The sequence below is a fragment of the Sphingobacterium sp. SRCM116780 genome (assembly GCF_021442025.1).
In the GTDB taxonomy this organism is placed as follows: domain Bacteria; phylum Bacteroidota; class Bacteroidia; order Sphingobacteriales; family Sphingobacteriaceae; genus Sphingobacterium.
In genome coordinates this window covers 288,357-519,042 of record NZ_CP090446.1, presented here as the reverse complement: position 1 = coordinate 519,042, position 230,686 = coordinate 288,357, and the positions used below count along the sequence as shown (strand labels likewise).

Below are 230,686 nucleotides of genomic sequence, written 5' to 3'. Positions count from 1 at the left end.
GGTATCTTTACGAATACTTTTTGAAGGAATAGACAATAATAGGCCTCCATTAGGCACAGCTCGGCCTGTATTCAATCGTAATGTACCTGCAATCTCAATACCTTGCTCAGGCATAAAGGACAACACAGGAAGCTTCTCATTGATTAAATCTTGATATTCAAATCTTCTAAATCCTTGCGTCATCAATAAGGCATTCAAAGCTTTATCCTTATCTGCATTCTTTTCGTTAAAATAGAAATTCGGACTCTCCACATATCCTTTTAAATCTGAAGTTAATAGAAAATTACTAACAATCGATAAATCTTGATTATCATCATAAGGAACTTTGGATTCATCGATCACGGAAATAGAGTAACTACCTGGATATTTTTGACCATTATTCAAAACAGAAAGTTTCAAATTAACCTTTTCCTTGGCTTTGTATTGTTGTTTATTAACAGCCAGATTTATATCCAATAGCTTTTCACTATTAACAAAGACCAATCGCTCACTAATTACTTTACCAGAAGTAGATAACAATGAAACTTGCGCAATACCATTTGGAAGACGTTCTTTAGGGATAACAATCATGGCTGTAGCACCTTTCATATTCGCTTGTGCAGCATATACCAAATGACCATTAGATTGGACTAAAACATAGTACGATTGATTGGGTTGTTTTGCAAAATTTTCTTCACTGGTCACAATCGCCATATTCACATTCGTCTCATCTTGTTTTATAAAAACAACATTCGCCTTATTTTGAGTAACCTCTGGTAATTTAAACTTTCGTTCTTGTCCGTTAGAGAATTTGAGCACCGCCTCATATTTTTCATTTGCCAGAGGTAATAGGTTAAAATACCCCATTCCTAATCCAGCATCTGAAAATTCAGCGACTTGCTTACCTTTACTATCGACAATATTCCCTTTAACCGATACACCTTTTCCTTCTGAAGAAACAGCCTTAAAAGCAACATTTTTAGCTACTCCAGCTAATAAATCACCCCCTTCAGGAAAAAATTGAACATCAACATCCCAAAGTGAATTTTTCATTGAAAAAGTGCTCGTTAAGGGTTTTTCATTCTTATTCTGCTGAAGACTAACTTGCAGAAACGATTTTTTCAAGATCTCTCTATCTTTAGCACTTAAATTGACCGTAACCTTTCCCATAGCATCTGTCTCTCCTTTACCATCAGAGATGGTTTCCCATCCTGAAATTAAAGACCAATTCACTTTTGAATTAATTAAAAGTTTTCCCATAGCATCTCTAAATTGGATGATAGCTTGACTTTTTGCAGCGCTCTGATCGTTATTAACGAATGAAATTTCTGTGACGAGCTTTTTATTAATCACATCACCTACAGGAACTATTTTGTTGAAAAAATAATCTGTTGAAAAATTACTCATCCATTTAGTATAAGCTCTAAATCGATAATTCTCTTGCGTTAAATATTGCGGATCTAAAACCAAAAAACCATTCCCAACTCCCTTATCTAAAGGAATTTTTAATGTTTGAATCAGTGAATCCCGGCTATTTAAAACTTCCACATAAGCAATCTTACTGGGGTCATACTCTGCTAGATTACGAGACAAATACGTATTGAACCATAAGGTATCACCCACTGCATAATAAGGTTTATCAAAATGCAAATGCACTTTTTCTACAGGATATACTTGAAAATATTTTTGTACGCGTTCGACTATGGTATTGACAGGTAGTGTAGCTTCAGTTGTTTGGGCATATACATGTTGTATTCCACAAACACCCATTGTAAACGTCAATAATTTTATATATTTCATTTAATAGACTATTGGAAATTAAAATAGAATAGGTTAAATATATTCAATTTTAATCAGATATAGGAAGTCTAACAAATTTTTAACATTTATTAGCCTATAATAGAGGAGCTAAAAGGCGACATAAGGAATCAACACCCTTTTTCCATTTTTTCCGATGTGCCCATGAAAATAACGTCACTAAATCCGATGCCGATTTATCCATTTCAAATTGTTGTTCTAGACGTTTGCAATATTGTTCATCCGAAACGACACTTGTAATTTCATAGTTAATATAAAAGCTACGAATGTCCAAATTGACAGTCCCTACAAATGCCAATTTACCATCGATACAAACTGTTTTAGCATGGATAAAACCTTTGTTATATAGATAAACATGTATTCCTCTTTGCAAAAGTGGTTTTAAAAACGAAAATGTAGCATGCTGAACGATATACGAATCTGACACGGCTGGTAACATCAACTCCACTTTGATTCCCGAAGACGCGGCGATCTCTAATGCTGTTGACAATTGTTCACTAGGAATAAAATAAGGCGTACACAATTGTATTCTTTCTTTCGCATCATTAATCGCTAGAAGAATTGCTTCCATATTAAAAGGACCTAATGAACCTGGATCACTGGAAGCAAAAGAAACTGCTGCCCTTTCAGGTATATGCGCTACATTGAAGTTTAAATATTCTTCCGTTAATGAAAATGGTTCTCCTTCGGTTTGGTTCCAACTGTTCCAAAATTGAATTTGTAGATTATTAACAGCAATACCTTCTACAGCCATCGCCGTATCTCTCCAATAGTTCGCTTGATTAGGTTGATTGATATAACGATCAGATATATTAATACCCCCAACAAATCCATATTGGCAATCAATGACAACAATCTTTCTGTGATTTCGATAATTGCTATTTGCTAACGAAGTAAAGGTAACGGGCAAAAAGGCTTCAAAAGGATAACTCGGTTTATTTTTTCGCAAATATTTAATGACTTGAGGAGATCCAATACTGTCTAGTATCAGACGAACTTTAACCCCTTCTTTTGCTTTTTCTTCTAAAATAGCAAGAACCTGTTTGCCAATATGATCGAACTCGAAGATATAATACTCCATATGAATGGATTTTTTAGCTTCACGTAGTCTTTTGAGTAGTACAGGAAATTTTTCTTCACCATTAATAAAGAGTTCAACACGATTGTTCAATGAAAAGAATGCTAATTTTTCATTTTTCAAATAATCAAAAACACGAGATAACATGCCAATTCTTTGATGAATAATCTCCAATTGTTCATCCATTCTACTTAAACTCTCTTCCCATGCTACTAACAATTTTCTATTTTGCTCCCGATTGATCCGTTGGAATCGCTTTACTTTTCTAAATTTCTGTCCAAACAAATAGTAAAGTATCAAACCAACAAAAGGGAGAAAAACAATAACCATCACCCAAGAGATCGTTTTTGTTGGGTTCCTATTTTCAATTAAGATGGTGCTAATTACGCCAAAATACAAAACAAATAAAGGAAGCCAATACCAGTTTAGTAACAATTGCCAAACGTGGCTCCAATCAATTTCAATTTGACTAAATAGCTCCTCCATAAAATATTTAACTTATTCTAATTATTCAATAACAACTGTAAATTCCAAGTGTTTTGTTCCGATAATTTATTGGATAGTATACAGAACTATTGCGCTCAACTATCCAATTATTGAAATATACCTTTTTAATAACATAACTATATTCAAAAATGTTAAATTAAAGATTTAACTGTTGATTGACAAGAGGTGTCATTATGGTAAGTTCAAAGAAATAGATAAAAAGAACAGCACTATCGCTTGACCAATATAATCAATAGCTAGAAGTTCAACGTATACAATCAAATATTACATCCACATAGAAGAGAATGATTTATTTCTAAATCGTGTGACAATTTAGAGCTCCATCTACTTGGAGTAATGGACTGAGATAGGGAATGTCCAAATTAGCGCCACGCAACAGAAACCATATTCCCATCAAGAGATATAAAAAAGGTAACCATTTCGAAAAATTAATTTTAAAATATTTTTGAGAAATATTTCCTAAAAAAGAGAAAAGCAATAATAATGGTAGTGTTCCTAAGCCAAACATAATCATAAAATGAAAACTAGCAAGGCTAGATTCTGCATTCATAGCAGAAGCAATAGCCATGTATACCATTCCACATGGTAGAATTCCATTCAATATACCTGCAATAAAACTTCCACCTGGTCGATATAACCATTTACCCATTAATTTAGCTATTGGTGAGAAAAAGAAGGTTTGTAATCTTACAAATTGATGATTCCTATTTTGAAAGAGTTGAAACAGTCCAATAACAATCAGAAATATTCCTGTAAAAAGACTTAATCCCCTTTGCCATCCTTGCATCGTGGCTACTTTACCGAATAAACCAAGGAGCAAACCAAGCGAACCATAGGTCAAAATTCGTCCTAATTGGTATAATATCTTATTAATAACTATTTTCCAACTGATTCGCTGATTTCCCTGAGCAACAAGCAACAAAGGTCCACACATCACAGCGCAGTGAATACTTCCGAACAAGCCCATAAAAAAAGCAAAATATGAATAACTCATTTTACAAATTAAGCTGTTGATCCGTTGAAAAATCCAATTCAGCATTCTTCCATACAATCTCCAAGTGCCATCTTCCTTTTTTTAATGTAGTAACAGGTAATTGAAATTTCGAAGTCATTGTTTGGAATGGCAACTCCATATCTTGTGTACCGTCAGACGGTCTTTTAAAAATTAATTTACCTTGATTTGGAGCATCTACAAACTGAATATATAACGTATCATTTTCAACTGTTATAATAGGTTTCGCCTCATGAGCAACAACATTTGATCTTTTTGTATACACATCATCGTAATGTAATCCTTGTTCATAATAGTCAGTATCCTCTAAAGTATCGGTATCGCGACTGACCATATAAATACCTGCACCTACTATACAGAGCATAAACAAACCTAAACTTAAAAATATTTTATAACCCCAATTCATTTCTACCTTTTTAAAGCTGTAATTTATGCGATTTCAATTTACATTCCAGGAGGAGCTATAAAAGTTGTTTTCAATGTCTTCACTTTTCTTTTCCCAGCATACACATCCACTTTCACATCATTTTTATACTGTCTTACATCCTCATTCTTCATGATTAAAAAGAAACTTAGGGAAGCAGTACCATCTTTCCTTAAAGAATGAATAGGATTAACAACTTGTATTTTCAGCCTCTTATCTTCTGGCACCAATACAAAAGGCATTACTTTTCCACTCTTATTCACCAATTCCAATGAATAAAGATTACTAATAGTATGATCCTCTCGCAACTGATAAGAACTTCCTTTGGCTCTTAACAAAGTAGTCCCAATTTCAGAGCGATTAAAAATCATAAATCCAAATACTGAAATCAAAACAATTAAGACGATGGAATAAGCAATAGTTCTGGTATTACTTTTTTTCTGAATAGTACCTTCTATTTCACCCATTGCATAAAAACCTATTAGTTTTTTAGGTTTTCCAATTTTATCCATTACAGCATCACAAGCGTCTACACAAGCAGTGCAACTCACACATTCCAATTGTAAACCATTTCGAATATCTATTCCCGTTGGACACACATGTACACAAAGCTGACAGTCAATACAATCCCCCTTTACCTGTACTTCATCCTTTTTCTGCTTACCTCTTGGTTCCCCTCGTCGATGGTCATAAGCCACCGTAATACTTTGATCATCCAGTAAAACACCTTGTAATCTTCCATATGGACAAATAGTCGTACAGACAATCTCTCTAACATGAGCGAAGACAGCATAAAAAACCAACGTAAAAATTGCAATAGAAAATAATCCCGACATGTGTTGGTTGATTGGGTCTGTTATGATTTTATACAGCGCATCAACTCCAATGATATAAGACAAAAAAATGTTAGAAATGAAAAACGAAATCAGTAAGAATATCCCATGCTTAGCTATCTTTTTTATTTTTTTTTGATCTGTATTTGGTCCATCATTCAATTTTTTCTGTTGTTGCCAATCACCTTCAATCCAATATTCTATTTTTCGAAAAATTAATTCCATAAAGATTGTCTGCGGACAAGTCCAACCACACCATATACGACCGAATACGACTGTAAAAAGAACAATACAAACCATCATAATCAACATTCCAAAAACGAAAATGTGAAGATCTTGCGGATAAAATACACTGCCTAAAATGGAGAATTTACGTTCAATAATATTGAACATTAAGAAAGGTTCTCCACCTAATTTAATAAAAGGTGCTAAAAAAAGAAACAGTAGTAACCCATATCCCACCCACATTCTTCTATTATACCATTGCCCTGAAGGTTTCTTAGCATAGATCCAAGTTCTTGTTGTTTTAGACTTTTGGCTCTCGGCAGGATTTGTTACTACTGTTTTCATGACGATATCTTATTGAGCTTTTGTTGAATCAGCAGGTGTGGATTTTTCTTGAATGGATTCGTATGTTACCGCTACACCTTGTGCTGGTTTTAGATTGGCAGGTTTTGTATCCCGAATGGAAATAATATAACTACTAACTTCAGCGATTTGGCCGGGAGTCAATGTTTGTTCCCAAGATACCATCCCTTTATCTGGAATACCGTATTTTACCGTTTTGAAGATATCTTTTATTTCTCCACCATGTAACCAAAATCGATCAACCAAATTGGGACCAATTCCTCCTTCAGCTGATCCACCGTGACAGGGAACACAGTTTGCTTGGAAAATAGCACGACCTGCTGCAACTTTCGCTTCATCGAATGTTACATTAGTCTCATCAATTAAATTGGCCGCCTGAGCTAAATATTCCTGACGTAAAACCTCTGCTTTTTCCATTTCTTGTACATACTCTTGATCTTGATTCATTCCCCAGCTGAAAACATGATACACCAACACATAAACAATCGCAAAAGTCATCGTTGAATAAAATAGCGCATTGAACCAAATGGGAATTGGATTATCCAATTCACGAATACCGTCATATTCGTGATCAATTACAAGATCCTTTTCTTCTGAAATAGGTCGTAATCCTAGTAATTTATTCCAAGCAGTTTTACGATTTGCCTTTTTGTTGATTCTATTTGCTTGTTCTTCTTGTAGGATATGCGGCATCGTAATCCGTAGAATAGAACGCATGGCCCTATTGACCATTATTGCTGATGCAAGTAAACTAATCATCACAACAGTAAGTACAAGAATCAAAATATTATTATATATATTGCCTGAGCCAAAGCTCCATGTTTCCGCATTGGAAATTGCTGTCGTTGTTGTATTTAAAAATAATCCCATAACTATAAACGATCTGATGATTGATTTTTATTATTGTCGTCCTCCTGAAAAGGAAGCTGTTTCATGTACGAAATATGATCTTTATTCATTCGAAACAACATAATTCCCACGATAATAAAGAATACTAGAAATATCCATAATGAAGCGATCAAATACAGCTCGCTACCATTTAAGTTTGTAATTTGTTTGAACATAATTGCTGTATTTTAATGTTGTTCATCGATTACTTTTGTTGTTTTGGGTGCAGCTTTGATGTCTGTACCCAGACGTTGTAAGTAAGCGATCAGCGCTATAATTTCACGATCGGCTAATACGTTCACTTGATTTTTCTTCAAATCCTCAACAATTCCTTTCGCTTGTTTAGCTAGATTTGCTTGCGCATTCGCAATCTCCTGATCGGTATAGGGCACACCCAATTTACGCATCGCCTCCAGCTTATTTTTCAGCAATGAATTATCCAATTTTTGATCAATCAACCATGGATACATCGGCATGATACTACCAGGAGAAGTAATTGTTGGATCTAATAAATGATCGAAATGCCATTTATTCGGATATTTTCCTCCAATACGATGTAAATCGGGACCCGTACGTTTCGACCCCCATAAGAAGGGATGATCATAAACATATTCACCAGCTTTACTATATTCCCCATATCTTGCAGTCTCCGAACGGAATGGACGTACTACTTGTGTATGACAATTCACACAACCCTCTCGGATATAGAGATCGCGGCCTTGAATTTCTAATGCTGTATAAGGTTTTACACTCGCAATGGTTGGAACGTTCGAAGAGATTGTAAACGTAGGGATCATTTCTACGATTCCTCCAATCAAAATTGCGATCAATGCCAGTACCATGAACATAATCGGCTTTCTTTCCAAGCGACGATGTTTAGATTGTTCATTCATAGTAACAGGTAGCAAGGCAGGTGCTTGAGCAGGCTCATTCGCTAATAACTTACCCTGTTTCATGGTTTTCACCAAGTTATAAGTCATCAATATTGCACCTGATAAATATAAACCTCCTCCCAAAGCACGCATCATATGCATGGGGAGAATTTCCAATGTTGTCGCTAAGAAATTGGGATATTTCAACACTCCTTCTGGTGTAAACTCTTTCCACATCAAGCCTTGCACTACAGCTGCCCAATACATCGGGATCGCATAGAAAAGAATACCTAATGTTCCAATCCAAAAATGTGCAGAAGCTAATTTTTTAGAATATAATTCTGTTTTATAAATACGCGGAATCAACCAATACAAAATAGCAAAAGTCATAAACCCGTTCCAACCAAGGGCTCCAACATGAACGTGTGCTACTATCCAATCTGTAAAGTGAGCAATAGCATTCACTTGTTTTAAGGAGAGCATAGGACCTTCGAATGTCGCCATACCATAACATGTCAAGGCCACAACCATAAATTTTAAAACTGGTTCTGTACGAACCTTATCCCACGCTCCTCGTAGTGTCAGCAAACCATTAATCATCCCTCCCCAACTTGGAGCGATCAACATCACTGAAAAAGCAACCCCTAAGGATTGAACCCAGCCTGGAAGAGCAGTATATAATAAGTGATGAGGACCTGCCCAGATGTAAATGAAAATCAATGACCAAAAGTGAAGAATACTTAGTTTATATGAGTATACAGGACGATTAGCCATTTTAGGTAAGAAATAATACATCATACCCAAAAATGGGGTTGTCAAAAAGAATGCGACCGCGTTATGACCATACCACCATTGCACCAAAGCATCCTGTACTCCAGAATATACATAATAACTTTTCCATCCTGAAATCGGTAATTGGACGGAATTTACTAGATGTAAAACAGCTACCGTAACGAAAGTGGCAATATAGAACCAAACTGCTACATACATATGGCGTTCCCTACGTTTGATAATTGTACCAAACATATTAATTCCGAAAACGACCCAAATGAAAGTAATCCCGAGATCAATAGGCCATTCCATTTCCGCATACTCATGACTGGTGGTCAATCCTAGTGGTAAAGTGATCGCAGAGGCTACAATAATCAATTGCCAACCCCAAAAATGAAGTTTACTCAGTATATCACTAAACATACGGGCTTTTAAGACGCGTTGTAAAGAATAATACACGCCCATGAAAATAGCATTACCAACAAAGGCGAAGATGATCGCATTTGTATGTACAGGTCTGATACGACCAAATGTTGAGAACTGAATCCCGAAATTCATCGCTGGCCATACCAATTGAGTGGCTATAAGCAGCCCAATGGACATACCCACTATCCCCCAAATAATGGTAGCGATACCGAAATTTCTGACAATCTTATTGTCATAATTAAACTGCTCTAACTGCATTACTTAAAATGTTGATTTATTATCAAAAGTAGAACTAGTTATATGACATTCGAATGATGCTAATAATCAAAAAAAGTAACATTCATCACTATTTCAGAGGTAGTAAGATAATTAGATGGTTAGGGGAGCAGATGGTTAGATTAGTTATTACTCATATTAACAATTACAATCAAGTGATGCAACATGATGCTCCGTTAATAATAAACATACCGACCTCATCAATAAAAGAAACAGCTTTAAATATGAATTTAAAGCTGTTTCTTTTATTACCCTATTCAGAAAAACAACGGCGATCCTAATTCTAGGAAAGAGAGTGTTTAAATAGGAAAAGAATGAGGTTATTGTGTTTCCAGGAGATTAGAAAGTAAGAAAAGTAAAAAGTATATAGCACAAAAAAGCCTTTACTTTTCAGCAAAGGCTTCTGTATAAAAAAAGGCACCGACCTACTCTCCCACCTGTTACGGCAATACCATCGGCTCTGGCGGGCTTGACTGCTCTGTTCGGAATGGGAAGAGGTAGACACCGCCGATATAGGCACCTAAAATGTTTTTTAGATATTAGATTTGAGATGGGAGATTTGAGATAGTATATGGTCGCCCATGTATTTATCTTAAGTCTCATATTTGACATCAGATCGGAGGTCAGATCATTCCTTTCGGAAAATCTAGGTCTCTCATATCTATCGTCTCATATCTAATCTATAGACAATTGAAAGAAAAAATCAAAGAGGAAGACAACAGTGTATGCGTTGCTTGAGAAAGCTTCGGGTGATTAGTATTGCTCAGCTATGGTATCTCTACCTTTACACCTGCAACCTATCAACGTAGTCATCTGCTACGGCCCTATAAGGAAGTCTCATCTCGTGGCTAGTTTCGCACTTAGATGCTTTCAGCGCTTATCTATTCCCGACGTAGCTACCCAGCCGTACACCTGGCGGCATAACTGGTTCACCAGCGGTCAGTCCATCCCGGTCCTCTCGTACTAAGGACAGATCCACTCAAACTTCCAACGCCCACAACAGATAGGGACCGAACTGTCTCGCGACGTTCTGAACCCAGCTCGCGTGCCACTTTAATGGGCGAACAGCCCAACCCTTGGGACCTTCTCCAGCCCCAGGATGTGACGAGCCGACATCGAGGTGCCAAACCTCCCCGTCGATATGAGCTCTTGGGGGAGATCAGCCTGTTATCCCCAGCGTACCTTTTATCCTTTGAGCGATGGCCCTTCCATACAGAACCACCGGATCACTATGTCCGTCTTTCGACCCTGGTCGACTTGTCGGTCTCACAGTCAAGCAAGCTTATGCCATTGCACTCCGCGTACGGTTACCAAGCGTACTGAGCTTACCTTTGAAAGCCTCCGTTACCTTTTTGGAGGCGACCACCCCAGTCAAACTACCCACCAAACAATGTCCTCCCCATCGGGGAGTTAGAAACCGGATACAGAAAGGGCGGTATTTCAAGGTTGATTCCATGACTCCTGGCGAAGCCACTTCAACATCTCCCGCCTATCCTACACATCCTGTACCCAATTCCAATGTTAAGCTATAGTGAAGGTGCATGGGGTCTTTCCGTCCCGTTGCGGGTAATCGGCGTCTTCACCGATACCACAATTTCACCGAGCTCATGGCTGAGACAGCGCCCAGATCGTTACACCATTCGTGCAGGTCGGAACTTACCCGACAAGGAATTTCGCTACCTTAGGACCGTTATAGTTACGGCCGCCGTTTACTGGGGCTTCGATTCAATGCTTCTCTTGCGATGACATCCCCTCTTAACCTTCCAGCACCGGGCAGGTGTCAGGCCTTATACCTCATCTTTCGATTTTGCAAAGCCATATGTTTTTGTTAAACAGTCGCCTGGGCCTTTTCACTGCGGCTTCTTGTACTGCTACAAGGAAGCGCCCCTTCTCCCGAAGTTACAGGGCCATTTTGCCGAGTTCCTTAGCCATGATTCACTCGAGCACCTTAGGATTCTCTCCTCGACTACCTGTGTCGGTTTACGGTACGGGTTTTTATAACCTGAAGCTTAGCGGGTTTTCTTGGAAGTCTGTTTACCTGCTCTATCAGCGCCACCGAAGCTTTGCTGTACTATTGGGTCTCAGCAGGGTCGGCGGATTTGCCTACCGTCCCTATACCTACGCCTTTTAACGGACTATTCCGTCAGTCCGCGGCAGTGTCACTACTCCGTCACCACATCGCAGTTATAAAAAGTACTGGAATATTAACCAGTTGTCCATCGGCTTTCTCCATTCGGATGCGCCTTAGGCCCCGACTAACCCTGATCCGATTAGCGTTGATCAGGAAACCTTAGTCTTTCGGTGGGCGGGTTTCTCACCCGCCTTATCGTTACTTATGCCTACATTTGCTTTTCCATACGGTCCACGGTCCATTACCAGGCCGCTTCGCCCCACATGGAATGCTCCCCTACCAGATGCAGCTTATGCTGCAAATCCATAGCTTCGGTAATACACTTGATGCCCGTTTATTATCCACGCCCGGCCGCTCGACTAGTGAGCTGTTACGCACTCTTTAAATGAATGGCTGCTTCCAAGCCAACATCCTAGCTGTCTGGGCAACCGGACCTCGTTAGTTCAACTTAGCGTATATTTAGGGACCTTAGCTGATGGTCTGGGTTCTTTCCCTCTCGGCCTTGGACCTTAGCACCCAAAGCCTCACTGCCGGCCATATCTTATAGCATTCGGAGTTCGTCTGGATTTGGTAGGATTTGACTCCCCCGCACCCAATCGGTAGCTCTACCTCTATAAGACTCCATGCCGACGCTGTTCCTAAAAACATTTCGGGGAGTACGAGCTATTTCCCAGTTTGATTAGCCTTTCACCCCTACCCTCAGGTCATCCGGAAACTTTTCAACGTTTATCGGTTCGGTCCTCCATTACATGTTACTGCAACTTCAACCTGCCCAAGGGTAGATCACAAGGTTTCGCGTCTACCTCATCTGACTATGCGCCCTATTAAGACTCGCTTTCGCTTCGGCTGCGCGGCTGAACCGCTTAACCTTGCCAGACAAGAGTAACTCGTAGGCTCATTATGCAAAAGGCACGCCGTCACTGGACCCGCCAGCTCCGACCGCTTGTAAGCACACGGTTTCAGGTTCTTTTCACTCCTCTGTTCGAGGTTCTTTTCACCTTTCCCTCACGGTACTAGTTCACTATCGGTCTCTCAGGAGTATTTAGCCTTATCAGATGGTGCTGACAGATTCCCACAGGGCGTCTCCGACCCCGCGGTACTCAGGGTACTGCTAGGCTAGCTTTCTATACGTGTACCGGGCTATCACCGTCTATAGCTGGGCTTCCCATCCCATTCCACTTCTGTCTGCTAATGCCACATCGCAGCCCTACAACCCCGGTCATGCCGTAACATCACCGGTTTGGGCTCTTTCCCGTTCGCTCGCCACTACTTGGGAAATCATTATTATTTTCTTCTCCTACGCCTACTTAGATGTTTCAGTTCAGCGCGTTCGCGTTTTATACAGCATACCTTCAGTATGCTAGGTTGCCCCATTCGGAAATCTTCGGATCAAATCACATTTGCTAATACCCGAAGCTTATCGCAGCTTATCACGTCCTTCATCGCCTCTGAGAGCCTAGGCATCCCCCGTGTGCCCTTATTTACTTTCTTCACCTCATAGCCCTTTTGCTACTATGGGTTGCTTTTGATATATAACCATGGTGCTACGCATCGATCCGTTCGGCTTTTGACCGAGGGTCTTCTCAATACATCAAGCACACCACAGTATGGTCTCTACTGTTGTCTTCTCTTGTAATTTTTTTTCTTTCAATATGTCAAAGAACTCTTCTTCTAGATGTGAGATCAGAGATGGGAGATTTGAGATCTGGTATGGTTGCCCATAAGTGTCTCTTGTCTCATATCTATCGTCTCATATCCAGAGATGTGGAGAATATCGGAGTCGAACCGATGACCCCCTGCGTGCAAGGCAGGTGCTCTAGCCAGCTGAGCTAATTCCCCTTTGTGTAGACAGCAGAGTTCAGAGCCGAGATCCGAGACTATTTACTCTGTCTCTTGTCTCTTATCTTTCATCTCTGATCTTAGATGGTAGTCCCGAGCAGATTTGAACTGCTGACCCCTACATTATCAGTGTAGTGCTCTAACCAACTGAGCTACGGGACTAGCTTATCATTCTTCATCTCTCAATGGACCATCCTAAAGGGACGGGCACATTTCTTCAAATGTTCATCTTTGTTTTCTTAATATTAACCATGTGTATACGTAACGAGCTTCAATTCCGAATGCTCTAGAAAGGAGGTATTCCAGCCGCACCTTCCGGTACGGCTACCTTGTTACGACTTAGCCCCAATTATCGGTTTTACCCTAACACGCTCCTTGCGGTTACATGCTTTAGGTACCCCCAACTTTCATGGCTTGACGGGCGGTGTGTACAAGGCCCGGGAACGTATTCACCGCGTCATTGCTGATACGCGATTACTAGCGAATCCAACTTCATGAGGTCGAGTTGCAGACCTCAATCCGAACTGTGAATGGCTTTTAGAGATTAGCATCATATTGCTATGTAGCTGCCCGCTGTACCATCCATTGTAGCACGTGTGTAGCCCCGGACGTAAGGGCCATGATGACTTGACGTCGTCCCCACCTTCCTCGCTGTTTGCACAGGCAGTCTGTTTAGAGTCCCCACCTTGACGTGCTGGCAACTAAACATAGGGGTTGCGCTCGTTGCGGGACTTAACCCAACACCTCACGGCACGAGCTGACGACAGCCATGCAGCACCTAGTTTCGTGTCCCGAAGGACTGATCCGTCTCTGGATCATTCACTAACTTTCAAGCCCGGGTAAGGTTCCTCGCGTATCATCGAATTAAACCACATGCTCCTCCGCTTGTGCGGGCCCCCGTCAATTCCTTTGAGTTTCAATCTTGCGACCGTACTCCCCAGGTGGATAACTTAACGCTTTCGCTGGGACGCTGACTGTGTATCGCCAACATCGAGTTATCATCGTTTAGGGCGTGGACTACCAGGGTATCTAATCCTGTTTGATCCCCACGCTTTCGTGCATCAGCGTCAATCACACCTTAGTGAGCTGCCTTCGCAATCGGAGTTCTAAGACATATCTATGCATTTCACCGCTACTTGTCTTATTCCGCCCACTTCAAGTGTATTCAAGTCCTACAGTATCAAAGGCACTGCGACAGTTGAGCTGCCGTATTTCACCACTGACTTATAAGACCGCCTACGCACCCTTTAAACCCAATAAATCCGGATAACGCTTGGATCCTCCGTATTACCGCGGCTGCTGGCACGGAGTTAGCCGATCCTTATTCTTCCAGTACATTCAAGCCCCTACACGTAGAGGTGTTTATTCCTGGACAAAAGCAGTTTACAACCCATAGGGCAGTCATCCTGCACGCGGCATGGCTGGTTCAGAGTTCCCTCCATTGACCAATATTCCTTACTGCTGCCTCCCGTAGGAGTCTGGTCCGTGTCTCAGTACCAGTGTGGGGGATTCTCCTCTCAGAGCCCCTAGACATCGTAGCCTTGGTGGGCCGTTACCCCGCCAACTAGCTAATGTCACGCGAGCCCATCCATATCCTATAAATATTTGATCATTCAACGATGCCGTTAAATGATGTTATGCGGTATTAATCTCTCTTTCGAGAGGCTATCCCCCTGATATGGGCAGGTTGCTCACGCGTTACGCACCCGTGCGCCACTCTCATGGAACCAAAGCAAGCTTTGATCCCAATCCCGTCCGACTTGCATGTATTAGGCCTGCCGCTAGCGTTCATCCTGAGCCAGGATCAAACTCTCCATTGTAAAATGAAGGGTAAGATCAAGACTATTTATAATAAATAGAATTGTCTTGTATTTTTATTTCTAATTCTAAAATTGACAGGTTGATTTTTTTAACTTTCGCTGTTTCTCAACACTACTCGTTACGTTACATGATTATATTTTTAAAGAACTTGCTTCGCATCCGCTTCACGCTTCTGCTTTTATATCTTCGGCATTGCGCCCCGATCTTTTCTTGTTTTATTCCCTTCGTTTCCGTTGGGACTGCAAAGGTAGAAATCTTTTCCGAAATTCCAAAATAAATATAAATTTATTTTTTATCGCTTCTCCTCAGATTTCTGCGTTCAAATCACTTTAAACCCTCCTTTTTTCAATGCCATTCCTCTCGGAACAACCCCTCCTCCCTTGCGGAGTGGTGCAAAGATAGCAACTTCTTAGGCGCAATTCCAAGAACCGTGTAGAAATAAACCGACACCCCACCCTAACTACCTAACATAGTGGGGGATAATTTTAACACGGCGGCTATTCGGGGTATAGAAAGCATAACAATAACTGCTCTGCTTTCCATTGCGGTCATTGACGGGGGTCAACTGGGGATCAAACGGGGACCAACTCCTGCCCGTGAGCACAGTAAGAGCACGGTGCGTGCACCGTGAGTCCACCTTTTACTGTACTCACACGGTGCTTACACCCTACACGCAAGGTACCCACAGTCCAGAGTTGGTCCCTAGTTCGTTTTAATTTGCCCCCTGGGATACCTATATCCGTTTATATGATCGGCCTTAAGACTTCCTCTTCCTTAAATAAAGATGAAATCACCCGAAAAGATGGAAACTGGATAGTAAAAGTCCTTATATACTATAGCTACTATTTCTATAAAGATAAGTTGAACAGCATCAATAGTAGAATTAATAGCTATGCTTTTAAAATAGCAATACATAATTTGAATATATCCCACATTCACAGGATAAAAAATAGCAGGATATACTTTTAAATACTTGATCATTCAATTAAAAGAATGATAATTTTTATTTCTTTCATGAAATAACATTATATTTTTATAGATTTGTCTTTATTTAGATTTAGTATAAATAATAACATACAGTAAGATATTCTATTCAAAACATGAAAAAAATCTTTTTAGCAGCTTTATTACTATCAGCCTTATATGGAAAGGCACAAAGTAACAATACTTTAATGCGTGCTGATTTCTGGAAAAGCAATCCGAACCTAGCAACCGTGAAAGTTGAAATTTCAAAAGGCAATAGTCCATCAAAAGCAAATGCAGCATCTTTTGATCCTGTAACGATGGCTATTATGAATAAAGCTCCAAACGATGTGATTGAGTTTTTAATTGAACAGGAAGGTAATAGTGTCACTAAAAAAACACACCATAGCCGCAGTTATCTTCATTGGGCTGCCTCAGCAGGCAATCTGGAGCTGGTTAATTATTTAATAGCGAAAGGGTCTGACGTCAACTATCAAGATAGCCATGGTGATCCTATTGCTGCATATGCTGCTGCAACAGGAAACAAAAATACAGCTGTTTTTGATGCTCTTTTCCAAGCTGGTGTAAATCCTAAACAAAAATATGAAGATGGTGCGACTTTACTATTATTAGCAATAGCAGCCGATAACGATCTTACTGTCACAGATTATTTTATTTCCAAAGGATTATCCCTAAAAGATCAGGATGAGTTTGGCCGAACTGCAATTGATTATGCTGCCAAATTGGGAAATATTGATTTAATAGAAAAACTTTTAAAAAAAGGGGTGCAACCTACAAATCATGCCCTTTTCTTTGCTACACAAGGATCAAGACAAGCAACGAACGGTATTGACACTTATAAATACTTAGTAGAAACACTTAAATTAGATCCAAAAGCATTCAATAAAGACGGTGCAACGATTCTTCATCTTTTGGTTCGTCGACCAAATATGGAAATAATCAATTATTTTTTAGCTAAAAATGTAGACGTTAGTAAGGCTGACAATGAAGGAAACACAGCACTTATGGTCGCTTCAGGTGGTAGAGATGCGAAGCTTGTCGAACTACTCTTATCAAAAGTAAACAATGTGAATGCAACAAATGAAAAAGGAGAATCTGCATTGACAAAAGCGATTGCAAATGGTTCCCCAGAAATTGCTTCCCTACTCTTGAAGAATGGAGCAGATATAAAAATTATAAATAAGGAGGGTAATAATCTTGCCTTTTATTGGTTAAACTCCTACACAGAATCTACTCCACAAGGTCAGGAAGGACAGCAACGTGGTCCTCAAGGAGCAAATTCACAAGGAAATAGTTTTGAAGAGAAATTAACCCTATTAAAAAACAATGGTCTAGATGTAACCGCTCTTCAGAACAATAAAAGCTCTCTGTTACACCTAGCTGTTGCAAAAGAAAATTTAAATCTAATCAAAAAAGTTGCTGCATTAGGTGCAAATATCAATGCACAAGATAGCGAAGGAATGAGTCCTCTTCATAAGGCTGCTTTGATCGCTAAAGATGATAGTATACTAAAAGAATTGGTTTCACTGGGTGCTAAAAAAGATCTAAAAACATCATTTGATGAAACTGCCTATGATCTAGCGAAAGAAAATGAATTTCTTACAAAAAACAATATATCCGTAGATTTCTTAAAATAATAACATGAAAATCGCTTTAAAATTTATATTACTAACGTTTCTAATTAGCTGTTCCATTTCCAATTTATTTGCACAGTCAAGTAAATATAAATGTATGATTCAAATGAATAGCTATGAAGGCGAAGGTGCTTATGTCATTATATCTTTAATCAATCCAAAAGGTGCTTATGAAAAAACCCTTTCCGTTTTAGGCCCAGATAAGCAATGGTATAACACCTTGAAAGAATGGCATAAATTTCAAACGAAATCTAAAGATAAATTAAGTGCCATCACGGGTGCTTCAGTTGGTGGGGGTGATCGTGCAATGAGAACAATCGAAATCGATGACACGAAATTAAACAAAGGTTATAAATTACGTTTTGAATCAGCTGTTGAAGAGCAAAAATACCATGTTAGTGATGTGGAAATACCATTAACAACAGAGGCTCTTGCTGAACGTGCTACTGGAAAAGGATACATTAAGTTTATAAAATTAAGTAAATTTCAATAAGAAGAATGACCTTATCCATATGGAGGTATGCACATTTAGCGCTCGCCATAGTATCATCCTTGTTTTTACTCATTCTCTCCTTTACGGGAGTTATATTGGCGATAGATGCCATTAATGAAAAAGCATCAGCATACCAAGTAGAAAATTTTAATACCATCAATCTTGCGCAATCCATTCCGGCATTGCGCAAGGTTTATCCTGAAATCATTGAAATAGCCGTCGACCACAATCATTTTGTTAGTATCGATGCTTTAGATGAAGAGGGAAATAGTGTCAAAGCTTATATTGATCCGACAACAGGTGCGATTTTGGGAAAGATCACACCTAAAAGTCAATTGATACAGTGGACGACTTCTTTACACCGCTCCTTATTTATACATGAAACAGGTCGTATCATCGTTGGTATTGTCTCTTTCTTACTTCTGCTGATTACTATTAGTGGAATCGCGCTCATTCTAAAACGCCAACAAGGTATAAGGAATTTCTTTATTAAAATAAATCGTGATTTTTTCGCTCAATATTTTCATGTTGTCAGTGGTCGACTCTTCTTAATTCCTATTTTAATCATTGCGCTGACGGGAACATACTTGTTTATGGCACGCATGGAACTGATAAAAAAAACGAATGAGGAAATTAATCTCCCTATTGTTCATCAGGATATTGAAAGTAAAAAATTAGCAGAGTTTACTATATTTCAACAAAGTAAACTCGCAGATATAGAAAAAATAGAATTTCCTTTTATGGAGGATGATCCGGAAGAATGCTATACTATAAAATTTAAAGATCGGGTTGTCACCATCAATCAACTTGATGGAACGATTGTTAAAGAGACCAAATATCCTTATACAGCTGCATTAGAAAAACTGAGTCTTGATATTCATACAGGGAGAACAAATATCATATGGGCTATTATATTAGGTCTTGCTTCTTTAAACATTCTCTTTTTTATTTATACAGGTTTTGTTATTACCTGTAAACGAACCAAAACAAAGATCAAAAATAAGTTCAAAGCAGAAGATGCGGAGATTGTCTTATTGGTTGGATCAGAAAATGGCAGCACGTTATTTTTTGCAAATCAAATACATAAACAATTACTAGCAGATGGCAAACGTTCCTTCCTGTCTGCCATGAATCACTACCAGAGCTATCCAAATGCACAACATCTTTTAGTTTTTACTTCGACTTATGGTCTAGGTACAGCTCCTCATAATGCTTCAAATTTTGAAAATCTGCTTCAAAAATTCCCGCAAGAACAAAATCTCTCCTATGCTGTTATTGGATTTGGTTCTCAATCGTATCCTGATTATTGTGCCTATGCTACACATATAGACAAAATTCTTGAAAAACAAAGCTGGACTTCTCGTTTCTTAGATTTACATAATGTTAATGATAAATCAGTTCCTGATTTTACTGCATGGATCCATCATTGGAGTGAAAAGGCACAAATTGCATTAGCTACTGCTCCTGCCCTATATCAAACCAAAGTTGTCGGATTGAAAAAACTACAAGTGGTCAAAAAAACACAGACTTGTGCCGATAATTCAACTTTCACCGTGTTGTTGAAGTCAAAATCGTCAATCAAATTTCAATCTGGAGATCTTTTAGCCATCTACCCTGCTAACGACAATAGAGAGCGTTTCTATTCCATAGGACGCAGCGATGGCATGATTCGATTGGAAGTAAAGTTGCATGCAAATGGATTGGGTTCAAACTATCTATATCAATTAGAACAAAATGATACCATCCAAGCACGTGTAATGAGCAATCCCGATTTTCATTTCCCAAAACAAGCTTCTGCAGTAGCCATGATTGCAAATGGTACAGGTATAGCACCTTTTTTAGGAATGATCAAGGATAATCACAAGCATACATCGATTCATTTATATGCTGGTTTCAGACATAACAATGTGCTGACTCAACACTATCAGCAATTTACACAAGTAGAAATAGCGCGTAAACACTTAACGAAATTCAATATTGCTTTTTCAAGAGAGCAACAATCGCACTATGTGATGGATTTAATCAAACAGGATGAAGCATTCTTTTTCGAACTTTTAGAAAATAATGGTGTCATCATGATCTGTGGGTCTCTTCATATGCAAAGAGATGTCGAAAAAGTGCTAGAAGAGATTTTACAGGTTCGTAATCATAAAACGCTCCATTATTACAAAGAAAAGAAGCAAATCTTAACGGATTGTTATTAATGAAAAGCAATACAAGTTATATCAAGAAGATTTTCTATTTGATGCTTATTTTTTTGAGTGCGAATAGCGATTACAGCTGTGCACAAGTTTTATTAAAAAAACAAGTAACATTAATGGGTTCTGTATTTGAAATTACGATTGTAGATCAAGATACATTACATGCACAAAATAATATTGATTTAGTTATTGCAGAAGTAACACGAATAGAAAACTTGATTTCAGAATGGAGACCGGAAACTCAAATTTCAGAAGTCAATCGCTATGCAGGTATCAAACCTGTAAAAGTAGACCGGGAGGTTTTTGATCTCACGAAAAGGGCAATAGACTACTCCAATCTATCAAATGGTGCATTTGATATCAGTATCGTTGGATTAGATAACATATGGAAATTCGATGGTAGTATGACCGAGGTACCTTCAGCAGATGCGATTCGGAAATCGGTAGAAAACGTAGGTTATCAATATATTGTGTTGGATAGTTTAAATTGCAGCATTTATTTAACTCGTCCAGGCATGAAAATAGGATTCGGCTCAATTGGAAAAGGATATGCTGCCGACAGAGGAAGGGCATTGATGCAAGCAAAAGCGGTGGAGGCTGGAATCGTCAACGCCTCAGGTGATCTATCTACTTGGGGCCATCAACTCGACAACAAGCCTTGGCTTATTGGAATCAAAAATCCTTTTAAATCTTACAAAACCATTAAGATATTAAGGATGAATGAAAGTGCGGTTGCGACTTCAGGAAGTTATGAAAAGTATGCTGAGATCGATAACCAACGTTATACCCATATCATCAATCCCAAAACAGGGTATCCCTCAACGGGATTAACCAGTGTTACGATATACGGACCATCCACAGAATTTGCAAATGCCTTAAGTACTTCCATTATGGTACTTGGACAAAAGGAAGGGATTAAACTGGCAAAAAAATATCCTACCTATCAGTATCTACTGATTACTGATACAGGTAAGATTTTCAAAAGTCGATAGCATAAACCCAATGGCTAAAGCTTAGTTGTTGCATTCGGTTTTGATTCCCCCTCTTCTACTTCATCGTCAAACAAAATACGAACCGATGGTGTATAGGTATCGTCATTTTGTCCTGATTGATTAGCCCAGAAGAATGCTCCTAAAAAGATAACCGCAACAAACACGCTGCAACCAATTAACATAAAAATGATACTCATAATACGAATTTTAACTTTCTAAAATTATTTACAGTCCGTTACGTTTAGCAAACCAATGTGTCATTAAACTGGTAAAAGATATAATGGTTACTGTGCTTATTGGCATCAATATAGCAGCAAATAAGGGAGACATTGTCCCTTGTACAGCAAAACTCAATCCAATGATATTATAGAAAAGCGAAATACAAAAACTCAGGTGTATCACGCGGACGGCATCTTTACTAAAAGCGAAAAATTGAGGTAATTTATCAAATGATGCACCATCCAAAATAGCATCACAACCTGGTGAAAAATTGTTAATGTCATCACTCACAGCTATACCTAAGTGAGCAACTTTTAAAGCTCCCGCATCATTCAGACCATCACCAAGCATACAGACCTGTTTTCCTTTTTCTTGAAAAGAATGGATACTATGTAATTTATCCAAAGGAGATTGATTAAAAAGCAGCTGTGCTGTTGAAGGGAAAATAACTTTCAACGTATCCTTTCTTCGATCATTATCACCAGAAATAAGATGTAAATCATATTGTCGTAAACCGTTAATGACAGCGGAAAGTTTTGGTCGCCAAGATTGTTCCAACGAAAAATAGCCTTTTATTTCTTCATTGATGGACACGAATACAATAGACTCTTCTTCTATTATTTTAGGAGCTCCTACTAAGGCTGCGTTACCAATCTTGATAGTAAACTTGCCAATCTTAGTGACAGATCCTCTCCCTATATTTTCTGTGTAAGCATCAACTTGAACGGGTTGCACTTCTCCCATCAACTTGACGATTTCTCGACTTAATGGGTGGCTTGAATTGCGACAAGCAGAATAGATGTATACTTTCTCTTCCAAAGTCAAGGAACCTTCGAAATGGACACCATTCATCTTTGGTGAAGAAATTGTCCCAGTTTTATCAAAAACCAGAATATCAATTGCTGCCATTTGCTCAATAGCAGCTGTATTTTTAACATAAAACTTATTCCGATCAAATACACTTAATGCGGCGGAAAGCGTAAAAGGAGAACTTAATGCCAAAGCACAAGGGCAAGCAATAATTAAAACGGCTGTACATGCTCCCCACGCTTTGCTGACATCTTGCCCTAGAAGCCAAAATAAAGACGCCGAAACCGCAATGAACAGTAAAGCTAGCGTAAAGTATTTACTGATATAACTAATAAATGTTTGAAATTGCTTATCATATTGTTTATCGTTATCATTATTCCAAAGTTTTGTCAAATAAGATTGCGAGACGGGTTTGATAACCTCCAACTCAATGGCTTCTGCCATTTGGCGACCACCAGCATAGATCACTTCTCCCAGCGTTTTAGAAACAGGTTTTGATTCTCCTGTCACAAAACTAAAATCAACACATGCCTCCCCTTTTAATAGCAACGCATCTGCTGGAATTATTTCATTGTTACGTACCAATATACGATCACCAACTTTCAAATCTGCTAATGGAATCGGTTTTTCTTTTTTCTCTTTTATCGTGGTAACAGCTACTGGAAAATAGCTTCTGTAATCTCGTTCAAATGAAAGATGATAATAGGTTCTTTCTTGTACCCACTTCCCTATTAAAATAAAAAAGACGAGACTACAAAGGGTATCTGCAAAACCAGTTCCAGTCTGAGTAATGACCTCATAAGCAGTACGTAGAAATAAAACAAAAATCCCTAATGCTAAAGGTACATCGAGATTTAATCTTTTCTGTCGCATACTTAGCCATGCCGATTTAAAATAATCAGCAGCACTATAGCACAAAACGGGTAAGGCAAATAGTAAATTGGTATAACCGAAAAATATGGAATACGACTTTTCAAAATCTGCCAAGCCAAAGTATTCAGGAAAACTCAACATCATCGAGTTGCCAAAACAAAATCCGGCAACTGCTATTTTTGCTATTAATGGATTTGCATTTACTTTTTTAGTTTCTTGAACAACATCTTGTAAGGTAATCTTCGGTTCATAACCAATATGAACCAATAATTCAACAAGATCTCGAAGGGATAAATCTATATGTTTAAAGGTGATACTCGCTTGTTTTTTCATAAAATCTACTTGCGAGGAAATCACATTTGAATTTAGTTTATATAAATTTTCTAATAACCAGATACAGGAGCTACAGTGTATAACGGGAATATAAAAAGTGATAATGGTTAGCTGCTCATCCTTGAAATCAATTAACTTATCCGTAATAATAGCCTCATCTAAATACGAGTAATCGCCCTCTTTCTCCTTTTTAGATTGACCTGGATGTGCGTTATAACGATAATAACGTTGCATGTTGTTTTCATGCAGTATTTGATAAACAGTCTGACAACCTAAACAACAAAAATTATGGTCATCAACGTGATATCCTGTTAGTGTGATTTCATCGCCACAATGAAAACAATACTGATCTGTTTGGATTTCTTTTACATCAACCATTTCTTACAAACTAAATCGCTTGACTAAATAATTGTTCTTTTTCTTTATGCCGTTGCAATTTCAAATCAAATGCCATACACACATTTCGTAAAAAAGGCTTCCCTAAAGAAGTTAACATAATGTAATCTTCATCTATGATGACTAAATCATCTGCAATCATTTCTTGTAGTCTGCTGACAATATCTTCATTCGCTGCAAATCCTTTTACTATCCGGGTTTCTCCTTTGCACATGATATCTAGAATATAACGTCTAATGGTTAAATCTTCTTCATTTAAGAGATGACCTTTAACAACTGGAAGCTGATCTTGTTCGATTATTTTTTGATATTCTTCCACTGTTTTCACATTTTGTGCAAAGCCATTCCATGCATCACTGATAGCAGACACCCCTAAACCAATAAGCAATGGACGATAGCGATCGGCGTATCCCATAAAATTTCGATGTAATCTTCCTTCTTTACAGGCAATAAATAGCTCATCATTAGGTTTTGCAAAATGATCCATCCCTACGTCTTCATATCCAGCTTGTTGAATTAATTGCTTTCCTAAAGTATAAAGAGCCAATTTATCGGCTCCGTAGGGCAAATCTTTTTCTGTATAGTGACGTTGTCCTGGTTTTATCCAAGGCACATGAGCATAGCTGTAAAAAGAAATTCGATCGGGACTCAGTAATAAAGATTTTTCTATGGTGTCCCGTACGGTATTCAATTTTTGTTTAGGCAAGCCATATATCAAATCAAAATTGATAGAGGTATATCCGATTTCTCGCGCTTCCTTCATGACACGCTGCACATCCTCAACATCTTGTTTTCGATTAATCACAAACTGGACTAATGGGTCAAAATCTTGAATACCCAAACTTAACCGACGAAAACCTAAACCATATAAAACCTTCAAGTGCGCATGGGTCGTATTGCCGGGATGTGCTTCAAAAGAAAAAGAGGCATCCGTTGCTACATGTGCATGAGCCAGAATGCCTGTTATTAATTTTTCTAAATGTTGGGAAGAAAAAAAAGTAGGGGTTCCTCCACCTAAGTGAATTTCAGAAATTAAAGGTGCACCATCCTTTAACAAGTGAATATACATCCCCCACTCTTTTAATAAACTATCGATATAGGGTATTTCGACGGTATGATTCTTAGTAATTCGTGTATTACATCCACAATAAGTGCACAAACTTTCACAAAATGGCAGATGGATATACAGACTGATACCTGATTGCTTGGATGCTTGATACGTCAGAAACACGCGATTAGACCAACTTTCTTTTGAAAACTGATTATTATCCCAAAATGGAACGGTAGGATAACTTGTATAACGGGGTGCTGCCACGTTATATTTCTCTACCAAATCATTCAACACTATTGTTGTATTCAAGTTCATCTCTTTTCATTTAAATTTTACGACACATTCTTTCAGGCAACGACAAGCAGTCCCTACACATCTGCCACTTCCCCACAGATTCAGATTACGGATTGTTTGTTCAGCAATTCCCTTTGGACTTTGGTCTTCATAAGGGGTATTGGCAACTTGCATATCTAAATTCCCTGCTTCGACTAAATCAATATGTGCTGTTCCCAAAGTACGGGTCAAAATTCGACCTACTCCCATATTTTTCAATGTTCTCAACATAGGCGCTTGTAAAGTATCACTACCTGAAATAATAACAACGTCTTTCCCCAAAGCATAAGCTTTTGTTTCTTCATTAAGTTCATTGGAAATTAATGTCAAATCATGAATTTTACCATTAGCGATTGCCAACAATTTCTTTTCATAAGTTTGAATACTATAAACAACTACTTTCATACTATTCTTTTAAATATCCTATATCTGAACCTTGTACAAAAATAAATAGTCTGTAAAGCTTTGAGCATGAAGTTGATCAACTTAATAAATGATTTACATCACATATTAAGCATTCAATGAGCATAAAAAAGGCCGTATCCAAAATTTGGATAAGGCCTTTTTTATGCTCATGCAGTAAATAAAACTTATTGTTTAATGTTTTTAAGATTTTTTATGGAGAAAATACGAATAGCACTTCGCTCTTTTGTAATCAGCTTTTCTTCTTTAAAATCAGCCAATACACGTGAAATAGTCTCATTTGCCGTACCTGCAATAGCTGCTAAACCATCTCGGGATATACGAATGACACATTCATCCTCGACACGAGCATCTACTGTTTTTTCTGCAATGCTAATCAATGCATTTCCGACTCTTTTGCGAACAGAATCATAGGCAAAGCCAAGTAATTGCTCTTCTTTTTCTCTAATATTGCCCGATAATAATTTAATAAACTTATCTGCGATTAGCGGTTTACGATATAGTAATTCAAAGAAATCTTCTTTACTGATAAGCGCAATTTCAGCATGTTCCAAGGCTTCAGCATTATCGGAATAATTTTCATGGAGTAACATGGCTTGATAACCAAAATAATTACCTTCCACGTGAATATCTGTCGAGAGTTCGCGTCCATCTAAATAATAGAGAAAATTACGCACCTTTCCGCTCAACAAAAAGTAAATAAATACAGGTGAATCGCCAACTTCATAAATAACCTGTTTTTTTCTAAAAACTTTTACGCGAGATTTTTTAACAAGCTCTTTCAACAAGAAATCTTGTTCCTCGGCGCTTAGATACAATGAATTTTTGACAGAAATAGCATCCCCTATTTGTTCGCGTTTTTTTAAACGAACCTCAATCGCATTCAGCAATTCTAGATCATCAAAGGGTTTTGTCAAATAATCATCGGCACCCATCTCCATTGCTTTTCGCATATCCGATCGTTCAGATTTTGCTGTCAAAAAGATAAACGGAATATGCGCGGTCATTTCATTCTTACTCAACATATATAAAACGCCATAACCATCCAATTCCGGCATCATAATATCACACAGAATCAAATCAGGAATATGGGTAATCGCCAAATCAACACCAGAGCGACCTTCTTTAGCAGCTAGTACATGATAACGACCTGTTAACTCTAAAATCTCTGTTGTTCCTTCCCGTATATCTGTGTTATCTTCTATAATTAATATTGTCTTCTTTTCCACTTCGCATTATTAATTTTGACTAAAAATCATCTTAAAAAAAGCTCCCTCATTTATTGCGGAGTTATATTCTAATGCTCCTTCCATTAAATGAACATATCGTTTCACAATATTCAATCCAAGTCCTGTTCCTGGTATATTTCCAGTATTGTGTGCCCTAAAAAATGGTTCGAACAGATTAATTTGCTCTTCGACAGGAATACCAATACCATTATCTCGGACTGTAATCGTACAATTATTACCTTCGATCATTGTATTAAATTCAATGAACGTATCTTCCCCAGAATATTTGATCGCATTTGAGATCAAATTTATTACTGAATTTTTTATCAAGTTGACATCTAGCATAAAGATCCCAACCTCTCCTGTATGTTGATAGACAATATGTTGATTCTTCTTGCAAATTAATTGCATTTCTTCTGTAATCTCTTCTGCTAATTCGACTAGATTAATCGATTGCTTATCTACTGTAACAACACCTGCTTCTAGTTTTTCCAATGAAAGAAAATCATTTAAAATACTTGTCAATAATTTTACGGAGTTTTTGATCTTATTCGTGTGTTTGATCACACTGGTAAAATCAGGTTTCTCAATATACTTATCGATTAATGATGCAGATAATTGAACTGAACTCAAAGGAGTTCTGAATTCGTGTGAAGCCATCGAAACAAATCGTGATTTTAATTGTCCAAGTTCTTTTTCTTTTTCCAAAGATTTAGAGACTTCTGACTTTGCTTTTTCCAATTCTGAAACAAGTGTGATCAGATCTTTCGTTCTTTCACTTACCTTTTTTTCCAATTCGACAGCATGTTGCCTCAATTGATCTTCCGCGGCCTTCTCTCTCGTGAGATCATGAATAAACCCGGTAAAGATATTTTTGTCTCTATACCAAACCTCACTTACAGCCAATCGAAAAGGAAATGTTGATCCATCTTTTTTCTTTCCTAAAACCTCTCGCCCAATTCCTATAATTTTTTTCTTTCCTGTCTTTTTATAATTATCAATGTAACTATCATGTCGACTATGATCTGGATCAGGCATCAACATCGAAATGTTATTTCCAATCACTTCTTCAGGAGCATAACCAAATAAATTGGAGGCAGCAGGATTAATTGACTCGACATATCCACGATTATCAATCGTAATAATTCCATCAATAGCATGATCAATAATCGCTTCTAAAAGCTTTGCTGTCTCCATATTTTATTTGACTAATTTTTTATATTTGATTCGATGTGGCGTGACATCTCCAAGTCGTTTCTTTCTATTTTCTTCATACTCGGAATAGTTGCCTTCAAAAAAGTAAACTTGAGAATCACCTTCAAAGGCCAAGATATGTGTACAAATACGATCTAGAAACCATCTATCGTGCGAGATGACGACAGCACATCCTCCAAAATTCTCTAATCCTTCTTCCAAAGCACGTAACGTATTCACATCAATATCATTGGTTGGCTCATCCAGCAACAATACGTTTGAACTTTTCTTTAGTGTAATAGCTAAGTGCACACGATTACGCTCCCCTCCTGATAAAACTCCAACTTTCTTTTGTTGGTCAGCACCATTAAAGTTGAATTTAGAGACATAAGCTCTCGAGTTAGAAGAACGATTACCCAGCATAATATTATCATTTCCTTCTGTAATATTTTCCCAAACTGATTTCTCCGGATCCAGATCATCATGGTTTTGATCGACATATCCTAAAACAACTGTTTCTCCTACTTTAAAAGTACCTGTATCCGGTTGCTCTTGCCCAGTAATCAGACGGAATAAAGTCGTTTTACCTGCTCCGTTGGGACCAATGATGCCCACAATACCTGCTGGAGGAAGTGAAAAACTTAGATTTTCAAATAAAATACGATCTCCATAAGATTTTGAAATCTGATTAGCTTCAATTACCACATTTCCTAAACGAGGTCCTGGTGGAATGAATAATTCTAATTTTTCTTCCCGATCTTTCGTTTCCTCTGAAGCTAATTTCTCATAATTATGCAAACGAGCCTTTGATTTGGCATGTCTAGCTTTTGGAGCCATGCGTACCCATTCCAATTCACGTTCTAATGTTTTTTGGCGTTTAGATTCTGTTTTCTCTTCTTGCGCAAGGCGTTTTGCTTTTTGATCTAACCAAGAGGAATAATTCCCTTTCCATGGAATACCTTCTCCACGGTCCAATTCCAAAATCCACCCCGCCACATTATCTAAGAAATAACGATCGTGGGTAACTGCAATCACCGTTCCTTTGTATTGTTTTAAATGTTGTTCTAACCAATCGATAGATTCCGCATCCAAGTGGTTGGTCGGCTCATCTAATAGTAATACATCTGGTTCTTGCAATAAAAGACGACACATGGCTACACGACGACGTTCTCCTCCTGACAAATTGGCAATTTTTGCATCCGGTTCAGGACATCTTAACGCATCCATGGCACGTTCTAATTTGGAATCAATTTCCCAAGCATTTGTCGCATCAATAATATCTTGCAACTCACCTTGTCTTGCGAGCAGTTTATCCATCTCATCTGCATTCTCGTATACTTCTGGCAATCCAAATTTTTCATTGATGGCTTCGTATTCTTGTAGAATAGCTGTTATTTCTGCTACACCCTCTTGTACAATTTGGAGAACAGTTTTTTCGGGGTCTAATATCGGTTCTTGCGCTAAATAACCTACAGAATAACCTGGAGAAAAAACTACTTCCCCTTGAAAGGATTTATCTAAACCAGCAATTATTTTCAATAATGATGATTTTCCAGAACCATTGAGACCGATTACACCAATCTTTGCTCCATAGAAAAAAGACAGATAAATATTTTTTAAAACTTGTTTTTGAGGCGGATAAATTTTGTTGACACCCGCCATTGAAAAGATTATTTTTTCGTCTGACATACTATCTATTATACTTTGTTTTTGGGATAAATAAACACAAATGTAAAGTTTTATACTGACATTTTGATCGATTTTGTAGCATGGCTTAATTGTTGATAAATATTACGAAAAGATTAAGAATTGATAAACTAAATTCATTACATTTATAGTATTCTTAGTCATTAAAAGAAAGGTAAATTACATGGAAGCAAAATTTTCACCGCGCGTAAAAGATGTCATATCGTACAGTAGAGAAGAGGCTTTGAGATTGCGTCACGATTATATTGGCACAGAACATTTGTTGTTAGGTTTAATTCGTGAGGGTGATGGGATGGCAATAAAAATCCTAAAAAATATTGGGATTGATACTGCTGCTTTGCGCCAATCTGTAGAGGAAGCTGTAAAAAGTTCAGCTGTATCTCGCGCTCCTATTGGCAATATGCCATTGACTAAACAAGCAGAAAAAGTACTTAAAATCACATATTTAGAAGCGAAGATTTTTAAAAGTGAAATCATAGGAACAGAACACTTATTGTTAGCAATTTTGAGGGATGAAGATAATATCGCTTCTCAAATCTTACAACAATATCAAGTGAGTTATGATGTCTTCAAGGCAGAGGTAGAACAAAATAAAACGACTATTCGTGATGAGGCTCCAGGGTCATCTACAGGTGATGATGATTATCCTGAAGAAGAGCAATTTATTCAACCGAAGAAAGTATCGGACATCAAATCTAAGACTCCGGTTTTAGATAACTTTGGCCGTGATTTAACAAAGGCTGCGGAGGAAGGTCGTCTGGATCCGATCGTGGGGCGCGAGAAAGAAATTGAGCGTGTGTCTCAGATTCTATCGCGTCGTAAGAAAAATAATCCTTTGTTGATCGGTGAACCTGGTGTTGGTAAGTCGGCTATTGCAGAGGGACTAGCGTTACGGATTGTGCAACGTAAAGTATCACGTGTTTTATTTAACAAGCGTGTTGTTACGTTAGATTTAGCATCATTAGTTGCTGGTACAAAATACCGTGGTCAGTTTGAAGAACGTATGAAAGCGGTGATGAATGAGTTGGAGAAATCTCCAGATGTTATTTTATTCATCGATGAAATTCATACGATTGTTGGTGCTGGTGGAGCTTCAGGTTCACTAGATGCATCTAATATGTTCAAACCGGCTTTAGCAAGAGGAGAAATTCAATGTATAGGGGCAACCACATTAGATGAATATCGTCAATATATTGAAAAAGATGGTGCTTTAGATCGTCGTTTCCAACGCGTGACTATAGAGCCTGCGACATATGATGAGAGTATCGAGATTTTGAATCGTATCAAAGAAAAATACGAAGAACATCATAATGTTAATTATACTCCTGAAGCTATTGAAGCATGTGTAAGCTTAACAACTCGTTATATCACGGATCGTTTCTTACCTGATAAGGCAATTGATGCATTGGATGAGGCTGGTTCTCGTGTGCATCTAACAAACATTCATGTTCCTCAAACCATTATTGATATCGAAGAGAAAATCGAAGAGATCAAATTAGAGAAGAATCGTGTTGTTCGCAGTCAGAAATATGAAGAAGCGGCTAAACTTCGTGATACAGAGAAGAAACTTTTGGAAGAGCTGGATCGTGAAAAAATTGCTTGGGAAGAAGAGACAAAAGCGAAACGTTATGTCGTAACAGAAGATAATGTTGCAGAAGTCGTTTCGATGATGACAGGTATTCCTGTACAACGGGTTAACCAAACAGATAGCCAAAAGCTATTGAATATGGGAGATCTAATGAAAAACAGAATCATCGGTCAAGATGATGCTGTACAAAAATTAGTGAAAGCTATTCAACGTACGCGTGCAGGATTAAAAGACCCGAAAAAACCAATTGGTTCTTTCATATTCTTAGGTCCTACTGGTGTTGGTAAAACAGAATTGGCAAAAGAGTTAGCACGTTTTATGTTTGACTCTGATGATGCATTGATTCAAATCGACATGAGTGAGTATATGGAGAAATTTGCCATCTCACGCTTAGTGGGAGCGCCTCCAGGATATGTGGGTTATGAAGAAGGTGGACAATTAACCGAGAAAGTTCGTCGTAAACCTTATGCTGTCATCTTACTGGATGAAATTGAAAAAGCGCATCCTGATGTTTTCAACTTATTGTTGCAAGTATTAGATGAAGGACAATTAACAGATAGCTTAGGTCGTAAAGTTGATTTTAGAAATACCATCATCATAATGACTTCGAATATCGGTGCTCGTCAATTAAAAGAATTTGGTCAAGGTGTTGGTTTTAATACTGCAGCGAAAACAACGCAAGCGGATACACATTCCAGAACGGTGATTGAGACAGCGTTGAAACGTGCTTTCGCTCCTGAGTTCTTAAATCGTATTGATGATGTCATTGTATTCAACTCATTATCGAAAGAGAATATCTTCAAAATCATTGATATTGAATTAAAATCTCTTTTCGGTCGAATTACAGATTTAGGTTACAGCATCGAATTGACAGATACTGCTAAAGATTTTATTGCAGAGAAAGGATATGACACTAATTTTGGAGCACGTCCATTAAAACGGGCGATTCAAAAATATTTAGAAGATCCTATTGCTGAAGAAATCTTGAAAGGTGATGTTAAATCTGGAGATCGTCTAAAAGTGGATTTAAATCCAGAAACCAAAGAAATAGAGGTCATTGCGGATCGGTCAGAAAGACCAATCGAACCTGCTGATAAAAAAGAAGATTAATAGTTTTTTTACTTTTTTTATAAAATGCACCATTCGTGGTGCATTTTTTGTTTATTATTTGTACACAAATGTTAAACTTTTACGTTTATAAGGTGTCTAACAAGAAACAACTCAAAAATTAGCAATATGAAAAGACTTTTATTAGCCCTATTAATAGGTAGTGCAACCTTAACTTCCTTCAGTTCTTGCACGAAAGAATATGTAACTCCTGTCTCGAAGACGATGGTTTATGAAAGAACTGCAAATCAATGGAAGGCAAATTCTTCAAAAGATAAATATGTAGACTTAGATGTACCTGAGTTGAGTAATTATTATGTTGACCAAGGTGTGGTAACATTAGCAATGAGTTTTGATAATGAACAAACTTATAATGCTTTACCAGCAACCATTGATGGTGTATCTTACAACTACGATTATACAACTGGTTCTGTAAGAATCTATGCACAAGATCCTATTTTTGAAAATGGAACAACTATTAATGTACCTAATCATGTTTTCGTTAAAGTTACTTTAACTGAGGCTGATTTCGTACAGTAAATAGCATTGCGATAACGAAAAATGCCTCATAAAAGAGGCATTTCTTGTTTTATAGCATATTATGATAACTCATCTTCTTTAAATATCCAAGCGATTTCCATCTGGTTTAAGTGTTCGTTCCTTCAACGGTCACTTAAATCCATCGTTAGTTTGTACTAGAAATAAAAAGAGAGTAAGAAACTAATATCTTGAAATACTATCTTGGCATGAAAAGCTCCATCTGCTGCGTTAACTTAGAAATCCAAAAAGGCAGAACCTAGTTTATATATTAAGGACAGCAGATTAATTGAGTCAAAGCCAGAGAGTATTTAGGGCAGAACCCATTATCACGATTTTAGCCACTCAATTTGGAGCATAAATTATTACTTTATGCAAGTATATGGAATAGATCTGTCAAAAGACAAGTTTGATGTAAACTTTATTGACGTAGACGGAAAACAAAAGAACAAAGTAGTGAAAAACGTATTATCAGGTATATCGAACTTTCTATCGACAATACGTTCGGACGCGGTGCTATGTGCAGAAAACACTGGAACTTACGGCGACTTATTAGTGTTTTTGTGCAACCAATACGATATTTCCATCGCATTGGTTCCAGGCTATACGCTCAAACATAGCCTTGGTTTGATGAAAGGGAAATCTGACCCAATTGACGCTAGAGGGTTAAGAGAATATGGGGAGCGTTTCTATGACAGGTTATCTTTTAAGGAATATCAAAATGAAAACATCCTGGAGCTAAAGCAGCTGTATACTCTTCGTAGTCAAATGGTCAAAGCCCGAAAAGAATTACAGACGGGAGCCCATTCAAAAGGGCTAATGCCCATGCAAAGTATAGTGTCAAACACTTTGTTGCAGAAAGCATTAGATACACTAGATGCTCAGATCACCAGGGCAGAAAATGAAATGTATACCATCATTAAGAATGATGCCGAGTTGGAACAAAACTATCTTCTTGCTACTTCTGTCAAAGGAATTGGACCTGTGATCGCTACCGATCTGATCATAAAAACAGGGAATTTCCAAGTGATTGATACAGCGAGAAAGGTGGCCTCTTATGCAGGTGTGTGTCCATTCCCGAACGCTTCTGGCAACATGATGGGTAAATCCAAGACAAGTTCCTTCGCCGATAAAGACCTTAAATGCTTACTGTATATGGGGGCAAAATCAGCTATTAAACATAATAAGGAATATAACCTATATTATCAGCACAAGAAGCTGGAGGGGAAACATCATTACTTAATCATGAACAATGTCATGAACAAATTATTGAGAACGATTTACAGCGTAGTGATCAGCAAGACAATATACAGTCCTGAGTACTTATGTATTGATCCAAGAGAAAAAAATAACATGGGAAGCTCCAGAAAAAGTGAAAAAAAACTTGTTTTTTATTAGAGTATATATAAAACCAAAGACTCTGTCTGGGAATAATGGTACATAAATTCTGGTCTGGAGACCTTGGTTTAAAAGAGAATTTAAGTGACCCTTCGGAACACTTAAACTAGAGAGGGCATTTTTTGTTTAATATACGTGCAGAATATGGTACTGTCTCTTCAATATAAAGAAATGTTCAATATCCAAAAATTTTTCCCATCTGGTTTAAGTGTTCGTTTTTTCAACGGCCACTTAAATCCATATAAAAACAAAGACTCCGTCTGGGAATAGAGCAGTACCGATGAAATAAAAACCATCTTACCATCCCATTACTCCTTTTTTCTTTATTTCAACTATCAAACAATAAAACGCTATTCTACAATGTTTAACAAAGCTTTTGCATGTTCTAATGCAGCAGGAGTTGGTTTGGCTCCACTCAACATCTGTGCAATTTCTTTGATCCGCTCTTCTTGGTTTAAAAGGACAATATTAGATTTCGTTTTATCTCCTTCATCAATTTTATACACTTTAAAATGGGCGAATCCTTTTGAGGCTATTTGTGGTAAATGAGAAATGGCAATTACTTGCATATTATGCGACAAACGTTCCATGATTTCGCCTACTTTTAAGGCTACTTCACCCGAAATACCCGTATCAATTTCATCAAAGATAATGGTAGGTAAGGCAGAGCTTTCTGCTACCAATGATTTAATGGCCAGCATAACACGCGACAACTCTCCTCCTGATGCAACCTTGTGGATGGCTTGCAATTCTTGCCCTTTATTTGCAGAAAATAAGAATTGGATACTATTCATCCCATTTTCCTTAAATTCGTTATCTGGTAAATCTTGTAAGGCAATTTCCAGTTTAGCATTGGGCATTCCCACTTCAGCTAAAACGGATACTACATGTTTTTCAATCTGAGGTAGTGCTTTCTTACGCAATGTTGTTAATTCTTTTCCTATGTTAACGGTGTTTTGATACGTTTCTGCTAATTCTTGCTCAAGTACTATTATGCGCTCGTCTTGGGAACTGACATCCATTAATTTTTGCTCTAATGCTTCTTGAATAGCCAATAGTTCTTCTACTGTATCGACATGATGCTTTTTTTGGAGATTATAGATCAAACTTAATCGTTCATTGATCAATGTTAGTTTTCCTTGATCTAAGTTTGTTTCTTGTTCCAAATGGCTGACTTCTGCAGCAATATCCTTTGTTTCGATCCAAACACTTCGAAGTCGATTTGTTAACTCTGGTAATGCGGTTAAGTAGGGAGAGACGGTATCCAAGTGTCCTAATGATTCTTTCAACTGCAATACCACATTTTGTTCCTGCTCTTCCAGGATATGAAGAGCTGCCACTAAGCCTCTTTTTATCTCTTCGGCATTTTCTAATTGTTGTTGTTCCGCTTCTAGTTCCTTTTGTTCATCAGGCAACAGTTGTGCTTGATGGAGTTCATCAAATTGAAACTGATTGAAATCAGCCTCAGCATGCGCTTGCTTCGCGAGTTCTTTTATTTTTTTTAATTCACTTTTTACTTTTCTGTAGCTTAGAAAAGAAATTAAATAGTTCTCTTTTAAGGATGAGGCTTTAGCGACATTATCGACGACCAAGAATTGAAATTCTTCGGTATTGATCTGTAATGTTGCATGTTGGGAATGAATATCAATCAGCTTTTCTCCCAAACTTTTGAGAATAGCTAATGTGACTGGAGAATCATTTACAAATGCACGTGATTTTCCATCTACACTAATTTCACGCCGAATAATTGTTTCTTTCTCATAATCTAAATCATGATCTTGAAAAAACTTCTTTAAATCATATGCTTCGATTTGAAACAACCCTTCAATGCTACATTTTTTATCTTGATTGAAAAAGTACTTTCCTTCAATTCTACTTCCTAAAATAAGAGATAATGCGCCCATGATAATGGACTTTCCAGCACCAGTTTCCCCAGTGATCATATTTAATCCCTTATCAAACTGAATGGATAACTCGTCAATTAATGCGTAATTCTTAATATCTAATCTCGCTAACATGCTTTATATACGTCTATTTTTACTTTAATGTATCTCATCAAGCTCCTTATCTTCCTGTTGAAAGTAGTATTTACTGTGCAACAATCCTATGATTTCATCTTGACTTTCTATCCCATATAGCATCCTATTGTAATTGAATAAGCGCGCTAAAATATGGTTTTATAGCAATACACCAGCACTAAGATAAAGACAAAAAAGCACAATTACTATGATGACTAAACAGCTATTCACATTCGTAAATTAAATTCGAAAATATTTTTGTGGAATATCAAGATTTCCTGCATCCCTGTCTAAATTTATCAAAGGAACATTATGAATATATCAAAGATTTCATTCACTATTGGAGGTATACTAATCACTAGTAGTTTATTTGCGCAAAGCTCTAAAGTCATTAAAACAGAATTAAAAGAGGTTATACTCTACACCAATTCTGCTGAACTCAATCATCACGCGACGGTTAACCTACCCACTGGATCAAGTGAACTTGTCTTTACACATGTCGCAAATAACATTGATGAGAACAGTATACAGATCGGAAGCTCTCCTGCTGTAACGGTTATGTCGGTAAGATCAGCCGTAAACTATATTGATAGTGATGTCAAAAGCGATGCTTTTGTAAAAGCTGAAAGTTATTATAATCGGGAATCTCTTACACTGAAAACTTTTCAAAATCAAAAAGCGACTGAGGAAAGTATCTTGAAGTTGTTGGAAAATAATCAAAAAATCGCAGGAATCAACGGCAGTACCACAGTTGATGAGCTTTCCAAAATGGCGAACTATTATAAAGCCAAGTATCTGGAAGTGAAAAGTAATATCACTGCATTGGATGATAAAATAATTGTTCAACAAGGTATTGTAAATAAAGCAAAGATTCAATTGGATGAAGTGCGAGGACAGACTACAGGTTCTGGAGGGCAATTAATCGTACAGGTCATGAACAATCAGGTGGGCAACCAACCTTTTGATATTACGTATACCTCTTCTCAGGCATCATGGTATGCGTCTTACGATCTTCGGACTGCTACGATCACCTCTCCTCTCGAAATCCTATATAAGGCAAATGTAACACAAGCAACAGGAATCGATTGGAAACAAGTTCATCTTACCTTGGCAACAGGTAATCCTTCTCAATTTGGAATCGCACCAATTTTGAACCCTTGGCAACTCTATTATAACCAAGATAACCCGATGCTGATGGATCGTAAAGAAGAGGTTGGGTATGCTTTAGATGAAGCCGCTGTAAAAGGAAAGAAAAGCACACTTATACGTGGGATAAGCAGTATTAATAACTATACCCAACAGACCGAAAATCAACTCAATACAACATTTGACATTGCTATTCCTTATGACATTGCTTCCAACGGTAAACCACACGCTGTATCTTTGAAGGAATATGAGCATCCAGCAAGCTATAGCTATTTAACTGTACCTAGATTAGATCCAAATGTTTACTTAATGGCAGAGTTAACAGATTATGAGAAGCTCAATCTCATGCCTGGAACCGCACATGTGATGTTTGAAAATATGTTGGTCGGTACCACCGTTATTGATCCAAATGCTACTGTTGACACCCTTAAATTGAGTATGGGGAAAGACAAGATGATTAGTATTAAGCGGGATAAAATCAATGATCTGTCCCAAACCAAGATACTGGGCAGTAGCAAAAAACAAAGTTTGGTTTATGAGATTACGATCAAAAACAATAAGAAAAGCAATGTGACAATCTCTTTGCAAGATCAAATACCAGTCTCTACGGACAAATCGATGGAAATTACATTAGATGAGCATGATGGAGCAGACATATTACAGGAAACAGGTATACTCAAATGGCAGGTAGATGTGCCTGCTGGTACGACCAAAAAAATACGGTTTGGTTATTCCATCAAATATCCAAAGGATAAGCAAGTCAATATCTACTAAAAATATTGTTGATAAGACAAGAAAACTGCTGTAGGCAAACAGCGGTTTTCTTTTTTAATTTCTTCATCTAATAAGATCAATCATAATAAAAAAAGTTATGTTTGTATTATGCAAGATTACAGTGGCACATTGCGAAAATATATGCCTGAAGCGGCTGCTCCCATTATCTCCAGATGGATTAATGATACAGGATGTTTATTCAAAATAGCAAAATCTCGTAGCACTAAATTAGGAGATTACCGGGCTCCCTTTCGTGGAGCAGGACATCGGATATCCGTTAACCATGACCTCAACCCTTTTTCTTTTTTGATTACTACTATTCATGAATTTGCACATCTACAAACTTGGCAACAGTTTAAACATCGTGTGAAACCTCATGGTACAGAATGGAAAAATAATTTTAAAATTTTGATGGATCCTTTTTTAAAGCTTCATATTTTTCCGTCTGAAATTACTCTTGCGGTCATCAAATATTTAGAAAACCCTGCTGCCTCTAGTTGTACCGATCTGAACCTATTTCGTACCTTAAAAAGTTTTGATAAGCAGTCTGAACAAATTTTTACGGTTGAAATGTTATCGGATAAAGATCATTTTAGATTAAAGAATGGACGTATTTTTCAGAAACAGGAGAAAATAAGAAAACGTTATAAGTGTCTTGAGCTTCGTACCAACAGGATGTACCTGTTCAGTCCCATTGCAGAAGTTGACCCGATAGAAATAAATAAAAAGGAGTTGTAAATGGAAAGAAAAATCGGAATTTAAAGAAATAGGCGAAAAGCGTTAGTTATTTTATACTTTTGTAATCAAAGAATTAATTAAAGAAGAAAAAGAAATTATGTTACACTTACATTCAACATTAGCAATTATCTTATTGTTAGCTCTGTTAGTTTCAATCATCATTACCTTTGTGAATTTCTCAGGTAACAAACCTTATAACAGAAAGATTGCTTTATTAGGTTTTATTGCCTCACATTTACAACTATTAATTGGATTGATTTTATTCTTCGTATTGAAATATCCATCTATGATTTCAGGTGCTATTATGAAGGATGCCACCATGCGTTTCAAAATCATTGAACATCCTCTTACGATGATTATTGCAATTGTTTTGATTACGATCGGTTATTCTAAAGCTAAAAAATTGACTGACGCTAAACAAGCAAATAAAACAGTATTGATTTTTTATATTCTTGGATTGATCTTAATCTTATCACGTCTTCCTTGGTCTACGTGGTCCATATTAGCTTAGTTATTCATTAAAAAATAAAAAGAAGAAGCTATCTCTACTCGTGGAGATAGCTTCTTCTTTTTATCGTATATCAATGGATCAAATGGAATTGTTGGGAGGATACTTTTAAACATACAATTTCATTACACGATATAGGAAGAATTTAGTTGAGATCAGACGAGAAAGACCTGTATAAATCATACAATCTTTAACGCTTTTTCTCATTTTTGATAGAAAATATAGCTATCTGAGAGAAGAGCATCCAATAGATCTTCTGTCTTCTTCAATCATTAATGGATTTTATCTGAGCTTAAAATCCATGATTGTACCAATACAGCTGATTATTCTTGTAAATCATACTCCTGAGCCGCAGATGAAGTGAGGATGAAGCAGGGATAAAGCATATGCTAGGCGTTGTAAAAGCGTTTCCTCGAGCAGAACCATCATAGCAGATGATTTGCACAGATAAATTGTAGGTTAAGCCTGTTGACTCGATACACGTGTATCTTGATGGCTATCTGTAGTACGCCTATAGAATGAGTCTAGAACAACTGTCAATCAACTGTTTTTTAAGTAGGTTTCAGTTATTGTTCAAGTTGGTTCTGAAAGTGTTTCAAAACTGACTTGACTATACTTTGATTGGGGAAAGAGTTTTACTTGCCTTGTTTTTGAAGATATATGGAATGGATACCTGACAACTATCACAGGTCGGGTAAGACACAACTGTAGATGTATCGTAGTATGTACGGATCAGTATCGAACATCGTTGGCACTTCTATGGACTTTAAAGGACTTCTATGGACTTCCAAGGACTTTTGATTGTAAGATACTGAAGGATTTAGCTGTCGGAAGGTACAAAACCGGATCATACGGAATTGTTAGGAAATATTTGGATAATTATCCCATCAGTGCCCATCTTTTAGAGCTTTTCTTTCAGTTGGATGGTAAACTGTATGCTTAAAAGTATTCCCCAACAATTCCGTATGATCCATATCCATCCTCCGTAAACAATTCTTACTTAAGTGCTAATTTATGTCATAAAAAAAACGTCAACTTTTTAGTGTTGACGTTTTCTATATATTTTTGGATCGATTTATTTATTTTTTCCGAATCCTAAGATTCCAAAAACTGTTCTAAATGCAATAATAGATGCTACTACAAGACAGATATTTGCGATTGTTGAAAACAAGGATACATGTTGATCAAAGTTTCTGCAAACATCTGGTACAAATCTAATGAATACTCCTATAAGACCCAAAACGATAGCTACGACTAAAGTTTTGTAATAATGAGTCTGATTTGCGTTATTATCAGTCTTTTTTGGTTCTCTATGTTGTACTGTTTCTGCCATTTCGATTTTATTTTTGTAGCACAAAGGTACAAAATATTCATAGTTTCAAAAATAAAATAACAAAAACATTTATAAATTATACAGGCTATCTATTTTATAAAGAGCTAGAAAATGTCTAAAATTGTACTGAAAACAATTTTTAATGAACAAGTTATTATTTTTCCTCCTACTCATTCCATTTTTGGGGAATGCTCAAACGCAAAAAATTGAAAATTTTGTCGTTAAAGAAAATCTGTCCCGTAACGGAAAGCTTGCGATTATTGCGGTAGATTCGATGGAAAAAACAAACGAAAATATCAATGGTATCTATAAGTTCAGTATCAATGGATTTACGCAAGACTTAAAATTTCATGATGGAATTGCGGTTCCCAACGATAAAATTGAATCGTCTACATTTGTGTTTTTTAAACACAAAAATCAAGATCATTCAAAAGGTCGTTTATTTTACATTTACAAATCTGATAAAGGGTTGTCGACCTTTGCGATTAGTGGATTGATGTTTTTAATTATTCCTGCTGTTATTTTATTGATTGCCTATGCTTTCAAGAAATTATTACTAACGGCAATTGTACTTGTTATTGGGTTCTTTTTCTTCAATCACTGGCAAGGTTTGGATGTAACATCCATTATTGAATCTATTTTTGCAAGTTTAAAAAATCTGATTTTTTAAAATGGTAAACCAATACCAAAATTGTATTGGATAAAATTATAGCGATCAGGCTTATGTGTCTGATAATATTGATCCTTAAATTCTTTGGCGTTAAAGAAATGTTGCAATACCCACTGATCACTTCCTGTGAATTGAGGATCTTTTACTTTTAATCCTGCATCTAATCGGATGATAAAATAATCGGAATCGAACCGTAGCCCAAAACCAGTTCCTATGGCAATTTGATTTAAAAATTTATCAAATTTAAATTCTCCTCCTGGATTTAGTTCATTCTCTTTTAGTCTCCAAACATTACCAAAATCGACAAAAGTAGCTCCATTCATCTTTGCTCCTAAGAAACTATTCAATATTCGGAACCGATATTCCGCATTTCCTTCTATTTTAATTTCTCCTAATTGATCCAAATTTCTTAGGTTCAACCGAAGGTCTTCTTGTACGCTCTCACGATTATAACTTCCTGGCCCCAATGTTCTCGCTTGCCAAGCGCGCATACCATTCATCCCTCCTCCATAAAAACTTTTTTCAAAAATCATGAGACTTGAATTGTTTCCATAAGGAATCGCTATTCCAGGATTGATCCGAAATACAAATTGTCTGTTTCCTCCCAAATTACGATATAAACGATAATCTAATTCTGTTTTGGCATATTGCAAATAGGGTACTCCAAACACCTTTTTTTCGCCATCATCATTTTTATCGAATTTAATTGCCTGACTCAGCAAAGCTAAAATATTACCACTTAGATCGACAGAACCTTTGAAATAATTAAAGTTCTCTTTTTTTGTTAATTTCTTGGCATTGTATGTAAATGCATATTGTGACCCAAATCCAAAATATTCACGATTGTTACTTCTCACGTACAATAAATAGCCTTGTTCGATTAGACTTTGCGCAAAGTTTTCATTTAAACGTCCTTGTCTATATTCTAACACAATGGGTGTGAAACTGTGAAACTTATTTTCAGATTCGTGCCAGGAGTAATTCAAAGTATTAATAAAATAACGATTGGAATAGGTGGCATCTTGATTAAAAATCTGTAGACTACTTGAAAATGTCGTCTTGGGTAATCCGTACTGCCCACTGTTATTGACATTAAATGGTGCCATCAATCGAGGTACAATTAAATTTACACCAATTTGAAAATCATTATTAAAAATTTTATTGGAAAGACCTCCGCTTAGCCTGGGATCAAACAGGATACCATATCGTAATTTTACTTCCAATAATTCAGCTCCTCCAAAAATATTCCGATGCGAAAATGTATTACCAATATTGAATCCGCTCATTCCTGAACTAAACGTAAACTCTCCTTCGATTTGATTGCCCATTAATGGTCTTGGCACCATTTCATAATAGGCGTCTAATGTATTGGAATCTGTTTTTTGATAGTGAATTTTAACACTTCTAAATCCATTCATCTCATACAAACGATCGTAGGAAATATTTTCTTTAGCGAGATTATAAGGATTACCAGATTTGATATACAGATAGCGCGTCAAGGGTTTCAACCGAAAGTTATTCGTTTCATCTGTAAAATGAATATGTGCTATACTATCGTAGGATTTTTGAATTTCCTTTTTAAGGGTTCCAAAATTCTTAATAGTGACAAAGACCTGATCAATTTTATACAATTGATGTCGTGTAGAATCATTTGGGTTTTCGACTTGAATATCGAGATTCAGTTGATGATTTTTTGAGGATGAGTCTACCCCTACACGCATATATTGGCGGATATAATCAAAATAGCCATTATTTCTCATCGCTAAATAAAGATTTTCTCTTTCTTTGATCAGATCAGCAGCATCATATTGAGCTCCGGGTTTAACTGCACTTAGTGGCTTTACTTTCTGTTCATATAAGCGAGCAACAGTAGTATCCGCAAAGCTGTATTTGATGTTACTCCTAGCATACGGCTCCCCTTGTACCGTATTGAACGTAACTGTTGCTCGTTGATTTTTAACCGTAATCTCTGGTTGTACCTGTGCATCAAAATAGCCTTTTGTAAATAAGAATCTTTTTACTTGGTTTGCCGACAAATCAACTAGACTCGAGTCCAATAAATGAGGGGGTTCACCAACATTTCTGATGTTACGTTTTTTGTATTGTCCGTTTTTCGTATTGAATAGATTATAAACAAATAAATTAACCCTGGAATTTGGTTTAATATCATTAGAGATATAAAGAGAAGCTGCTTCTTTCAACTCTGGTTTTATACCCTGAAGATCCACATGCGCTACTAGGGTTTGATCTTCGTCCAAAAAGCGTGCTGAACGGCAAGATGTGAAAATTAGCAACAAAAGCGCTATACTTGTAAAAGCTAAAAAGCGTAGATTATTTATCATTAAAAAATGTTGTCAAAAGCACAAATTACTCTTATATCATCTCTTCAAAATAAAAAGTTTCGTAAACAACATGGTCTTTTTATTGTCGAAGGAATCAAATCTGTTCTTGAATTTCTATCCTCCTCTTATCAAGTAGATAGTATATTTTATACAGAAGATGTACAGACAAAAGTGGGTAAAATATCGGGAAAAATAAAATCTTATCCACTGAGTGAAAACGAATTTCAAAAAATCAGTGCTTTAAAATCTCCTCAGGGAATATTGGCTTTGGTACACATACCTGAACAAAAGGAATTAAATGTGGCGGACTTCAGATCACAACATACATTGCTATTGGATGATGTACAGGATCCTGGAAATCTAGGTACAATCATCCGTACAGCCGAATGGTTTGGTTTTCAAAATATCATTTGCTCGATTGGTACAGTCGATGCGTACAATCCAAAAGTAGTACAAGCAACAATGGGTTCTCTTTCGCGTATTCATGTACATTATGTCGATTTAAAAGCATTTATTTTGGCGGCTAAAATTCCAGTTTTTGGTGCTTTATTGAATGGCGAAAGTATTTACCAGACGGACTGGCCACAAGAATCATTTATTATCTTAGGAAACGAAGGAAATGGAATCTCTGAAGAGATTATCCAGCTGGTGGACAAACCCGTCGCTATCCCTCGAATAGGCCAAGCAGAATCCCTGAATGTCGCTGTAGCAACAACCATTTTCTGCTCTGAAATCGCAAGAACAAAAAAATTATAGTATAAGCGCCTTCTTTACTAAGAGGGCGTTTCATTTTTCAAAATATTCATACAATTGCTCCTTCCTACATGACAGAAAAAAAATCCATATATACCTTACAATTTGCCCTTCTTTGTTTGAGTTCTCTTTTATTTTCATCGAGTTTCAACATGATTATACCTGAGCTTCCCAATTATTTGAGTAAAATGGGTGGGGCTGAGTATAAGGGTTTAATCATTGCGCTATTTACGTTAACTGCTGGAATTTCGAGACCCTTTAGTGGAAAATTAACGGACAGGTGGGGTCGTGTCCCCGTGATGGCTATTGGATCTATCGTTTGTTTCTTCTGCGGTTTTCTATATCCCGTATTAACCAGTGTTTCGGGTTTTTTGCTATTACGATTAATTCATGGATTCTCAACGGGATTTAAACCGACAGCGACTTCTGCTTATGTTGCTGATATTATCCCTCGAGAGCGCTGGGGTGAAGCCTTGGGAATGCATGGGCTTTGTTTTGCAATTGGTGGTGCAGTGGGGCCTGCTATTGGAAGTGCAATTTTTCAATATTACGGTATCAACGTCATGTTTTACAGTTCTTCTCTTTTTGCTTTACTTTCTATCGTCATTGTAATGAACATGAAAGAAACATTGAAAAATAAAGAAAAACTTAATCTTTCCATGTTCAAAATATCACGAACAGATATCATCGATATTGGTGTTTTACCTGCGGGTATTATTACGTTTCTCTCCTATTCGGCTTTTGGAGCCATATTAACACTGATACCCGATTGGAGCGATCATCTTCAGTTGAGCAATAAAGGAATCTTCTTTGCTGCTTATACGGTTACCTCTATCTTAATTCGTTTTGTTTCAGGAAAAGCTTCAGACAAATATGGTCGCACCAAAGTGATCATGGTCGGTTTAGTTATCGTTGGAATCTCCTTATTTCTCATTGGGCAAGGTGATAGTTTTAACAAATTGATGTTAGGTGCGAGTGTTTACGGGATCGGTACAGGGATCTTGTCTCCTGCGATTAATGCCTGGACCATTGATCTTGGAAAACCTCATCAACGAGGGCGTGCTGTCGCGACTATGTATATCTCCATGGAAGCAGGTATTGGTCTAGGGGCATTATTTGCAGGACTTTACTATCAAGATATTATAATGAGAATACCGCAGGTGATGTATTTTAATGCGTTATTTTTAGGTATTGCCTTAGTATACCTGTTTTTTTGGCAGGGAATTGGCTACAAAAGGAAATAGATTGATTCAATCTTGCAATTATTATTAACCTTATATTAATCAGATTTCACTATGGAAGAAAAATCAGGTAAAAGGCCTTACTCAGTCGGGCTTGCTTCAAGTTTATTGGCTCTCGCGTTAATTATTGTATTTCTTTATTTTACGCAAAGTGTTGTTATTCCCTTATTGTTTGCCATTATTCTTTCGATCACCTTATTTCCTGTCGCTTCTTTTTTTGAAAAGAAATTAAATTTAGGAAAGGCCACGTCTTCCATTATTGCAGTCATTGTGGCCATATTGATTATCAGTACCATCATCTGGTTTATTATCCATCAAAGTATTATCATCGGAAAGGATGCCAGTGCTATTCAAGATAAAGTACTTATCGCTCTTGAGGGGATGCAAAAGTGGCTACAAACTCAATTTGGATTGGAACGTGGAGAGGTAATTGCTAAAGCGAGGGAACAAGGAAGTAAAATTTTAGAGAATGTTGGCGGGTATTTATCAACGGCCTTTGGATCCATTGGAAGTATATTGGCAGGTGTTGTTTTGGTTCCAATTTTTATATTTTTCTTACTTTATTACCGTGATTTTTTTAAAGAGTTCTTTTTTAGATCATTCAAAAACACGGATAATAAAAAAATAAATCAGGTGCTGAACAAGATTTATGAAGTTGTTCAAAGCTATTGTTTAGGTCTTGTCACGGTGATGGGAATCGTTGCTGTTTTAAATACAGGTGGACTGATGTTGATGGGTATCGAATATGCTTGGTTTTTTGGGTCATTGGCATCGTTACTCATGTTACTCCCCTATATTGGTATCGCCATTGGATCTATATTACCAGCTTTATTTGCCTTGGCCACAAAAGATAATGCCATCTATGCTGTTGGTGTCGTTGCGTGGTTTCAAGTTGTTCAATTTTTAGAAGGAAATGTTATCACTCCAAATATCGTAGGGGGTAAAGTAAGTATTAATCCATTAATGGCCATTGTCGTCATTTTATTGGGAGGAATGCTATTTGGATTAGCAGGCTTGATTCTTGCGTTGCCGATGACTGCGACTTTAAAAGTTATTTTTGATGCTATTCCATCCATGGAACCTGTTGGGTATTTAATCGGTGAACCTGAGAAAGAACACCTCAAGCGAAATGCCACGCAAGAATTGTTACAAAAATGGGGAATTGTCAGAAAACCAAAAACTGTTCCTACGTCAGAAATAGTGGAAACGGTAGAAGAGACATCGAAAAATAGTGATGACCAAGAAGGTCAATAACCCCTCTTCTTTATTCGATCGAAGTAGTTAATCAGTTTTTTTACTTGATCATTAGGTATCGGCGATTTCATCTATTTCGCCGATACTTTACTTTTCTAAACGGTAGCCCAGCTTGCGCATTACCGACACATTCATACTACAGATATCAAAATCTGCTGTAACTTGACCGTGTAATTCGTAAAATCCAGCTCCTAAAAATGGGTATTGCTTTAATACTAAAGGAAAGTGTACGGTATCTAACCAGTCGCCATCTACGTCTAAGAAAGTTCCAAAACACATTCTTTCTTTCTTTATGGTTCTACTTTCCTTTGTCGTCACCAAACGACCAATGATCTTGATATGCTGCCCGATAAGATCTGGAAAATCTACTGTCTTAACAGTTCCTTTTAAATATTTATCATCAAGTAACTCATAAAAGTCTCCCGTTACGAAACCCAATAAATCCAATTCATCTTTCAGATCCTCGAGTCTATTGGTTTCAAATTGTGGCAATTCAAAATGAACTTCTTCTTGGGCAAATAGTAAATTGGGAACTTCCTGAAAGTTTTTCTTCGTGCTGAAGTTCGCTTTCCAAAGTAATGATTTCTTATCCATTCCTGTAAATCGCAATGCTCCTATCCGAATTAATAAATTCAATTGTTCAGGTGCAGGATGAATGCGTGTCAGCACATCATTTAGATCCTGATATGATCCATGGAGTGCTCGCTCCGATACTATCCGTTGGCTCAGTTGCTCTTCTAGTCCTTGTACATGACCTAAGCCGACGTACACCCGATTTCCTTTTATATTGGTCAGATAATCACTATGATTTAAACAGGGTAATTGAATATCTCCACCGTGACGACGTAACTCATGAAAATAAAATTCAGTACGATAGAAGCCTCCAAAATTATTAATCACTGCCACATAGAATTCCTTTGGATAGTACGTTTTCAAAAATAAACTTTGATAACTTTCTACAGCGAAAGAGGCAGAATGTCCTTTCGCAAATGAGTATCCACCAAAACTTTCCATTTGCCTCCATACCTCAGCGGTTACTTGATCCTCATATCCAAAAGATCGACAGTTCGTGAAAAACTTTTGTTTCAGAATTTCAAATTTATTTTCCGACCGATATTTTCCACTCATCGCACGCCGTAAAATATCGGCTTCATCCAACGAAATACCGCCAAAATGATGCGCAACTTTGATGACATCTTCTTGGTAAACCATCACACCATATGTTTCCTCCAAGAGTTCTTCCATTTTGGGATGTAGATACACGATCTTATCCCGATTATGAAACCGTTCAATATATTGCTTCATCATCCCCGACTGGGCTACTCCAGGACGAATAATTGAACTTGCTGCGACTAATGTTAGGTAGTCCGAACATTTCAATTTGCCTAATAATTGTCTCATCGCTGGGCTTTCGATATAGAAGCAACCTATGGTATCTGCTTTACGTATTTTTTCTGCTAATATCGGATCTAGAAAGAAGTGTTCTACTTGGTGGATATCCAGCTGTTTTCCTTGATTTTTTTCAATCAAAGCAAGTGCATCTTTAATATGTCCAAGACCACGCTGACTCAAAATATCAAATTTGAATAGTCCAATACGATCTGCTTCAAACATATCCAGATGTGCCGTCAACAGTCCTTTTGGAGGTAACTCGGTAGCCATATACTCATGCAAGGGCTGCTCGCTGATCAATACACCTCCAGCATGTATGCTTACATGGGTTGGAAAATTTACTAAAAGTGCTCCATAACGTTTTATCCACCGTTGGATTTTATCTTCTGCAGACCATTCTCTTTTATGGGCAAGTATATCAATCTCTTCTTTTGGCAAACCAAACACTTTTCCTAATTCACGTATAATTGCCCTTCGTTGAAAGGTATTATACATCCCAAGAAGGGCTACATGTTCTTGACCATATTTCTCAAAGATATAGGCAAAAATAGTATCCCGATCTTGCCAACTAAAATCGATATCAAAATCTGGTGGAGAGCTTCGATTGGGATTCAAAAACCGTTCAAAATATAGATTAAGTTCAATCGGATCAACATCGGTGATCCGCAAGCAATAGGCAATAATGGAATTCGCTCCACTCCCACGTCCGACATGATAAAAGTTGTGTTCATGCGCATAGTGTAGCATATCCCAAACAATGAGAAAGTAAGCATTGAATCCCTGCTTATCAATCATATTCAACTCTTTCTCCACACGTTCAAAAGCCTCTTGATGATCGGCTCCATAACGCATTATTGCGCCCTCAAAAGCTAGCTTTCGGAGCAAAGTATGATCTTCTTCTATGGAATCGGTAAAGCATTTCCTGTTTTTATCGCTGTGAAATTCCATCTCTACAGAACAGCTTTCAACAACTTGCATCGTTTTGGTAATAATTATTGGAAATCGGGTAAAGGCTGCAGCTAGATCTTCTTCTTTTAACAAATATTCATTGGTGCCTGCCAGATCTTCTTTTGTCAGTTTGCTCAATAATGTATTCTTGGCAATAGCACGTAAAATGCGATGCAAATCAAAATAGGTCTTATTTTGATAGGTGACAGGGTGCAGCATGATGTATTTATGCTGATCTATAGATTCCTGCCATTCCAATTTATTTAAATCAGCGATATCTACGCCTATCAGTTCTTGTTCACTCAATTTTTCAATCTGCGGATGAGTACCTAATCGATAAATCACCCATACATGGTCTAAACAGAAATTGGGTCTCTCGGGAAATGGAATCTTGAGCTGTTTATGAAAAGAAAGAAACTTATGGATGGCTAAAAGTCCTTGTCTATTTTTTGCTAATAATACATAGCAAAATTGATTTTCATTGCGTACTTCTACTCCTATAATTGGCTTTATCTGTACTTCCTGGCACTTCATGACAAAATCCCAGCAATCTGCTGTTGAATTGATATTGGTCAATCCCAAAACCTTGACTTCCAATTCAACGGCATGTGCGATGAGTTCTTTGGTAGAATAAGTTCCATAATGAAAACTGAACCAGGTCTTACAATTCAAAAACATATGTTATTATTTTTAATAACACAAAATTACTAAAAATAATAGCAAAATACTATTTTATCTCTATAATGAATTTCATTAAAAACGATTCTTTTATCGTATGATTACAAGAAATGATGTTGTTAAGATGCAAGAGAGCAATTCAGGGGATAAAGAGTTCAGAATCATTTATACGTTTTAAAAAACTTATCCCATAGGGAGGTATAAAAACCAAAATTGACATGAATATCATGATGGTGATGCATATGGAACATACCATTGGTGATCAATCGGTTCTTAAAATGAAATAGGTTGAATCCCAGATGCCCTAAGATTCCCCACAATAAGTTAAATGCTAAGTAAAACACGATGGTAAAAATATCACAAGGAACTAGTATAAAGGTAATGATCAAGACACAGCCAAACATCAAATTTTCTAAGGGGTGCATCACAAAAAGACTTAAGGCATTTGTACGTTCAAAGACATGATGTCGATAATGAAAATAACGATATAGAAAAGATTTATGAACTAACCAGTGTAGAATAAACATCAGAAAATCAATTAAAAAAAAGACTGCAAGAAATTTGAACAGAAATGTTTCCCATCTAAAATCAATGATTTTCATCCATTCCATTCGCATCAGATACAGACCTACGATAGCAACTACCCCATTTAGCAACATATTGAAAAGGGCATTCCAAATGTCCCCCTGAAGAATAGGATGACGTGCAACCAATTGGTCGTGCTGATTGTATATTTTATGAATAATTTCATAAAATAGAATAGATAACAGAAACAGTAAAAAATTCCCTATAAAAGCCACAGCAATCAACGATATAAAATCAGTAAACTGCAAATAATCAACTATTTTTTCTGCCTCTAAACTCATCTACTTTTACGCTATTTTAGTCGTTGAAGATAATTAATTTTTCTAACTTTATGACAGATCCAACTATCATGAAATATTTGCCTACATTAGAAACGGAACGATTAATTATCCGTCCAATTACTCGCGATGACGTACAAGCATTTTACGAAATGGACTCGCAATCCGAAGTCCATATTTACTTGAGAGGGCAACCTGTGCAATCCATTGAAGAAACAAAAGGTATTATTGAAGGGTTGCATCAACAATATGAGCAGTATGGTGTGGGAAGGGTTGCCGTAATTGAAAAAGCGACTAATCAATTTATTGGTTGGACAGGATTCAAATACATCGATGAATTAACCAATAATAAGATCAATTTTTTAGATTTTGGATACCGCTTTCGTAAAGAGGCTTGGGGAAAAGGTTTTGCAACCGAAGCAGCTCAAGCTTGTATGGCATATTACCATGAAGAGATGAAACATTTTCCGATCCACGCGATGACACATATTGATAACAAGGGCTCTCGAAATGTATTAGAAAAAGTTGGATTTAACGTCACGGACTCCTTTCATTTAGCGGTTTGGGATATTGACTGTTATTGGTATGAAATCAATGCTTAAAGAATTTCTATGAAGAACTACTTTTTCCGATTGACATAAGGGATAGAGATTGCTCGCTTGACCATTGTATCGCCATAACGTTTACGGATAGTATCCATGGCTTGATAAAGCTTAACCATTTCTTCTGTATCTTCAAAAAGATTAATCTGTTGATTACCTTGTACCAAATGACTAAATCTGATCCCCAGAAGACGTACAAGTAGTCGTTTATCGTATAACTTCTCGAAGATCTCTTGTGCTTTGATTAATAAAACAGCATCCGAAGCTGTATACGGAATCACCATTTGTTTGGTTACTGTATCAAAGTTAGCATACCGCAATTTGATCGTGATACAGCCTGTCAGGCGTTGCTGTTGCCGCAGTTGAAAAGTCATCCGCTCGGTCATGCGAATCAATTCGCTTTTTAAAAAATAGACATCAATAGTATCTTGTTCAAAGGTTTCTTCTGTACCCATACTTTTCTGTTCTGAATAGGGAACTATTGGTGTAAAATCAATACCATTAGCTTTTCGAGAGAGGTCAACACCATTCTTACCCAATAGGTTTTGCATCATTGGAACAGGAATTTCACTGAGCACTTTAATCGTCTGTACGCCCATCTGACGTAACAGATTTCCTGTCTTCTGACCAATGCCTGGCATGCGCTCTATTTTGAGGGGAGCCAAATAACCTTTCTCACCTCCATGTTCGATTTCTTTATTTCCATCAGGTTTTGCATCTTCTGTCGCCACTTTAGAAATTAATTTATTGGAAGCCAACGCATAACTAATCGGAAGTCCTGTCTCTTTTTGGATTTTCTGCTTTAATTCGGAAATAAATTGACTGCAACCAAAAAAACGATCAACACCAGTCAGATCCACATAAAACTCATCAATACTTGCCTTCTCCATCACAGGTACATAGTCCCGCACTACATCTGTCACTAGTCTAGAATAATAACTATAGCTGTCCATATCGCCACGCAAAACAATGGCATGTGGACATAGCCGAAGCGCCAACTTCATGGGCATAGCGCTATGAATACCAAACTTTCGGGTTTCATAACTACAAGCTGCAACAACGGAGCGATCACTTAATCCACCAACGATTAAAGGTTTACCAACAAAAAAACTATTTTTAAGTCGCTCTACACTCACAAAAAAAGTATCCAGGTCCAAATGCGATATAAATCTTTTATCTTCTTGCCAATTCATTGTATATGCTATAAAAATCCAGTGTTCAAAAATACTAATATTTTTAGTCAAATGACAAACTTATTCTTCTTTTCTCAAAGAGAAACCTATCTTTGTTCAGAAAGATTCGACGAAGAAATCAATTTAGCTATCCATTGGATAAAACGAAATGCTTTTCGTATTTTTACGCTTGCAAAAAACTATGCTTTTGCAACACATAATAATAAAAAACACCATATTGTTGATTCATGAGTGACGAAACAAATTATCCTGCAGACGATAATCAAGAAGAAGTAACAAATAACGATCAAACGCATAATAGTCAGACAATTCCACTTTCAGGTTTGTATGAAAACTGGTTTTTGGACTATGCATCTTATGTTATTTTAGATCGTGCAGTACCTCATATCAATGATGGGTTCAAACCCGTACAACGTCGTATCTTACATTCATTAAAAGAAATGGATGATGGACGTTACAATAAAGCAGCGAATGTGATTGGTAACACGATGAAATATCACCCACATGGTGATGCTTCTATCGGCGATGCCATGGTACAGATTGGCCAAAAGAATTTATTGATTGACTGTCAGGGAAACTGGGGTGATCCTATCACTGGCGATGCTTCTGCGGCACCTCGTTATATTGAAGGACGTTTATCTAAGTTTGCATTAGATGTTGTTTTCAATCCGGAGACTACAGACTGGCAGTTGAGCTATGATGGCCGTAATAAAGAACCTGTTACTTTACCCGTTAAGTTTCCATTATTGCTTGCGCAAGGTGCAGAAGGTATTGCTGTAGGTTTGGCGACCAAGATCATGCCTCACAATTTTCTTGAGTTAATTGATGGATCCATTCAAGTTCTAAATGGAGAAAGACCGAATATTTTACCTGATTTTCCTACGGGAGGAATGGCTGATTGTTCCGCTTATAATGAGGGTCAACGTGGGGGTAAGATTCGTGTTCGTGCGAAAATTGAGGAGCGGGATAAAAAAACCTTAGCCATTACCGAAATTCCTTTTGGAACAACAACTGGTGGATTGATCGACAGTGTGGTAGCAGCTAATGACAAAGGAAAGATCAAGATTAAGAAAATCGAAGATAACACGGCTGAATTTGTTGAGATCATCGTTCACTTAGCTCCTGGAATATCTCCTGATGTTACCATCGATGCTTTATATGCATTCACTGCTTGTGAAGTATCTATTTCACCAAATACCTGTGTAATCAAGAAAGATAAACCTCATTTTATGAGTGTCAATGATATCTTGATTGAAAACACAAAAAACACAAAAGATTTACTAAAACAAGAACTAGAGCTTAAATTACACGATCTTCTAGAAAAAATATTCTTCAGTAGTTTATTAAAAATCTTCATTCAGGAAGGGATGTATAAACATCCTGACTATGAAAATGCAGGAGATTTTGATACAGTGGTGGATGTTTTAAATCTTCTTTTTGAACCTTTTTTCTCTCAATTCTACCGCCCTATTGTCCCTGAAGACTACAAGCGTTTGATTGATAAACCAATGAGTAGCATCACCCGATTTGATGTTAAAAAAGCAGATGATCAAATGGCTGCTCTAGAAGAGGAAATCAAAAATGTCAAACGTCATCTAAAACACCTCACTGATTATGCCATTGCATGGTATGAAAGATTACGGGATAAATATGGTAAAGGTCGGACACGTAAGACAGAACTACGTGCATTTGACAGAGTCGAAGCTACACAGGTCGCATTGGCAAATGCTAAGCTTTATGTCAATCGTGAAGAAGGATTCATCGGTTCAGGAATGAAAAAAGATGAATTTGTCTGTGATTGTTCGGATATCGATGATATCATTGTTTTCCGATCAGATGGTAAATACGTGGTTACTAAAATCCAAGACAAGGTATTTGTCGGAAAAGATATCATTCATATTGCTGTCTTTAAAAAAGGAGACGAAAGAACCATTTACAATGCTATCTATAAGGAAGGTGATACGGGTACGAGTTATATCAAGCGATTCGCTGTTGTTGGGGTTACTCGAGATAAGGAATACGATATCAGTAAGGGTTCAAAAGGTTCAAAAGTGACCTATTTTACTTCAAATCCAAATGGAGAAGCAGAGATTGTCAACATTCAACTAAAGCCACATACGAAATTGAGAAAACTTAATTTTGATATGGATTTTGCAGAGATTGCGATAAAAGGTCGTGCTTCACAAGGAAATATTGTGTCTAAATATCCTGTCAAAAAAATTAGTTTCAAAAGTGCGGGTGTATCTACTTTAGCAGGTCGTAAGATTTGGTTTGATCCCATTTTGAAACGCTTAAATGTAGATGAAAGGGGTAAATATTTAGGAGAATTTGATGGAGATGATAAAATTTTAATTGTTTTGTCTGACGGTTCTTACGAGTTATCCAATTTTGATTTGAGCAATCATTTTGATGAAAAAATGATTCGTATCGAAAAACATTTATCTGATCATATCTATACAGCTATTCATCAAGATGGAAAGTTAGGTACCTATTATGTCAAACGATTTAAATTTGATGATTTAGCCATTGGAAAAAGTATGTCATTTATCAGTGATGAGCCTTGCTCTAAACTCATTTTCGTAACCAATAATGCAGAACCTGTGGTTCATTTAGATCTTCTTAAAGGAAAGTCTCAAACGGAGGAATCTTTAGATCAACCTTTGAATGAAATTATTGATGTAAAAGGAATAAAAGCACAAGGTAATCGACTTTCATTCCATACCGTAAAAAATGTCAAATTGATAACGGATGAGATGGACTTAACGTTAACTGCTACAAAAGTAGAGGAACCTGTGAAAGAAATAGAAGAATCAACGGATGAGTCTGAAAAAAGGGAAGAGCCAACAAAAGAAAAAGAGGATATTAAACTGGAAATAACAAATCCTGATGATATTCAAATAGATGATAGCGGTCAAATTGAATTATTTTAGGTCTTGCTTTAAATCATAAAAAAATCCGCTAAAAGCGGATTTTTTTATGATTTAAATTCTTTCATGAATTTTTGCAATTTTGGCGCAATCACAACAGAACAGAATGGGTTCTCCGGATGCGAATTAAAATAGTTATGATGGTAATCCTCTGCTACCCAAAAAGTAACAGCTGGTTCTACCGTTGTGACAATTGGATCTTCAAAAACATCCTCATTATCCAACTCGTCAATGAAATTTTTAGCTAAGATCTCTTGTTCTTCGTTATGATAAAAAACAACCGATCGGTATTGTGTTCCGACATCATTGCCTTGACGATTTAATGTTGTGGGATTATGTGTTTTAAAAAATATCTGCAATAGATCTTCGTAGTTTACCAGTTCTTCATCATACTCTATTTGTACCACTTCAACATGTTCCGTTGTTCCTGTACATACTTGTTCATAAGTAGGGTGATCATTCAATCCGCCCATATATCCAGGTAAAACACTCTTTACTCCCTCTGTATTCTGAAAAATAACTTCTGTACACCAAAAACAGCCTCCTCCAAATGTTGCTTTCATATCTTTATATAGTTAAGACTCAAACTTAGATAAATTTGTTTAATATAATTACATCCTATATAAAACAAATTTATTCGTTAAAATTCATTTTTATGGTACTCATGAATGCTTTGCAGTTATCGATATCTCCTCTTCCATCAAGAATTATTTTATAGAGGAAAATTAGAAATTAAATCACAAAAACAGCGTCATAATAGTTTACTGATTTTTAGGGCTTATAGTAATATGCTCCAGGAATTAATAAGTCTTGTTTTTCTTGATGACAAACAGCGTAAGAGAATCCTTTCTGCAAAGCGTAAGAGCCATATTCACCTTTCTTGTTCAAGGCTAAGAAACCGACCTGAATATCTTTTGCGATCTGTGGTTTTTTCTTAACGATACGCTTCACCGCTTCTTTACAAGCATCTTCGGGCGTATAGCCCTGACGCATGAGTTCCACGACTAAGAAGCTGCCTACTGTTCGAATAACTTCTTCTCCAACACCTGTTGATGTTGCTCCTCCAACTTCATTATCGACATACAGACCTGCTCCAATAATAGGGCTATCTCCTACTCGACCATGCATTTTAAAAGCCATCCCACTTGTCGTACAAGCACCTGACAAATTCCCTGCAGCATCTAATGCCAACATACCGATTGTATCGTGATTATATTGATTGCCAGGCAACCGTTCTACTGCAAACGACTTGTTTTCAATATTCATGATTGGCTTGTACTTCTTTTCTTTTAACCATTCTTTCCAAGCCTTTTCTCCTTCAGGTGTTAGCAAGTTTTCTTTTTCAAAACCATTTTCTAAGGCAAATTGTAATGCACCATTACCCACCAACATGACATGTGGGGTCTTATCCATCACCAGACGAGCAACTGAAATCGGGTGAGCAATATGTTCCAATGCAGCAACTGATCCACAATTTCCTTCTGCATCCATGATACAAGCATCTAAGGTTACAAAACCATCACGATCCGGATAACCGCCTTTACCGACAGTCATATTTTTTAAATCAGCCTCTGGCACACGTACTCCTTGCTCAACCGCATCAATGGCTTTTCCGCCATTTTTGAGAACTTCCCAGGCCGCTTGATTGGCTGCAATACCAAAATCCCATGTAGAAATAACAATAGGTTTCATTTTTGCCGATTTTGGAGAATTTGAAAAACTTGACAAAGTCTCCACAGAACCTAAAGCTGTTGCTCCAATAATTCCCTGTTTAATAAAATGACGTCTTGAACTCATATTTTTATCGATTTAGCATTACAATGATACAAAATTGCCTGTTTCTTTTAATATTTTCTATTCAAAAAGGTTAGAGTAATTCATTTTTTTGCAAAAGAATATTAAATAAATTCACAAATCGTCATTTTTTATGGGAAAAATATGCAATTTAGCTTATCTTTAAGAACAAACTAATCAGCATGAAAAACAAACTAAAATATGCGATTCTAACCTTTGCAAGCCTTTTTAGTATACATTATACTTTTTCACAACAAGTAGATTCTACAATTTACTTTAAAGTGAAAGAACTGCAAGAAACCGTAAAAAAAGAATATGCGCCAGATAAACGTATCAAAATATTTGCTTTTACCAAAACAGATGTTGTTCATAATGAATATCAAATAGAAACCACAGAGCAAGCTGCTAAAACAGCTTTCGAGCAACAGATTAAAAATATACCAACAACGGTTAATATCAATCTATTACCAGAACAAAACCTCGATAATAAACTCATTGGAATTGTGCATTTGTCTGTAAGCAATATGAGGACAAAACCGGACAATGCTGCTGAAATGGCAAGTCAGGCCTTAATGGGAACGCAAGTAGACATTTTACAAAAAGATCATGGTGAATATCGTGTACGTACTCCTGAAGGATATATTGCATGGATGCCAACTTCTTCGGTTACAGCCATGACAAAAGAAGAAGCGATAGCATGGAACAATCAACCTAAATTGATTTATACGGCAGAATTTGGAAAATCGTTATCTGAACCCAATGAACAGAGTCAACGTGTGTCGGATCTTGTATATGGTGATATCTTAGCGTTAACAGCTGAAAAGGGCAAATACTATGAAGTTACTTATCCCGATAAACGTAAGGCCTATATCAAAAAAGAAGAGAGTCTCTCTTTAAAAAAATGGATTGACTCGCGTAATCCTACATCCGAGAACTTGATTTCAAGTGCTAAAAGTATGTTAGGACTTCCTTATTTATGGGGAGGTACCTCTGTAAAAGGGGTAGATTGTAGCGGTTTTACCAAAACTACTTATTTTATGAATGGCTATGTCATACCGCGTGATGCCTCCCAACAGGTATTGGCTGGTGAGGCAGTAGATATTCTTGATGCAGAAGGTCATTTTGACCCAACAAAAGCTTTAAATAATTTGAAACCCGCAGATTTACTATTTTTTGCTGGAGGAAAAAATAGTAATCCCAATGCTCGTGTGACTCATGTGGCTATGTATATCGGCAACGGTACATTTATTCACTCTGCCGGATCTGTACGTATCAATAGCATGCTGAAAGATGCCGCGAATTATGATGATTTTCAAACCAGAACTGTGGTTGCTGCAAGAAGATATTTAGGATCAAAAGATCCTCAAATACAGAAAATAGAAAATAACGCTTATTACAGTATAAAATAAAACTTTACAATAATCATGAGTACACATGCAGATTGGATTACCAAAGATTTTGGAACTTTCAAACTTAGGTTCAAACCGTATACATTAGAAATGCGTTATGTCTTTACTGTTGCCTCTTTCAGTAGAACGACAACTCCCGTTGTATTAACACAGTTGGAGTATGATGGTATTATTGGCTATGGGGAAGCAAGTATGCCACCGTACTTGGGAGAATCACAAGAAAGTGTCATTAACTTTTTAAATCAACTTGATCTTAGCAGCTTCAATTCACCTTTTCAAACAGAAGATATCTTACAGTATGTCGATCAGGTCGCTTATAAAAATACCGCAGCGAAAGCTGCTGTAGACATTGCTCTTCATGACTTATTAGGTAAAATCATGAACCAGCCCTTTTACAAAATTTGGGGTTTAAATCCAGGATTGATACCTGCGACGACCTATACGATTGGTATTGACACCGAAGAGGTCGTTCGTAAAAAAGTAATGGAAGCGGATCAATTCAAGATTTTAAAAGTAAAACTTGGTCTTGATACGGATAAAATGATCATCGAAACCATTCGTCAATGCACAGATCGTCCTCTTTGTGCTGATGTCAACCAGGGTTGGAAAACTCGTGAAGAGGCATTGGAAATGTCATATTGGCTGGCGGAGCGTGGTGTTATTTTCTTGGAGCAACCTATGCCTAAAGAGCAAATTGATGATAATGCCTGGTTAACAGCACATAGTCCAATTCCTACTATTGCAGATGAAGGATGTCAAAGATTAATAGATGTACCTGCTCTAAAGGGTGTTTATTCTGGCATTAACATCAAATTGATGAAATGTACAGGAATGAGAGAAGCGAAACGCATGGCCGAGTTAGCGCGTGCATTAGAGATGAAAGTGATGATCGGTTGTATGACAGAGACTTCATGTGCCATTTCAGCAGCAGCGCAATTGGCACCCTTAACGGATTGGGCTGATTTAGATGGAGCCTTACTGATCGGAAACGATATTTATGATGGAATGAAAGTGATTGATGGCCAATGTATATTGCCTGATAGACCTGGAATAGGAATTATACCGCAATAGAAAAATAGGTAATAAGCATAAAAAAATAGGTTCCTTAAAGGTGTCCTATTCAACATAAAACTAACCAAAAATCTTATGAATAAATTTTTACTCACTTCGTTATGTACGATGGCTTGTGGCTCTTTACAAGTCGTAAATGCACAACAAATCCAAGTTGCTGGTAAAGTTTCTGATGAAAGTGGTACACCAGTTCCTAGTGTGACCATTGCTGTAAAAGGAACCAATACAGGGACATCCACAAACTCAAACGGCTTATTTACGCTAAATGCAAATGCAGATGCGACGATCGTTATCTCTGCTGTAGGTTATCAAAAACAAGAGATCAGCTTAAATGGTCGCAAGACGTTAACAATTTCCTTACAAAAGGATGAAAATGCTTTAGATGAGGTCATGGTTGTTGCGTATGGAACGGCAAAAAAGAGCACGTATACGGGGTCTGCGTCAACAGTAAAAAATGATGTCCTTGACAAACAACCAGTCACTTCATTCGAAAATGCTTTGACAGGTCGTGTGGCAGGGTTACAAGTCAGTACAAGCTCAGGGCAAGCGGGTTCTACCCCTGCTATTCGTATCCGTGGTATTGGGTCTATGAGCGCTTCAAACGAACCGCTATATGTCATCGATGGGGTGCCCGTAATCTCTGGATCTACTGGACAAATGAACGATTATTTGGTCAACTCCAATAATGTGATGAGTACCTTAAATCCCGCTGACATTGAAACCATGACGGTATTGAAAGATGCCGCAGCATCTGCTTTGTATGGTTCTCGTGCAGCAAATGGTGTCATTATCATTACGACTAAAAAGGGTAAAAATGGTGCGCCAAAAATTAACCTGAAATCAAGTCTTGGTTTCAGTCCAAGTTGGGCAACAGATAATAATGAAACTGCTTCGGTACAAGATGAGATTGATATGCTATACAGTGTTCTCTATGACTCTCGTATCGCTGGTGGGCTAACTGATGCTGCTGCTAACAAATGGGTATTAGATCGATTCAAAACTAAATTTGGCATTCATGGTTACGACTTTTCAACAACAGGAACATCCATGTTTGAAAAAGTAACCATTACAGGTAAAACAGATGGTATTGAAAATCGAGAGGGTAAATATTACGATTGGAATGATGCTTTATTCAGAACGGGTATTTTCAATACTAATGATTTATCTGTGAGTGGGGGAACAGATAACACCAACTACTATACTTCCCTTTCTTACACACAGGATAAAAGTCGCATCATCTTGAATGATTACGATCGTATCAACGGACGTGTGAACCTGAATCAAAAAATTGGTAAATACTTGGAATTTGGTTCTAATATCAATATCGCGAAGACAAAATTAGTGGGGATGAATGATACGCGAAATACAGGTACCAATTATTTAATGCAGACCAGAAATTTGTTATGGCCTCTTTATTGGCCTACAGACTATAAAACTGGAAATGAATGGACTGCTCGTTATGGTAGTTTAGCCTATAACCCCCTTTATTATAATAAGGAATGGGAAAATAGTTCGAAAACAAGCAAAATATCAGCGGTAGAATCCTTGACATTACGCCTTCTTCCGGAATTGACGGTTAAAACTATCTTCTCCTATGACGAGACAGAATCAAAAGACCATATCTATTACAGTGCTAAACATTATAATGGATCTTCCACAAATGGCGTCGTAACAGAGGTAACTTCAAACATTCAAAAACTAGTCTCATCAACGACAGCAAATTATAATAAAACATTCGGTTTACATAATATCGCGTTATTAGCGGGTTTTGAGGCAGAAAAAAATGATGGTAGTTTCGTAAGAGCAACAGGTAAGGATTTACCTTCTTCTGCTTTACATACCGTTTCTACTGCAGGACAGCTAGATGCTGGAGCTTATAGTTGGGGTAGTAATATGATGTCGGTATTATCTAGAGCTGAATACAACTATGGTGAACGTTATTTTGCATCGGCATCCCTTCGTCGGGATGGCTCTTCTAAGTTAGGTCCTGGTCCACGCTGGGGAAACTTCTGGTCGATGGCTGGTTCTTGGAATTTAGCAAAAGAAAGTTTTATCGCTTCAATAGAAGATATCAATGCTTTACGGATTAGAGCTTCATACGGTGTAAATGGCACCTTACCTTTAGATGATTTTGGATGGAGATCATTAACAGCGTATAGTAATAAATATATGACTCAGGCTGGTGGAGCTTTAAGTAATGCCGCTGATGAAAACTTAAGATGGGAAAGAAATTATACGACTAATCTTGCTTTAGAATTTGGATTTTTTCAAAACAAGATCTTTGGTTCATTAGAATATTTCAACAGAGATTCAAAAGATTTAATACAAAAAGTTCCGATTTCAACGATAACGGGATTCTCTAGTACGCTTAGAAATATCGGTCAAATTAATAATAAAGGAATTGAAATTGAATTGGGTTCTGATATCATTAAGAAGCAGGATTTCAGATGGACAGCAAGTATAAATGCTGCGTTTATCGATTCTAAAATAACAAAATTAAGCGAGGGTCAACCCATTGTATGGTATGATCCAACTGGAAAAGATGACCGAGCACGTTTCATTTACCAAGAAAATGAATCTACATTGGCTTTCTACGGTTTAGAATGGGCTGGTGTAGACAAAACAAATGGCAAGAATGTATGGTATACCAATGATGGAACAGAAGGAGATTTCCTATTTGAAGGCAGGGGAGCTAGCTATACCTATACGAAAGCCAAACAAACCATCATCGGTAATGCGAATCCAAAAGTTTATGGTGGTATCAACACGGACGCTGAATACAAAGGAATTTCATTGGGCTTAAATTTCGCTTATAAAATCGGAGGTAAATTGTACGATGCGACATCAAAAGATGTGGCTGACGATGGCTATTATTGGGAAAGAATTCATGCCCAATATTTTGTTGATGAATCTTGGTCTCCTACGAATACAGATGGGGATTTTCCAATGGTTACTGGTCGAGATCTAGAAGATGTGAATCAAATCAGTAGTCGCCATCTCTATGATGCTTCTTACTTGAGATTGAAAAACATTTCCTTAGCGTACAAGATTCCAAATACTTATTTAAGTAAAATAGGTATCAACAATGCGCGTGTTTTTTTCAATGGAAGTAATTTATTAACACTTTCAAAATACAAGTACATGGATCCAGAGGTTAACCAATACGGAACACGTGGTTGGGAAACTCCAATTGCTAAAACCTATACATTTGGTTTAGAGTTTAATTTTTAACCTATTGAATTAAGAAAAATGAAAAAATTATTTATTGCTTCGTGCATCCTTATATCTCTTTCGGTTAGCTCTTGTAAAGATTTCTTAGATGTAAAACCGACAAATTCAGGAGACGCGGAAACAGCTATTCAGACTGCCGCTGATGCTAAAGTCATGATCAATGGTTTGATGAGTATATTGTCTAATCGGGACTATTATGGTCGAAACTTTCCTTTATACGCAGATGTAAAAGGTGGAGATTTCACTATTTTTGCTGCTGGTCGTGGATTTGATTATTTATATACTTTCAATCATAGTGCCTCTTCCAATAGTTATTCAGACGTTTGGGCTAAAGGGTTCAATGGAATAACACAGATCAACAATTTGCTAAAAAGTATTGACAACTTAAAAGCGGCTGGATCATTAGAAAACTTCAGCTCATATGAAGGCCAGGCATTAACTGCTCGTGCTTTGATCAATTTTGATTTGGTACGCTTGTACGGTGAACCTTATAATGAAAATAAAGCCGCTTGGGGTATTCCAAATATAACGACACCTTTAAGTCCAGGTGCACAAGAATTGAGAAGCAAAGTGGAGGATAACTACAAACAAATCCTGATCGATCTGAAAGCTGCAGAAACCTTACTCCCAAAAACAAAATTGAATGGCTATCTAAATTATTATGCCAACAAAGCACTTCAAGCACGTGTATATTTATACATGGAAGATTATCCGAATGCTTTAACTGCTGCACAAGAAATCATCGATTCAAAAGTATATACGTTATATAGTAATGCCGCTTGGGTAGATTCTTGGAAATCAGAATTTGGAACCGAATCAATTTTCGAATTAGGTGTTTATCCGAATGAAAGTGATTTAGGTAATTCATCATTAGGTGCATATTTCAGAAGATCTGGACATGGAAGTTCAGCTATCTTGGGTAATTTCATGGCGAGTGATTATTTTTTAAATCGTCTCAAACAAGATGCTGCAGATGTACGCTGGGGGGTTATGGCTAGAGATGAGACTTCTGCAACAAGACTGGGTGCTATTTACAAATATAGCGGAGGTGTCAACTTAGAAGGTGATAAGAAAACTTCGAATAGCACTGCTGTAAACTTTAAGGTTATTCGCCTTTCTGAAGTTTATTTAATGGCTGCAGAGGCTGCTTTAAAATCAGACAAAGCGCTTGCAGCAACTTATTTAAATGAAATCCGTAAGCGTTCACCTAATTTAGCTGCTGCAGATGCTGCTACAATAAACTTAGATATGATCGCTGATGAGCGAAGTAAAGAATTGGCTGGTGAAGGTCACCGCTTCTTTGATATGATTCGTTGGAATAAAACGATTGTATTTAATGATGAATTTGGCGCTATTAATACCATTCATCGTACAAAAACAATTGATAGAACGTTTAATAAAACAATACTTCCAATTTTCTTAGATGAGATCAATGCTAATCCGGGTATTGGTGCACAACAAAACCCTGGGTATTAATACTATATTCACAACAAAAGCCTTCGGATCTCATTATCCGAAGGCTTTTGTATTTAAAAAAGCGAGTTAATCGATCTTTTGAAAGGCTAGACGGGCAGTTCCATCATGCACGTAAATAATACCACAGCGTTTATATCCTAATTTCTGCATGACCTTTTGCATGGGGATATTGCTTTCATGGGTATCGACACGAATATTATGACATTGTTCAAAACACCATTGAAAACATTTCATCGCTACACCTTTAACTTTTCCGTTGGATGCTAATCGGTGAATGACACCGTAAGGTTCATCATTCAACCATTGACCATCTTCAATAAGGGTGTAGTTAGGGTCGCGCTCTAAGGAAAAACAAAATGTTCCGACGATCTCCCCTTGTACTGTGCACACATAGTTCTCTCCTATTTCAATCGTCGATTGGATATATTCCCGAGATGGATATCCATTTGTCCATTGGATTGTATTTCCACTAGCGCGCATTAATCCTCGGGCAATATCAATAGTTGCCATTACTTGATCCAAATCTTCTACTGTTGTTTTTCGAATATCCATATTCAAAAGTAAGAATTTGAAGAATTAATTTCTCAAAATAGGAAACAAAAAAACGCGCTGATATCAGATTTATCAGCGCGTAGCATTTAATGTAATCAGCGTATTACTTTAAGATCAAGATCCAACCTTTACCTTTTTCTATGGTAATCGGCTCATTGACATTAAATGTTTTCATTTCTTGTACATTTTTGATCGATGGAGCGTGTAAAATTGCTTTTTTAGGGTCTAAACCTAATTTATTCCAATCGATGATCAGTTTTGCTTGCGTATCTCCTGACGCCCAGCTTGCCAATGCAATCATGGTACTTCCTTGCTTTTGATATACGGTCGTCAATACATCTGCTTGATCTGTTTTAACAGGGTTGTTTTCTACCCAATAACCAATCATTTTAGCCTGTTGAATACCAAATTCATCCCAGATACGCCAGATATCTCGCGTATCCCGAGCACCTTCCCAAGGATAGCGATTGGTCATGCCATAAATCATTCCACGCCAAGGATTACCTCCATCTTGCAGCATTTCTCCCATCAAGCCAAATGGAATACCACTTACTTCGGTCAAATAAAAATCAGGTTTACTGTTTTCATAATCAAAATATTCACCAAACCAAAGGCGATTGATATAAGGAAAATGTTCTAGATATAAATTGCCGCTATTATTAAATCCATCGGACTTATTGTACTGATTTGCGGAATGTAAATCAATGATACCAGGATGACCGTTCTTAGTCATCACCCGTTTGATACGCTTCATCGTTACCCGATCAAATGCGACATCATCCAGATAGATGCCATCAATACCAATATTGTCAACTAACCAATTCATTCCTTCTACGTAATAATTATGCCAACGGTTCATCCCACTATTGATAATCGCGGCATCTTTAAACTCAGGAACAAACCAAGCTGCAATATAATCTTTACCAACATGCTCTTGCAACCACGAATATCCCTGTCCTTTTCCTGAAGAAAAAACCTCATGTCCTAAGCTACGCAATGGATACAGTTCATACATGCGATTTGAAACCTCGCGTACCGTGTTATAGATTTTTACTTTCAACCCTGACTGATGCGCAGAATCGATATACGCTTTCATTTCATTTGTTGCTACAAAGGGATAATTAATGTAGGGATTAACCAAACTTCCATGATGAAGGTTAATCAAATTCGCTCCACTATTTTTCACCTCTTCTATTGGTTTATATGCATGAAAGAAACGATTATTCCATTGCCAATCTGTATTCAAGGTATGGAATGGGGTAATCATCAAATGAAAGTTGTAATACAGTGTATCACCAGCCTTCATCGTACGTCCTCCTGTATAGCTATTGACTAGAATTGCTTTTCCTTTTTCTGCAATCGTAATTCCCCCTTGATCCTTGTTACCCCAAGATTTGGGAAGCAACAATGGTTTCTGAAGATAAAAATTGGTGTTTAATGGTCGAGAATATTGTTCGTCTCGAAGAGAGAACTGAACGCCCGCATTTACAGATCCTATCCACCCCCCGTCTTGACTCTTATTTTTCACATCCCACTTCCATGCAATCTGCTCTTTCCTTAAACCACCTTTCTCACCCAATCCCATAAAATATTTGGCATTCTTGGGTTGCATAGGTAGGTGAAATTGCACATCAGCTAAGTCAATATCTTTTGTCGCAATAACTTGTACAGAATAGTCCATAAATCCATCAAACTCCAACGAACCTTTGACATGTAGTTGCAAGGCATCCGAAGTTCCATCCGTATGCCAAGCATAAAGTCCTTCTTCCTTCTTATCAAATTGTAAAGCTTTATATGTAAATGAAATATCTTTTCCAGATTTTTCATTAAAATGAAAATGAATAGGTTCTGTTAATAAATCGTTGCCCTCTGTTTGTAAGCTCAACATGTCTTCTGCAAAGAAGGTTTGAATTTGTGCAGGTAAGCCATCTTTACCCAGAGTAACTTGTCTTCCTAAGATATCAATGCGATTATCATCAGAAAGTTTTAGTGGTAAATAGGGAGCTATAACTGTGTTTTCTTGAGCTAGGGTAGAATTCAACCATGATAAACGCGTCAATTTCCAAGGTTCGTCGAATCCTTTATTTTTAGCAATTTGATTGCTTACTTCAATTTCAATCGGGATCTGTCTTTCAGGTGCATTCTTAGGTTTAATCGTTGCTTTACCATGATATGTTCCAGCAGCAATGTCCGATGGTATTTCTGCACCACACCAAAGGGCTTGAACTTTACCTTTGGGAACATAAACGGTGAAAGAAATTGGTTTGCCTGCATAACTTGTTCCTTCTGTATTGATACATGTAATTGAATTTGATGAAATCGTTGCTCCTGTAGTTGATTTTAAATCGGAGAAAGAAATTTTAACATCTTCTAAATCTTGTTTATCAGCATACAATCCAAATTGAAAAGCGACCAACTCCCCTTTATCCGATTTTGCTTTTAAAAGATTTCCTTCTGCAGTAGATTTCATCCAACGTTGCGGTAAATAGTCCGTCATCTTAATTTGAAAATCACGGTTTTCTGGAAATATAAAGTAAGACTTTGAGGCATTTTTTTTCAAAAATGCAGCTAACTCCTTGTCCGTTGCAATCCTATCCATTTCATCATACTTGTTGAACTGATCTACAGATTCCAATCGCAAGAATTTCGCGGTTGCTTTTGTACTTTTTGCTATTGTATTGTTCTTCTTATCTTGTTTCAGATAAATGGCATCAGGATAAAATTTACTTCTCCCCCCGACTTCATAAGGTAAATAGTAGATATAGTAAATACCATTTCCAGAGATGGCGTCAAATTGAATGGTGCCTGACTCTGGTGAAATATGTATGTATTGTGAGGGTTCAAAGATTTTTTGGGTAGCACTATCAACTAATAAAATTTTTTGATCAACAGAGACATTTCGATTTTTCCAAGGAATAATCGCCGTCACCTGCTTCTCGTTTTTATCAACTCGAACGACTGCTCTTTGATTTCCTAATTTATCGGCATCCCATAATTGCTTTTGAGGTGGGTAGATATGTTGTGCCTGACTCACGAAAGTAGTCAACAATACTGTTGCACTTAAAATTGTCAATGATTTAAACATCTTAATGTTGGTTTTTTATAATTGATGAGCAAATTATAAATTTTAAAACAGCAACAAGAACAAATTATTGTAACTAAATCGCAATTCTATGTTACACAAAGGATTGAGTAACTATTATGTTACACAGTATATCAATAAAGTAAGGCTAGAAAATCAAATTATTCCTAGCCTTACTTTATTTCTGCAGTCTTTAATGTACCGCTTGTTTTAAATCTAATGAAAGATCTTTATTTAAATCTATGACATAACCGTTGATGATGGCATATTGAATCTTATTGTCTTTTTTTAAGAAGAAATTTGCTTCCTGACCGAGATTTAGGGAGCCAAACGGTTGCCATTTTCCTTTATATAAGATTTGCATAGGAAAATTATGCAAAGTTGTTAATTCTGATTCTGCAATTTTCACAGCCGCATAGCCTTGTTTTAGTAAATCTTTAAAATTAATTGTTTTTAAAGCATCAAAATTTTTAAACACGGTTTCATAGATCTTAGCTTCTACCAGTTCAAATCCTGTTAGATCTAGATCCGTATAACCATAAAAATCATGTAAGTCTCCTATATCTTCAATATATCCCTTCACATAATAATCTTGATCAACCGTAATTTCATCTCGACGTATCACAATATCAACTTGCAGGGGTAAGTTTTGGGAAACCGTCGACACATGACGCAAAACCACATCATGCAATTGGGATGCATTGAATGGAATCTGATGATAATCCTCAATGGAGAATTGTTGGTAACTATCCTGAGCAATTTGAAGTAAAGAATTTAATATCAAAATAAAATTCAATTTTCGGATTTCCTGTTTCTCCGCATCTCCTGCAAAAGCACCTGATTCTATCAATATAGTGCTTGCTCCCCATTTTTGAAAACTATCGCCAAATGCTCGAGGTGAATGTTCATCATCGTATTTGGCAACAGCATTTGGAATATAATCTTGTAGGATTTTGTTCATACCAGCAATTAATTTCATCGCATTTCCACGAACATCATTAACATCTCGCTCCCAATTATAGGCTGGAGCTAATAAAGATATCGTTACAGGAGTTTTAGTTCCTGGAACATTATAGTAAATATTTTGATCGTGTAGATTAAACGCAAATTGAGGCTTTACAGTTTCCGCTCGAGATCTTAAAAGTTTTCCTTCTGGAGTTGCAATATCACGAGCGTCTCTATTTAAGTCGATATGTTGCGCATTTCTTCTCGTGTACACTTCTGCCCCATCGGGATTTAACATTGGGATGAAGTGAACTTCTAACGTTGATTTTAACAGGTCTCTTACCGCATCAAATTCATCATGTGTACCTGATAAAAAATTAAACAAGTCAAAGAGTGCCATCGTTGCTGTAGGCTCATCTCCATGCATTTGTGACCAAAGCATCACTTTCTTCTTACCCATTCCATAGGTAAGTTCGTAAATCGAACGTTTTTGAACAGATTCACCAATTTGCTTCACTTGTAAAACTTGAGCTGCCTGATGTTTATTGATTAGCTGAATGATCGTACTGTGTTTAAATCGACGCTGCTGTAGTAGTTGTTCTTTGTAGGATGAATATGCTTCATCAAAATCTTTTTTATTCAAATTCATTGTTTGTGCAGAAATTGTTGTTTCTGAAAATATAAAGGCCATTAGGATGAGAATCTGTTTCATTTAATCTTTTAAAACTTTATCTAAAAGTGTTATTGTACCTTTATCTGCATCCATCCTCACTTTTGCTCCTACTGGCAAAATAAATTGGTTGGCAATATGTCCGATCATCGCTCCTGAATAAGCTGGGATCTCTAAAGGTCTGATGTACTCATTTAAAACTTGTTCTAAAGTCAAGGAACCATATCCTGCTGTTGGACCACAGTCAGTACATTTCCCAAAGATAAATCCTTTAATCTGATCTAATATACCCGCCAATTTCAATTGACAAAACATACGATCGACACGTTCTATATTTTCATCAACTTCCTCAAGAAATAAAATAGCATTTGTAAAGTCAGGTAAATAATCTGATCCGCATAAGCCTGAAATCAATGTTAGATTTCCACCTAACAGCGTTCCTTCAGCTTGGCCAGATTTCAGCGTTGTAATGCGTTCTTTATACTGAATAAAGTTATCTCCTTTATCCGTTGGATTTGCAAAAACGACTGGGTTATTTAATAAAAACTGATTTTCAAAACTTTTAGCAACAGTATTACTCCATGTACTAATTCCCACAGCACCATGAAAAGAGATTAAACCTGTTTTCTTAAATAATGCCATGATCAATGCTGTAATGTCGCTATATCCAAGCAAGACTTTTGGATTTTGGGAAATTAATTTATAATCGATTTGGGGCAATAAACGGGAAGCTCCAGCACCTCCTCGGATACATATGATAGCCTTGACTTCTTTGTCTGCAAACATGCTGTGAAGATCTGATAAACGTTCTTCATCCTTCCCAGCAAGATTGCCATATCGACTACGAATATGTTTTCCTTCTTTTACTTTAAAGCCAAAGGTTTCAAATATTTCTTTCGTCAACACAATGGATTCTTCTGTATCAATAACTCCCGCTGGAGCAATCAATCCAATGGTGTCTCCTTTTTGCAAAATTGAAGCAAGTAGTTTCTTTTGGTTTTCTATTGTCTCAAAGAAATCTTCTTTGCCAAAAGATAAAGAAGGGATACTTGTAGCCGCTAGTCCCAAAGATTTTAAAAATGTTCTCTTATCCATAGGTTTAGATCAATCAAAGACTATCTATTAAACAACATACGTTGACCATATCCATATTCAATCAAGCTTCCTTTCGAATACGCTAATTTTCCGGATACGATGGTATACTCAATAGAAGATTTAAAGGTATGATCTTCAAATGGAGACCATCCACATTTTGAAAGGATATTAGATTTTGTTACTGTATAAGGTTTATTCAAATCTACCAGAACCAAATCTGCCCAGTAACCTTCGCGAATAAATCCACGTTCTTCTATCTGAAAACAGATAGCAGTATTATGTGCTGACTTCTGAACAATCTGCTCTAGCGTCATTTTACCATCATGATACATATCCAATAAGGCTTGCAAAGCATGTTGAATCAATGGTCCTCCTGACGGAGCTGCGCTATAGGATTGAGATTTTTCAGCAAGCGTATGCGGAGCATGATCTGTAGCAATGACATCAATATGTCCATCCAATACTGCTTTCACAATCTGATCACGGTCATTTGCAGTTTTAACGGCAGGATTCCATTTAATGAAATTTCCTTTTGTCGCATAATCTACATCTGAAAACCACATGTGATGAATACAAGCTTCTGCTGTAATTCGTTTTTCAGCCAATGGGATATCATTTCGAAATAACGTTGTTTCCTTTGCTGTAGAGATATGTAAAATATGTAAGCGGGTATTGTTCTTTTTTGCTAATTCAATGGCTTTAGAAGACGATAAATAACAAGCTTCTGCTGAACGAATCAAAGGATGCATATCGATTGTCAAACCTTCCTCTCCATATTTTTCTTTAAATTGAGCTAAATTCGCTTGAATAGTAGCTTCATCTTCACAATGTGTCGCAATTAAAGTTGGTGAGTTGGCAAAAATACCTTCCAAAGCACGTTCGTTATCAACTAACATGTTACCCGTTGAAGAGCCCATAAATATTTTAACGCCACATACATCACGTGGATTCGTTTTCAATACTTCTTCCAAATTATCATTGGCAGCTCCCATAAAAAACGAGTAATTCGCTAATGCACTTCGAGCAGCAATATCATACTTGTCCTGCAGTAATATTTGTGTTAACGTATTGGGAACTGTATTTGGCATTTCCATAAAGGAAGTAGTCCCTCCTGCTACCGCAGCACGGCTTTCATGCCAGATATCGGCCTTATGTGTTAATCCAGGTTCGCGAAAATGAACTTGATCGTCAATCAAGCCAGGAAGAAGATGTAAGCCCTCTGCATTGATTTCCTGGTCGGCCGGGTGATTGATCTCTGAAGCAATCATCTCTATACGACCATTGCTAATGTATACGTCTGCTGTTGTTATTTTTCCTTCATTAACAATTTGTGCAGATTTTATAAGTATTGTTGACATTGCTTATCGATATGTTAATAGATAAACAAATATAAACAATCATCTGATTATGCTAATTAGATATCCTCATATTTTCAAATCACCACTAACTATTTGGGTGCTTTTAATTAAATAAAATACTTCACAAATAAAAAGGGGGCCATTTCTAAAGAAATAAGCCCTCAATTTTCAATTCAATAACCTTACCGAATTAGTTTTTTTAAATCTCTTCTATACGACTCTAAATCTTTTTCGTACTCTTTTAATTTAATCTCCTCTTTGCTAATTTTGATTTTAGCTTTATCTAAAGGAATACCAGAGATTTTATCTCGGCTGATTTTTTTGTCCAAATCAGATTCTAAATCTTCTATCTTTTCGCGTTGCTTATCAATCTTATCGGAAGTTTTATCAATATTTTCTACCGTATTTTCATATTTTGCTTGAGCCTTATCTTTTGCTTTTTGAGCTTTCGCTAGTTCTTTTTCCTTCTTTTTTACTTTAGCTTCTTCTTTCCTTTCTGCTGCTAATCTTTCCTTTTCAGTTGCTTGTACAGCTACAACACCTTGTTTTTCGGTTGAAATTACATTTGAGACTTTCTCAATCTCTTGAACTTTTTCTTGCGCATAGATGCTTGTACTCAGCACTAAAGCCAAAAAAGTTAAAACAATAATTTTTAATTTTTTCATATTTATTTTAAATTTTAATATTCTATTCTTACGATATATGAAAATAAAAAATTCACAACTGAAATAACTTTGATAGTTTTTATTTTTATTAAAATGTAGCTAGATAGCTCATTTCTAAAGTTTATTCATAAAAAAAAGCAGTAATTATTAATTACTGCTTTCTTACTTCATTCTTAATGTCTTATTTTAAGCTACATCAAATTTATAACCCACGCCTTTAACTGTAGTTACATAATTTTCACCAATTTTTTCTCTTAGCTTTCTGATATGCACATCAATTGTTCTATTCGTTACAACCACTGAATCTTCCCAGATACTTTTCAAAATTTGTTCTCTCGTAAAAACTTTATTAGGTTTAGAAGCTAGTAAGTACATCAATTCAAATTCCTTTTTTGCTAATACAATTTTTTGTTCACCGCGATACACCAAAAAAGAATCTCGATCAATCACCAAATCCATAATTTCTAATTTATCTTGAGATCTCGCAGCTTCTTCAGAAGCATTTCTTCGTAGAATAGCATTGATTCGGCTCATTAAAGCACGAGGTTTAATCGGCTTTGCGATATAGTCATCTGCTCCAACATGAAAACCCGCAATTTCAGAATATTCTTCACTTCTAGCTGTTAAAAACACCATAAACGTATTTTTAAACTCGGGCATAGCACGCATAACTCGGCAAGCTTCAATTCCATCCATCTTAGGCATCATCACATCCAAGATAATTAAATCTGGATTGATATCTTTTGCTACATTGATCGCTTCATAACCATTAGATGCAGTTGATACTTGATATCCTTCACGCTTTAAATTAAATGCGATTAAATCTAGAATATCTTGTTCATCATCAACTACCAATATTTTTTGCTTTGCAATGCTCATCTTCTTTTTTTTGATAAATTTATGAACAAAATGACAACAAGACATTAATGCAATGTTATTAAATTGTTAAGTAACACATAGCAAGTTAATATATAATTAGCGCTATTTTAAAGTTTTCTTTAAAAATTCTTCTAATTCTTGTCCTCTTAAGTTTTTAGCGACAATTAAACCTTTGGGATCTACGATATACGAGGTCGGTATTCCTGTAATGCGATATAACCCAACAACAGATGATCCCCATGCTTTCAAATCCGATGCATTGGTCCACTGTAATTGATCATCTGTAATAGCACGCATCCAAGGACCTGGATTATCATCCAACGAGACACCAAATACGTCAAATCCTTTTGCTTTATAGGTATGATATAATCTGACTACATTGGGGTTTTCTTGACGACAAGGTGTACACCAGGATGCCCAGAAATCGAGTAACACATATTTTCCTCTAAAATCAGATAATTTAACAGATTTATTATTTGGTGTAAATGATTCAAAATCTGGAGCAGGTTGACCAACAGCCAATCTTTTCAGTTTATTTGTTTCTTCTTTAAATTGCGTGACATATCCATTATCCAAGAATTTATCCTTAATCTGATCAGCATATCGAATGATTTCTGATTCTGCAATTTCTGGATCTAATGTACTTATCGCATAAAAACCAGCGATATCGTCATGTTGATTAGCAAAATCTACTGCTGCCTTAGTATAGTATTTAAGCTGTTCTGTAAATTTCTGTTTATACTCACTTCTCAAAATTTCAATCTCATCCGCATCGGCAGCCAATGTTTTTTTTCCAAATTCGGCTTGTAATGAATCACGAACAAAATCACGTCGATTTCTCATTTTTGAAAAGCTTTGAATAGTTGATGATAAATTGGAACCTTCAATTTGATAATTGTTAACATCCTTTTGAAGATCAGCTTTGAACGTAATTTCTTCTCCTGGAGATGCAATTAAATCATATCGATTTTTACCGACACGAAGCGATAATAAACGTGCTTGACTAGTTGGTCTTTTAAATTGAAAAGCATTGTTGTCTCCAAAAAAAATAGAATCCAACTTTCGATCTCCTTCATAAAGTGATATCACTTTAACATTTCCTGTGTTTTCAATTTGACCAGAAATTGTAAATTCATCTTTGTTTTTACATCCTATCAGAAATAACAAACAACTTACAACTAGCAATACATATCTCATCTCTATATTCCTTTTATTTTACAAATTCTATTGCGCGTTCAATGGCAGTTTTCAATCCAGCACTATTTTTACCACCTGCAGTTGCAAAGAATGGCTGTCCTCCTCCTCCTCCTTGGATGTCTTTAGCCAAATCTCGAATGATATTGCCTGCATTCAATCCTGTTGATTTAGCTAATTCATCAGAGATAATAACAGTTAAACTTGGTTTTCCGTCAAAATCAGCACCTAGCACTAAAAACAAATTACTCACAGCGCCCTTCAATGCATATGCTAATGTTTTAACAGCTTCGGCATTTGGCAAATCGACTATAGTTGCTAAGAAATTAATAGCACCTACTTGTTGAAGTTTACCTTCCAAATCAGATTTTAACGCTAATGATTTCGCTGTAATTGCTTTTTCAATTTCCTTTCTCAAAGCACCATTTTCTTCCACAATCTTACCCATTGCAGCAACAAAATCTTTCGGATTGTTCAATAATTCTTTGATTTGATGCACCAATTCAAAATGTTCACGAATAACAGCGGCTGACCTCGTTCCAGTAATTGCTTCAATACGACGAACACCTGCAGCGACAGCAGATTCGGAAGTGATTTTAAAGAATCCAATCTGTCCTGTAGCTTTTACATGAGTACCCCCACAAAGCTCTTTGGAGAATTGATCATCAAATGTAATTACACGGACATAATCACCATATTTTTCACCAAATAATGCCGTGACACCAGAATCCAAAGCTTGTTGATAAGGAATGTTTCGTTCTTCTTTTAATAAAATATTCTCACGAATTTTTGTATTGACGATATCTTCGACTTGTTTGATTTCATCATCCGTTACTTTTGCAAAATGAGAAATATCAAAACGCAATATATCAGCATTCACTAAGGAACCTTTTTGATTCACATGATCACCCAATACTTGTTTTAACGCTGCATGTAATAAGTGTGTAGCCGAGTGATTATTTTCTGTATCTATTCGCTTCGCTTGATCGACTTGAGCAACAAAAATGCCGCCTAAACTTTGTGGTAATTGATCAATAAAATGAACAAATAAACCATTTTCCTTTTTGGTATCGGTAATGCGTATCTTTTCTCTACCATCCGCCGAAATCAACACCCCGGAGTCTCCTACCTGTCCACCTCCTTCTGCGTAAAAAGGTGTCATCGCTAACACCAATTGATATTGATCTTTACCTTTAGCTGAAACTTTACGATATTTCACAATTTCTGTTTGCGCAGTTAACGTATCGTAACCGACAAATTCAAAACCGTCATCTTCATTGACAACAATCCAATCTCCAGTATCAATAGCAGTTGCTGCACGTGAACGTTCTTTTTGAATGTGTAGAGCTTTAGTGAAACCATTCATATCTACAGAAAGTCCTTTTTCTCGTGCTAATAACTCTGTTAAATCAATTGGAAAGCCATAAGTATCATACAGCTCAAAAGCAAAGTCACCGTCAATAGTTGTATTCACTTCGGCGTAGTTTTCGAAACGTTGTACACCCGTTACTAAAGTTCTCAAAAAGGAAACCTCTTCTTCTAAAATTACTTTTTGAACAAAACTTTCTTGCGCTTTCAATTCATTAAAAACACCATCAAACTGATCCGCCAGTAAAGGCACTAATTCGTTAATAAAAGGAGTTTTGAAATTCAAGAAGGTATACGCATACCGAACAGCACGACGCAAAATACGGCGGATGACATAGCCCGCTTTGTTATTGGAAGGTAATTGCCCGTCTGCTATTGCGAAACTGATTGCACGAATATGATCGGCAACAACGCGCATCGCTATATCTGTTTTTTCATCCGCTCCATAGGCAATTCCTGCTTTTTGAGAGATAAACTGAATCGTTGGTTGAAAAACGTCGGTATCATAATTGGACGTTTTTCCTTGAATAGAACGTACTAAACGTTCAAATCCCATACCTGTATCCACATGTTTCGCTGGTAAAGGTTGTAATGAGCCATCTTTCAGACGATTGAACTGCATGAATACCAAATTCCAAACTTCGATCACTTGCGGATGATCCGCATTCACTAGTGATTGTCCAGAAACTGCATTGCGTTCTTCAGGAGTACGCATATCATAATGGATCTCAGAGCATGGACCACATGGCCCTGTCTCTCCCATTTCCCAGAAATTATCTTTCTTATTTCCTAATAGGATACGATCCTCTGCAATCAAGGCCTTCCAAAAATCATAAGCCTCTGTATCACGAGCTAGTCCTTCTGTATCATCTCCTTCAAAAATCGTTACATAAAGTCGATCTTTATCCAATTTATAAATTTCGGTAAACAATTCCCAAGCCCATTGAATCGCTTCCTTCTTAAAATAATCACCAAAACTCCAGTTACCTAGCATTTCAAATAGCGTATGGTGGTAAGTATCAATCCCTACCTCCTCTAAATCATTATGCTTTCCAGAAACTCTTAAACAACGTTGTGTATCTGCAACTCGTGGAAACTTAATGGCGGCTTCTCCCAAAAACAAATCTTTAAATTGATTCATTCCCGCGTTTGTAAACATCAATGTGGGATCATTTTTCACCACAACTGGCGCAGATGGTACGATTTGGTGTCCTTTACTTTTGAAAAAATCCAAAAAAGCCTGACGAATTTCTTTACTTGTCATTGAAAATCTAAATGTCTAATATGATGTTGCAAACTTACTTAAATTTGGGTCGTTATGCAATTGCGTCAATTAGTTTTCGTTATTAATAATGTACTCAGAATGTCATGAATTGAAATAGGTTTTGCGTATTTCAATAAATACTCCAACTTTATGCCTATATAATTATGCAGACACAATTTGATAAAAAGCATGTTTAAGATCAATTATTTCATTAACTTAAACACGTACTCAACTGGAAAGAAAATGTATCTTTGTATAAAGAATTTCAGTTCAATCATAGCGAATGAACAATCCGAAAAACATAAAGAAGATCATTTACTTAATTTATCTTTAAAAACTAATTGTTAAACAACATGAGCCATAAAATTTTAGTCCCAATTGATTTTTCAATTAATGCTAACACTGCTATTCAATTTGCAATTGATGTAGCTGAGAAAAGAGGTTACTCGATTCATTTGTATCATAATTATACCGTTGCTTCAAGCAGTTTTGATAATGAAAAAGATGAAATTCCGGAAGAGGGTTTCAAGGCTGATGTCCTGATGTCAGATCTAATGGATCAACTAAAAACGAACCATCCTGCAGTTCTATTTACTTCAACCTGTGAAAGAGGTATTATTACGGAATCATTACTGAAAGTGACAAAAAACTCAGACTATCTGGCGATTGTTATCGGTACAAAAGGAAAAACAGATGATACAAGTGTTATCATGGGAAGTACAGCATATGCAGTCAGTCAAAAAAGTAGTATTCCAGTTATCGCTATCCCTTTTAACTACAAGACAAAAGATATTAAAAAAATAGGGCTTCTATCTAATTTCAAATATGAGGAGTTAGACACCTTAAATGAATATATTAAAATATTTGGAACAGATGTTCAAGTTAAAATTATTCATGTTCATTATCATAAAGAATCGGAAGATGATATCGAAAATAAATTAGAAATTTGGAAGTACCAAATTAAGAAACACACACAAATTACGAAAGTGGATATAGAAGTGGATTCTATAAAAACTGATATTGAAGAATTAGACACCATTCCCGAAGTAATTAATGATATTATAAAAGAAGAGGCAATCGATGTTGTTTTAATAACCAAAACAAGAAGATCTTTTTTTGAAAGACTATTTAAAAAATCGGTGTCAAAACAAATTATTCACCACCCTATTATTCCTACATTTTTTTCTAAAGCTTAACTATTATGGGCAAAATATTAGTACCGATCGACTTTTCTGAAAATGCAACCGTTGCAACACATTATGCAGCTGAAATTGCTATTGAAAATCAAGATGAACTTGTTCTTCTACATGTATACACAGCACACATCAACAAATATGCAAATGTGATCATCCAAGGTGAAAAATTAGTAGATCCGACAATCAAAGAATCAGAAGAAAAATTAAACGCTGTTGTTGAAACGATAAAAACACAATTTCCTGACTTGATCGTCAGTCAATTATTTGACGAAGGTGTTCTTTCAGAAGTCTTGACAAGAGAAACAGTGAAGAATAAATACAAGGTGGTGGTAATGGGAACAAAAGGATCATCAGGTATTGAATCTGTTTTAATAGGAAGCAATACCTATGATGTAATTCGAGATTCTCAAACGCCAATTTTAGCTATTCCGGTGAATGCGAAAGTATATAACAAAGATAATATCGCTTTATTAACAAATTTTAAACCCGGTGAATTAGAGGTTTTGAAACAAGCCATGCCTATTTTTGGAAAAAAATTCCATTTGTTACTGATACATATCAATAAAGCAGAAGAAGATATTAAAGTCCTCAACAATAAATTGGAGGAGTGGATTGAAAAGATTATTGCTGATACTGGTATTGACGATATTTCATATACAGTAAAAAATAGAAGTTATTTTGCAAATTCAGCAGAAAACATTGCCAATGGTATACAAACTATAATTAGAGATGAAGATATTAATATTATTCTCATCACTAAAAGCCGTAAAACATTTTTTCAAAACCTATTTTCTGAAAATATTGTTAAAGAAATGGCTATGGGTATTGTCATTCCAAATTTCTTTGGCAGAACTGACGCTAAAGGATAAATTCCTAAACAGACTACACCGAAACGAGGAAATGTTAGTTTTATTATACATGCTTTTATTTGAGAATAATAATCATCTCATAATTGCGCCTAATAGACTACAACGCATTAAACATGTAGCTTATTACCTACACAAATACGATAATCAGTTATAAATTTATGCTAAAAAACAATATTGGCAACATTATTGCCAACACCACAATAAGTTTTAAAAACAACTTTAAATTAAAATCAAATTTAGATAAACATGAAGATTAATTTTAAAAAAACTGGTTTACTTGTCACTGCAGGATTGTTAACATCCGCTTCATTCGCACAAAATGCAAAAGTTGGCTCTATTGAGGGTACTACTCCCCTTGGATCATCTTCTCAATATAGAACTTGGTCCATTGGTATAGGTGCAGGTCTTTTAAATCAATCTAATATTTTTGGTTTCAACCGTAAAGGTTACGATGATTTAGATCATAACTTAGGATACTCTGCATACATTAAGAAACAAATATCTCCTTCTTTCGGATTTAAGGCTTCTTATTTAGGTGGTAAAGTTGGTGGTGCTTATAAAGATGGTAGTGCTAGTTACGAAACAAAAACACCATGGTCTGCAGCTTTATCTGGAGAGTGGACAATGGCGAATTCAAACTGGAGATTTTTCAATAGCTTCATCAAGCCTTATTTCTCAGTAGGTTTAGGAGTATTGAATTTCGAACCAACAGTAACCACTGGTACAACTGCTACTACACAAGAATCTCAGTCAAAATTATTCGTTCCTGCTGATTTCGGATTTAAATTTGCAATTGCTAAAGGTATCAACTTGGATTTAGGTTACCAATTGAACTGGGCTAATCAAGATTTTGATGGTGCTAATACAGGTACGTACAAAAACGATTTATTCTCATATGCACATGCTGGTTTAGAATTTGCTTTAGGAAATTCTTCAAAACCTGCATTAAACAATTCAAATCCAGTAGCTACATTAGTGAACGATTATAACGGTAAATATGATGAGTTAAAAGCACAACGTGATGCGTTAGAGGCTTCTAACAAAGCATTGCAATCAAAAGTTGAAGCGTTAAATGCTGATTTACAAGATGATGATGGTGATGGTGTTGCGAATAAATTTGACAAATGTCCTGGTACACCTGCTGGATCTGTAGTTGATGGTGCTGGATGTCCTATCAAAGTTAAAAACGAAACTAAAGTTATCGAAAAAGTAATGGTAACAGAAGCTGACAGAAAAACTGTTGATGAAGCTATCAAAAACTTAGAATTCGAAACTAGCAAATCAGTTATTCGTCCTAGTTCTTACGGTTCATTGGATAAAGTAGCAGCGTTGTTAATTGACAAAAACTTCAGCTTAAAATTAGCTGGACATACCGATAACACAGGTTCTCAACAATTAAACTTAAGATTATCCAAAGAGCGCGCTGAAGCAGTGAAAGCTTATTTAGTATCTAAGGGAGCTAATGCTTCTCGTATAGAAGCTACTGGTTACGGACCGAACCAACCTATTGCATCAAACAAAACTGCAGAAGGTCGTCAACAAAACCGTCGTGTAGAATTCACATTATATTAGTAGATAATATCATATAAATAAAAAACGGGATACTCTTTTGAGTATCCCGTTTTTTATTTATCCTTGAATTTATTTTTATCTTTCGAAAAAATACTACTACTGCATTACCTTGAAAGAAGCGGAAAAATAATCTTTTTAACAACTTCGCGTTAAAACTTAGGAGTCGATATCTACTTATTTGTCATTCAAAAAACACATTATATCAAATACTTAGGTTAAAAATTAGTTTGGTAAATATTATTTACTTACCTTTGCATCGCCTTAGGCAATAGAGCCTATTGTATAAATTAATTCATGAACCCATTTTTAGAACTGGGAATCCGTGAGGAAATTGTTAATGCCATCTCAGAATTAGGTTTTGAAAAACCTTCTGAAATTCAGGAAAAAGCCATTCCTGTTTTATTGACTGGTAACGACGATTTTGTCGGATTAGCCCAAACCGGCACAGGTAAGACAGCAGCATTTGGTCTTCCATTATTACAGCAATTAGACTTTTCTCAGAAACATCCTCAAGCGTTGGTATTATGTCCAACACGTGAGCTTTGTTTGCAAATCTCGAAAGATATAGAAAGATATGCTAAAAACCTCGACAACGCACATGTTGTTGCTGTTTATGGAGGTGCAAATATTAGTGACCAACTACGTCAAATCAGACGTGGCGTGCAAATTGTAGTAGCGACCCCAGGTCGTATGTTAGATATCATTGGCCGTAATGCGATTGATTTCTCTCAAGTAAAATATGTTGTGTTAGATGAAGCAGATGAAATGCTTAACATGGGCTTCAAAGAAGACATCAACAACATTTTGTCAGAAACTCCTGACACTAAAAAAACATGGTTATTCTCAGCGACCATGCCTACAGAAGTTCGTCGTATCGCCAAAAACTATATGACTGATCCTGTAGAAATGACTGTAGGAACAAAAAATACAGGTAATGCAAATATTGAGCATCAATATTATTTGATTAGAGCTAAAGACAAATATGCTGCTTTCAAACGTATTGTAGATTCAAACCCTGATATCTTTGGTATCGTATTTTGTCGTACAAAAATTGAAACGCAAGAAATTGCAGAATCTTTAATTAAAGATGGTTACAATGCAGATTCACTACACGGAGATTTATCTCAACAACAACGTGATAAAGTGATGAAACGTTACCGTGACCGTAGTTTACAATTATTAATTGCTACTGACGTTGCGGCGCGTGGTATTGATGTAAACGACGTAACTCACGTGATTAACTTCTCTTTACCTGATGAAATTGAAAACTATACGCACCGTTCAGGCCGTACAGCCCGCGCAGGTAAAACTGGTATTTCAATCTCGTTGATCAACATTAAAGAACAAAGTAAAATTCGTCAACTTGAAAAAGTTATCGGAAAACAATTTGAACGTAAACAAGTTCCTCAAGGATCTGATGTTGTTGAAAAACAATTATTAACGATCATCAATAAAGTTCAGAATGTAGAAGTTAATGAGGATCAAATCAATCAATTCTTACCAGCTATTATGGAAGGTTTTGAATCGTTATCGAAAGAGGATATCGTAAAAAGGTTTGCTTCATTAGAATTCAATAGATTCTTAGATTATTACAAAGGGGCTCATGATTTAAATATCGAAGCACGTGATATCAGCAGCAATGGCCGCGAACGTGGCGAAAGAGGCGAGCGTGGTGAAAGAGGAGAACGTGGTAGTTCAAAAGGATACACACGTTTATTCATGAACTTAGGTTCTGTAGATGAATTCAGTCGTGGAGACATGTTGGGATTTATTTGTAACAACGCTAAAATTTCTGGAAAATCAATTGGTAAAATTGATTTAAAGGGAGTATTTACTTTCTTCGAAGTAGAAGATGCTGAAGTAAGTAAAGTATTCGAAGGATTCAAAGAAGTTGATTTCAACGGACGTAATGTTCGTATCGAAGTTTCTGGAGATGGAAAAAGTGAAAACCGTGGCGGTGGAAACAGAAGTCGCAGTGGTGGTGGTGAACGCAGAAGCTTTGGTGGTGGTGAAAGACGTGAAGGTGGATACCGTGGTGGAGATCGCAGAAACAGCGGTGGTGGTGAAAGACGTGAGGGTGGATTCCGTGGTGGAGATCGCAGAGAAGGTAACGGTGGTGGTTTTAGAGACTTTTCTGGAAAAAGAAAAGAATCTAAAAGCAAATACTAATTCTTTTTAGAATATAAGATAAAGGGGCTATTTTCAAAAATGGCCCCTTTTTTATGTCCTTTATTTTATCTTTCTTACACATTTCTTTCTATTTTAAATAATCCAACACGCTAATAATAGTAGAAGACTAGAACTTGATCCTATTTTTCTAAGGGGAATGAGTCCTGTAAAATGAACAAATATAGCATTGATAACCAGGGTAACGAAATTCCTAAAATATCCGGTTCACAGAGGTGGATAGGAAAAATGTAACATGAAATTCATGAATTAGAAGAACGTCTTCATGATAACACAGGAATCGGAATTACAGAACACAGAAAAAGGAGTAAAATTACTCCTTTCTATATTTATTAAAATAATTAGTTAATACTATTTGATACGTTGGCGTATCGCTTCATATAAAACGACAGCAGCGGAAACGGAGACGTTTAAAGAACCAATTTCTCCAAACATGGGAATTTTTGCTAAATGATCCGCAATACGAATTAAATCGTCAGAAACACCCACATCTTCAGCTCCCATAATAATACAAGTCGGGACTGTATAATCCACATCATAAATACTATCTTTTGTCTTTTCTGTACTTACAACCAATTGAATGCCCGATTCAATTAGAAATTTAGCAACTTTAGACAAGCTCTCATGACGACAAACAGGAATTTTATATAAGGCTCCTGCTGATGTTTTAATTGCGTCTGGATTGATCTCTGCGGAACCTTTTTTAGGAACAATAATCGCATGAACACCTGAACATTCTGCAGTACGTGCTATCGCACCAAGATTACGAACATCGGTAACACCATCCAATATTAAGAATAAGGGTACCTCCCCTTTTTCATATATTTCAGGAACAATATCTTCAATTTTTTGGTAAGTAATAGGAGAAATAATGGCAATAACACCTTGGTGATTTTTTCGTGTGATACGATTTAACTTTTCAATAGGTACTTGTTGAAACCCAATTTCATGTTCTTTTAAAAGTGCTTTCAATTCTAAAAATAAACTTCCTCCTAAACCTCTTTGCACAAATAATGATTCTATTTCTTTACCACTATCTATTGCTTCTATAACGGCACGAATACCGAAAACCATTTGATTAGTTTCTCTTCTATCAGGTGATCGATCGTGTCTTTGAAAATTTTGCATGCTTTGTATGAATTAAGATTTGGTTTTATTGTATTGCCTAATACCAATTTGAAAGGCAAAGATACGAAAAGAAAAGTGGCTTATTGCAAGAAAAGATAACGGATCCTTAGCTCAGTCCTAAATTTAAATCTTTTCGAAGTGTTTCCAAAAGTGGATTCTTTTGAACCATAGCTTGATATTTTTCTTGTGATGTATAAGGTTTACGCAGGACATCGTGTTCCATCACAATACCCGTTAAATCTAAGGAAAAATTGCGTAATGTTGGACGTAGATAGTTCAACAAATCAATTTTTGCCGTATTTAATACATCCATTTGAACCATATTCTCGACATCGACTTTTATTTGATTGCCATCTAATTTTGGCGTGACGGCAGTCATCAAGGTATATAAATTGATTTTATTTTCTTTCTTAATCTTAGCGGCTAAGATGTTCCAAACTTGAAGAAACTGTTCAAAAGATACCGTTTCTTCTTCTGCTCCTCTAATTAAACTAGGTCCATCATCATCAGCTTCTTCCGATTTAGAATCGAAGATAGCGTTCAGATCAGGCAATGCTGGTATGGAACTTTTTACTGCACCCCACCCTCCTTTTTTTACTTTTGGAGGCAAGTTTGCTGGTTCAGCTATTTTAGATTGTTCTTTTAAAGGAGTTGTATGTAGATTGGCGTGATTATTTTCTTCAGTAGGATTCTTCAGAACTGGTATAGAAGGGATAACAGCAGGAATCGCTGTCGCATCACTTTGTGCTATACTAGAGTGTTTTTTTTTTAATGCCTCCGCGGTATTTGGAATCTGAATAGAACCTAGCTGGCTCAACTTAATGGCACTAGACAAATGGCACATTTTTAATAATGCCAATTCTACTTGAAGTCGTTGGTTTTTACTTGTTTTATAATTGATCTCGCATTGATTTGAGATATTCAAGGCAGATAATAATAATCCTGTTGAAGCCTTTTGAGCTTGCTCCAGATACTGAGCACGAATACGTTCACTTACTTCCAATAATTTTAAAGTAGTAGATTCCTTCGCTACTAATAAGTTTCTTAGATGTGATGCCAATCCAGAAATAAAATGACTACCATCAAATCCATTATTCAAAATATCATTCAGAATCAATAAAGCTTGCGCTGGATTTTCTTCCAAGATAGCTTGTGTCAATTTGAAAAAATAGTCATAATCTAAAATATTCAAATTGTCAATAACCGCTTGATAAGTTACTTTTTTGTTTGAAAAACTAACGATTTGGTCAAACATCGAGAGTGCGTCTCGCAATCCACCATCAGCTTTTTGAGCAATGATATGAAGCCCATCTTGGTCATATTGGATATTTTCATTATTCGCAATATGACTCAAATGAGTGGCCATATCTTCTACCCGAATACGATTAAAATCAAATATCTGACAACGCGATAAAATCGTTGGTAAAATTTTATGTTTCTCCGTAGTTGCCAAAATAAAGATCGCATAGGTGGGTGGTTCTTCTAATGTTTTCAGAAAAGCATTGAAAGCTTGTTGAGAAAGCATATGCACCTCATCTATAATATAGATTTTATACTTACCAACTTGAGGGGGGATTCGAACTTGATCGATAAGACTACGAATATCATCGACTGAATTATTAGATGCGGCATCTAATTCGTGGATACTAAATGAATTGCCATTCTGAAAAGATTTGCAGCTATCACATTCACCACAAGCCTCACTTTGAGCAGAAATATGTTCACAATTTATTGTTTTTGCCAAGATACGAGCACAAGTTGTTTTACCAACACCTCTTGGTCCACAGAATAAAAATGCTTGTGCCAACTGATTGTTGTGAATCGCATTTTTTAGGGTACCCGTGATGTGTTGCTGACCAACAACCGATTCAAAGGTGATCGGACGATATTTACGGGCAGAAACAATAAAATTTTCCATTGTACGAAGATACGAATTTTGCGAGTGCACTGCAAAACAAAAAGGAGCAAATCTGATAATAGCGCTTATAAAAAAATAGCTCCATTAATATATGGAGCTACTCAGTTATAAAAAGAAATTTTAATTAATCTTGTTTTGGTTCTAAAACACGCCAAACAACTGCCGCTACTACTGCTCCTACAATAGGTGCTACAATAAACAACCACAATTGAGAAAGTGCTTGTCCTCCTGCTAATATAGCTGGACCAAAACTACGTGCTGGATTGACAGATGTTCCAGTGATAGGAATGGCAACTAAGTGAATCAATACTAAGGTAAGACCTATCGCTAATCCTGCCATAGTACCATTACCAACTTTAGAAGTAGTCGCTAGGATCACAAATAAGAAAAGAAATGTCAAAACTGCTTCTGTTAAAAAAGCTGCTGTAACACCATATTCATTCTGATACCCTTTACCCCATCCATTCGAACCATATGCCCACTCACCAGCAGTAAAGCCGGCTAATTGTCCTCCTAAAATTTGTTGCAAAACAAAAGCACCTAGTAATGCGCCTATAAATTGTGCAACGATATAAACAGCAGCATCTTTCGCAGAAATTTTTCCTGCAACTAATACACCAATAGTCACTGCAGGATTAATATGACAACCGCTAATTCCTCCAATTGCATAAGCAAAAACAACAACTGAGAGACCAAATGCAAGTGAGATACCTAACAAACCTAATCCTGAAAGACCGCCTAAAGTAGTTGCCCCGGCTACTGCAGCCGCTCCACAACCAAATAATACCAAACCAAATGTCCCAATTAGTTCGGCAACGAATTTTGTAGAAGTTTTTATTTCCATTTCAATGTTTATTAATATATCGCGAATAGCATCAAATATCTTGCCTCATTTAATTATTTTCTTATAAAGAAGAAAAAAAAGCAGAGATTAGTTGACAAAATTTTCCTCACAATATCTATAATTTATAGACCAAAAAACCCAAAGTCATCTATCTGTAAGAAATCTCTTTTCTATTCTTTAATATGTTAATTTTAAGTATCTTTAATATTAAGAAAATGTTAACAAATTGAAATTCAATAAATTCTATATCGCACATTATCTGATCGCTTTGATGTTTATATTGATACATCAACAACAATCTTATGCGCAAAATTATAAAATTGATTTTTACAATTCTTCTTTTGACTTTTCAGCTGATTCTACATTTTTGGTCAATTTTCCTTCAGACATAAATGAAGCACATGTATTAGATTTTTATGATAAAATAAAAGTAAGTAACTATAAACCGATTATAAATGCATTGCTCAATTATAAACAAAAATATCAACTCAATGATTGGATCTATTATCAGCTGATAAGAAAAACTGCACAAGAACTGAGTCCAAAAGAGCTTAATTATGGTCGTTATACGCTTTACAAATGGTTCTTATTATGTCAATCTGGATATGATGCACGCTTAGCAATTGGCAATAATCAAATTATATTTTACATCAAGAATCATGAAGATATTGCAGATATTCCATTTTTCAATGTTGATGGCAATCAATATACCTGTTTGAATTACCATGATTACGGTAAGCTTTTTAAAAGAGATGGCACGTATATACCACTTCAATTAAAGATAGATAATGCCGTTCATGACTTTAGTTATAAAGTAACGCATATGCCTGATTTTAGTCCTCAAAATTATGTAAATAAGAAAATCGACTTTAAGTACAATGAAAAATTATATCACTTTAAGGTGAAACTAAACAATGAGGTTAATAAAATTTTTGCGAATTATCCTGGGGTAGATTTCGAAACTTACTTCAATATTCCATTAAGTAAAGAAACATATGAAACGTTAATACCTGTATTAAAAGAAAATTTAAAAGGCATGCATGTGATCAAAGGGGTCGATTATTTGATGAGATTTACACGCTATGCTTTCTTGTACGAAAATGATGATATTAATTTTGGGAAAGAGAAGAGATTATCTCCTGAACAAACGTTAAACAATCAGTACAGTGATTGTGATGATCGTGCTGCTTTGTTTTTTTATTTGGTAAAAGAAATATATAATCTTCCGATGATAACTTTATTATACCCTACGCATATTACGATGGCTGTACAGTTTGAGAAGCCTATTGGAGATGCAATTTTGTATAATGGTAAGTATTATTCACTATGCGAACCAACACCTCAGAAGCAGAACTTAGCGATTGGACAACTCGCAGATAAATTGAAAAACGAATCCTATCAGATTGTGTATCACTATGAACCTCAGTAATCCATACGCTATTTGGTAAAAATTAAAATAGATAACGATTATGTTTTGTATTTATTCATCAGAATTATTTTTCTTTCCATATTGTTATCAACTATCAATTAGGAATATGCTTAGATCAGAATTTTTCTAATTCTTGAACAAAAAATAAAAGATAACCATTCATGGGAATATGATGGCTACCTTTTATTTTTATCTGCTCTTACAGTTTCTATCGAAAAACCTCTTCATACAAATCCTATTTAAGCGAACAACATGTAATTTTAGTAATAGAGCAGGCCTGCAAATATCTAATTCTATAAAATTAAAGTTGTTTTATCAAGTCTAAAAAGGCTTTATATTCCCCCTCTTTATTCGCTATGGACAATTTATTGATCTGATCATTATTTTTAATGGTGATCAGGTAGTCTTCACCATCTAAACAACGAGCACATTCTTGAATGTTGGTATCTAAAAGCGCTTTCGAAAGAATAAAATCATTTAACTTTTTAAAAAGATCCGCATTTGTTTTATAACTCTTTGTATGATTATCAACATCAGGTTGACAATTGCTTTTCAACGACTGTTTCTCTGTCTTTTCTTTATTTACCGTTACTTTAAATGAACTTCCGCACCAGCCAGAGATAGCTTCAGCTTCAACTTGTAATCCATCTAAAGATGTTGCATTTACATTACTTTTTTTACAGGATGTAAATAGTAAGGCAATTATGCAAGTCGCAACAATATATACTCTTTTTATCATAATGTTAGATATTGATGAAAACGTTACAAATCAATGGATTTCTACATGCAAAAAAAGCCTCATTTTACATGAGGCTTTTCTTTTTTGTTATATTCTTTATTTAACAACACCCGGTGTTGTATAAGGTAAGCCTTGAGGGTCAAAATGAGCCCAACTTGTGGTCCAATCTGTTGTTCCAAAAGCGCCTTTATAAGCTACTTTTTCAAAGAAAGACCCACTAACTTTGCTATTCGTAAACAATGCTCCTGCAGCTGCAACTGAACCTGTTGATAACGTAAAGTCAGGCCTTGCAACAGTAGCTGAAAAGTCAGCACCATAAGCATACGGAGCGACAAATAATGATCCAGCGAATTTAGTTTTATCAATGATATTACTAGCTTTTAATAAATCACTTACAGCCACTTCATTTTTTGATGAACTAACCTTAATATCGGTATTTTTTGATCCGTATACAAGATTATTTGAAAAAACAGCACTCATGGTAAGGAAGTTATTCGAAGTTGCATCCGCAGTAACTACTTTCGTATCATCTATATATACACCTGCTAATGGAAAGCCTGATATCACTGAATTCAGAATACTTAGAGATGAATTACGACGAATTTGACTACCATGTTGATAATTAGCATTGAATGATCCGCCATCTTTTTGAAGAGGTCCTAAAATCGTCACATTTGAGAATACAGCAGATGTTTTGGGTGTTTGATCAGTACCTGTTCCATTGTTATCAGATTCAAATCCATTGGATCCTGATTGATCTGCAACTGTAGAAACACGTTGAGCTAATGCAAACTGTACATTTCCAGAATATCCAAAATCTGTATCAAAGTCATCATCCCAAGTGCCAACAGCCAATAGATGTTTTGCATTTACTGTACCACCAAACCACTCAAATGCATCATCTCCTGAACGATATACTTGAATATAGTCTAATGTCGTACCATTTCCAACTCCTCCTAAGGTTAAACCATTTATTTCATTATCAACAGAGTAAGCAATACCTGCATATTCAATACGCACGTATTTCATTACACCTGAATTATCAGCTGCATCCGTACCCCCATAATAGATATATGCTTTTTCATCTTTTCCTTGAGGAACCACAAGTCCACCTTCTATTTTCACATCTGTTCCTGTGTTAACTATTGATTTTCCTAATAAAATCACACCTCCCCAATCTCCTTGGGAACGAGCTCCTGCAGCTAATGCAGAAGTAAATACAATTGGTTTTTCTGCTGTACCCGTTGCATTTATTTTAGAGCCTCTTGTTATGGTTAAAGTTGCTTTAGAAGCTTTATCACCTTTGATAATTGTACCCGGTTCAATCGTTAATGTAGCCCCGTTACTAACATATACAAAACCTTTTAATAAATAGATTTTATCAGCTTTCCAAGTCGTATTTGTTGTAATCTCACCAGTAACCACAACGACATCTTTATCGGCTGGATTTGTAGGTGTTTCTGTATCATCACCGTCATCCGTAATTGTCGTTTCCTTACAAGCTCCAGCAGTTAATAAAGCTGCTAATGACAAGAATAAAAATCTTTTTTTCATTTTTTCAAGTTTTAATTTTTTTACAAATAAATTGTTTCAAGATGACTTAAAAATTAAGCCTTTGTTAAATGTGTATTATTAAATTAGAATGTATAATTAAATGATAATGAAATGTTTGATCCCGTTTTATACTTATAAAGTGTCTCATTAGATTTGTTGAGAGGTTTATTATCGAAATATACGTTCACAGGATTATTTAAGATATCACTTGCGCTTAATTTAACTTCACCTTTGCTCTTTAATACTTTATATCCGATCTGTGCATCCAAGATATCTCTAGGTGCTTCCCAAGCACTTGTAAAAGTTTGCCCTCCAGCTTGTGCAATGCGTTTACCAATACGGTTATATAGTAGGTTTACATTTAATTTATTATCTAAAGCATTGTGCTGTAAACCAGCATTGATGACATAGGGAGATTGTCCTACCATAGGTCGTGTTTTTTCAATGTAAGTTTGATCAGTTGGATTATTAACTTTTGAATGTACCAAAGACAAATTCACATAAGCAGTCGTATTTGCAAAAAATTGATCATCAGCTATAAAGCTTAGTTTTTTTCTTGCTTCGATCTCTGCTCCGTATAAATTAGCTTTAGGTGTATTTCCATTGGAAACATCTACAGTAGAGTTTACATCATATCGAAATGGTTCAATTGCATCTGTAAATTGCTTATAAAAAGCAGATATAGAGAAAATCTCTCCTGCTGATGGATAAATCTCGAATCTTAAATCTCCATTATTAATCGAACTTCTTTTCAAATTGACATTTCCGGAAATCATACCTAATTGCTCGAAATCATAAAAGCTAAAAGGTGCTAATTCTCTAAACTCAGGTCTTGCCACTGTACGGTAATAAGAAGCTCTTAAATTAGACTTTGTCGTTAGATTATAGGTCAAATTAACTGAAGGTAAGAAATCTAATTTTTTATCATCAACTACTCGCTCTGGAATATTTACTTGAACATTATAATTTTCTAAACGTAAACCATATACTATTCTCAATTTGTCATTAAACTTTTGATCTAACATTGCATAGCCAAATGATGTTAACGAGTTTGCATCATATTGATCACCAGGCATTATTATCTCAGCATATTTGAAATAATTTTTATCAATTAATGTTGTTGAGAAGATTTTATCTGGTGTTAACTGTCTAATTTCATTTTGAGTTTCTGGATCGATTGCTGTTGCATTTAATTCAAAGCCAACAAAACGAGCATCAAAATTTCTCTTTCTATAATTTGCTCCCGCTCCTACTTTTAATGTTGAAGGCGCAGCTAAGAAATTAAATGGTGAACTATAACTGGCTTCTCCTGAAAACACATTTTCATCCAATTTTGAAAATAAACGAGTATTATCTTTTCCAGGACTTGTAATATTCGCTAAATAGGGAACAGATGAGTCATCTTTACTATCGATATTCTTCGCATAATTAATCTTCATTTGATTGGGTTGATTATTCAGAATATTACTCCAAGAAGCTGTCCATTTCACTTTATCATTCTTTTCGCTCAAGATATGCTCTCCTTCTAGTGTACTTTTGAATAATGATTTTTGCATTAAATCATAAGCATAAAATTTATTATCGCTACTTGTTCCGACATTTGTACCTCTTCTTTCTGTATAAGTATTGTCATAAGAACGATTGTACAAATTTTTGAACGTGATCTTATTTTTACCAAACGTATATCCAAAGTTTGCTAACGCACCCAAATTTGTCGAAAATTTATATTGATTATCTGTATAATCGTATTGATACCACTGACGTTTTATATCCGACAGAATATTCTGAGAATTACGATAAGTAACAGCGAACAATGATCCGAAGCGATTATTATTATCATATTGTTTTACATTTCCAACACTAAATTGATAGTTTTGAGAAGGTAAAGCAGACGTGTTTTTAATTGCAAAATCATTTGGAAGAGATTTTAATGTTAATCTATTCCATTTTGAAGAAAGCCCAGCAGCAACTGTCTCTCGACTTGGGAAATTAGTCGCTAAATTATTCGATCCATCATCAAAACCTGCATAATTTTGAAAATTACGTTTTGTTCCTAAAAAGTCTTTAAATGTTGAAGCTGTATTGATGCCATATCCAAGTCCAAAAGAAATAAAGTTTTTATCTGGTATGTCTTTCGTTGTAATTTGAACTGCTCCTCCAGCAAAATCTGCAGGTAAATCAGGGGTAGCTGTTTTTGAAATTGTAATCTTATCAATAAGGCTTGAAGGAATTATATCAAATGAAAACGCTCGACGATTAGCCTCAGTACTAGGCAATACAGATCCGTCCAACATAGCGGTATTGTAACGATCGCTTAGTCCTCTAACAATCACGAATTTATTATCTTGAATCGTTGTTCCACTAACACGTCTCAATGCTTCTGATGTATTTTTATCCGGAGATCTTCTGATCTGCTCACTAGAAATACCATCTGAAATCAAAGCACTATTTTTTTGCTGTGCATATAATGCACCTATAGATTCTTTTTTATAGCTACCCGTTACCACGACTTGGTCCAGTACCTTAGAATCTGAATTTTCTAAAATGATATCTAAATTGGTAATATCGTCCTTTTTAACTTCCACATCTGTTATTTGCTTTGTTGCATAACCGATATACGAATATTCAACTTTGTAGGTTCCTGGAACCAAATTCTGAATACCATATTTACCTGACACATCAGAACTACTACCTTTGCTTGTTCCAATTACGCGTACTGTAACTCCACTTATCGTTTCACCTGATTGTTTGTTTGTGATAACACCAACAATACTGCCTGATCCTTGGGCAAACACAACTACACTAACAATTACCATTAGTAATGTTAAAAGTGCATTTTTAAGATTAACTTGTGATTTCAATTTATTTGCTTTTTGTTTCTGCAAATCTATTACCGTAGTATTATCTCTATATTAGATTAGGATTACCATTATATTAGCGTCGTATTAATAAATTGTTAACAACCACCTCTCTGTAGCCTGAGCGTGTTTTCATAGATTAACAAAAGATTAACAGGTAAAATGTTAAGAAACGAACTACTTAATACTTAAGAAACATAGGATGTAATAATGTCATAACAATTCTAGTTATATGCAAGAATTAGGTTAAATTTATCATTTGAATGAATGATCATACGATGCAGACGAATTATATAGTAGAAACGCAAGAACTTTCCTTCCAATATAAAGGTAGCTTACCGATTCAATTTCCTCCTATTCTTGTTCAAAAAGGACAGCATAGTCTTCTCTTAGGAGATTCAGGAACAGGAAAAACGACTTTACTCCATCTGTTGGGGGGACTCTCGAAGCCTAATCAAGGAAAGGTCATCATTAGTCAGGAAGATATTTACTATTTAAATTCTTCAAGATTAGACCAATTTCGGTCACAACATATTGGCTTCATCTTTCAAGAAGCACATTTATTGAAAAACCTAACGATTCTTGAAAACATTAAATTAGCACAATCCCTTGCTAAAAAAAGGATAGATACAACGGAAATATTAAACGTGTTAGATCGCCTTCAATTAGCGGACAAAGCAAATGCTTATCCCAATGAATTGAGTAGAGGACAATTGCAACGTGCAGCTATTGCTCGCGCTGTTATCAATAAGCCAGTTCTTTTAATTGCTGATGAACCCACAGCTTCTTTAGACGATCGAAATACAGAACGTGTTTTATCCTTATTAATGGAAATCGCTAATCAACAAGGAGCCACACTCTTAATTGCTACCCATGATAAAAGAATTAAAAATAGCTTCTCCAATACCTACGACCTAAACTTCATCAATCCTAAATAAAAAATAGTATGAATACCATTCAATTAGTCTGGAAAAACATCAGTAAACAAACAGGATCGACAGTACTCAGTATTTTACTCACTGCTTTTGGTGTAGCGATATTATGTGTCCTATCGATTACCAGTGATAGTTTTGAAAAACAACTTGAAAATAATAGTAAACATATTGATTTAGTAATTGGGGCCAAAGGGAGTCCATTACAGTTGATATTATCTAGTGTTTATCACATCGATAACCCGACAGGGAATATCCCTCTAGTGGAAGCTGAAAAAATACAACATAACCCATTGGTTAAATTAGCAGTACCTGTATCTTTAGGAGATAATTATAAAGGGCACCGCATCGTGGGTACGGATACTAGTTTTCTTACACTCTATGAAACCAAAGTTGAACGAGGTAAATTGTTTCAAAAAGACTTCGACGTGGTTATTGGAACCGACGTTGCACGCAAACAAAATCTTAAAATTGGTGATCAGATCCATAGTTCTCATGGACTGAGCAAAGATGGTCATAGCCACGACGAGCACCCCTTCACGATTGTTGGTATATTAAAACATAATGATAATATTACAGATAATTTAATCTTAACAAGTTTAGCGAGTGTTTGGGATGTTCATGGTATTGCGCATACAGATGATCATCAAACGACATTAACTCCGAAAGAAATAGAAGCGAAAGAAGACCTAGAAGAGACAAGAGATGCCTACCTCCATCATCATGGAGAAATAGTAGATGAAGAACATGATCATACACATGAAACTCCACAAGAAGGAGAAGTTATTGTGAAATCAATCGGTGCAGACATGATACAGTCCTCAGGTTTAGAAATTACCGCATTATTAGTACAATACCAATCACCTGCTGCTATCGCTATATTGCCGAGATACATCGCCCAAAACACCCAAATGCAGGCAGCCTCCCCTGCTATGGAAAGTACACGTTTATTTTCTTTATTAGGCGTAGGGATTGATTCATTGAAAATACTGGCTTATATCATTATGGCCATTGCTGGATTAAGTGTTTTCATAAGCCTTTATACGGCTTTAAAACAGCGTAAGTATGACCTAGCAGTCATGCGTACATTAGGAGCTTCCAAGTTGAAATTGTTTTCATTAGTGATCTTGGAAGGCTTAGTAATTACAGTAATAGGCGGTTTTATAGGTCTCATTATCGCACATATTGTACTTTACTATATCAGTTTACAAACAAGTCAAAGTGCCGATTTTATAAGCGCTTTTAAACTTAATCCATCAGAACTAGTCTTTATTCTATTAGCTTGTCTTATAGGTATCTTTTCGGCTTTGATTCCTGCTATTAAAGCATACAAGACGACTATATCGCATATTTTATCGAACAATTAATATATAATGAAAAAAATATTCACATTCTTTAGTTTACTATTGATCATCAGCTTTACTGCGAGTGCACAAATCGGTCGTGATCCAAATGTACCTGACCATACCTCAATGATGAATAAAACATGGGAAGCTATTGACAAGATGGCTTACAAAGTTTCTTACAATGGAAGTAAAAAGGTTTATACACCTTTTTATCCAACAGAACTGAAATCTTTAGAAAATAAAATTGTTGAGATCCCTGGTTATATGGTGCCATTAACAAGTGGAAGAACACATAAAAATTTTATGATTTCAGTATTACCAGTAGCACAATGTATGTTTTGTGGATCTAACGGAATTCCTCCAATGGTAGAAGTTTTTATAAAGGGAGATGCCATTAAATTTACAGAAGATCCTGTGAAGCTAAAAGGAAAAATGGTTTTTAATAAAGATCCTTTAAAAGGTAATTCAGAAATCATGATTACAGATGCTGTTATCATTAAATAATGCCAACAACCAAGCTATGTGGCAAGAGGCATAAACTCAGCGTTTTCAAGATCCTTCTTCAAAGGACAATTTCAAAGAATTAAACGATAGAGCATAAAAAAAACCACTTTTGAAAAGTGGTTTTTTTATGCTCTATTTAGTAGTGAAACTTCCATACAGGAAGTTAAAGCTGCAGTTTCGGTTCTTAATCGAGCCTCTCCCAAAGAGATCGGTTGATAGCCCATTTTTAGAGCCTGTTCAATTTCTGTTGTTGAAAAATCTCCTTCTGGACCAATCAGTACAATATAAGTCTTTTTAGGTGTCAAAACTTGATTTAAATATTTCTTTTCACTATCGGTACAATGTGCTATTGTTTTAATAGCATTTGTATTTTCTTGCTGTTTGCAGAACTCATTAAAGCTAATAGCGGGGTTCAATTTGGGGATATAAGCTTTTAATGATTGTTTTATTGCTGAAATGATCACTTTATTCAGGCGATCCAATTTAACCTCTTTTCGTTCTGAATGTTCACATATCAAGGGAGTAATTTCTTGAATACCAATTTCAGTAGCCTTTTCTAAAAACCATTCAAAACGGTCTATATTTTTAGTTGGTGCTACTGCAATATGCAAATGATAGGAAGACTGTTGATAGTTTTCCTGTACATTTAAAATCGTTAAAACAGTTCTTTTAGGATGAGGATCTAAAATTTCTGCTTCATACAATCCACCACGGCCATCCATTAAGTGAACCCCATCTCCTACTTGAAGGCGAAGAACACGAATGGCATGCTTACTTTCTTCTTCACTTAAGATGAAATTCTTAAAATCGGGTTTAATCTCTTCTGTAAAAAAAAGTTGCATAGGTATTAATCATCTTGATCGTCATTCATAGATTCTACCAATTCCAATTTCACAAATTCAATATTCTGTTGTGTCTTACGAATAATGGTAAATGTATATCCAAATACTTCTTTATACTCCCCTACTTCTGGAATTTTATCAAAGAAATCACTCACCAATCCCGAAACAGTATCATAATCTTGACTCTCTGGTAATTCTAATGGCAGGAATTCATTGACATCATGAATACTCGCACCAGCATCAACCATATATTCATTTTCAGAAATACGCTCCACTACTGGTGTTTCTTCATCATATTCATCTTGGATCTCACCAACAAGTTCTTCTACAATGTCTTCCAATGTGACCATACCAGCTGTTCCTCCAAATTCATCTAAAACAATCGCTAACTGAATTCTTTTCAATTGAAATTCAGCCATCAAATCATTTATTTTTTTCGTTTCAGGAATAAAGTAAGGTTTACGCATGATATCTTTCAACACTACTTCTTTACCTTTCATGACAATAGGCAGAATATCTTTGGTATGGACAATACCAACAATTTGATCTATACTATCTTCGTAAATAGGAATACGAGAATACCCTTCTTCGGTCACCATATTAATGAATTCTGTCGCTTCACAAGTTTCTTCGACTGCTACGATTTTAGTACGGGGAACCATAATATTTTTAACAATACGTTCGTTAAAATCGAACACATTCTTAATTAACTCATGTTCCGAAGTATCTAAAGCACCACTTTCTTTTCCTTTATCCAATAAATATTGTAGCTCCTCTGAGGAGTGCGAAGATTCACCACTATGTATATTAATACCTATTGCTTTAAGTAATAAATTAGCAAAGCCATTCAAAACCCAAATAAATGGTCTTAACACATAATAGAAGATTTGCAATGGAATCGCAATCTTCATGGTAGTAGCGACAGGTTTTTGTATAGCAATTGATTTAGGAGCTAATTCTCCAAAAACAATATGAAGTACGGTAATAATACTAAACGCTAAAATATGACCTAAGTTTTTGGACCAAGGTCCATTTAGCTCAATATTGAACAAACCGAAAAAGTTATGTACAATTTGTGTCATTACAGCTTCACCTACCCAACCTAGAGCAAGTGAGGCTAATGTAATACCTAATTGTGTTGCTGCCAAATAACCATCTAAATGCTCAGTAATATTTTTTGCAATTGCCGCAACTTTACTACCTGACTTAGCTTGCAATTCAATTTGTGATGCACGAACTTTCACAATAGCAAACTCTGCTGCTACGAAAAATCCATTTGCAAGTACTAGAAATAGCGTCCAAAATATATCAAGAGCCATTATGGGGTTTATTTGTTAACAAATTCTTTTTTGTACAATTCTATACTATCCAATAGAATTTGTTGTGCTTTCTTACGTCCTTGAACACCTTCAACAACAACATTCTTTTTCTCCAATGCTTTGTAACTTTCAAAGAATTGAACAATTTCTTTCATACTGTGAGGTGAAAGTTGCTCAATATCCGTAATATAGTTATAAACTGGATCATTTTTAGCTACTGCAATGATTTTATCATCTTGTTCACCGCCATCAACCATATTCATCACACCAATAATTTGTGCCTCTACTAAGGTTAAAGGAAGGATGTCAACCGAACAGATTACTAAAATATCCAATGGATCATGATCATCACAATACGTTTGTGGGATAAAGCCGTAATTTGCAGGATATACAACAGAAGAACTCAAAACACGGTCTAATAATAAAAGTCCTGTTTCTTTGTCTAATTCATATTTACCTTTTGAACCATTTGAAATTTCAATAATTGCATTTACTGAATTTGGCACATCAGTACCTGGAGATACTTGATGCCAAGGATTTTGTGTACTCATTGATTTACTGTATGTTTTGTTTGTTTTTATTTTCTTTCAATCTACGTCTAATTAACGTAATAACAATTGGTAAAAATGCAACTGCAATTAATCCAACGATGATATATTCTACATAATTGATAATCCAAGGGAATTCAATTCCTAAGAAATAACCAGATAGGGTTAATATTAGAACCCAAAGTAATGCTCCTGAAATATTAAAAATTACAAATTTTTTAAAGTCAAGTTTAACAACTCCGGCAAAAATAGGTGCAAAGGTACGGACAATAGGTACAAAACGACCAATAATTAGTGCTGTACCTCCATATTTATGATAAAACTCCTCTGCCATTATCACATATTTGCGTTTAAATATGAGACTATCCTTTCTTTTAAAGAGCATAGGCCCAGCTCGATAACCAAACCAATATCCTGCAAAATTCCCAAGAACTCCAGACCCGACTAATCCCACACATAAGGTAACGATATCAACTTGAATTTTATTTAAAGCACAAAATAATCCAGCTAAAAATAGCAAATAATCCCCCGGTAAAAAGAAACCAAAAAATAAACCTGTTTCAGCAAATACAATTAGTAAAACTAAATAAAAACCGCCAGAGCTTAGTAATTCCTCTGGGTTCAATAATTGTTGAAAAGACAACAAAAGATCTTGCATAATTTCTTTTTTATGTTCTTCACTTACTTCGTGAAAAATGCCATTTTGATATTATTGTTAATGATGACATTCCATATAGATATATTATTTCTATATAAGATTGCAAAGATATAATATATTATAGTCTTTTTTTGTATTTATATTTAAAATACTACTTTTAGATAAGGTTCATTTTGACTAATTATCAGCTGTAACATTGATAATTGATTCTCTAATTTTTTCAGAGGTTTCTGTTAATTCTTCATTCGTTAAAGACAATCTTGGTCCAGAGAAATTTAAATCTGAAACATTATTCAATGGCACTAAATGAATATGAGCATGCGCCACTTCCAATCCAATTACTGCGATTCCAATTTTTTTACAAGGAAAAACACGTTGAATACCTTGTGCAACAATTTTTGAAAAAACCCAAAGAGCCATATACTCGTCATCATTTATATCAAAGATATAGTCAGTCTCTCGTTTTGGAATAACTAAAACATGTCCTTTAGCCAAAGGGCTAAGATCTAAAAAAGCTAAAAAATCATTACTTTCTGCGACTTTATAAGCAGAAATTTCTCCCGACACTATTTTTGAAAAAATTGTAGACATATGCAATTTGTTTATAAACAAATATAAAAAAAGGCTGCATGTAATGCAACCTTAATATGTTTAGATAACGTTTTAATAACATGCGGTTATGGCAAAACCGCACATAACCGTTATATTTTATCTAGAAATTTCGATAATTTCGAATTCGATCTGACCAGCAGGAACATCTATTAAAGCAATATCGCCTTTTGATTTACCAAGTAAACCTTTAGCAATAGGTGACTTAACAGAAATCTTACCCAACTTCATATCCGCTTCTGTTTCGGAAACCAATTGATAAGTCATTTCAGCGCCATTTTTCTTATTTTTAATTTTTACGATAGATAATGCTAATACTTTTGATGTGTCTAATTTTGATTCATCAATCAATCGTGCTCCAGCTAATGTATTCTCCAAATTAGCGATTTTCGCTTCATGTAAACCTTGAGCTTCTTTTGCAGCATCATATTCTGCATTTTCAGACAAATCTCCTTTATCTCGAGCCTCAGCTATTGCATTGGAGATAAGAGATCTTCCTTCAGTCTTAAGATAGTGCAACTCTTCCTTGAGTTTTTGTAATCCCTCTGCGGTGTAATAAGTTACTTCTGCCATAATTATTATTGTTTATTTTATTTTTTCAAAATTCAAAAATGAAACAAGACCATGTTATCCTTGTCAGATAACATGGTCTCGCTCTATATATACGAAGATAAGAATTGTTTTTAACAAAACAAATTCAAACCTAAATTCATATTAATTATCTTCCTCATCAACAAATCGATAACCTAACCCTCTCACTGTCTGTAAATAATAAGGTTTATCTGGATTTTTCTCAATCTTTTTTCTCAATCTGACTACGTGCATATCCAATGTTCTCGTATTGACATTTGAACTATACCCCCACACGACCTCCATTAACTCTTCACGTGTAATTTCTTTGCCTACATTTTGTAAAAAGTGCAAGAGTATACGATTCTCCAATATAGTTAATTCGATTTTCTTACCGTCCCTTACAAGAGAATGGACATTTGGGTGATGCTCTGTTTGTCCGAAATGATAAACCTCGGGTGTATTTTTTGGTAAGAAGAAACGCACCTTATTTTCAATCATGGCGATTAACACATCCATATTAAAAGGTTTACTAATATAATCTGTAACACCAAAGCTATAAGCTTCGATCTTATCTATATCCTGTGACTTTGCAGTCATCATGATGACGATATTTTCAAATCCTGCTTTTCGAATTTGTTCACAGATTTCATTACCTTCTTTACCAGGTAACATCCAATCTAACAATACAACATCTGGTTTTTGCTCTAGAATTAGCTTTTCAGCCTCATTTCCATCTCCAGTTTGAACAACATTGTATCCTTCCGTTTCTAATCTGTGTCGAACTAAAAAGCGTAAATTTTCATCATCCTCAATAACAGCTACAGTTATTTCTTTGCTCATAATTAATTATATTTTTTAGACTGAAAAAATGAGAGTAAAAGTAGTTCCTTTACCTACTTCACTTTTAACAGAAATTTCACCCCCCATAAATTCTGTTATTTCTTTACAAAAGGCTAACCCTAAACCAATACTTCCTTGTTGATTATATTGACTTTTTATACGATAGAATTTCTTAAATATATTCGTAAATTCATTTTTACTTATACCTATCCCTTCGTCCTTAAAGATAATAACAAAATTCTTTTTATTTTGTTGTATTTTAATATCTAATATTTTCCTTTTTTGGTCTGAATACTTGTAGGCATTGTCGATCAAATTCTGAAACACACTAGTCAACAATACAGGATCGGCTAATAAACTTGATTTAACATTTATTTCCTTTGATATTCTAAAATCTGTATGTTTTAATTGTGTTGAAGCAACAATATTATCAACAAAAGAATTCAGATCAATTTCTTCTTTTTTTAACTTAATCGTCTTATTTTCAATCTGACTAAATGAAAGCAATTTGTTCATCAGATTATTCAATCGATCAGATTCTTGATCCAATATATTACCATACATAATACGTTCATCATCTGACAAATATTGTGCACTTTTAATATTATTCCCCGCTATTTTGATTACACTAACTGGCGTTTTAAATTCATGTGTCAGATTATTGATAAAGTCGTATTGCAATTTAAATAGCCGTCCATTGATCTCTAAATTACGATAAATCAAATACAGAATAACCAATAGGATTAAATAAACTAAAGAAATACCAATGACGATTGGAAAAAAACTACGGTTCACTTCTTTAGAAATAAATGATTCACTGGAGTGAAAAAGTAATTTATAATCAGCCAAAGCCCCAGGTAATGGCATTTCGGTTATATATTCTTTAATCTCAGAAGTTACGGGGGCTCTGACAATAGGTACTACTTCTATTTTCTCATACAGATTTGGATAGATGTTTTTAATATCCAACACAGTTGGATCCAAACTAAAAACAAACATATCTTGTTCGTAGTTCACTATCTGATCTAATTTTCTATCCATGATATCCTTATAGACCAATAAGTCCGTAATGCGGGGTATATTCAGATAAGTAATGCGCCCAGGTTGACTAGAGTAAAAAATTTGCAGGATATCGCGATCTGTTAATTTAGAACTTGATTGTAATTTATCAATATAACTTGCCACCTTAATGCCCATATTATTCAACTCATCGTTGTAAGGCCCCATCTCTTCACGCTTAGTAATATACCTTTTATTTAAACCCCGTTTGGTGATAGTAAAAATGGATAATGTTTTTGGTCTAATATTTAATCCATTGATAGAAAAACCTGTAAGCTCTCTGTTATCATTGCTAAAAAGCATATCATAAAATGCAATTTGCTTGACAAATGGATATGAACTGAGAACACTATAGGAATATTTACCCGCTTCTAAAGAATCCAAATAACCTTGATAAAAAGAAACTTCAGGAATACGGTTTTGAAAAAAGTCATTAAATGGAACTAGTGTCTGATCAAAGATTTCCGATTTTCGGTTCGTAAACTCATTATCAATATGATTTACTGTATAATTTCGAGCAGCAAAAATAACAACTAAATATAGCAGCGTTACAAAGGCAAAAAAAACAAAAAGTAAGCCAAAATTTTTCCGATAATTATAACTCGTTTCCCTCATTTCGAACTATTTACCGATATATTTATCCAAAAATTTCTCTAATTCTTGATAATATTGAATAATATTTTCATCTTTTTTAAACGTTCTGCCTTCTTCCTCTTTTAATATATACTGAACAGGAATATTATTATTCTTAAGCTTTTGAACAAATTGGTTTGCATCTGTGACAGAACTAAATCGATCCTTCCCCCCCTGCGCAATCAAAACAGGGATATTCACACTATTAGAATGGAATACTGGGGAGATTTGCTTAAACATACTGGATTCTCTTACTGGATTACCGATAATTTGATAATACTTCTGTAAATATGGCTTAACATAAGGAGGAATATTTCTAAAATAAGTAAATAAGTTGGTAAAGCCTGAATAAGAGACTGCACAAGCGTACATATCTGAATTAAAACAAGCGGCATGAAGGGCTGAATATCCACCGAAACCTCTCCCTACAATTGCGATCTTATCTTTATCTGCAATTCCTTCTTTTATCAACCATTTTACCCCATCTGTTATGTCATCTTGAATCTTGCCTCCCCACTCTTTAAAACCTGCTGACCAAAACTCTTTACCAAAACCTGTTGATCCTCGGTAATTCATTTGGAAGACCACATAACCACGATTAGCTAAAAACTGAGCTTCGTGGTCAAATCCCCAAACTTCTCTATTGTTAGGACCATCATGCGGAAGAACAACAACAGGAAGATTTTTTCGATCTTCATATAATGGATAAGTAATAAAACCAGTAATTATTTTCCCATCTCGTGCTTGATATTTCACAAATTCCGTTTGAGATAATTCCCGTTCTTTTAGATTTGGATTATTATCCGTGAGTTTATGTAATTCATCATCATGACGATCAAAATAATAAATCGCTCCAGGATTTGTATCGGTATATGTTCTCACAATAATCTTATTCAGAGCAGAATCTGCATTCATGATTTCGAATTCGGAGCCTTTTGCTTTTTCAGAAATCATGTTAAAAATATTTGCAATATCTTTATTAAAAAAATGTCGTCTCTTTTTAGCGATGGTATAAGAGATATACAGCATTTCATTTGTGTAAAATGAATAACCTCCTTGATCAAGATCGACTTCTTTATTACTAAATATTTCCTGGACTTCCCTTTTTTGATTCAAATCATATTCTACTAATGACAATTTATCCCTTCCTATATTTGATAATGCATAAATATTAGTTGTCGAATTTTTAACAAAACCCATCGGAATAATCGTAGAACTAAAGTCATTTTTTAAAACCTGTTGAAATGGTTCTAGATCATTCGCCCGAAACATCAACGATTCTTCGACACTATCATTAGCCATCGCTAATCTAACTTCACCATCATTTGAAATAAACCAAGAACTGATATTTCCAGGATTTTGATAGATCATCTCTGGTTTTCGTCCATCAACAAACAATTTGTACAAATCAAAAGTAGAAGAGTCGCGCTGATTAATAGCCACAATAATTCCATCATGATATAATCTCGCAGGTTGCACCCAACGAAACTTTGCTTTCACGGGTTTTATTAGCGGTTGAATAGCATCTGTATGAATATTAACAGCAGACAATCTTAGACTGTCATTGGATGTTTGTTCTGTCGAAAAAATAATTTCTTCATTATCTCCCCAAATAAAACTGTTAACGTTGATATCGTTTTGATAGGTCAATTGTTTGGAGCTATCTTGATTGGACAAATTCAATAAAAAAATATTTTTGCAGTGGTTGTCCATCCCGATATATGCGACGAATTTACCATTTGGAGAAATTTTGAAAGAACTCTTCTCAGGAGTTGAGAAAAAGCTCGCAATAGGTATACGCTCTGTTTTCTTTTTTGAACAGCTATTGTCCAAAAACAGTATAATAAGTAGTGTATAAAATATAATGTGCGTCCGCATAAACAAACCGTTCTTCAACCTTATCAAAGATTAAAATTAATTATCAATAACAACTCATGTGCAACTTTATTTTTACAAGAACCTTTGAAATTTATTGTGTTTCAACATAAGTAATATATGTTTCAATATGGCAATTAAAATTTATATTTTTGTGTTCATGTATTTATATAACGTATCCATTATCTCAGAAGAATCTGTACATCAAGAACTCGTTTCTTGGATGAAGGAAAACCTGCTAGCAATAACAAATTTTAGTCCAAAACTTTTAGAAATGCTACATTCTCCGCACGAAGGAGTGACCTATTGTTTACAGATTCAAGTATCTTCGGAGGATGATATCGCGCAATTTCAACAAGATCATCTTATTCATTTACAAAATGAAATTTTATCAAAATATAAGGATAAAGCATTTGTTTTTGATAGTACAATGAGATATTTATAAAAAACAAGAGCGATTCTAAATAGAATCGCTCTTGTTTTTATTTTCATATTGAAGCTCCCATTTCGGATCATAACTGATTTTAGGTGTCATCAAGTGTAATAGCACCAATCTTGAATAACGATAATTAAAGGGGGCAAAAATTATAATAGTCACGCAAAGTACAAGCAAGTAAGTCCAAGGTGATTCACTTCCTGAAATGACCGCTGTTGCCACAGCGAATGTTACTACCTCAGTAACAGACATAGCGTAGCTTACATACATAGCCGCATAGAAATAACCAGGTTCAATTTCGAAGGTCAAATTACAAACATGACATGTATCGTACATCTTTTGTTTACGCAAACTATAGGCTGGCCCATCAAACATATTTCCCACATGACATCTTGGACATTTTGAATGGAGGATAGCATAACTTTTAGATGTAGACATATTAAAACTTTTCCTGTGATTTATTCTCTTTTGAGGTACGAAATTTTTTATACCATAGGAATCCCAGTCCTGCAGCAGCTAAATATGGAATACCTAATAAGAATAAAATACCATCATTTAAACCCTTCCCCTGTGTATTTCCATTCTGGGTTGAATTTTCGGCATTTAAACTACACATAGCACATTGTGCCTGTACTGAACTCTTTTGAGTTATTGTTATCGTACAAAATAAAACAATTGTAATTAGCAAATACTTAACTGTTTTCATAGGACAAAGATACTTAAAAATATTAAGATAGATAATAGCGAATTAGTCTTTAAATTTTGAAAATTTTTCCCAGAATCCATCTTGTTGTAATGGTGCTACCAAGTGCATAGCTTCTTTTTTGATTGGATGAACAAAAGAAAGTGATCGAGAATGTAAACATATACTTCCTTTGGAGCTACCTCTGGGATAGCCATATTTATTATCACCGACGATAGGACATCCCATTGTGGCTAACTGTACTCGGATTTGATGTGTTCGGCCTGTCAACGGCTCTACTTTCAAAAGATGAAAACCATTGAGCTCTCCAATTAAGCTATAATCTAGTTCAGCATAACTACTTTCTTTGACTTCTTTATTAAAAGCCTTCGTTACCATTTTTTCGCGATTCCGAACTAACCAATTTACCAGTTTTCCTGTGGGCTCTTGTGGTCTTTGTCTCACAACAGCGAGATATGTTTTTTTGACATGACGATCTTTAAACAATTTGTTCATACGTTCCAATGCCTTACTTGTCTTAGCAAAAACAATAAGTCCACTAACAGGTCTGTCCAAACGATGAATAACACCTAAAAAAGCTTCATTAGGTTTGTTGTATTTATGTTTTAAATACTCCTTTACCATATCTTCTAAAGATTTATCTCCTGTGTCATCTACTTGAACGATATCTCCAGCTCTTTTATTTATTGCGATGAGGTGATTATCCTCATAGATAACGTCCATATCTGAAATACTACGCATGTATATTAAAGTAAAAATTCGATAATAAACATAATTTTTATTGCATACTATGTTTATGATTAATGCACAAAGATACGTCTAATCGGAATACGTTAAAAAAGTAAAGGACAATTTTACGAGAAAACTGTCCTTTACTTTTTTAACGTATAGTAGTAATACTATTGTACTGAATCCTTCACTGCTGTTTCAGCTACTTTTTTAGCTTCTTTTTCTTTCTTTTTGAAAAATCCTCTCAATAAGAAATTACTTTGTAAAGCTTCCATATTTTGATCTAATTTAGCTGTACTTGTATTCAAATTGCGAACAACATCTCTCAGTTCATTTCCAACAGCAGGGTCATTAATCAATGTACCAATAGCATTATCCTTACTATTTAATTTATTTGAAGCTGAATTTAAGTTTGTCATTAATGCATTGGCAGTTTGTGAAACGCCTTGCAATTGCGCAGCTGAAGATCTTAAACTAGCAAAAACTGCTGTATCCGTTGTCAAATCATGTATTAAACCTTTATTTGCATTCAACTTATTGGTCAACAAAAGGAGATTGGATGATGCTGTATTGGCACTTGCCATTACCTGACTAATGGATTTAAGGGATTCATGTAAAGATGTAACTAAAGCTGTATCTGTTAACAACGCTCCAACAACCCCGCGCCCCTCCACTAAGCCGCGTGAGACTTCAACAAAATCTGTTGTAATTTTTGCTAGATTTTGATTATTCAATTGTAATGTTTCCATCATCGCTTCCATATCTGCTGCTTTTGCAGAACGAAGGAAATCTCCTGCTTCTATAGAAGGTGCATTTTGAGAGCCTCCAGAAATCACAATAATCTTATTACCTATCAAACCATCTGATCCCAATTTCGTGATGGCATCTTTCCGAATGTATTCAGCAGATTTCTCTTCAACAGTCATTACCACTTCTACATCTTGAAGATTTTTAAAATGAATATTTTTGATAATCCCAACTTTTACACCTGAAAACCATACATTGCTACCAACTTTCAATCCTGCGACATCAGGGAAAGATGTCGTAATTTCAAAAGTTCTGGTAAACTTTTTTTGCTGGCTTCCTAATACAAATATACCTGCAATCAGAATAGCCAATCCTATAAAAACAAATAGTCCAACTATTACTGCTCTCTTGTTTTCTGCTTTGCTCATTTAATTAAACAATAAAATTATAATCATAAAACGCTTTAACTCGCGCATCATCTGTTTCAAATATTTCGTCAAAAGACCCTTGTCTCTCAAATTTACCATCTAGCAACATCACAATACGGTCACCAACAGTTTTAGCACAAGCTAAATCATGAGTGATAATAATGGATGAAGTTTTATAACGCTCTTGAACTTCATTAATCAAACTATTGATATCCAAACAAGTAATTGGATCCAATCCTGCAGTTGGCTCATCATACATCATGATATCTGGACGTAAAATTAGTGTTCTGGCAATACCAATCCGCTTCCGCTGCCCTCCCGATAATTCAGAAGGCATTTGATTGATTGTTTGTGATAACCCAACACCTTCCAGTACATCTTCCACCTCTTTATTAATCTCCGCTCGGGTTAGCTTTCTTTTATTTCGAATCAATGGAAATTCAAGATTTTCACGAACCGTCATACTATCATATAAGGCGCTGTTCTGAAAAGAAAAGCCTATTCTTAAACGTAATTGCATCAAATCATGATCTTTCAATTCTTTCACATCATTCCCTAAAACATCAATTGTGCCATGATCTGGTTTTAATAATCCTGCTATCAGTTTTATCAATACTGATTTCCCGGTACCAGAACGTCCTAGAACAACTAAATTTTCACCACGATATAAATCCAGATCAACATTTTTTAATACATGGTTTTCACCAAATGATTTACTAACACCACGTATAGTAATAACTGGATCTTGATAATCAATATGTGCCTTTATCTTTTCCATGACTACCCTATTATCGCTAAGATTTGTACAATGATAATTTCTTCAATAAATACCAAAAACATCGAAGCAACAACCGCAGCATTTGCAGCTTTACCAACTCCTTCTGTTCCTTTTGAAGAATAATATCCACAATAACAACTTACGGCTCCAATTGTAAAACCAAAAACCACAGCTCTAAAAACCATAGCCCACAAATCTTGGTATCCGATTGTTTCAAATACTTGTGTAAAGAAACTTAAAAAACTCAAATCATCTTTAGTTGCCATACTCAAATATCCACCTAAAAGACCAACTCCTGCCACATAGAAACATAGAATAGGAATACCAATAGTAGTGGCAATAATACGGCTGACAATTAAAAATTTAAATGGATTTGTTCCTGAAACTTCCATGGCGTCAATTTGCTCTGTTACGTTCATAGAACTCAGTTCGGCTCCAACTTGTGACCCAATTTTACCTGAAGCGATAAGTGCAGTAACCAAAGGAGCAAGAGCACGAATAATCGCAATGGAAATCAAAGAAGGTAACCAAGACGTTGCACCAAACTCTTCCAAAGAAGGTCGAGATTGTTTAGTAAAAACAAATCCAACAATAAAACCTGTTAACGTAATTAGTGGTAGGGATTTCCAACCAATCTCATAACATTGACGTATTATCTCTTTAAATTCATAAGGAGGAGTAACAAGCTCTCTCCAAAATCGAGTTAAGAAACGATGAATATTTGCAAATTCAGTAAAAAAAGATTGAAGTTTATTTAACATTAAAATAAATATTTCCTGTCTATAATATTCTATTACACGAATAAAGGGATAAAGGTACAAAAAATAGGGAATTATTATCAACCTTTAAATTAGTTACTTTACTAATAAGCTTTTTTATAGCCTTAAAACACAACAAAATAATCTAAAATAAGTTTGTATTATAAAAAAATAAGTTCTCCATTAAACCATCAGCTAATTTCTGATGTCATAGTTATAAATTAAAGAATATATTTTTCACGATTACAAAATAGAATTGTCATGAAAAGATTTAAACATATAAAATGGATTGCATACACATTGTTCGGTGTCCTGTTTTTTGTAGCTCCAAAGTCAATGCTAGCACAACCCGGATATCATGGTTATAATAATGATTATAATAGAGGTTATAATAATGATTACAATAGTGGAGTTTCTTTCCAAACATTCTATGATGAGTTATCTCCATATGGAGATTGGGTAAATGACCGCGAATATGGTTATATGTGGATTCCTAATGAAGGGCCAAACTTTCAACCTTATTCTACCAATGGATATTGGACCATGACTGAATATGGAAATACTTGGGTATCAAATTATTCTTGGGGTTGGGCGCCTTTTCACTATGGAAGATGGGAATTCAGTAACCGTTATGGTTGGGCTTGGATTCCAGATTATGAATGGGGACCTGCTTGGGTGAATTGGAGAGAAGGATCTGGTTATTACGGTTGGGCTCCGTTAGGTATAAATGTTTCGATTAATATTCCAATGAATTTTTGGGTATTTGTTGGAGCTTCTAATATCTTCAGCAATAGACTAGATCGTTATTACGTTCATCCTCGTAATTATAATAATTTTTATAATAGAACAACCATTATCAATAATACGGTTATCATCAACAACAGAAACTATGTAGGTGGTCCAAGAAGATCTGATATTGAAAGAAATACAGGAAGTCGAGTTAGCGTAAGAAATATTAATGATTCAGGAAGACCAGGTGCTTCACGTGTGAGAAACAATAGCATTGACATGTACCGTCCTTCAATAGATCGCAATTCAAGAACAGATGCTAGACCAAGTCGAATTACAGACGCTTCTACTCGTACACGCAACAACAATGCAGATTTGCAAAACAGAAATGATAGAGTCATTTCTTCTAGAGACAATATGACTAGCACAAGAGGTAATCGGGAATTATATATTGATGGTAATGGTAATGCTTCTGTAAGATCAAATACAAATAGTACAGAAAACAGAAGTACAACAACTGGTAGAGAACGTGTGAATAACAATACAGATGCTGTTAGAACACAAAACCGAGATAATAATGTCATCAACAATAATACAGGTAACAGTCGAACAAGAAGTAATTCTTCTATCGAAAGTTCTTCCAACTCGGGTAATACAAGAGGAAGAACACAAGCAACTGAAAGTTGGACAAACAGTGGGTCTATGAATGTTGAAAGATCAAGAGGAACGTCTACACCTGTGACAACACAGAATACAAGTCGATCTGAACGTCCTGCACGTGTGCAGTCTTCCACTAGTAATGAAAGCAGAAGCAGCAGACCAGTGCAAGTGAATACAAGTAATATAGAAAGAAATACATCTTCTTCTAACAGAGGATCAAGTTCTAATTCTTCAGCAAGAAGTTCATCACACTCAGGATCAAACCGTACAAACGGAAGTTCACGCACAAGATAAATTAGCAATAAAAGAGTATAAAAAAGAGGGTTGATCGTTTTGTATCAACCCTCTTTTTTATATAGCTAGACAAGCTGTAAATCCTATGTTTTCTCGAACAATTACCTTAAGTTGATGTTAATTAGTAAATTTACATCCTTATTCATTTTTATTACGAGGCAAGATGGCTCAACTAACATCCATATTAGATAACGACTTTTATAAATTTACGATGCAATATGCTGTCGTCAAGTTATTTCCAAAAGTAAAAGCACGCTATCAATTTATCAATCGTGGACAACATAAATTTCCAACAGGATTTGATTTAAAATTACGTGAAGCGATTGATGCGATGGCAAAATTAAAACTGACCAAAGCAGAAAAAATATTTTTTTCTCAAAACTGTCCCTATATAGATCCTACTTATTTTGATTTTTTGCAAGGATACCGATATGACCCTGATGAAATCACGATAAGCCAAACTGGGGCCGATTTAGAAGTTAAAATAGAGGGATACTGGTATAGAGCCATTCTTTGGGAAGTTCCAATCATGGCACTAATTTGTGAACTATATTACGAATTAGGGGACTTAAAACGTTTTCCAGATGAACAAGTCATCGCTGATGCAAAAAATAAAATACAGAAATATAAAAAATTGAATATTACAATTGCCGATTTTGGTACCAGGAGACGTTATTCTTATCACGTGCATCAACTTGTTGTAGAGACATTAAAGAAATATGGGACCGGTACATTTATTGGAACGAGCAATGTACAACTTGCTATGCAATATCAAACTAAACCTATAGGTACTCATGCACATGAATGGTTTATGTTTCATGCAGCCAAATATGGGTATAAAATGGCAAACTTGTTAGGACTAGAACACTGGGCAGATGTGTATCGTGGTGATTTAGGTATCGCTCTATCAGACACCTATACGACCGAAGTCTTTTTTAAACAATTTGACAAGAAGCTCACAAAACTGTTTGATGGTGTGCGACATGATAGTGGAGATCCATTAGAATTTGCAGATAAAATCATCGCACATTATGTGAAAAATGGTATCGATCCATCATCAAAAACGATTATTTTTTCTGATGGCTTAGACTATGAAAAAGTTGCACATATTACGGAACATTGTCAAGGAAAAATTGGATACTCTTTTGGAGTGGGAACCAATTTTACTAATGATGTAGGAGTACCACAGATGAATATCGTTATAAAAATGACCGAAGCACAACCAGAAGATGATGAATGGACTCCTGTAATTAAGCTATCGGATGAACCTAAAAAACATACAGGAGATCCTGAATCTATTCAATTGGCTAAAAAAATATTAATGATTCATGATTAGAGATGTTTATGGCGAAGCCTTAGATGATTATTATAAACATCAAAAAGAGCTGGCTCCACTACTTTTACACAGTAGTTATGGTGATATTGAAGAGATGCCTTTAGATATTTTCTTCAGAGAAGAGGAAGAACTTCCTGAATTAGAATTCATAGCGCTTTCTTTATGTGATGGCCGTGTTTTGGACGTTGGGGCTGGTGCAGGATGCCACAGTTTGTATTTACAAGAAAAGAAATTTGATGTTGAAGCTTTAGAAATTTCGAGCACAGCTTGTCACATCATGCAACAAAGAGGCGTTCAAAAAATACATCATGCAGATTTTTATCAATTCAAAGATCAGCAATACGATACGTTACTCTTTTTAATGAATGGGATCGGGTTGGCTGGAGATATTGAAGGGTTCAAAAAACTTTTGATTCATTCAGAATCCTTATTGACCACTAGAGGGCAGCTCTTATTCGATTCGTCGAATATTGACTATTTATATGAAGAGTATAAAATAAAGCGTCCTGACCACTATTTTGGAGAGATTAATTATCAATATCAATATCAAGGTAATTTTGGTGAAAAGTTTAAATGGTTATACTTAGACCAGAAAATGTTAATCAAAATTGCACATGAAATGGGATGGGTTGTACAGGTCCTTTTTGAAGATGAAAATGATCAATACTTGGTTCGTATGGAAAAAAGAAAATAAAAAAAGAAGGAGACTGTAACGAGAACTGTGTCAACGGAATAATTTAATAAGATTTTTTATATTTAATTATTCAAACGACATGGTCATGAAAGAAAAGACCCCATTCGACTTTGACCGCTTCAAACAGGAAGCCATGCAAGGTCTCTACAACGGCAAGAGTCTATCTCCCAACGACGGCGTTCTAGCGCCCTTAATGAAACATTTACTGGAGTCTATGATGGATGGAGAGCTAGAGAATCATCTTCAAGAGGAGAAGGCCTCTGGCAGCTCTAATCGTCGTAATGGAAAGACAAAAAAGACAGTTCGAGGTCTTAATACAGGTACTTTTGAACTAGAATCAGGGCGTGATAGATCTGGCACATTCGAACCTAAAGTAGTTCCCAAGCGTCAGCTTATTATTACAGAACAGCTAGAAGGGCATGTTCTTGGTATGTATGCCAAAGGCATGAGTACGCGTGCTATCAGCGATTTTATTCGTGAGATGTACGCTATGGATATTTCTGCTACTGAAATATCCCGTATCACAGAAAGTGTCATGCCAGCAGTAAATGAGTGGAGAAGTCGTCCATTGGAAGCAGTATATCCCTTTGTGTTCTTAGACTGCATGCACTATAAAATACGTCAGAATGGTACAGTTGAATCTAGGGCTATTTATAATATATTAGGTGTAGGGATGGATGGACGTAAAGATCTGATAGGTCTTTATAGCTCAGAGAATGAAGGTGCAAAGTTTTGGTTATCTGTTCTCACAGACCTAAAACAGCGTGGTGTCGAAGATATTCTAATTGCCTGTATCGATGGTTTGAAAGGCTTCCCCGAAGCTATTGAAGCTATTTTCCCTAAAACTAAAGTTCAGTTATGTATTGTCCACCAGATCAGATCAAGTATGCGCTATGTTACAGAAAAAGATAAAAAAGCAGTCATTGAAGATCTAAAACCTGTTTATAAAGCGATTAACGAAGAAATGGGCTACGAAAACTTACTCGCCTTTGAGGAGAAATGGGGTAAGAAATATCCAATTGCTGCTAAATCCTGGCTGGACAATTGGATCAACTTATCTACTTTTTTCGAATACGATGAACAGGTTCGCAAGGCTATTTACACCACTAATCCTATTGAAGGCATGCACCGTCAGATCCGTAAAATTACGAAGTCTAAAGGTGCATTCAGTTCTGAGCAAGCTCTTATGAAGTTAATGTTCCTGATAATTAAGGATATCTCTAAAAAGTGGACAATGCCGATGCACAACTGGGGCTTGACGATATCTCAACTTTATATTAAATTTGGAGATAGGCTCAAGCTGGATAGAGGATTTTAGCATTAGATAATTATCCAATGACACAGTTTGAGTTACACTCCCAAAAGAAGCCAGATGGCTTCTTTTTTTATTCAAACAAACATATTAAATTTTTAATTACTTGCTATTATTACGAATATAGATATCTCCCATGGATGTTTTCAAAATGATATCCCGTCCTCCTCCATTCATTTTCCCTTTGACCTGATTATTATAAAGTACTGGTTTTTCAGCTGTAGCTGATTTTTCAAATTGAAATTCATCTCCAGCATAAATGTTCCCCATAGAAGTGCTAATATCTACATTGGCTCCTATTTTTGCTGGTAAAGCAATATCAACAGTTCCCATAGATGCAATTAACGAAATTGGACCTTTTACAGGTCCTACAAATCGAGCTTCCACATCTCCTTGAGTGATTTTCACATTCGTCGGTCCTGTAATATCAACCAACTTCACATTTCCTAAAAGAGCAGATACTTCCACTTCATTTTTCAAGTTTTTCAGCTCTACATTTCCACCAAGAAAAGCAGTGCCCTTATCTCCCATAATACTAACTGCCATATGATCTGGAATCTTTATTCGAACGGAATCATTTAATGCAAAACCAACATAACTCACTTCTGTTACTTGATCTTTCGTCGTAATATTTAATCCAATCCCTGAATTGTCTTTCAATTCTGAGCTATTGATAACACGAAGACCTTTTACCCGCTCATCTTGCTCTCTATCTTCTACTTTCGCTTCAAATAGAATCTCTTTTCCATTGTAACCCTCTACGTATACCTGACTAAATTTAATCAACAATTTATTACCTGGATTTGAAACTTTAAATTCCTTCCATGTTTTAGGTCCTTCCTCAACAGAATCATCAATGGGTAAACCTGAAATTGACCGAGTTGCCATTTCTACAGATTTTTTCACAATGGATTCCGTATTTTCTTGCGCTTGCAATAAATTCGAAATCGCAACCATTATCCCTATTAATACACTTATTTTTTTCATACTTTTTATTTTTTACTGATTTAATAATACTGCATAAGCTTGGTCTTTGACCAGTTTCAATGCAAATGGGTCTTCCAAAATTTCATTTAACTTTTTCTTAGTTGACTCCGATACATCACCACTTTCACCCCGTGCCAACCATTGTAACATTTCTACTTGAAGTGACGGATCATCTTGCTTTACAAACAATTCTTCAATCTTATCCTGTTTTTTTGGTTTGTCAACCCGACTTAAGACAACATCCAGAGCTGCCATCCGTACGTTACTATTGGGATCAGTTATTACGGTTTCTTCCAAAGCATTCATCTCGTTGTTTCCTAAATCAGGTAAATTTTTAAATGCCAGAACAGCTTCTAAACGTTTACTTGCAGATAACGTATCCTGTAACAAAGCAAAATAATGATTCAATTCGCTTTTTTTATCCGCAAAAAGATTAGCAGGAGTTTCTCTAAGATTCTTTTTCTTCTTTCCTTGAAGATTATATCTGCTTATTGTTATTTGAGCTACTTGCGTTGCGTCTTTCACCGTTGGCTTTATTTCTCTTGTTTCAACAGTAGTAGGTTGAACCTTTGTAGCCATTTTAACCTGTTGATTGGTATTAACTGTTTGGCTCCAAAAATATCCACCTATACCAATCATTAGGAAAACTGCTGCTGCGCTAGCCCATTTCCAAATATGGAGAGATGGTTTTATTTTTTCCTTCTGAGGGATGACTTGAGGACGGATTTTTTCCCAAAGCGCTGCTGAAGGTTCACGATGATCGAATCCTTCCCGATTTGCTTTAACAAACTCTTTTAATTTATCCTGCATAGTTATACCTTTCTTTCAATTCTTCATAAATTTTTTTCTTGGCTCGATGATATTGCGTTCGCACTGCTACAGCAGACATCCCCAATAAATTTCCGACTTCATCATGACTCATATCTTCAAACAGATAAAGATTTACAACCATTTTTGGAATCTCTCCTAAACGATTAATCGCTTGCTCTAAATCAATCAATCGGCACTCTCGCCATTCCTTCTCTAACAATTGTTCTTCTCCTTCGTCATGAATTTCCAATTCTTCTACTGGCGAAAAATAATATTGTCTTTTTCTAACCAACGAAATCGCTTTATTAATCCCTACGCGACGCAACCAAGCTTCTACTGAAATGATTTGCTCCCACTTTTCCTGATTGGAAAAGAACTGTATAAATGTCTCTTGCAACACATCTTCACTCTCTTCTGTATTTGATAATACACGAAAGATCGTATTGAAAATCTTTTTTGCATAGCGATGATACAACTGCCCATACCCCAGTTCATTACCTGTTTGGCATAAGTGTAACAAATCTTTATCACTAAGTTGATTCTGCACGCGTTTTAATCTTTTATTTTCTATGTTCTATATTCAAGTCGCACATATATTCCAAATGTTGCAAAATAATTTTATTTTTTTTCCTTTTATTTTATACCTCATAAAAAAGCACCTAAGAGGATCTCCTTAGATGCTTTAAAAACGGTAATCAATGTATACTAAAATAGAATTTTAAACATTATTAATCTCCTTTTATTTCAATTTGATATAAGTTTCAATAATGATTTGCTTAATACCCAATTCAGGTAGATTTTCCTCACCTTTTTGGATCAAGGTGTCACCTTTTTGGGTGAGTACAAAATGAAACGTATTATTTTCCCATTCCCGCATACTACAATATTGCAGATTTTCTTGATATTGGCTGCCTTTTAGGGAATAGGTCCCTCCACCCGAAACGAATAATGGCTCTTTTCCTTTGCCTTTTTCCTTATCGTGATTAAAGAAAGAAAAATGATCATCATTAAACATTTTAAACATTTCAGTTTTCAATGTATCTGTAAAAGCAACTATTGTGTCCTTTCCTTTTATTGTTTTACTTTCGATAAGACGATATGTGCCTGAAAGTTTTTGATTAGACTCTACTTTTTTCTCACTCTTACTTGAGCAAGAAGTTAACCCGAATACAAGAGCAAGCCCCAATGTCAATTGTTTTGTTAAGTTTTTCATAATTTGGTTTTAAAAAGAATAAGGCCAAATTATTTAAATTAGACCTTATTTTAAAATATATAGAAAACAATTATTATTCATGATCAAAAGGTAAAGGATCTTTCAAAATAAATCGAACTTCTTTCGTTTGTCCATTTCGCTCTATTTTCATTCGAATTTCCTTTCCTTCCTCTGATTTCATCAAATTGTTGATTTCCTCTAAGCTATAAGAACTAGCACGCCTTCCATTAATCGCTAAAATCTTATCGTCAACCATTAAACCTGCAAGCTGTGCAGGAGAGCTTGGTCTTACAATATCTATTTTAAATAAAGGTTTTAAAACAAACTTAAATTGTACTTTATTATCAAAACTAATTTCTTTACTACCATCATTTTTCAATGTAACAGGAACTTCCTGTTTTTCCCATTCAACACCATCATGGATAAGCTCAAGACCACTCATATTAAGATAATAAAACTTATCAAATTCTCTATTTTTCTTTAAATAAATTTGACTATTGGGATAATCGAATACAATTTTAAACCGTCTTAATAACTCATTTCCGATGGAGCCGATTCGCTCATTTATGATCTTCGCATTTTGGACAGATTCGCTCTCTGGATATGCGACCAAAGGAAAAGACATAGTAAATGGCCCTAACGTTAGCTGTTTTATTCTATTTCTTAAGCCATAGATTTCGCCATTCAAACCTTGTCCAATATAATCAGTGATAAAGGGAAATCGAACTTGATACCCTTCAATTCTTTGCAATAACAGCAACACTGCATCACTATTTCCCATGTCAATAAGTGCTTTTCCGTGAATTTGACTTTCATCTTGTTGTATGGCAATATCGATATAGGGTCGATTTCCTTTAATATCAAGAGGAAGGATAGTCATTTTAGACCAAGATTTAGGAGTTTCTCCATGCGGAAATACGATAATTCTTTTTTTTAAAAAATCGAACTCTATTCGATAATCGGCAAAAAATCGACTTCCTAATATGCCATTTATTTCGACACCAATTCGCGATGAAATATCAATATGTTCATTATCCAAGATAAAAATTGGATGATCCTTATCTTCCATCTTTTTTGCAATCAGAAGCCGGTTATTGACGGCCAATACCGCATCTATACCCTCATTTCGACCTAGACCTTGAAGTTTATTTTTAAAGATGCTGCTGTCAATATCTCCTAACGATTTACCAAAAACCATTGTTTCTTTAACACCAGTGTCCAATAAGAAATTCATCATAAAACCATTAACTTCTACAGGTATAATCACAAGATTATGGACAAATGTAAAAGGAATACTCAATTTCTTATTTTTCTTCAAGACAAAAGCCGATTGCCCGAAAGCAAGTTGAAAAAACAGGCTTATGATCAGAAGAAATCTTATTTTCATAGAAGTTTATATTGGTATAGACAATATAAGAAAAAAGCATCAGATGTACGATAAATAATAACACGGTGTCCTTCACTAGTAATCGCAGAATCTTCCCACTAAGCTATTAAAAGTGCATTGAAGGAAAATACTGATCAACTTAATTATAGGAATTTTTTGTACACAAAAAAGGCTCTTTCCGATAAACAGAAAGAGCCTTATACATTTATTGTTGATAAGTATTATTTACTATCCCACCAAACAGGAATCACAATTGCCTTTACAGGATCAGTAGGAATGTCAGCAGGAACATTATCACTATTATAAAGACGTTCTCCAGAAGGATAAGGAAATCTTACAGGAATTTGATTTATACGAGGAGGTTGATCCAATTCTGTTTGACCAGGATACATTTCATTATTAATAGGAAGTGCAGGTAGTCCAGTTCTTCTAAAGTCATTATACGCTTCAAACATTAAAAAATTAGCGATATATTTCTCGTTCATAATTTGGCCATAAGCCGTATTTGCATTGCTACTTAATGCATTATTAGCTAAATATGTGTTTGCATCTGTAGCAGCAATTCCATAAAAATCCATTGATGCTCTTACAGCTTTTTCATATGCAGCTGTAACGGTTGCATTAACCGTCTTATTAGCCACAAGAAACTCAGCTTCTGCTTTGATAAACTCAACCTCAGGATAAACCATCCAATATAGAGGAGCATCTTTAGCACTATAGAAAGGTGCAATTGCAGAATAATTCAGAATGTTATTTCCAGGAGCCTCATTCGTTAAACCAATGTACTTTCCGACATTTGCAGGATCAACATTTGTAGCTGCAACAACTTTAGTCGCTTGAAAAGCAATTCTAGGGTCATTGGATGCTAATAATTTATTAACATAATATTGAGATGGTCTTGTTGTTACCGCCCATTTACCATCAATCGCATATTGAAACCATGGGTTTTCAGCACCAGTTGTTGCAAAATACTTAAATTTAGGCTGTGTAGCCATCGTAATTGAACCCTTTGCCAACTCATCTAAGGCTAATTTAGCTTGCGCACTTGCAGTCAATCCTGGTGCATTTGATAATCTCAAGTAAAATCTTGCTTTTAACGTATGTGCCAAAGCTGCCCATTTCGTCATATCACCCTGATACAAAAGATCATCAGCTGCTGGTTTCAAAACGTTTGTTGTTGAAGCCGCTTCCGAAATAGCTTCATCTAACAAGGCCTGAATAGATTTGTATACGTCCTCTTGACTATCATACTTCGGTTTATAAATACCTTCAGTTCCTTTAAAAGCCTCGGAATAAGGAATGTCTCCAAACACATCCGTTGTCATGGATAAATTCCAAGCTAACACAATTTTAGCAATTGCAGAATAGTTGGGGTTTCCATTCGTAGTAGCTTTGTTCTTCAAAACATAAGCATTATTCATAACATCTGAATAAGAAAAACTGGTCCAAAAGTTATTGACATCTCCACCTGTAATCAAATAATTTCCTTCATGATTTCCAGCAATTCCACCAGCAAGGTGTTTTGTCCATAATACAGATACTCTTGTCGGGTAGCCTCCGTTTACTTCGTATGAAAAATTTGATAAAAGTGCTGATAAAATCAAGTTTTCAGGAACATCCGTCGGGTTATTGGGATCTTGATTAATATCCAGATTTTTGTTACAAGAAACAAATATTAGGGGTGATATAAATAATATCAAAAGTATTGATAATATATAATTTTGTCTTTTCATATGATTAAAATTTAACATTGACACCAAAGGTAAATCCTTTTGAACTTGGTGTAACAGCATGATACAATCCTTGCACCTGGTTACCTAACAAACTTCCTTCTGGATCTCTATATGAGAAGTCCGATTTAATCCAGAGATTACGTCCAGTTGCAGAGAAGGTTACATCTTCCAATTTTGATTTTTTCAACCATGATTTAGGAAGAGAATAGCTTAGCGTCACTTCTCTTAGTTTAATAAATCCAGCATCTTCTACAAAGTTTTGATCTATACTGGAATACCAGTTTTGATAATAGGACTGATTTTTAACTACTTCTGTCGTGTTTACTTCGCCATCAGACTCACGTATACCTTCATGAACTATTTTTGTACCCCTATCACCCGTTACTGCAGCCGAACCATAAAAAGTTGAATAAAATAAGTCCATGTTCAAGACTTGGCCACCTGTTTTAACGTCCAATAAACCTGAAACAGAAAGGTTTTTATATCTAAAATTGTTTCGAATACCCATTGTCCAATCTGGCATAACATCACCAATAGGTCCTAAATCTTCTGACATAACTGGTAATCCATCATCATCGATAAGTGTTTGTCCTTGATCATTCTTTTTGTATCCGGTTCCCCATATCACATAACCATAATCTTTATCAATTCTCACTTGAGGATTTGTAAACCCACCAATAAAAATATTATCAACACCTTCAGCTAACGATTGAAGTTTATATTTGTTCTTTGCAAAATTGGTCACAATATTCCAGTTGAAGTTTTCAGTTTTTACTGGTACCACATCCAACATAATCTCAATACCCGAATTTTTCAACTTTCCTGCATTAGCAACTAATAATTGAGAACCTGATGAAGCAGCAATTGGTTGTTGAATAATTTGTTTTTCACTTTGCTTGTTATAATAAGAGAATTCCAAATTGATTCGATTCTTTAAAAACTTCAATTCAGTACCAAATTCATACTCTGTTACAATTTCCGGTTCTAAAACATTGCTTGATAGCACGCTACTCATATTAAAGCCATTCAATCCATTAAATGGAAAATCAATATTTCCCCTTGTTCCATCACTAGGATTCGCTTTTGTAAACGTTTGGGTTGTATAATATGGAGGAGCATCATTACCTGCAACAGCATAAGAAGCCCTAATCTTACCAAAAGAAAACACATCATTTGTTAATCCGAATGCTTCAGAAAAAACGAATGAAGAGGATACTGATGGGTAGAAGTAGCTATTCTTTCCTTTAGGTAAAGTTGATGACCAATCGTTCCTTGCAGTTGCGTTTAAAAACAAATAATTTTTAAAGTCAATATTTGCAGATGCATAAATACCTACCAATCGTCTCAGTTCATCACTTTGAAAAGCTTGCACTGTTCCCATACCACTGATATCGAAGAAGCCTGGAATATTCAAATCGAGGCCTCTTACCGTACGACGATTAAATCCTCTTTGGTTATAGTTTGTTCCAAGTAATCCTGAAATACTCCAATCGTCATTAATCTTCTTATTTGCAGATAAAATGAAGTCATTATTCCATTGCTTATATTTTACCAATGCTGAAAAATAACGACCCTTAGGTATCGCCTTTGTACCAATATCAATTTTTTCTTCTAATAAATCTGTATAGCTATCCAATCCAACTCTATTTGTCGCTTTTAACCAAGGTAAAATATCAATATTAATTTCATTGGATAGCACAAAACGATCTGTAATACTTGGACTTGAGTTATGATTTACTAACCAATATGGATTATTAAAACCAGTACCTAAAGCTATTGGTGATTGCCAAGAAAGGTTTCCATATTTATCATAAGCTTCCTTCATATCAAAACTAACAGGAGCAAAATTCAAACCATATAAAAAAGATTGCCCACCATTTCCTTCAAGCATTCTATTATTTTTGGAATTTACATAAGATACTGAAGTATTAGAAGTGACAATTTGACTTAATTTAGAAGCAAATGCACCATTAAAACTATTTCTTTTAAAAGTGTTATTAGGAACTATACCATCTTGATTTGTATTGGAGTAAGTTAATCGATACGTTGTATTCGCAAGACCGCCGCTTATAGAAGCCGAATTATTCCACATAACACCTGTTTGATAGAATTGTTTCCGAGGGTCTACAAGCTTTGGCATACCAATTGCATCAATTACTTTTTGACTGACAGAATCTTTATGAGGTCCCCAAACCGCCGAAGTTTGTGGATTTGTTGTTCCCCCCTCTTCTGCATACCCACCTAAAGCTAAAGGTATACCACTTCGGTATTTTCCATTAACTCCTTGCAAATAGGTCGTTTGATAACCATCAGTGAAAGCATCATCAAAAGTTACACTAGAAGACAATGAAACTCTTGGTAATTTTCTATTATCTTCAATTGATCCTTTTTTAGTCGTAATCATGATAACACCATTTGCACCTCTAGAACCATACAAGGCACTTGCACCTGCCCCTTTTAATACAGAGACACTTTCAACGATATTTGGATCCAAATCAGAAAGTCTGCTACCATTCGTTCCTGTAAATAAAGTGGAAATATTATCATCTCCCTGATTAACAGAATTATCCATGGGTATGCCATCAATAACAAATAAGGGTTCACCACTTCCCGTTATGGATGTATTTCCACGAAGCTGTATCGAAGCAGAAGATCCCGCTTGACCTCCAGAACTTGTAATCTGTAAACCAGCTACTTTCCCTGCTAATGCATTCACAACATTTGGTTCACGAGAACTCAAGATATCAGCAGCTTTTACTTCTTGAACCGAATAACCAACTGATTTCTTTTCCTTCTTAACACCTAATGCTGTTACGACAACTTCATCAAGAGAATTTGAAGCATCATTTAACGTAACATTAAAAGCGGATTGATCTGCTTTGACGATTAAGGTTTTATCAGCAAATCCTACAGAACGAAAAACAATAACTTTTCCTGTGGGTACTGAAAGCGAGTAGTTACCATTCGCATCGGTTTGAGTAGCAATATTTGATCCTTGTACAGCAATCGTTACACCTACTAATGGTTTACCATCAGCTCCAGTTACACGACCACTAACTTTTTTTTCCTGTGCAAATGCTACAGAAGTCAGAATCATACTTCCCAAGAAAATACTGAGTAATTTTTGTTTCATATGTTTATGTTTATTTAAGTATTTAAAATCCCCAGAGGAGACTTTGGTTAATAGTAAGTATCTTATTCTTTTTTTAAAATCTCATTATTGTTTGTAAAACAACTATAATATATACTTTAATCATTTACTTAAATGGTCTCAATTAAGACCTTTGATTAAATTAATTAATTTGCGACTATAAAATATGCAATCGATTGTCTACTGTGAAATAATGTTTTGTCAGATATATTCTAGCTAATTCTTAAGGTATTTCAATTAAACTGACTAAGATTTACTTTTCAAATAAGGTTATACAACATATTCAATTCAAAAAGTTTCTACCGCAACTTAATTGTTAAATAATGTTAAAAACAAATATATGATATTAATTTAATTTAGCAATCTTTTATGCTAAAAAAATATATGAAAGTGATAACGATTATTTATTGTTATTCTCAAAAAGAAAACATGAACATATAATTGTTTAAATCAGAAATGTTAAAACTATGTCAAACATTATTATTTAAACTTACAACCAAATATTTACAAATGTTAGACTATTATATAGGTGTCTTTCATAGAGAAAAAGTCTTAAGCTTAACTTTCCCTGTAAAATAAGTTATAAGAGCATATTAATCCAGGAAGTACTTATTACTGAATAAGTACTTTATAGTTGTTAAAATAAAAAACAGCAGCAAACAAAGTTTACTGCTGTTTTCATTTTTATCTAAAGTCCTTATTTCTTTGACAGAACTATTCGAAATTTTAATATTGATCTTCAGGCCATTGTGTTCGGCGATGACCTTTAATTAAATAGGTTTTACCATCAACTCCAGCTTTATACTTCACAACTATACTATCAGCCATTACTTGGCTTGGTTGTTTAGAAGCTGCTTGTAAAATCTTTGTATCAATAATGTTAATACTTTTGTTTTTTACATTTAATGTATTAACATATTCTCCCCCTTTGATTGTTACTGAAGGAACATCAACATTCACTTTAATTAACATGCCAAAAGGATAAGTAGCATTACTAAATTTCATCCAAGCAATATCGCTGTCATTATTAGCAGTATTGTAAGTACTTAAAGTAGCAATTGAGAATGAAAAAGACTTTCCAGTAGCAGGGTTTAATGTCGTGACGTTAGTTCCGTCCTCATTAAAGATATGGGTATGCCATTCCCCTGAAATAGGATATATAGGAGAATGCTCTACTTCTGGCTGATCTTTTTTACAAGAAACAATTCCAAGTACCAATAGTCCTAAAAAATATTTAAATATATGTTTCATTTTTATTCTAATTTAATAAAGATTATTGTTTATGCCACCACATTTTCGTGTAGATAGCGACAGCTTTAGGTGTGTTTGCATTATTATCAGATGATACTTTTGGATATGGCAAACGTCTAGGAATTTCATTACCAACCAATACCGAAGTAATCGACTTCGTATATTGTCCAGGAATATATGATGGTTCATCAGAATCTACAGAACTCATAACAGGATATCCTGTTCTGTTTTGATCATAAAAAGAATCCCAGGCCTGACATCTAGTAGCAGCAACCCATTTTTGAGTAATAATTTGCTCTATCATTTTATCTACCGTACCTGCTTTAAATTCATAAACACCTCCATTGATAAAAGATGCTGCCGATTTACCCCAACGAGAAAAAGCTTCTGTAACAGCCAAATCATAATGTGTTTTTGCATTTATTGCATTGTTTAATCGAGCCCATGCTTCCGCTTGAAGAAATTCACATTCTGCATAAGACATAAAATAAACAGGATCAGTTGCTCCTAGTTTTGCTCTTGAAGTTGATCCAGGAGGAAAATCTAAAGTTGGAGCATTATAATCACCTTGTCTTAAAGCTGCATAAATAGCAGGTTTGTCTTTTTCAGTCGTCAATTCATAAAAATCTTCTATTCGAGGATCATTATTTTTTTGAAGATATGACATTAACGTTTTACTAGCTCTGATATTGACAAATGAATTTAGCGAACGTCTATCTGACTCATACAATGGATTGGATTTATTAACCGCATCCATAAATGCTGTCATTTTCGCATCAGATTCTAAAAGATCATTTGAATTTAAAAGCGTCGTAATAGCAGCGGTATTAGTTGCAAAATCTCGCATTAAAATTTTTAATTTTAACGTTTTGGCAAACTTACGCCAATTATCAAGATCTCCTTCGAAAACAAAATCTTGAGCCCCCATAGTTTTCAGAGCCTTAGCATCTTCTACTTTACTAATAGCATTATCCAATTGTGTTAAGATCAATTGATTAACGGTCTTTCCATCATCCCATTTTGGGGAATAAACACCTTTATCTCCTTGTAATCCTTCTGTTACAGGTAAATCACCATATAAGTCAACCAAAACATGGTTATCAAAAGCCAGCATAATTTGAGATGCAACATAATAATGCCATTGTCCTGCCGCTTCTGCTTTTTCCTTAGAAATAACAAGGTCCTTCATTCCTCCACCCATCAGATTTGACCATATACCATTGTATGAAGATATGGTCAAATTATAAGAGTCAATACCTGTATATTGATTTGAAGAATTATTTTGTGTATAATGTTGTGACCAAAATGCACCTATCAATTGAAGGTCTCCCCCAATTTTCGCTGCACTATAGGCTACGCCCGAAGGAAAAAGCAGCTCTGGTGTTGCATCATTTTCAGTCGGATTATAAGGACTTCTATTGATATCCAAATCCTTGGTACAGGCTGTAAGTGTCATCACACTTGCAGCCAATATATATCCTAATTTCTTAATATTTTTCATTTTATAATTATCAAATAAGTTTAGAATCTAACTTTTACACTACCACCATATGTTCTAAAAGTTGGTCCAGCAGCAAATTCACCAAAATTCGATGAAATATCATTACCATAATTTGTAGCTTCAGGATCCACGAAGTTATTTGATTTTGGAGTCCAAATAAACAAATTCCTTCCAACTAAACTAAAGTCTACTCCCTTAATTTTTGAACCCAATACACGTTTTGGTAAAGAATAAGTCAAAACTAATTCACGTAGTTTAACAAAATCTCTTTCCAATACTGCTTTTTCGTACATAGAATTATTCGTATTAGAGTACCAGTATGCATATTGATTATTTACTGAAATTTGTATATCATTTTCTGCATAACCTCCTCCAGCTAATTGTTTTACCGAATTAGGAACCAACCAAGGTTGTCTTTCGTTAAATGTTGTCTCTGTCGCGTTTCCAACAAAATAATTTAGTTGCGCTGTATAAGAATAGAAGAAACCACCTTTACGCCAATCTACTACTCCTCCCAAACTCCAATCTTTATATTTAAATTTGGTCGTGAAACCCATCTGGAAATCAGGTTCATATTTACCAACAGTTTTCTTAGTATTGGGCTCAGTAATAGGAATACCAGCACTATTTACAACTGTTTTTCCAGCAAACTCTCCCTCTTTAACCGTTAATACTTGAGGTACTTTATAAACGCCTAATGGTTGACCAATTTCAGCAACAAAATCTACAGAATATGCATTTTCAATCAATGTTTCTTTTGTATCGTCATATAAGGCCATTACTTTACTCGTATTTTTCGTAAAGTTTATGCCTAAATCCCATTGAAAATCTTTGTATTTTAATGGTGTAGTATTCAGTCCAATTTCAACACCTTTATTACGAATGTCTCCCATATTCCTTGTACGTCTTGTATATCCAGTTTCTGGAGAAAGATTAATTGCAAAAATCTGATCTACAGTTTTTCTGCTATAATAAGATGCATCTAAACTAATTCTATTTTTTAAGAATTTCATTTCCGCACCAAACTCAAGCTCAGTTGTAATTTCAGGTCTTAAGTCTTCATTACCCAAGGTTTTTGCATGTTGCAAACCTGCAATGCCACCCAAAGGCAAGATAGTATTACCAAATCCTAAACCGATTTGTGCAGCTTGATAATAATTTTCTGTCAAATAGGTAGTAGCATCAGCACCAGTTTTACCCCATGCTGCACGCAGTTTTAAATAATTGAAATTATCTGATTTCAAATCTTTAAATGCATCAGTAACAATTAAAGAAGTATTAATACCTCCATATATATAGTTATTTTGCTTAACAGGAAGAGTCGATGACCAATCCGATCTAAATGACCCATTCACAAACCAATAATTTTTATAAGCGAAAGTCGCATCAGCAAATGCTCCCATTAAACGTTGCCTTACAAAAACATTATTAACTATTGGAGCCTCACTTGTATTTTTTAAACTATACCATCCAGGTACATTTAATCCACTTACATAAGCATCAAGGTAGGTATAGCCTCTTTGATTAAAGTTATAGCCAATAGAACCAGATAAATTAATATCGTCTGAAATATCTTTGTTTGCCTGGAACATTAAAGTTGCATCAAGCTGATTGGTTTTCCTATAGTTTTCACCATAGCGACCAGTAACAGGTGCTTTCGCATTATCAGCAGATGTAGAACCCTCAGTATAAGATATTTTTTGAGCAAAATCAATCGTGCGTGTATTTGCAAAATCTCCACCTAATTTCGCGACTGCATTTAACCACGGAAGAACTTTATAAGAAAGATCGATGTTTCCATAAAAGCGATCATCTTGCAATCTTGATCCATTATCTACTAAAGCTTTATACGGATTAGATGCATAAGCAGTAAAATAATTATCGTAATTGTTATATGGATTATTATAATCTTTCAATGATGAGATATTTACATCAACAGGAATTTGAATCAACTCTTGAAATGTAACATCTCCACCATCTGCCGTACCCTGTCCTTGATAAACGGCATTTAAATCTCTTCTCACATAATTTACACCATAATTGAATGTAAATTTATCAAGACTAGTGTTTCCTCTAAAAGAAAAATTATTACGTTTTAACTTATCAGGATGACCAGGTAGAACCCCTTGTTGATAAAAATTACCATAAGAAAACATATACGATGATTTCTCACCCCCACCAGATAGAGATAAAACATTCGTCGCATCTAAACCAGTTACATAAAAATTCTTGATATTATCTTTTACATAAGCATAAGGTTTTGTCAGCCTAACACCGTCAATCTCTGATCCCCATGGTCTTTCTATACCATCTAATCTAGGTCCCCAAGATCCATTTTCTAAAAAACTAAAATCAGGCCATCCTTGTCCAAAAAGATTTTGAGTTTGAGGAACCATTAATACTTTACTTGCATTAATCGCTCCCGTATATGAAACTTCAAACTTTTGGCCTAATTTTCCTTTTTTAGTCGTGATCATAACAACACCGTGTGCAGCACGAGATCCATATAAAGCTGTAGCTGAAGCTCCTTTTAATACTGTCATTGATTCGATATCATCAGGATTGATATCATTGGCTTGATTACCTAAATCCACAGATCTAGAAAAATTAACATCAGCTTGATAACCATTACTGATAGGCACTCCATCCACTACGTAAAGGGGGTTATTAGCAGAGAATGAAGATACACCACGGATAATCACTTTCGTTGATCCACCCGTAGTTCCGGAGTTCGATATATTTACACCTGCCATTTTACCTTGAAGCCCCGTCATGGCATTCATATTATTGGCTGCTGTAATATCATCGGCTTTAATTGTTGAAGCAGAGTATCCAAGGGCTTTACTTTGCTTGGAAACGCCCATAGCAGTAACAACGACCTCATCCAAAGCATTGTCAGAATTGTCTAATGTAATATTAAAAGAACTTTGACCCTCTTTAACAATTAATGTTTTGTCAGAATAACCTATTGAGCGAAAAACGATCACTTTTCCTGTTGGAACTGAGAACGAATAATTACCGTTCGCGTCGGTTTGAGTAGCGATATTTGATCCTTGAACAGCAATCGTTACACCAACTAATGGCTTCCCATCAGCTCCTGTTACGCGACCACTAATTTTTTTCTCCTGTGCAAATGCCACAGAGGTCAAAATCATACTACCCAAAAAAATACTGAGTAATTTGTGTTTCATATGTTTATATTTATTAAGTAATTAAGTCTATTTACTAAAATTAAATGCTGGCTAACCAATACTACCTTTAACTTCAACAGATAGTTTTACATTTCAAATTGATTCAATAATTGTTAAAGAAATGTTAAAAGCAAATTTAAAATATATTTCTATTTTACAATGCTAACATAGTAAAAAATTTAAACACCAATACCAAAGCAACAATAATCAACTGAATATAAGCACATTAATTTACACTCAGTTTGTAACATTATTAAAAACCTATTTAATTACCATGAAAGAAATTCTAAATAAACTTAGCATATTTTTTAAAAAAGTTTTTTGTATGTAAAAAGTAATTTTTAGAAAGGAATATATTTATATTCATTCAATCCCTTGAGAATTAACAATATCTTTGGATCACTCCTTTGATCATACCTTTAATCTGAAATTTTACTATAAAACTATTGAAATTCAATGATACCACCCCCTAACCCTCTTCGGACTTTCTTCTAACCAACTTCTAAATTTCACTACATCTGGACAACTATTTTTCCGCTGTTGCACCGCCTTTTCCCCGAGTCAACTATGGTAAAAAAGTGGTGAAAGGACGGTAAAAGAGTACTGGAAGTTAGAAGAAAGTCCGAAGAAAGGGCGAAGTTGATATTGTTTTGTTTAACACCAGGTACTGCCTGACCAGTTGCTGATGTAACACGTCCACTAATCTTTTTTTCTTGAGCGAATGTCACTGATGAAAGTATCATCCCCCCTACAAGAAAACTAAGTAATGTTTGTTTCATATTATTGATTTCGTTAATTAATATATATTAATAAATCATATTCATATTAAATAATGTTCACCTTAAGTGTTAATACAACTTTAAAGTCAAAACAAAACACCCCTACTCTCACAGGAATATTCTTTAATGTCATAAACAGATTCAATAGTCTGAAAATCGAAAACACAAGAGTAAACACGTGTTAAAATTCGACTCAACGAGGATCTGTAAATTTTTCTTTCTAAAATTTACGATAAATAATGTGGTAGTATGATCAGTAACATGCGTGACATGCTAAAAACGGATAGCAAATATATAAAGTTGAAGTTGTTGTTGCAAGTATTTTAATAGAAAAGTTTTTTTACCCAAACAAATGCAAATAAGAAGATGGTCTATTATTAAAATAGCAAAAAATATTAAAAGAAATTAAATTTTCACAAAAAACCTCTACAGCAGAATTTTATACGGTATAATTCTATTTTAACAAAATTTTAACAGTACGCTTACCTTAAATTAGCATAAAAAAAGGGATACAAAATTTTGCATCCCTTCCTATTTTTGTGCGTATCTTTTAATCAATATATTCAAAACCAGTATATGGGATTAACACTTTTGGGATTTTAATTCCTTTTTCTGTTTGATTATTTTCTAATAAAGATGCTACAATACGAGGCAAGGCTAACGCTGACCCATTTAAAGTATGAGCCAATTGCATTTTACCTTCTTTATTTTTAAACCTTACTTTTAATCTGTTGGATTGGTAAGTTTCGAAATTAGAAACTGAAGATACTTCTAACCAACGTTTTTGAGCTGCACTATACACTTCCAAATCATATGTCAAGGCTGCTGTAAAACTCATATCACCACCGCAAAGACGTAATACCCGATAGGGCAATTCTAATTTTTGCAATAGCCCTTGTACATAATTACTCATTTCTTCTAATACAGCGTAGGATTGATCTGGATGAACAATCTGTACAGTTTCTACTTTATCAAATTGATGTAAACGATTCAATCCACGAACATGTGCACCGTAAGATCCCGCTTCACGACGAAAACAAGGAGTATAAGCGCAGTGTTTAATCGGGAATTGCTCTTCCTTAACGATAACATCACGATATATATTGGTAACTGGAACTTCAGCAGTTGGAATTAAATACAAATCATCATTTGTTACATGATACATTTGACCTTCCTTGTCCGGTAACTGACCTGTTGCAAAAGCAGAGGCTTCGTTAACCAAAATTGGCACCTGTACTTCTTCATAACCTACTTGAGCAGCTTCATCCAAGAAAAAGTTAATTAATGCGCGTTGTAATCTGGCTCCTTTTCCTTTATAAACTGGGAACCCCGCTCCCGTAACTTTTACTCCAAGCTCTAAATCAACAATATCATATTTTGTCAGCAAATCCCAATGTGAAGATGCATCATCAGCTAATGTTGGTACATCTCCATGTTCCAATACCACTTCATTGTCATCAGCAGATACCCCTAAAGGAACTGACGTATGGGGTAAATTTGGAAGTTGAACAATTTTTGCATTTAAATCCTGCTCCACTTCTGCTAATTGCTCTGTCAATTGCTTGATTTGTTCCTTATATCCAGAGGATTGAGATTTTACGGTTTCAGCTTCTTCTTTTTGACCTTGACGCATCAATTCTCCGATTTTTTTTGCGGATGAATTGGCTTCAGCTGAAAGGGCATCTGACTCAGATTGAATTTTACGACGTTGTTCATCTAAATTGATGATCTCATCGACTAATCCAGTTTCCTTGAAATTTTTGGCTCCTAATCTCTCGATTACCTTATCCCTGTTTTCACGGATATAATTCAATTGCAACATAATTGTATGTGTTTTTAAAGGAACAAAGATAACAAGTGAACTGCAATTAATAAGTAGTAATTTAAAATTAAAATCATTTTTGCAGCTAAGTATATATTTAATTCAGATAACTTGTAAATTGCCTTTGGAAATCTTTAATTGAAAATTATAATATGCAGTATACAGCAGCAAGTAATCGATATCAACAAATGGAATACCGTCGTTCAGGTAATTCGGGCATTAAATTATCTGCGATTTCATTAGGGTTATGGCAGAATTTTGGACATATCAATGATTTTGAAAATAGTCGTAAATTAATTCAAACAGCATTTGACGCAGGAATCACGCATTTTGATCTTGCGAATAATTATGGTCCGCCTCCAGGCTCTGCAGAAGAAAATTTCGGGAAAATATTACAAACAGATTTTAGCGGACATCGAGATGAAATGATTATTTCTTCTAAGGCTGGATACACCATGTGGGATGGACCTTATGGAGACTGGGGATCCAAAAAGTATTTGGTGTCAAGTCTTGATCAAAGCTTAAAGAGAATGAAACTTGACTATGTGGATATTTTCTATCACCATAGACCCGATCCTGAAACACCGTTAGAAGAAACAATGGCAGCTTTACATTTACTCGTTCAACAAGGGAAAGCACTATATGTTGGTATTTCGAACTATAAAACTCCAGAAGCAAAACGTGCCGTTGATTTATTGAAACAAATGGGTACTCCTTGTTTGATCCACCAACCAAAGTATTCTTTATTTGAGCGTTGGGTTGAAGAAAGTTTATTGGATTTATTGACAGAAGAAGCAGTCGGCTGTATTCCCTTTTCACCATTGGCACAAGGCTTATTGACAGATAAATATCTGCACGGCATACCTAAAGATTCTCGAGCAGCTTCTTCTAGTATTTCTCTACATGAGAGTGATATTACTGCAGAAAAAATAGAAAGAATTAAAGCTTTAAATGAGATCGCATCCCAAAGAAATCAAAAACTAGCACAAATGGCCGTATCCTGGTTGTTGAATAAACCTCAGGTTACTTCTGTATTGATTGGTGCGAGTAAAGTTGCTCAGATACAAGATGCTGTGGATGCTGTAAAAAATCAACACTTTTCAACAGAGGAGTTGAATAGCATTGACTTGATTTTATCATAGCTTAACCTATATTGATTTTGTACGCTGATAGAACATCTTTGCTTAAAGAAAGTATCTGAAAAGAGATTGAATATTCTGAACATTCAATCATAGATTCTCCAACATATAAAGAGCACATTACGATCGTGCTTAAAGAAAAACATATGGTTCAAAAGATTATGAAATTAATCTTTTGAACCACATGTTTTTCTCACTCTTATTTTGAGTATTATGTATGTATTTTATTAAATAGTACTTTTTATATTGGAACTGTTATCACCCAATGTCCAGATCGTTTAGATCAATATAAAAGCGCTAAAATCTAAAAAATAACCGATGTAACTTAAAATAATATTAGGATGTTTATGATGCAGATTCCCATCCAAAACGGGAAACTTATAATGGAAAATGAACGCATAAAGTCTTGAATACAATTATCAAAAAAAACTTACCTTTGTACATGCTTTATTTAGTTCCAACGCCAATTGGCAATTTAGAAGACATGACTTTTCGCGCCATTCGTGTGCTAAAAGAGGCTGATGTTATTCTTGCTGAAGATACACGTACGAGTGCGCCACTTTTAAAACATTTTGAAATTGAGAAAAAAGTATTTGCTCACCATCAACATAATGAACATAAAGCTGTTTCTGAAATCATTAAATTTTTAAAAGAAGGTCAAAATATCGCGCTCATTTCCGATGCGGGTACTCCAGCTATTTCGGATCCAGGGTTTTTATTAGTGCGAGAGGCTATAAAAGAAGGACTTGAAGTACAATGTCTACCAGGAGCTACAGCATTTGTTCCTGCTCTTGTCAATTCTGGACTTCCTAATGATCGTTTTTGTTTTGAAGGTTTTCTTCCCGTTAAAAAAGGTCGTCAAACACGAATGAAATTTTTAGCCGAAGAAAAAAGAACAATGATCTTTTACGAATCACCACATCGTGTCTTAAAAACGATAGACGAATTTATTGAAGTTTTTGGAGCAGATAGGCAAGCCTCCATTTCAAGAGAAATAAGTAAGCTGTTCGAAGAAAATGTCAGAGGGACTTTAACAGAATTAAAATTACATTTTGAAAACAATCCAATTAAAGGAGAATTTGTATTTTGTGTAGGAGGATTAGAATAATTTTCAACCTCTTTGTTTATTCTCATATTTAAATAGCTATAACATGAACTTTGAACTTTTCGCCATAGATGGCCAAGACATAAAAATAATTGAAAAATTAGTTGTCAAATTGCAAGATATGATGACTGATGGGGAGCATATTGATTATATTGCAGTGCAAAAGAAACCTGCTGTTACAATCCTTCCTGATAGTATCACCATTAGTAATAAGCGTATTTTCATGTGTGAGTTCACAAAATTAGGTTTAGCAACTGATTTTGAGATATTCAGCTGGAAAGATATTAAAGACATCGCCTTTAAGGAAGAAATATTTGGTTCTAAGGTAACCGTTATTCCTTTTACTGGTGAGAATCTAAGTATTGACTATATCCCTAAGATTCAGGCTAGAAAATTATATCAATTAATTAAAGGGGCACTTGAAACTTCTAAATTGAAAGAAATTGCACTAGAGAAAGAAAAGTTTATTGTAACCACACCTCCCATTCAACCTGCACCTACGTTTGAAATTCATCAACCTGTTGAAGAGGAAGTCGTACAAAATAATTCAGTGATCGAACCGGTGAAAGAGGCGATAAGAGAACCTATTATTATCCCTGCTATAGTTGAGTCTCCAGCTCCCAAAATAGAGGAAGATGATGATGAAATAACCTTAAAGCTTCGAAAACTGAAAAGCTTATTTGACAAACAATTAATTACACAAGCTGAATACGAAAACAAGAAAAACGAAATTTTATCTCAAATTTAATCGTGAGAAACCAATATTTACTGGCACTTTTAAGTGCCTTTTTACTATGGTTGGGATGGCCCCCTATCCCATACACTAGCCCTATATTATTAATAGCTTTTCTTCCATTGCTCATTGCTATTGAAAATATCATTAGAAATGAAAGTTTTACAAAAAAAGGTAAAAAAGTATTTCTGACAGCAGGATTAACCACTATCGTGTGGAATACGGCTTCCATTTATTGGGTATATAATTCGATCTCGGCAGTTATGCCTTGGTATATCGCTGTTTTTATTTCATTAATTCCTTTTTGTTTAGGATCTTTTTTGATGGCTATCGCATTTCGTTTATATTATCAAATGCGTAAGAAAGTCTCTATTTTCCTTTCTTTAATTGGTCTATTAGGTTTTTGGATAGCTTATGAATATCTCCATCAATCATGGGATTTAGCTTTCCCTTGGATGACCTTAGGCAATGGATTTGCAACTTTTCATCAGTTAATCCAATGGTACGAATTTACGGGTGTATATGGTGGAAGCATGTGGATTTGGTTAAGCAATATTTTGATTTTCCTGCTTTATCTGAACAAAAAGGAAATAGCATCTTTAAGAAGACCGAAAGCCACAAAAATTGCGCTTATTTTACTATTGGCTGTTCCATCTACATACTCAATTATTCGTTATTGCACATATGAAGAGCATATCAATCCTTCCCAAATCGTAACGGTTCAACCCAACATCGATCCATTTGGAAAGTTTGGTTATATTTCACCAGAAGAGCAGCTAAATACATTAATGCAACTGTCTCGATCTGTGGCCAAACCCAATACGGAGTTTTTCATTTGGCCTGAAACCGCTTTATCACAACAAGGTGATTTTGATGAAGAGAATTTTAGAAGTACAACAACATTTGATTCCATTATACGTTTTTTGGATCAGTATAAAAATGGTAATGTGCTATCCGGAATAGAAAGTTACAGGTTGTACAATGATCAAAGAACCTTATCTGCAAGAGAAGTTGCGCCGAAAGTATACCAAGACAATTTCAATGCAGCTACCTTAATTGATTTCTCATCAAAACTACAATTCTACCATAAATCAAAATTGGTTCCAGGTGTAGAGCAGATGCCTTTTGGTTCTGCTATTAATTTTCTAAAACCATTGTTTAAAGCATTTGGAGGTACGACTGGAGGATATGGAAAACAAGATGCACCAACAGTCTTTTATGCTCAAAGTGGTATTGGTGCCGCTCCAATTATCTGCTATGAATCGATTTGGGGATCCTATGTAACGCAATACATCAAACAAGGAGCTCAATTTATTGCTATCATAACCAATGATGGTTGGTGGGGAAACACCTCTGGTAAAGATCAACATTTAGATTATGCAAAATTAAGGGCAATAGAAAACCGTAGATGGGTAGCAAGGTCTGCCAATACCGGTATTTCAGCATTTATTAATCAAAGAGGTGATATTGTCCAAAAAACAAAATGGTGGGAACCAACCGCTTTGACACAAGAAATTAATCTAAATGAGGAATTAACGCTCTACACGCGCACAGGTGACTTATTTGCTTATTTAGGTCTACTCATTGCTATCCTCGGTGTATTAACTTTTTTTAAAAAATCAAAAGCAAGCAATTTTATTAAATAATTATCATGTAGCACAGTAAGTAAACCTACTTTTACTTAATTTTGTGCACTATGCAAGTATATTTTGATAATGCTGCAACTACAGCACTAGATCCAGAAGTGATTCGTGTCATGATAGACACGATGGAAAATAATTTTGGTAATCCATCGTCTATTCATTCACATGGTCGACAAGTAAAAACAATTGTTGAGAAATCTCGTAAAACAATTGCCCATATATTAAAAACCTCACCCTCTGAAATATTCTTTACCTCAGGAGGTACTGAAGCAGATAATATGGCAATCGTACGTTCTATCTTGGATTTTGGTATCACGCATGCTATTACAACACCAATTGAGCACCACGCTGTATTACATACCTTAGAAGAAATACAAAAGTTGGGAAAAGTTCATCTCGATTTATTACAAGTAGATGCGGAGGGGAATATTGATTTAAATCAATTGGAAGAATTATTAGCCCAAAACCCAAGAACATTTGTTTCCATCATGCATGCTAATAATGAATTGGGGAATATAAATGATATTGAAAAAATTTCTGAAATCTGTCAAAAATACAATGCTGTCCTTCATTCAGATACGGTCCAAACTATGGGACATTATCCACATGATTTAAGTAAATTAAAAATTGATTTTATTACAGGTGCTGCACATAAATTTCATGGTCCGAAAGGTGTTGGTTTTCTATATATCAATGCGAACAACAAAATCAAACCAATGATTTATGGAGGAGCGCAAGAACGTAATATGCGTGGTGGTACAGAGAATGTATACGGCATAGCAGGTTTAGCTAAGGCACTTGAACTTAGCTATCAACATATGGAAGAGCACGCTGCCTATATACAAGGTTTAAAAACCTATATGATGGAACAATTACAATCTGCAATTCCAGATATCAAATTTAATGGTGTAACAGTAGCAAATAAATCGCTCTATACGGTTTTGAATGTATCTTTCCCCTGCACAGAGATGGCAGACATGTTATTGTTTAATTTAGATATTGCAGGTATTTCTTGTTCAGGAGGTAGTGCTTGTAGTTCAGGGACTGATATTGGTTCGCATGTATTGGGCGCTATTAAGGCTGATGGAACACGACCTTCAGTTCGCTTTTCATTCTCTAGAAATAATACAAGAGCCGAAATTGATTTTGTAGTCAATCATTTGAAAGAGTTATGCAAATAAAATAACTTCATAGAAAAAGCCTTCATGAAGGCTTTTTTATTACTCTTTCATTTTTTCCAACTTATAATTATCAGCCAACTCTCCTCCGATCTCATTACCTGCTAAATCCAATTGTAAGAGTTTTGTATCTCCCAATTTAAATTTATAATCGACTCCCTCAAGCGTAATGATATTATTTTCAAATTTCCATTTTCCATCCTTCACAAACACCTCATCACTTTTATTCAAATACTTGGATGAATAGCTATAAGAAAAATTTTTATTTAATTTCAAGACCGTTTCAATACCATCACAATCAGCACAAGGCATAACGCCCATGTAATCACCACTCAGATTATTCAAATCTGCATTTCTGTGCTCTTTGTCTTTTATAAGTTCAGCTCCTTTACGCTGATTGTCACATGCTGTAAAGACAAATAGTATAGATAATAGTAAAATAAACAGCCTTTTCATCTTCTTTATAACTCCTCCTCAAGATCCTAAGAAGTTATACTCAAAATGAATACCAAAAATTAAATGTTAAATGTTAAAAAAGTGTTAATACTCATCTTCATCGTCGCCATCAAGCAAACTCAAGGCTCCACGTAACTCACTTAACGCATGCATATTACGTTTTTGTTGGGTAATCAACATTCCCTTTTTATAAATCTCCCGCGCATCTTCCAATTGGTTCAGTTTTTCGTACAGTTTACCAAGATGATAATAGGTTCCTACATAATCTTCATGATTGGCAATTAAGTCCAGGTAGCCATTAAGCGCTTCTCCCTGATTTCCCAACTTTAAATATTCTGTAGCTAAAGCATATTTCAAAAAAGGATCTTGAGGAGAATCCTTCAAAAAGTCCAGTAATTGTTGCAAACGATCAGCTGTCATGTATTTTCAATTTTATAAATTTTACACCTGTAAAGTTATAAATAATTGGAGAAGCTAAAAATCAAAGATTGAAAACAAAATACTATGCTAGCATATAAAAATGACGGAATATTGACGAATGAATAATCAGGTAGAAATTTAGAAAAATTGAAATAAAAATTATATAATTCGTAAAATATACACATTTAACGAATATAAAATTCGATAATTTAGACAAATAAGCCTTTAATTTTAATAAAAACAAAATTGAATATTCACTATTCATTCATATCCTACTCTCCTAAATTATCTTTACATTTAACCTAAATTATAGTAGGTTTGTATAAAACGGTAATAAATTATGAAAATATTAGTCTGCATAAGTAATGTCCCCGACACTACTTCAAAAATTACGTTCACCAATGACAACACCGCTTTTAATAGTGCGGGTGTACAATACATTGTGAATCCATATGATGAGATTGCCTTATCAAAAGCAATAGATTTAGCAGAAGGAGGAAAAGGTTCTGTAACTGTTATTACAGTTGGAGATGCAAGTACTGATGCTACCATTCGTAAAGCCTTGGCAACAGGTGCAGACAATGCAATCCGCGTAAATGCAACCCCTAGGGACGCTTGGTTTGTAGCCAATCAAATTGCTCATTATGCGAAAGAAAACAACTTTGATCTTATATTAACAGGAAGAGAATCCATTGATTATAATGGTGCACAAGTAGCTGGCTTTGTAGCCTCACTTCTAAACATCCCTTCTGTCTCCATCAGTAAAAAACTAGATATAGATGGAAATACGGCAACCGTAGAACGCGAAATCGAAGGTGGAAAGGAAGTATTAACGTTAAACTTACCTGCTGTCATTGGTACAGCTGAAGGTGTTGCTGAAACTAAAATTCCGAACATGAGAGGTATTATGAGCGCAAGAACAAAACCTTTAGATGTGATTGAACCTCTTGAAGTCGCTCAACTATCACAAATTGTAAAATTTGAGACTCCAGAACCTCGCGGTACTGTCACCTTAGTGGATGCTGGAGACGTGGAAAAATTAGTAGCTCTTTTGCACGAAAAAGCAAAAGTAATTTAATCAACATTTAAAAGAAAAAACATGTCAATATTAGTATATGTAGAAAATACAGATGGTAAGTTTAAGAAATCAGCGTTCGAAGCTGTTTCCTATGCTAAAGCTATCGCTAATCAAACGCAAAATCAGGTTATTGCAATATCTATCGGAAATGTAGAAGAAGCTCAATTGAGTCAATTGGGCAAATACGGTGCAAGCAAAGTTTTGAGTGTAAATACAGAGCAATTAAAATCATTTGTCAACCAGGCTTATGCTGCTATCATCGTTGATGCATCAAAAGCAAATGATGCATCTGTGGTTGTGTTATCAAATTCCTTTTCAGGGAAGGGCTTAGCTCCACGTATTGCTGCAAAATTAAATGCAGCCTTAGCAGATGGTGCGATTGAATTACCAACCATAAATGGTCAAAATCTACAAGTGAAGACTGGTGCTTTCTCAGGTAAAGCATTCTCATTTGTAGCACTAACTTCTGCTATAAAAGTAATCGCTTTAAATCCAAATTCTTTTGAAGTAAAAGAATCAGAGGTATCTGCTGCAATCGAAAATTATACTCCAAGTGTTGATGCTTCGGATTTCAGTACAATTGTGAAAGAAATTGTTAGGGCTACAGATAAAATATCTTTACCAGAGGCTGATATTGTTGTATCTGCAGGTAGAGGTTTGAAAGGTCCCGAAAACTGGGCGATGATTGAAGAATTAGCCAATGTCTTAGGCGCTGCAACAGCTTGTTCTAAACCTGTATCTGATGCAGGATGGAGACCTCACTCGGAGCACGTAGGACAAACAGGAATTGTCGTGAGTCCTAACTTGTATATTGCTATTGGCATTTCTGGTGCCATTCAACATTTAGCAGGAGTAAGTTCCTCAAAAACGATTGTTGTGATTAATAAAGATCCTGAAGCGCCTTTTTTTAAAGTAGCAGATTATGGTATTATAGGCGACGCTTTTGACGTTGTTCCTAAATTAATTTCGGCTTTAAAAGCTTATAAAGGACTATAAATTTCCTCCTATAAAAACTCCATTCATAAATTTATTGTGAATGGAGTTTTTTTTTGCTTCGAATATTCGCATATTTGTAAACCGTAAGAAGGGTATTATAATGAAGAAAATCAAGTTAGACATCGTTGGCTTATCCTACAGTCAGACACAATCTGGAGCATATGCATTAGTTTTAGGTGAGTCTGGAGGGAATCGTCGTCTACCGATTATTATCGGAAGTCACGAGGCACAAGCTATCGCGATTAGAATAGAAAAAATGATTCCTAGTCGTCCCCTAACACATGATTTATTTCAAAGTTTTGCAGAATCTTTTCACATCAATTTTGAAGAAGTTCTTATCTACAACTTAATCGAAGGTATATTCTATGCTAAGATTATCTGCTCAGATGGAGATAAAGTTGTAGAGATAGATGCCCGTACTTCAGATGCTGTTGCTTTAGCTGTACGTTTTGGAGCTCCTATTTACACCTATGATTTCATATTGGCTTCTGCAGGTATTGTCATTGAAGGTAATGAGTTTGCTTTTCTTGACAACCTTGAAAATGCAGTAAAAGGAGAAATCGTGGAAGATGAGATAAAACAAGAAGCCACAAAAAAAGCAGAGGTACAAAATCCTTTCTCAAGTCTTACAGACGAACAATTAAAAACTGTACTCAATCAATCCCTTATTGATGAAAATTATGAGCAAGCAGCTTTAATTCGTGATGAGATTTCGCGAAGAAAATAACGAATTAATCCTCAAAGAAAAACAAACTCAACTATACTTTATTTATGTCTATTAAATTACGGTTGACCATTATGAACTTCCTTCAGTTTTTTGTGTGGGGAGCTTGGTTGATTACAATAGCAAACTACTGGTTTGGCACCAAACAATGGGACGGAACTCAATTCGGAGCTATTTTTGCAACAATGGGATTTGCATCTTTGTTTATGCCAACCATAATTGGAATTATTGCTGATCGATGGATAAATGCGGAGAAATTATATTTAGTTCTTCATCTTCTATATGCTGCTGTTCTTTTTTATTTACCACAAATAAATGATCCCTCTGCTTTTTTCTATGCCATGCTATTAGCCATGTGCTTTTATATGCCTACACTTGCATTATCAAATTCAATTGCATACACAGTTCTAACCCAAGGTAAATATGATTTAGTGAAGGCATTCCCCCCTATTCGAGTGTGGGGAACGGTTGGATTTATTGCTGCAATGTGGATTGTTAACTTAACAGGAAGCAAGGCGACGGGTATGCAGTTTTACATAGCAGGAGCAGCTGCCGTAGGATTAGGCTTATTTTCTTTTACTATTCCGAAATGCCCCCCAAGAAACATTAAGAACGAAAATTCATCTTTGATAAGAACATTGGGATTGGAAGCTTTCAAATTATTTAGCAACTATAAAATGGCATTGTTCTTTATCTTTTCAATGCTTTTAGGTGCGGCGCTTCAATTAACGAATGCTTATGGTGATGTTTTTTTAGATGAATTTAAGTTTTTCCCAAAATATGCAAATTCATTCGTCATAAAATATTCGACTATTATCATGTCGATTTCCCAAATTTCAGAAACCTTATTCATTTTAGCAATTCCGTTTTTCTTGAAAAGATTTGGAATCAAAAAAGTCATGCTTATCTCTATGTTTGCTTGGGTACTCCGTTTTGGACTATTCGCTTATGGAGATCCTTCATCTGGTTTATGGATGATTATTCTTTCTTGTATTGTTTACGGAATGGCTTTTGACTTCTTCAATATTTCAGGCTCTCTATTTGTTGAAACATCTACGAATTCCCAAATCAGAAGTTCTGCTCAAGGGTTGTTTATGATGATGACTAATGGTTTTGGTGCTGTATTTGGTAGTCTGGCCTCTGGATGGATTATAGATAAATACTACACAAAATCATACAACAATTTGCATGATTTGGCCATTCGTTTAGAAACAACACCTGATAATCCTAGACTCTTGAATTGGTTAACTAAAAGAAAGATTAATTTTCAAAATGGAATATTTGACCATGACATACTATTAAAAGATTGGCATCATATCTGGCTCGTTTTTTCTGTTTATACATTAATCGTAGCGATTCTATTTGCTATTCTTTTTAAGCATAAACATGATAAAAACGTACCCCTTAACGCTAAATAATAAAACAGCCATTCGATAAATGGCTGTTTCTATTTCTCCGAAAACGATCTTTCTTTATCTCGGATAGTGTTTTATCCATAAATAAAATACAAGTAGAGAACTATGATACTATTTGATTTATGTGATTGTTTGTTACAATAGCTCTTTCAAAAGAATTAGAAAATATTTGAAAGTCCCTCCTTTGATGATGTACGAAGTTTATATATGAAAGTCTTGTTATAAAAAAATAAAGGTAATCTTTTACAAGACTACCTTTATTAAAAAACAAACTAAATTTTGGACATGTTTCACAACAGATCCCACATTAACCCTTACTATATGAATCAAAAACTACTTGATACAAATGTAGACCACCTATATTAAGTTAGCCTTAAGGAATGTTTAATCTTTCAATATCATTTACAAAAAAAGCAACCTTGTATAAAGGTTGCTTAGTCTATTATCAAGTTCCATTATTTTAACGGTTAAGCACTTCGATCTCTTTCGTGGCAGTATACACACGATTAAACATATCCGTTGCTTTCACCTCTAATTTATATTTACCTTCTTTTAATTTTGGTAAATTAAACTTCCAAAGATGGGAAGAAATCGCTCCATCGGAAGGTCTTCTCCCCTCTTGATAATGAGTTGCAAAATCAAATTTATCAACGGCATAATTATAAGCAGGATCAGTCTCATTTACAGTTTCCATTTCTTTCCATTTACCTTCATTGATACGATATAGCACCTGATCGTCTCCTTTTCCGATAAAAAAATTAGCATAAATAGGATACCTCTGTACATATTTTTGATCAACAACAGATGGTCCAGATAAGGCGATTTGATATTGAGTATCTTTTCCTACTACATGGTAATCAAATGTATATTGATTGTTTTTAATATTCAAAACTGCATATCCTTTAGGTGTACCATCACGCATGGTCGATACTGGGATACCATCTGTATCCTTTGCTCCAGAGTACCAATCTCCTGAAGTCGTTCCCACATTATATTCATGATGCGGTTTCTCTTGTTTCCATCCATCCTTTGCGCCAAAAAAGTTCTGTTGTTGAAAATGCGTGTGTGCGGATAAGGAAAGTGTATGCGGATAACTTGCCAATATATTAAATAATCGATCTCGGTCTTCTGTCCGAAAAACCGCAGCACTTTCGTGAGCTAATGGGATATGAAAGGCTAAAACCACTAATTTATCCTTTGAAATAAATTTCAAATCATTCTCAATAAAATCTAGCTGTTCTTTACGGAAACCACCTTTATAACCTTTTCCGGTATCTGGATTGGGATAAATAATATCATCTAAAACAATAAAGTGAGCATTCGCATAATTAAATGAATAGTTAGCTGGGCCAAATGAAGCTTCAAAAGATTCATCTGAATAAATATCTTCCTTGGTATCAAAGTTAAGATCATGATTCCCGATTACATTAAACCAAGGCAACCCCATCAATGCTATCGTTTTTTTATAATTAGGATGTAAGGACAGATCATTACCGACTAAGTCGCCTAAACTAATACCAAATACAGCAGCATGCTTATCAGCAATCCGATCGATAATGCCTCGTTTGAAATAATCCATCTCGATCTGATCATAAGCCTGAGGATCACCGAAGACAAATGCAGAAAAATCTTCCTTTTCCTTTTGAGCTGTCAATGCAAAATTGATTTCTTTAGGTAATCGTCCTGTTGGTGAAACACCTTTGAAGTTCAATTCTGGACTTCCTTCAGGTTTATGAATATAGTAAAATTGAGGTTGATAATCGTTATTTAAGGGTAAGGTATAATCTGAAGGTTTAATCACAAAAATAATATTATCATTTGTAACAGGCAATGTGTAATTTCCTTTGGTATCGGTCTGTACAACTTCAATTCCATTACTGACAGACACACTTGGAATTCCAACTTCTTTTTTATCACGTATACCATTTTTATTGGTATCATTAAAAACAACACCTTTAGCAAACTCTTGCGCATTAACAGAGTAGCTTAAAGCCAGAATCGCGGCAATAGCAAATATATTTTTCATGTTGAGGTATAAATTAATTTTGGACAAAATTAATGATGCAACATGAAACAAAAATCACTTAAACTTTAACAAATTATTAATTTATATCCATACAACACTATGCTTAGAGCTAAAATGCTTTCTTGAAGGTTCTTTCAAATCAATAAAACTTACGCACAAAAATTAGATCAATTCTCAGGATACGCTTATCTTGGATAGGATAATTTACTATACGAGTATAGCTATTCACTTTACAAAAAAAGGGAATCAAATGATTCCCTTTTTTTGTAAAGTTTATAATAATTACATTAATTCGATCTGGACTGAGCAGTGGCCAATATACGATTGACCTCATCAATCATGGATTTACCAGCATCTCTCATTTTTTCATTACCATCAAAATCAGCATCCATCGTTACTTTTTTTGATTTATCCTTATAATTGAACTCTAAATAAAAACGGGGAGCAGTTGCTGTCTTTGGATTTTTTCGAGCTTCAGGACCTGTCATATCATCATCTAGATTCCAAAATCCCAATTCTTGGGCTTTACGATGTAAATAGAGCAAATCATCTTTATTCATACGTACAGTATCTTTCTCTATTTGATTTGTCTTGGTTACGTACTGGAAAATTCCAGTTCTTGAATCATATTGATTATCCATATGATTTGGTTCGCCATATCGAAAAACTACAGATTGAAAATCCGCAAAACGGAAAGGTGCATTTTTGATCATGTTACTGTAGTAGTAAACACAGTATATCAGAAATGGCACAACAATACATAATGCCAAAAAAATCTTTTTACCCTTGATACCCATCTTAATTTTTAATTTTTGACAAAAATAAGGATTAAAATAGCTTTAGAAAGTTTTATCTGTTATTTGACATAAAAAAGGGAAATCTATTACGATTGTGGAGTTCCAGCATTCTTAAAATATTTAGCATACCAAGAATCTGTCAAATCAGAAATAATAACTCCCTTTTTGGTTGACACATGCACAAATTTATTATTGTGAAGATATACTCCAACATGATCGATACTCCGGCCTCCGAAAGAAAAAAAGACGAGGTCACCTTCTTTTAACTTACTAGCACTTTTTTCTTTAATTACAGCATCCATATCTCTTGAAGATCGAGGTAAATCTTCCTTATACACGGATCGATAAAGCATACCTACAAATCCAGAACAATCCACACCACTTTTGGTTGTCCCTCCTAAGCGATGGGGTATTCCCATCCATTCATCAATAAAAGAATAAAGACTAGGATTTAGCTCTCTTGTCCCAACATGTAAAAGGTTTGCGTAATTATCCAAAGATTTTTTGGTATAAGTGGTATTTCTAGCCTCACTTGCATCTGTCAAAACTGCATTGCCACGTCTATTCGTAGTCGTCTTTTTATTCAAAGAACAACTACTTAATACAAATATCAGACAGATAAAAAATAAAAGATTGCGTTTTAAACACATAGTTGAAGTAATGTTGATCAAATGTAATAAAACCAAATTTAACTGACAAACGCTTATATCGTTCTTGTTATACTTTTTCAAATTGTAATTTTGGCGATTGTGTAAAAATTTATATGGAAAAATTAAAAGGTGCTATTGCTGTTTTTGTGGGAGCCAGTAGTTTTGGAGTATTATCAACTTTTGTCAAACAAGCATATGCTCAAGATTATTATACATTAGGTCAAGTGACGGGTGTACAAGTTATTTTTGGAATGATCATCTTGTGGATGGTTTACTGGTTGATACAACTTTTAAACCCTACGGCAAATCAATCTTATACTAAGAAATCAAACAAATGGAAAATTTTAATCAGTGGTATTTCCACAGGTCTAGTCAGCATCATCTATTACAAATGTGTACAATTGGTCCCTGCATCATTAGCCATCGTATTATTGATGCAGTATATCTGGATAGGAACTTTAATCGAATTTATTGTATTTAAAAACAAACCGTCCAGTCGTCAATTAATAGGAATCGTCATTGTTTTAATAGGAACGCTATTAGCGACAGACCTTATAGAACAAGGAATTGACAAGCTTAACTGGACAGGGATCGCTTATGGATTACTAGCGGCGACAGCCTATGCCTCATTTTTAATTGTAAATGGACGTATAGGAAATGATTATCCTCCTATTCAGAAAAGTGCATTAATGGTAACGGGATCTTGTATAATGATCTGCTGTATTTTTCCTCCTACATTTTTGATTTCAGGAGTTTTAGGAAATAGTATTTGGCATTTTGGATTTATCCTTTCCCTTTTTGGAACGGTTATCCCACCACTATTATTTGCTTATGGAATACCAAAAATTGGCTATTCTTTAAGTGGTATCTTAAGTTCTGCAGAACTACCTGTTGCAATATGTATGTCCTACTTTATCTTACGAGAAGTCGTGAATCCCATACAATGGACAGGTGTATTATTAATCTTAGCTACAGTCGTTTGGCTGAATACTAAAAGTCAGGAAACAAGTTTGTAAAATGCAAGAATAAAAGTAAAGGCTCAATCCTAATCGGATTGAGCCTTTACTTTTATTTATATTAGTACATTAATTTAATGTGCAAGTTCTTCTTTTAGCTCTTCAATTTCCACTTCACCATTATCTGTGATAGACAAGAATTTTACATGCGCAACTTCGTTAACTAATAACGGGTCATAAGCGGTACGAACTTTTACATAATTTTTAGAAAATCCATGCATATATCCATCTTTCTCATCGCTTTCAAATAGGACCTCTCCTACCTGATCCAACTGTTTCTCATAAAAAGCACGACGTTTCTTTTCTGACAAGATATGCAGCATCTTACTACGGTCACTACGTTGAGATCCAGGAACACCGCCTTCCATCTGAGCAGCGATTGTATTTTCTCGTTCAGAATAAGTAAACACATGTAAATAAGAAATGTCCATCTCATTCAAGAAATTGTATGTATCGATAAAATCTTCACGTGTTTCACCAGGGAATCCTACAATTACATCGACACCAATGCAACAGTCAGGCATTAATTGTTTAATTTTTTCAACACGTTGTGCATACAATTCACGTTTGTATCGACGACGCATCATGCTTAAAACTTTATTATTTCCAGATTGCAATGGCATGTGAAAGTGTGGTACAAAACGTTTAGACTGTGCTACAAATTCAATGATCTCATTGGCTAAAAGATTGGGTTCTATGGAAGAAATTCGAATTCGGTCAATTCCTTCTACCTCGTCTAATGCTTTTACTAAATCCAAAAACTTATCTTGTCGCTTGCCCTCACGAATACCAAAATCTCCAATATTTACCCCTGTTAAAACAATTTCTTTAACCCCTGAAGCAGCAATTTCTTTGGCTTGCTGTACAATGTCTTCAATCTTACCTGATCGACTTCCTCCACGAGCAAGTGGAATCGTACAGAATGTACAGGAATAATCACAACCATCTTGTACTTTCAAGAATGTACGGGTGCGATCGCCGATAGAATAAGCCGAGACAAATTGATTCGTTTCATCTATGGGAGCATTATGAACAACAGCCTTTTCATTTTTAGTCAAGTCATTGATGTGCTCGATGATATTAAACTTCTCTGCCGCACCCAAAACCATATCCACTCCTGGAATTTCTGCTATTTCCGCAGGTTTCAATTGTGCATAGCATCCTACGATTGTAATGTAAGCATTCGGTGAATATTTAAGCGCTTCCTTCACCACCTTACGACATTTTTTATCTGCATGATCAGTAACTGAACATGTATTAATGACATAAACATCTGCCGCACTATTAAATGCGGTAGTTTCATAACCCGCGTCTTGAAAAACACGACCTATGGAGGACGTTTCTGAAAAATTCAGTTTACATCCTAAGGTATAGAAAGCTACTTTTTTACTCATAATGATTTTGCAAAAATACAACAAAAAGCTCCAAATGAAAACTCTTAATTCTGATTTACATGCTTTTCAACTAATTATGAGATTTTAATGATCTAAACAAACCGTATTTGATGGCCCCTTCTTTCGAATCATTATTTGAATCCTTCAAAAATATCTTATCTTCGTATATTCTTTTCGTCTCTCTGAACAAGAAAGAACTATACAAAATAAAGCAACAATAAGATGAAACAATATCTTGATTTACTAAAGCACGTATATACAACTGGAGTAACTAAAACTGACCGTACAGGAACAGGTACTAAAAGTGTATTTGGTTATCAGATGCGTTTCAATTTAAAAGAAGGCTTTCCACTTGTCACCACCAAAAAATTACATTTGCGTTCGATTATACACGAACTAATCTGGTTCTTAAAGGGAGAAACAAACATCAAATATTTAAAAGATAATGGCGTTAGTATATGGGATGAATGGGCTGATGAAAATGGTAATTTAGGGCCAGTTTATGGTTCACAATGGCGCTCATGGCCAACACCAGATGGTGGTCACATCGATCAGATTGAGAAAATCATTAAACAATTGAAAACCTCTCCTGATTCTAGACGTATTATTGTTTCTGCTTGGAATGTAGCTGAGATTGAAGATATGGCTTTACCCCCTTGTCATGCATTTTTTCAATTTTATGTTGCTCCTGCTGATCCTGAAAATGGTATTTTAAAACCGCAACTCTCTTGTCAATTATATCAGAGGAGTGCTGATATTTTCTTAGGTGTACCTTTTAATATTGCCTCATATGCCTTGTTGACCATGATGGTAGCGCAAGTATGTGATATGGAAGCATCAGAGTTTATTCACACCTTGGGAGATGCACATATTTACAGTAATCATTTCGAACAAACGGAACGACAACTTAGTCGTGAGCCAAAATCTTTACCTCAATTAAAAATAAACCCTGAAGTGAAAGATATCTTCAGTTTCAAATTTGAGGATTTTGAATTGTTAAACTACGAATCTCACCCGCATATTAAAGCGCCAGTAGCAGTTTAATAGTAATGGTCCTTGTAAAATTGTGTAAAATATAAAAATGAGCAAACTAAAAATAACATTCATTGTAGCCGCTACTGAAAATAATGTAATCGGCAAAGGAAATAAAATGCCTTGGCATTTACCTAATGACCTTAAATATTTTAAAAAAACCACACTAGGACATAGTGTGGTGATGGGAAGAAAAACTTTTGAATCACTTGGAAAACCTCTTCCTGACCGTAGAAATATAATTTTGACTCGCGATATGACAGCGAAATCTGATGAAGTCGATATCGCAAATAGCTTTCAAGAAGTATTGAATTACTGTAGAGATGAAAAAGAAATTTTCATCATTGGTGGCGGTGAAATATTTAAACAAACATTACCATTTGCAGATAAAGTGTTGCTCACACGATTATATACAACTATTGACGGAGATGCCTACTTCCCAGAATTGCCTGCCCATGAATGGACTTTAGAAAGTGAAGAAAAACACGCAAAGGATGAAAAACATGCTTTTGATTATAGTTTTCAAGTTTATACAAGAGTGTAATATATAAAATCATAAGCGATTCAAATTCATGAATGTAATCCATTTACCAATTAAGAGATTAATTTTTTTTATCACTCTACTATCTTTAGGAAATATCATTCCTGTAAAAGCGCAATTTTCCATTCCCCCTAGTCGAATTTCAACTCCTTATGGAAAAGTTAATATACCTGGAGTTTATTCTCCTAGAATTTATTCTTTTAATGGTGCTTCTCCTGTTAGTGGCAAATATGATTTTACAATTGTTCTATTAAATGATAGTAGCTTTACAACAAAAACTAAAATAAAAATTGATTTAGAAAAAAATCACTGTGATCTAAACTGGAAATCAAAAGGAATACAACATACAATTACACCTAAAGAAACAAAGGAAATTTATCGTACTACCTTTGACAATAGAAGAATAACGGGTATCCCTTTAGATACTTGCTGGGCATTTTTAATTGACTCTGGGAAAATACGAACATATAGTATAACTTCTGACTTTAATTCACCAACAATATGTTATATTCAATCGGGTAAAAATGGAAAATTACTGGCTCTTACTCCAGACAATTTAAGACCACTCATTGGCGATAATCCAGCGGTACTAAAGCTAGTTGATAAGAACAAACTACTTAAAGCGATTAAAGACTATAACAATAGATAAGAGCTTAAAATTACATCTAATGATATTGAATACGATAACGAAGACGTTAACCCTACTGTTCATTTGCATCATCTCTCACTCCTATGCTCAAAAAATGGATACGATCTATCTAGAGAAACTACTTCAAAATCACCCCGATTTATTTCAAAATATCTTAAATCATCCAAGTAAAAATGAAGTACAGATCTTATACACACAGATTGACCGGGACAAAAATAACACCCCTCATTTTAGATCTTATAGCTATCGATTGAACCCTAATTGGTATTTCTATCCAGCGAGTACAGTAAAATTACCTACAGCAATCCTAGCCCTAGAAAAGATCAATGAACTCCATATTCCAGGACTAACCAAAGACACACCGTTGCGCATTGATTCGGCTTTCGAAAAACAAACAACTGTTACGAAAGATACGTCTGCAAGAAACGGGTTACCGTCTGTCGCTCAATATATCAAAAAAATTCTGCTCACCAGTGATAACGATGCACAGAATAGACTTTTTGAGTTTATAGGTCGTGCCGAGCTGAATAGCAAGCTGAAAAAATATGGAACGCTAAATAGTCGAATAGTAAATCGGTTAGCGATTGGAGATAAGGGAATCTGGGCAAAACATACAAACCCTATCACATTCTATCAAGATGGCAAAACAATATATCAACAACCAGCTCAATTTGATCCGAATGATTATACAATCGAGCTGAAGAATACAACTCAGGGAAAAGGATATATGAATGACAAGGAAGAAATCATCTATGAACCTTGGAGTTTTGAAGGACTAAATGTATTTGCATTGGAAGACCAGCAATTGATTATGAAAAAATTGCTCTTTCCAGAAGTATTTGAAAGCAAGCAAAGATTTAAACTGAAAAAAGAGGATTATGCCTTTATATATGACTACATGTCTCGATATCCGTTTGAATCCGATTATCCTAAATATGATACCGCTGAGTTCTGGCCAACTTATAGTAAGTTGCTTTTCTATGGCAGGGATAAAGAGGCAACAATAAATCCTAATATCCGTGTTTTCAATAAATATGGAGATTCTTATGGCTATAATATCGACAATGCCTATATCGTTGATTTTGAAAATGGAATAGAGTTTCTATTAGCAGTAGTTGTCCAGTCCAATGAAAATGGTATTTATAATGATGGTATTTACGAGTATGAAACTGTTACTTATCCTTTTCTCAAAAATATAGGTCAAGTCATCTATCAAGAAGAGTTAAAAAGAGTCAAAAAGTTTAAACCAGACTTATCTAAATTTGATTTTAGAAAATAAAAGTAAAAAGGCCTTTCAAATTTATTGAAAAGCCTTTTTACTTTTAACTTCGTTCACGTTTATTTTTTCAAAGCAACTTCAATCAGTTGTCCATAAAAATCTGTTTCTGTCATACCAGCTGCACGCACCTGTTGTGGGATAAAACTCTGAGGAGTTTGGCCTGGAATCGTATTGATTTCGATAAAATAGAACTTGTCTGTATCCTTTTCCAAAAAGAAATCAATGCGTACCATTCCTTTGCAATTTAGACGTACATAAATCTCTTTCAAAATACTGGAGACACGAACCTGTTGCTCTTCGTTTAGATCAGCAGGTGTTATTTCCTCGGTTAAGCCAGGGATATATTTAGCTTCAAAATCAAAAAATTCACGTGTAGTTTTCACTTCTGTCGCTGGTAGTACAACCAACTCTCCAGCTATATTGCGATAAATACCCTCAGAAAATTCTCGGCCATTGACAAACTCTTCGACGATAACTTGACTTCCTGTATTCTCCGCATCAAATGCTTTGTCTATCGCTTCTTTTAGTTCACCTGCTACCTTTACTTTTGTCATACCAATACTGCTACCACCAGCATTCGGTTTCACAAAATACGGTAAGGACAACTTCTCTTCCACTAAAGAAACCGCTTGAGCACGTTGAACTTCAAATAATAAGACGGATTTTGCTAAATTGAGATTTTGAATGTCAGCAAGTATTGCTTTAGTATATCCTTTATTCATGGTTAAAGCTGAAGTCAGCGCATCACAAGAAGTATAAGGAATTCCAACTAAATCAAAATAACTTTGTAAACGTCCATCTTCTCCTGGTGATCCATGAACCATAATAAAGGCCAAGTCAAATTTAACTAGACCATTATCTAGCAATAATGTAAAGTCTTCTTTATTAATATTGTGTTTAATTCCTGAATCACTAATATAAAACCAAGCATCTGTTGTAACCGTAATTTGATAGATATCATATTTGTTATGATCAAGCTGCGAATTGACAAATTCGGAACTTTTGAAAGAAACTTCAGCTTCACCCGTATAACCTCCAGTTATTAATGCTATTTTTGTTTTCATAAAATTATAGTGATTCTTGTAGCAAATATAATTTGCTATACACAGAAAAACGAATATTTTTGTTCAATATTTAACATTAGCATATTTAGAATCAAGCATTGGCTTTAATCTTGCTATGGAAGAATACAATAAAATGATTTTTTTAAAGAAAAGAAATGTCAAAAATCTTACAATATTTAAGAACGAACACGTTTAGAAATAACCTATTAGTTGCCATTGGAGTTGTTTTAGCTCTTTTTGTTTTCATCTATTTAGGATTAAAAGTATACACAAAACACGATGAATCCATTGAAGTTCCAAAAGTAAAAGGGCTACATGTCAATGCTGCAATAGCAGCATTAGAAGATGCTGATTTGGAATATCAGATTGATTCTGTTTATCAAATGGACGCAAAACCTGGTTTAGTGATTGAACAAGATCCTGAACCTAAGTTTCATGTAAAAAGTGGGCGTACGATTTATTTAACGATCATTACACAAGTAGCACCCGAGATCGCATTTCCAAAAATCAAAGATAAAACACTAATTGAGGCATCTGCCGTACTAAAAAATCATAATTTGCGTATAGGTGACACAACTTATGTTGCTGACATTGCAAGAGATATTGTTTTAGATGCACAGTTTGCTGGACAATCGATTCGAGATGGAAGAATGATTCCGAAAGGCTCTAGGATTGATTTAATATTAGGAAATGGTCAGGGAGCAAATGAGGTTCAAATTCCAGATTTATCAGGATTAACAGTTGCTGAGGCACGATTTGCGCTACAAGGGATAGGATTGGCATTGGGTACAGTAACTTATGATATTGGTGTTACGGACACAACAACCGCTCGTGTGATCACACAATTCCCAGGATTAGAAACGGGTATTATAAGTATTGGAGCTAAAGTTGATTTAACATTGTCAAATAATATCCCTACAACTCCAGAAACAACAAACCCTACATCAACGCAAAAACAAAAAACGAATCCATAATATGGAAAATAAAAAGAAAATACCTAGTTGGTTAAAAATTGTCATTCTCCTCGTTTTAATTATAGGAGGATATTTTGGATGGACAGCCTATAGCACTTTCTTTGCATCAAATGTTACTAGCAATGAGAAATACTTGTATATTAATACAGGAGATACTTATGCACAAGTGTTGCAAAAGATTAAGGATAAGAAAATTGTTTCTGACCCAGTAAGTTTTGATCGTGCAGCACAGTACCAAAAATATCCCGAGAGTGTTAAGCCAGGGCGATATGCTTTGACACCAGGTATGAATAATAGAAGGTTCATTGGCAATTTAAGAGGCGGCTATCAAGAGGCTGTGAAGTTTAGATTTGAGAATATTCGTTTAAAAGAAAACTTTGCAGGAAAATTAGGAGAAAATTTCGAAGCCGATTCTTTGACTTTTCTAAATTTGTTAAATGATGAAAATCTCGCAAAATCATATGGTTTCACCAAAGATAATTTCATTGCGATGTTTGTTCCAAATACTTATGAACTCTATTGGAACACAGCTCCAGACAAGCTTTTTGCTCGTTTTCATGATGAATGGAAAAAATTTTGGACAAGTGATCGTTTAGCAAAAGCCAAAGAAATTAACCTGACACCCCAAGAAGTAAGTTCGCTTGCAGCTATCGTAAAGGGAGAAGCTCTACATACAGATGAAATGCCTGCTATCGCTGGCTTATATTTAAATAGATTAAAAAAGGGAATGCTTTTACAAGCTGACCCTACTGTTATTTTTGCCAATAATGATTTCACCATACGTCGTGTATTGAATAAACATTTACGTACAGACAATCCTTATAATACCTATATTTACAAAGGTCTCCCTCCAGGGCCGATCATGATGCCAAGTATTGTTGCCATAGATGCTGTTTTAAATTATAAACATCACGATTATATTTACATGTGTGCGAAAGAAGATTTTTCTGGATACCATGCTTTTGCAACAAATGTTGCCGAACATGAAGTAAATGCTCGTAAATTTCAAAAAGCCTTAGACGAAAGAAATATCAAAAAATAATATGTTTCAATTTGAATATCAGACACGTGTACGCTATGCAGAAACCGATCAAATGGGGTATGTATATTATGGAAATTACGCTGCCTTTTATGAAATAGCACGTACTGAAATGCTCAGAAGTACCGGCATCTCTTATCGAGAGTTGGAAGAAATGGGCGTCATGTTGCCTGTGACGGAAATGAAATGTAAATACATCAAAGCCGCGCGCTATGATGATTTGATAACCATCAGGACAACTATTCGAAAAAAACCTGCTGTAAGAATAATCTTTGAGTATGAATTATTCAATGAAAAAGGAGAACTATTAAATACGGGAGAGACAACATTAGTTTTTGTTGATATTACTAAAAATAAACCAACCATGCCGCCATCTATATTTCTTGAAAAGATGGCGAAATTTTTTGAATAACTATGTCCAATATTCATCAATACTTATTGAAATTAAAACCTTACAATCAAGTTATTGAATGGAGTAAAACTGTTATTTTACCTGGATTTGGATCACTTCCATTATATACTGTTGCCGTATTTTTTTTCCAAGAAATCTCTCAAGATTCTATTTTAAGTAAGGCATCGTCTCTTTCTTATAGTTTCATGTTAGCTATATTTCCAGGAATAATTTTTCTATTTACGTTGATTCCGTATATACCTATCAAAAATTTTCAGGAACAACTGTTAGATTTTTTAGAAGTTGTTATTCCGCATAACGCTTATCAGGTTGTCGAAACGACATTAGAAGACATAGTTAAAAATCAAAATGGTGGACTCTTATCCTTTGGTTTTATTTTAGCAGCCTATTTTGCGACTAATGGTATGGCGTCTATGATGCGTGCTTTTAACAAAGCCTCCCTAATTGCGGAAAAAAGAACTTGGATTAAACGTCGACTGATTGCATTAGGATTAGCATTTTTAATCATTACGGCTCTCACTATTGGTATGACAATATTTACTTATGCAGGTATTATTGTCAATTATTTAAAAGACAGCATAGCAATAACAAAAAGTTTTTGGGCCTTTGTTATCAAGGCTGCGAGATGGATCATTATCTTTGGAATATATTTTTTTACCGTTAGCTGTCTTTATAAATTTGCACCAACATCTTCTCGTAGATGGAAGTTATTTAGTCCAGGAGCAACTTTGTCAACAATTTTAGCTATTCTTACTTTCTCTGGATTTGCTTTTTATATCAATCATTTTGGTACATATAATAAACTATACGGGTCAATAGGTACGCTAATTGTTATTATGATTTGGATGTATCTGAACACGTTAATATTATTAATTGGTTACGAATTAAATGCTGCTATTGCCTTATCAAAACAGAGTATCAAAATAGTTAGACCACAATCTTACAATTCTTTTAAAAACAAGATTCAGGACTAAGTTGCTTAATGTAAAATGTGTTACTTTAATTCATAAAATGTGAATAATGCAGACAACTCAAAAAAATAGTAATACTTCAACAAAGAGATTAAGAATTATCCTTCTTATTTCAACTCTTATATTATTCATTTCATGCTTTGTTGTTTTTGTATCACAATATCAACAATACAAAAATATTCAAGTCAGAATTGAAAACATTTACGCTTCCATTAATAACGATAATTCTGACTTTAGCTTAGTGATAAGTAAGTACAATGAAGCGGAAAATTATTTTCGATTATTTTCTATTGATTTTGACAAAAAAAATTATTCAAATTACGAAAACAAATTAATAGAGATAAAAACTGATTTAGATTCATTGATAGCTCTGAATTTCAATGAACCAAATTCCATAATCGAAAATAACTTCAATAAAAAAGAAAGTCTGGCTAAAAATTTTATTTTGTTGAAACTTAAGATCGACAGTCTATTATCAAATAACAAAAAAATAAATTCTTTACCCGATTCATTTATAAAAAAGTCTACAAAAAGTTCTTCAAAAATAGTAAAAACTCCTGAGGAAAATTCTTCTGAAAAAAAGACAACAAATTACGTAGTGACAAAGAAAAAATCTTTGCTTAAAAGAATTTTCGATAAACAAAATGACACAATTTTCTTAGATCAGATCGAAAAACTAAAACAAGAGAGAGAAATAATTATTCAAGAACATCTCAAAGAATTAAATACACAACAGGATCTTACTAACAAAAAACTAGAAGAGGTCAATACCTATTTTCAAAAACTACGACAAAGTGAACGAAAGCTTCTCGCCAACAATTTTTCAATTTTACATGAATTGAATAAGTTAATTCGAGATATTCAAGACTACCGTCTTAAAGAAAGACATAAAAAAACCAATGCAGAAATTAAGAGTTTGATTGCTCAAACTGAGGTTCTAAAATGGGAAATGATCATATGTTTCATTACGATGTTTCTCATGATATGTTTTATTATTTATTATCAATATTTTACAACGTATTATGAAAACAGGCTTATTGAAGAAAAGAAGTATGTGAAAAAATTAGCAGATGAAAAAACGGCTATTTTAGCAGAAATAAGTCATGAAATTCGAACGCCAATTAATTCTTTATTGGGAATAGTAGATATCTTGAAAAAACAAAAAGAGCAGTTTAAGGAGCAAGATCGTCTATTAATTGAATCTGCCTTTTCTAGTATTCAATCCACGTCCAAAACAATCAATGATATTCTAAATTTAAGCAAATTAGAAAGCAAAGATCATGCAAATACAATTGGCACTTTTGACATCAATATGTTAGTCCAAGATGTAATTTCTATCCATCAAAACCAGGCTTCGTTAAAAAATATTAAGATAGAGTATAATCTGGTTCAAAATGAAAACTCTTCAATCAAAACTGATGAATTTAAAATTAGACAGATACTGACGAACTTACTTTCAAATGCAATTAAGTACTCTGAAAAAGGTATTATCAAAATAGCTGTTAAAGTAAATAATAATAAATTATTCATTACCGTTTCTGATCAAGGAATAGGTATCGCAAAAAATATGTTACCTTCTATTTTTAGAAAATATTTCACAGTTAACTCAGAAGTTAAAATAGATAGTGGCGTCGGATTAGGTCTTTATATCACAAAGCAACTCGTTAGAAAATTAAAGGGAGAAATCAAAGTAAACAGTGTCATTAACCAAGGAACTACTTTTGATGTTGAAATTCCAGTTATGATTGAAAAACATATAAAATCTGTTATCAAACGTATTAATCAGATTTCAGATTTACCAAAAAATATTAACTGGCTTATTGTAGATGATAATTCTTTGAATTTACTCTATATGAAACAGTTTTTTCAACATAATGAAACAGTTTATACCGCTAGCAATGGTGTTGAAGCATTGGAGATTATTGAAAAAAAAGACATTAACATTATTATTACGGATATCAATATGCCGATGTTAAGCGGTGATCAACTTTTGAAAAAACTGAAGGAAAATAGCAAAACACAGCATCTTATCATCATTGGTACATCTTCTGACAATGAACAAGTTTTACAACTTGAACAATTACATCAGGTCAAATTTGATGGTATTCTTATTAAACCGTTTAATGAGGCTACTCTTGCTAATATTCTATTAAAAGCAATCAGCAAATAAATGATTGCAAACAAGGTCTTTTATGCTCTTATTTCATTCATTTTTATTAACCCATATGTAAATGTGGATAATAATTTTAAAAAAAATAATATATAAATCCTTGTTAATAAAAGTTTTTCGTATTTTTGCAGTCCCTACAATGTGGGGAAAAGGAGAAAAAATAATTAATGGCAAAAAAACAAGAAGTAGAAAAAGAGTTAGCAGCGAAAAACGCGGAGCTACAAGGCGCTGACACCAAAGTGGTGAAAGACACAGAAAAAATTGAATCAGAGGCTGATTCAAAACTAATCGAAGAAATCAAATCTAACACGTGGATCACTCCAGAAGGAGAGTTCGACTGGGATGCAGATGACAAAGGTTTCGGAAATTATAGCGATGCTGAGCGCGCTAAATTAGAAGAACAATACGCAGGTACTTTCAACCAAATCAATCAAGGTGAAATTATCGAAGGTACTGTTGTTTCTATCAACAATAAAGACGTTGTCTTGAATGTTGGTTTCAAATCTGACGGTTTGGTTTCATTATCTGAATTCCGTGACTTACCAGAGTTGAAAGTTGGTGACGTAGTTGACGTTTTCGTAGAGTCGCAAGAAGATTCTAATGGACAATTAGTATTATCTCGCAAACGTGCTAAAACTCAAAAATCTTGGGAAGCTATCAATGAAGCATTGGAAAATGATGCTATCATTAACGGTTTTGTTAAAAGTCGTACAAAAGGTGGTCTTATCGTGGATATCAAAGGTGTTGAAGCATTCTTACCTGGATCTCAAATCGATATCAAACCTATCCGTGACTACGATGTTTACGTAGGTAAAACTATGGAATTCAAAGTTGTTAAAATCAACCACGAATTTAAAAATGTTGTCGTATCTCATAAAGTATTAATTGAAAACGACTTAGAAAACCAAAAATCTGAAATCGTTTCTAAATTAGAAAAAGGTCAAGTATTAGAAGGTACTGTTAAAAATATTACAGATTTCGGTGTGTTCATCGATTTAGGTGGTGTTGATGGTTTACTTCACATTACTGATATTTCATGGGGTCGTATCGAGCATCCAAAAGAAGTATTATCATTAGATCAAACAATCAACGTAGTAGTATTGGATTTTGATGATGAGAAAAAACGTATCGCTTTAGGCTTGAAACAACTTTCTGAGCATCCTTGGGAATCTTTAGATAAAGACTTAGCTGTTGGTTCTAAAGTAAAAGGTAAAATTGTAACAGTTGCTGATTACGGTGCTTTCTTAGAAATCATCCCTGGAGTTGAAGGTTTAATCCACGTTTCTGAAATGTCTTGGTCTCAAAACTTACGTTCTCCTCAAGAGTTCTTAAAAGTAAGTGATGAAATCGAAGCTGAGATCTTAACTTTAGATCGCGAAGAGCGTAAAATGAGCTTAGGTATCAAACAATTGACTCCTGATCCTTGGAAAAACATCAACGAGCGTTACCCAGTTGGTTCTAAACAAACTGCAGTAGTTAAAAACATGACTAACTTCGGAGTGTTCGTAGAATTAGAAGAAGGTATCGATGGTTTAATCCACATCTCTGATTTATCTTGGTCTAAAAAAATCAACCACCCTAACGAATTCACTAAAGTTGGTGAAAAATTAGATGTTGTTGTTTTAGAATTAGATGAAGAAAATAGAAAATTATCTTTAGGTCACAAACAATTAGAAGAAAACCCTTGGGATACTTTCGAAACAATCTTCACAATTGATTCAGTTCATGAAGGTACTGTATTGAAAGTTGGAGACAAAGGTGATATCGTTGCTTTACAATATGGTGTGGAAGGATTCTGTCCTTCTAAACATTCTGTGAAAGAAGATAATTCTTCATTGAAAGTTGACGAAGTTGCTTCATTCAAAATCATTGAATTCAACAAAGAAAACAAACGTTTAGTAATTTCTCACTCTCGTATTTGGGAAGATGAAAGAGCTGAAGCACGTGTTGAAGAATTCAATGCTCGTAAGAAAGAAGCTAAAGTAGCAAACAATGCTGTGAAAAAAGTGAAAGATTCAGTTGAGAAATCTACATTAGGTGACTTAGACGTTCTTGCACAATTGAAATCACAAATGGAAGGTGATGAAAAAAACGCTAAATAGTTTTTAACATTATCTTACTAAAATATAGCCCTAGCAAATTTGCTAGGGCTTTTTTGTTTTTATCAAAAACATAATTAAATTTACATAGCGTAACGATTATAAAACTATGTATTTCCCATCTCCCCTTATTAGCGCCCTTGAGCTAAAACAAGAATTAAACAATCCTCAATTAATCATTTTAGATTGTACGATTGATAAAGTTGGCCAGTCATTAAAAGATAGTCCATTGACCTTAATTCCAAACTCTCTTTTCTTTGACATCGAAAATAGATTTTCCGACCCAAATAGTAAGTTACCCCATACACTTGTCTCAGAAGAAATTTTCACGAAAGAGGCTCAAGCATTGAGTATTAATCAAGATTCTATCTTGGTTCTCTATGATCGTTGGGGAATATATTCCAGTCCAAGAGCATGGTGGATGTTTAAAGTTATGGGATTTAATCAAGTTTATGTTTTAAATGGCGGACTTCCAGCTTGGATAGAGCATCAATATGCAGTTTCTGAGCACTACGCTTCTATTCCCATCAACGGAAATTTTCAAGCTCATTTTACCTATAAATGGTATGCTGATAAAGATTATATATTGGAACGCTATAAAAACAATGATACCTACATTTTTGACGCAAGAAGTAATGGTAGATTTAATGGTGCAGTTGCTGAACCTAGAAAAGGACTACGTGGCGGACATATCCCTAATTCACATAATCTTCCGTTCGAAGTTGTCTTAAATGGAAATTACTATCGAACAAAAGAAGAGTTAAGTACGATCTTCGAAGCCTCTAATTCATCTGGAACAGAACAAATTTTCACTTGTGGCTCTGGTATTACCGCATCCATTATTGCTTTTTCCAGTTATTTAGCTGGGCATCAAAACATTAGGGTCTATGATGGATCTTGGGCCGAGTGGGGGCAAGAAAATCTTATTTTACCAATCGTATCATAAATTTTGAAAATTACATGGATAAAACAAATAAATGGGCTGAGGAATTATTATTGTTACGTCAAATAATAGAACCATTTCCGTTTGAAGAAACCATTAAATGGGGAAGTCCTGTTTTTACATTTAACGGTAAAAATGTTATTTCTTTTGCAGGATTTAAAGATCATTTTGCACTTTGGTTTTTCAACGGATCCCATCTAGAAGATCATGCTTCAGTTTTAATTGCTACGCAAGGGGATAAAACAAAGAACTTACGACAATGGAAATTTACAGATCGTAGCCAAATAGAAGAATCTGTCTTAAAACAATATATACAGGAAGCTATTGATATTGAACAAAAAGGATTAAAGATTATTCCTGGGAAAAAGGAATATCTTCCAATTCCAGCATTACTTCAATTCGCATTGGATCAGGAACCAGTTTTGAAAAAAGCTTTCGAAAAACTTAGCTTAGCGAAACAAAATGAGTATAACGAATTTATTCATGAGGCCAAGCAAGACAAAACGAAATTAGCTCGCATTGAAAAAATAAAACCAAATATATTGGGTGGTAAAAGCCTACATGATCAATATAAAAAATAGATGAGAAAATTATTCTACACGACATGTTTTATTTTAGGAGTATCTGCAACTGCCTATTCTCAGAAACTAAATCCAAAATTCGATCCAGCTTTAGCAGATTCGATGAGCGCTAATGATTATGGAATGAAATATTACAGCTTTGTTATCCTAAAATCAGGGAATGTCAAAATAGCAAGTAAAGATTCTATCAAGATGCTTTTTCAAGGACACATGAATAATATTAAACGTTTGGCCAAAGAAAAAAAGTTGATTGTTGCGGGACCTTTTGGCGACAATAAAAGAGACTATAAAGGTCTTTTTATCTTAAATGTAAAAACCATTAAAGAAGCGGAGGAACTATTAGCAACAGACCCTGCTATTAAAGCTGGGTTATTACTACCTGAAATAACCTTATGGTATGGATCAGCAGCACTACCCATGTATTTAGAGGCGAGTGAAAAAGTAAACAAATTTGATTTCTAAACTATATCGGACTGTTCCAAAAATAGCGATCTCCTTCTATGCTAATTTTATGATGATCAATTAAACTTCTCACGACTTCTAATTTCGTATGGTCATCACCAATCGAGATTTGCTCGATGAGATCGTGAATAGATGAGGGATTTCGTAATAATATGCGTTCAATTTCTAGTTTGATATTTTTATTCAAATTTAATTGATGATTACGAATAAGGCATAAATCACATACTTGACAAAACAAGGCATTTTTTTCATCAAAATACTGCAATAACGATTGGCTTCTGCATTTCGAATGATCAATATAATTTAAAATTGCCGACACTTGATCCCTCTTTATCTGTTGCCGTTCTCGAATAAACATATGGTCAACATATACATTTTTATAATCTATACGATCTTGTAAAAAAGAAAGTTGAGGAGCATCAGTAGACAGGATATAACTTGCAATCTCCATTTGAACAAGTCCATTGATGAGGTTAACAACCTGTTCATAAGATAATCCTAATTTTTTAGCAAACTCATATTCGTTAATGGAGATATAATCATCAAATACGCCACCATAAGATCTCAAGATAGCTTTAATCAATTTGTCATAGCGTTCATATTGAACTTGTATCTTATATAACTCTTGATGATTAACTTCAAATTTGAATCTTGAAGGAATGAAAACAGCTTCCGACAGTGCTAGCCATCCATCTTTTTCTAAAAACTTTAAAGCACTTAATGTCGGAATAGTCTCCAATTTATACTTCTTAATAAAAGAAACAACGTCGAAATCAAAAGTCAAACCCTCTCCTGCTCCATAAGGGATTTGAAAATGATTACATACATGATGGTATACCTGTTGCACAAACGATACTGAAGGAAAACTAAGTTCCAAATTTTTCAAAAGGCGATTTTTATCCTCTTGCTGATATAACAAAACAGGGAAAGCTTTTTTACCATCACGACCAGCTCGACCAGCTTCTTGATAATAAGCTTCCAAGGACTCCGGAATATCAAAGTGAATCACAAATCGGACATCCGCTTTGTCAATCCCCATTCCAAACGCATTTGTAGCTACGATTACTCTGATTTCATTTTTCATCCAAGCTTCCTGCTTACGATCTCTATCCTTGCCTGATAATCCAGCGTGATAAAAATCAGCAGAAATCCCATTATTGACTAAAAAGTGTGCAATCTCTTGTGTTTCTCTCCTATTACGCACATATACGACACCAGCCCCCCCTAATTTTTGAATGATACGAATCATACGGCCCGACTTGTTCTCTTCTTCCAAGACCATATATGCAAGATTATCCCGCAAGAAACTTTTTACAAAGACATTCCTCCGTTTAAAAAGAAGCTTATCTTGAATATCGGCTACGACAGAAGCTGTAGCTGTTGCAGTAAGTGCTAGAAAGGGTACATCGGGGTGCAATTCTTTCAACTTGGACAATTGTAGGTAAGGAGGACGAAAATCATATCCCCATTGTGAAATACAATGCGCTTCATCGATAGCAAAAAGATTAACAGACATATGTCTAATACGTTCTTGCACTAGCTCACTGTACAATCGTTCCGGTGATAAATAAAGGAATTTAATATTTCCAAAAATACAATTATCCAATATGATATCAACCTCCCGACTTTTCAATCCCGAAAAGATAGCAACTGCTTGAATACCGATATCTTTAAGATGTTGTACTTGATCTTTCATCAGAGCAATCAAAGGAGTAACAACAATACAAATGCCTGGAAGCATTAGGGCTGGAACCTGAAAACAAATTGATTTCCCACCACCAGTTGGTAATAAAGCCAATGTATCCTTCTTATCCAAAACAGATTGAATGATTTCCGCTTGAAGTGGACGGAAGGCATCATGCCCCCAATATTGCTTTAATATACTTACACTATCAATATTCATAGTAATTCCTTATCCCAAACATACGCAAAATTATTTTTCAAGCTATAATTTGGAATAGCTAAACTATCCAATTGATGCTTCCATAACTGAATATTTAAATCACTATTTGTACCATCAAAGAGGACAATTTTAGGCTGGATAAGTTTAACATGATCAATAAAATTCCATTTACTATTTTTTCTAACAATCAGAATATCCGTATCCAAATTTTGAACAAGTTTATGTTCCATGATTTGAATACACAGATTTGACCGTTGAATTAGATAATTTGTTCTTCGTGAATCATGTGATGGCAATTGATGAAAATCAATCTTTTCCCAGTTAGAAAATCTGTTCAAATCCCTACTCATACTATAAATCAAATTCTTGTCATTCAAAGAATCAACAGAACTTATCACCGTTACTTTTCCTTTTTTTATAAAAGCGAAAGTTATTTCTTTTCTAGTATTATAAATTCGAAAGCCAGTATAATTTAACTGCGAATATTGCTTATAGCCAAAAGAGATAACGAATACCAATACGAGAATAAAACTCGCTGCTAATGCTTTTCTACTTTTCCAATAACACGCATAAGAGAAGGTCAATATATACCCTGAACTAATAAAAACCGTGAATGGAGAAAAGACAATTCCATTCCAAGTAGCATATGGTAGCCGATCCAAAAATTGAAGCGATAAAAACATGTTATCGATCACCCATTGAATCGTATAGCCGACCCAAATATTCATACGATCAAAAGGCATGATCATCAGTACTAAACCTCCGTACATAATAACAGTAACAGGAAGGATGACAATGATATTAGCGATCAAAAAATAGTTCGGAAACTGACCAAAATAAAATAAAGACAGTGGCGTAGTCAGGATCTGAGCACTTAAGGAAACCGCTAAACTATCCCAAACAAGTCGAACAAAGCGAGTACCCTCAAAAGGAGAGATTTTTTTTAATAATGGAAAAAGAAGAATAATACCCAGAACAGCACAATAAGATAGCTGAAAACCAATATCGAATAACATATGAGGCTGAAATAGCAGCAGTAAGAAAGCCGATGCTGCCATGGTATTCAACATATTGGACTCACGCTTTAGCGATTTTGCAAGGAGAAAAAAACTTAGCATAATAGCAGCCCGCAATATAGAAGGAGCCATTCCTGTTAAGATCGTATAACTCCAAATCGAAAGAAGTAATAGTAAAAGCCGTAAACAGTGCAAAACAGGATTACCATTCATTTTTTGGAGCACCCAAATAAGAAATAGAAACAGGATACCCACGTGCATCCCTGAAACACTTAATACATGAATCGTACCCGTATTACTAAATGTTTGCAACGTGTCAGGAGATAACGTAGACCGATATCCAAATATAAGCGCTGCAGCTATTTGGAAAGCATTCTCTTTCACAATGTATTTCCTGAATTTAATCACCAAGCACTCTCTTAATTCCATAGCTAGCCCTTTAATAATAGCACCTTTATTATGATTAACAATCTTATATTCATCCGTATTCAGATACGTTTGAAAATAGATATTCCGATTTTCTAAATAGTTTTTGTAATCAAACTCTAAAGGATTAAAGGGTGGCGATACCACCTTTACTTTATTTAAAAAGATAATTTCATCACCATATTTGAATACAAGAGAAGTGTCTAATTTCACAGTCATCAATAGCATACCTGTCGCCTTTTGAAAAGCAGAGTCCACATTTTTTGCGATAATCTTTACAGGAAACCGAATACTTTTATCTTTTATAATAGGTTCATCGTCAATAACACCAATCAATTGCGCACTTGAACCATGATAAAAATGCAGGGGCTCTATCTGAAAATTTAACTTCCAAATATTCCAAACACCAAGTACAAGAAGAATAAAATAGCTATTTATAATAAAGTATATGCGTAGTCTAGATCGTAGAAAGAAAAACACAAAATTAGCTGCTGACGCAGCAAATAGTACAACTTCTAAAATTGAAAATCTACCGTTTGTTGGTTCTGTAAAACCAGCAAACAATATTCCCAAACTATATAATGCAATTATCTTGAGAAATGGAATCTTTTTTATTTGTTCGTAGAAACTTGTTTTCATCAAAATTGGATTCTTAACTGCATCTTAATTTCTGATTTCATGTTACCTTGAATTTCATCTAATCCTGAACCAACTTTTTCCAATTCAGGGTAATAGAACGCAGAAACTTTAGTCCATAAATCTATATTCCGATGTATCCTATAGCGTATATTATTATAGATTCGCCAACCTTTTTGATAATACAGAGGAAAAGAAGAAGAGTACAAAACATCATTTTCGTAAGCATAGATACGCGTATTGTAACTATCGGTATGAAAATAAGCCAAGCGTATATTCGTTGTTATTTTACTCCGATTAGGATTAAAAAAGACATCTTGAAAGACCATCCACCCCAATTCTTTTTTCTCAAATTCTTTTGTGTATTGAACGCCTTCCATCCGACTCCTTATACTCCATATAGGACTCAATTTATATTTATACTCCAATCTTATTTGGTATCTTTTCACCTTAGCTAATACAACTTCTTTTGTTTTCGAAGCAGGAATGTTCTCTTCTCTCAATCGGTGACGGAACCTAACTGAAAGCTGTCCCTTCTTATACCACATATAAGAAAACTGGGACATAACATCATATCCTGCTGATGGCGCAATTGCCCGATAACGTAACCATGGAAATTTAAATAGATCAACATACGTCGTCCATTGAATCTTCCGAGAAGGATGATAAACAATTCCAGTATAGAATCCCTTTTCATTCTGAGTACCCGTAGTCTCCCCTATAGATTGCGCAAAGAAATTATGATAATTCTTTTGATAATCCCGATACAATAAAACCGTAGAAAACTGCGGTGTAATACTCGTAATTGCACCCGTTAGCCATGCATAGCCTTGATCCAAATTGGTAGCAACTTCGCCAAAGAAATAGGAATTTCTATAAGTATAATTATAATACATACTCATATTACGAAGTAGATTCCCTTCAAAATCAAATTTGTTTTCTAACGCTTTACCAAGCACTTTGATACCATCAAGATGAGTCGTGACATAATTGAACCCTATTTTTAATCTATTTTTAGTGTATAGGAGATTAGAACCATAAACAAATTGTCCAATTGCTCTCCTGTAGCGTTGTTCTGTTGGAGTACGATGTAAGCCAGAAATTGTCAATGTAGCGATTGTCCGTTCATCATTGATTTGCTTTACATTGCCATCGATGTATCGATAAGAAATATAGGGTGTGATTTCAAATTTACCGAATACTAGTGTGCTCGAAATTCCTCTCAAAAAATTACTTTCATTCAATGAGGTATAGGACCTAAGCCCTATACCTTGTCGTGCAGCATTTTCAATCATACTGCCTTTACCAAAACTCAAACCATTCCACATGGTCAGCCCTTGCCCTATTTGCAAAGCAAAATCACCAATTACGATCTGTTTAATTCTTCCTAGATCACGAACAGCCAAACTTCCAGAATAAAAATCAAAGCCATTTTTTTGTTTCTCCTTAAAAAAAGGTTCCCCTGCATCCTTATCCATATTAATCGCTAATCGAATATGATTGTTATAGTTCAATCGGTATCGTATTAAATACCGATTAGGATCACCCAAATAGCGTGAACGTGTTGTATCGGTTATGGCATACCCTTTTGCCGTATGCATCATTCGACCATAACGAACCATAACTTCTTGATCTGATTTTTGTAGTAAGTTTTTAAAAGTAAAATCTTGATAAAGCGAAGGATTGGCTATTGTAACAAAAGGTAATAAGTATTGAATTGTTTTCAGATCGAACCCATCAATACTTTGCAATTCCTGTAAAGACAGAAAATCTCCGGACTCCACTCGATGAGCTAAAAATCTCTCAATTTGGAAAACGGTCAGAAACTGCAAATCATGCAGTTCTCGTCCATCTGTTTTATTCAAATTGATGGGATGCTTTAAGTAATATTGCCAACGTTCTGAGATCTCACTTACATCAACATCTTCTTCCAGCTCCTCCAACAACTGCTCAAGTAGTTGATCTAAGGTTAATTCATGATACTCTTGTCCATAACAATAGGTGAAGCTGAACAATAGGTAGCATGTCAATAGATAAAATTTAATCATAAATTTAAATTAAAATTATTAGATTAAATTTACATTATTTAGTTTTAAAATTTTGCAAAAGTATAGTCAATAAAAAAGTCTAACTATTTGCATAGTTAGACTTTCATATAGTTATATAAATGAGATTTTAGATATCTATTTTTGCATAACGTGCGTTTCGCTCAATAAATTCACGACGAGGAGCTACCTCATCACCCATTAGCATAGAAAATATACGGTCACATTCCGCAGCATTTTCAATGGTTACTTGGCGTAATGTACGTGTATCTGGATTCATGGTTGTATCCCAAAGTTGTTCCGCATTCATTTCTCCAAGACCTTTGTAGCGCTGTACATGTACACTATCTTCTTTACCCGCACCTTTCAATCGTTGTACTGCATTTAATCGTTGATCTTCATTCCAAGCGTACTGATGTTCCTTTCCTTTTTTGACTAAATATAAAGGAGGAGTAGCAATATAAATATACCCATTCTCAATAAGCTCTTTCATGTATCTAAAGTAGAAAGTCAAAATAAGCGTCGTGATATGAGAACCATCGACGTCAGCATCGGTCATAATGATGATACGATGGTAACGTAGTTTCTCCAAATTCAACGCTTTTGGATCTTCTGCAGTCCCTACACTAACGCCTAATGCGGTAAACATATTCTTAATCTCTTCGTTTTCGTAGATCTTATGTTCCATCGCTTTTTCAACGTTCAAGATTTTACCACGAAGTGGCATAATCGCTTGATATTTACGATCACGACCTGACTTTGCTGTTCCACCCGCTGAATCTCCCTCGACAAAGTAAATTTCGCATTTCGTTGGGTCATTATCTTGACAATCGGCAAGTTTACCAGGTAAGCCTGAACCACCCATTACTGTCTTTCTTTGAACCAAATCACGCGCTTTACGCGCCGCAGCACGAGCTTGCGCAGCAATAACAACTTTTTGTACAATTGCTTTTGCTTCTCTCGGATTTTCTTCCAAATAAATATTCAAAATTTCACCAACAGCAACGTCAACAGCCCCCATTACCTCCGAGTTTCCTAATTTAGTCTTCGTCTGTCCCTCAAATTGAGGTTCTGCAACTTTCACAGAAATAACAGCTGTTAATCCTTCACGAAAATCATCTCCTGTAATTTCAACCTTTAAATTCTTCAATAAACCAGACTTATCTGCGTATGCTTTCAATGTTCTGGTCAATCCACGACGGAAACCCGCTACGTGAGCACCACCTTCGATGGTATTAATATTATTCACATACGAATGAACATTCTCTGTGTAAGTCTCGTTGTATTGTAATGCTAATTCAACAGGAATACCTTGTTTAATTCCCTCTACATAAATTGGATGAGGGATAATCGATTGACGGTTTCCATCCAAAAACTGAACAAACTCTTGTAAGCCACCTTGGGATAAGAAAACATCTTGACGCAATGTTCCATCTTCCAAAGTTTCTCTTTCATCCGTTAATGATAAAGTAATGCCCTTATTTAAGAAAGATAACTCACGAAGACGATTCGCTAATGTATCGTAATTATAAATAGTAGTTGTTGTAAAAATCTCAGCATCAGGAGTAAATTTAACCGTAGTACCCGTATGATCAGATTCTCCAATTTCTTTCACATCGTACATCGGTTTTCCTCTTTCGTACTCTTGTTCGAAGATTTTACCATCGCGATGAACCACCGCTGACAAATGTGTAGATAAAGCATTCACACAAGAAACCCCAACACCATGAAGACCACCTGATACTTTATAGGTATCTTTATCAAATTTACCACCAGCATGTAAGACAGTCATAACAATCTCTAGTGCTGATTTCTTTTCTTTCTTCGTAATACCTGTTGGAATACCTCGTCCATTATCTTTAACGGAAATAGAATTGTCTTTGTGGATTGTGACAATAATGTCTGTACAATAACCTGCAACGGCTTCATCGATAGAGTTATCGACTACTTCATAGACCAAATGGTGCAAACCTTTCACCCCTGTGTCCCCAATATACATGGAAGGACGCTTACGTACAGCCTCTAATCCCTCTAAAACTTGGATATTATCGGCTGAATATGATGATGCATTTTTGTTTTCTTCGCTCATTGAAAATAATTAAATACTTGTAATCAAAAATACGAAATTTTAACCACTTTAACAAGTCAAGAATCAGCTATAGATAGCAATTTAATTAGGCGAATAATGGAGAATAATTCATATTTTAGCACCGAAAAAACCAAAATGTAATTTTTTTATAGTAGGTTTGTTCTTAATATAACAGTATGTAATCCAATAAACAATGAATAATATAGTATCAACATTATCAAAAGTAACTTTAGGCTTAGCAATTTCGGTAGCTGCTGTATCTTGTAATCAAGGATCAAAAAATTCAAGTTCTTCAACTACGAAAGATTCTACATCGACAAAAGGATCATCAGAAAAGGTTGAGAAAATTGTATATATCAATTCGGATTCATTATCTCAAAAATATGATTACTTCAAAGATATCAGAAGTAAACTAGAAGCTAAAGTAAAAAAAGCACAGGCAGATCTTCAGTCTAAAAGTCAAGCTTTTCAACGTGAAGTAGCAGAATATCAACAAAAAGCTGCTTCTATGAGCGCTGCTGAAAGACAAGCTACGGAAGAAAAATTAGCACGTAAACAAGATGAGCTAAGCCGTTTGGATCAAAATGCTTCTTCTTCAATCGCTCAAGACGAATCTGCAGAATTTAACAACGTATATAATAAAATCACGGAGTTTTTGAAAAAACACGCAAGTGATAATGGCTACACATTAGTGTTAACCTATTCAAAAACAAATCCAACCGTTCTATATGCGGATTCTAAATTGGAAATCACAAACGAAGTTGTGAAACAATTAAACGAAGAATACAAAAAAGAAAAGAAATAACATTTCAAAATAAAGAATAAGAAAGCCGCTAATCAGCGGCTTTCTTAATTTATACACAATTTGCATTTTGTCATTCTCTTCGGTATATTAACCAAAAAATCGAATGTAATCATATGATATCAACTTTAATCAGTAAAGAACAAGCGAACTATGAATGGATCGATGTCTTTGAACCAAGTGTAGCAGATCTCGAAATACTAAAAGAAAAATACAATTTGAATCAGGCATCTATCAAGGATTCACTGGAACCTGAACATTTGCCTAAAATAGAGGAGTTTGAAAATTATACATTCATCATATTACGTTTGGTTTCTTCAACTTTCAAAGATAATTCCGACAATATAGGGGAAATAACAGATCGTCTTACTATTTTCTATGGCTCTGATTTTGTCATTACCTTGCATAAAAAAAATGTAGATTTCATTCATAAAATAAAACTTTTAGATTTTAAATCGTCGAAATTAAAAGATAGCAGGCACTTAGCTACGCATTTGAGTACAGCAGCAATAGCTACTTTTGAAAAATTATTACCAAAAATATCTATCAAGCTTGATGAATACGAAGAAGCTGTTTTTTTGACCCGGCAAAAGAAATTAGTACTAAAACATGTTTATTTTATTAAAAGACAGATTGATGTTGTCCGAAAAGTGATTATTCTGTATAAAGAAATTGTTGACCATTTTCATTCCAGCCCCAAAAGAGATATTTATAGTCGAGATCTAAAAGATTTATTTTTAAGAGCAAATACCCTTTACGACAATTTATCAGAGAATACCAGTCAGCTATTAAATATCTATTTTAATATCTCTTCCAACCATACCAATGAGATCATGCGGATTTTGACCATTTTCTCTGTCTTCTTTATGCCTATTACATTTGTAGCAGGCGTTTATGGCATGAATTTCAAAAATATGCCAGAGTTAGAATGGTATTACGGTTATCCGATAGCAATAGGTATCATGCTCGGGACCTCTATTGCTATATATTACTGGTTTAAAAGAAAAGGATGGTTATAAACTGGGACTTTTCTTAGCTACAGTCGCAACGAAATCTTTTAAATAATAAGGTTCGAAATAGGCTATATCTTCAAAGTCTTTCATTTGATATTTCTGAAAAACAGATCGGCTGATAGCAACAGCATTTGTCTGAATACCTGGTACAATAGTAATACCTTTTGTATTCACAAATAGCGCTTCCAGTTTATCTGCTCCAGGACCAAAGAGACAAATACGAGGGTAATGATCTCGATATTGATCAAAACTTGTTTCATCAATAATTAAAGCCGCCGTGTTGGATACTAAGTCACCTGTTTTGTCGAAGGCTGCACAATATACTTCCATTCTTCTCGCATCTAACATGGGGATATAAAGATCATATAGAGCAGACTCCTTTCTATCTGTTTTAAATCCTTCATACAGCCCATCTAAGGTATTAACAGCTATCAAAGGGATATCCAGTGCATAACACAATCCTTTAGCCGTAGAAACGCCAATCCTCAAACCTGTATATGAACCTGGCCCCATACTCACAGCAACAGCGGACAGTTCTCCAAAGCCTATATGCTCAAGGTCCAATAAATCTTGGATTAAAATGGTCAATTGAGAAGCATGAACATTCGGTTCATTTAAACTTTCGCTTTGACAAACCCGTTCAGATTCAACTAAAGCAACAGAGCAGACAGAAGTAGAAGTTTCTATTTGTAAAATATAAGTATGCATGTTATTAAAAGATTAAGGAACTGGGTCATGACCACTACCACCCCAAGGATGACAACTCAGAATACGTTTGATTGCAAGCCAACCACCTTTAAAAGGACCATATTTCTGGATGGCTTCATACCCATATTGAGAACATGTTGGTGTATAGCGGCAGTTAGCACCCAAAAAAGGTGAGATAAAGAGTTGATAAAATTTAATGATTGCCAAAAAAAACAGACTAAATATCCGTTTGATTATCTTTTGCCAAATATAATTTAGAACACTCATTCTCAAGTTTTAACAAAGCTTTTTCCAAATGGCTATATAGAAAATTATAGGCCAATAAGCCTTTACCAACATATTGTATGGCCAGTAACAAAGGTAACTGTTGTTCCTGTAAAAACGGCGTCAGATTTGTTTTTTTTTGTAAGCGAAAACATTCTCTCATTCGTCTCTTCATTACATTCCGATCGACTGCTCGTTTAAATCGTCTTTTAGAAACGGAAAGGATAACCTGCGATGAAGAATTGTCTAGTGTAGTGTTACTGTCTTCCTTTGGAGAATAAAAGACAATGCGATAGGGATAACAAACAAAAGAAGAACCTTTATGAAATAATAAGTCAATTAACTTGACACTACATAAACGTTCTTCTTTCTTAAATGTATTTTTAATCATAATCGATGACTGAAAAGTCGGCCATGTTATTACACGAGCCACCTGGCCACCAGCTACGCAAAAATCTTAACCTTTGTGACGACCTTCGTCAGAAACTGTAAGGCGTTTTCTACCTTTTGCTCTACGAGAAGCTAAAATTCTTCTACCATTTGCAGAACTCATGCGATCTCTGAATCCGTGCTTATTTCTTCTTTTTCTTTGCGAAGGCTGAAATGTTCTTTTCATGACGCTTAATATGCTAAATTATGTTTTGATTCTATTAATAAAACTCCCTAAAGAGGAATGCAAAAGTAAAATATATTTTAGAGAATTACAAACAATAATTGCAACTTATCCAAAAAACAAAATATTCTACAAAAAAAACAGACAAGGAAAGCAAGCTCCTTATCTGTTTTTTATAGAACGACCTTAGATTACTTATTTTTAAGTAAGTCTCTAATTTCAGTTAAAAGAGCTTCTTCTTTTGTTGCTTCTGGTTCTACTTCTGGAGCTGCCGCTTCTTTACGTTTCAGTGAATTTATACCTTTTATCACCGAAAAAATACAAAATGCAACAATAATAAACTGGATCAATACATTAATGAAGGTACCATAATTAATTGCTACTTCTGGCTTTTTAGCAACCTCATCAGCAGCTTCCAGCACATATTTCATTTTTGAAAAATCCACTCCTCCCGTTAAATATCCTATCGGAGGCATGATGATATCGCCTACTAAAGACGTAATAATTTTTCCAAATGCACCGCCAATAACAACACCGACTGCCAAATCCACTACGCTTCCGCGCATTGCGAACTCTTTAAATTCTTTTAAAAATCCCATAAAATAATTTTTTAATACTGCAATTATCGTAATTTTACTCTAAAAATAAACTAATTACAACAATAAAACTACAAAATTTTAGTTAATCTTATGTAAGATATTGTTAATAGGATTATTACACAAAGCACAAAGGAATTAAATAAGTAAAAAAAGCTTATCTTTGATTATATTTGCATAAATTTTGTTGTCTGTATTTCAGGATTTTTATTTATTTTTAACTTAACTATATATGTGTAATATAATTTTACCTAATACCTATCATGAAAAAAATATTAATTGCTGACGATCATAGTATTGTTAGATTAGGGGTGTCTGTTATTATTAAGGAAGTTATACCAGATTGTGTAATTACACAGGCTCAAGATTATAATGAGGTACTTGACTTACTTCAAAAAGAAAACTTTGATTTGCTTTTGTTAGACATCAATATGCCAGGCGGAAACAATATTAGAGTAGTGAAAGAAATACTTGAAATTCAATCTTCAATAAAGATCTTAGTATTCTCTTCCTATGACGAATCCTTATATGCCTTACGCTATATTGAAGCTGGAGCTGCAGGATATGTTAATAAAAGCACAGCGATGTCAGAAGTTGGCAATGCCATATTAACAATCAAAGAGAGAGGAAAATATATGTCAGACGAAGTAAAAGATCTATATGTTAAAAAACTGACACAAAGTAAATCAAAGATTAATACGTTGAATCCTTTGTCTAGACTTTCAAATAGAGAAGTAGATGTTGCGAAATATCTTACGCAAGGATATGGTATTATTGAAGTATCCACTACATTAGAATTGAGCCCTTCAACGGTGAGTACTTATAAAAGTAGAATATTTGAAAAATTAAATGTTTCCAATATTCCAGAACTCATTGAGATATTTAGAATTCACTCTGCCAATTAATTGGGAGAGTGAATACTATTACCTATATTATCTTAATTTATCCATCGTTACTTCCGGAATATCTTTCGCATCAGGTATTGTTAATTCCGATTCCTTTTTATAAGAATATCCTGTTTTCTCGTCCAGATCCCAAAGCATTGGTGCTAGAAAATTAATACAAGAACGGAACCCTTGTAGTGTAGCAGACATCACACCTGTATCTTTCGAGTTTTTCGCTTCATTTTCAATCTCAAAAACTCCTGTAAAATCACGACTTTTTAGTGTATCAACAAAAGCCCTCCAATCCATGCTATCTGACCCTCCGAAACCTGGCAACATCGCTTCATAATGATGTCTATCCCAATCATGGGCAGGTATTGTAATATCAGCTGCTCTAGCAAGCGTTGCATCAACATGTTGCATTGGATACATACCACCCCAATCGACACGCGCTTGCGTGTTTAAATTACGCGTAGTCTTCACATGGATACGGTGCAGTCTACTGATATCCATTGCTTTTATTACAGCTACTGGATCTGTGTTCTGCCAAACATCATGCGAGGGATCATAAATTTCACCATGCGCGCGACTTGGAATGATCTCATACATTAATTTTCTTGCCGCTAATACAGCAGGTAGGTTATTGTAAGTAGAACTATACCGAGATGAACGCCATCCTTCCATCGGACAGTTTTCATACAATACGGTCACGCCCAAATCCTCTGCATATTTTATAATAGGGGCAAAAACACGTTTATATTCATCTAAGTTTTTCTGAAAGCCATCGATTTCATTCCCCAATTCATGATTGTAGCCAACAAAAGTTCCCACCTTAACATTGTTTGCGTTACCTCCTAACAAATAAGCGATTCGAATAAGCTTCAATAAATGATTCTGATTTTTTACACGTTGATCCTCATCGCCACCAATCATATTTTCAAAAGCTCCTAACGACAGCTTTAACTCTGCTTGATTAAAAGTTCCAATGGTACGTTTGGCTTCTTCAAGACCGAATCCCTCATAATTTAAATGTGTGGCAGTATGATCTTGACGCGTTCCATCTTTTCGAAAAACACATAAATCAATACCTGAAGCACCCACCTGTTTAGATTTTTCAATTAATTCTGGTAAGTCCAACTTGTCAAAGGCTGAACTCATTACCCATATTGGATTATTCATTTTCTTATTCATAAATATTATACAATTCTATATAAACGGTATAACCTAAAGATACAAAAAAAAAGCTATCTCGGGTGAGATAGCTTTCATATAGTTCGCCTAAATAGACACTAATCTACATTATCGTGTAAAAAAGAATTATTAGGTCTAATTTCTGTATTTCCATCTTCAAAAGATAATGTGAATCTAGAAACCTGAGATTGTGAAGAATGAGGAGTATCATCTAATGACATTTGCTTTCTTTTATAAGCAGGCTCATTTTCCAATTCTTGAAGTCCATTAGAAGATTTCAATTTCATACTCAATTCTTTCAATCTCAAAATACGCTCTTTCGTACGTACTAATTGATCTTCAAAAGAAACTTGTTCTTCCTCTACTTGCTCTATCTCAGCGTTATTGTTAATAGAAGCTGAAAAGTTATTTGACTGTTCATCCTGAACGGGTGCAGGTGACGTAGCATAGTCATCAAATACTGTAGGCATTTGAAATTGAAACACCGATGGAGAAGTTTTCAATTGAAAATCATTTCCTTGATTTATTGCAGGAGCTTCTTCTTCAACCACTTCTTCCAAATTCAGTTCATGACGAATAATTGCATTCTCTTCTACTGCAACATGTTGTTGAACAACATTTTTAGGAGTTGAGAACAAATCATTTGAAGGAGTTGGAGCAGTTACATTTTCTGGATTCGATTGCACTGGATTAACAAGCGTTGTAGCTGTAGCATCTTTTTGCACAAACTGATTAACAGGTTTTACAAATGAAACAGCTTGTTCTGTAGCGGTAAGAGGTAGCGAAACTTTTGTATTTTCACGTTCTTTATCACGCTCTTCAGAAGTTTGAAAACCAGTTGCAATAATCGTAACTGACAGTTCTTCTCCAAAGTTTTCATCAATACAGTTACCCCAAATCAAATCAGCTGAAAGACCCGCTTTTTCTTGAATATAATCCGTGATGATGGCTACTTCATCCATGGTCACTTCTTTCAAACCTGAAGTAATATTCAATAAAATATAACGAGCGCCTTCGATTTCATTATCTTTTAATAACGGGGAAGCTAATGCACCTTCAACAGCTTTCATAGCACGATCATCGCCTTCAGCAACAGCATTACCCATAATCGCAACACCACTATCATTCATAACCGTGCGCACATCTTTGAAATCGACGTTCACATAACCTGGAATTGTAATAATTTCAGCAATACCTTTTGCTGCAGTTGTCAAAATATCATCTGCTTTAGCAAACGCTGCTGTCATCGTTAAATTTCCGAATATCTCACGCAGACGATCATTAGAGATCACTAAGTAAGAATCGACATATTTTCGAAGCTCGGACAAGCCTTCTTCTGCTTGAGAACGACGACGTTTACCTTCAAAAGTAAAAGGAGTTGTAATAATCGCTACAGTTAAAATACCCAATTCTTTAGCCGCTTTCGCTAATACTGGACTTGCGCCAGTACCCGTGCCTCCACCCATACCAGCGGTGATAAAAAGCATCTTTGTATTTGTACCTAACATACGTTTGATATCATCAATACTTTCGATAGCTGAATTTTCACCCACATCAGGATCTGCACCAGCACCCATACCTTCTGTCAAACTCATACCTAACTGTACTTTATTAGGTATTGGACTTAACTCCAAAGCTTGCGCATCCGTATTACATACGATGAAATCAACTCCACTAATTCCTTGTTTATACATGTGGTTAACAGCATTACCGCCACCACCACCAACCCCAATAACTTTGATTATTGATGATTGTTCTTTTAACATTTCAAACTGTATTGACATAACTTATCCCTATTTAACTCATAATGAGCTCAGTACCAATTATACTTAAACTCAACAATCGCAATGTAATAATACCACATTTTCAACAATATTTTTCCACAATTGTTAAGAATGTGGAAAAATACCAATGGTGTTGAAAACTATTTTTTATCTAAGAAAGTGGCGTCATCAATTTCGTTACCATCTTTCATTAATTTCTTAAACCAAGTCAATAGACCGTGTTCTTTTTGTTGTTCCTCGCCGACTTCTTTAACAGAATCAACATCCTTTTTCACAGCTTTAGGTGTTCTTCTGCTATCCACTTCATCTTCATGCGCTTGAATACCCTTCATCAGCAAACCAATACTTGTTGCATATAATGGGCTTTTCAATTCTTCATATAAAGCTTTTGGTAAAACTTCATTTTTAGCTAAGTACTCATTTGGAAAACCAATACGACAATCGATACCTGTTATGTATTCAACCAATTGTACTAAATGTTTCAATTGTGCCCCACCTCCAGTAATAACGATACCTCCGATCAATTTATTTTCATAGCCCGAAGATTTGATTTCGTAATATACGTGTTCAATGATCTCTTCCATACGTGCTTGAATGATATATGCAAGATTTTTAACAGAGATCTCTTTTGGCTCACGACCTTTCAATCCAGGAACACAAATCACTTCGTTTTCCTTATTTTCATCTGCTAATGCAGATCCAAATCGTGTTTTTAATAACTCCGCTTGACTACGTAATACAGAACATCCTTGGCGAATATCTTCTGTCACAATATTTCCCCCTAGTGGGATAACAGCAGTATGGCGAATTATTCCTTCATGAAAAATCGCTACATCAGTAGTACCTCCACCAATATCAACCAAAACAACACCAGCATTTTTCTCGTCATCATCCAATACAGCTTCAGATGATGCCAACGGTTCAAGAATTAATTCCGAAACTTCTAGATTTGAATTATCAATACATCTTTTGATGTTTCTGATATCCGTAACACGTCCAGAAATAATATGGAAGTTCGCCTCAATACGACGTCCAGCCATACCAATAGGTTCACGGATTCCAGGTTCGTTATCGATCGTAAATTCCTGTGGCAACACATGGATAATTTCTTCTCCAGGAGGCAACACTAATTTATACATATCAGAAATCAGACGTTCAATATCTCTTCTTGTTACTTCATCATCGCTATCAGTCTTGGTAAAAATACCACGATGTTGAATACTTTTAATGTGTTGACCAGCAATACCAACATTCACAACTTTGATATCAACATTCGATTGATTTTCGGCTATTTCAACCGCCTCAAGAATGCTACTCACTGTTTTCTGAATATTAGCAACTACACCTCGACTTACTCCTGCCGAATCTGCCTTACCAACTCCTAAAAGTTCAATTTTGTTTCCTCCGCTACGTCGTCCTACCGTAACGCAAATTTTGGTTGTACCAATATCGAGTCCCACAATTATTGGGTTTTCTCTTTCAATTTCTGCTGATTTTGAACTCATAATATTCTGTATTGATGCTGTATTATAATGTGTTATTTTTTATTTTCTTTTCCGGGTTATACAAATCGTCAAATGTCCAAACACCTCGTTTTTCACAAATAATCTGACCTGCATATTTTACATTTACTTTATTATAAGTATCAACACCTACTTTAGGCATGATCTCTTTATAAAATGTCTGTAATAAACTAAATTTTTGATCTAAGGAATCCGCTGTACCAATGATAAGTTGTTGATTACCCACTCGCGGAACCAATTCGATATCATTATCATTATTGACAAAAACCTGCACCACTTGATTACTCCATAATTCGTCCTTTTCGATAAATTGTGTTACACGAAACAAATCCTTCACCAGTGATGACTTCACTGAATCCAAAGGATTTTTGTATCCCTCTTCAATATTACCTGTAGCAATCATGACATGTGGCACATATTTCAATGTTGTTGGAACCTTCAATCCATGTAGATCAATATAATATTCACGTCCATTTTTATTAATGACACGCATCACAACCTCTCGTTGTTCAATATTAATGGCTAAAGCTCCATCCATATCTAGATGCACAGTAGCCTTTGACACATATGGTAATTTTCTTAACGTTTCCTCTATTTTTTGCAAGGGAATACCTATCAGTGATTTCCCCACAATATCTCCATAATTCTTTCTGATCAACTTCGAGATATCATCTTGATCAATAAAAGCTTCTTTTCCTTCAATAAAAATATTTACTTCACGACATACTTGCTGATCATCTTTACGGTTGACCAAGGACATCACAATGACTACAGCAATCACTCCAAGAAAAAAGAGTGAAAGATATAACACGCGATTCCATTTTATGTTGTGTAAATATTTAAGCATTACCTAATATTTCCTTTAACGGTTTTACTAATTTATCAATGTCTCCAGCTCCCACTGTCACCAATAATTCTGGTTTCTCCATCTTAGCAATTGCCAGCACTTCTTCGGGTGTTACAATTGCTTTTTCTGAAGCTGTAATTTTACTTAATAACCACGTCGAGTCGACACCTTCAATTGGCAGCTCACGCGCAGGATAAATTTCCATCAACAGCAAACGATCAGCCATGGAAAGCACTTCTGCAAATCCGTCTATAAAATCACGTGTCCGTGTAAATAAGTGCGGTTGAAAAACAACTGTCAGTTTTTTATTCGGATACAATTTTCGCATAGAACTTAGAAATGCCCTCAACTCTTCGGGATGATGCGCATAATCATCAATATAAATGGATGATTTACTTCTTACTATATATTCAAACCGTCTCTTAACACCTCTGAAATTTGTTAAAGCAGCTTTTATTTTATCATCAGCGATACCTAAAATACGAGCAACTGTAATTGCAGCTACAGCATTTTCAACATTATGTGTTCCTGGTATCCCTAAATGGATATCTTCAATTTTGCCCGTTGCAGATACGTAATCAAAATAAAATTCACCTTCTCTCACATGTACATGATCGGCATAAACATCCGCGACATTATGACCAGAGTAAGAAATTTGACCATCAAAAGGAAGTCCCTTCTTTACAATGCGAGTTCCATTTTCAACCACACGATCCAAATACAGTTGAAAAGATGCTAATAAATGACTGGCATCACCATAGATATCCAAATGATCTGCATCTGCAGAAGTAACGATTGCGATATTAGGATGTAGGGTTAAAAAAGAACGATCATATTCATCTGCTTCAACCACCACCACTTCATTCTTTCCATATAAAACATTTGTATCATAGTTAGAACTTATCCCTCCTAAAAAAGCAGAGCAATCATAACCAGAGTCCTTCAAAATATGAGCGACCATCGTTGAAGTCGTTGTTTTCCCATGCGTACCCGCAACACCAATTGTAAAACGACTTTCACTAATGATTCCCAATACTTGAGAACGCTTATATAAGGTATGTCCAACTCTTTCCAAATAATGTTTGATTTTCAAATCTTTGGGAACAGCTGGTGTAAAAATGATTAATGTTTCTTCGTTTGCAAGACTAAAAATAGGATCAATAGTAGCGATGTCATCCTGATACGAAATATCAATTCCTTCAGCAGCTAACGTTTTCGTCAATTCTGTTTCTGTACGATCGTATCCTTTTACAAGACATCCCAAATGAGCAAAATAACGTGCCAACCCACTCATTCCAATGCCGCCGATTCCGATAAGATATACCTGTTTAATTGTATCTATTTTCATCATTCTTCCTATTTATTTGCCAATTTTAAAACTTCCTTTGCGATCACTGTATCTGCATCCAGAAGTGCTAATTTCTTTATATTATGCGCCAAAGAACTTGATTCTGATGCATTGTCCAACAACCGTAATGCAACTTCAAATAATTCCTGCACAGCGACCTCATCCTTAACTAATATGGCTGCATCCTTCTGAACCAATGCCATCGCATTCTTCGTTTGATGATCTTCCGCAACATTCGGTGAAGGAACTAAAATAGCAGGTTTTCCAATAACACATAATTCTGAAATTGTCCCCGCCCCTGCCCGACTAATAATGACATCAGCCGCTGCATATGCATAATCCATCCGTTGCAAAAAAGCCAACATCTTGATATTGTTTGGTAATTTATGCTGTAGTTTTTGATTCAAATCATCAAAATAATAACTTCCACATTGCCAAATCACCTGTATATTTTCCTGCGTCAATTTATCCAATGCCTCAATAACACTTTCATTTAATGTACGTGCCCCTAGACTCCCCCCAGTGACCAAAATTGTCCTTTTAGCAGGATCCAATCCAAAAGACGCGAATGCTTCTTCACGTTTTCCTTCAATCGCCACCGAAGCACGTCGAATCGGGTTACCCGTTAACATGACTTTTTCAGCAGGAAAGAATTTCTCCATGCCTTCAAAAGCAACACAAATCTTAGCCGCTTTGTTTCCCAATTTTTTATTGGTAACACCTGCATAAGAGTTTTGCTCTTGTACAAGCGTCGGAATATGTAATCGATTCGCAACCATCAACAAAGGACCAGAAGCAAACCCACCAACACCAACCGCAACATCAGGTTTAAATTCCTTTACTACTTTACGCGCTTTATTCAGACTTTTCAAAAGCTTGAACGGCAGAAAAATATTTTTCCAGATTGCCTGGCGATTTATTCCCTGAATGTCCAAACCAACAATTCGATAACCAGCCGCAGGAATCTTTTCCATTTCCATGCGACCATTAGCTCCTACAAATAGGATCTCATTTTGTGGATCCAATGCTTTTAATGCATTGGCAATTGCCACAGCTGGAAAAATATGTCCACCTGTACCACCTCCACTTATGATCACTCGAATTGCCATGTTTTATATTTCCTATATTAATTACGCGGGAATTGTACCCACTACGACTCTTTTTTCTTTTGGTCTTTCGTCCAATTCCTGCTTACCTTTTAACTCTTCAATATTTCTACTCACGCTCAGGATAATTCCTAAGGCGATACTTGTAAACAAAATCGATGTCCCCCCCATACTAACTAATGGTAAGGGTACCCCAGTAACGGGGCCTAATCCCACGGCAACGGCCATATTTGCAAATGCTTGAATCGTCAAACTAAAGCCTAAACCTGCAGCCAAAAACGCTCCGAAGGCCTTCGGGCTTAATGTGACAATCCGAATACAGCGATACATCAATGCCAGATATAGAAAAATGAGTACGACACCACCAATTGTTCCATACTCTTCAATAATAATGGCAAATATAAAATCGGAATAAGGGTGAGGAAGTACATTTCTCTGAATACTATTACCTGGCCCTTTACCAAATAATCCACCTGTAGCAATGGCGATCTTAGCATTATTCGCCTGATAATTTTTATCATCTTGGAAAGAGACAGGCATACCCGTTTGCTTTTCATGTTCAATCCCCATAAAAGATTTGACACGACTATAGTAAGTAGCACGCCGAGGACCGATCGATACAACCACAATCCCCAATAACATAACCCCTGCCGATACAATAGCAATTTGTTTAAAACTGATACGTCCAATTAAAAGCAACAACACACATACCCCAAATAGCATAATTGCTGTTGACATATTTGCCCAGGCAATTAAAACAAAGACACCACAAACAGCTCCCATAATAGGGATGAATGATTTTTTAACATCTTTAATTTCTTCCTGCTTTTTGGAAAGCATACGTGCTAAAAAAGTGATTAAAGCCAATTTTGCCAAATCGGAAGTTTGAAAAGTCTGATTAATCACCGGGATAGTTACCCATCGACTTGCATCATTCACTTTACTACCAAAGACTAAGGTATACAGTAAAAGAGGGACTGTAATGACCATTAACAATTTGGAGATACCTGCATAATATCGATAATCTAATTTATGTGACAGGTACATCAAAACAAATCCAACAGCAATTAAAGAGAAATGCTTGAACAAATATAATTCTGTTCCTTTTCCTTCTTTATATGCCAACGTACCTACAGAACTGTAGACCGCCAACAAAGACCATCCAGAAAGCAGGATCACAATGATCCAGATCCAACGATCGCCTTTTAATTTAGAAAGTAAATTCTCCAACATAACTAATTACTTTAGATTTATTTTAAACCTATATCCACTACAACTCCATTACCGCAGCTTTGAACTTATCGCCACGATCTTCATAATTTTTAAACCAATCAAAACTTGCACATGCAGGGGATAATAATACGGTATCTCCTTTTTGAGCTAAATGCGACGCCAATTGAACAGCATCTTTCATGGATGAACTGTTCACGATCAATTCCGTATCACTCTCAAATGCCGTATGAATAGGTGCAGTATCCTTCCCAATACAAATAATAGCACGTACTTTATTTTTAACTAAATCACGTAACATATCATAGTCATTTCCTTTATCCACTCCTCCTAATATCAAAACGACTGGTTTTGACACACTTTCTAACGCATACCAAACAGAGTTAACGTTTGTCGCTTTAGAATCGTTGATGTAATTAACCCCTCCGATACAAGCAACTTGCTCTAAACGATGAGCAATATTTACATACGATCCCATACTTTCCTTCATCGATTGATTTCTCAACTCTTGAACCTTAGCAATAAGGCCAGAGGCCATATTGTTATACACATTGTGTTTTCCTGTCAAAGACAACTCTTCCGTTCTCATAGTAAATGTATCGCTATTAGGTATGCTAATTATAATATCTTTATCTGGAGTTAAATAAGCTCCAATTTCTACTTCTTGTTCTAGTGTGAAAGGCAAATACATGGCCGCTGTTTTGTGACGCATCAAACCTTTCTTTGTTTCTGGATCATCTAGACAGTAAATGAAAAAATCGTCTTTCGTTTGATTTTGAATCATCCGAAATTTAGAATCTACATAGTTTTCCATTTTATGATCATAGCGATCCAAATGATCTGCCGTAATATTTAAAATAACAGCTATATCTGCTCTAAAATGATACATATCATCCAGCATAAAGCTTGAAATTTCCAAAACGTACACATCAAATTGTTCTCGTGCGACTTGTAGCGCAAAGCTTTTGCCGATATTCCCTGCCAATCCAACATGCTGCCCTGCATGTTTCAACATCTCATAGGTCAACATCGTTGTTGTTGACTTCCCATTTGAACCCGTAATACAAATTAACTTAGCAGCTGTATATTGTGCTGCAAATTCAATTTCAGCAATGACAGGAATATGCTTCGCTTTCAACGAAACAACCAAAGGAGCCGTTTCTGGAATACCCGGGCTTTTCACCACCAAATCGGAAGATAAAATTCGCTCTTCACTATGTGTACCCTCTTCAAAAGAAATATGCTCTTCCTCTAATTGTGCTTTATACGATGCAGCTATTGTTCCCTTGTCAGAAACAAAAACATCAAATCCTTTTTGCTTAGCCAAAATAGCAGTACCCACACCACTTTCACCTGCTCCGAGAACAACCAGCTTACCTGACTGAGGATAATATATGGATGAAATGTTTGCCATAATGATTATCTAATTTTCAATGTTACAATGGTCAAAATGGCCAAAATAATTCCTATAATAACAAACCGTGTCACGATTTTAGCCTCGTGGTAGCCTTTCTTCTGAAAATGATGATGCAATGGAGACATCAGGAAAATACGTCTACCTTCACCATATTTCTTCTTCGTATATTTGAAGTATGAGACTTGAAGAATTACCGATATATTTTCCAATAAGAAAACCCCACATAAAATAGGAATCAACAATTCTTTTCGAATCAAAATAGCAAATGCAGCAATTACACCTCCAATAGCCAAACTACCCGTATCTCCCATAAAAACTTGAGCTGGGTAGGTATTATACCATAAAAACCCGACACAAGCACCAACAAAAGCACCGGCAAAAATTACCAGCTCTCCAGAGTTCGGGATATACATAATATTCAAATAGTCTGAGAAAATTACGTTACCAGACACATAAGCCAATATTGCTAACGTCACACCAATAATAGCCGATGTACCTGTTGCCAGACCATCAATACCATCGGTTATATTCGCTCCATTGGAAACTGCCGTCACAATAAATACCACGACAATCAAGAACACGATGAAAGTCAAAACATCGCTATGCAGCCCAAACATTTTGAATACTTTCGCGTAGTCAAATTCATTATTTTTATAAAAGGGAATATTTGTCTTAGATGACTTCACATTCTCCGCATATGTTTTCTCGCCAGTACTCTGGTTAATAATCACTTCAACTGGTTTAATGGAAGTCGGTGATGCCACATTTTGACGAACAACAATCTCTGGGTGAAAATACATCGTACAGGCAATCATAATCCCCAAACCAATTTGACCAATCACTTTAAAGCGTCCTGCCAATCCTTCTTTGTTATGACGAAATACCTTAATATAATCATCTAAGAAACCAATCGCTCCCATCCAGAGGGTTGATACAATCATAATGATGACATAAATATTTGTCAACTTAGCGAACAACAAGGTCGGAATCAGAATACCAGCAATAATAATCAAACCACCCATTGTCGGTGTCCCTTGTTTCTTTTTCTCTCCTTCTAATCCTAAATCACGAATCGTTTCTCCGACTTGTTTATTGTGAAGCACCTGAATCAGCTTTCCTCCAAAAACAGTCGTAATAATCAATGAAACAATGACAGCCATTGATGTTCTGAAAGAAATATACTGAAACAAACCTGCCCCAGGAATGTGTACATATTCGTTTAACCATGTGAATAAATGGTATAACATATTCTTATTGTTCGTTAAATGTTAATTCTAAAATCTCTCTATCATCAAAATGATGACGCACACCATTTATCTCTTGATATTTTTCATGTCCTTTTCCCGCCACCACAATGATATCACCAGACTTGGCTAACTGATAAGCAACTCGAATGGCCTCTTTACGATCAGCAATAGAAAGTACCTTATTTCTTTTTTCAGCAGGAACCCCTGCTTCCATCTCCTTAATGATAACTAATGGATCTTCTGTTCTTGGATTGTCCGAGGTGATGATTAATCGATCACTGTAACGCAATGCAGCCTCAGACATTTCTGGTCGCTTTGTTTTATCACGATCTCCGCCACAACCCAACACCGTAATGATCTGTTGACTTTGTTGACGTAATTTCTCAATTGTTTCCAATACATTCTCAACAGCATCTGGCGTATGTGCATAATCCACAATTCCAAAAACTCCATTTGGAGCTTTTATCGTTTCAAATCTACCTTCAGCACCTGTTAACACACTGAGCGCTGTTAATACACGAATGGTTTCTTGCTCTAATAAGATTGCAGCCCCGTAAACGGCCAACAAATTGTAAGCATTGAAACCACCAACTAGTTTGACCCAGACATCATGATTGTCAATATTCAACAACATGCCATCAAAATGACTTTCCACAACTTTAGCTTTAAAATCAGCTCCAGAATGTAGACCGTAAGTCTTTTTATGCGCAAATGTATTTTGCAACATCACTTGACCATTTTTGTCATCTTCATTTGTCAGTGCAAAAGCAGCTGTATCTAAATCATCAAAGAATTTTTTCTTTGCTTTAATATAATTACCAAATGTTTTATGAAAATCCAGATGATCATGCGTAATATTTGTGAAAATGGCGCCAGCGAATTTCAATCCTGCAATACGTTGTTGTATAACAGCATGTGAACTCACCTCCATAAAACAGTAATCACAGCCTTCCTCCACCATGTCACTTAATAAATGATTAAGCTGAATCGGATCAGGTGTTGTATGTGTCGCTGGAATAATTCGCTCTCCAATTTGATTTTGAACAGTTGACAATAAACCAACATGATAACCCAATTGCGAAAACAATTGAAATAATAATGTCGCAACGGTTGTTTTACCATTGGTTCCAGTCACTCCCACCAGCTTCATTTTTTTAGATGGATTATCATAGAAATTAGAAGCCACTATTCCTAAAGCAAAGGATGAATCAGCAACAACAATATAAACAACAGTATCCAAGGTATCGGCAGGCAACTCTTCAACAATAACAGCTCTAGCCCCAAATGCAATGGCTTTGTCTATATATAAATGTCCATCTGTATGAACACCTCGAATTGCGATAAACAAACTTCCAAATACAACTTGACGAGAATCAAAACAAAGCGATACTACATCAACATCCAGTTGACCGACAACTTCCTGTACAGGAATAGCGTGTAATATTGATTTTAAGTTCTTCATCCTATTTTAATTCTATCATTATCCCTGTACCTATTGGTAACTTTTGACCAGCAACTAAAGACTGCATCGCCACTTTCCCTTTTCCACTAACACTTGTTTTAAACCCAGAATTTTCTAGCGCAAACAAAGCATCAATCAATCCCATTCCCATTACATTAGGCACCACCCCTTCCTTTATTTGATATTCTACAAAAGGAACTCCAAGCGTTGATGTTGAGCTATCATTTTGTGCAATTGAATTCCAATTCACCATTTTCAATCCCAACTGTTCATATACTTTTTGAGTCGCTTCACGCGATCCTTTTAATGTTAATGCTGTCGTATTTAAAGCAGAAGTATTTATTTTTTTCTTATTAAAGGCACCATGCATTTCCAAATCATTGGCATATACCATATCGGCCAACTCTTTAAAAACTGGCCCCGCTACCGAGGCTCCATAGTAACCATTTCTAGGATTTCGTATCACTACGATAATCGAATACTTCGGATTTTCAGCAGGAAAATATCCTGCAAAGGACGATTGATATTTACGATTACGATAACCCATCGCCCCATCTGCCATTTGCGCCGTCCCAGTTTTACCAGCCGACGTATACGATGGATTTCGCAATGTTTTACCCGTACCTACTTTCATCACACCTTCCATCATCCCTCTGATCTGCCCCAAAGCTTTATCAGAAGCTATTTTTTCATTGATAACGCGCGCTTCAAATTTTTCAACTGTACTACCTAAGTGACGAATCTCTTTTACAAAGACTGGAGCAATCATCTTTCCGTTATTAGCAACAGCATTATATAAGGTCAGCATCTGCAAAGGTGTTACCTTCAATTCATAACCATAAGCCATCTGTACAAGAGACAAACCGCTCCAACTTTTACTTTTTGGAGTTTTAATCAAAGGGGATCCCTCTCCTGTAATTTGCAACTCTAATTTTTTATCCAAACCAAACGAATGCAGCTTAGCTGTAAATTTCTCTGGATTATCTTTATAATGCTCATAGATCAACTTCGTAATCCCCACGTTTGAAGATTGTTCAAAAGCCTCTATGGCAGTCATCACTGATTTTTTAGGTGCATGTGAATCTTTAATTGTATGACGATAAATCGGCCAATTCCCGTTCCCGACATTTACCGTTGTAGTGGTATCGATCATTCCATCATCAATAGCCGCCATATAAGACGCTAACTTAAATGTAGAACCTGGTTCAGCACTTTGCGCAATCGCAATATTCATCTTCTCCCGATAAACACCATCTTTATCTTTTGTAAAGTTGGCAACTGCACGAACCTCTCCAGTCTTCACCTCCATCATCACAACACAACCCTCATCTGCATTACTCGCAATCATTTGTTTTTCTAAAGCACGTTGCGCCATATCTTGCATATTGATATCGATTGTCGAAATAATATCAGCACCATCTACAGGAGCAACTTCAATATCACGATTCACAGGAATCCAAATACCACCGGCAATTCTTTGCATTAAGCGCTTACCACTTTTTCCATCAATATACTCACCGTAAGCACCTTCTAACCCCACATGAATATTCTCCCGAACATTCTTATACCCAATCGTACGTGCAGCCAAATTTACAAATGGAAGAATACGTTTATTCTGACGCTCAGTAATCAACCCTCCTGGATAACGTTCTTTACCCACACGCACAGATTTCAACAAAGGAAACTCTTTAATCACTTTCAGATCTTGATGCGAAACTTCACGCTTGATCAAAAAATAACGTTGTTTCTTATTCCTTGCCTGTTTTAATAATGTCAAATACTGTCTAGAAGATTTATCTTTAAAAAATCCGGACAACTTAATTGCTAAAGAGTCAACTTTCAAATTGAAATAATCATTTTCCTCCTCCGGAATAGCCATTGCATCAAAACGCAATTCATATTCAGGAACAGAAGTCGCTAATAGACTTCCATCATTGGAATAGATATTTCCACGAGCAGCTTCTACTTCACGCTCTTGAATCGAAAGACTATCAGATAAAGCACGCCACTTTTCACCATCAACATATTGCAAATGAAAAAGCTTCACAAAAACAGCAATCGCCACAAGGACGATCAAACCAAATGCGATATAAACACGAAATAGAATGGTGGTTCTGATATTCATAAACGTTTCCTATTTCTTTTTTTCTTTTACAATTTCAATCTTGATGGGCGGCTCTACACGCTCTTTCAACCCTAACGAATCCACACGCTTTGCGATTTCGGTTTGGGTAGACATTTTCATCAATTCAGCCGATAAAGATTTATGATCCCAGCTCAATTCTTTAACCTCCTTACCCAACTTATCAATCTTCCGAATCGTACGCTCAGCAAAATGACGATTTGTAATATAAAGCATCATTAACAAGGCAACAAAACCAATAAATGGCAAGTAATTGACGATAGAGTAAATAGATAAGTTACCAGCTGTAAGCAAAGTCCTTAGAAACTTTTGGGTTTCCTCAGCTTTTTCCTCAACAGCTTCTTGTAGTTCTTCTTGAACCTCCTCGCTTAATTCTTGCTGTCTAATTGTATTCTTACCCATCTTAACAATCAATTACACCATTAAGCTATTTCCAACTTTTCAGCAACACGCAATTTCGCACTGCGCGATCTATTATTTTCAACCAACTCTTGTTCATTAGCCGTAATCGCTTTACGACTCACGACATGAAATGGCTTTATTTCATTTCCAAAAAAATCCTTCTCCACATCTCCTCTAAATTTACCCTTAGCTATAAAATTCTTAACCAAGCGATCTTCCAATGAATGGTAAGACATCACTACAAGACGTCCTTCAGGTTTTAAAACATCAACTGTTTGCATCAAAAATTCCTGAAGAGCCTCCAACTCTTTATTCACTTCAATACGCAATGCCTGAAAAACTTGCGCATGATATTTATTTTCCTTCCCTCTTGGAACTAATTTTTTAATAACCTCTTTTAATTCAGCAACTGTGTTGATCGGAGTTGTCAATCGAGCGGTTACAATCGTTTTCGCCAACGTCTTCGCATTGATGATCTCCCCATACATACCGAAAATACGATGTAGATCTTCTTCTGTATAGGTCGCCAAAACTGTTCTTGCATCTACATCTGAAATTTGATCCATCCGCATATCCAAGTCGGCATCAAAACGAATAGAAAAACCGCGATCGGCAGCATCAAACTGATGAGAAGAAACTCCCAAATCAGCCAAAATACCGTCCACTTGCTTTATACCATTTAACCGAAGATTATTTTTTAAAAAGCGAAAATTTTGATGAATCAGTGTAAACCGTGAATCATCAATGACATTATTCAGTGCATCTGGATCCTGATCAAAGGCAAACAATTTACCCTCAGACCCCAAACGCTTCAATATTTCCTTGGAATGCCCCCCCCCACCAAATGTCACATCAACATACACGCCATTTGGTTTAATCGCCAAAGCATCCATACACTCTTGCAACATTACAGGTACATGATAAACATTATCCATTCGTCAATCCTCCTAAATCAAAACCTCCCATTACTTGTTCAGCCAAAGCAGAGAAATCTTCTCCCAAATCTCCATTCATAAAATCCTCATACCCATCTTTTGACCAAACCTCAATTTTATTTACCTGACAAGCTAAAACAACTTCCCCGGTTATACCAGAATAATCCAACAAACCTTTTGGTAACAACACACGCCCCGCTGCATCTAAACTTAATTCGGTTGCTCCTCTAGTGAAATTTCGAATAAACATCCTGTTTTTCTCTACATACTGATTCAACTGCGCAAGTCGAGCTGTAATTGCATTCCACTCTTCGCGCGTATAAATCACCAAATGCTTTTCAAATCCACGATTGATCACAAGCCCCTCACGCTCAACATCAGGCAACTGCCTTTTGAGCGCAGCAGGCAACACCATTCTTCCTTTGGTGTCTAACTTGCATTCATATTCGCCAATTAAAAAACTCATTTTGTATACAATGTTTCAATTTTAATGTAAAAGTATACACTTTCACCCACTTTTACCCACTTTTACCCACAAAAAAGTTTTCCACATAGCAAAACATCTACATTTAATCAAAACAAATTGCAATAAGACAAGGACAAAAAGCTAAATATCAATGCATAAACACAGTTTTTGAACCGTTTTCAAAAATAGTATAGCACGAAAAAATTTAAACATTAAGCCATGTTTTTTTTCGTCAAATGGTACAATAAATACTCTTTAAAAACATATTTTTTATAAGAAAATCGAAAAAATGGGTAAAAGTGGGGCATTTTTCCAAACTTATTTTAACCCCCTAAATTCTACGTCTAATCGGATCGGGAAAGTTAAAACTAGGCTGGAGTCGTCCAACAAAATAACTGGAAAAAAGTAATCCGATTATTTAGAAAGCAACGAAAAACAACAAAAAAAGCCGTTTGATTTAGTGCAGGTGATTTTATTTTTAAAAATTGTTGTATATCGCATAGAAAATAGGGATACAAAATGCGCATACTAGATACAAGATATAATACCAGCAGTGACCATATAAAAATTAGCAGACAGACAACTCATGAACGATAAGGATATAAAACGACTTTCTAGATTGACTGCAATCCTAACCCAATTGCAAACGAAACGGCTGTTGACAGCTTCTGAATTAGCTGACAAGTTTTTAGTTAGTAAAAGAACAATCTATCGAGACATTAAAGCATTAGAGCAGGCAGGTGTTCCCATTTTAACAGAAGAGGGAAAAGGTTATAGCCTAATGAATGGTTACAGAATTCCACCTGTGATGTTTTCTGAAAGTGAGGCCAATGCTTTGATTACAGCGGAACAATTGGTCTTAAAAAACAAAGATGCATCATTTGTAAAAGACTACACAGAAGCGGTTAGTAAAATAAAATCTGTTTTACGAAACAACACAAAAGATAAAGTCAATTTGCTTTCTAATCGAATTATATCTGGACAAAATACGGACAACGACCGAACAAGTAATAACTTATCAACTCTTCAGTTGGCTTTGACAAATTTCAATCTAGTCAAGATAAAATATTATTCGCCTTATACTGACCAAACAACTGAAAGGACCATTGAACCTTTTGCAATTTACACCTCCGATGAGAATTGGTTGCTCATTGCACTTTGCAGATTAAGAAATGATTATAGAGCATTCCGTTTAGATCGCATTGCAAGTTTATGGGTATTGAGTCAAACATTCAAACCGCACAAAATTACCTTTGAAGAGTATTTTGACATTTGTAGAAAAAAATGTTTAACACCCTTGCCATAGGGCTGTCACAAGAGCATTATAAATTTGCAGGATAACACAATCATAAAGAAATGAGAACGAAAAACTTTCAGAACTTCATGCTTCTTGCATGTCTATTATTCTCCATCACAGCTCAGTCACAAGTACAAACAAAAAAATCTAAAACAATGAACAATCAAATCATTCAAAAATTTTATGTCGTTGGAATATCAACAAGAACAACCAATGAAAATGGGCAATCCGCCAAAGACATTGAAACATTATGGGGGAAATTTTGGAACGAAGAAATACAAAAACAAATTCCGAACAAAATTAGTGATGATATTTATGCCGTTTATACAGATTACGAAACTGACTTCACAGGTCCATACACAACCATTATTGGATTAGCAGTAAATTCTCTAGAACATATTCCTAAAGGATTTATAGGCATAACAATTGAAACTTCGATCTACCAAAAATTTGTTTCAAAAGGTAAGATGCCAGAAGCGGTTTTCAATACCTGGCTGGAAATATGGCAAAACAAAAAGCTAAACAGAGCTTATAAAGCTGATTTCACTATTCATGGTAAAAAATATTATGATGGAGATCAGGCAGAGGTAGAAACTTTTATATCAGTAAAGGAATAAACCGTCCTCTAGGATGTCTACTGATCTTATTTGAGCTGAAACAATAAAAAGCAGAACAGTGCTCATCTTAAAAGCTGAACCACAACTATTCACCAAGCACCCAAAGTATACATTTAACTGCTAGTTGCTAATTGAAGTAACTAGCAGCTATTGATCCAGTCCCTTAACAAGTATACTGCAGGGTATAAACGCACTAAAAGCGTTATTCAAGAAAGCATGCTATTTATAGATGATAAGTGTAGGGTAATTGCGTTATCGATATGCTTTTCATACTATATGTATGCTTTATATACGCTTAGTCCCTGCTTAGGGATAGGAGGACACTTTCATAAATATGGAAATAGAAACGATAGGAAGTGGGGGTTAATAAGTAAAATAGTAGGGAGCTGACTCGTACCTTGTTCGTACCTCATTCGGACCTCGTTCGAACAAAAACGAATAAAGTACGTTTGAGGTTCGAATAAGCTACGTTGAAAACAGGATGAATTTTAGAACTTAACCTCTTGACAAATGCTATTTTATAATGTGTCATTATAAAAAGTACCATCATCTATAGCTATAGAAGTGGATTGCTCTTGATTAAGCTGAGGAAATATAAGCGTATTAAGCTCTGTGGAAACCAGACAAAAAAATGTGAATCCGTTTTTCTTTAAATAAAACAAAACTGCCATTCGTTATTGTCCAGAAAAACAGATAATTTTGCACGACTAAATATAATTAGAGTATGCATAGAACAAACACTTGCGGAGAATTGACAATAGCAGACTTAGGTAAAGCGGTTACACTGAGTGGCTGGGTTCAAAAATCGCGCGATTTAGGCGGAATGACTTTCATAGATGTAAGAGATCGCTATGGCATTACACAATTAACATTTAATTCAGATGACGATGATTCCTTACGTGCTAGTGCACGTGAATTGGGACGTGAATATGTAATTAAAGTGACTGGAACAGTTATCGAACGTTCTAGTAAAAATTTAAAAATTCCAACAGGGGAAATTGAAATCAAAGTTTCTTCTTTAGAAATATTAAATTCGGCAAAAACTCCTCCATTTACTATCGAAGACGAAACAGATGGTGGAGAAGACATCCGAATGAAATTCAGATATTTAGACTTACGTCGTGCTCCTGTACGTGAGAACTTATTATTGCGTCATAAAACAGCACAAGAAGTACGTCGTTTTCTTGACGAACAGAACTTCATCGAGGTAGAAACTCCTGTTTTAATCAAATCTACTCCTGAGGGGGCGCGTGATTTTGTTGTTCCTTCACGAATGAATCCAGGAGAATTTTATGCATTGCCACAATCTCCTCAGACATTTAAACAATTATTAATGGTATCGGGCTTTGATCGTTATTTCCAAATTGTAAAGTGTTTCCGAGATGAAGATTTGCGTGCCGACCGTCAACCAGAGTTTACACAAATTGATTGCGAAATGTCATTTGTAGAGCAAGAAGATGTGTTAAATATCTTTGAGGGTTTAGCGAAACACTTATTCAAAAAAATCAAAAACATTGACCTAGGAGAAGTACCTCGTATGACTTATGCCGATGCGATGCGTTTGTATGGATCTGATAAGCCTGATATTCGTTTTGATATGCAGTTCGTAGAGTTAAACGAAGTTGCTCAAGGAAAAGGATTTCCTGTTTTTGATGCTGCAGAATTGGTTGTTGGTATCAATGCGGAGGGATGTGCTCATTATACACGTAAACAATTAGATGCCTTAACGGACTTTGTAAAACGTCCTCAAATAGGTGCTACAGGTTTAGTTTACGCGCGTTATAATGAAGATGGAACCGTTAAATCTTCTGTTGACAAATTTTACACGCCAGAACAATTATTAGCATTCGCACAGTTGTTCCAAGCGAAACCAGGCGATTTATTCTTAATGATGTCTGGTTCTAAAGATAAAGTTCGTAAACAATTAAACGAACTTCGTTTAGAAGTGGCAAATCAATTGGGATTACGTGACAAAAACAAATTCGCTCCACTATGGGTGTTGGATTTCCCGTTATTGGAATGGGATGAAGAATCGGAACGTTTCCACGCGATGCACCATCCTTTTACTTCTCCAAAACCAGAGGATATTCCGTTATTGGATACTCATCCTGGTGATGTCAGAGCAAATGCATACGATTTTGTTTTAAATGGAACTGAAGTGGGTGGTGGTTCTATCCGTATTCACGACCGTGAATTACAATCACTGATGTTTAAGCATTTAGGGTTTACGCCTGAAGAAGCTCAAAAACAATTTGGTTTCTTAATGGAGGCATTTACTTATGGCGCTCCCCCACATGGTGGTTTGGCATTTGGATTCGACCGATTGGTATCATTATTGGCGGGATTAGATTCTATTCGTGATGTCATCGCTTTCCCGAAAAATAACTCAGGAAGAGATGTCATGATTGATGCGCCCTCGACGATTCATCAAGATCAATTGGATGAGCTAAGTTTAAATTTGAACTTAAAAATTAAATAATTTGTTCTCAAAATGCGAGAAATAATTTATTAACGTTATATTTAAAAGTTGGTGATTTATTACCAACTTTTTTTGTAAAAATTAAAGAAATTAGATGTCAGTGAGCTCTGCAGATAAGTTTTTGAAAGAAAGTGCTACAAAATCTTTCGACAGTAAACATCGCGATATTATCAACTATAATATCGACAAATATAATATTGCTTTCGAAAAAGGTAAAAGTAAGTTTGTGAATCTGGAAAATTCCCGATTAGAAGCAAATTTAACGAAATGGCGCGCAATAGAGAATCTAGATAAATATCTGTTAGCATTTGAAAGCAAATTTACAGCGCGAGGTGGCAAAGTGATCTGGGCAAATAATGCAGAAGAGGCACGTCAAGAGATCTGGAAGATCATGGAAAAGAATAATGCGAAAAGTGTTATCAAATCCAAATCTATGGCTTCTGAGGAAATTGAATTGAATCATTTTTTAGAAAAAAAAGGAATTGAAGCCTTGGAAAGTGATTTAGGTGAGTTTATCATTCAATTACTGGATCAAAAACCTTATCATATTGTTACTCCTGCCATGCATTTAAGTTTGGCGGACATTGCCCAACTATTTAATGAAAGATTTGGTACACCACTTGAAGCAACTGCGGAAGAGTTGACAATGAAGGCTCGTGAATTGCTACGTGAAAAATATAAAACTGCGGATATTGGGATATCTGGAGCTAACTTTTTAATTGCCGATACGGGTAGCATTGCTATTACGGAAAATGAAGGTAATGCGCGCTTGACTACTGCTTTCCCAAAAATTCATATTGCTGTTGTTGGGATTGAGAAAGTATTACCATCCATCAATGATCTTGATTTATTCTGGCCACTCTTAGCCAGTCATGGAACGGGACAAAACCTAACGGTTTACAACACCTTATTAAGTGGGCCAAGACAAGCTTATGAGTCGGATGGACCTGAGGAAATGTATGTCGTTTTATTAGATAATGGTCGAACCAATCTCTTAGCGCAGAAAGATCAACGTCAGGGTTTATATTGTATTCGTTGTGGTGCCTGTTTAAATGTATGTCCGATCTATCAAAATATAGGGGGACATACTTATGAAACAACTTATCAGGGCCCAATAGGATCTCTTATCTCTCCTCACCTCAGTGGGATGAAAGAGTTTAAACACCTGAGCTATGCTTCATCGCTTTGTGGTAAATGTACGGAAGTTTGTCCTGTAGGAATTGATATCCAAAGAATGTTATTGTTAAACAGAAGAGATTCTGTAACGGAAGATTTAGCGCCTACAATAGAGAAAAAAGCTTGGAAGGGATTTACTTATTTAATCCAAAGAAGAAAGCTCATTGATTTATTTGGAGGTAAATTCAAAAACTTCTTTTTGGGCAAGTTTTTCAAAAAGACATGGGGAAATAATCGTCAGCTACCAAAACTGGCAGATAAATCTTTCTCCAAGCAATGGAAAGAGCAACAAAAAAATAAAGATTAACAAGATTGTAGCAATTGATTTGAAATCAATTGCTATTTTTTTTGTTAGTTTAGTGCGATCAATAATAACCTCATCTATTAATGGACGCACAAATAAAAAGAACTTACATCCCTTGGATTGATTTTTTAAGAATATTCGCTTGTTTTTTAGTCATTATCTGTCATAGTTGTGATGCATTTGTAGCATCTTTTGACAATAGTGTCTCTTTTCATACGGCTGTATTTATAGGGAGCCTTGTTAGACCTTGCGTACCTTTGTTTGCCATGATGTCTGGCATTTTACTGTTCCCGATCAAAACAGATCTCGCTACGTTTTATAAAAAACGCATTGGAAGGATCGTGATACCCTTGTTATTCTGGTCTCTAGTATTGCCAATTGCATTTGCCATTTATACCTATTTTGTAAAGACAAGTACAAATGGACTCTTATCTATTGAAAAATATTCCGTCCAAGGTACAGTGATGAAGATTTTTACTTCTATTTTCAATTTCAACTACGATACCACGCCATTATGGTACATCTATATGCTCATTGGCATTTATTTGATCATCCCCATTTTTGGTGCTTGGCTAGACAAGGCTTCTAAAAAGGATGTACAAATCTTTTTGGGATTCTGGATCGTATCCTTATTATTACCCTATATCAAAATGGTTGCTCCTACAGTAGGGTATACAGGAAACTACGACAACATGGGAATTTGGGGTGTCTGTACTTGGAACGAGTTTGGAACTTTTTACTATTTCTCAGGATTCATCGGTTACATTGTGTTAGCTTACTATTTGGTTAAGTTTCCATTAAACTGGTCTTTCAACAAAACATTAGCAGTTGCTATACCTTTATTCTTAATTGGGTTTGCGATTACTTTTTCTGGTTTTTTAATTACTCAAAAATATTTCCCTGCCAACTATGCCAATCTAGAAATTGTCTGGTATTTCTGTTCTATAAATGTGGCTCTGATGACTTTCGCTGTATTTATCATTTTTCAAAAATTAAACATAAGAGAATCGAAAATATTGAAAGACTGGTCGTCTGCAACTTTTGGGATATTCCTTTCTCATTTTATTATTGTGCAGATCATATCAGATTTATTTTTCAAAATGCCCTACATTCCTGCAGGTATAAAAATATTGATCATTGCAACGATTAGTTTTGTCTTAAGCTATTTAGTCACCAAAATATTTGACTCCAATACGATTACAAGAAGATTTGTAAAATAAAAAATGGCCCGTTTTCACAAACGGACCATTTTTAAAAACAACTTAAACTTAAAATCCTTTACACAGATTAACTATTTTTTGATACGGCTTCTTTTCTATTTTCTTCACCTTTTCTTCCATCGCTACCATTTCTTTCTATACGGTTCCGACGTGTTGGACGATCACCTTCTTTACGATTGTGACGTTGTTTACGATTTTCAGCAAAAGATTCTTTAAACAATTTTTGTTGATCCGGACTCAGGTTTTTCATTAATTTTTCACGTTGAGCCATACGATCCTTTTTCATACGTTCCATAGATTCTTTACGATTGGAAGCATATTCTTTGTCCTTCTTTGCTTGATCTAATTGCAATGAATAAATTTCTTTACGCTGTTTATCGGTAAATTTTAATTTTTCATCCATGCGATCGGTACGGAGTTGTGCAATTTCTTCTGCTGACTTTTTATCTAATTGGAATTCTTTTTTTACAAACCTACGATCTCCACGATCATTCTGATTTTTCACATTACCCTTTTCTTGTGCAAAACCAGCAAACATTAATCCTGATAGTGCCAAACTTAACATTAACTTTTTCATGTTATTTCTCTTTAAATTTTATTAACAATTTCTAACCGTTATTTTAATTTTAAATCCTCCAATTTACTGAGGTTTGTTAATAAGATGCTGAAAGCGAGTTAAAGTTTAAATTTGCTGATGTTAAAAAAGGTTAAAGCCAGTTTCAGTATAATTTTATTGCGAAATTGTGTTTAAACGAATGGGTAATGTATAGGCTACTCGCACTGTACGTCCATTTTGAATACCTGGTTTCCACTTCTTTGCTTTATTTAACAATTCCACCGCAGCTTTACCTGTACCGTAAGAAACATCTCTTTTAACCACAATATCCGTTAGTGAACCATCTTTCTCGACAACGAAGGAAACTTCTACGACACCATTTACCCCTTGTTGCAAAGCTGCTTCTGGATATTGATAATTCTCCCCTACCCATTTCATGAAAGCTTGTATTCCACCTTGTGGTGTTGGCATAATTTCAACACTATTAAAATCAACTATGGCGTCAGGATTTCCATTTATCGATCCTACTTTGGCACCAGTAATACCTCCATCCCGTTTTACAGCTCCAAACTCTCCCCTTGCAACGTATGTTCCATTTGGATTTGCTTTTAAACTCAAACGTGCCGACATTTTAGTTGATTTGTTTAATTCATCTTGTGTAACGACATCTTCCGTTACCAAGCTTCTGGGTGCCACTGTTGGTTCTACAAACCGAATTAGATCTTGCTTTGGTGGATCTTGCGCAATTTGCTGTGGTGCTTTTTCTTGTACAGGAATTGGTTCTTCAATTTTTTTCTCCTCGAATTTTTTTTCGATTTCTTCCAGTTTTCCCAAATCAATATTCGTTACTGTCTCCTGTACAAAAGGAGCATCAGCTTCCTTAAAATACCGATCGTAAACACCTTTCGATATAAGGGTAATGCCAATCAAAGCCGTTACTGTTATAATCGCCCAATTGGTGGCTTTGTTAGAAATCTTACGCAATTCATATGCACCATATGTTTGATTACGTCCCGCAAAAACGACTTCTAACCATTCATTTTTGTAAATATTCAATTTTGAGTTCCACATAGCTTTAAAAATTAAGTTTATATTTTATACTATGATGCACATTTAAAATAATTCCATAAGAATTAATAAATTTTTTCATTTAAAAAATTATCGTAATTTTAAAAACTAGATCTTGTTAAACTAATTTTTATGAATCAAAAAACTTCTCCTGCATTTGTTGCAGCTTCTTGGATTGCTTTAGCAGCAGGAACAATTGGATTTGCTCTTGGCTTATGGAGGGCAGAAATGCTATTGAATGAAAAAGGATATTATTTTACCGTTTTAATGTTTGGACTTTTTGCTGTTATTTCCTTGCAAAAAAGTGTTCGTGACCGTTTAGAAGGTTTTCCTGTTACAGATGCATATTACGGTATTTGTTGGTTTGGTACGATATTATCTATTGTACTTTTGGCAGTAGGTCTTTTCAATGCTACCATATTACCAAGTGAGAAAGGATTTTATGCGTTTGCCTTTTTATTAGCCATATTTGGTGCAATTGCAGTACAAAAAAATACACGGGACAATTTGGCCGCAAATCGACCTCCAGAAAGAAATCAAACGGATTAATTGATAGTTCAAGGCAAAAAAAGAGGAATTTTATAAAAATTCCTCTTTTTTTTATTACATATGCATGCGTGCTAATGGCCCCACATCTTGTCCGACAAAATCTTTGATTAAATATTTTTGATAACCGGCAATGGCTATCATAGCAGCATTATCGGTACAATATTCAAATTTAGGGATAAATACATTCCATTTATAACGCTCACCCATGGCTAATAATTCTTTTCGTAAGCCTGAATTAGCAGAAACTCCTCCAGCAATAGCGATATCTTTTACGCCTGTTTCTTTTGCTGCTTTCTTCAATTTATTCAATAAAATGGACACAATACGAGATTGAACAGAGGCACATACATCATCGATATGATCCTGTAAAAAATTAGCATTCAATTTTTCCTCCCGTTGTACCATATACAAAATTGCCGTTTTTAATCCTGAGAAACTAAAATCCAATCCTTGAATTTGGGGTTCTGGAAGTCTATAAGCTTCTGGATTTCCATGCTGTGCATGTTTATCAATTAAAGGTCCTCCAGGGTAAGGCAGGTTTAAAATCTTTGCTGTCTTATCAAATGCTTCTCCTGCAGCATCATCTAAAGTCTGCCCCAATATTTCCATGTCAAAATAGTCTTTCACCAAGACGATTTGCGTATGTCCTCCTGAAACCGTTAAACATAAGAATGGGAAACTAGGTTTTGGATCATCAATAAAATGTGCTAAAATATGTGCCTGCATATGATTGACATCAATCAAAGGGATGTTTCGAGCTAAAGCAAATGATTTTGCAAATGAGGTTCCAACCAATAAAGCGCCTAATAATCCTGGTCCGCGAGTAAAAGCTACTGCATCTATTTGATTTTTATGTATTTTTGCTAAGCGAATGGCCTCTTCAACTGTAGGTATAATATTTTGCTGATGTGCACGCGATGCTAATTCTGGGACAACTCCTCCGTATTTAGCATGAATCGCCTGAGTAGCAATCACATTTGAAAATATTTTACCATCGATACAAATTGAAGCAGAAGTTTCATCACAAGATGATTCGATACCTAGAATAACAGCCATAGCTTTGGGGTAATTAATATTGTACAAAAGTATCAAAAAAATAATTAAAATAGCACTGATCACATTGGCTAGCATACTCGTTTTGCTAGGTGGAGTGACGCTTTCTCTTCAATTAGAATCTGTTCAGAATTTTATTGCACGTCAGGCTGTTCATTATCTTTCAAAAGAATTAAATACAAAAATCGCCTTAAAAAGAATTTACTTAAAACCTTTTCAATCGCTGGTGTTAGAGGGGTTTGAACTATATGATCGAAAAGGTGATACCATATTAATCGCTGACGAATTAAATGCTGCGATAGATCTCAGTCAGTATTGGAATGATAATAAGGTTGTCATCAAGAAACTGACTTTGGATAATACAACAGCCAACTATCAAATTTACAAGGACAGTTCTAATATTAAATTCTTATTGGACTATTTTACTCCTTCAAAAAAAGATGAAAAGAAAACGAGTAAAAAACTTATTCTAGATTTGAAACAATTGAAATTGGTGAATAACCAATTTCGCTATATCAACCATACTAAAAAACATTATACAAAAGTTGTAGATTTTGGAGATCTGGATATTAAACACTTAAACGCAGAATTTGACAATATAAAATTTGATCATGACTCCATCTATGTGAAGATTAAACAGTTTAATTTAGTTGAAAAAAAGGGATTAAAGATAAAAGGTCTTACTGCAAACGCATTTGTGAGTAATAAAAAAATTGAGCTTGCGAACCTCTTTCTCACCACCAATAGGTCAACTATAAAAGATTATGTAAAACTAGAATTTAATGGTTTTGATGATTTTTCAGACTTCAACAATCGGGTTCATGTTCGTCTCAACATTAAGAATTCTTTTTTACATTCTGAAGATATTGCATTTTTCTCTTCGACGATGCATCAGGTCAGATTTGATTTAAAAATAAAACAGGCAAGTGCTCAGGGTAAAGTCAATCATATTTATGCAAAGAATATAAATTTAGAAACTGAAAAATCTACAAAAGTCATTGGAGATGTTCAAATAATTGGACTTCCTGATATTGAGCAAACGGATTTTAAACTGACAAACTTACATGTAACATCATCTTACGATGATCTGCAAAAAATTATTCCCAATCTCAGTAATAACAAAAATTTTAAGCTTCCGCAATTAGTCAAAACATTCAATACTCTTCAGTATGATGGGGATTTAAATGGTCAATACAATAATTTTCAGATTCAAGGATCGATCAAAACAGATTTAGGACTAGTCAGTACAAAATCTGTTTTGAACTTCAAAAATAAGATTCAGTATGCTGGATTATATCAGTCAAAGTCATTTGATTTAGGCAAGTTATTAGAGAATAAGCTATTAAAAACAACTGGATTTGATCTTAACTTAAAAGGTAGTGGCACTTCCTCTCAAACATTAGCATTGGATGTGAATGGAAAGCTAGAGAATTTTTTCTTTCGAGATTATACCTATCGTCAAATCCCTGTTAAAGGAATTATAAAAGATGAGAAATTTGTAGGATCTGGTGCAGTTATCGATCCAAATGCAACTATTGATTTCCAAACAGATATCAATTGGTCTAATCCTGCAATTCAGTACAACCTTTCTGCAGCTATTAAAAATACCAACCTCCATGCTATTCACTTATCAGCAAGGGATAGCATCATTGTTCAAAACACAACAATGACAACCAATCTAATGGGGGGCAACATCAATAATTTAGTTGGCGATTTAAAAGCAGAAAACATTAATTTTAGTACGCGTAAGGGTAATTTTCATATTAATGATATTTTATTTAAAGCAGAGGGAGATGAAAATAACAGGCTCTTAACACTTTCTTCTGACGTTGTGGATGCGACGCTGAATGGTCAAATTGATCTAAACACCATCATTCCTTATTTTAAAATGCTTGCCATGCGCTATGCGCCAGCAATTGGGTTTGAAGTAAGCAGCTATAATAATCAGAACTTTGAACTTCATCTTAACATTAAATCATTTGAGCCTATCGCGACTTTCTTTAAAAAAGAAATCAGTTTAGATAGTGGCGCAACGCTGCAAGCAAAATTTTCAAGTGAAGAACATAATGCGCAATTCAATTTATATAGTCCTATTTTTAAATATAGTGGGATTAAGGTATCGAATTTAATTGTTGATCAAATTTCTAATCCCGAATCCATGTCTGTTTTTGTTTCAGCAGATCGGATCAACTTAACAGATAGTACCTATATTAAAAACATAAATATTTCCAATGTTCTTGCGAACGATAGTTTACGATTCAATATGAAATTATCGGAACTGAATGCGAGTAATAATTTAGATCTCAATGGTGTTATTCGTTTTGCCAACCAGAAACCAGCCTATATCAACTTTGATCCCTCAACAATTATAATTAATAAAGATAAATGGGCTATAAAGCAGGAAGGTGAATTAAAAGTATCTAAGGGTAAATGGTACATCCAAAATCTTATTTTAAACCATGAGGAACAAAAGGTAAATCTAAATGGTGTATTGTCAAATGAAGAAAGTGATCAACTTAATATTGGATTCAAAGATTTTAATCTGAGTTCATTAAATGGAATCACAAAACCGTTGGGAATAAATCTGATTGGAGAAATGAATGGAGAGTTAGAAATCAATTCTATCTTTAAATCTCCTTATTTTATTGCCAATTTGCATACAAACCCAATCCTTTACAATCAACTTCCCATTGGTGAATTGAGTTTAAAAGCCAATTATGATCAAAATTCCAATCTAGTAAATCTGGATAGTAAAATTGAAGAGGGCAACAAACTCATTAAATTATCTGGAACTTATAATATCAAAGAGGAGAAGGATAAACTAAATTTGGAGGCTTCTCTTCAAAATACGGATCTCATCTTATTTCAACCCTTTTTAAAGTCGCTCATCTCAAACCTAAATGGGAAAACCAATGCAGACTTAACGATCAAAGGCGATATTCATAATCCTAAGATAAGTGGAAATGCTAATTTTAAAGATGCTGTATTTACCATCAATTATTTAAAAACACCTTACCATTTAAACGATAAGGTTATTGTCCTATCGAATGGTATTTTCCTACAAAACTTTAAACTGCTCGATCCTAAAAATAATGAGGCTACTATCAATGGTATGGTCGATTTGAATAAACTCTCGGATCCAACTATTGATGTTAAAATTAAAGCGAATAACTTTTTAACGCTGAATACGACAGTTAAAGATAATAATCTATATTATGGAACTGCTTATGCAACTGGTGACTTTAATTTCAAAGGATTAACTTCTGCGATTAATATCGACATCAAAGCGAAATCAAATGACAATACGGTCATCAATATTCCGTTCAATAGCACTATGACGATTAGTGATAATGACTTTATTTATTTCGTTTCGAATGATACCCTAAAGACGTCTGGATCAATAAAAAGAAAAAATTTCAATGGTATCACCATGAATATGGATCTTTCTGTTTCACCAAATGCTGAAATGAACTTATTCACATCCTTAGGAGGTCTATCTGGACGTGGAACTGGTAATATCAACATGAATATCTCTTCTTTAGGTGACTTTGAAATGTTTGGTGATTATGTCATTAATTCGGGTAAGTTTAATTTCAAAGCGCAGGATTATATCAATAAAATATTTAACCTTAAAGAAGGTGGAACCATTCGGTGGGCAGGAAATCCATCGGAAGCAAATATTAATTTAACGGCTATTTATCAACAAAGGACATCTTTATCTGCCCTTTATAATGCTGCTGGTCAAACGGACAATCCACAACGTGTATTGGCACAAGCAGACATGAATCTGAAAGGACAATTGAATCAACCTGAGATCAATTTTGATTTGAATTTCCCTCAAGATCCATACGTTAAAGATGAACTACAAGGTTATCTTTCTGATGTAAACAATGTCAATCAACAAGCATTGAGTTTGATCGTCCGTCGTAGTTTTACACCTGGCTCTCAAACAGATTTTGGAAAGGAAGTGAACAACACACTCTTATCTGCGGGAACTGAAATTGCGTTCAATCAATTGAATAATATCATTGCAGAATCATTAAATATTAACTTCTTTGATCTCAATATCAAATCCTTGAATGATGCTTCTGCTTCTTTACGATTATTCAATGATCGTCTGATTCTAACCGGAGGAATTACAGATAATAGAAACAATCAATTGAATGATTTAAATGTATTTTCAGATCGGGTATCTACAGATGCTGAAGCCTTATTTTATTTACGTAAGGATGGACGGCTTTTATTGAGAGGTTCTAACCGTTTGAATACACGCAATTTCTTAATCAATCCCAATGGTGAAGAGTATGTCAGTGCTGTTGGTTTAGTATACCGCCAAGAGTTCAATTCCTTTTCTGAATTCTTAAAGCGTATGTTTCCTTTTGGCAAGAAGAAAAAAGCTAAACAGCAATAGCTTTTTAATAAAAAATCCAAATTAGTTCTTTTTAATATGCATGCGCAATGATGAGGGTACCTTGTATTTCTTATAGTGGTTTTTTGCTACTACTGTTATAATTTCAGCCTTTATCATGGTTAGGTTATGCTGTTTGAATTCATGGGCTCTCACCGGATCTTATACAAAAGTTGTGGACTGTTTCTCTGGTTGAAGTGTTCCAAAGAGTCACTTCAATCTCCTTTGAAAACTTGGTCTCCAGACCGAAATACTATGGCATAAACGTTAGTGTTGGAAACTGCAAAAGTTATAGAATACGGGACACTATTATCCTTAAATCTATATGTTGTTGTCATTGTTCAGTTTTAGATTTCATTGGTTCTGCTCTATTCCCAGACAGAGACTTCGATTTTATACTGGGTTTAAGTGACCGCTGAAAGAGCGAACACTTAAACCAGAAAGACCATATTAAATCAGCCTCCAATTTCCAGTTCAGATCTACCAAATTATTTGCTGAGTCCACAATTTTTGAACTTGATCCCTTTCACATAGAAAGAATCCGCTAAACAAAAAAGCCTTTCCAGATTTTGGAAAGGCTTTCTATATTATTTTGAAGTGTACTGGATTACGCTAATTTTTCGAATGCAGCGTATTCAATCTCTTCTTTGTTAATTTTAATTTGACCTTTTAAGAATTCAAACACTTTAAGTGCTTTTGCTTCTTCGAACAAGCGGTTACCTTGTTCTTTATCTTGCAATAATTGAATCGCATATTGTGACAATTGCTCATCAGTAGGTTCTTCATTGATGTTGTACATTTTGATTTGCGCATAGATACGTTCTTTCGCTAAATTAATGACTTCATCATATTTTACTTCAAGATTATTTTCAGTAACAACACGGTTTTCAATAATTGTCCATTTCAAGTTGTTCAAGAAATCTGCAAAACCTTCATTCAACTCTTCTTCAGAGATGCTTGGGTTTGTTGCTTTTAACCATCTTTTCAAGAATTCTTCAGGGAAAGCTACAGCTACCTTCTCCATACCGAAAGTATACATATCATTACGTAAACGTTGGTCAGAATTTTGTTTGAATAAGTTTTCAACTTCTTCTTTTACTTTTTCTCTGAATTGAGATTCTTCTGTTACTTCACCTTCTGCGAATAGTTTATTGTAGAATTCTTGATTCAAATCAGATTCTTCTAAACGGTTAATGTTCTTAACAGTCAATTCAAATTTAGTTACATCTAATGCTTCTACTTCTTCCTCTGTGATCCCTAAGATACGAGCAATGTCTTCAGCTTTGAATGCTTTTTTGATATCGATTTTTACAACATCATCTTGTTTAAGACCTACTAAAGATTTTTTAATCTTAGCATCTTCAATAATATCAGTACGTACTGAAGTTGTTTTTTCAATACCTTCTTCTTTATCCTGTTTCAAGTTAGCGTATAATACATCGCCTTCTTCAGAAACTTCAGGATTTGTCATTTTACCGTAGCTACGACGTAAGTTTTTAATACGAGAAGCTAAAGTTTCCTCGTCAGCTTTGATTTCGTACTCTTTGAATTCAGCATCTTTCGTGAAAGGATTTACAAATTCTGGAGCTAAACCAATTTCATAAGCAAATTGGAAAGTGTCTTTATAATCCCAGTTATACTCAGCAGTTTCTTCTAAAGGAAGTGGTTGACCCAATACTTCTAATTTGTTTTCACCGATGTATGCTGTAATTTTTTCATTAACAACTTTGTTGATCGTATCAAACAAAATTGATTTACCATAAGTACGTCTAATGTGAGCGGTAGGTACTAAACCAGGACGAAATCCAGGTAATTTAGCTTTCTTAGCTTGATCCTTGATTTCTTTGTCTACTTGAGGATTATAATCTTCAGGCGCTAAATCAACTTTAATTACTGCGTTGATTGCGTCAACTTTTTCGTGTGAAATGTTCATACTCTTTCTAAGCGTTTACGCATTATTTTGATAAAAAAAATCCTCCCGAGGATTTAAATTCGGGAGGACATTCAAGTGCGGAAGAAGGGACTCGAACCCCCACGCCTTGCGGCGCCAGATCCTAAGTCTGGTGCGGCTACCAATTACGCCACTTCCGCATTAGGATTTCTTGTGGCACAAAGATAGAAACCTAATCCATATTCTGCAAGTCTTTTTTCAATAATTTCTATTATTTCTTCATTTATTTTTCGTTCTCAAAAATAAATTTGCATAATTCATTCTTATTCATTTACTTTGAATAACAAAGTACTTTTATGAAACAAGAAGATTTAGTAAAAGAAATAGCAAGCATTCGAAATTTAATGGAGAAATCAAGCAAATTTATCTCTATTAGCGGAATTTCAAGCGTTCTCATTGGCATGTATGCACTACTCGGCGCAGCTTATGCTTATTACGAAGTATATGGTTTTGACAGCCAAGCTGGGTATCGAGATCATTATGTCACCGAACCAATTATCATTGTCAAGCTTCTGATAACTGCAGCTGTTGTTTTATTGGCTTCTGTATTTACGGGAGTATATATGGCGAAGAAAAAAGCAAAAGCCAATCAACAAAGTATCTGGAATACGGCGAGCCGTTCCCTACTTTTTGCAATGGCCGTACCTCTTATCGCAGGTGGTCTGTTTGCTCTAATTTCAATTTTCAAAGAAAACTATGCAGTCGTGGCGTCCATCTTATTGATTTTTTATGGCTTGGCCCTGACCGCAGGAAGTAACTATACATTTAAAGAAATAAAAGGGTTAGGAATTTTAGAAATTGTGTTAGGACTGTTAGCTTTGCTCTTCCCTGGAAATGGCATTATTTTTTGGTCTTTGGGATTTGGTGTATTGCACATCATCTATGGAATAATCGTTCATAAAAAATACGAATAGTGGATTTCGATTTAACATTATATAATAAAATATTTGAAAATAAAGTTCGCCTACAAATCATGAGTGTGCTGATGGCGAATGACGAATATGATTTTAATTCATTAAAAGCAATTTTGGATGTCACAGATGGCAACCTAGCTTCTAATTTAAAAACGTTAGAAAAAGAAAATTATATCGAAGTTTTTAAAATGTTTGTGGATAGAAAACCAAATACACGTTACAGAAGAACCAAACAAGGTGAAAAAGCTTTTGAAGATCACTTAAAAGCACTTGAAAATTTGATTAAACAGCAGTACAAATAATTTTTTTGACTATTAACTTTGAAAAACAAAGTACTTTTAAAAAAGAAAGAATGAAAATAAGATTAAATATCATGTTAGCCTTATACAATGCTAGCCAAAAGGTTTACATGCAACTATTCAAGCGTCAGAAAGCTGCCTGGGATATCTCAAAGGAAGACTTTCTACAGTTCCCCAAGCATTCACTTGGTTATCAATTGGGTCTTTTCTATCAAGAAAAAGGATTCGATGTCATTCCTAAATTAGAAAATCATGATGTCTTTCATGTGATTACAGAAACTGGCACTGAGATTCATGATGAAGTTGCGATGCAATATCTATTACTGGGTAATGGAAAAATTAGTGCATATCAATTCGCCATGATTGGCATCGGAACCTGTATTTATCCCGAATATGTTAAAACATACATCAAAGCCTTTTTAAAAGGAAGCAATATGCAACGGTTCTATGATTTGGAATTTAAAAATTTATTACGAATTCCTCTTCCCGAAATCAAAAGCTCGTTAAATTTTGACCTTAAAAATCATCTTCAACAGTATTACATCACAATATTATAAATCTTAAAGATCATGGAAACAAATAAAACATCCCTATTCGATCGTATTAGTAATTCAATTTTTGCAAAATTGAGTGTTATTTTCATACTTGTACTCTTACTTTTAATTCCTTTATTTTGGGTAAAGGAACTGATCGAAGAAAGGAAGAGTCGACAAGAAGAGGTGAGTCAAGAGATTGCCTTTAAATGGGGAAATCAACAAGTCATCTCAGGACCCATTTTTGCCATTCCCTATCAAACGGCGCAACAAGTGGTCGTGAATGAAAGTAATAAGATATCGACCAAAAACACGTATGTAACAAACTATGTGTACTTATTACCAAAATCGCTACAGATCAATAGTCTGGTTTTGCCAGAATCACTGAAAAGAGGCATTTATCAAAGTGTTGTGTACAATGCTCAGCTGGATCTGAAAGGTTCTTTTGATGCGATTGATTTTAGTAAACTCGAAGTTTCTCCTGCAGATTTAGAGTGGAAAAATGCAAAGATATTAATTGGCTTAAGTGATCTTAAAGGTTTGGGGGCCTCTCCTTTTCTTCAGATCAATGATCAAAAAATTGAATTTGAAACGAATATGTCGGCTTTAGATCCTTTTGAAAAAAACATGGTCGCTGCTATTGATCTGAATCAATCGAAGACAACGACAGGGAATTTTCAAATTAAATTTAACCTGCGGGGATCTCAATCGATCAACTTCTTTCCGCTCGCAAAGCAAACCACTATTCATGCAAAAGGAAATTGGGGAAACCCAAGTTTCAATGGTGCCATTTTACCTGATGACAGAAAAATAACAGCTCAAACTTTTGATGCAACTTGGAATATCCCAAGCTTCAGTCGTAAGTTAGCACAACAATGGACAGGAGATGTGAAACGACTGTATGAAATCAACAACAATTATGAGATCAACAGCAGCAGTGAGGACAACTATACTGTCACCACTAATCAAACCGAAGCTACAGTTGCAGTTGCTACAGACAACAATACCGCATCGGAAAAAGATATGATTCAAATCAACTTCTTAGATGAGGTTAACAATTATCAAAAAACAACTCGTGTAGCAAAATATGGGATCCTGATTATCATTCTCTCTTTTACAGCTTTATTTTTTACAGAAATTATCAAAAAACAACGTATTCATTTTATCCAATATATGTTGATTGGTTTTGCTATGGTATTGTTCTACTCGCTCTTGTTAGCGATCAGTGAACATTTAGGATTTAATATTGCTTATTTATTAGCTGCTATTGCTACCATTGTATTAATTGCTTCGTTTGTTAAAACCATTACCAAAGACAACAAATCTGCACTTTTATTTTCTGCTATTTTGAGCACTTTTTATGTTTTTATATATGTATTGATGCAATTACGCGATCTTTCTTTGATTGTAGGAACCGTTGGTATATTCATCATTCTTGCTGTATTGATGCGTTTATCGACCAAGATCAATTGGGATCAAATAGAAAGGAAATAATCACATGAAAAGCATTGTTTATATGAAGATGTATGTGACTTTTATTTACATCTACTTCAAAAAAAGTGGTCATTACTTTCATTAATGAAGCCATTTTTTAATAAGGCGAAGCTGTTATTTCAGATATAGATAAAACTGAAAACAATAGCACTCATTTAATATTGAAGATATTAAGTATATAAAAAGCTAGTGGAAAATTATCATCCACTAGCTTTTATTTTAACTGGTGTTAAGTTAGAATTTTATGGATTAGATAGTCGTGTCTTAAAAATTCCATTTTAAGACACGACTAATTACTTAGGATCTTTCTTATGATTAATTCATTGTCAATATAATAGTTGAAGTTCTTTATATTTTCATCGTACACAAAGGAATATTATCCTTACTTAAATATGACCTTTTTTTAGTTTTTTTTTATAAATCAAGCCAATAACATTAATAATTAGAGATAGGTTTTCATTGATTATATCAATTTATTATAATATTTTTAATTAAAATTAGAGGGTTCTATTTATTTTTAATATTATTAGTTTGATTTCATTTTGCGACATTTCCACTTAAGGATATTTATGCAATATGTATAAAACTATAATTTTCTAACAATTTGTTAAGTTTGATAATATATAATATGGAGACAAAAGCCACATCCTAGATGTGTTGGACGACTTATCAAGTTCATTAAACCTAAAAATCTTCTAGCAATATGAATCTAAGAAGAATAAAAGCAATATATGACAAAAATACAATTACAGTTTATCAAGCATTCAATAAAAAGATTGCTTACTCAGCAATAGAGAGCCAAACTTTTATAGACCCTCCGTTCAAAAAGAAAAGAATGACTTGGATCAAACCTTCATTCTTGTGGATGATGTATCGTTCAGGTTGGGCAACTAAAGAAAATCAAGAACACATTTTAGCAATAAAGATAAAGAGGAGTGGTTTTGAATGGGCTTTACAGAATGCATGTCAATCCCACTTCGACAACAACATTCATACATCTTGCAAGGACTGGAAAGAAAAATTACAAAATTCAGTTATACGTATTCAATGGGATCCGGAAAAAGACATTTTCCTTAAACCTCTAAACTACCGTTCTATTCAAATTGGGTTATCAAGTATCGCGTTAGAAAAATATATTGATGATTGAATTGTAAGTATTGAGGATATTACAGAGTATTGCAAACAAATTCATCAACTTGTCAATGAAAATAAGATCAATCAGGCAAAGGATTTATTGCCGAATGAACAACCTTATCCTTTATCTAAAAAAATCGCTTTAAAAATTAGCTCTTATTAATAACTTGGTGGAGTTGAAATAATGCATTTTCTTTTATTATAAAATCATCAGAGTTAGATAATAATTCCAACTTTTGTATTGCTTCTGGTGTATTAATATCACTCAAAGCCCACATGCATTTTTTCGCTAAAGCACGCATATCATCATAATCAGGTACATTGACAGCTATCTCATATAATTTGTCTATACTCTTAGGGTCTTTAATTAGTTCTAAAACGCTGACAATATCTTCTTCTGAAATATGCCATTTCTCATCTAGAAGCTGTAATAAAATATTTGTATAATCACGATCTGCTCCATCATTGCAAATAACCGCAAGCGTATTACATAACCCTTTCACATTTTTATTAGAAAAATTATCTTCCAATAAAGAAAGTGTTAGGCTTTTAAAACGAAAAAGATGACCTTGTGGAAATTGATCCCAATAATTGTCAAAATAATCTGTCCTATTTAATAGTCCATTGTAAAACTTCCAAAAATCAAACATTATGGTATTGCTTTAAAACTATGTATCCAAGTATTAAAAATATGTGTATTTGACTGTATGTTTATATTAAGTTCTCCATAATAAGTTTCCCCAACTAGTCCATCCGTTGCTATTTGCTATAGTTCTATGTATTGCACTCCTCTTATTAAAGTAATTCACTGTACATAGTGCTCATATCGAGTTCAACATGTACATCATAGTCAGAATTTTGAAAGTATAATCGTGAATAAGTCTAACTAGAAGAAATAAACAATTTCTTTCCACGTATGTTATACCGATATTACTTTCTAATGTACAAATTCAGCATTTGATATAGCTCGATAAAATGAACTTACCATCTTAATGACGTCAATTAATATTGTTTGTCGCTATGAAATGTAATATCTAGTAAATTTCTTCATAAGGTTTTCCCTGCCCTAATTTACAAACATAATACTCACCATTTTTTATTTTTAATCGAGTAAACTTTTGTTTATCTATAATTCTATCATTCATTTCTTCTTTCAATGCTGGACGCACTTCAATTATCTCAGTAATATGTAAAGATATAGATTGTCCGTTTTGAGACATCAAAATTCTACTATTAGTGAGCAAAAAACCAATTCAACAAGTCTGAAAAGTAAATAAGCAATGGCTTCTCATTCTCTTCTAATTGAGAAAATAAACTATTATAATCCTTTTTGTTTGTTTTTCAATAATCTTCGTATTGGAACTTTCACTGCCTATTCTTTTGAAAATTGATATAAATATTGATGATTTATCAATAGTGTTCGTGGTAAATTTATCTTAAAATTTTCTGTAAAAAAACGCCACTACCTGATTGATTCAAAAGAATAACCAAAATGTCTAGCGATATTGGGATTAAGGAAACCTTTATTAATTACAGAAGATTCATATATTGAAATTTTATGAATAATCATACAACTTAGAAGAGTTTTCAATATACAATTCAAGAAACTCTTCAAGTGATTTAACAATTGGTTTAAATGTTTTGTCATCTGGAATAATTCCTATTAAATAACTCCCATCTTCTTTTACCTCAAAACCATACAGCCAACTCTTATGCATATATTCAGAAAATATGAAAATTTTATCCTTATCTTTTATATCGCATTTTTCACTTTCTTTTTCAGCAGAAATAATAGCTTCAATTGGATAAAACAAAAAACCTTCATCATCTATTTCATTAGGATAAAAATTTTGCATTCCATTTACCCTTTCATAAAATTCTTTAAAGTCATTTGGCAAGATTAAAGAATTATTTTTTTCAATATTGTCAATTTCTTGTTTTGTTTTTGTATATATAATTATATTCTGTTTTTTCCAAAACTCAACGAGTTGATTAATTACTAATAATATTCTTTTTAATCCCATAAGTTTAATATTTTTTCCATCATTTCTTTTCTGTGTGCTAACTGGGTATTCTTTAACTTATCACCTGCCTTGGCTAGCGAAGCAGAATATTTACTCAATTGATCCTGTACCCAAGATTTAGTTAGTCCCTGTTTTACCCATCCCCGTAATTGTGCTTTTGTAAGGTTCTTAGTAATATTAATAGTTTGTTGAACTGCTTCAATGCTCTGTTTCTCACCCCAACCAATAATTCTACCCATCTGAGCAGAGGTTAACCCTGCCTTAGATATCTTTCCGCCTAAATTCAATCTTCTACTAAACTGACCGTAAGCTCCAGTTGCAAAAGCAAATGATTCTTCTCTAGCAGCATTACCCATATTTTGGTAAATATACCCCATAGTCCCATCCTCTTCCAAAACTTCCAATGCATTTTCCATGTTCTTAATTTCACGCCCTGCAATTAGTTTGGTAAACTCTATCCAAGTTGGGTTTGACATCCAAATGTCTAACCAGTTAGGAGGTGATGTGTCCTTTACTGGAGGATCTTGCTGATTACCTCCTTGTTCATAATATTCCATTGTTTGGGCAAAGGAGACATTCTCTCCGCTTTCATCATCTGTATATACGCCCTTATTACCCTTATCATGCTCCTCCCAATTATACATTGGAGCCATTCCATCAGGATCTATAAACCTTATCGGATTATTAAATGCGTAATTGTAAGGCGAATGTCTACGCATTCGTTCTGCCATCGGATCCATCACATTCCACCTACCGATCTCTGCATCATAGAACCTTGCCCCGTAATCGTACTGACCTCCAAGCTCGCCCTGAATTTCTTTGCCATTATAAAGATACTTATTATTTCCACCTGCGACAACCTTTTGCTTTCCAAATGGATAATAGTTGTCACGTTGCAATACATCTACTCCTGTCGCTGTACTTCCTCGTTTGAGCGTAGTCCGAGCATTACCTAGATGATCGGTCAGGTTGTAATGATAGATATAATTTGCGCCACTCTTAAGTGCATAACCCACCCCATTGTGGATGATATCGATATCGGCGCCATTGTACTCGATGCCATCTACATAATCTCTCGTGGTAGTGATTACCGTAGTTGTGCCTACCTTAGCTGTCTTCTTGAGCTTGGTACCTGTGGCATCATACAGATAAGTTACTGCGGTACCCGTTTTTGAAGCACTCTGTGGTAAGTTAAGATAGTTATAGGTGAAGATCATATCTGTCCTATCTTTGGTCGCATTTCCATTACCATCATAGGTATAGGTACCTTTAACCCCACCTGTTAGATCAGTTAGCTTATTACCATTATAAGTGTAGGTTGTAACAGTCGAAGTATCGCGCTTCAATGTCTTGATATTGCCCATACCAAGATCATCATACGTAATTACCTCAGACATGCTCGTAGCTCCTGTCGGAGTACTTACTCCACTCAATAGCCGATTGAGCTTGTCGTATTGATAACTGAACGTATTCGGTAGAGTCGCCGCATCATCATCCCCCCAGAGCTGCTGGCTGATGTTGCCGTTCCACTGCGGATTGACACCATCCTGGTACTTCAGCTGCTGACTGAACTTCGGTGAACTGCTCTTCGTTAACCATCCTCGCTCATTATAGCTGAAGGAGATGGTATTGATAAAGGTTGTCTCCGCCCCTGCCTTACCTACGGCAGTGTTCTTCAGCTGACCAATTTCATTATAGTCGTTAGAAGCCAATATTACCTCTGCCTGTGTACCAATCTTCTCTTTTGTGCTGACCAATCTTCCAACATGGTCGTATTCATTTTTCGTCAGGATCGTAGTCGCAGTTCCTGTTTTTGGGGTATGCACTCGTGTACTAGTCTCCAGTTCACCCATGAAACTATAAGTATTGGTAGTATAATCTTTGCCGTCTAGATGATTGGCAGAAGCTGTCTGTGCCACCCTGCTATAATCATCATAGTATAGAACGGTTAACAGTGGCAGCGTTCCATCAATTTTGTACACTTTGGTTCCTGTCCGTAATGATTGTACCCTCTGGCTCTGCGTAGTGATGGTCGCAGGAAGCGTGGTTGCCCCTGTGAAACTGTAATCATCGTAATAATTGATGACATGCGGTATGATTGTAATCCCTGTACCTGTTATCGGAAAGGTCGTCGCAAGAGCAGGATAATCAGCTCCTATACGCGTTTCCCACAATGGTCCTGAGTCAGTATTGACCAATGTCTGCATGTCATTTAACGTCGTCTTCACCGTATTGGTGTAGAGTCCGGTAGAAGTAATACGTCCAAAGGCATCATAACGGTTATAGATCCACTCCTTACGGACACGCTGTAGACTATCTTGGCTGAGCACTAATTGATCATTTTTATTGTAAACCAAATATTCCCAACCTTTACCCGGGATCTTTTTCTTGATCAGCCTTCTTCCTTTATCGTATTTATAGGCGTAAATGTATTTGTCAAAATTAGGATCGGTCACCAGTTCTGTAAAACTTGATGCAGTCACTGCTGGTGGAATCGCATAGGAAAGTTCACCAAAATCATCATAGACATAATAGGTATTCAGCGCTTTGGTCTCTGTTTCCCAGACTCGTTTGAGCACTACTCGTCCTTCAAGATCCTTGTATTCATCCACTGATCCGGTACGGGTAGTGATATTAACTGCATTCTCATCTCTGAGCGTAGTCCGGTAGAGTTTGCCTGCTGCGTAATTGGTCGTACCAGAAGCTCCGTTTGTCCCAACTGTCCATAATTTGACTACATCGAGTCCTGTAGTGGCATTCGTGCCATAAGTAGTTTTCAATGTATGCCCTGTCCCTGCTACAGCCAATGGTTGCCATGCTGCTCCAGGTGCCCCCTGTTCCTGCACACGGTTCAAAGAGCTGTTCTCAAAAATGGTAACAGCAAAAGGCTGATCGGTTTTCTTAACATGACTATCCCAGCCTGTGCTCTTATAAAAGTTGGCCTGATTGATTTTGGCAACAGCTTTGTAACTGCCGTCATTGCTTGTTTGTTCAGCGTAGGGAAGATATTTCATACTTTCCCTACCAAAACCATCATACTCAACATACTGAACAACATCCCTTTTTGTTGGGCTTCCTTTGGTAGAAATTGATTGAACTTTCCTTCCCAATCCATCAAAATAATCGATCTGTTGAATCTGATCATCTGTGGTGGGGCTTGTTAGGCGAGTATTATAAGGTTTCCTATATATATTGGTAATGGTATAGTTCTGATCAACACTCGGTGTAGAATTTAGAGCCTGAGGGGCTAGGCTACTGATGAAGATCCTCACATTTTGACCTGAAGCGATGTAAAATCCAGATTCCAGCACGATACTTCTAGTAGCAGAGATCTCGTTCTGACCGCTATAAGTCTTCAGTGCTATGTCCTGACCAAATGATTGACTTATTGAAATATAGCAAAAGGTAAAAACTAAAAAACATAATTGGCGCATACTCTTCTATTTTAGGCTTTTATACCCATTATTAACTTTATCTTGGTTATTATTTATTTGTATTAAATCTAATGATTAAGCACAAAAGTTATTTCGCTCTATAATGATAGTCGAAAGACTTTATAATACTTCTATCTTTGTTCAATACTTCCTTTAATCTTTGCAGACCATCATATCTGTAAAACTCCGTAATACCTTTCCCATCTGTCTTGCTTGTCATACTGCCAAAAGAATCGTATGTAAAAGTTAGCATTTCTGCCCCCTGTGGGTATATCCTCACTTCATCGATTGCATCTCCTTCGGAAAGAATCATATTATTTGTATAGTTTTTGCTGATATAAAATAAACTTCCATTTGAAATATATCGGTAATCAATCTTATAAAGTTTATTGTTAGGCATGATAAAAGGGACTGTGTAGTCACCCGAATAATACTTTTCACCAATTGCAGAAAGAGACATAACTCCAGCGGATGACTCTTCAAATCCTTCATAAAAAAATTCCTTATCAGCAATTTTAGTAGAATATTGCTTAGGATAGATAACACGCAAAAGAACACTAGCATTTGGATTGCTTCCAGTATAAGTGACTGAAGCAGAAACTGTGTAGTTTCCCATAGGCAGGTCATTAATATTAATTTTACTATTGTTCAGATTGCTAGGATGACAGGAACTTCCAACATTATTGCTCAGGCAGAAAGTACCACCAACTTCTACAGGTCCAGAAATTTTGTAGGTGACATATACTGTCATATTGGTTTCGGTGAAAGAACCTGACAAAATTTGTACAGAAGTCGGTCCATTCGAATTCTTTGTAAAAACCGCGCTCTGACTTCCATTTAGAGGTACAGAAATAGAGAGATAATCATCATAGACTTTATCTTCATACTGAGCGTTTGATGCATTCCTGACCATTGCAACGGGGGATTGTCCATTATTTCCCCATTGATAGGATAGCATTGCTTCACTTTTCATCCTTACTTCCTCTGGATTCCCAAAGTCATCTGAAAGGGACACTTCATTATCAAGAGAATAATTCGAGTCAAATACCAGACCTCCTTGGGCATTAATTACAGCAGTATCTATAGCTGATAGAGGAGAGGCTAATTTCAGTCCATAATATTTATTGGGAACAAATCTGCCTTTCCTCTGAACATAATCAATAAGTTCGGCACTGATAACCTTGCCATCCTCTTTCTCAATAGTTTCAATTGGAAAATTCAAAAATTTCTCTGCTCTCATTAAGGTGAAGACAGATTGCCCACCAAGTTTTGCCAAGTCATAGGGATAGGTGTATAAAACCTCGCTATTTTTATTTTTACTGTTTTTCCAGATTTTCTTTTTAGTCAGTCTAAAATAATTACTGTATTCATAATCTACAGCATTAATTATCTTGTCCCCATCAGAATAGAGAGTATCGATACTCCTTTTCAGGATCACGGGATAATAGAAGTTTAGATAAGAAATTGAAGTCTCAAAAAAACCAGTCGACCTACATGCCAATCCCACATCAAAGCTATTATATGAAATGGCACGACTGGAACTATCTTGTGAAAATTTACTGATCCAGATATTCTCTTTTGCTTTTACTGGTTTTCGTTTGTTATTGTAAAAGATGGTTTTCAATTCTCTTCCTCTTTCAAAAGATCTTGAATTTACAGAAATGTTACTAAGAAAATCTCCGTTATAAACCTTAGTAGGGGCATCATCTGTAAATCCATTGTCATGATTTGTAAAAACCCGATTGATAAAGGTGGTGTCCTTACCATTAATGGAGATTTCGGTAACTTCAGAATATCCGATAGCAATGCCGTTGTTATCTGTCAGATCGTCCATTGATGAGGTTTTATAAGAAGACATGCTGAAAGATCTATTCTCGTAATCTTTTCCATTGACGATAACAAAATTATATCGGGGTTTATTATTCAATATACCTGAAGAAGTCTGGGGTTTCGAAAAATAATTTTTTTGATACTTGAATTCCTTTTGACTTGCAACAACATTATTATGTACATATGAAGTTATTTTCTTGATCCGAATCCCGCCGATACCATTCTCGTCGGTCAATATCTTACGGTTCAATCGATTCACAACTTTTGAATAATCCCCAAGCTCATAATCAAATGCCGTCTTACCCCCAGTTGGAAAACAGATCGTATCCAAAACACCTTTTAATGCATTGGTTAGCGATGGTGCTTTTTGACCATCAACTGCTGTTGGAGAAAACAAAGCGGGTGAATTTATTCCATTTCCGAATCCCCAATGATCTGTATAATCCTGCAAATAGGTTGGCATAGTCAAACTGTCTTTATAGCTGAACCTATAATTCATCTTTTCTCCACTTTCAGATGAGCTGATCTGTAAAGAAGACAAAAATAATCTTTCAGTGGACTTATTATTATAATTTAGGGCAATAGATTTTATCGGTTTATCTTTTATCTTAAAGCTGATTCCATCCAGTTTCAACCATAAGACCCGATCATAATAATTTGCCAGACTGATGTTGTGTTTCAGATAGTAATTTACATCCGAGTATTTAGTAATATATTCCAGTGCTGAAATAGTACCACTGTTGTGCCCCGTAAAGTCTAGGCTACCATATTGAGATGCGGTATAGTTCAGTTCATTTGATATGGAATATTGAAAACTTATTTCTTGGTAACCATATTTTATCTTATTCAGATACACTGGAGATATAAAGCCCCCTCCTATATGCATATCATAGCTTGAAGTGCTACTACAGCCTAATGAGTTATTGGTCATGTAATTGTAGCTTCCAAACCTGAATAAATTAGTCACAAAAGGACCTCTTTCATATTCAAAGATTATCTTTTCTCCTGACGTACCTGAAACTGCTTCTACAAGGTGCCATGCGGTCGCTCGTAGAAGATACCCTATTGACCTTGAAGTTTGCCCAGTGAGATCTCCCCCATACTCGGTAGCATTTTGCCCTCCAAAAATATACTTATTTCCATAGTGGTCTGTTAATATAAATCTATTGAACGTTTTGGAAACAGAACCACTCGATTCAATAAAACCAGATTTTATCGACGGATCTACAAAAAGGGGAACTGATCTGTCCAATTCGACCGAAACAAATTGATCACTCTGAACTTTCCATGTTCCATTTTGATCAAGGAAAAATGTCCCTTGAATTCCCATAACACTAAAGTGAAAAATATCTGGCTCTAGATCCTTAGAATGGATATCTGTAGTATTCGAATTATTTGTTGCATAGCTTGCCCAATCCGTTCCTAATAGATATCTATTGTAATAATATCCTATTTTGGTTCCTCCTACGATATCAAACTCATCCGGAAATCCCTTCACTTCTCTAGTTATTGTTGGAGACCCAAGACTCCAGCCCAATCCTACCCAACCACTTCGTTGATTAGGTTTGATGTTCGACGGATGATACTTTAAATTCAGGGGAAATTGAAAATCTTTATGACCAATTGAGAATAAAGGCAAGGAAATATCTGGTGTTCCAGTAAATAATGATACTGGGATTTCTCCAAACTTTCCCAAACTGGCCACATTTGGGCTTTCTAATTTAGGTTTAACGTCAGTGGCCTGGGCTCCAGCTAAATGGGACCAAAAGAGTAGAAGTAAAAAAACTATAATCCTCATAAATAATAATAATAACATATATACCTGAACGTTGCATATTCGAATAGAATCCGCCCAGTCTAGTTTTCATATTTGCTGTTTAATTTCATAGCTCCTGAAATATAAAGGAGAATGATGCAAATTGGTGTTCTTTTGATCAGAAGATCTTCAAAAATCTATAATGAAGAATTTTTGTTTATTATTTGGCTTAACAACAATAACGTTTCAATAAATATAAATAAACCAAGAGTTCAATGTCTTTATGACAGCAATTGAAAAAGAATGATATTCGAAAAAATTAGTGTTGACCAGTTAATAATAGCTGGGTTAAATATATAATTATTTTATTTATATATAAAATAATTTATGATTTTTTTAAAAAAATATGATAAATCAATACTGAGAATGACAATATTTTGAGTCTGTTCTACACATGGATAAACTATTTTGTTATGAGAAAGTGCTCCTAATATGGTATAATTCCATTATGAAATAAACTTCAACGATATATCTTATGTAATATCTGTAACTACTTAGATCTTTTGTAATTTGGTTATCGTCAAGAATGAGTTTAGGATCAGGTGAAATTGTTGGGAGATATTTAAATAATTCTTAATTTAGCTTCATCAAAGAATATATATTGCAAGACACCGAATGTAAACTTTTGACTTTATTGATACCGAAGGGCTATTGGGTTATTTCGATATTATGGAAGTTGTCCAGCAGGACAAAGAGCTCCACATCCATCTTGATGAAAAAAATATTGTTCCATCCGGATATGAAAATGTCGAATTGGAATCAAAAGGTTTTCTGCCCTCTTCACAGATCAAGGACTTTCCTATTCTGGGTTCAGAAAGTTACCATTCATAATTAGACGAAAAAGCTGGACGGTTCTGGAAAACGGGAAGATCATTACCAGGGACTGGAACCTGATTCCTCAGCGCGCTCGGATGACTAAGGAATTCGTTTTTTTTAAAAGGGAATATTTGGATAACTATCCCATCAGTTTCCATCTTTTAGGGCTTTTCTTTCAGTTGGATGGTAAACTGTATGCTTAAAAGTATCCTCAACAGTTCCGTATGGTCCGGTTTTGTACTTTCAGACAGCTAAATCCTTCAGTATATCTTACAAGCAAAAGTCCTTGGAAGTCCATGCAAGTCCTTTAAAGTCCATAGAAGTGCCAACAATATTCGGTACTTATTCGTATCTACTACGATACAGCTACAGTTGTGTCTTACCCGACCTGTGATAGTTGTAAGGTCTCCATTCCATATATTTTCAAAAACAAGGCAAGTAAAACTCTTTCCCCAACCAAAGTGTAGTCAAGTCAGTTTTGAACCCCTTTCAGAACCAACTTGAACAATAATTGAAACCTACTATAAAAACAGTTGACTGGAAGTTGTTCTAAACTCATCTTACATGCATACTACAGATAGCCATCAAGGTATACACGTATCAACTTAACATGCTTACCCTACAATTTATCTGTGTTAATCATCTGTTATGATAGTTCTTCTCGAAGAAACGCTTTTACAACGCCTAGCATATGCTTTATCCCTGCTTTATCCTCACTTCATCCTTGGCAGGAGTATGATTTTACAAGAATAATCAGCTTGATTGGTATAATCATGAATTTTAAACTCAGATAAAATCAAGTAATAATCAACAGAATATCAATATGAGCATATGCAATTATTAAAGATCTAAAAATATTATATAATTGGTAAAATACTATAAATGAATGCAGAGAAGTCTCTCGTAATAATAAAATTATGAACAGCAAAATTCCGAAGAGAGTTCGATAACGATTAATCGTATATTTAAAATAATGTTACCATTGCTCTAGATTGTGACAATTCAAATATTCTAAGATTTAACTTTAGACGAGTAAGAATAGGCCATATCCTATACCGCACTTGCTTGAAGTGCGGCTCTGAACGGTTCTCAATCTACTCAGTTCCCGTCTTCCAAATATAGCCTCCTGCTGATTTTGAACGTCCCTTCGTGGCATTCGAAATATTCGTTTTGTGAACACCTGTCATCTTAGCTGCTTCTGCAATGGTAGCATATCTACATATTAACTCACCCTTAAGGGTGTATTGGGAGACTCCACGAACCAGCTTGTTGCCCAATGGATAGGGAGTCTCAGGGATATTGAGCTTTATGGCTCCATTACCCCTTCGCCAGATAAAACCACCTCCAGTAGCTTTATGTCCATTGACACAACCTATCACTGATCCCAATGGAACACCTACCCTATACGACGCATCAGTCATCGTTGGAAAGTAACCGACACGAATACCCAGAAGATCATACTGGGTAACATCTCTCCTTTTCTCCTGACCCACGTTGTGCTGAATACGGTTCACCTCTTCTTCCGATAGTAATGCTGCATCACCATATCGCCAGATAAAACCCTTTAATAGCAAATCATCACGGATCGCCATCGCATTGATTTGCTCCGTCTGGACACTAGCATATCGCGCAGCTTCTTTGCTAGAGTGAAAAGTAATCAACCTCTCACCATTTACAGAATACTGACTGAGAGTATATCCACTGCGCAATCCCACTGATCGTCGCTCAAGGGTGGTGTCTATCTGATCAGCCTCTCCCTTACGCCATACGGAGCCAGCCATGACAAGAATCTTGCCGTATACAGCATTTCGAAGGGATTCGCGCCTGACACCGATCTGTCTCGCCGCCTGATTAATATTGTAATAAGTCGTAATCCTATTTCCATCCAAATCATACTGGCTTACAGAAGCTCCTTTACTAGCGCGGATACGTGCATGGATATTCTTTACTCCTATGGTGACTCGTTTACGTCCAGAACGCCAAATGAAGCCTCCAGCCGTAGGTGTCACCATTTTGGATGCGGAGCTGATATGCGACAAGCTGACACCAGTCTCCTGAGAAGCTTCTGTCAAACTATTATAGGTCGCCACATAGTTGCCCTGCATATTATACTGATGGATTTTTTTGCGGTTCACCTGGCGCCCAAGTTCAGTAAATACTGCCTGATTGGCTTCGTTGTGCCCAAAGTGTAAGTCCTTTCGACCAGCCTTTATAATATGCTGTTGCAAGCCAGCATGATCGGTCTTAAAAAGATTGTTAGGAGTAGTATTAAGCGCATCGTAGTCTTTATACGAGATATAAATAGATCGGTCTGAGAGGTCAAAAGTCTCCACAAAGGAATAATATACCATCCTTCCAATGGATATGCTATGGGATATGTTATCAATCTGTATTCGTGCACTCAGATTACCTCGAAATTCCTGCTTGAAAACATTAAAATAGGCTGATATCTTCTGTTTTTGGATACGTTCCTCATATCTGTACAAGCGTCCCATACTGTTGTACGCTTCAAAAGAGAGCCGCTTAACTCGTCCATAATTGGAGATCATGCCATATTCCTCCAGTCCTGGAATATCTTTCCAGATTTCATCTTCTAGATCCTCTAACCCCATATTCTGATAGGGTAACAGTTTCTCGTTTGAATACATGATAGATACCTAATTTAGAATGCATATGATTTTAGTGATGTAATTCTTTTACGGAAACCACTACTAATTTTACAATCTAAATAAAATTTACCAAAAAACAAATTCAAATATAATGCTTATGATGATAACTTTCTTATTACAAGACAGACAAGAAGTACTTTATCATTAATAATCAGCGTCTACAATACTGATAGGACACATAATTAACCAGAGAATAGGATTACATTAGATCAGGTAGATTTTGTAACTTGCCCATTCATATTCGTAATCTTTATGAAAAAAATATCTTTAATAACGTTTTCAATTTTACTGGGAGCATCAATCACGATGGCTCAAGAAAAAAAAGAAGGCAAATCCAGTCTTAAAATGGTCTCAAATACAAAATCACCATTAAGTCCTCAAACTCTTTGGAAATTGGGCCGTGTTTCTGCTGAAGGAATCACACCTGATGGAAAAACGCTTATTTACGGCGTCTCGAATTATTCATTAGAGAGCAATAGTTCAGAGAAAAATCTCTATACTTTAACTATTGAATCCGGAAAAGTCGACTTACTGACGTCCGAAAAAGGAGCCGAATCTGTTGTACAGGTGTTAGAGAATGGTGATATCATCTTCTTATTTAAAGGTCAACTCTGGAAAAAAAATAGTGCTAATGACACTGCTACTCAACTGACGAAAAGTGAAACAGATCTAGAGAATGTCAAACTTTCTCCTGATGGCCAATACATTTTATTCAGTAGAGCGGTTTTATTAAAAAAATATCATAGTACGGACAAATATGATGATTTACCAAAATCTGATGCCTATGTCTTCGACAATTTAGATTACCGCCACTGGGATACATTCAATAATGGTAAATTTAACCATCCTTTTGTCGCATCTTATGAAAATGGAAAAATTGGAGAACCCGTAGATCTGTTACAAGATGAACCTTACTATAGTCCACAAATGCCATTTGGTGGTTCTGAAGATTTTGAATGGACTCCAGATAGCAAAGCTATTTTATATGTGAGCAAGAAAAAATTTGGAACAGAGTATGCTGTTAGTACGAATACGGATATCTACCGTTATGATCTTGCATCAAAGAAAACCACCAATCTAACGGAGGGGATGAATGGATATGACACCAACCCCATTTATAGTCCTGATGGCAACAAGTTGACTTGGTTGAGCATGGCGAAGGAAGGATATGAAGCTGATAAGAATGATATCATCTTGTTTGACAAGGTTTCTTCTCAACGACTGAATCTAACGGCTCATTGGGATGGTACTGTTAATTCTTTTACCTGGAGTAAAGATAATCGTAAAATTTATTTTGTCGCTCCATCCAAAGGAACGGTTCAGCTTTTTGAGTTAATCGTTCCGACAAATTTAAAAAATAGATCGTTACCTGTCATCCAACAAATATCAAATGGTAACTTCGATATTACAGGTATTGTTGGTCAGGTTGGGAATCAGTTGATCGTTACTTCAACAAAATTCACACGTGCAACAGAGATTTATAAGTATGATCTTGCTTCTAAAAAGCTAACGCCTTTGACGACTGTCAATGACGAAATATACGCATCAATTAGTGATAACAAAGTAGAATCGAGAATAACAAAAGCTTCGGATGGTGCTGATTTATTTTCATGGGTAATCTATCCACCTGATTTTGATCCGACAAAAAAATATCCGACCATTTTATATTGTGAAGGAGGTCCACAGTCAGCTTTAACGCAATTTTATTCTTTCCGATGGAACTTGCAATTAATCGCTTCTCAAGGATACATTGTCATTGCTCCTAATCGTCGCGGAATGCCAGGATGGGGAGTCAAGTGGAATGAGGCTATCTCAAAAGATTGGGGTGGACAGCCTATCCGTGATTATCTTACTGCTATTGATGATATTTCAAAAGAAAGTTATGTAGACACGACACGTCGTGCTGCTATTGGCGCCAGTTATGGTGGCTATTCTGTTTATATGCTAGCAGGTGTACATCAAAATAGATTTAAATCATTAATTGCACACAATGGTTTATTCGATATGAAAAGTTGGTATGGAACGACTGAAGAACTGTTTTTTGCTAACCATGAATTGGGTGGTCCATATTGGGATAAGGCAAATGAAAAATCATATCATGAATACAATCCTTCTGAATATATAAACAAATGGAACACGCCTATTTTAATCTTCCAAGGTGGACATGATTATCGTGTACCAATTGGACAAGGTCTAGGCGCTTTCCAAGCTGCCCAATTGAAGAAAATTAAAAGTAGATTAGTTTATTTGCCAGATGAAAACCACTGGGTACTCTCAGGTCACAATGCACAAGTTTGGCAAAGA

178 protein-coding genes, 3 tRNA genes and 3 rRNA genes (2 of these 184 only partly in view) are annotated in these 230,686 nt (G+C 35.3%); 73 read left to right on the top strand and 111 right to left on the bottom strand.

Going from position 1 to position 230,686, the window contains the following annotated elements; all coding sequences use genetic code 11:
* The 13 genes from LZQ00_RS02090 to LZQ00_RS02030 all read right to left on the bottom strand — a co-directional run.
* Positions 1-1,779, bottom strand: the 5' portion of a protein-coding gene (locus tag LZQ00_RS02090; RefSeq protein WP_234511503.1) for a carboxypeptidase-like regulatory domain-containing protein. The gene continues 948 nt to the left of window position 1, outside the view; 1,779 of the gene's 2,727 nt are visible here — the first part of the coding sequence; it begins with the start codon at positions 1,777-1,779; the stop codon falls past the left edge of the window.
* A gap of 94 nt (positions 1,780-1,873) precedes the next feature.
* Positions 1,874-3,361, bottom strand: coding sequence for a cardiolipin synthase (gene cls, locus LZQ00_RS02085; protein ID WP_234511502.1), 1,488 nt, complete (start codon positions 3,359-3,361; stop codon positions 1,874-1,876).
* Positions 3,362-3,677: 316 nt separating this feature from the next.
* Entirely contained in the window at positions 3,678-4,376 is a 699-nt protein-coding gene (locus tag LZQ00_RS02080; protein WP_234511501.1) for a sulfite exporter TauE/SafE family protein, read from the bottom strand.
* 1 nt (position 4,377) lies between these two features.
* Positions 4,378-4,800, bottom strand: a complete 423-nt coding sequence (locus LZQ00_RS02075) for a FixH family protein (protein WP_234511500.1) — start codon at positions 4,798-4,800, stop codon at positions 4,378-4,380.
* A gap of 38 nt (positions 4,801-4,838) precedes the next feature.
* A complete protein-coding gene (gene ccoG / locus LZQ00_RS02070; RefSeq protein ID WP_234511499.1) occupies positions 4,839-6,221 on the bottom strand; it encodes a cytochrome c oxidase accessory protein CcoG in 1,383 nt (460 codons plus the stop codon).
* A 9-nt stretch (positions 6,222-6,230) separates the two neighbouring features.
* Positions 6,231-7,109: a cbb3-type cytochrome c oxidase N-terminal domain-containing protein gene (locus LZQ00_RS02065; RefSeq protein ID WP_234511498.1), complete on the bottom strand. Its 879-nt coding sequence runs from the start codon at positions 7,107-7,109 to the stop codon at positions 6,231-6,233.
* Between the two features lie 2 nt (positions 7,110-7,111).
* A complete protein-coding gene (locus LZQ00_RS02060; RefSeq protein ID WP_234511496.1) occupies positions 7,112-7,303 on the bottom strand; it encodes a hypothetical protein in 192 nt (63 codons plus the stop codon).
* Between the two features lie 12 nt (positions 7,304-7,315).
* On the bottom strand, positions 7,316-9,454 hold the full coding sequence (gene ccoN, locus LZQ00_RS02055) for a cytochrome-c oxidase, cbb3-type subunit I (RefSeq protein WP_234511494.1): 2,139 nt from the start codon (positions 9,452-9,454) through the stop codon (positions 7,316-7,318).
* A gap of 430 nt (positions 9,455-9,884) precedes the next feature.
* Positions 9,885-9,996, bottom strand: a 5S ribosomal RNA gene (rrf, locus tag LZQ00_RS02050).
* Positions 9,997-10,206: 210 nt separating this feature from the next.
* Positions 10,207-13,094 (bottom strand): 23S ribosomal RNA (locus LZQ00_RS02045).
* A 274-nt stretch (positions 13,095-13,368) separates the two neighbouring features.
* Positions 13,369-13,442 (bottom strand) — tRNA-Ala (locus tag LZQ00_RS02040).
* A gap of 85 nt (positions 13,443-13,527) precedes the next feature.
* Positions 13,528-13,604 (bottom strand) — tRNA-Ile (locus LZQ00_RS02035).
* A gap of 128 nt (positions 13,605-13,732) precedes the next feature.
* Positions 13,733-15,262: ribosomal RNA gene (locus LZQ00_RS02030) — 16S ribosomal RNA — on the bottom strand.
* The 16S, 23S and 5S rRNA genes sit together here with 2 tRNA genes alongside, the layout of an rRNA operon.
* Before the next feature lie 1,101 nt (positions 15,263-16,363).
* On the opposite strand from LZQ00_RS02030, the gene LZQ00_RS02025 reads away from it, so the two are divergent.
* Genes LZQ00_RS02025 through LZQ00_RS02010 form a run of 4 tightly spaced genes read left to right on the top strand, consistent with a single transcriptional unit; the run spans position 16,364 to position 21,567 of the window.
* Entirely contained in the window at positions 16,364-17,884 is a 1,521-nt protein-coding gene (locus tag LZQ00_RS02025) for an ankyrin repeat domain-containing protein (protein ID WP_234511493.1), read from the top strand.
* Between the two features lie 4 nt (positions 17,885-17,888).
* Positions 17,889-18,374, top strand: a complete 486-nt coding sequence (locus tag LZQ00_RS02020; RefSeq protein WP_234511491.1) for a DUF2271 domain-containing protein — start codon at positions 17,889-17,891, stop codon at positions 18,372-18,374.
* A gap of 5 nt (positions 18,375-18,379) precedes the next feature.
* Complete coding sequence (locus LZQ00_RS02015; protein ID WP_234511490.1) at positions 18,380-20,578, top strand: PepSY domain-containing protein; 2,199 nt, start codon at positions 18,380-18,382, stop codon at positions 20,576-20,578.
* Positions 20,578-21,567, top strand: coding sequence for an FAD:protein FMN transferase (locus LZQ00_RS02010; protein ID WP_234511489.1), 990 nt, complete (start codon positions 20,578-20,580; stop codon positions 21,565-21,567). The genes LZQ00_RS02015 and LZQ00_RS02010 overlap by 1 nt, the downstream gene beginning before the upstream one ends.
* 14 nt (positions 21,568-21,581) lie before the next feature.
* Here LZQ00_RS02010 and ccoS read toward each other — a convergent pair whose 3' ends face one another.
* The 7 genes from ccoS to ettA form a co-directional block, all read right to left on the bottom strand.
* A complete protein-coding gene (gene ccoS / locus LZQ00_RS02005; protein ID WP_234511487.1) occupies positions 21,582-21,764 on the bottom strand; it encodes a cbb3-type cytochrome oxidase assembly protein CcoS in 183 nt (60 codons plus the stop codon).
* Positions 21,765-21,792: 28 nt separating this feature from the next.
* Positions 21,793-24,180, bottom strand: coding sequence for a heavy metal translocating P-type ATPase (locus LZQ00_RS02000; RefSeq protein WP_234511485.1), 2,388 nt, complete (start codon positions 24,178-24,180; stop codon positions 21,793-21,795).
* A 10-nt stretch (positions 24,181-24,190) separates the two neighbouring features.
* Positions 24,191-25,564: an oxygen-independent coproporphyrinogen III oxidase gene (gene hemN / locus LZQ00_RS01995; RefSeq protein ID WP_234511483.1), complete on the bottom strand. Its 1,374-nt coding sequence runs from the start codon at positions 25,562-25,564 to the stop codon at positions 24,191-24,193.
* A 6-nt stretch (positions 25,565-25,570) separates the two neighbouring features.
* Positions 25,571-25,987, bottom strand: a complete 417-nt coding sequence (locus LZQ00_RS01990) for a lactate dehydrogenase (RefSeq protein ID WP_234511481.1) — start codon at positions 25,985-25,987, stop codon at positions 25,571-25,573.
* Between the two features lie 185 nt (positions 25,988-26,172).
* The gene (locus tag LZQ00_RS01985; RefSeq protein ID WP_234511479.1) at positions 26,173-27,234 is read right to left on the bottom strand and encodes a response regulator; all 1,062 of its coding nucleotides are present in this window, start codon (positions 27,232-27,234) and stop codon (positions 26,173-26,175) included.
* A 9-nt stretch (positions 27,235-27,243) separates the two neighbouring features.
* The gene (locus tag LZQ00_RS01980) at positions 27,244-28,431 is read right to left on the bottom strand and encodes a PAS domain-containing sensor histidine kinase (RefSeq protein WP_234511478.1); all 1,188 of its coding nucleotides are present in this window, start codon (positions 28,429-28,431) and stop codon (positions 27,244-27,246) included.
* A gap of 3 nt (positions 28,432-28,434) precedes the next feature.
* Positions 28,435-30,117: an energy-dependent translational throttle protein EttA gene (gene ettA, locus LZQ00_RS01975; protein ID WP_234511476.1), complete on the bottom strand. Its 1,683-nt coding sequence runs from the start codon at positions 30,115-30,117 to the stop codon at positions 28,435-28,437.
* Positions 30,118-30,298: 181 nt separating this feature from the next.
* Here ettA and LZQ00_RS01970 point away from each other — a divergent pair, with 181 nt between their 5' ends.
* From LZQ00_RS01970 to LZQ00_RS01960, 3 genes are all read left to right on the top strand, one after another.
* Entirely contained in the window at positions 30,299-32,833 is a 2,535-nt protein-coding gene (locus tag LZQ00_RS01970; RefSeq protein WP_234511474.1) for an ATP-dependent Clp protease ATP-binding subunit, read from the top strand.
* A gap of 126 nt (positions 32,834-32,959) precedes the next feature.
* Positions 32,960-33,370: a hypothetical protein gene (locus LZQ00_RS01965; protein ID WP_234511473.1), complete on the top strand. Its 411-nt coding sequence runs from the start codon at positions 32,960-32,962 to the stop codon at positions 33,368-33,370.
* A gap of 369 nt (positions 33,371-33,739) precedes the next feature.
* Positions 33,740-34,765, top strand: coding sequence for an IS110 family transposase (locus LZQ00_RS01960; protein WP_234511472.1), 1,026 nt, complete (start codon positions 33,740-33,742; stop codon positions 34,763-34,765).
* Between the two features lie 350 nt (positions 34,766-35,115).
* Here LZQ00_RS01960 and recN read toward each other — a convergent pair whose 3' ends face one another.
* Positions 35,116-36,783, bottom strand: coding sequence for a DNA repair protein RecN (gene recN / locus LZQ00_RS01955; RefSeq protein WP_234511471.1), 1,668 nt, complete (start codon positions 36,781-36,783; stop codon positions 35,116-35,118).
* Between the two features lie 312 nt (positions 36,784-37,095).
* On the opposite strand from recN, the gene LZQ00_RS01950 reads away from it, so the two are divergent.
* The 3 genes from LZQ00_RS01950 (at position 37,096) to LZQ00_RS01940 (ending at position 39,952) form a co-directional block, all read left to right on the top strand.
* Positions 37,096-38,703 carry a DUF4139 domain-containing protein gene (locus LZQ00_RS01950; RefSeq protein ID WP_234511469.1) on the top strand — a complete coding sequence of 536 codons (1,608 nt, stop codon included), beginning with the start codon at positions 37,096-37,098 and terminating at the stop codon, positions 38,701-38,703.
* Positions 38,704-38,811: 108 nt separating this feature from the next.
* Positions 38,812-39,441, top strand: a complete 630-nt coding sequence (locus LZQ00_RS01945; RefSeq protein ID WP_234511468.1) for a sprT domain-containing protein — start codon at positions 38,812-38,814, stop codon at positions 39,439-39,441.
* A gap of 97 nt (positions 39,442-39,538) precedes the next feature.
* Positions 39,539-39,952, top strand: a complete 414-nt coding sequence (locus LZQ00_RS01940; RefSeq protein ID WP_234511466.1) for a hypothetical protein — start codon at positions 39,539-39,541, stop codon at positions 39,950-39,952.
* A 1,072-nt stretch (positions 39,953-41,024) separates the two neighbouring features.
* Here the strand turns inward: LZQ00_RS01940 and LZQ00_RS01935 are convergent.
* Positions 41,025-41,282, bottom strand: a complete 258-nt coding sequence (locus tag LZQ00_RS01935; RefSeq protein WP_234511464.1) for a hypothetical protein — start codon at positions 41,280-41,282, stop codon at positions 41,025-41,027.
* A gap of 142 nt (positions 41,283-41,424) precedes the next feature.
* Between LZQ00_RS01935 and LZQ00_RS01930 the strand changes: the two genes are divergently transcribed.
* Positions 41,425-41,952, top strand: coding sequence for a hypothetical protein (locus LZQ00_RS01930; RefSeq protein WP_234511463.1), 528 nt, complete (start codon positions 41,425-41,427; stop codon positions 41,950-41,952).
* Here LZQ00_RS01930 and LZQ00_RS01925 read toward each other — a convergent pair.
* Positions 41,949-44,294: a BamA/TamA family outer membrane protein gene (locus LZQ00_RS01925; protein WP_234511461.1), complete on the bottom strand. Its 2,346-nt coding sequence runs from the start codon at positions 44,292-44,294 to the stop codon at positions 41,949-41,951. The genes LZQ00_RS01930 and LZQ00_RS01925 overlap by 4 nt on opposite strands.
* Before the next feature lie 6 nt (positions 44,295-44,300).
* Here LZQ00_RS01925 and LZQ00_RS01920 point away from each other — a divergent pair, with 6 nt between their 5' ends.
* The 3 genes from LZQ00_RS01920 (at position 44,301) to LZQ00_RS01910 (ending at position 47,542) form a co-directional block, all read left to right on the top strand.
* Entirely contained in the window at positions 44,301-45,050 is a 750-nt protein-coding gene (locus tag LZQ00_RS01920; RefSeq protein WP_234511459.1) for a TrmH family RNA methyltransferase, read from the top strand.
* Positions 45,051-45,118: 68 nt separating this feature from the next.
* On the top strand, positions 45,119-46,291 hold the full coding sequence (locus LZQ00_RS01915) for an MFS transporter (RefSeq protein WP_234511457.1): 1,173 nt from the start codon (positions 45,119-45,121) through the stop codon (positions 46,289-46,291).
* Between the two features lie 51 nt (positions 46,292-46,342).
* Positions 46,343-47,542 carry an AI-2E family transporter gene (locus LZQ00_RS01910; protein ID WP_234511455.1) on the top strand — a complete coding sequence of 400 codons (1,200 nt, stop codon included), beginning with the start codon at positions 46,343-46,345 and terminating at the stop codon, positions 47,540-47,542.
* An 87-nt stretch (positions 47,543-47,629) separates the two neighbouring features.
* Here the strand turns inward: LZQ00_RS01910 and LZQ00_RS01905 are convergent, their stop codons facing one another.
* Complete coding sequence (locus LZQ00_RS01905) at positions 47,630-50,560, bottom strand: DNA polymerase III subunit alpha (protein WP_234511453.1); 2,931 nt, start codon at positions 50,558-50,560, stop codon at positions 47,630-47,632.
* Positions 50,561-50,721: 161 nt separating this feature from the next.
* Positions 50,722-51,426 (bottom strand): sterol desaturase family protein, encoded by a 705-nt coding sequence (locus LZQ00_RS01900; protein WP_234511451.1) that lies wholly within the window; start codon positions 51,424-51,426, stop codon positions 50,722-50,724.
* A gap of 50 nt (positions 51,427-51,476) precedes the next feature.
* On the opposite strand from LZQ00_RS01900, the gene LZQ00_RS01895 reads away from it, so the two are divergent.
* Positions 51,477-52,025 carry a GNAT family N-acetyltransferase gene (locus LZQ00_RS01895; RefSeq protein ID WP_234511449.1) on the top strand — a complete coding sequence of 183 codons (549 nt, stop codon included), beginning with the start codon at positions 51,477-51,479 and terminating at the stop codon, positions 52,023-52,025.
* Between the two features lie 17 nt (positions 52,026-52,042).
* Here the strand turns inward: LZQ00_RS01895 and dinB are convergent, their stop codons facing one another.
* Complete coding sequence (gene dinB / locus LZQ00_RS01890; protein ID WP_234511447.1) at positions 52,043-53,218, bottom strand: DNA polymerase IV; 1,176 nt, start codon at positions 53,216-53,218, stop codon at positions 52,043-52,045.
* Positions 53,219-53,445: 227 nt separating this feature from the next.
* Between dinB and LZQ00_RS01885 the strand changes: the two genes are divergently transcribed.
* Positions 53,446-56,148 carry a DNA gyrase/topoisomerase IV subunit A gene (locus LZQ00_RS01885; protein ID WP_234511445.1) on the top strand — a complete coding sequence of 901 codons (2,703 nt, stop codon included), beginning with the start codon at positions 53,446-53,448 and terminating at the stop codon, positions 56,146-56,148.
* 44 nt (positions 56,149-56,192) lie between these two features.
* Here LZQ00_RS01885 and msrA read toward each other — a convergent pair whose 3' ends face one another.
* On the bottom strand, positions 56,193-56,708 hold the full coding sequence (gene msrA, locus LZQ00_RS01880; protein WP_234511444.1) for a peptide-methionine (S)-S-oxide reductase MsrA: 516 nt from the start codon (positions 56,706-56,708) through the stop codon (positions 56,193-56,195).
* A gap of 208 nt (positions 56,709-56,916) precedes the next feature.
* Positions 56,917-57,942, bottom strand: coding sequence for a N(4)-(beta-N-acetylglucosaminyl)-L-asparaginase (locus tag LZQ00_RS01875; protein ID WP_234511442.1), 1,026 nt, complete (start codon positions 57,940-57,942; stop codon positions 56,917-56,919).
* Between the two features lie 179 nt (positions 57,943-58,121).
* On the opposite strand from LZQ00_RS01875, the gene LZQ00_RS01870 reads away from it, so the two are divergent.
* From LZQ00_RS01870 to LZQ00_RS01855, 4 genes are all read left to right on the top strand, one after another.
* Complete coding sequence (locus tag LZQ00_RS01870) at positions 58,122-59,348, top strand: C40 family peptidase (protein ID WP_234511440.1); 1,227 nt, start codon at positions 58,122-58,124, stop codon at positions 59,346-59,348.
* Between the two features lie 15 nt (positions 59,349-59,363).
* Positions 59,364-60,419, top strand: a complete 1,056-nt coding sequence (locus tag LZQ00_RS01865; protein ID WP_234511439.1) for a dipeptide epimerase — start codon at positions 59,364-59,366, stop codon at positions 60,417-60,419.
* A gap of 75 nt (positions 60,420-60,494) precedes the next feature.
* Positions 60,495-63,650: a SusC/RagA family TonB-linked outer membrane protein gene (locus LZQ00_RS01860; RefSeq protein WP_234511437.1), complete on the top strand. Its 3,156-nt coding sequence runs from the start codon at positions 60,495-60,497 to the stop codon at positions 63,648-63,650.
* Between the two features lie 18 nt (positions 63,651-63,668).
* A complete protein-coding gene (locus LZQ00_RS01855) occupies positions 63,669-65,126 on the top strand; it encodes a RagB/SusD family nutrient uptake outer membrane protein (RefSeq protein ID WP_234511435.1) in 1,458 nt (485 codons plus the stop codon).
* A gap of 66 nt (positions 65,127-65,192) precedes the next feature.
* Here LZQ00_RS01855 and LZQ00_RS01850 read toward each other — a convergent pair whose 3' ends face one another.
* The 9 genes from LZQ00_RS01850 to alaS form a co-directional block, all read right to left on the bottom strand.
* A complete protein-coding gene (locus tag LZQ00_RS01850) occupies positions 65,193-65,678 on the bottom strand; it encodes a GNAT family N-acetyltransferase (protein ID WP_234511433.1) in 486 nt (161 codons plus the stop codon).
* A gap of 103 nt (positions 65,679-65,781) precedes the next feature.
* Positions 65,782-68,763, bottom strand: a complete 2,982-nt coding sequence (locus LZQ00_RS01845) for a glycoside hydrolase domain-containing protein (protein ID WP_234511431.1) — start codon at positions 68,761-68,763, stop codon at positions 65,782-65,784.
* A gap of 190 nt (positions 68,764-68,953) precedes the next feature.
* Entirely contained in the window at positions 68,954-70,417 is a 1,464-nt protein-coding gene (locus LZQ00_RS01840; RefSeq protein ID WP_234511429.1) for a M14 family zinc carboxypeptidase, read from the bottom strand.
* Positions 70,418-71,470 carry an LD-carboxypeptidase gene (locus LZQ00_RS01835; protein WP_234511427.1) on the bottom strand — a complete coding sequence of 351 codons (1,053 nt, stop codon included), beginning with the start codon at positions 71,468-71,470 and terminating at the stop codon, positions 70,418-70,420.
* 20 nt (positions 71,471-71,490) lie between these two features.
* Positions 71,491-72,828: a dihydroorotase gene (locus LZQ00_RS01830; RefSeq protein WP_234511425.1), complete on the bottom strand. Its 1,338-nt coding sequence runs from the start codon at positions 72,826-72,828 to the stop codon at positions 71,491-71,493.
* 182 nt (positions 72,829-73,010) lie between these two features.
* Positions 73,011-73,493, bottom strand: coding sequence for a hypothetical protein (locus LZQ00_RS01825; protein ID WP_234511424.1), 483 nt, complete (start codon positions 73,491-73,493; stop codon positions 73,011-73,013).
* 186 nt (positions 73,494-73,679) lie between these two features.
* The gene (locus LZQ00_RS01820) at positions 73,680-74,372 is read right to left on the bottom strand and encodes a response regulator transcription factor (RefSeq protein WP_234511422.1); all 693 of its coding nucleotides are present in this window, start codon (positions 74,370-74,372) and stop codon (positions 73,680-73,682) included.
* 102 nt (positions 74,373-74,474) lie between these two features.
* Positions 74,475-75,569 carry a TlpA disulfide reductase family protein gene (locus tag LZQ00_RS01815; RefSeq protein ID WP_234511421.1) on the bottom strand — a complete coding sequence of 365 codons (1,095 nt, stop codon included), beginning with the start codon at positions 75,567-75,569 and terminating at the stop codon, positions 74,475-74,477.
* A 13-nt stretch (positions 75,570-75,582) separates the two neighbouring features.
* Positions 75,583-78,198 (bottom strand): alanine--tRNA ligase, encoded by a 2,616-nt coding sequence (gene alaS, locus LZQ00_RS01810; protein ID WP_234511419.1) that lies wholly within the window; start codon positions 78,196-78,198, stop codon positions 75,583-75,585.
* 353 nt (positions 78,199-78,551) lie between these two features.
* Here alaS and LZQ00_RS01805 point away from each other — a divergent pair, with 353 nt between their 5' ends.
* The 4 genes from LZQ00_RS01805 to LZQ00_RS01790 all read left to right on the top strand — a co-directional run bounded on the left by LZQ00_RS01805 (position 78,552) and on the right by LZQ00_RS01790 (position 84,004).
* On the top strand, positions 78,552-79,394 hold the full coding sequence (locus tag LZQ00_RS01805; protein WP_234511417.1) for a universal stress protein: 843 nt from the start codon (positions 78,552-78,554) through the stop codon (positions 79,392-79,394).
* 5 nt (positions 79,395-79,399) lie between these two features.
* Positions 79,400-80,263, top strand: coding sequence for a universal stress protein (locus LZQ00_RS01800; RefSeq protein ID WP_234511415.1), 864 nt, complete (start codon positions 79,400-79,402; stop codon positions 80,261-80,263).
* 246 nt (positions 80,264-80,509) lie between these two features.
* The gene (locus LZQ00_RS01795; protein ID WP_234511413.1) at positions 80,510-81,835 is read left to right on the top strand and encodes an OmpA family protein; all 1,326 of its coding nucleotides are present in this window, start codon (positions 80,510-80,512) and stop codon (positions 81,833-81,835) included.
* A 294-nt stretch (positions 81,836-82,129) separates the two neighbouring features.
* On the top strand, positions 82,130-84,004 hold the full coding sequence (locus tag LZQ00_RS01790) for a DEAD/DEAH box helicase (protein ID WP_234511412.1): 1,875 nt from the start codon (positions 82,130-82,132) through the stop codon (positions 84,002-84,004).
* 369 nt (positions 84,005-84,373) lie between these two features.
* On the opposite strand, the gene rlmB is transcribed toward LZQ00_RS01790, so the two are convergent.
* The 3 genes from rlmB to LZQ00_RS01775 all read right to left on the bottom strand — a co-directional run bounded on the left by rlmB (position 84,374) and on the right by LZQ00_RS01775 (position 87,912).
* Positions 84,374-85,150, bottom strand: coding sequence for a 23S rRNA (guanosine(2251)-2'-O)-methyltransferase RlmB (gene rlmB, locus LZQ00_RS01785; RefSeq protein WP_234511410.1), 777 nt, complete (start codon positions 85,148-85,150; stop codon positions 84,374-84,376).
* Between the two features lie 106 nt (positions 85,151-85,256).
* Complete coding sequence (locus LZQ00_RS01780) at positions 85,257-87,068, bottom strand: DNA polymerase III subunit gamma/tau (RefSeq protein ID WP_234511408.1); 1,812 nt, start codon at positions 87,066-87,068, stop codon at positions 85,257-85,259.
* A gap of 124 nt (positions 87,069-87,192) precedes the next feature.
* Entirely contained in the window at positions 87,193-87,912 is a 720-nt protein-coding gene (locus tag LZQ00_RS01775) for an MIP family channel protein (protein ID WP_234511406.1), read from the bottom strand.
* A gap of 226 nt (positions 87,913-88,138) precedes the next feature.
* Between LZQ00_RS01775 and LZQ00_RS01770 the strand changes: the two genes are divergently transcribed.
* Positions 88,139-89,341: a hypothetical protein gene (locus LZQ00_RS01770; RefSeq protein WP_317259287.1), complete on the top strand. Its 1,203-nt coding sequence runs from the start codon at positions 88,139-88,141 to the stop codon at positions 89,339-89,341.
* A gap of 301 nt (positions 89,342-89,642) precedes the next feature.
* Here LZQ00_RS01770 and LZQ00_RS01765 read toward each other — a convergent pair whose 3' ends face one another.
* The 3 genes from LZQ00_RS01765 to LZQ00_RS01755 all read right to left on the bottom strand — a co-directional run bounded on the left by LZQ00_RS01765 (position 89,643) and on the right by LZQ00_RS01755 (position 94,519).
* Positions 89,643-90,080: a hypothetical protein gene (locus LZQ00_RS01765; protein WP_234511404.1), complete on the bottom strand. Its 438-nt coding sequence runs from the start codon at positions 90,078-90,080 to the stop codon at positions 89,643-89,645.
* 96 nt (positions 90,081-90,176) lie between these two features.
* Positions 90,177-91,634: a hypothetical protein gene (locus LZQ00_RS01760; RefSeq protein WP_234511402.1), complete on the bottom strand. Its 1,458-nt coding sequence runs from the start codon at positions 91,632-91,634 to the stop codon at positions 90,177-90,179.
* A gap of 83 nt (positions 91,635-91,717) precedes the next feature.
* On the bottom strand, positions 91,718-94,519 hold the full coding sequence (locus tag LZQ00_RS01755; protein ID WP_234511400.1) for a TonB-dependent receptor: 2,802 nt from the start codon (positions 94,517-94,519) through the stop codon (positions 91,718-91,720).
* A 251-nt stretch (positions 94,520-94,770) separates the two neighbouring features.
* Here LZQ00_RS01755 and LZQ00_RS01750 point away from each other — a divergent pair, with 251 nt between their 5' ends.
* The 3 genes from LZQ00_RS01750 to LZQ00_RS01740 are packed head-to-tail and all read left to right on the top strand — an operon-like array spanning position 94,771 to position 97,274.
* Positions 94,771-95,430, top strand: coding sequence for an ABC transporter ATP-binding protein (locus LZQ00_RS01750; RefSeq protein WP_234511398.1), 660 nt, complete (start codon positions 94,771-94,773; stop codon positions 95,428-95,430).
* An 8-nt stretch (positions 95,431-95,438) separates the two neighbouring features.
* The gene (locus LZQ00_RS01745; RefSeq protein ID WP_234511397.1) at positions 95,439-96,791 is read left to right on the top strand and encodes an ABC transporter permease; all 1,353 of its coding nucleotides are present in this window, start codon (positions 95,439-95,441) and stop codon (positions 96,789-96,791) included.
* Between the two features lie 6 nt (positions 96,792-96,797).
* A complete protein-coding gene (locus tag LZQ00_RS01740; protein ID WP_234511395.1) occupies positions 96,798-97,274 on the top strand; it encodes a hypothetical protein in 477 nt (158 codons plus the stop codon).
* Between the two features lie 125 nt (positions 97,275-97,399).
* Here LZQ00_RS01740 and LZQ00_RS01735 read toward each other — a convergent pair whose 3' ends face one another.
* The 9 genes from LZQ00_RS01735 to LZQ00_RS01695 all read right to left on the bottom strand — a co-directional run bounded on the left by LZQ00_RS01735 (position 97,400) and on the right by LZQ00_RS01695 (position 106,188).
* Entirely contained in the window at positions 97,400-98,116 is a 717-nt protein-coding gene (locus tag LZQ00_RS01735; protein WP_234511393.1) for a 16S rRNA (uracil(1498)-N(3))-methyltransferase, read from the bottom strand.
* 5 nt (positions 98,117-98,121) lie between these two features.
* Positions 98,122-99,435, bottom strand: coding sequence for a hemolysin family protein (locus LZQ00_RS01730; protein ID WP_234511391.1), 1,314 nt, complete (start codon positions 99,433-99,435; stop codon positions 98,122-98,124).
* A gap of 8 nt (positions 99,436-99,443) precedes the next feature.
* A complete protein-coding gene (locus LZQ00_RS01725) occupies positions 99,444-99,986 on the bottom strand; it encodes an inorganic diphosphatase (protein ID WP_234511389.1) in 543 nt (180 codons plus the stop codon).
* A gap of 4 nt (positions 99,987-99,990) precedes the next feature.
* Complete coding sequence (locus LZQ00_RS01720) at positions 99,991-100,641, bottom strand: DedA family protein (RefSeq protein ID WP_234511388.1); 651 nt, start codon at positions 100,639-100,641, stop codon at positions 99,991-99,993.
* Positions 100,642-100,818: 177 nt separating this feature from the next.
* On the bottom strand, positions 100,819-101,232 hold the full coding sequence (locus LZQ00_RS01715) for an HIT family protein (protein ID WP_234511386.1): 414 nt from the start codon (positions 101,230-101,232) through the stop codon (positions 100,819-100,821).
* A 117-nt stretch (positions 101,233-101,349) separates the two neighbouring features.
* Positions 101,350-101,823 (bottom strand): transcription elongation factor GreA, encoded by a 474-nt coding sequence (gene greA, locus LZQ00_RS01710; protein WP_234511384.1) that lies wholly within the window; start codon positions 101,821-101,823, stop codon positions 101,350-101,352.
* Between the two features lie 141 nt (positions 101,824-101,964).
* Positions 101,965-102,663 (bottom strand): response regulator transcription factor, encoded by a 699-nt coding sequence (locus LZQ00_RS01705; protein WP_234511383.1) that lies wholly within the window; start codon positions 102,661-102,663, stop codon positions 101,965-101,967.
* A gap of 15 nt (positions 102,664-102,678) precedes the next feature.
* Positions 102,679-104,337 carry a sensor histidine kinase gene (locus LZQ00_RS01700; protein ID WP_234511381.1) on the bottom strand — a complete coding sequence of 553 codons (1,659 nt, stop codon included), beginning with the start codon at positions 104,335-104,337 and terminating at the stop codon, positions 102,679-102,681.
* A gap of 6 nt (positions 104,338-104,343) precedes the next feature.
* Positions 104,344-106,188 (bottom strand): alpha/beta hydrolase family protein, encoded by a 1,845-nt coding sequence (locus LZQ00_RS01695; protein WP_234511379.1) that lies wholly within the window; start codon positions 106,186-106,188, stop codon positions 104,344-104,346.
* A gap of 172 nt (positions 106,189-106,360) precedes the next feature.
* On the opposite strand from LZQ00_RS01695, the gene LZQ00_RS01690 reads away from it, so the two are divergent.
* Positions 106,361-106,675: a DUF4286 family protein gene (locus tag LZQ00_RS01690; RefSeq protein ID WP_234511377.1), complete on the top strand. Its 315-nt coding sequence runs from the start codon at positions 106,361-106,363 to the stop codon at positions 106,673-106,675.
* A gap of 15 nt (positions 106,676-106,690) precedes the next feature.
* On the opposite strand, the gene LZQ00_RS01685 is transcribed toward LZQ00_RS01690, so the two are convergent.
* The 6 genes from LZQ00_RS01685 to LZQ00_RS01660 all read right to left on the bottom strand — a co-directional run bounded on the left by LZQ00_RS01685 (position 106,691) and on the right by LZQ00_RS01660 (position 110,812).
* Positions 106,691-107,104, bottom strand: a complete 414-nt coding sequence (locus LZQ00_RS01685) for a DUF983 domain-containing protein (protein ID WP_234511375.1) — start codon at positions 107,102-107,104, stop codon at positions 106,691-106,693.
* A 1-nt stretch (position 107,105) separates the two neighbouring features.
* Complete coding sequence (locus LZQ00_RS01680; protein ID WP_234511374.1) at positions 107,106-107,372, bottom strand: hypothetical protein; 267 nt, start codon at positions 107,370-107,372, stop codon at positions 107,106-107,108.
* Between the two features lie 42 nt (positions 107,373-107,414).
* Positions 107,415-108,110: an RluA family pseudouridine synthase gene (locus LZQ00_RS01675; RefSeq protein WP_234511372.1), complete on the bottom strand. Its 696-nt coding sequence runs from the start codon at positions 108,108-108,110 to the stop codon at positions 107,415-107,417.
* Between the two features lie 158 nt (positions 108,111-108,268).
* Positions 108,269-109,273 carry an MlaD family protein gene (locus LZQ00_RS01670; RefSeq protein ID WP_234511371.1) on the bottom strand — a complete coding sequence of 335 codons (1,005 nt, stop codon included), beginning with the start codon at positions 109,271-109,273 and terminating at the stop codon, positions 108,269-108,271.
* A 4-nt stretch (positions 109,274-109,277) separates the two neighbouring features.
* On the bottom strand, positions 109,278-110,051 hold the full coding sequence (locus tag LZQ00_RS01665) for an ABC transporter ATP-binding protein (protein WP_234511369.1): 774 nt from the start codon (positions 110,049-110,051) through the stop codon (positions 109,278-109,280).
* Between the two features lie 2 nt (positions 110,052-110,053).
* Entirely contained in the window at positions 110,054-110,812 is a 759-nt protein-coding gene (locus LZQ00_RS01660; RefSeq protein WP_234511367.1) for an MlaE family ABC transporter permease, read from the bottom strand.
* A gap of 258 nt (positions 110,813-111,070) precedes the next feature.
* Here LZQ00_RS01660 and LZQ00_RS01655 point away from each other — a divergent pair, with 258 nt between their 5' ends.
* From LZQ00_RS01655 to LZQ00_RS01640, 4 genes are all read left to right on the top strand, one after another.
* Positions 111,071-112,492, top strand: a complete 1,422-nt coding sequence (locus tag LZQ00_RS01655) for a DUF6600 domain-containing protein (RefSeq protein ID WP_234511365.1) — start codon at positions 111,071-111,073, stop codon at positions 112,490-112,492.
* 163 nt (positions 112,493-112,655) lie between these two features.
* On the top strand, positions 112,656-113,828 hold the full coding sequence (pncB, locus tag LZQ00_RS01650) for a nicotinate phosphoribosyltransferase (protein WP_234511363.1): 1,173 nt from the start codon (positions 112,656-112,658) through the stop codon (positions 113,826-113,828).
* Positions 113,821-114,522, top strand: a complete 702-nt coding sequence (locus LZQ00_RS01645; RefSeq protein ID WP_234511362.1) for a class I SAM-dependent methyltransferase — start codon at positions 113,821-113,823, stop codon at positions 114,520-114,522. Before pncB ends, LZQ00_RS01645 begins: the two co-directional genes overlap by 8 nt.
* 85 nt (positions 114,523-114,607) lie before the next feature.
* Entirely contained in the window at positions 114,608-115,840 is a 1,233-nt protein-coding gene (locus tag LZQ00_RS01640; protein ID WP_234509583.1) for an IS256 family transposase, read from the top strand.
* Between the two features lie 96 nt (positions 115,841-115,936).
* Here LZQ00_RS01640 and LZQ00_RS01635 read toward each other — a convergent pair whose 3' ends face one another.
* The 12 genes from LZQ00_RS01635 to serS form a co-directional block, all read right to left on the bottom strand.
* Positions 115,937-116,821 carry a DUF4097 family beta strand repeat-containing protein gene (locus tag LZQ00_RS01635; protein ID WP_234511360.1) on the bottom strand — a complete coding sequence of 295 codons (885 nt, stop codon included), beginning with the start codon at positions 116,819-116,821 and terminating at the stop codon, positions 115,937-115,939.
* 12 nt (positions 116,822-116,833) lie between these two features.
* A complete protein-coding gene (locus LZQ00_RS01630) occupies positions 116,834-117,631 on the bottom strand; it encodes a hypothetical protein (RefSeq protein ID WP_234511358.1) in 798 nt (265 codons plus the stop codon).
* Positions 117,621-118,178, bottom strand: coding sequence for an RNA polymerase sigma factor (locus LZQ00_RS01625; protein ID WP_234511356.1), 558 nt, complete (start codon positions 118,176-118,178; stop codon positions 117,621-117,623). Before LZQ00_RS01625 ends, LZQ00_RS01630 begins: the two co-directional genes overlap by 11 nt.
* Before the next feature lie 192 nt (positions 118,179-118,370).
* Positions 118,371-118,844 (bottom strand): hypothetical protein, encoded by a 474-nt coding sequence (locus LZQ00_RS01620; RefSeq protein ID WP_234511355.1) that lies wholly within the window; start codon positions 118,842-118,844, stop codon positions 118,371-118,373.
* A 73-nt stretch (positions 118,845-118,917) separates the two neighbouring features.
* Positions 118,918-120,231: a PDZ domain-containing protein gene (locus tag LZQ00_RS01615; RefSeq protein WP_234511353.1), complete on the bottom strand. Its 1,314-nt coding sequence runs from the start codon at positions 120,229-120,231 to the stop codon at positions 118,918-118,920.
* A 221-nt stretch (positions 120,232-120,452) separates the two neighbouring features.
* A complete protein-coding gene (locus LZQ00_RS01610; RefSeq protein ID WP_234511351.1) occupies positions 120,453-121,964 on the bottom strand; it encodes a SusD/RagB family nutrient-binding outer membrane lipoprotein in 1,512 nt (503 codons plus the stop codon).
* Positions 121,965-121,968: 4 nt separating this feature from the next.
* Positions 121,969-125,097 carry a SusC/RagA family TonB-linked outer membrane protein gene (locus LZQ00_RS01605; protein WP_234511349.1) on the bottom strand — a complete coding sequence of 1,043 codons (3,129 nt, stop codon included), beginning with the start codon at positions 125,095-125,097 and terminating at the stop codon, positions 121,969-121,971.
* A 744-nt stretch (positions 125,098-125,841) separates the two neighbouring features.
* Entirely contained in the window at positions 125,842-126,366 is a 525-nt protein-coding gene (locus tag LZQ00_RS01600; protein WP_234511347.1) for a lipid-binding protein, read from the bottom strand.
* Between the two features lie 22 nt (positions 126,367-126,388).
* Positions 126,389-127,867, bottom strand: coding sequence for a SusD/RagB family nutrient-binding outer membrane lipoprotein (locus LZQ00_RS01595; RefSeq protein ID WP_234511345.1), 1,479 nt, complete (start codon positions 127,865-127,867; stop codon positions 126,389-126,391).
* Between the two features lie 20 nt (positions 127,868-127,887).
* Complete coding sequence (locus tag LZQ00_RS01590) at positions 127,888-131,058, bottom strand: SusC/RagA family TonB-linked outer membrane protein (protein WP_234511343.1); 3,171 nt, start codon at positions 131,056-131,058, stop codon at positions 127,888-127,890.
* A gap of 512 nt (positions 131,059-131,570) precedes the next feature.
* Positions 131,571-131,837 (bottom strand): hypothetical protein, encoded by a 267-nt coding sequence (locus LZQ00_RS01585; RefSeq protein ID WP_234511341.1) that lies wholly within the window; start codon positions 131,835-131,837, stop codon positions 131,571-131,573.
* Between the two features lie 550 nt (positions 131,838-132,387).
* Entirely contained in the window at positions 132,388-133,659 is a 1,272-nt protein-coding gene (serS, locus tag LZQ00_RS01580; protein WP_234511339.1) for a serine--tRNA ligase, read from the bottom strand.
* A 152-nt stretch (positions 133,660-133,811) separates the two neighbouring features.
* Between serS and mgrA the strand changes: the two genes are divergently transcribed.
* The 5 genes from mgrA to LZQ00_RS01555 all read left to right on the top strand — a co-directional run bounded on the left by mgrA (position 133,812) and on the right by LZQ00_RS01555 (position 139,460).
* Positions 133,812-134,801 (top strand): L-glyceraldehyde 3-phosphate reductase, encoded by a 990-nt coding sequence (gene mgrA, locus LZQ00_RS01575; RefSeq protein WP_234511337.1) that lies wholly within the window; start codon positions 133,812-133,814, stop codon positions 134,799-134,801.
* A 439-nt stretch (positions 134,802-135,240) separates the two neighbouring features.
* Entirely contained in the window at positions 135,241-135,906 is a 666-nt protein-coding gene (gene rsmI, locus LZQ00_RS01570) for a 16S rRNA (cytidine(1402)-2'-O)-methyltransferase (RefSeq protein ID WP_234511336.1), read from the top strand.
* 43 nt (positions 135,907-135,949) lie between these two features.
* Entirely contained in the window at positions 135,950-136,651 is a 702-nt protein-coding gene (locus LZQ00_RS01565; protein WP_234511334.1) for a PH domain-containing protein, read from the top strand.
* 2 nt (positions 136,652-136,653) lie between these two features.
* A complete protein-coding gene (lnt, locus tag LZQ00_RS01560) occupies positions 136,654-138,282 on the top strand; it encodes an apolipoprotein N-acyltransferase (protein ID WP_234511332.1) in 1,629 nt (542 codons plus the stop codon).
* Positions 138,283-138,332: 50 nt separating this feature from the next.
* Complete coding sequence (locus LZQ00_RS01555; protein WP_234511330.1) at positions 138,333-139,460, top strand: cysteine desulfurase family protein; 1,128 nt, start codon at positions 138,333-138,335, stop codon at positions 139,458-139,460.
* Positions 139,461-139,499: 39 nt separating this feature from the next.
* Here LZQ00_RS01555 and LZQ00_RS01550 read toward each other — a convergent pair whose 3' ends face one another.
* Both LZQ00_RS01550 and LZQ00_RS01545 read right to left on the bottom strand, forming a co-directional pair.
* A complete protein-coding gene (locus LZQ00_RS01550; RefSeq protein WP_234511329.1) occupies positions 139,500-139,913 on the bottom strand; it encodes a copper resistance protein NlpE in 414 nt (137 codons plus the stop codon).
* A gap of 84 nt (positions 139,914-139,997) precedes the next feature.
* Positions 139,998-140,333, bottom strand: a complete 336-nt coding sequence (locus LZQ00_RS01545; protein WP_234511327.1) for a tetratricopeptide repeat protein — start codon at positions 140,331-140,333, stop codon at positions 139,998-140,000.
* A 340-nt stretch (positions 140,334-140,673) separates the two neighbouring features.
* On the opposite strand from LZQ00_RS01545, the gene LZQ00_RS01540 reads away from it, so the two are divergent.
* From LZQ00_RS01540 to LZQ00_RS01525, 4 genes are all read left to right on the top strand, one after another.
* A complete protein-coding gene (locus LZQ00_RS01540) occupies positions 140,674-141,411 on the top strand; it encodes an electron transfer flavoprotein subunit beta/FixA family protein (RefSeq protein ID WP_234511326.1) in 738 nt (245 codons plus the stop codon).
* Positions 141,412-141,432: 21 nt separating this feature from the next.
* A complete protein-coding gene (locus LZQ00_RS01535) occupies positions 141,433-142,407 on the top strand; it encodes an electron transfer flavoprotein subunit alpha/FixB family protein (RefSeq protein ID WP_234511325.1) in 975 nt (324 codons plus the stop codon).
* A gap of 100 nt (positions 142,408-142,507) precedes the next feature.
* Complete coding sequence (locus LZQ00_RS01530) at positions 142,508-143,134, top strand: bifunctional nuclease family protein (protein ID WP_234511323.1); 627 nt, start codon at positions 142,508-142,510, stop codon at positions 143,132-143,134.
* 44 nt (positions 143,135-143,178) lie between these two features.
* A complete protein-coding gene (locus tag LZQ00_RS01525) occupies positions 143,179-144,549 on the top strand; it encodes a nucleoside permease (protein WP_234511321.1) in 1,371 nt (456 codons plus the stop codon).
* A 457-nt stretch (positions 144,550-145,006) separates the two neighbouring features.
* On the opposite strand, the gene LZQ00_RS01520 is transcribed toward LZQ00_RS01525, so the two are convergent.
* The 3 genes from LZQ00_RS01520 to LZQ00_RS01510 all read right to left on the bottom strand — a co-directional run bounded on the left by LZQ00_RS01520 (position 145,007) and on the right by LZQ00_RS01510 (position 147,956).
* On the bottom strand, positions 145,007-146,572 hold the full coding sequence (locus tag LZQ00_RS01520) for a calcineurin-like phosphoesterase C-terminal domain-containing protein (protein ID WP_234511319.1): 1,566 nt from the start codon (positions 146,570-146,572) through the stop codon (positions 145,007-145,009).
* Positions 146,573-146,859: 287 nt separating this feature from the next.
* Complete coding sequence (locus LZQ00_RS01515; protein WP_234511317.1) at positions 146,860-147,285, bottom strand: hypothetical protein; 426 nt, start codon at positions 147,283-147,285, stop codon at positions 146,860-146,862.
* Between the two features lie 170 nt (positions 147,286-147,455).
* Positions 147,456-147,956 (bottom strand): C40 family peptidase, encoded by a 501-nt coding sequence (locus tag LZQ00_RS01510; RefSeq protein ID WP_234511315.1) that lies wholly within the window; start codon positions 147,954-147,956, stop codon positions 147,456-147,458.
* A 176-nt stretch (positions 147,957-148,132) separates the two neighbouring features.
* On the opposite strand from LZQ00_RS01510, the gene LZQ00_RS01505 reads away from it, so the two are divergent.
* Positions 148,133-149,035 (top strand): EamA family transporter, encoded by a 903-nt coding sequence (locus LZQ00_RS01505; RefSeq protein ID WP_234511313.1) that lies wholly within the window; start codon positions 148,133-148,135, stop codon positions 149,033-149,035.
* Positions 149,036-149,109: 74 nt separating this feature from the next.
* On the opposite strand, the gene mtaB is transcribed toward LZQ00_RS01505, so the two are convergent.
* Entirely contained in the window at positions 149,110-150,429 is a 1,320-nt protein-coding gene (gene mtaB / locus LZQ00_RS01500) for a tRNA (N(6)-L-threonylcarbamoyladenosine(37)-C(2))-methylthiotransferase MtaB (protein WP_234511312.1), read from the bottom strand.
* A gap of 222 nt (positions 150,430-150,651) precedes the next feature.
* On the opposite strand from mtaB, the gene LZQ00_RS01495 reads away from it, so the two are divergent.
* The 4 genes from LZQ00_RS01495 to LZQ00_RS01480 are packed head-to-tail and all read left to right on the top strand — an operon-like array spanning position 150,652 to position 153,930.
* Positions 150,652-151,473, top strand: a complete 822-nt coding sequence (locus LZQ00_RS01495) for a thymidylate synthase (protein WP_234511311.1) — start codon at positions 150,652-150,654, stop codon at positions 151,471-151,473.
* 37 nt (positions 151,474-151,510) lie between these two features.
* The gene (locus tag LZQ00_RS01490; protein WP_234511309.1) at positions 151,511-152,005 is read left to right on the top strand and encodes a dihydrofolate reductase; all 495 of its coding nucleotides are present in this window, start codon (positions 151,511-151,513) and stop codon (positions 152,003-152,005) included.
* 28 nt (positions 152,006-152,033) lie between these two features.
* Positions 152,034-152,651 (top strand): hypothetical protein, encoded by a 618-nt coding sequence (locus tag LZQ00_RS01485; protein ID WP_234511307.1) that lies wholly within the window; start codon positions 152,034-152,036, stop codon positions 152,649-152,651.
* 19 nt (positions 152,652-152,670) lie between these two features.
* On the top strand, positions 152,671-153,930 hold the full coding sequence (locus LZQ00_RS01480; RefSeq protein ID WP_234511305.1) for a serine hydrolase: 1,260 nt from the start codon (positions 152,671-152,673) through the stop codon (positions 153,928-153,930).
* Positions 153,931-153,989: 59 nt separating this feature from the next.
* Here LZQ00_RS01480 and LZQ00_RS01475 read toward each other — a convergent pair whose 3' ends face one another.
* Positions 153,990-154,994 carry a D-alanine--D-alanine ligase gene (locus LZQ00_RS01475; protein WP_234511304.1) on the bottom strand — a complete coding sequence of 335 codons (1,005 nt, stop codon included), beginning with the start codon at positions 154,992-154,994 and terminating at the stop codon, positions 153,990-153,992.
* Between the two features lie 155 nt (positions 154,995-155,149).
* Between LZQ00_RS01475 and LZQ00_RS01470 the strand changes: the two genes are divergently transcribed.
* The 9 genes from LZQ00_RS01470 (at position 155,150) to LZQ00_RS01430 (ending at position 164,645) form a co-directional block, all read left to right on the top strand.
* Entirely contained in the window at positions 155,150-155,968 is an 819-nt protein-coding gene (locus tag LZQ00_RS01470) for a PASTA domain-containing protein (RefSeq protein ID WP_234511302.1), read from the top strand.
* Position 155,969: 1 nt separating this feature from the next.
* Positions 155,970-157,010: an endolytic transglycosylase MltG gene (mltG, locus tag LZQ00_RS01465; RefSeq protein WP_234511300.1), complete on the top strand. Its 1,041-nt coding sequence runs from the start codon at positions 155,970-155,972 to the stop codon at positions 157,008-157,010.
* A 1-nt stretch (position 157,011) separates the two neighbouring features.
* Entirely contained in the window at positions 157,012-157,419 is a 408-nt protein-coding gene (locus tag LZQ00_RS01460) for an acyl-CoA thioesterase (protein WP_234511298.1), read from the top strand.
* A gap of 2 nt (positions 157,420-157,421) precedes the next feature.
* Entirely contained in the window at positions 157,422-158,393 is a 972-nt protein-coding gene (locus LZQ00_RS01455) for a YihY/virulence factor BrkB family protein (RefSeq protein WP_234511297.1), read from the top strand.
* 46 nt (positions 158,394-158,439) lie between these two features.
* Entirely contained in the window at positions 158,440-160,560 is a 2,121-nt protein-coding gene (locus LZQ00_RS01450; RefSeq protein WP_234511295.1) for an ATP-binding protein, read from the top strand.
* Positions 160,561-160,727: 167 nt separating this feature from the next.
* A complete protein-coding gene (gene rpsA / locus LZQ00_RS01445) occupies positions 160,728-162,662 on the top strand; it encodes a 30S ribosomal protein S1 (protein ID WP_234511293.1) in 1,935 nt (644 codons plus the stop codon).
* 106 nt (positions 162,663-162,768) lie between these two features.
* On the top strand, positions 162,769-163,605 hold the full coding sequence (locus LZQ00_RS01440) for a sulfurtransferase (protein ID WP_234511291.1): 837 nt from the start codon (positions 162,769-162,771) through the stop codon (positions 163,603-163,605).
* Between the two features lie 14 nt (positions 163,606-163,619).
* Positions 163,620-164,183 (top strand): YdeI/OmpD-associated family protein, encoded by a 564-nt coding sequence (locus LZQ00_RS01435; protein WP_234511289.1) that lies wholly within the window; start codon positions 163,620-163,622, stop codon positions 164,181-164,183.
* Entirely contained in the window at positions 164,184-164,645 is a 462-nt protein-coding gene (locus LZQ00_RS01430) for a YciI family protein (protein ID WP_234511287.1), read from the top strand.
* A gap of 1 nt (position 164,646) precedes the next feature.
* On the opposite strand, the gene LZQ00_RS01425 is transcribed toward LZQ00_RS01430, so the two are convergent.
* The 4 genes from LZQ00_RS01425 to gyrB all read right to left on the bottom strand — a co-directional run bounded on the left by LZQ00_RS01425 (position 164,647) and on the right by gyrB (position 172,760).
* Positions 164,647-166,548, bottom strand: coding sequence for an ATP-dependent DNA helicase RecQ (locus LZQ00_RS01425; RefSeq protein WP_234511285.1), 1,902 nt, complete (start codon positions 166,546-166,548; stop codon positions 164,647-164,649).
* The gene (locus LZQ00_RS01420) at positions 166,545-168,629 is read right to left on the bottom strand and encodes a ComEC/Rec2 family competence protein (RefSeq protein WP_234511284.1); all 2,085 of its coding nucleotides are present in this window, start codon (positions 168,627-168,629) and stop codon (positions 166,545-166,547) included. The genes LZQ00_RS01425 and LZQ00_RS01420 overlap by 4 nt, the downstream gene beginning before the upstream one ends.
* Entirely contained in the window at positions 168,629-170,674 is a 2,046-nt protein-coding gene (locus LZQ00_RS01415; RefSeq protein WP_234511282.1) for a ComEA family DNA-binding protein, read from the bottom strand. The genes LZQ00_RS01420 and LZQ00_RS01415 overlap by 1 nt, the downstream gene beginning before the upstream one ends.
* 127 nt (positions 170,675-170,801) lie before the next feature.
* Complete coding sequence (gyrB, locus tag LZQ00_RS01410; RefSeq protein WP_234511281.1) at positions 170,802-172,760, bottom strand: DNA topoisomerase (ATP-hydrolyzing) subunit B; 1,959 nt, start codon at positions 172,758-172,760, stop codon at positions 170,802-170,804.
* Between the two features lie 193 nt (positions 172,761-172,953).
* On the opposite strand from gyrB, the gene LZQ00_RS01405 reads away from it, so the two are divergent.
* Together LZQ00_RS01405 and LZQ00_RS01400 are read left to right on the top strand one after the other, a co-directional pair.
* Complete coding sequence (locus LZQ00_RS01405; RefSeq protein WP_234511279.1) at positions 172,954-173,565, top strand: OmpH family outer membrane protein; 612 nt, start codon at positions 172,954-172,956, stop codon at positions 173,563-173,565.
* Between the two features lie 113 nt (positions 173,566-173,678).
* Entirely contained in the window at positions 173,679-174,581 is a 903-nt protein-coding gene (locus LZQ00_RS01400) for a CorA family divalent cation transporter (RefSeq protein WP_234511277.1), read from the top strand.
* On the opposite strand, the gene tsaB is transcribed toward LZQ00_RS01400, so the two are convergent.
* The 5 genes from tsaB to mscL form a co-directional block, all read right to left on the bottom strand.
* Positions 174,576-175,283, bottom strand: a complete 708-nt coding sequence (gene tsaB, locus LZQ00_RS01395) for a tRNA (adenosine(37)-N6)-threonylcarbamoyltransferase complex dimerization subunit type 1 TsaB (protein WP_234511276.1) — start codon at positions 175,281-175,283, stop codon at positions 174,576-174,578. The genes LZQ00_RS01400 and tsaB overlap by 6 nt on opposite strands.
* Positions 175,284-175,295: 12 nt before the next feature.
* A complete protein-coding gene (yidD, locus tag LZQ00_RS01390) occupies positions 175,296-175,550 on the bottom strand; it encodes a membrane protein insertion efficiency factor YidD (RefSeq protein ID WP_234511274.1) in 255 nt (84 codons plus the stop codon).
* Positions 175,501-175,938 carry a ribonuclease P protein component gene (locus LZQ00_RS01385; protein WP_234511273.1) on the bottom strand — a complete coding sequence of 146 codons (438 nt, stop codon included), beginning with the start codon at positions 175,936-175,938 and terminating at the stop codon, positions 175,501-175,503. The genes yidD and LZQ00_RS01385 overlap by 50 nt, the downstream gene beginning before the upstream one ends.
* Before the next feature lie 66 nt (positions 175,939-176,004).
* Complete coding sequence (rpmH, locus tag LZQ00_RS01380; RefSeq protein ID WP_045753170.1) at positions 176,005-176,163, bottom strand: 50S ribosomal protein L34; 159 nt, start codon at positions 176,161-176,163, stop codon at positions 176,005-176,007.
* Positions 176,164-176,351: 188 nt separating this feature from the next.
* On the bottom strand, positions 176,352-176,759 hold the full coding sequence (mscL, locus tag LZQ00_RS01375) for a large-conductance mechanosensitive channel protein MscL (RefSeq protein ID WP_234511271.1): 408 nt from the start codon (positions 176,757-176,759) through the stop codon (positions 176,352-176,354).
* A 260-nt stretch (positions 176,760-177,019) separates the two neighbouring features.
* Between mscL and LZQ00_RS01370 the strand changes: the two genes are divergently transcribed.
* Complete coding sequence (locus LZQ00_RS01370; protein ID WP_234511269.1) at positions 177,020-177,661, top strand: response regulator transcription factor; 642 nt, start codon at positions 177,020-177,022, stop codon at positions 177,659-177,661.
* Between the two features lie 27 nt (positions 177,662-177,688).
* On the opposite strand, the gene LZQ00_RS01365 is transcribed toward LZQ00_RS01370, so the two are convergent.
* The 14 genes from LZQ00_RS01365 to mraZ all read right to left on the bottom strand — a co-directional run bounded on the left by LZQ00_RS01365 (position 177,689) and on the right by mraZ (position 194,741).
* Complete coding sequence (locus LZQ00_RS01365) at positions 177,689-178,819, bottom strand: sugar phosphate isomerase/epimerase family protein (RefSeq protein WP_234511267.1); 1,131 nt, start codon at positions 178,817-178,819, stop codon at positions 177,689-177,691.
* A gap of 110 nt (positions 178,820-178,929) precedes the next feature.
* A complete protein-coding gene (ftsZ, locus tag LZQ00_RS01360; RefSeq protein ID WP_234511266.1) occupies positions 178,930-180,615 on the bottom strand; it encodes a cell division protein FtsZ in 1,686 nt (561 codons plus the stop codon).
* Between the two features lie 140 nt (positions 180,616-180,755).
* Positions 180,756-182,120, bottom strand: a complete 1,365-nt coding sequence (gene ftsA / locus LZQ00_RS01355) for a cell division protein FtsA (RefSeq protein WP_234511264.1) — start codon at positions 182,118-182,120, stop codon at positions 180,756-180,758.
* A 22-nt stretch (positions 182,121-182,142) separates the two neighbouring features.
* Positions 182,143-182,985 carry a cell division protein FtsQ/DivIB gene (locus LZQ00_RS01350; RefSeq protein WP_234511262.1) on the bottom strand — a complete coding sequence of 281 codons (843 nt, stop codon included), beginning with the start codon at positions 182,983-182,985 and terminating at the stop codon, positions 182,143-182,145.
* Positions 182,978-184,333, bottom strand: a complete 1,356-nt coding sequence (gene murC, locus LZQ00_RS01345; protein WP_234511260.1) for a UDP-N-acetylmuramate--L-alanine ligase — start codon at positions 184,331-184,333, stop codon at positions 182,978-182,980. Before murC ends, LZQ00_RS01350 begins: the two co-directional genes overlap by 8 nt.
* Before the next feature lie 8 nt (positions 184,334-184,341).
* Positions 184,342-185,442 (bottom strand): undecaprenyldiphospho-muramoylpentapeptide beta-N-acetylglucosaminyltransferase, encoded by a 1,101-nt coding sequence (gene murG, locus LZQ00_RS01340; protein WP_234511259.1) that lies wholly within the window; start codon positions 185,440-185,442, stop codon positions 184,342-184,344.
* Between the two features lie 21 nt (positions 185,443-185,463).
* Entirely contained in the window at positions 185,464-186,672 is a 1,209-nt protein-coding gene (locus LZQ00_RS01335) for an FtsW/RodA/SpoVE family cell cycle protein (RefSeq protein ID WP_234511257.1), read from the bottom strand.
* Between the two features lie 37 nt (positions 186,673-186,709).
* Positions 186,710-188,083 (bottom strand): UDP-N-acetylmuramoyl-L-alanine--D-glutamate ligase, encoded by a 1,374-nt coding sequence (gene murD, locus LZQ00_RS01330; RefSeq protein ID WP_234511255.1) that lies wholly within the window; start codon positions 188,081-188,083, stop codon positions 186,710-186,712.
* Between the two features lie 5 nt (positions 188,084-188,088).
* Complete coding sequence (gene mraY / locus LZQ00_RS01325) at positions 188,089-189,333, bottom strand: phospho-N-acetylmuramoyl-pentapeptide-transferase (protein ID WP_234511253.1); 1,245 nt, start codon at positions 189,331-189,333, stop codon at positions 188,089-188,091.
* A gap of 4 nt (positions 189,334-189,337) precedes the next feature.
* Positions 189,338-190,795 carry a UDP-N-acetylmuramoyl-L-alanyl-D-glutamate--2,6-diaminopimelate ligase gene (locus tag LZQ00_RS01320; RefSeq protein ID WP_234511252.1) on the bottom strand — a complete coding sequence of 486 codons (1,458 nt, stop codon included), beginning with the start codon at positions 190,793-190,795 and terminating at the stop codon, positions 189,338-189,340.
* A gap of 1 nt (position 190,796) precedes the next feature.
* Complete coding sequence (locus tag LZQ00_RS01315; protein WP_234511250.1) at positions 190,797-192,920, bottom strand: penicillin-binding protein; 2,124 nt, start codon at positions 192,918-192,920, stop codon at positions 190,797-190,799.
* A 9-nt stretch (positions 192,921-192,929) separates the two neighbouring features.
* Positions 192,930-193,340 carry an FtsL-like putative cell division protein gene (locus LZQ00_RS01310; protein WP_234511249.1) on the bottom strand — a complete coding sequence of 137 codons (411 nt, stop codon included), beginning with the start codon at positions 193,338-193,340 and terminating at the stop codon, positions 192,930-192,932.
* A gap of 20 nt (positions 193,341-193,360) precedes the next feature.
* Positions 193,361-194,275 carry a 16S rRNA (cytosine(1402)-N(4))-methyltransferase RsmH gene (gene rsmH / locus LZQ00_RS01305; RefSeq protein WP_234511247.1) on the bottom strand — a complete coding sequence of 305 codons (915 nt, stop codon included), beginning with the start codon at positions 194,273-194,275 and terminating at the stop codon, positions 193,361-193,363.
* On the bottom strand, positions 194,268-194,741 hold the full coding sequence (gene mraZ / locus LZQ00_RS01300) for a division/cell wall cluster transcriptional repressor MraZ (RefSeq protein WP_234511246.1): 474 nt from the start codon (positions 194,739-194,741) through the stop codon (positions 194,268-194,270). The genes rsmH and mraZ overlap by 8 nt, the downstream gene beginning before the upstream one ends.
* A gap of 586 nt (positions 194,742-195,327) precedes the next feature.
* On the opposite strand from mraZ, the gene LZQ00_RS01295 reads away from it, so the two are divergent.
* The 5 genes from LZQ00_RS01295 (at position 195,328) to LZQ00_RS01275 (ending at position 201,834) form a co-directional block, all read left to right on the top strand.
* The gene (locus LZQ00_RS01295; protein WP_234511244.1) at positions 195,328-196,047 is read left to right on the top strand and encodes a helix-turn-helix transcriptional regulator; all 720 of its coding nucleotides are present in this window, start codon (positions 195,328-195,330) and stop codon (positions 196,045-196,047) included.
* A gap of 50 nt (positions 196,048-196,097) precedes the next feature.
* Positions 196,098-196,655, top strand: a complete 558-nt coding sequence (locus LZQ00_RS01290) for a GyrI-like domain-containing protein (RefSeq protein WP_234511242.1) — start codon at positions 196,098-196,100, stop codon at positions 196,653-196,655.
* 724 nt (positions 196,656-197,379) lie between these two features.
* Positions 197,380-199,134, top strand: a complete 1,755-nt coding sequence (aspS, locus tag LZQ00_RS01285; RefSeq protein ID WP_234511240.1) for an aspartate--tRNA ligase — start codon at positions 197,380-197,382, stop codon at positions 199,132-199,134.
* Positions 199,135-199,228: 94 nt separating this feature from the next.
* The gene (locus LZQ00_RS01280) at positions 199,229-200,617 is read left to right on the top strand and encodes a LutB/LldF family L-lactate oxidation iron-sulfur protein (RefSeq protein ID WP_234511238.1); all 1,389 of its coding nucleotides are present in this window, start codon (positions 199,229-199,231) and stop codon (positions 200,615-200,617) included.
* An 80-nt stretch (positions 200,618-200,697) separates the two neighbouring features.
* Positions 200,698-201,834, top strand: a complete 1,137-nt coding sequence (locus tag LZQ00_RS01275; RefSeq protein WP_234511236.1) for an acyltransferase — start codon at positions 200,698-200,700, stop codon at positions 201,832-201,834.
* Positions 201,835-201,901: 67 nt separating this feature from the next.
* On the opposite strand, the gene LZQ00_RS01270 is transcribed toward LZQ00_RS01275, so the two are convergent.
* Together LZQ00_RS01270 and LZQ00_RS01265 are read right to left on the bottom strand one after the other, a co-directional pair.
* Positions 201,902-202,411: a hypothetical protein gene (locus LZQ00_RS01270; protein WP_234511234.1), complete on the bottom strand. Its 510-nt coding sequence runs from the start codon at positions 202,409-202,411 to the stop codon at positions 201,902-201,904.
* 153 nt (positions 202,412-202,564) lie between these two features.
* Entirely contained in the window at positions 202,565-203,461 is an 897-nt protein-coding gene (locus LZQ00_RS01265; RefSeq protein WP_234511233.1) for an energy transducer TonB, read from the bottom strand.
* A 129-nt stretch (positions 203,462-203,590) separates the two neighbouring features.
* Here LZQ00_RS01265 and yiaA point away from each other — a divergent pair, with 129 nt between their 5' ends.
* Positions 203,591-204,007, top strand: a complete 417-nt coding sequence (yiaA, locus tag LZQ00_RS01260) for an inner membrane protein YiaA (RefSeq protein ID WP_234511231.1) — start codon at positions 203,591-203,593, stop codon at positions 204,005-204,007.
* 54 nt (positions 204,008-204,061) lie between these two features.
* Here yiaA and tsaD read toward each other — a convergent pair whose 3' ends face one another.
* Positions 204,062-205,063, bottom strand: a complete 1,002-nt coding sequence (gene tsaD, locus LZQ00_RS01255) for a tRNA (adenosine(37)-N6)-threonylcarbamoyltransferase complex transferase subunit TsaD (protein WP_234511230.1) — start codon at positions 205,061-205,063, stop codon at positions 204,062-204,064.
* 64 nt (positions 205,064-205,127) lie between these two features.
* Here tsaD and LZQ00_RS01250 point away from each other — a divergent pair, with 64 nt between their 5' ends.
* Positions 205,128-209,471: a translocation/assembly module TamB domain-containing protein gene (locus tag LZQ00_RS01250; RefSeq protein ID WP_234511228.1), complete on the top strand. Its 4,344-nt coding sequence runs from the start codon at positions 205,128-205,130 to the stop codon at positions 209,469-209,471.
* Between the two features lie 604 nt (positions 209,472-210,075).
* On the opposite strand, the gene LZQ00_RS01245 is transcribed toward LZQ00_RS01250, so the two are convergent.
* Both LZQ00_RS01245 and LZQ00_RS01240 read right to left on the bottom strand, forming a co-directional pair.
* Positions 210,076-211,401 (bottom strand): trigger factor, encoded by a 1,326-nt coding sequence (locus tag LZQ00_RS01245; RefSeq protein ID WP_234511226.1) that lies wholly within the window; start codon positions 211,399-211,401, stop codon positions 210,076-210,078.
* 76 nt (positions 211,402-211,477) lie between these two features.
* A tRNA-Leu gene (locus tag LZQ00_RS01240) sits at positions 211,478-211,559 on the bottom strand.
* A gap of 156 nt (positions 211,560-211,715) precedes the next feature.
* Here LZQ00_RS01240 and LZQ00_RS01235 point away from each other — a divergent pair.
* From LZQ00_RS01235 to LZQ00_RS01215, 5 genes are all read left to right on the top strand, one after another.
* On the top strand, positions 211,716-212,333 hold the full coding sequence (locus LZQ00_RS01235) for a hypothetical protein (protein WP_234511224.1): 618 nt from the start codon (positions 211,716-211,718) through the stop codon (positions 212,331-212,333).
* Positions 212,333-212,635 carry a winged helix-turn-helix domain-containing protein gene (locus tag LZQ00_RS01230; RefSeq protein WP_234511223.1) on the top strand — a complete coding sequence of 101 codons (303 nt, stop codon included), beginning with the start codon at positions 212,333-212,335 and terminating at the stop codon, positions 212,633-212,635. Before LZQ00_RS01235 ends, LZQ00_RS01230 begins: the two co-directional genes overlap by 1 nt.
* A 50-nt stretch (positions 212,636-212,685) precedes the next feature.
* Positions 212,686-213,189, top strand: coding sequence for a hypothetical protein (locus LZQ00_RS01225; RefSeq protein ID WP_234511222.1), 504 nt, complete (start codon positions 212,686-212,688; stop codon positions 213,187-213,189).
* A 12-nt stretch (positions 213,190-213,201) separates the two neighbouring features.
* Complete coding sequence (creD, locus tag LZQ00_RS01220; RefSeq protein WP_234511221.1) at positions 213,202-214,659, top strand: cell envelope integrity protein CreD; 1,458 nt, start codon at positions 213,202-213,204, stop codon at positions 214,657-214,659.
* Positions 214,660-215,362: 703 nt separating this feature from the next.
* Positions 215,363-215,806 (top strand): DUF4291 domain-containing protein, encoded by a 444-nt coding sequence (locus LZQ00_RS01215; protein ID WP_234511219.1) that lies wholly within the window; start codon positions 215,363-215,365, stop codon positions 215,804-215,806.
* A gap of 136 nt (positions 215,807-215,942) precedes the next feature.
* Here the strand turns inward: LZQ00_RS01215 and LZQ00_RS01210 are convergent, their stop codons facing one another.
* The 5 genes from LZQ00_RS01210 to LZQ00_RS01190 all read right to left on the bottom strand — a co-directional run bounded on the left by LZQ00_RS01210 (position 215,943) and on the right by LZQ00_RS01190 (position 224,879).
* Positions 215,943-216,443, bottom strand: coding sequence for a HEAT repeat domain-containing protein (locus tag LZQ00_RS01210; RefSeq protein WP_234511217.1), 501 nt, complete (start codon positions 216,441-216,443; stop codon positions 215,943-215,945).
* 384 nt (positions 216,444-216,827) lie between these two features.
* Complete coding sequence (locus LZQ00_RS01205; RefSeq protein ID WP_234511215.1) at positions 216,828-217,013, bottom strand: hypothetical protein; 186 nt, start codon at positions 217,011-217,013, stop codon at positions 216,828-216,830.
* Between the two features lie 336 nt (positions 217,014-217,349).
* Complete coding sequence (locus tag LZQ00_RS01200) at positions 217,350-217,817, bottom strand: SMI1/KNR4 family protein (protein WP_234511214.1); 468 nt, start codon at positions 217,815-217,817, stop codon at positions 217,350-217,352.
* Positions 217,808-221,251, bottom strand: coding sequence for a DUF6443 domain-containing protein (locus LZQ00_RS01195; protein WP_234511212.1), 3,444 nt, complete (start codon positions 221,249-221,251; stop codon positions 217,808-217,810). Before LZQ00_RS01195 ends, LZQ00_RS01200 begins: the two co-directional genes overlap by 10 nt.
* A gap of 88 nt (positions 221,252-221,339) precedes the next feature.
* Positions 221,340-224,879: a hypothetical protein gene (locus LZQ00_RS01190; protein WP_234511210.1), complete on the bottom strand. Its 3,540-nt coding sequence runs from the start codon at positions 224,877-224,879 to the stop codon at positions 221,340-221,342.
* 687 nt (positions 224,880-225,566) lie between these two features.
* Between LZQ00_RS01190 and LZQ00_RS01185 the strand changes: the two genes are divergently transcribed.
* Positions 225,567-225,728: a hypothetical protein gene (locus tag LZQ00_RS01185; RefSeq protein WP_234511208.1), complete on the top strand. Its 162-nt coding sequence runs from the start codon at positions 225,567-225,569 to the stop codon at positions 225,726-225,728.
* A 1,079-nt stretch (positions 225,729-226,807) separates the two neighbouring features.
* Here the strand turns inward: LZQ00_RS01185 and LZQ00_RS01180 are convergent.
* Positions 226,808-228,361 carry an NUMOD1 domain-containing DNA-binding protein gene (locus tag LZQ00_RS01180; RefSeq protein WP_234511206.1) on the bottom strand — a complete coding sequence of 518 codons (1,554 nt, stop codon included), beginning with the start codon at positions 228,359-228,361 and terminating at the stop codon, positions 226,808-226,810.
* A gap of 327 nt (positions 228,362-228,688) precedes the next feature.
* On the opposite strand from LZQ00_RS01180, the gene LZQ00_RS01175 reads away from it, so the two are divergent.
* Positions 228,689-230,686: the 5' portion of a S9 family peptidase gene (locus LZQ00_RS01175; protein ID WP_234511204.1), read on the top strand. The gene runs 33 nt beyond the window's last position; only the first 1,998 of its 2,031 coding nucleotides appear in the window; it begins with the start codon at positions 228,689-228,691; the stop codon falls past the right edge of the window.

Bases quoted from the DNA above. Each gene is read 5' to 3' on its own strand.
- cls (WP_234511502.1), bottom strand. From the start codon at position 3,361: ATGGAGGAGCTATTTAGTCAAATTGAAATTGATTGGAGCCACGTTTGG.
- LZQ00_RS02080 (WP_234511501.1), bottom strand. From the start codon at position 4,376: ATGAGTTATTCATATTTTGCTTTTTTTATGGGCTTGTTCGGAAGTATT.
- LZQ00_RS02075 (WP_234511500.1), bottom strand. From the start codon at position 4,800: ATGAATTGGGGTTATAAAATATTTTTAAGTTTAGGTTTGTTTATGCTC.
- ccoG (WP_234511499.1), bottom strand. From the start codon at position 6,221: ATGAAAACAGTAGTAACAAATCCTGCCGAGAGCCAAAAGTCTAAAACA.
- LZQ00_RS02065 (WP_234511498.1), bottom strand. From the start codon at position 7,109: ATGGGATTATTTTTAAATACAACAACGACAGCAATTTCCAATGCGGAA.
- LZQ00_RS02060 (WP_234511496.1), bottom strand. From the start codon at position 7,303: ATGTTCAAACAAATTACAAACTTAAATGGTAGCGAGCTGTATTTGATC.
- ccoN (WP_234511494.1), bottom strand. From the start codon at position 9,454: ATGCAGTTAGAGCAGTTTAATTATGACAATAAGATTGTCAGAAATTTC.
- LZQ00_RS02025 (WP_234511493.1), top strand. From the start codon at position 16,364: ATGAAAAAAATCTTTTTAGCAGCTTTATTACTATCAGCCTTATATGGA.
- LZQ00_RS02020 (WP_234511491.1), top strand. From the start codon at position 17,889: ATGAAAATCGCTTTAAAATTTATATTACTAACGTTTCTAATTAGCTGT.
- LZQ00_RS02015 (WP_234511490.1), top strand. From the start codon at position 18,380: ATGACCTTATCCATATGGAGGTATGCACATTTAGCGCTCGCCATAGTA.
- LZQ00_RS02010 (WP_234511489.1), top strand. From the start codon at position 20,578: ATGAAAAGCAATACAAGTTATATCAAGAAGATTTTCTATTTGATGCTT.
- ccoS (WP_234511487.1), bottom strand. From the start codon at position 21,764: ATGAGTATCATTTTTATGTTAATTGGTTGCAGCGTGTTTGTTGCGGTT.
- LZQ00_RS02000 (WP_234511485.1), bottom strand. From the start codon at position 24,180: ATGGTTGATGTAAAAGAAATCCAAACAGATCAGTATTGTTTTCATTGT.
- hemN (WP_234511483.1), bottom strand. From the start codon at position 25,564: ATGAACTTGAATACAACAATAGTGTTGAATGATTTGGTAGAGAAATAT.
- LZQ00_RS01990 (WP_234511481.1), bottom strand. From the start codon at position 25,987: ATGAAAGTAGTTGTTTATAGTATTCAAACTTATGAAAAGAAATTGTTG.
- LZQ00_RS01980 (WP_234511478.1), bottom strand. From the start codon at position 28,431: ATGGAGACAGCAAAGCTTTTAGAAGCGATTATTGATCATGCTATTGAT.
- ettA (WP_234511476.1), bottom strand. From the start codon at position 30,117: ATGTCAGACGAAAAAATAATCTTTTCAATGGCGGGTGTCAACAAAATT.
- LZQ00_RS01970 (WP_234511474.1), top strand. From the start codon at position 30,299: ATGGAAGCAAAATTTTCACCGCGCGTAAAAGATGTCATATCGTACAGT.
- LZQ00_RS01965 (WP_234511473.1), top strand. From the start codon at position 32,960: ATGAAAAGACTTTTATTAGCCCTATTAATAGGTAGTGCAACCTTAACT.
- LZQ00_RS01960 (WP_234511472.1), top strand. From the start codon at position 33,740: ATGCAAGTATATGGAATAGATCTGTCAAAAGACAAGTTTGATGTAAAC.
- recN (WP_234511471.1), bottom strand. From the start codon at position 36,783: ATGTTAGCGAGATTAGATATTAAGAATTACGCATTAATTGACGAGTTA.
- LZQ00_RS01950 (WP_234511469.1), top strand. From the start codon at position 37,096: ATGAATATATCAAAGATTTCATTCACTATTGGAGGTATACTAATCACT.
- LZQ00_RS01945 (WP_234511468.1), top strand. From the start codon at position 38,812: ATGCAAGATTACAGTGGCACATTGCGAAAATATATGCCTGAAGCGGCT.
- LZQ00_RS01940 (WP_234511466.1), top strand. From the start codon at position 39,539: ATGTTACACTTACATTCAACATTAGCAATTATCTTATTGTTAGCTCTG.
- LZQ00_RS01935 (WP_234511464.1), bottom strand. From the start codon at position 41,282: ATGGCAGAAACAGTACAACATAGAGAACCAAAAAAGACTGATAATAAC.
- LZQ00_RS01930 (WP_234511463.1), top strand. From the start codon at position 41,425: ATGAACAAGTTATTATTTTTCCTCCTACTCATTCCATTTTTGGGGAAT.
- LZQ00_RS01925 (WP_234511461.1), bottom strand. From the start codon at position 44,294: ATGATAAATAATCTACGCTTTTTAGCTTTTACAAGTATAGCGCTTTTG.
- LZQ00_RS01920 (WP_234511459.1), top strand. From the start codon at position 44,301: ATGTTGTCAAAAGCACAAATTACTCTTATATCATCTCTTCAAAATAAA.
- LZQ00_RS01915 (WP_234511457.1), top strand. From the start codon at position 45,119: ATGACAGAAAAAAAATCCATATATACCTTACAATTTGCCCTTCTTTGT.
- LZQ00_RS01910 (WP_234511455.1), top strand. From the start codon at position 46,343: ATGGAAGAAAAATCAGGTAAAAGGCCTTACTCAGTCGGGCTTGCTTCA.
- LZQ00_RS01905 (WP_234511453.1), bottom strand. From the start codon at position 50,560: ATGTTTTTGAATTGTAAGACCTGGTTCAGTTTTCATTATGGAACTTAT.
- LZQ00_RS01900 (WP_234511451.1), bottom strand. From the start codon at position 51,426: ATGAGTTTAGAGGCAGAAAAAATAGTTGATTATTTGCAGTTTACTGAT.
- LZQ00_RS01895 (WP_234511449.1), top strand. From the start codon at position 51,477: ATGACAGATCCAACTATCATGAAATATTTGCCTACATTAGAAACGGAA.
- dinB (WP_234511447.1), bottom strand. From the start codon at position 53,218: ATGAATTGGCAAGAAGATAAAAGATTTATATCGCATTTGGACCTGGAT.
- LZQ00_RS01885 (WP_234511445.1), top strand. From the start codon at position 53,446: ATGAGTGACGAAACAAATTATCCTGCAGACGATAATCAAGAAGAAGTA.
- msrA (WP_234511444.1), bottom strand. From the start codon at position 56,708: ATGAAAGCAACATTTGGAGGAGGCTGTTTTTGGTGTACAGAAGTTATT.
- LZQ00_RS01875 (WP_234511442.1), bottom strand. From the start codon at position 57,942: ATGAGTTCAAGACGTCATTTTATTAAACAGGGAATTATTGGAGCAACA.
- LZQ00_RS01870 (WP_234511440.1), top strand. From the start codon at position 58,122: ATGAAAAACAAACTAAAATATGCGATTCTAACCTTTGCAAGCCTTTTT.
- LZQ00_RS01865 (WP_234511439.1), top strand. From the start codon at position 59,364: ATGAGTACACATGCAGATTGGATTACCAAAGATTTTGGAACTTTCAAA.
- LZQ00_RS01860 (WP_234511437.1), top strand. From the start codon at position 60,495: ATGAATAAATTTTTACTCACTTCGTTATGTACGATGGCTTGTGGCTCT.
- LZQ00_RS01855 (WP_234511435.1), top strand. From the start codon at position 63,669: ATGAAAAAATTATTTATTGCTTCGTGCATCCTTATATCTCTTTCGGTT.
- LZQ00_RS01850 (WP_234511433.1), bottom strand. From the start codon at position 65,678: ATGGATATTCGAAAAACAACAGTAGAAGATTTGGATCAAGTAATGGCA.
- LZQ00_RS01845 (WP_234511431.1), bottom strand. From the start codon at position 68,763: ATGTTTAAATCATTGACAATTTTAAGTGCAACAGTATTGTTGACTACT.
- LZQ00_RS01840 (WP_234511429.1), bottom strand. From the start codon at position 70,417: ATGAAACAGATTCTCATCCTAATGGCCTTTATATTTTCAGAAACAACA.
- LZQ00_RS01835 (WP_234511427.1), bottom strand. From the start codon at position 71,470: ATGGATAAGAGAACATTTTTAAAATCTTTGGGACTAGCGGCTACAAGT.
- LZQ00_RS01830 (WP_234511425.1), bottom strand. From the start codon at position 72,828: ATGTCAACAATACTTATAAAATCTGCACAAATTGTTAATGAAGGAAAA.
- LZQ00_RS01825 (WP_234511424.1), bottom strand. From the start codon at position 73,493: ATGAAAAAATTAAAAATTATTGTTTTAACTTTTTTGGCTTTAGTGCTG.
- LZQ00_RS01820 (WP_234511422.1), bottom strand. From the start codon at position 74,372: ATGAGCATTGCAAAGCAAAAAATATTGGTAGTTGATGATGAACAAGAT.
- LZQ00_RS01815 (WP_234511421.1), bottom strand. From the start codon at position 75,569: ATGAGATATGTATTGCTAGTTGTAAGTTGTTTGTTATTTCTGATAGGA.
- alaS (WP_234511419.1), bottom strand. From the start codon at position 78,198: ATGACAAGTAAAGAAATTCGTCAGGCTTTTTTGGATTTTTTCAAAAGT.
- LZQ00_RS01805 (WP_234511417.1), top strand. From the start codon at position 78,552: ATGAGCCATAAAATTTTAGTCCCAATTGATTTTTCAATTAATGCTAAC.
- LZQ00_RS01800 (WP_234511415.1), top strand. From the start codon at position 79,400: ATGGGCAAAATATTAGTACCGATCGACTTTTCTGAAAATGCAACCGTT.
- LZQ00_RS01795 (WP_234511413.1), top strand. From the start codon at position 80,510: ATGAAGATTAATTTTAAAAAAACTGGTTTACTTGTCACTGCAGGATTG.
- LZQ00_RS01790 (WP_234511412.1), top strand. From the start codon at position 82,130: ATGAACCCATTTTTAGAACTGGGAATCCGTGAGGAAATTGTTAATGCC.
- rlmB (WP_234511410.1), bottom strand. From the start codon at position 85,150: ATGCAAAATTTTCAAAGACACGATCGATCACCTGATAGAAGAGAAACT.
- LZQ00_RS01780 (WP_234511408.1), bottom strand. From the start codon at position 87,068: ATGGAAAATTTTATTGTTTCTGCCCGTAAATATCGTCCGATCACCTTT.
- LZQ00_RS01775 (WP_234511406.1), bottom strand. From the start codon at position 87,912: ATGGAAATAAAAACTTCTACAAAATTCGTTGCCGAACTAATTGGGACA.
- LZQ00_RS01765 (WP_234511404.1), bottom strand. From the start codon at position 90,080: ATGATAAAAAGAGTATATATTGTTGCGACTTGCATAATTGCCTTACTA.
- LZQ00_RS01760 (WP_234511402.1), bottom strand. From the start codon at position 91,634: ATGAAAAAAAGATTTTTATTCTTGTCATTAGCAGCTTTATTAACTGCT.
- LZQ00_RS01750 (WP_234511398.1), top strand. From the start codon at position 94,771: ATGCAGACGAATTATATAGTAGAAACGCAAGAACTTTCCTTCCAATAT.
- LZQ00_RS01745 (WP_234511397.1), top strand. From the start codon at position 95,439: ATGAATACCATTCAATTAGTCTGGAAAAACATCAGTAAACAAACAGGA.
- LZQ00_RS01740 (WP_234511395.1), top strand. From the start codon at position 96,798: ATGAAAAAAATATTCACATTCTTTAGTTTACTATTGATCATCAGCTTT.
- LZQ00_RS01735 (WP_234511393.1), bottom strand. From the start codon at position 98,116: ATGCAACTTTTTTTTACAGAAGAGATTAAACCCGATTTTAAGAATTTC.
- LZQ00_RS01730 (WP_234511391.1), bottom strand. From the start codon at position 99,435: ATGGCTCTTGATATATTTTGGACGCTATTTCTAGTACTTGCAAATGGA.
- LZQ00_RS01725 (WP_234511389.1), bottom strand. From the start codon at position 99,986: ATGAGTACACAAAATCCTTGGCATCAAGTATCTCCAGGTACTGATGTG.
- LZQ00_RS01720 (WP_234511388.1), bottom strand. From the start codon at position 100,641: ATGCAAGATCTTTTGTTGTCTTTTCAACAATTATTGAACCCAGAGGAA.
- LZQ00_RS01715 (WP_234511386.1), bottom strand. From the start codon at position 101,232: ATGTCTACAATTTTTTCAAAAATAGTGTCGGGAGAAATTTCTGCTTAT.
- greA (WP_234511384.1), bottom strand. From the start codon at position 101,823: ATGGCAGAAGTAACTTATTACACCGCAGAGGGATTACAAAAACTCAAG.
- LZQ00_RS01705 (WP_234511383.1), bottom strand. From the start codon at position 102,663: ATGAGCAAAGAAATAACTGTAGCTGTTATTGAGGATGATGAAAATTTA.
- LZQ00_RS01700 (WP_234511381.1), bottom strand. From the start codon at position 104,337: ATGAGGGAAACGAGTTATAATTATCGGAAAAATTTTGGCTTACTTTTT.
- LZQ00_RS01690 (WP_234511377.1), top strand. From the start codon at position 106,361: ATGGCAATTAAAATTTATATTTTTGTGTTCATGTATTTATATAACGTA.
- LZQ00_RS01685 (WP_234511375.1), bottom strand. From the start codon at position 107,104: ATGTCTACATCTAAAAGTTATGCTATCCTCCATTCAAAATGTCCAAGA.
- LZQ00_RS01680 (WP_234511374.1), bottom strand. From the start codon at position 107,372: ATGAAAACAGTTAAGTATTTGCTAATTACAATTGTTTTATTTTGTACG.
- LZQ00_RS01675 (WP_234511372.1), bottom strand. From the start codon at position 108,110: ATGCGTAGTATTTCAGATATGGACGTTATCTATGAGGATAATCACCTC.
- LZQ00_RS01670 (WP_234511371.1), bottom strand. From the start codon at position 109,273: ATGAGCAAAGCAGAAAACAAGAGAGCAGTAATAGTTGGACTATTTGTT.
- LZQ00_RS01665 (WP_234511369.1), bottom strand. From the start codon at position 110,051: ATGGAAAAGATAAAGGCACATATTGATTATCAAGATCCAGTTATTACT.
- LZQ00_RS01660 (WP_234511367.1), bottom strand. From the start codon at position 110,812: ATGTTAAATAAACTTCAATCTTTTTTTACTGAATTTGCAAATATTCAT.
- LZQ00_RS01655 (WP_234511365.1), top strand. From the start codon at position 111,071: ATGAAAAGATTTAAACATATAAAATGGATTGCATACACATTGTTCGGT.
- pncB (WP_234511363.1), top strand. From the start codon at position 112,656: ATGGCTCAACTAACATCCATATTAGATAACGACTTTTATAAATTTACG.
- LZQ00_RS01645 (WP_234511362.1), top strand. From the start codon at position 113,821: ATGATTAGAGATGTTTATGGCGAAGCCTTAGATGATTATTATAAACAT.
- LZQ00_RS01640 (WP_234509583.1), top strand. From the start codon at position 114,608: ATGAAAGAAAAGACCCCATTCGACTTTGACCGCTTCAAACAGGAAGCC.
- LZQ00_RS01635 (WP_234511360.1), bottom strand. From the start codon at position 116,821: ATGAAAAAAATAAGTGTATTAATAGGGATAATGGTTGCGATTTCGAAT.
- LZQ00_RS01630 (WP_234511358.1), bottom strand. From the start codon at position 117,631: ATGCAGGATAAATTAAAAGAGTTTGTTAAAGCAAATCGGGAAGGATTC.
- LZQ00_RS01620 (WP_234511355.1), bottom strand. From the start codon at position 118,844: ATGAAAAACTTAACAAAACAATTGACATTGGGGCTTGCTCTTGTATTC.
- LZQ00_RS01615 (WP_234511353.1), bottom strand. From the start codon at position 120,231: ATGAAAATAAGATTTCTTCTGATCATAAGCCTGTTTTTTCAACTTGCT.
- LZQ00_RS01610 (WP_234511351.1), bottom strand. From the start codon at position 121,964: ATGAAAAGACAAAATTATATATTATCAATACTTTTGATATTATTTATA.
- LZQ00_RS01605 (WP_234511349.1), bottom strand. From the start codon at position 125,097: ATGAAACAAAAATTACTCAGTATTTTCTTGGGAAGTATGATTCTGACT.
- LZQ00_RS01600 (WP_234511347.1), bottom strand. From the start codon at position 126,366: ATGAAACATATATTTAAATATTTTTTAGGACTATTGGTACTTGGAATT.
- LZQ00_RS01595 (WP_234511345.1), bottom strand. From the start codon at position 127,867: ATGAAAAATATTAAGAAATTAGGATATATATTGGCTGCAAGTGTGATG.
- LZQ00_RS01590 (WP_234511343.1), bottom strand. From the start codon at position 131,058: ATGAAACACAAATTACTCAGTATTTTTTTGGGTAGTATGATTTTGACC.
- LZQ00_RS01585 (WP_234511341.1), bottom strand. From the start codon at position 131,837: ATGAAACAAACATTACTTAGTTTTCTTGTAGGGGGGATGATACTTTCA.
- serS (WP_234511339.1), bottom strand. From the start codon at position 133,659: ATGTTGCAATTGAATTATATCCGTGAAAACAGGGATAAGGTAATCGAG.
- mgrA (WP_234511337.1), top strand. From the start codon at position 133,812: ATGCAGTATACAGCAGCAAGTAATCGATATCAACAAATGGAATACCGT.
- rsmI (WP_234511336.1), top strand. From the start codon at position 135,241: ATGCTTTATTTAGTTCCAACGCCAATTGGCAATTTAGAAGACATGACT.
- LZQ00_RS01565 (WP_234511334.1), top strand. From the start codon at position 135,950: ATGAACTTTGAACTTTTCGCCATAGATGGCCAAGACATAAAAATAATT.
- LZQ00_RS01555 (WP_234511330.1), top strand. From the start codon at position 138,333: ATGCAAGTATATTTTGATAATGCTGCAACTACAGCACTAGATCCAGAA.
- LZQ00_RS01550 (WP_234511329.1), bottom strand. From the start codon at position 139,913: ATGAAAAGGCTGTTTATTTTACTATTATCTATACTATTTGTCTTTACA.
- LZQ00_RS01545 (WP_234511327.1), bottom strand. From the start codon at position 140,333: ATGACAGCTGATCGTTTGCAACAATTACTGGACTTTTTGAAGGATTCT.
- LZQ00_RS01540 (WP_234511326.1), top strand. From the start codon at position 140,674: ATGAAAATATTAGTCTGCATAAGTAATGTCCCCGACACTACTTCAAAA.
- LZQ00_RS01535 (WP_234511325.1), top strand. From the start codon at position 141,433: ATGTCAATATTAGTATATGTAGAAAATACAGATGGTAAGTTTAAGAAA.
- LZQ00_RS01530 (WP_234511323.1), top strand. From the start codon at position 142,508: ATGAAGAAAATCAAGTTAGACATCGTTGGCTTATCCTACAGTCAGACA.
- LZQ00_RS01525 (WP_234511321.1), top strand. From the start codon at position 143,179: ATGTCTATTAAATTACGGTTGACCATTATGAACTTCCTTCAGTTTTTT.
- LZQ00_RS01520 (WP_234511319.1), bottom strand. From the start codon at position 146,572: ATGAAAAATATATTTGCTATTGCCGCGATTCTGGCTTTAAGCTACTCT.
- LZQ00_RS01515 (WP_234511317.1), bottom strand. From the start codon at position 147,285: ATGATCAAAAATGCACCTTTCCGTTTTGCGGATTTTCAATCTGTAGTT.
- LZQ00_RS01505 (WP_234511313.1), top strand. From the start codon at position 148,133: ATGGAAAAATTAAAAGGTGCTATTGCTGTTTTTGTGGGAGCCAGTAGT.
- mtaB (WP_234511312.1), bottom strand. From the start codon at position 150,429: ATGAGTAAAAAAGTAGCTTTCTATACCTTAGGATGTAAACTGAATTTT.
- LZQ00_RS01495 (WP_234511311.1), top strand. From the start codon at position 150,652: ATGAAACAATATCTTGATTTACTAAAGCACGTATATACAACTGGAGTA.
- LZQ00_RS01490 (WP_234511309.1), top strand. From the start codon at position 151,511: ATGAGCAAACTAAAAATAACATTCATTGTAGCCGCTACTGAAAATAAT.
- LZQ00_RS01485 (WP_234511307.1), top strand. From the start codon at position 152,034: ATGAATGTAATCCATTTACCAATTAAGAGATTAATTTTTTTTATCACT.
- LZQ00_RS01480 (WP_234511305.1), top strand. From the start codon at position 152,671: ATGATATTGAATACGATAACGAAGACGTTAACCCTACTGTTCATTTGC.
- LZQ00_RS01475 (WP_234511304.1), bottom strand. From the start codon at position 154,994: ATGAAAACAAAAATAGCATTAATAACTGGAGGTTATACGGGTGAAGCT.
- LZQ00_RS01470 (WP_234511302.1), top strand. From the start codon at position 155,150: ATGTCAAAAATCTTACAATATTTAAGAACGAACACGTTTAGAAATAAC.
- mltG (WP_234511300.1), top strand. From the start codon at position 155,970: ATGGAAAATAAAAAGAAAATACCTAGTTGGTTAAAAATTGTCATTCTC.
- LZQ00_RS01460 (WP_234511298.1), top strand. From the start codon at position 157,012: ATGTTTCAATTTGAATATCAGACACGTGTACGCTATGCAGAAACCGAT.
- LZQ00_RS01455 (WP_234511297.1), top strand. From the start codon at position 157,422: ATGTCCAATATTCATCAATACTTATTGAAATTAAAACCTTACAATCAA.
- LZQ00_RS01450 (WP_234511295.1), top strand. From the start codon at position 158,440: ATGCAGACAACTCAAAAAAATAGTAATACTTCAACAAAGAGATTAAGA.
- rpsA (WP_234511293.1), top strand. From the start codon at position 160,728: ATGGCAAAAAAACAAGAAGTAGAAAAAGAGTTAGCAGCGAAAAACGCG.
- LZQ00_RS01440 (WP_234511291.1), top strand. From the start codon at position 162,769: ATGTATTTCCCATCTCCCCTTATTAGCGCCCTTGAGCTAAAACAAGAA.
- LZQ00_RS01435 (WP_234511289.1), top strand. From the start codon at position 163,620: ATGGATAAAACAAATAAATGGGCTGAGGAATTATTATTGTTACGTCAA.
- LZQ00_RS01430 (WP_234511287.1), top strand. From the start codon at position 164,184: ATGAGAAAATTATTCTACACGACATGTTTTATTTTAGGAGTATCTGCA.
- LZQ00_RS01425 (WP_234511285.1), bottom strand. From the start codon at position 166,548: ATGAATATTGATAGTGTAAGTATATTAAAGCAATATTGGGGGCATGAT.
- LZQ00_RS01420 (WP_234511284.1), bottom strand. From the start codon at position 168,629: ATGAAAACAAGTTTCTACGAACAAATAAAAAAGATTCCATTTCTCAAG.
- LZQ00_RS01415 (WP_234511282.1), bottom strand. From the start codon at position 170,674: ATGATTAAATTTTATCTATTGACATGCTACCTATTGTTCAGCTTCACC.
- gyrB (WP_234511281.1), bottom strand. From the start codon at position 172,760: ATGAGCGAAGAAAACAAAAATGCATCATCATATTCAGCCGATAATATC.
- LZQ00_RS01405 (WP_234511279.1), top strand. From the start codon at position 172,954: ATGAATAATATAGTATCAACATTATCAAAAGTAACTTTAGGCTTAGCA.
- LZQ00_RS01400 (WP_234511277.1), top strand. From the start codon at position 173,679: ATGATATCAACTTTAATCAGTAAAGAACAAGCGAACTATGAATGGATC.
- tsaB (WP_234511276.1), bottom strand. From the start codon at position 175,283: ATGCATACTTATATTTTACAAATAGAAACTTCTACTTCTGTCTGCTCT.
- yidD (WP_234511274.1), bottom strand. From the start codon at position 175,550: ATGAGTGTTCTAAATTATATTTGGCAAAAGATAATCAAACGGATATTT.
- LZQ00_RS01385 (WP_234511273.1), bottom strand. From the start codon at position 175,938: ATGATTAAAAATACATTTAAGAAAGAAGAACGTTTATGTAGTGTCAAG.
- rpmH (WP_045753170.1), bottom strand. From the start codon at position 176,163: ATGAAAAGAACATTTCAGCCTTCGCAAAGAAAAAGAAGAAATAAGCAC.
- mscL (WP_234511271.1), bottom strand. From the start codon at position 176,759: ATGGGATTTTTAAAAGAATTTAAAGAGTTCGCAATGCGCGGAAGCGTA.
- LZQ00_RS01370 (WP_234511269.1), top strand. From the start codon at position 177,020: ATGAAAAAAATATTAATTGCTGACGATCATAGTATTGTTAGATTAGGG.
- LZQ00_RS01365 (WP_234511267.1), bottom strand. From the start codon at position 178,819: ATGAATAATCCAATATGGGTAATGAGTTCAGCCTTTGACAAGTTGGAC.
- ftsZ (WP_234511266.1), bottom strand. From the start codon at position 180,615: ATGTCAATACAGTTTGAAATGTTAAAAGAACAATCATCAATAATCAAA.
- ftsA (WP_234511264.1), bottom strand. From the start codon at position 182,120: ATGAGTTCAAAATCAGCAGAAATTGAAAGAGAAAACCCAATAATTGTG.
- LZQ00_RS01350 (WP_234511262.1), bottom strand. From the start codon at position 182,985: ATGCTTAAATATTTACACAACATAAAATGGAATCGCGTGTTATATCTT.
- murC (WP_234511260.1), bottom strand. From the start codon at position 184,333: ATGAAAATAGATACAATTAAACAGGTATATCTTATCGGAATCGGCGGC.
- murG (WP_234511259.1), bottom strand. From the start codon at position 185,442: ATGGCAATTCGAGTGATCATAAGTGGAGGTGGTACAGGTGGACATATT.
- LZQ00_RS01335 (WP_234511257.1), bottom strand. From the start codon at position 186,672: ATGTTGGAGAATTTACTTTCTAAATTAAAAGGCGATCGTTGGATCTGG.
- murD (WP_234511255.1), bottom strand. From the start codon at position 188,083: ATGGCAAACATTTCATCCATATATTATCCTCAGTCAGGTAAGCTGGTT.
- mraY (WP_234511253.1), bottom strand. From the start codon at position 189,333: ATGTTATACCATTTATTCACATGGTTAAACGAATATGTACACATTCCT.
- LZQ00_RS01320 (WP_234511252.1), bottom strand. From the start codon at position 190,795: ATGAAGAACTTAAAATCAATATTACACGCTATTCCTGTACAGGAAGTT.
- LZQ00_RS01315 (WP_234511250.1), bottom strand. From the start codon at position 192,920: ATGAATATCAGAACCACCATTCTATTTCGTGTTTATATCGCATTTGGT.
- LZQ00_RS01310 (WP_234511249.1), bottom strand. From the start codon at position 193,340: ATGGGTAAGAATACAATTAGACAGCAAGAATTAAGCGAGGAGGTTCAA.
- rsmH (WP_234511247.1), bottom strand. From the start codon at position 194,275: ATGGATAATGTTTATCATGTACCTGTAATGTTGCAAGAGTGTATGGAT.
- mraZ (WP_234511246.1), bottom strand. From the start codon at position 194,741: ATGAGTTTTTTAATTGGCGAATATGAATGCAAGTTAGACACCAAAGGA.
- LZQ00_RS01295 (WP_234511244.1), top strand. From the start codon at position 195,328: ATGAACGATAAGGATATAAAACGACTTTCTAGATTGACTGCAATCCTA.
- LZQ00_RS01290 (WP_234511242.1), top strand. From the start codon at position 196,098: ATGAGAACGAAAAACTTTCAGAACTTCATGCTTCTTGCATGTCTATTA.
- aspS (WP_234511240.1), top strand. From the start codon at position 197,380: ATGCATAGAACAAACACTTGCGGAGAATTGACAATAGCAGACTTAGGT.
- LZQ00_RS01280 (WP_234511238.1), top strand. From the start codon at position 199,229: ATGTCAGTGAGCTCTGCAGATAAGTTTTTGAAAGAAAGTGCTACAAAA.
- LZQ00_RS01275 (WP_234511236.1), top strand. From the start codon at position 200,698: ATGGACGCACAAATAAAAAGAACTTACATCCCTTGGATTGATTTTTTA.
- LZQ00_RS01270 (WP_234511234.1), bottom strand. From the start codon at position 202,411: ATGAAAAAGTTAATGTTAAGTTTGGCACTATCAGGATTAATGTTTGCT.
- LZQ00_RS01265 (WP_234511233.1), bottom strand. From the start codon at position 203,461: ATGTGGAACTCAAAATTGAATATTTACAAAAATGAATGGTTAGAAGTC.
- yiaA (WP_234511231.1), top strand. From the start codon at position 203,591: ATGAATCAAAAAACTTCTCCTGCATTTGTTGCAGCTTCTTGGATTGCT.
- tsaD (WP_234511230.1), bottom strand. From the start codon at position 205,063: ATGGCTGTTATTCTAGGTATCGAATCATCTTGTGATGAAACTTCTGCT.
- LZQ00_RS01245 (WP_234511226.1), bottom strand. From the start codon at position 211,401: ATGAACATTTCACACGAAAAAGTTGACGCAATCAACGCAGTAATTAAA.
- LZQ00_RS01235 (WP_234511224.1), top strand. From the start codon at position 211,716: ATGAAACAAGAAGATTTAGTAAAAGAAATAGCAAGCATTCGAAATTTA.
- LZQ00_RS01225 (WP_234511222.1), top strand. From the start codon at position 212,686: ATGAAAATAAGATTAAATATCATGTTAGCCTTATACAATGCTAGCCAA.
- creD (WP_234511221.1), top strand. From the start codon at position 213,202: ATGGAAACAAATAAAACATCCCTATTCGATCGTATTAGTAATTCAATT.
- LZQ00_RS01215 (WP_234511219.1), top strand. From the start codon at position 215,363: ATGAATCTAAGAAGAATAAAAGCAATATATGACAAAAATACAATTACA.
- LZQ00_RS01210 (WP_234511217.1), bottom strand. From the start codon at position 216,443: ATGTTTGATTTTTGGAAGTTTTACAATGGACTATTAAATAGGACAGAT.
- LZQ00_RS01205 (WP_234511215.1), bottom strand. From the start codon at position 217,013: ATGTCTCAAAACGGACAATCTATATCTTTACATATTACTGAGATAATT.
- LZQ00_RS01200 (WP_234511214.1), bottom strand. From the start codon at position 217,817: ATGGGATTAAAAAGAATATTATTAGTAATTAATCAACTCGTTGAGTTT.
- LZQ00_RS01195 (WP_234511212.1), bottom strand. From the start codon at position 221,251: ATGCGCCAATTATGTTTTTTAGTTTTTACCTTTTGCTATATTTCAATA.
- LZQ00_RS01190 (WP_234511210.1), bottom strand. From the start codon at position 224,879: ATGAGGATTATAGTTTTTTTACTTCTACTCTTTTGGTCCCATTTAGCT.
- LZQ00_RS01185 (WP_234511208.1), top strand. From the start codon at position 225,567: ATGGAAGTTGTCCAGCAGGACAAAGAGCTCCACATCCATCTTGATGAA.
- LZQ00_RS01180 (WP_234511206.1), bottom strand. From the start codon at position 228,361: ATGTATTCAAACGAGAAACTGTTACCCTATCAGAATATGGGGTTAGAG.